The following is a 230686-nucleotide window of genomic DNA, read 5'->3' on the forward strand; positions in this document are numbered from 1 at the left end:
CTGCTGCTTCCATCATCCCATTTGGGGCGGGTTTGAAGGTTATGAAAAATGCCGCTCAGGCTTCGCGCCTGGGATCTTACGCGAAAGTGGCCAAAGAAGGTGCCAAGGTCGAAACGGACGCGGTGAAGTCCATGGCGACGTCTTTAAAAGAAATCTCTTCCGACAAAGATGTTTTAAAGGTTCTGGAAACCAGCCAGAAGCAGGTGAATTCCGAAGAGATGGGGATGTTCCTGGGGTATTTGTCTGATTTGCCTAAAGATCAGCGCAAGGAAGTTCTGGCGCTATTAAAGAAGAAACCGGAAAAAGCTGCGGATGCCATTCGCGAATCTTCCAAATCTGGGGTGTGCAAATGAAGAATCTGATTCTGTTGGTATTGCTGCCCTTGGTTTTGCCAATTGTAACCTTCGCCCAAACAGCGGATGAAGTCCGTCGCATCATGAATTCGCAAAGCAGCCATTACGATATTCTGAATGTCAGTAAAAACGCTTCTGTGGACGAGATCCGCACGGCCTATCGTCGCTTGATGAAAACCTACCACCCGGATCGCTATCAAAACGACCCGCAAAAGCTGCGAGCCGCCACTGAAGTGATGAAAAAGCTGAACGTGTCCCGCGACACCCTGATGGACCCGATGGCCCGTCAAAGATACGACGCCACGGTGAAGTCAGCACCCAAAACGACTGCCAAGCCGGCATCGGCGGCGCAGCCTTCAGCAAAACCAGAATCAGTGAATCCAAAACCGGAACCAAAAAAGTGGTCAGGGCCGGATTTCGAAGCTGAAGCCAAAGCCAAGGCCGAAGCCACAGCAAAAGCCGAAGCTGCCGCCAAGGCAGAGGCGGCTGCGAAAGCGAAAGCCGACGCTGCGGCGAAAGCCAGTGCCAAAACTGCCGAGCCACCAAAGCAAGAAACTAGGTTCTCAGCCAAGGAGGCTCCAAAGGCAGCTACCGAATCAAAGGTTTCCAGTAGCAGGACAGAATCTTCGAAGCCTGCGACAGTCGATACAGCGAAAGACGCCGCCGTGCGATCCGAACAGCCGATGAACCACCGAACCAAGCAGGCGGTGAAGTTCTATGAAGACACCGCCAAGTGTGGTGCGGGTTTCTATAAGTCCTTCGTGGATATGATGCTGTAGAAACTGATTCCCATTCTGAGTCATTCGCGACCTGGCTAATGGTCCAGCTGGTTTCGCCGATAAGTCCGTCATGAGATCTCGAAGACGACGCCTTAGCCTCATTCGATTTATCTGGTTTGTCGCAAGCCTTCCGGTCAAATTGATCTTTCTGCCGTTATCGTGGCTTCTGTCTTCAAAAAACCGAGATGGTTATGTTCTTAGAAAATCAACCTATGGAAGACCTCGGTACGAGCATCGCGTGGTCGCTGAAAGAATCCTAGGGCGACGATTGAAGCCGTGGGAAGTCGTCCATCACATCAACGGCCGTCGCAGTGACAACAGGCCTTCAAACTTGTGTGTTATGTCGCGAAACGATCACGATCGATATCATCGGTGGTACGACCGAATCCGCGCAAACTATGGCCGATATCCGAAAAAGGAAACTCAGCTGGTCAAACTCAAAGACCGATTCAACGGAATACTGCTGGGTGAGTCTGTAAATAGAAAAGCAGGATAAGAAAAAGGCACTGATTTTTAAGTCAGGGCCTTTTTGATCTTGAATAAGTCAGACTTTATTCGTGATTGTACAAAAGATCACAGGTCGCGAAATATTTAGCGCCGTTACTAAACACTGCAACTGCACGACCAACTCTTGAAACTTCATTTTCGTGACGGCTATCCATCGCAACACTTTTTGGCACGGCAATTTTCAATCTGACCGGACCATAAGCCAAAGAGTAAACTCCGGAATTCAAGTTGTAATACCCAAATGTCATCTCATTGTTAGAATCCAAATGCATATTACCATGGGTGTACTTTTTCAGGTTCGGATCGTTCAATGGAAAACTTGGTAAAGCCTTAGGGCCGGTGTTCGCGACGCTGATGTGATTTTCACCATTGAAAGGAAGGTTCTTGTCAAACAAGTCGACTTTATATTCAGACAACTTATCTTTATCCAGATATGCAATATCTCCTTCCAGAGGAATATTCATCGACAGGAAAACTCCATTTCCATTGTCCCAGCTGCAGATCAGATCCACCGGTGAACTGGCAAATAAGGGCAAAGAAACTAAATTCACAAGACCCATTAGTATTAGTTTACGCATGCTATTTTCCTTTCTTCCGGATTACTGGCAAGTGGCGATGTTTTCTACTTTGTAGCCAACAACCACGTCGTTGGAAATGACATAGGTCAGGCCCACGATTGTCTGGCAGCTGCCGGAAGTGATTTGAACATCAAGATTGTCATCACCGCCAATTTCCACTTTTTGAACGGCTTCGCCTTTCAGGGCAGAGGCAACACTCGCATCAGTCAGTGCAGCACTAATTTTTTGCAAAGAATCATTGTAGTTAGAAAATGCAGAAGAGGTGGTCATTACTGTGAATAGAGATACCAAGATCATGTTTTTCATAAAAACTCCTTTAATTTTTTTTAACGTTTATTTTTGTTTTTAAATTTCAATTATTTGCAGGTGTATCTAGCCCAGATGCCGCCGATTCTGACATCAGCAAGGTCGACGGTTGCATTCGGACTGATGGAGGCATAGCCTTCACTGGTAGAGAGCCACTGGATATTGTTGTAGGTGGTGCAGTTCGTGTTGGTTCTGCCATCGTGTTCGAAATAGGCGGCATAGTGACCTTCGCTGCCCATGAACTTTACGTCACCAAAACATGTGCCGGTTGTGCCAGTGCCCTTGACTGCCACTTTGCCGTTTTTGAATTGAATTAGAACTTCAGAATCCGCTTGTACTGAGTTACCTGCGTAATTCAGGCTGCAGGTATAGTATGGCTTAGCGGCGAAGGATGTAGAAGCCAGACCCAGGATCATAAGTGCACAGAATGCTTGTTTCACTGAAAACTCCTTTAAGGTTTGTTTTTCGTTATTCGTAAACTCAAATGCAAGATACCCGAGGCCTTGTCTCAAAAAAATATAGATGTTATTAATTAGTAAACGTTATGTTCAGTAATAGTGTACAATTGTCTAAACTTTAGCGGGTGGGTATTGGCTGATGAATATATTTGATTTCAAGTCTTATAAGACGTTCTTAAGAGCCTATTGCGACTCTGAAAGGGGTGCTCTGACCCGGTTGTCAGAGGCCGCCAATACCCAAAAGTCTTATTTGTCTGCCTGCCTGAATGGAAAGGGTCAGCTGAGCCTGGATCAGGCCTTCGGAGTTGCTGAGTATCTGAATATGTCTGACTATGAGCAAGACTATTTCTATTTGCTGATTGATAAAGAAAAGGCAGTCACTCCGGCGCTTCGTCGCCGCCTTGAATCCAAGGCCAAGGACATGAGCCGCGAGGCTTTCAGGCTTAAGAATCAGCAGAAGGACTCTGTGATCGTTACGGAGCAGGATTCAAACATCGGCTTCTATTATGCCACCTGGCTTGCGACGGCCATCCATACCCTGACGTCGGTGCCGCAGTTTCAAAGTATAGCGAGCCTTGAAAAGCGGCTGAATCTAAATCAAGCCAGTGTTGCCACGATTATCGGCTATCTTGAGAAAATGGAACTTATCAAAAAAAGTGGTGATAAATATCGTTGGAACTCATCGAACATTCATCTGGAAGACAGCAGTGTCTGGATCAGCAGTCATCATACGAACTGGCGTGCGCGTGCCATGGACAATGTTCAGAAGAATGACCGGGAAGCGACTCACTATAGTTCTATTCAGTCCTTCTCTGAAGAGGACTTTGAAAAGTTGAAGAAAAAGATCGCCTACTTTATCAGTGATTTTAACAAAGTCGCTGATCCGTCAGAGCCCGAAGACGCTTATTGCTTTAATATCGATCTTTTCCGGGTTTAAGCGGCTGTCTCATTTTGAGACATGGCCGTGGTATGTCCTTTGCTTTCTTAAAAACTAAAGAATGCAAAGGACACTTCAATGATCTGCACGAAATTTTGCGAAAAAATTTTGATCACCTGTGTGACGCTTTTTGCGTTGAATGCCTTTGCATTGGATGCTGGTGCCGAAAAGTTAAAGCTGCCTCAGCTGCCGCAGATCAAGGCGCCTGAAGCCGTTCGTATTGAAGTTAAGCCCGTGGCTCGACCGGAAGGATCTTTGATCCTGGACAATGCCCTGGGTAAAAATCTTAAGGACTTTCAGACTTTTTTGAAAACTCAGGGGCCTCGTACTGGAGGCGGTGGAAATTCCTGTGCTCTTTCCATTCACCAGAACACAGAGAAGCTTGTCAGTTTGCTTTCTGAGATGCCCACGCTGTTGAGCGAGGGGCAAAGAGCTTTCTTGCTGCACAAGATATCCGTGGCTAAGTTTTACCTAAGTGAAGATCTGACTCTGGATGGGCAGACAAAGGACGCCATTAACTATCCGAACACCAATGAGATTTATTTATCCAATAAGCTATGCGGGCTGGACCTGCTGGATGTGCAGAGCCGTGCGATGGCTATCCTTCTGCATGAATATCTGGGGCTTGCTAACATTGATGATCGTCGGTACCAGATATCCGGTGCCTTCCTGCAAAACTATTCAACCTTCAATGCCCGTGGATATACCTTCACCGCTGATAATTCATATAAAGCACATACCGGACAATGTGTTCAGTCTGTTCTTCAGATGCAGCAAATCGGAAACAATTTAATTATTTCAACTTCGTCGAAACCTGGCGCGAGGATCATCCCATTAACGCGCCAACATGTTGAAGAGTTCCAGGCCTTGGGTGAACGAATTTGGGGAGCTGAAAAGACGGTCACCGTAGCCGACAGGGAAATGGGTGTGGACTATGTGTTTTCCAGCGAAAGTTGCGGCACCGTAAGTTGTGAATACTTAAGAATTAAAAAGGGCGATGTAACCATAAAGACTATTAAGAATGCCACCAATGGGCTGTCGACTATTGATTGCAAACGCTAGTGGGCCCAGATTTTGGACATAAAAAAAGCCGACTTATTCAGTCAGCTTTCTTTGCGGATCTTTCCAGAGGAAAGATTTGGTGCCCCGCGAGGGACTTGAACCCCCACGCTTGCGCACTAGATCCTAAGTCTAGCGTGTCTGCCAATTTCACCAGCGGGGCACACCTTAAATTCGAAGAACATTGATAGCCTAGTTGCCTAGGCTAATGCAAGAAAATTACTTCTCGCTGATCAATTTTTTGTAATCTGGAGCTCTCATCAGGTTTGCGAGCTCTTTTTCAGTATCCATTTCGATACGAACCAACCAGCCTTCATTTACTGGATCGTCGTTCAAAACAGAAGGATCGTCGCCCAGGGACGCGTTTACTTCGATTACAGTGCCGGAAACAGGAGCGTAAAGGTCGCTCACGGCTTTAACGGACTCAATAACACCGAAAGTTTGGCCTTGAGTGATTTTTTGACCTTCTTCTGGAAGTTCCACGTAAACCACTTCACCCAATTGGTCTTGAGCGAACTCAGTGATGCCTACGGTTACGATGTTCTCGTCAACTTGAGCCCATTCGTGTTCTTTTGTGTAGTAGTAATCTTCAGGAATATGAAATCCCATGTCTGGCTCCTTATTTCGTTACAAACGGTGTTTTGCAAACCACGGCTTTCACTTTACGGCCGCGGATATCCAGAAGGAATTCAGTTCCTTCTTTCGCGTAAGCCACATCGATAAAAGCAATACCGATAGGCTCGTCCAGGGTCGGTGAGTGTGTACCACTAGTTACCTTGCCGATTTCTTTGTTGTCAAAAGAAAACAGGCTGTATCCCTGACGGGGGATGCCCTTCTCAAGCATCTTAAATCCCACAAGATTTCTGGTTAGGCCGGCTTCTTTTTTGCCCACGATTTGGGCTTTGTTCATGAAGTCCTTTTTAGCCGGTTTAATAACCCAGCCAAGGCCCGCTTCGTATGGATTCGTCGTGTCATCGATTTCGTGGCCATACAGGGAGTACTTCATTTCGGTTCTTAGGGTGTCACGAGCGCCCAAACCGATGCCCATGCAGCCCAGGTCCTTGCCTTTTTCCAGCAAAGTCATCCACAGGTCCGCCGTGCCCGCCGCCTCGACAAAGACTTCACAGCCTTTTTCGCCGGTGTAGCCGGTGGTGGCGATCATGATCTTGTGGCCCTTGAACGTGCCGGATTTGACCGTGAAGGACTTCATTTCGCTGACTTTGATGTCAAAGACGCGGTCACACAGTTCCAGGGCTTTCGGGCCTTGGATGGCGATCTGACCCCAAAGGTCGGATTCGTCGGTGATGTCGGCACCCTTGTTGTGTTTGGTCATCCAGGCAAAGTCTTTGTCTTTGTTAGAGGCGTTCACACACACCAGATAGTCGGAATCTTTAGACAGGCAGTAAACGATGATATCGTCAACCAGACCGCCCTGATCATTCGGCAGCAGAGAATACTGAGCTTCGCCGTCGTTCAGCTTGGAAACGTCGTTGGTGGTCAGCCACTCCAGAGTCTCCAGGGCTTTAGGTCCCTTGACGCGAACTTCGCCCATGTGGGAGACGTCGAATAGGCCCACGTTCGTGCGCACGTTGTTGTGCTCTTCACGAAGACCGATGTATTGAACGGGCATATACCAACCGGCAAAGTCGACCATGCGGGCGCCCAGCTTTTCATGTGTGTCTGCTAAAGGTGTCTTTTTCATGCGGTTGCATAATCCTTTCCCCGTGACATTCAGTCAATGAGGATTCTATCTTGCGGCTCCATGTTCAAACTCTCGCGCCGCATGCAGCTTATTTACGATCATCTTCTGCCCGGAAAGCCCGTCTGGGACTTCTGTTGCGACCACGGCTATATGGGTTTAAACGCCTATGAAAGCGGTTTGTTCACCGAGGTTCACTTTGTCGACCAGGTCCCGCACATCATCGAGCGCCTGGAGCAGCGCTTTCAGAATGAGTACTTCCGCGAAGATTCAGCCTGTCAGGCGTTTTTCCACCCGCAGCCGGGAGGAGCTCTTGAGCTGTCCATCCAAGGCAGCGTGGTGATCGCCGGAGTGGGGGCTCACTCTATTCTGGAAATTATCAGATCTTTGACGGAAAAAGGTGTTCTGAGTGCGGACCGATTGATATTGGGTCCACAGCGTGACGAAGAAAAACTGTTTGTGTGGCTGCAAAATCTGCCGCATTTTTCGTACAAAAGTGATTCCGAAATCCTTGCGATCGACGAAAGAGGTCGAAACCGTAAGTTGTTGATATTCGATAAAATTCTGTAATGTTCGGCGAGTTTTTGACGCGCTCCGAATAGCTATATTAAATGTCTGTAAGACTGTGAACAAAATATTGATTATCAGAGGACCTGCACATAATTGTGTCCTCATGCAGGATGTAAATAAAAACTCAGATTTTAGACAATTTCTTGAAGATGAATTGGCTCGTCGTAGCCAAAACTATCCCCGTTACTCTTTGCGTGCGTTCGCCCGTCACCTGGAAGTGGACTCGTCTTTCTTGTCCAAAATCCTCAACGGCAAACGTACCGTGACGATGAGAACGATTCGTATGTTCGGGGAGCGTTTGAACCTGAATTCGGAAGAGCTTCAGCGTTTTGGTGAAATCAGCCGAGAGAAAAAAATGAAGCGCAAACTGGAGCGTCTATTGGAAAAGATGCCTAGTGAAGAGCGCGAGCATTCCACAATCACTATCAATGTGGATGAGGCCCGTTTGGACGAGGCGAAAGAGAAAATCAAAGGTTTCCGTCGTGAACTGGCTCAGTTCCTTGATAATGGCGTGGTTCAGGGCAAGACTTACCAGATTTCTGTCTCTTTGATTCCTGTAGCCAGCTACGCAGCTGAATAAGCGGCGTCTAAAAAATCAACTCGACACCAAAACCGAGGGAAGCCCCCTCGGTTTTTTTATTGCTCCAGCTCTGCCCCTGGCGGGCTATTGCACATCGAAGATGGGGTTCGGCACCATCAGGCGTGGATAAGGCACGACATTGTTTAATCGCGTGTCGTATTTGAACACCAGATTGCCGACGGCGAACAGGGCCCAGGGTGAAATCACCGAGCCGCGGAATTCTCCATAATAGCGACTGTGAACATTTTGCGCGTTGATGCGCACGTGATCGAAGATTGTGGAATGGCGGGTGGCATTGACCGAAGCTGCACCCACACGTTCAGGTTGTTCACCCCAGTAACCTGACCAAGCCCAGCTGTGACCGGCATAATTAGACATCTGATAGGCGCCATTCCAGCGGCACATTGTTTCGTAGGCCACCACCGGATTTACCAGGGTGCCGCTGCGGTTGATGACTCTTTCATCCAGGACGTGATCATAGTTGGAAACGACCCCCACCCAGTTGTTGAAAAGCTCTTTGGCAAAAGCACACTTCCAAGGATCCACGGAAGCGTCACAAGCCCCGTAATTTCCGTTTGAGATGTATTTGCCTTCCAAATACAACGCATGTTCAGGGCGCAGCGGACAGCGCATCCATTCCCAGGCGCCGGCATCATTGTTGGACTTGATCGTCAGGGCACCCTCGGCGGCGTCGCGAAGGCCGGCGGGATTGGCGGGGTTCACGATTTTCTGAGCATCTTCATAGTTATTCAAAGAGCGGCGAACAAAACGGATGTCATACAAACCAACACCCATATGCAGGTTGCGAGAGCTGGTGATCTGCAAAGTCGGCGAGGCGGCTCCGCCGACATACTGGATGGCGGTGCCGCGGTTGGTTTCAATGAACACGTTACCAGCGACATAGATGGAGCAGCCCACATCGTCTGTCTGGATGTCTGGATTATTCAGGTAAAGTGTCCCACTGATGATAATACTTCCGTGGCAAACAATGGTTCCGTTGTTACGCACGAACTGGCCATAGCCGAAATCATGAATCTGCAGACCGCTGAAGGCGGGTTTGGAATTAGGTCCCTTGTACACAAAAGCTGTGGTGCCGGCAGAAAGCGAGCTGTCCAAGGCCAGAACTTCAGCATCGGAAGGCGCGCGGATCTTGATGGCGGTTCGTAACTGCAATCCCCCTTGAACATTCGGAGCCACCAGTTGCGGGGCTTTGGCAATGGGAGTTGGATCCACCTGCATGAATCCATCACCATCCATCAGGATCGTGCCCTGGCTGTCGGTGATCGGAGAATACTGGTTCCAGCTATTTTGCAGGAAGGATCTTAAATTCACCGGGGCCGAGTTCGGATTTCCGGTGGTCTGTTTGATAAAGTTTTTATCCGTCACAGTGATGTCGGGCATATAGATAGAGCCGGTCACTGAAAAAGCAATCGCCGAGTTGTCGTTGTGATACATGTGGGATCCGGCCAGATTGGCGACGCCCAGAATGTTGTTCGCGTTGCTGTAGTTGGCTTGTGCGATTCCAAAGTCTGTCACGATATCGGCCTGAATATTCGCATGGCACAAAATACAGGACAACTGACGACTGACCGCCAGGGCGGGGTACATGCTCATCACATAGTTATCCACATGCAGACTGAACGTGTCTGAGTCACTGCCGACGCCATCATTCACCGTCAGGCTGATTGCGGTGCCATCAGTGGACGAGCCGTGCGCACTTCCCATCTGCACAGACAGGGTGCCGGTGTTTCCTGAAAGTGAACAACTGGCGATGTCCACATAGTAGGCGTCCGCCGTGATTGCCGAGCAGGTCACCGTTTGTGGGTCTGGATAGGTGGCGTTTCCTCCCGGAGACACCGTGAAGTTTAAATCAAAGATCGAATTGGCAAAACACTTGTTACCGCATTTTTCCAGAGCTGTCCCGCTGGTTCCGGGCCACACTGTCAGTTGCACCGGCTCATTCACAAAGTGGACCGTCACTGCCACATCAGAAGTCACTGCGTGGGCCGCGGGCTGAACCCGGTCGGCGAACTGCACTTTGATATTGCAAGGTCCCCCATGGTGATCTGCACCGCTATAGCGGTTGAAATAGTGGGCTGCCGGAGCAAAAGTGACAGCCCCGTTGCTGGCGTTGATGGAAACACTGCCGTGATCAGAACAAGCGGGCGCATCGGCCGCCAGCAAAGAGTAAGTGCCCAGGCCTTCTTCGTCAGAGTCCACCAGGGCGTCAGACAAAATCACTGTGCTGCCACTGTTGCGATTCAAGCTGGCGGTGGCCGGAATTGAAAGGCTGGGTGTTGTTGAGTCCAGTGTGACAGTGATCTGATTGCTGGAAGAAATATTTCCGGCTTCATCACGGGCCCACATCACAAGGGTGTGGTCGCCGTCAGCCCCAGTCAGGGGTACACTGTTGGTGCCAGCGGCACAGCTGATCCAGTCCGGGTTGTCCAGTGTTGGGGGCGCCGAGCTGTCCTGCACGAAAATCACCTGATAAAAAGAATCCGGTGTCTGGTTGTCATCGTCACAGGACGTGACATCAACTCCGACGGGATTGTCCTGAACGGCACCGTGAGCCGTCGCAATGGATGGCAGGGAGGGTTGGGTCTGATCCAGAGTGTAAGCCAGCGGGAACGGATAGCAGTGAATGTTGCCAGCGGCGTCGCGGGCTTGCACGCTCCAGGCATAAGCGCCTTCTGCGGTCAGGGCGTTTCCAAGAGGGAATTCGAAGCTTCCAGTCACGGCGTCGGCAGTGGCATCAGCCAGTTTATCTCCGGTGCACGCCAGGGAATTAAACAAGGTCACGATGGCTTTGGGTTCAGTCGTTCCCCCCACTGACGGTAGAGGGTTGGGACTGACGGCGGCAGGCAGGATAGTTGCGGCGCCGATGGTCGGAAGAATGCTGTCATAGTGGACCTTGAAGACATCAGACTCTGTGTTTTCTTCTCCCCGGTTGCCAATGGCCGTGCCCTTCGGAAGATTCATTTGAACCGCGCCTTGGGATGAGGGGATCAACTGCACCCGGTAGGTGGTTTTATCAACCTGCTCGATGGCTCCCATTGTCGCATTTTGCAGCGCAAATTGTTCGGGATAGAATTTATCGGGAGGTCGGTTGAAAGTGATCAGGACTTCGATCGGGTTCTTGTTCGTGTAATAGGATGAGCCACTTTCAGAGGCCAGCTCGGCCTTTAACTCTCCATTGTGAACGCTTGCTTTAATACAACCGGTCAGTCCCAAATAAGACATAGCCAGCAATACAATGAATGTTTCAGTAACGTACCGTGTATTCAATTGTGTGTTCCTCGTGCTCTCTATATCGGAATGTTTATGCCGGAATTAAAGTGTTTTTTGCTGAATGGCAGTCGGGTAATGGGCTTGTCTCAACTTTGCCCACTCGCGGAACATGCGATGTGGTAGAATGACAGTACAGACCAAGGGGAATACTATGCGTCTGCTCTGGATCGTATTGGCACTGCTTTGCTATTCCATCGTCACTTCCGCGGCGCAAGTGATTGAGATGATTTCGCCTTATGACAATCCTCCATTTGTGGTTGATCAAAAAAAAGAGCAGGGTCTTGTCTATGATCTGGCATCGTTGCTGTCGGTGCGTTCCCAAGGGAAGTATCAATTCAAAGTTGTTGTCGTACCGCGGGCTCGGTTGCAGAAAATGCTTCTGCGCAGTGGGGTCTATGTGGTGCCTTTGGTTTCTCCGAAGTGGTTTGGGGATGAAAATGAGAAAAAATATCTGTGGACCTCCGCTTTGATGGAGGATGAAAATCTGGTGCTGTCACCGCGCAAGAGGGCTTTGGAGTACGAGAACTCGGCGTCGCTCCAGGGAAAACGGACCTCCATTGTGCTGGGACATGCCATTGAGCCTCTTGACCAGCTGGAAAAGGGAGGCACGGTCAAAACTGAATCCACTCAATCACTGAACAATGGTCTGCGTATGCTGGCGCGAGGTCGCATTGACTTTATGGTGATGGGCCGGATGGTGGCCATTTATCTGATCCGGGATCTGAGGCTGGAGGACGAGATTCATATCTCTGATAAATCGCTGGAGCGATTTGACCGGAAGATCATGGTGTCACCGCAGTCCCAAAAAGAACTGCACAAGTGGCTGGAAGGTGAAATCCAGCGCCTGCGCAGGTCTGGTCAGTGGAAGAAGTATTTGCGTGTGGAAGTGTCTTTACAGAACCACGATGTCGCGACCGACCCGCAATTCATTTGAAACTTTTTGAATGTCATCAGGAATATCGACCAGAACTCCACGCGGGATGTCCTGTTCGATTTTTGTTTTATGTAGCCACGCCAAAAACTCACGCTCAGGACCCCGGCAGATCATCTGACGGTCCTTGCCTTTTTCTTTCAGGCGATCGCCCACCACACGCGCCGCCTTAATGGCTTCGGGTTTGGTTTTTCTCATCAGCACATAGCTCATGGTCAACGTGCGGTTTTTCATTGGCAGTTCGGCTTCCAGGGCCGTGAACCAGGACGGTGCTTTGAAATGTACCCGGTCATGGCACCAGTCGGTTTTAGACTGGGTTAATAGAGGACAAGTCTGTTCGTGCGTGCACGGGGCCCACACGTGATAGCCTTTTTCCAGAAGCTTCTGGCGCAGCTGTAAAAGCTTTCGACCATCCTGCTGGGTGGAGGGTTCGACCAGCATCAGGGCTTCGCATTGATAGGCCCAGTCTGGAAGGTCTGTCAGTTCCGTCAAAGAATAAGAAAACAGCGCCAGGGTTTTTGCGCCGTCTTTCAGGCGGGCCCCGCTGAAGGTGCGCAGCCATTCCTGAGGCGGGAACTGCGGGAAATGTTTTTCAATCAGGTTCTGTGGTTCGGCCGCGCGTTCGATCAGCTGATAGCTGAACTTGTGTTTTTCATTCAAGGTCATTGAAGCCGTCGCCAAGCCCGCACCGAAATCAATTACATGTGAAAGGCCGTTGAAGAATCCACGCTTGTCGGCCTCTTCAATCAGTCCGGTCAGGCGGGTGGAATTCAGCGGCAGGTAATAACAAAGATACGCCACCTGCGCCCAAGATTCGTTCCATGGGGTGGGGCTATCCGGTTTCGCAATAAAGAAGTCCGACAAAGCCAGCACACATTTGGCCAGGGCTTTGGAATCCTTCAACGACAACTTGTAAGTCGCCAGGGCACGGTTGATGGATTCTTCAAAAGAAGCGGGACAGGTGAATTCTCTTTGCATGGGGATATTCTAAAGGGAGGACAGGGTCTGAAGCAAATCTTCGACCTTAATTTTTGCCATACAGTGAAATTCTTCACAGTGGGTGCCGTCGCAGACACTGCCGTCGGCATTTTGGGGCGGGGCTTCGAAAATATGCACCTGAGGTCCACGGGCCGCCCAGCGCAGGGGTTTTTGCACGCGCACGTGCGGGTAAATACCCAGAACCGGAGTGCTCAGCGACGCCGCCATGTGAGCGACTCCTGTGCTTGGCACCACAACCGCTTTGGCGTTCTTAAGCACGGTGAAAAGCTCGGTGGCTGAAAGCAGGCTTTGCAGGCTTAAGACGTTCTTGTGGTCTTTGAAAGTGGCTTTGATCTCCGTCAGCCATTTTTCATCAGCCGGGGTGCCGGTCAGAACCACTTGCGTGGTTTCAGACACCTTTCGGATCAGTTCGATGTAATTGCCAATCGGCCAGTTCAGGGCGGACCCTGCCATACCGGGGTGAACCACGACATAGTTTTGGGCGGTCAGGTGGTATTTGGAAAGAAGCGCCGGGTTTTCCGGGGCCGTCAGTTTCAAAACCGGGGTTTTTACATTTTCGCTGATATTCAGGGCGTGCTTCAGGACATCCAGATTGTAATCAGCCTCGTGTTGAACCGCGAGACTGCGGCGCTGGCGCAGGCCTTTATTCAAAAACAAAAAGCTGTGCCACTGCGAACGCACACCCGCGCGAACGGGCACGCCTTCTGCCCACAGTGCATAGCTGACCCACCACGGGGCCTGCAGACTGACGGCGACATCAGGGCGGTATTCACGCAAGAAGGCTCTGAGTTTTGGCAGAGATTCCTTGGCGTCGTCTTTTTTCAGTTCCAGAAATTTTCTTTGAGGGTCGGCGTTTTCAGGGACGAATCCCAATCCTTTGGCGATCACCCAGTGCTTATCCCAGCCCTCTAAAAAAGAAACCTGATCTACAGGCATGCTGCAGATCAGGTCACCGATTTTATCTAAGCGGATAAGAAGGATGCGCTTCATTACGCCTGATAGTCTTCGATCGAAGGGCAGGAGCAAATCAGGTTTCTGTCACCGTAAGCGTTGTCGACACGGCCAACAACCGGCCAGAACTTGTTACCACGCAACCATTCCACCGGGTACACGGCCTCTTCACGGCTGTACGGATGATTCCATTCAGGTTTCATCAGCATCTGCGCTGTGTGAGGAGCGTTTTTAAGCGCATTGTTTTCTTTGTCCATCTTGCCGGTTTCAACCGCAGCGATTTCTTTGCGGATGGTCACCATGGATTCAATGAAACGATCCAGTTCTTTTTTGGATTCAGATTCAGTTGGCTCGATCATCAAAGTGCCCGCTACCGGGAAGCTCATGGTCGGAGCATGGAAACCAAAGTCCATCAGACGTTTTGCAACGTCAGTCACGTCAATGCCAGAGGTCTTTTTGATCTCGCGAACATCCACGATACACTCGTGCGCCACCAGACCGTTTTTACCTTTGTAAAGAACAGGGTAATGAGCTTCCAGTTTCTTTGCGATGTAGTTCGCACTCAGGATGCTGACCAAAGTGGCTTTGCGCAGACCTTGAGCGCCCATCATGGTGATGTAAGCCCAAGAGATTGGCAGGATGCTGGCGCTGCCCCAAGGAGCCGAAGTCGTTGCAGAGATCCCGTTGGCAGGACCCGCTTCAGGCACCAAAGAGTGTTTCGGCAGGAATTCTGCCAAGTGTGCGCCCACACCGATAGGACCGACACCCGGACCGCCACCACCGTGAGGGATCGAGAAGGTCTTGTGCAGATTCATGTGGGAAACGTCCGGACCGAACACGCCTGGGCGGCACATGCCAACCAAAGCATTCATGTTCGCGCCGTCCATGTAAACCTGACCGCCGTTGTCGTGGATGATCTTGCAGATTTCCACGATACCTTCCTCGAACACGCCGTGTGTGGAAGGGTAAGTGATCATCAATGCTGCCAGATTGTCTTTGTGCTGTTCGGCTTTGGCTTTCAGATCCGCCACATCGACGTTACCCTGATCGTCACACGCCACTACCACAACCTGCATGTTCACCAGTGCTGCTGACGCCGGATTGGTTCCGTGCGCAGAAGACGGGATCAAGCAGATGTTACGATGACCCTGACCGCGGGATTGGTGGTACTTGCGGATCACCAAAAGGCCCGCGTATTCACCTTGAGAACCCGCGTTCGGCTGCAGGCTGACTGCTGCAAAACCAGTGATGTCGCAAAGTTTTTTCTCAAGATCATGGATCATTTCAATCAGGCCCACGGCTTGCGCAGTTGGCGCAAACGGGTGCAGCTTGCTGATTTCAGGCCATGAAACCGGCACAAGCTCTGTTGTCGCATTCAGTTTCATCGTACAAGAACCCAGCGGAATCATGGAATGAGTCAGCGTCAGATCCTTGTTTTGCAGATGGTGAATGTAGCGAAGCATTTCTGTTTCGCTGTGGTGAGAGTTAAACACCTGATGAGTCATGTAAGCTGTAGAGCGAGTCAAATTCGCTGGCAAAGTGACATCGGCCAAAGACTCATCCACAGACAAGGCTGTGAAGCCTGCGGCTTTGCCAAGGTTGAAGGCAGCCCAGATTTGTTCAACGTCTTCCAAAGTCGTTGCTTCGTTCAGGGAAACACCCAGCTTGCCACCACCGTAGTTGCGGAAGTTCATTTGCATCTTTTCAGCCTGAGCGATGATCTCTGCCGCTTTGTCAGTTTTCACTGTCACGGTGTCAAACACGTGACCCGCACCAACTTCAAGATTCAATTTTTTAAGACCCGCAGAAAGGATCGCCGTCAGACGCTGAACGCGCAGAGCGATTTTCTTCAAGCCTGCAGGGCCGTGGTAAACCGCGTACATGGAAGCCATGTTCGCCAGAAGCACCTGAGCCGTACAGATATTGGAAGTCGCTTTTTCACGACGGATGTGTTGTTCGCGAGTTTGCAAAGCCAGACGCAAAGCGGACTTGCCTTGAGAATCCACGCTGACACCCACCAGACGGCCCGGCATCAAACGCTTGAAAGCGTCTTTCGTTGCCAGGAAACCGGCGTGAGGACCACCGAAGCCCAGTGGCACACCAAAGCGCTGGGAATTACCCACCACCATGTCTGCACCCCATTCACCCGGAGGAGTCAGCAATGTCATCGCCAGAAGATCCGTGGAAGCCGTCACCAGCGCGCCATGGTCTTTGTATTTTTTTGCGATGGCAGCATAGTCTTCAACCGTGCCGTTGGTGTTTGGATACTGGAAGAACACACCGAACACAGGTTTTGCGAAATCATATTTCGCCGGATCCATCACGATCATCTCAAAGCCCAGCGGCTCTGCACGAGTGCCGATAACCTCGATCACATGCGGGTGCATGTCCGGGGATACGACAAAGGCGTTTGCTTTGTTTTTGCAAAGAGAGTGCGCCATGAACATCGCTTCAGCCGCGGCCGTGCCTTCATCAAGCAAAGAGGCGTTGGCGATTTCCATGCCGTTCAGATCAGCGATCATCGTTTGGAAGTTCAACAGAGCTTCCAGACGGCCTTGAGAGATCTCTGGCTGATAAGGAGTGTAGGCTGTGTACCACACTGGATTTTCAAAGATGTTTCTTTGAATCACCGTCGGAGTGATGGTGTCGTGGTAACCCATGCCGATATAGTTTTTGTAAACTTTGTTTTTGGAAACCATCTGTTTCAGATGATTCAAAAGACCGTGCTCAGAAATGCCGTTGCCCACATCTGCGTAAGCGTGGGTTGTGCGGATTTGTGCCGGGATCACTTTGTCAGCCATTTGATCCAGGGAATTAAAACCCAGAGTTTTCAGCATCTCGTGGATGTCTGAATCTGTGGGACCAATGTGACGGGGGATAAACTCATTCGTAGGAGAAAGATCAGCGATTTTCATTCACACCTCTATAAACGCCCCGAGACTAACATAACCACCCTCATGGATGAAAGTTCTGCAACGAGAGCGCTTGAGCTAATGCGAGGCGAAATGGGTATAGATTAGGCTATTTTGGCGGCAGCCGCTCGGTTTTTCTGCCCCCGGCGGAAAATGAGGGTCGCGATAAGGCAAAAGCCGAGCCCACCCAGGCTGACGGCAGGCCATTGGCCCCAACTCCAAAGAGTCGAACCCACGTAAGACCCGAGACTTCCTCCGGTAAAGTAGGCAAAGATGTATATCGTGTTCAGGCGGGAGTGGTACTCGGGTGGATGGCTAAACACGCGGGACTGATTGGAGATATGGGCCACCTGAATGCCCAGATCCAGCACCAAAACACCCAGGATGATTCCTGCTACGAAGGTGGAGGAAAGCGCCAGCAGGGCAAAGGCCCCCATGGAGCAGTAAAGACCCATACGGATGGTCGCCGCAGCGCCTTTTTTGTCGGCATAACGCCCGGCCAAAGGAGCCGCCAAAGCACCAATCATTCCCAAGGCCCCAAACAGACCGATGGTTTTCGGATCATAGTTGAACGGAGCGGCCTCCAGCAGGAAGGTCAGCGTCGTCCAGAAGGCCGAGAACGTTCCAAACAAGATTGCGCCCATCAAAGCCGCTTCACGCATGGTGGGAAGTTCGCGGAAAAGCTTGGCCGTGGAAAGCAGCAACGCTTTGTAGGTCCCTTTGAAGTTTGGCTCGGACATCGGCAGCACGAACTGCGACACGATGGAAAGAATCAGGCTGACCGCGCCGGCAAAAATGAACACCGTCTTCCAGCCGAAGTACTGCGCGATAAAGCCAGCCAGGGTTCGTGCCATCAATGAACCAATCAGAATTCCCGACAGGACAATGCCCACGACTTTACCGCGCTCTTCAGGTTTGGCCAGGTTGGCGGCAAAAGGGATCAGCACGGACTGGGAGATGTTGAAGAAACCCATCACGCAGCTGATCGCACAGAACACGCCCAGTGTAGGACTGAACGGAAGTGCGATGGCCAAAAGCCCCGCCATGGTCATGGAACCTTGAATCAGCTTGCGGCGTTCGATCATGTCACCCAGTGGAACCAGGAACAGAATCCCCAACGCATAGCCGATCAATGTGAAGGCAGGGACCAAAGACACCTTGCTTTCCGTCACACCAAATTCACGCGCCAGAATCCCTAGCAGCGGTTGGTTGTAGTACATATTGCCCACAACCAGAATGCAGGTCAGGGTCATGAAGAAAACTTGAGTGCGAGAGAGGCCTTTTCCCATAGGATCCTATAGGTAGTTCATTTGAATGTGATATTCAATCAATAGATGCGAATGTGAACTATTGCTGCGACACTACTGAGTCGCACTCTGAAATAATCTGTTTTACGGGTTTGCCTTTGTGGCAGGATTTACGCAGATCACGAATCAACTTCATTTTCTTGTCTTCGGATTTCAATGCTTCTACGTCGTGAACAAATCCATAGAAGTCACTCAGTACGGCGCCTTGAATTTCAGCGGTGATGACTAGTTTGTCGGTGGTGCTGACGCCGTCCGGATTCTGCTGCCGTTCTTTCAGGCGATCAATCTTGCTCATGATCTTATGCGCTGGAACCATCAGACGGTGAATGCGGCTGATGTCATCGGTGATCAGGCGGAACTCGGGATCTTGCAGCGCACGGGTGCCTTGTTGCTGATAATATTTTTCCAGATAAGCGACTTTATTTTCTTTCAATTGTTCGCGGTCCATGTGGCTGGCATCACACAAAGACGGGCACAGGGGTGGCATATTGGCTTTTTCAAGCTTGCGTACCAGATCACCGATTTCAGCACTCATCATCACAAAGGACCGGGAAGTGTCGAAGGCTTTGCGGAAATTTTCTTTGGAGGATGCCGGAATCAGCTCTTGCGCCGGAGCCTGATCAGCGGTTTTCAAATCCGGAGTCAAAGTGGCTTTGGCCACGGGGTAAGGTTTCTTCTGAACAGAGGTGGTGGTCGCAGGATTTTGAATCAGATAGTCGACCGTGTAGTAAGTGATGACAGCCAATCCGACGAAAGCGCAGGTCACGATCCCCAACGTGAAAAACATCAGATACTTCAATGTGCTGCGCAGAAACTTCATGAACAGAAAGCTAGCAGAAGCGGTGGAATCTGTCAGCCTTATTGATCTCTTTCCAGGGATTCATCGCCCACAGTCTCGTCCGGGGAAGGCAGTGCCTTCAAATTGCGTTTATTTGCTTCCTGGGTCACGGACCGGGCTGACTGTTGGTACAGATATCCGAACAGACCTCGGGCTTGTTCCACAATCGCGGCATCTTTCACGATCACGATCTGTTCGTTGTTGTTTTCGGCGTTTTCACTCGGATTAAAGGATGTTCCCAAAACAGCCGTCGAATCCTCTGGGAAGATAAACACCTTGTGGTGAATTTTGGACGTGGTCTTCACCGCCGTGCCATCTTCCAGGCGGAAGTGGCGTTCTCCGTAAATCGCAGGCGCTGTACGGATCTTGTTCTGAAGGTCCGTCACACCCGCAGCACCCAGGGCCTGCAGAATCGGAGCTTCTCCATCGGTCAGATATTTGCCGGAAGGCAGATCTTTCTTCAAACCTGACAACAACAGGAACGCACTCCATTCACGCATGGCAAACGGGGTGTCACCGACAGAGCGGAAATCAAACTGACCTTTTTCACTCATGTCACGGGCCGCACGTTCAATCAGCGCGCTTTGAATTTGCTTGGAAGAAAACGCAAAATGCACCGCCTCGATCGGGCCTTTGGAGTTTTGAATCAAAGGCACGAAGATGCTTTTGTTCACATCACCTTCCCCGCCGTTGGGCGAGAATGACAGGACGATGTAAGAGGCTTCCTCATTCGGGCCTTTCTTTTCACCCATGATTTTGTAACTGCCACTGATCGGGTACTGGCTTTGGCCACGGATTTTGTATTCCAGGGTTTTCTTAAGCTCGGCCTTGGTGGCTTGCGCTGGCAAAGTGCCCAGAATCATCAAAGCATGATTGGCGTTGGGGATGGAAAATTCATTGCGTTTTTCCGGTGGCAGATTCACCAGATCCCCTTCAGGACCGATGCAGCTTTGCGTGAAGTTGCCGGACAGAAACAGCACCGCCGCCTTTGGGCCAAACGGGTCCCGCAGAATGATCTTCTGATGATTCAGGCCCACGGATTTTACTGCGACCGTTTTAAAACTTTCACCTTCCAAAGTGGCAAGATCATCAAAGATGGCTTTCACTTCAGGACGGGTGTTGATCGTGCCGGCATCAATGCCTCCTGTGACCTTCACACCTTTTTTCGTGTGCTGGTTTTTCAAAGCATCGGCGATCACTTTCAGATCGAAATCAAAAACATTGTACCAGATTTCCTGCTCGGCCCCAGTGATGAAGTCCACGACGACTTTGCGCAGGTCATCGCCCGGTAAGGTGCGGGTTTTGCCGTTGATGGTTTTTAGATGCGGGTGATTGATGAATAAACGCATGCCACGGAATCCCGGAGACCCACCCGGCAGATCCATTGTCAGGGGCTGGGACGGGCTTTCGTATTTAGCCAGTTGTTCGGCAAAGCGCGGGGTTTGCACCACGGTCTTCAGTTGGGTTTTAACTTCTTTTAAATAGGCGGCGTAGGCCTCGGGTGATTCACTTTGGGTTTTGGCCAACTTTGCCGTCGTGTCTTCAAGGATCGCGATGTATTCAGGATTTTTCTTCAGCAAGAACACCAACTGACTTTGAGTCAGGGGATTTTTCTGCTGAACGATGGATTCGTTCAGGGCCTTATAGAGGTCCTTTTGGGTCATGGTTTTGAAAGCCACATCAAAGATCCGGGCATAGTCATAGCTGTCGGCCAGGGCCGGGGCGACCAGGATCTGAAGAACGAATAAGCTAAAGAATAATAACTTCTTAACCATTCCCTGAAATACAGCAATTCCCCCGCCATTCGGAGGAAAGCTTATATTTGATATGGAACCCATAGGCCGGGGTCTGAGGGCCCAAAACCGTCACCGGGGGGCCTTTTAGGGAATAAAAAAACGGACCGAAGGTGGTTCGGTCCGTTTTAGGTTTTGGGTTTAGCGGATGAAAACTAGATCGCCAGACGGCAGGAAGCTTCCATCAGAATTTCACGACTCCACAGGGTCCATTTCATTTCGTCCTCTTCCGTGCGCAAAACGCCGTCAGCGTATGAACGGGACACGTTGGTTTCGTAAACTTCAATATAGAATTTGCCAGCGCTCTGGTTGCGCACGCTGATCTGATAGTTGTCATAAGTGCCGATGGCAGCATTTTTACCGACAACAGTGGACACTTTCGTGTCGACCATCACTTCATTGTTCACAGAAATTTTGCAGAAAAGATCCTGTGCCTGAGCCGCAGCGCCAGACAACAAAACTGTGAGTGAAAGAAGCAGGTGTTTCATAGTAGTCCCTCCATGGATGTCTATTCATGCTGTCAGCGGCAAACACAAAGTGTCCACAGTTTATCGCGGAACAAGACAAAAGGTCCCCAAGCCACAAGATCAAGGACCGGGAAAAAAAAGGTACCTGCTTACTTTTGCATAAACATCGCGTTGGGAGCGCCGCTTCTGCAAAAGTAAGCAGGTACCTTTTGGGGGTTGGGAATAAAAAAAGGAAGGCTTGGGGCCTTCCTTTTTTGTGACTTAAGTTTTTTCGAGAGGAATTACTTCTTCTTGGAAACTTTTTTGGTCGTTTTTTTAACGGCAGCTTTTTTTACTGTCGCTTTTTTCTTTGTTGTTGCAGCTGGTTTAGCAGCGGCTTTTTTGGAAGAAGCTTTTTTAGTCGTTTGTTTTTTGAACAAGGACTTTTCTAGCTTGGTCTTTTGAACGATGGCTTTCTTTTTGTAAGCCTGGATGTTTTTTTCCAGATCGTCCGCAGACTTTTTGATTTTGGAAATAGTGCTGTTCACTTCTTTTTCCAATTTAGCTTCGGAAGTGGACAGAACTTTTACGATCTCCTGATATTTCTTCCAAGCCAGTTCGATCTTGTCTTCTTTTTCCTGATCAAAACGGCCTTTAAGCTCAGACTCTTTCTTTTTGATCTCGTCGCTCAGCTTCTGAAAGCTTTCAAGAAGGTTTTGGACGTTTTTGTTGCCAGAAAGATTTTCTAGAATTTTTTGGAAAGCTGCAGTTGCCACAAGGTCTCCTTTGTTTACATTCCCAACATACACCCGCAAGAGGGGAATTCATAGCCCCTTAGGGCTATTTTGACGTAAAATTAATAGTTTCAAGCCATACTTCGCGTTGGGCAGAAAACTGACCAGAGAACTTCTCCAGCCCCTTTTCGCGCATTTGCATCGCGTACTCAGACATATAGGTCTTGATCGCGTCTTCATCCTTGAGGGTGTAAATGATCTTCACATCTTTACTGGAAGCCTCCATGGCGCCGCCTTTACGCAAGCAAAGCTCCGCTTTGATAAAGCCGGGTAGAGCAAGTACTTCAGCGATGTGTTCGTTTTTAAGCCATTCGACGTACTCAGGGTATGTTTCCCAACGAACTGCCAGTTGAACGATATAGGTAACCATGACGCTCCTTAAAGAGTGAATTTAAAGTCCTTGATTAGCATGCCCGGCACTTTTTTGCCACCTAAAGCGCGGCTTTCATAAGTGGAAACCATCGGGTCCACCTCTTGGAAGTCCGTCACGGCCAGCAGGTTTTCACCCAGGCAGTCAAACAGGCTTTCGTCAAAACGCAGATCCGCGATCGGCGCCACGATTTCACCGTTTTCAACCCAGAAACAAGCATAGCGGGTCATCCCGGTGATACGCGCATTCAGACGGTCCGACCAGTTCAGGTAATGCAAGTTCGACAAATAGAGTCCGGTGCCTAGTTCTTTCAAAATGTCGTCTTTTTTCAAGGACCCAGGCAGGATCTCCATCGCACGAGGACCTTCGTGGGAATCCCCGGCGTTGCCTTCCACACCGTATTCCTTGGCTGAACGGCTGCTGATCACATAGCTGTCCAACTGGCCGTTGGAGATCAGCTTCAGCGTTTCCGGAGCCAGTTCCCCCAACGAGTTATAACGATGGGTCAGACCCATGGCATAGTTTTCACGCACACTGAAAAGCGGAGACAGGGACTTTTCCTTGTCCGCCAGTTTCATCAAAGCGCTGCCCCCTTGTTTGTAGGCGTTAAAACTCAACGCCCCCCAAGAGAACATCGAAGCCAACTCCGCCACGGCGCCCGGAGCCAGATAAGTGCGGTAAGCACCTGGCTGCAGGACTTTCTTCGGGCGGTCCATCAGACTCAGCTGATTTTTACTTTGGGCAATATTCGCCTCAAACTCTTTTTGGTCCCAGTGAGTCCCGGCATAGATCGACTTCACGGCTTTTTCACCCATGTACAGGGAATAGTCCACGAAGAAGTTTTCCGTCGCAAACCAGTGGCTTTGACCGGCCGAGTTTTTGTTCGCAGAAATGATCGGACCCGCACAGTAAAGACCGGCGAAGTCAGCACCCGTTGCCGGAGTGGTGATGGCCTTGATCACCTCTTCGTCTTTCAACAAAGAGCCTTTAAACGTGCTGTCGCTGGTGCCGTTGTTGACGATGGCCACCTGGTACGGATCTTCCGGCAGCAGGGCGCATTCCTGGCGGGCTTGATCCAGCCAGAACTCGACACGCTGTTTGTCTTCATCGATTTCGCCCGTGATCGAGAAGTTGATATTCGCGGTCTTGCCGTCTTTTTGCAGGGTCAAAGTCAGAGAGCGCTGTTCAACGTGCGTGTTCTGACGGACTTTGTTGGCGTTGAAACGCACGAACAGGGATTCTTCTGCGTGCAGATTCACGTTGGCAGCCTCATCTTTTTTCAGAAGTGCCAAGAGGTGATCGGCAACGATGTTGAAGGACTGTTTTGTTTTCTCTGTAAAATTAAGCACCGAACACCTCGACATCAGCAAATAGACAGTACGGTGTGGTGTGGCCCACACGGATCACCTGATTTGGTTCACCTTTACCGCAGTAAGGGGAGCCAAAGGTCTCGCGATTTTCGCTGACGGCCTTCAGGTTGTTCCAGAACTTCACGGTGGTGCCGCGATAGTTTGGATTTTTCACAGTCTTGGTCAGTTTGCCGTTTTCAATCAGCTTCCCGTATTCGCAGCCGAACTGGAATTTGTTGCGATAGTCATCAATCGACCAGGACTTGTTCGCCAGCATGAACACGCCACGCTCGACAGAGGCGATCATGTCTTCCAGTTTGGAAGTGCCCGGCTCCAGGTTGATGTTCGCCATGCGATCAATCGGCGCACGATTCCAGGATGAGGATCTGGAATTCGCCACACCCGGCAGGTTCAGACGGCTTTGTGATTCGAGTCCGCCCAGACCGCGCACCAACAACCCGTTGTGAATCAGGAATTCTTTGGTCGCGGGATGACCGGAATCATCAAACGCGTAAGACGCCAAGGCATCTTCGATGGTCGGATCGAAAGTCACGTTCATCAGTTTGGAGCCGTATTGCAGGTGTCCGAAGTCTTCAGGTTTTACGAAGCTCCAGCCGGCATAGTTTCTTTCATCACCTAAAATTCTGTCATATTCCAGCGGGTGACCGATGGATTCATGCACTTGCAAAGTCATCTGGTCCGGGGCCAGCAACAAATCCATGGAAGTGTCCGGGCAGTTGTCGGCAGAAAGCAGCTCAACCGCTTCTTCCGCCAGTTTTTTGGAACGCTCCAGGATGGAAGCGCGGTCAAAGACCTCGGCACCCACCTGAAGACAGCGGGCCAAGCCGCCGCTGTCAGAACGGGTCTGGGTTTCACCGCCGGCAGCAGCTGTTGCCGAGAAGTCCGTGTTCACGATCGAGAAGCTTTGTTCGAAATCGGAACCAGAAGATGTCACCGTATGGAAGTGAGTTTCCACGATCATCGCTGTGGCTGAACGGCTGACGATTTTATCGGAAACTTTCATGGCGCGAGTTGCGTCCACGAAAATGTCCGAGATCTCTTTGGCTGAGAAAGAATCCAGAGGTTTTACCACCGGGGATTTGTAAGTTCCTTTTGCAATCGGGCGCTGGTCCACAGAGAAGTTGTGAACTTTGTGCGAGCTGGCCGCCTTGGCCATCAGAATGGCTTTGTCCAAAGCGCGTTTGATCCCCGCACTGCTCAGGTCACTGGTGCCGGAAAAGCCAAAATGGCCCTCGACCAAAACCTCGACCATGACCCCTTGATCGAAACTGATCACGTTACGGTCCGGCTTTTCATCGCGAACCATGCGGTAGGTGGTTTTTTCAGTCACGTGACGCAAACTGACCCAGTCAGCGGATCCTTTGAGTGTGTGGAGGGTTCTTTGCAAATCCATTAAAGACCTCTTTTCCGAGTAGAATTAAGCACTTCCAATAACCAATCATGCCCCAAAAGACAACCTCGAAGGGCCGTTTGTGAAAAGTCTTATCGACCGATACCCGACGGGGCGAGGGTGGGGAGGGAGTGCCAGAATGGGTTGGCAAGGGCTTTGCTTTATACATTCTCAGGGAGGTTGCTGGTGTCATAAGGAACCAGCACATAAAGGGGATGGATATGAGAGTTCTTCTGGCACTTCTAGCAACAGGTTTCATGGTGATGGTGACTTACTTGGGTCCGGCGAATGCTTCGACTCTGGCGACTCCAAGCTGCAAGATGACTTCCGAAGGTATCTTCGAGGGCTCTTGGGTGAAGCACCGTATCGTGGTGAACGAAGATGTTGTTTACGGTGCGAATGACATGGATTCCATCCTGTCCCAGCTTGATTCCTTGCGTGATCAGGGCCTTTGCCATTAAAGTGGCAGGGCTTTGAGCCGAAATGACTTTTTAACCCAGATTTGGAAGCCCTATCCCGCAATGCCTGAAAATGCTCAGGCGGCCGGGCGTATTTATCAGATCGAACGCGAAGGCGACGCTTTAAAGCTGGTCCTGCACCGCGATTCCGAAACTCACAAAATCCATTTTGAAAAAGCCCCGAAGCACTCTGAATTTTTGATTGAGGGTGACATCGTTGCCGTTGTCTCGGCCTCTGAAGTGGTGCTGCTGGCGCCGCAAAAGCAATCCCTGCCGAATCGTTCCTATAACAAGGAATTGACTCAAAATTGGGGCACCTATCTGCAATCTTTACGTGAATTCTTTGTTTCTAAAGGCTTTGTGGAATTGAAGACGCCGTCGCTGGTGGTCTGTCCGGGGACGGAGCCCAGTCTGGATGTTTTTTCCACGAACTTGAAGATCGGTTCGCGCCAGCAGAAATTGTTTTTACCCACAAGCCCTGAACTGCATTTGAAAAAGGCTTTGGCATTGGGGGCAGAAAAAATCTTTGAGCTGGCTCCGTGTTTCCGTAACGGCGAAGTTACTGAAAGACATCAGCCTGAATTTTTGATGCTGGAGTGGTATCGTGCGTATGCCTCTTTAAAGTTGATTAAAGAAGACACCGTCAAACTGGTCAGCCATCTGGCGCAAGCGATGAAAGTCGCAGGCCCAGTGAAGGTGACTTCATATTCCGTGGCCGAGCTTTTCAAAATTCACTGTGGTTTTGAATTGAAGCCGGACACGTCCAAAGAGGAGCTGAAAACGCTGGCGGAAAAAATCGGTGTCGATGTTCGCAGCGCTGAAAGCATTGATGACTATTTCTTTCTGATCTTCATGGATAAAATTGAAAGCCAACTGCCTGCCGATGAGCTGGTGTTTGTCGAAAAGTACCCTCCGTATCAAGCCGCTCTGGCGCGTTTGACATCGGATGGCTGGGGCGACCGCTTTGAGGCTTATTGGAAAGGCATGGAGCTTTGCAATGCCTTCCATGAGCTGAACGACCCCACGGTGCAGCGTCTGCGTTCCCAGGAAGACCTGCAGAAGAAATCTGAAATGCACAAGGAGCCCGTCAGTCTGGATGATGAGTTCTTCCAGTGCCTGGAGGCTGGACTTCCACCTAGTGGTGGCATCGCCTTGGGCGTCGAACGTTTGTTTATGGCCTTGCTGGGGCTGCAAAATATCTCGGACCTTCGTTTGTTTCCTCAACAGAATTAAGTTCAGTTTTATTATTTCTAATTAAGCTCAGTCTAGTTCGGACCCCAAAGGACTGCCCATCTTTACTGTTCTTTGTCAGTCTTTCAGAGCGATTAATGTGGATTAACTTCCAACAGAAAACTCAATACGAAGGAAAGGACAGAGAATGTTTTCCAAAAATTCTCGAGTGAAAATGGTCGCCGGAATGGTGACGGCAGTGACAGGGACAGCACTTTTAATTTCAGCTTGCAGTGGCGGGGGATCTAGCAGTCCTTCGGAAGACTCTGCATTGGTGATCAGCGGTGGTTTTTCAGGCGTCAGCTTGCAGTCTATGCAAAAGCCGATGGCAAAAGCCGGTGATCTGACGACCTTTGCGGCTTCGGATTACACCGTGATCTGCGCGATGATGGTGGAACCTTTTACTGCGGGGCACAGTGCTCTTTCTGATGATGGAACTTTCTCTTTGTCCATCACGGGCGGTGCGGGTCAGCCGATTGGCTGTATGATTGTTAAATCAGGCAAGCGTGTTGCTGACTTCGAGTTCACTGCGGAAGAAGCCGGGATGACGGGTGCGACCGGTGGTTCCGGCCTTGCCGTCAATCAAGGTGCGACGACCATTCAACTTCCGACGGATTTGTCCATCTCAGATGCCAAGGTGTCTGTGCCGGTGGCAAATATCACGCAGAACTCTTCAGTGGCTCCGTCCGTTGTTTGGGCCGATCCTACGGGGACCTGGAGCATCACCGGTGCTTGTGAAACATCTTTGAATCAAAACGGTATTCCAGTGACAAGCTGTAACGGGGCCCAGAGCGCCGAAGACATTCCAACATCGGTTTATCTGAAGCAGTTGCAGGCGACCAAAGCAGGTGCCACTAAAACGGGTCTTTCTGTTTGGAAAGATGCCGCGGCTCGCACGGCGTGCGGTGATAAAGAGGGCATCACTCTTGATGGCGGCTGGACAGCGACAGGCGGCTGGGCTGGTGCAATGACCGGCGGTGTGTCCATGGATATCAGTGACACCACGAAACTTGGCACACTGACGACAAAGGCCAAGGCCCGAATGCATCCTGATCATACCAACACCATGACTGCAGTTTGCGGTAAAACCACAAAAACGGGCGGCGGTGCGATCGTTTCCGGTACCACACTTTGCAGCGAAGTTGACTTCTCTGGCGGTGGCTGGGGCATGAGCGAAGACGCCTGCAAACTTTATTGTGTGATGGGCGCATTGAGCAACGGCGGCGACAATCCAGACTTCGACTGGGGTGCTGCAACTTGCAAAAAACGCTACAGAGTCTTCTGGGAAAACAACAACGAACTGTCTTCGGATAAAGACTACAACAATGGCAACGGCAATCAGGCCGGTGTTTTCGCTACAGGCACTTGTTCTGACACGTCCTTCGACGGATGCCGTGACACGGGTTCCGGCAAGGTTTTGTTCCAGATGGAAAAAGCCCAGGACCAGTTCATGCTGGGTGAATTGTTCATCATCGGCAACGTGGGCACTGTGATGGAAAATCATCACTTCAATTCCACTTTCCCGAATGCAGACCGCACCGGCACGATCACTTGCGGTGGTACTTACATCGACAAGATGACCATGACCCAAATCAGTGCGACAACAGCGTCTGTGACAGTTGAGAATAACTTTGTAGCTGATCTTTCAAATCCGGCAGAGTGTGCGACTAACGAACACTTCTCCAAAAACTCGGATGAAGAGCGCAGCATGACTTTGAAGCTGGTAAAACAGTAATCTGCACAATAGAAGGAAACTTCCTAAAAGCCCCCGCAGAAATGTCGGGGGCTTTTTTTATTCCATACATAAGTCTTGAAGTGCTTCACTTTGAAGCACTGGTGGGCAGTTTAAGTGAGTTGGTGGAACACCTGTTGGAAAACTTGAATTACCGTCACGTAACTCGGTTAAGGCCTTGCGAAGATAATGCCGAAAAGTACCCTATGAAAATACGCAAGATGGTACGTAACGGAATGTTTCTGTGGTTGTTCTTATTTGGGCTGAAGGCCGTGGCTTCGCCAACGACATTGAACTATCAGGGACGTATTCTTAAAACTGACGGAACGGCGCTGGAATACAACAATGTCAGTTTCGCTTTTGAACTTACCAACGTCAGTGGTTCTTGCATTTTCTATCGTGAACAGCGAAATGCCGTCAATATGCAGGGATCCAAAGGGGTCTTCGACATTCCGATCGGCGAAGGCACCAAGCTGTACCCAAGCACTCCCGGTTACAGTCTGCGCGATGTTTTTAATAACTCCATTGAACATGATTGTGATGGCGGAGCCAAGTACACTCCATCCCTGGATGAGGTGCGTATCTTGCGCGTGCAATTCCATGATGGTGTTGGCTGGAAGGCCATCACACCGAATAACACCATTCGCTCAGTTCCTTTTGCGAACTATGCATATTCAGCCGCCAAACTGGGCGATAAAAGTGATATTGATTTTGTCCTGAAGTCCGCTGTCAGTACCTGTGCCGCCGGTCAGTATCTGACCTTTAACGGAACAGCTTTTGTCTGTCAGAACGATGCGGGTGGGGCCGGGATGGTTTCTGATGTGAACGTCAGTGCGCCACTGGTCAAGGGCGGGACCGCCAGCATCCCTGTGATTTCCCTGAACGTGGGCACAGCTGCAGGCACTGTGGCGGCTGGTAATGATGTACGTTTTTTAAATGCAGAAAAAATCCGCGGGCTGGATGTCAGTGCGACAGCGCCGACGATGGGTCAGGTTTTGAAGCTGGATGGCGCCAACACCTGGGTGCCTTCGACTTTGGGGACAGGCGATGTTTCCGGCTTGAGCGCGGCTTTGAGCAATAAAGTTGATGCGACAATGTTCCCTGCGTCCTGTACGGCGGGGCAGTCGTTGGTGTTTGTAACACCGGCAAATAAGTTTGATTGCTATAACATTTCCATCACCGAGGCCCAGATCACAGGCACGATTGCCGGGGCAAAAATTTCCGGCGACATAAGTGGCAAAGCCAGCGGTCTGACCGCGACCCTGCCTGTGGCCCAAGGGGGCACGAACAGCAGCACGGCTTTGAACGACAACCGCATCATGATTTCCAGTGCGGGTAAAATTGTGGAAGCTCCGGTGATGACTGACGGTCAGCTTTTGATCGGTAAAACCGGAGACGCTCCGCAGGTGGCGAATTTGGTGGCGGGTTCGGGTGTGACGATTGCCAATAGTCCTGGCGGCATCACAATCAGTGCCACGGGCGCGGGTGGCACTATCACTAGTGTCACCGCGGGCACCGGGCTTTCTGGTGGTGGCAGCTCCGGGGGAGTGACTTTGAATCTGGCCAACACTGGTGTGGGCGCCGGGACCTATGGAACGGCGACGAAAGTTCCGCAGTTGGCGGTGGATGCTCAAGGGCGCCTGACCTCGGTGTCTGAAGTGACTATTTCCGGAGTGGCTCCGGCGGGTACTGCGGGGGGCGATCTGGGGGGAACTTATCCCAATCCGGATGTCGTAAAGTTACGTGGCAAAACTATTTCTGCGACGGCGCCGACTGCCGCAGGCCAAGTCCTGCGCTATGATGGCACCGGGTATGTTCCCAATTTCCTAAGTCTGGCGGACATTCGTTCGACGGTGACTCCGGCCAATACCATCTTTCCTTCCACCGCTTGTACGGCCGCGCAAACTTTGACTTGGTCTTCGCTGACGGATTCTTTCACCTGTCAGTCGATTTCGATCACGGAATCAAATATCACCGGAACGATTGCGGCAGCAAAAGTGGACTTTGGTTCCCAGTCGGCCGGTACTTTCTTTGCGGCACCAGCAGGGGGGGGCGGGGCTCCTGCGTTCAGAGCTTTGGCTTCCACGGATCTTCCGGCGGGGGCATACGACAGTTCTTATTTCAAACAAGGTGGCAACAGCTTTGGAACAACGGCTGTTTTGGGTACCAACGACGCCAACAGCCTTGGATTTGAAACCAATGGTACAACTCGCATGACGGTGAGCTCAGCCGGAAACGTGGGGATCGGCATGACTCCTGTCCATGTTTTGGATGTGAGCGGTTCCACCATCAACATGGGGCGCTTCACCTCCAGTGATACCGGCGGTTCGCGTCTGGCATTGGCATCGTCAAGTGCTGGAGGCAAGACCTGGAATTTGGTTTCGACGGGGTCTGGCAGTGCTGGGGGCGCTGGTTCTTTGGTCTTTGCAGACTTTTCCACGAGTGGTACGGGTCAGTTTATTTTCAAGTCCGACTCCTCGGTGGGGATAGGGACTGTCAGTCCTGCAAGCACGGTGCATGTTCTGAAAGCTCAGAACGCCACGACCGAATTGCGTGTGGAAAACAACATGGCTGCCGGGAACACCTCGGCGCAGGCAACCGTGCAATTGGTCGGAACGGGGGTTAGCGGGCAGCTGTCCGTATATCCGAATGATCACACTTCGGCGCAATATCAGGACCGTTTGGTTTTAGCTTCAAACAGTTCCGCTACAAATGGTTTGCTTTTGACTACCAACACCGTGGCACCTATTGACTTTGCTGCCAACGGCAGCACGACTCCGCATATGCGTGTAAATTCCGACGGGAATGTGGGAATTGGTGTCACGACCCCAACAAAAATATTGCACCTGCAAAAGGATCAAGGCGCTGACACGGCCTTGTTAATTAAAAATACAAGCACCGCGGATCTGGCCATGGCCGCTGTGGATCTGGAGTCTGACGGCAACGGAGCGCAGCTGATCAGTTATGGTACGGGAGTGACTGGGAACTGGGGGGGCGGCACTATTCCCAAAGCGGATTCTGTGATGCTTCGTACTTACACGACCAATCCCGCGGCAAACTTCGGTGTCGGGACGGGCAGTGCGCATCCATTGCATTTGGTAACCAGTGATATTCCCCGCGTGACGGTCACGGCGACAGGAAGTGTCGGGGTTGGATCAGTCTCGCCGATCACCAGACTCTCGGTGGCGGATGCTTATCTGGGGGGGACGGACAACTCCGGAATGGGGATTTCAGTTCTCGGTGCGGCAAATGACTTTGCCGGGATCACGGTGTGGGACCGCGACGAGGACAGCGGCACCATCAACGACGGCGACGCCACAATATATTTTGGTGACGATATACAGGACAGCCTGCGTTTTGCTTACAAAGGTTCAGGTTTGGCGATGTCAGAGAAAATGCGAATTACCAGCTCGGGCTATGTCGGGATTGGAACGACATCACCGTCTTATCCCTTGGATGTCACAGGCTCCCTGCGTGGAACCACGGTGATCAACGGGGGATTTGATTTTGTATTGGGAACAAATAACCAAGTGGATCGCGGCAATACCGGCAGCTCCCGTGCACTGGTGAAAGACACCGGGGCGACTTTGCATTTGAATTATCAGGGAGATTTCACGGGAGGTGTTCAGGTGGGTAGTCTGCTGCGACCTCGCACGGACAACGCCTTTGATTTGGGTACCACCACTTATCGCTGGAAAGCCGTCTATGCCGTGAACGGAACCATTCAGACTTCAGATCAGCGTTTGAAGGCCGAAGTTCAGGATCTTTCGCAAGGGCTGGATTTTGTGATGGCCCTTCAGCCAAAGTCCTATAAGTGGAAGTCTGATCAAAACGATCCCGCAGCCAAAACCCATTGGGGTTTTATGGCCCAGGAGCTGGAAGCACAAGTCAAACGCAGCACTGCCAGCGCTGCGCCGGTGGGACTGATTCATCACGAAACCAATTCAGACTATTATGGTGTGAACTATTCAGAACTGATTGCGCCGGTTGTGAAGGCTTTGCAGGAACTTTATCTGAAAGTCCTTGGCGTCAGCGACCGTATGGATCAGCTTGAAAAGGAAAACCAGAACCTGAAGAACGAAAATCAGGAAATCAAAGCCTACCTGTGTGAGAAGGATCCTCAGGCCCGGATCTGTAAATAGAGCTGAGGGTCTCATTTAGAGACTTACATTTGAGAAAGTAAATGCGAAATGACTTGGAATGCGAGTAATTACCAAGCGTTGGACCTTTCGTTCCGAGACAGAACTGCCGATAAGACAGTATGGAAAAAACGGCACGTCTTGGAATATTTCTTGGGATCCTATTGTTGGCTCAAAGTCTTTTTGCGTCGCCCAAAACCCTGAACTATCAAGGTCGCATCCTGCGCAGTGATGGAACTGCATTAGAGTACAACAACGTCAGCTTTGCTTTTGAGTTCACCAACGAAACGGGCACGTGTGTACTTTACCGAGAACAAAGAAACACCATCAATATGCAGGGATCCAAAGGGGTGTTCGATATTCCTATTGGAGAAGGCACAAAACTTTATCCTTCCACCATCGGCTATTCCCTGCAGGATGTCTTTAATAATTCCATCACTCATACCTGTGATGGTGGTGCCACTTACACTCCCGCTGTGGATGCGCTCAGAGTCTTAAGAGTGCAGTTTCATGACGGCAGCGGTTGGAAGGCGATCACTCCCAACAATATCATTCGCTCTGTTCCCTTTTCCAACTATGCTCACTCGGCGACTCTTTTGGGTGACAAACTGCCGACGGATTTCGTTCTTAAGAATTCCATTTCAACTTGTGCAAGCGGCCAGTATCTGACCTATGATGGCGCTGATTTCGTCTGTCAAAACGATGCCGGTGGAGCTGGCATGGTGTCGGATGTAAATGTCACCGCGCCGTATTTGGCGAAGTCCGGAACCGCCAGCATCCCGGTGATTTCTGTCAACGTGGGTACAGGTGCAGGCACTTTGGCTGCCGGGAACGATGCGCGCTTTCTGAACGCAGAAAAAATCCGGGGACAGGATGTCAGTGCGACTCTTGCAACATCCGGCCAGGTTTTGAAGATGAATGGTTCCAGCACCTGGGTGCCGGCGACCTTGACCTCTGCTGATATTTCCGGATTGACGACATCTTTGAATAACAAAATTGATGCGACAATGTTCCCGGCGTCCTGTACGGCGGGGCAGTCCCTGGTTTTTGTGACTCCGGCGAACAAGTTTGACTGTTATAGTATTTCTATCACCGAAGCCCAGATCACCGGATCCATTTCCGGGGCCAAGATTTCTGGGAATATTTCCGGAAAAGCTTCTGGGATCAACGGCATTTTGCCGGTCAGCGAAGGCGGTACCGGAAGTGGTGTGACCCTGAACAACAACCGCCTGATGGTTTCATCAGCGGGTAAAATTGTTGAAGCCACAGCTTTGACTGATGGACAGATTCTGATTGGAAAAACCGGCGATGCCCCACAAGCTGCCAACATTCAGGCGGGTTCCGGGGTCAGCATCACCAATGGGGCTGGCGGGATCACCATCAGCGCCACAGGCACCGGAGGCACCATCACAGGAGTCACGGCCGGAACCGGTTTAAGCGGTGGTGGCGGCTCGGGCAATGTGACCTTGAATCTGGCCAACACGACTGTCACGGCAGGCACCTATGGAACGGCCACGAAAGTGCCGCAAGTGGTGGTGGATGCGCAAGGGCGTCTGACTGCCGTGACCGAAGTCACGGTTTCCGGTGTGGCCCCGGCGGGAACAGCCGGGGGCGACCTGGGTGGAGCTTATCCGAATCCGGATGTGGTCAAACTTCGTGGCAAAGCCATTTCAGCAACGGCGCCGACAACGGCCGGTCAGTTGCTTCGCTATGATGGAACGAACTATGTTCCCAACTTCCTAAGTCTTGCAGATATCCGTTCGACGGTGACTCCGGCCAACACTATTTTCCCGGCAGCGGGTTGTGGTGCGGATAAAACTTTGAACTGGTCCGTATTGACTGACACCTTCACCTGTCAAAACATTTCGATCACAGAAAGCGGGATCTCAGGCACGATTGCTTCAGGGAAACTGAACTTCGGAACTCCGGCAGCTAAGACCTTCTGGGCGGCTCCGACGGGGGCGGCGGGAGCTCCGACGTTTAGAACTCTGGCGGCAGCGGATCTGCCGACCAGCGGAGTTTCAGCGGGTACTTATTCTTCCGTGACGGTGGATATCTATGGGCGTGTGACCGCGGCGACAAATCCAACCACGGCTGCGGGCTATGGAATCACCGATGCGTTTATTCAGAATGGAAATTCGTTTGGGGCCACTGCGGTGTTGGGAACGAATGATGCGCAAAGCCTGCAGTTTGAAACAAACGGAGCGGCTCGCATGACTTTGCTATCGACCGGTGCTGTGGGCATTGGTACGACGGCACCGACTTCCAAATTGCACGTCGTAGAGCAGGGAAATACAACTGTCCAGGCTGATGCTTACGGGGCCGCTTCGCCTTATTTCTTCGGAAGGCAGGCCGGTGGTACCGTCGGAGCACCTACAAACAGCACCATCAATCGCTGGTTGGTCGGGATGGCTGGGGCAGGATATGGAGCCAGTCAATTTGCGAGTTCTTCCACGGGTGTCGTGGCGGTGTTTGCGGAAGAGGACTTTACAAACACTTCGATGAAAACAGGAATTCAATTCTGGACAACGCCAAGTGGAAGTGTCAACAAAGCGGAACGCGTGCGTATTACTGGTGATGGAAATGTGGGGATTGGAACCACCAATCCGACGGCGGACCTGGTGGTGACCGACGGAGGAACCGCGGCACCGTATGTCTCTGTCGACAAGCTGGCCGTGATCGGTAACTCCAATACTGTGCTGCAGGTGACGGCGCCCAACACGGCAGCTTCAGCGCTTTACTTCTCGGATCCTGACAGCCGCGATCCAGGCGGGATTTCTTATTCACACACCAATGATCAGATGTCATTCAGAGCAGGTAACGCCTTCCATATGTTCCTGGGAAACACGGGGTATTTGGGAATTGGAACGTCCAGTCCCGAAACCGACCTGCATGTTTATAGCTCTGGTAACAGCGGGGCTTTGCATCCTCAGCGTGCGGGTGTCATAGCGGAGGCCGAAGGTGCCGATGTGGGCGCTCGATTCGCGGCCCGTCACTATGGACCGACTGAAGTTCCGATGTTTATCGCATACAAAGCAAAAGGTACAAAGGCCGCACCGACTGCTGTGACGACAGGAATGGGGCTGATGGCGCTGGTGCCAGCGGCTTATGATGGTACAAACTGGGTGAACAGCAGTGGCTCGACGGATTCAATGACAGTTCTTTCCACTGAAGACTGGTCCGCGACCGCACGTGGAAATAAGATTAATTTTGCCACCGTGGCCAATGGGACCACTCAAGGCTTGGTTCGCATGACAGTGGATAACAACGGTCGAGTGGGTGTCGGAACCTCGGCTCCGGCGACCCACCTGCATGTGAATTCCGGTGATGCCTACACGACGATTACCAATCAGAGCACAGCCGCCGGGGGCCAGGCTTGGAGATGGTACTCATCTTCGACGGGAGCTCCGCTGGGTGCCAATGCCATGTGCTTCGGTGTGGGCACATGCTTGTTTACTTTGAAAACGGATGGGACAGCGGTTCTGGCCGGGACTTTGACTCAAGGATCAGACCGTCGTTTGAAGCGTGATATTGCGACGATCAACAGCGCGTTGGATTCTATTCTGCAAATCAACGGGGTGACTTATAACTGGATCGATCCGTCCAAGGGTGACCAGCGTGAAGTGGGTTTGATTGCCCAGGAAGTTGAAAAGGTCTTCCCTGAAGTGGTCAAGACGGATGCGAAGGGCCTGAAGTCCGTGGCCTATCAGAATCTGGTGTCGCCCATTATCCAGGCGATCAAAGAGTTTTATTCTGAATGGCAAAGCGATTCGCAGACTTTGCACGCAAAAGTGAATCAGCAGGAAAAAGAGATCAGCGCGTTGAAGGAAGAAAACAAAGCCCTGAAATCGCGCGTGGATCAAATCGATGTGATGAAAAAAGCACTTTGTGACAAGGACGCTTCGTTGGAATTCTGCTCGAAATAGGTTTTGCTATTTGCTGCCGCTCAGGATCTTTTGAATCCACGGAAGGGCGTGGGATACGGCAGCATATCCACCGACCGAGGATCCCTTGGCGCGGAATCCAGAACAAGCCGAACCCCAACTGACCACACCAACTTGTATTGCATGACCATTTTGCTGAAGGACTACAGGTCCTCCGCTGTCACCTGGGCACGAGGACTGTTGATGCTTGAAAGTGTCAATGCAGAGTGTTTCCGGCCCCAGCTCGTAGTCTCTCTTTTTCGGGAAGTCATCCAAAGCACACTGGCTGCGGGGAAGCAAAGGTGCTTCCAGTTTTTTCAGCCGGGGGCTTTCTTTAAGTCCTTCGTTGTCCGTAAGACCCCATCCGGCGATCAAAACCCTTTGGGTTGAAGTGCCTAAATCAACAGCGTTCAATTCAATGGGCTTGATGTTGGTGACCGCTTCGGAAAGTTCGATCAGAGCAATATCAGATTTTGGCCAGCTAAAATCAGGATGAACTTGGATAGAGCGAATTTTTAAGGAACGACCATCCTGCCCCGACTGGGCAATGCCACCAATAAACAGCATCAATTTGCCGGGGGCCACGATGCGCTGGCGAGTTTCGGATTCATCCTCAAGCACGCAGTGAGCCGCCGTCAGCACCCAGCGGGAAGCGATCAGGCTGCCTCCGCAGTGGTGAGAGATGTAATTTTCCTTGGGGTCATTAAACCAGATATTGACCATAAATGGGAATTCACCCGCAGAAGCGATTTCCCCGCCAATAATGGCCGGGGAGTCGGTCCCCGTTTGTGTCAAAGGTTGTTGCACGGGCTGGCAAGACACCAGCATCAGGACTGAAAGAATCATAAAGGGAAGCTCAAGACGGAACATGGATTTGTCATATTCGAGTCTTGCTTGGACTTCACATGAAATAGTTGGGACGGCGTAGGACTTGTATATTTTTCCCAATTCAATTCAGCGTGCCACGCACCTAAGTCTTAAATTGAGAGTCTGGCATTCCACAATCTCCCATCAGTCGTTCCTTATCCTTAGGGTGTTGACTCGCTTGTGAGTGAACGCTGCAATAAAGCTGATGAGATTTAGAATGATAAAACAACATGCCTTAATTTTACTTATGACTCTGTCATCCGCTCCTGTGCTGGCGGCGAATGTCTATACATTTGCCGACTGTCTGGATCTGGTGAAGAAAAACAATGCCGAACTTGTCGCTGCCGAGCAGAGCCTGGATTCGGCCCGCTACAACCTGAACGCTGCTTACAGCAACTATCTGCCGCAGATTTCCGCGAACCTGGGATATCAAAAAGGCGAGACCGATCAGGTGGAAAGCGAAGGCTATACGGCGACTTTGAATGCCACTCAGAATGTCTTTAATGGATTTTCCGATATGGCCAAGGTGTCAGAAAATGAGGGCAAGCTGAAGGTGGCCGAAGCCAGCCTGCGCACGGTAAAGGCAAAAATCAGCTATGATCTGAAATCCGCTTTCGCCAATGTCATTTATGCCCAGGAATCCCTGAAGCTGACCAAAAGTATTCAGAAACGCCGGGCAGACAATTTGAACATGGTTGAACTGCGTTTTCAAAGCGGGCGCGAGAACAAAGGTTCGGTGCTTCTGTCCAAAGCCTACCTGAAACAAGCCCAGTTGGATGTGCTGAAAGCCGAAAACTTCTTTAACACCTCTCGCAGCTCCCTGATTCGTGTGACGGGTTTAAGTCCCGATGCAGAATTTGAAGTTCAAGGCAGAGCCCCGGAAAGCAATCCTCCCTCTGTGACTCCATCCTTTGCAAAGCTTGCAGAGCAAACCCCGGAACGCCAACAGGCCCAAGGGCAGATTCAAAGTGCCGAAGCGGGTTTAAGCAGTTCCCGATCTGAATTTTTACCGTCTTTGGATTTAAGTGGCTCTGTGGGTAACACGGGGGAAAGCTGGTATCCGGACCGTGATCGCTGGAGTGTTGGAGCCACCTTGTCCTGGTCTCTCTTTTCAGGCGGTAAAGACTATTTCACCAACAAGAGCGCCTTCGCTCAAAAGCTGGTCGCCGAAAACACCTGGAAGAATTCAGAACTTGAAATCATCGTGAAGCTTCGCCAGGCTTTCGCGGAATTCACTGAAGCGGTAGAACAGGTCAAAGTCAGCGATGCCTTTGTCGAAGCGGGCAGCGTGCGTGCCGAAATCGGGCGCAGCAAATACAACAATGGTCTGACGACCTTTGACGACTGGGACAAGATTGAAAATGATCTGATTTCCTATCAAAAGGATCAGACCTTAAAACGCCGTGATCGGGTGGTGGCGGAAGCCAACTGGGAAAAAACACAAGGTGTAGGAGTGCTGCCATGAAATCATCAACCAAGAAACTAAGCTGGATCCTGGGGGGCCTTGTCGTCGTTGTCGCTGCGGGCTTTTACCTTTGGAAAAAGGAAGATGGCAATGCGCCGGCCTTTCGTGAAATCCCGGTCACCGCAGGTGATTTGGACGTGACGATTCTTTCCACGGGCACGGTGCAACCGAAAAACCGCCTTGAAATCAAAGCTCCGGTTGCGGGCCGCATTGAACAGATTCTGGCCAAAGAGGGCCAGCAGATCCGCAAGGGTCAGATCCTGGCCTGGATGAGTTCCACCGAACGAGCCGCCATGTTGGACGCCGCCCGCGCACAAGGGGCGGCAGAGTACAAAAAATGGTCGGAACTTTATCTGGCAACGCCGGTGATTGCGCCGATTGCAGGAACTTTGATTCTGAAAAACGTCGAACCCGGCCAGACCTTCACCAACACCGATGCCATTTTTGTGATGTCCGACCGTTTGACGGTGAAAGCACAGGTGGATGAAACGGATATCGCACAAATCAAGCTGAAGGAAAAGGCGACCATCGTTCTGGATGCGTATCCGCAAAGCCCATTGCCCGCGACCGTGGATCAGATCGCCTTTGATGCGACCACGGTTAATAACGTCACCACTTATCTGGTGGATGTGATCCCGGACAAAACCCCGGACTTCATGCGAAGCGGGATGACGGCGAATGTGACTTTTACGATCGCTTCAAAGAAGGGTATTTTGCTGGTGCCAAGTGAAGCCTTGCGTGTCAGTCAGGGGCGCACCGAAGTTCTGGTGAAAGTACCAGGCTCCAAGCCTGCTCTGCGTGAAGTTCGCACGGGCATCACCGATGGTCGCAATACCGAAGTGGTGGAAGGCTTGGATGAAGGTGATGTGGTTTTGGTGACTCAGTTCAAGCTGGGCGAAAAATCTGCCGGTGGTTCCAATCCATTTGGTCCGCCGTCAACTCCACGCCGGGGCCGCCAATGATCGATATCAAAGGCATACGTAAATCCTATCAGATGGGCGACACGAAAGTGGACGTTCTGAAGGGCATCAGTCTGAAGATTGAGCGGGGGGATTTCGTGGCCATCATGGGCCCCTCAGGTTCCGGCAAATCCACGCTGATGCACATTCTGGGGCTGTTGGATGTTCCCAGTGAAGGCAGTTACAACCTCAATGGCCGTGAAGTGGCGGATCTCAGTGAAGACGAGCTGGCCATTGTTCGCCGGGAAGAAATCGGTTTTATTTTTCAGCAGTTCAATCTGCTTCCGCGCATGGAAGCCTGGCAAAACGTGTCCCTGCCGCTGATTTACAGCGAGGATGGGTTTAGCTATGACAAGGCTCAAGCGCTTTTGGATAAGGTCGGCCTGGCGGAAAGAATCCATCATAAGTCCAACGAACTTTCCGGGGGCCAGCAACAGCGTATCGCCATTGCCAGATCGCTGATCAACAATCCCCGTATTATTTTCGCCGATGAACCCACGGGAAATCTGGATTCAAAGAGCGAAAAAGAAATCATTCAGATCCTGCACAAGCTGAACGATCAGGGGATCACCGTCATCGTCGTCACCCACGAAGAAGAAATCGGCCAGCAGGCCAAGCGTTTGATCCGTCTGCGTGACGGTGTGATTCAATCCGACGAGCGCCTTCAGGCATTGCCCGCGGCGCCCACAACCGCGCAGGAAAAACGACAGGAAAAGACGGCAAAATGGCCGGTGCGCGAGATGATTGAGCATCTTCATCAGGGATTCCAAACCCTGGCGGCAAACAAAGTCCGCTCTGGACTTTCCATGCTGGGGATCTTAATCGGAGTCGCCGCCGTTGTGGGAATGCTGGCGCTGGGGACGGGTGCTCGTCAAAGCATTGAAAAACAATTGTCCTCTTTGGGTTCGAATCTTCTGGTCCTGCGCGCAGGCAATGTGCGTGTGGGCGGGGTGATGCAGGAATCCGGTGTGCGCATTCGGATTTCTTTGGATGATGTCAGCACGATTAAAAATCAAATCAGCGGAATCAAGGATGTGTCGCCATCGTCTTCAGGACGCGGGCAGATCACTTACCTGAATAAAAACTGGAATACACAGGTCATGGGTGTGGCGCCAGCCTATGAACAAATGCGCGCAAGCACGCCGATTTTTGGCCGCTTCTTTTCCGAGGAAGAAAATCAGCGCCGCACTCTTGTGGCGGTGATAGGAACCACAGTGGCCCGCGAGCTTTTCGGAGAAAAGTCCCCGATTGGCGAGATGATTAAAATCAACAAAGTGAATTTTCGAGTGATCGGGGTTCTGCCGGAAAAAGGAGCCGCAGGTCCGCAGGATCAGGATGACCGGATTCTGGTTCCCGTAGTGACGGCGATGTACCGCCTGTTTGGAAGAAACTATGTGGACTCGGTGGATATCGAAGTTCGCGATGCCGCTGACATTCCGGAGGTGCAGGATTCACTGCAGGAGCTGATGAACAAACGCCATCGGGTGCCAGTGTCATCGCAAGGCGATGCGTTTAATGTTTTCAATATGGCCGATATTCAACAGGCGCTGAATTCCACCAGTCAGACCTTGTCGATGCTGCTGGCGTCGATTGCGGCAATTTCTTTGGTGGTGGGTGGTATCGGGATCATGAACATCATGCTGGTGTCCGTGACGGAACGAACCAAAGAAATCGGCCTGCGCAAAGCCATCGGTGCCCGCCGCCGGGATATTCTTTTGCAGTTCCTGGCAGAATCCATTGTGGTCAGTGTGTGTGGGGGGCTTTTGGGCATAGCTCTGGGGGTTGGATTCTCGCTGTTGATTTCCAAGGTTCTGGGGTGGTCGACGGTGGTTTCTGCGGGCTCCGTGATACTTTCTTTTGGATTTTCTGCCCTGATTGGGATCGTTTTCGGCAGTTATCCAGCCAGCAAGGCGTCAAAACTGCACCCAATTGAAGCGCTTCGATATGAATAACCGGAAAAAATGACAGAAAAGGCAATCTTGACTGTCTTTAGGGGCCTTCATCCGTTAGAACTTCCGCATTAAATAAACCACCGGAGGTTCCTATGAAGGCTTTATTGATCGCCGCTTTGATGTTTGTTTCCGCACCTGCATTTGCTGGAAAAATGAAAGAAATCTATATCATGACGACGGATAGCATTCTTGAAAACTTCGGTTTCGATGATTCTCAAGTTCAGATTGATGACTACAAATTCGTGACTGTTGAAGGTGAAGATCTGGCAGTTCAAACGACTGTTCGTGTTTACTACACTCGTGCAGTTTACACTTGCGTGACCACTTTCAAAAAAACTGAACACTTCTACGACGTAAAAAATCTGCGTTGCAAATAGTAGTTCCGCAGCACATTTAGAAAATAAAAAAGGGGCTGAGAAGCCCCTTTTTTCATTCTTAAAGACCCCGAAAGGTCTTTTGAATTTAGCCCTTTTCTTCCGGGCCGCCGTTGATGTCTTCTTTCAGTTCTTTACCAACTTTGAAGAACGGAAGTTTCTTTTCATCGACGTTGATGATTTCGCCAGTGCGTGGATTACGACCCTTGTAGGCACCGTACTGACGGTTCACAAATGAACCGAAGCCACGGATTTCAATACGGTCATCGCGCATCAAAGCTTCCACCATAGAATCGAAAATAGTGTTTACTACAGTTTCTGCTTTTACACGGGTGATACCCGCTTTTTCAGAAATCAAATTTATCAAATCTGCTTTTGTCATTCTGACCTACTTAAAGTATTGATAACACTCTCGATTATACAGAAGAGAAGGGGGCTGACTACCACTTTTCAATGATTTAACTCAATGCTTCTTATACAGACCCGTGTTGAGCAGGATTTTACGGTAAGCATCAAGCACGGACTGGACCATTTTGGCCGTATCAAACAGGTCAACGACCTTCTGGCGGGCCCGATCGCCGATCTCATCCGCCGGCATGGTCCCTGAGAAGATCTCGACCAATAGGTTCGACATAGAGTCCACATCCGCCGGGCGAAGCAGGAATCCATCCCGTCCGTCCTCGATAATATTGGCGATTGGGGACACTTCCGAGCCCAAAACGACCTTCTTTTGGGCCATTGCTTCCAGGGTGGAGGGCTCAAAACCCGTGGTTCGGGAGCCCATATTCACAAAGGCATCGCCCAAAACGATATAATCTTCCAGCTCTCCGGCCGGAATCGCTCCGGTCAGAATCACGCGGTTCCCCAGGGCCAGGTTCAAAACCTGGAATTCAATGTCTTTGAATTTCGGGCCGTTGCCGACCAACAACAGGTAACTGCCTGGTTTTTTGATGGCGACTTTTTCAAAGGCCCGCAGCAAAGGGATCACTTCCTGCACATCGGTCATGTCGGTGATTGAAACGGCGACGTGGGCATTTTCAGGAATTCCCAGTTTCTTACGCAATTCCAGGGACTTTTCTTTCGGCGTCAGGTCTCCAAGTTCAATCCCATAAGGCACCGTGTAGGTGTGGAAATCCGGATAAAGATAATATCTTTCCAGAATAATGCGCTGCTGGGGATTGGTGACAAAGATGCCGTCGGCGGTGGAAAGCAACTGACGGTCCCCACCATAGTAAGTGGTCAGAAATTTATACGCCGTTGCGACCGCCGTGGTCAGCATGCTTCCCAGTGTGTCTTGCTTCATCGCCAAAATGGCAAAAAGCTGGGACATCTGAGTCGCTTCAACGTCATAGGCCACCGCCACTTTGAAATCATCTTTGCGGGTGGCGATGCGATAGCCGGACTTATCAATGCTGTGGACGATGTGAAACGGGTCTTCCTTGTGCAGTTGTGCAAACTTCTGACGAACAGCCATTTGGAAGTTCAGATGCGAAAGATTTTTCGCACCTTCGTGAAGATAAAACACCTTCACGCCATCACGGGTGACTTCCGGTTTTTTCAGTGCAGAACTGGCGGCAAGAACTGTGACTTTGTGGCCTTCGCGGGCCAAACCACGGGCGATCGGCCACAAGAAACCATGATCGGTGGCACGACTGAGAATCGGAAAACGTTGGGACGTCAGACAGATATTGAGTGTTTCCGGCAGTCGGGACTTTTTGGCCATGAAACTATCTTAGATGATTCAAGGCCTTGTTGTACAGACGATTGAGTTCATTCATCGAGGAGTCGATCAGATGGCGGTCTTCGGCCAGTTTTTCAGACAGGGACTCCGGCAGACGCAGATGGCTTTTGGCCAGCAGTTTGATCAGATCTTTTTGCAGTTGAGAATGATTCAGCACCCAGCAGTTGACGGTGTTTTTCCAAAGATCGGAATGAACGCTGGTCTGGCGCGTGTCCAGGATCAGCACGGCGTGGGATTGAATCGCACGCAGATAATATTCCGTCATTTCAACGGGTGTAAAATTCTGTCCCGCCAGCATCAAAGCGGTACTGCCACTTAGAAGTTGCTGAGTCACCGGGGCAGACAGAGGTCCAGTCAGAACCCAGCGGTCGGCACACTGGAATTCCGCCATCCACGCCGCAAATCTTTTACGATCACGCAGGGTCCAGTGGGCGTAAGTTCCCCACAAAGCCACTTTGTATTTTTGCGCAACCGCCCGCAGGCGCAGGAAATAATCCGAGTCCGGATTGAAGCGTGTTTCGTTGAAGGGCATCACCACGTAGGGGGATTTTTTCAAGTTCACGATCAGTGGCAGTTCGCTGCTGTCGATGGCCTCGTCGTTTTGCTCTGTTTTTAAATCCAGCACCGGCGGCAAAATTCCGCGGCCCTGACGGTTGGATCGGACATCCAAACCACGCAGCTGTCCCAGTGTTTCCACAGTCGGGCAGGTGATGATGTCACTTTCTTCAACCAGATAACGAACCGGGTTTCGGCGCGACAGACCGTTTTTGATATTCAGCAAAGAGGTCGTCAGAACACAGGTGGGGTGGGATTTTGCAAAGGTGGAAAGCACCATTTGCGCGGCATTCATTTTATCATCGTCCAAAAGCACATGCAGAATCTGGGGTTGCAGGCCGAATAAACCTGGGATGATACGAACGCCTTCCAGGAAGCTCCATTTTTTGAAATAGCCCATGAACTCGATGCCGCTGGTGTCGCGGGGAGTTTCGCCATAACTGGTCAGCAGAACCACCTCGTGCTGCTGGGCTTTTAAAGCTTGCGCCAGCTGCCACGAAGTCGCGTTCACATGTTTGCTAACCAGGATTATTTTCGCCATTCCAGTCCCAACGCTTTATAGATCTTGTGAAGGATTTTGCGGTTGGCTTCGGGGATATTGCGGTGTTTGAGTTCTTCCGGATGGATCCATTCCAGCATCATGTGATGCTTGGCCCGAGGCTCGCCCTTCCAATACAGGATTTCATAGAACAATATGAGAATCCCTACATCTCCGTAGGAATGCGTGCAGGCCAGCTTCAATTCACCGACCTCGGCCTCAATACCGAGCTCTTCATTCAGTTCGCGGGCCAAAGCTTCTTCAGGGGTTTCGCCGTTTTCAATCTTGCCGCCCGGGAATTCCCATTGGCCGGCCAAAGAGTTGTTTTCAGGACGCTGGCCCACCAGGATCTTGCCGTCTTTACGCAGAAATCCAGCCACCACCGGGATCCAATGACCCTTGCGGATTTTAGATTTTTTTTGCTTTGATTCAACTGCGCTATCGTCCGTCATTATACCTTCTAGCAACGTCATGGAAGAAACCGGGTCCATGAAACACAAGTGCAGAATAAATTTGAACAAGATCGGCGCCCATTTGCAATCTTTCAAAGACATCTTCTGGGCTCATAATGCCCCCAACACTGACTAAAAGCAGGCCTTCGCGTTTTTTGCCCAAAGTTTGAACAGCAATCTGAAGGGCGCGCTGCGAAAGTTGCTTTAAAGGAGCGCCAGAAAGGCCTCCTTCAGCTGGGAAATGGCATCCTGCGGGACGGGACAATGTGGTGTTCGTCAAAACAAAACCATCCACACCCAGTTCCTGGCAGTTGGACACGGCTTCGGCCAGTCCTTCTTCACCCATGTCGGGGGAAAGCTTTACCAGCACCGGCGTGGGCTCGAAGTGAGAAACACGGTCCACGATAGGGCCAATCAAGGCGCGCAGATTCTCTTTTTTCTGAAGATCTCGAAGGCCCGCTGTGTTGGGGCTTGAGATATTCACAACAAAGGCATCTGCAAACGGGCGGAACTGGTCCACCAAAGTCAAATAGTCCGCCACGGCATCATTGTTCGGAGTGTGACGGTTCTTTCCGATGTTTACAAAAATCGGGGTGCGGTAGTTCGGCGCATAGGACGCCAGATTGTGAAAAACTTCATCGCCACCGTCAGAAGGAAAACCCATCTTGTTCCACATGGCCTGAAGTTCCAGGTCGCGGTCCATGATTTTTCCAGGATTCGGAGTTTGCGCGCGGGGAGTGATGGTGCCGACTTCAACAAAGCCGCAACCCAACGCCCACCATTCTTTCAGATGTTCCGCATTTTTATCAACACCGCCGGCAATACCCATGGGATTGGCGAATTCAAGACCTCGCCAGGTAAAGCTCTTCCAGTGCGGAGTTTTTCGTCCGTGAATCAGAGAGTAGAGAGGAAGACCCAGTGAGCTCAGATCGTGAGCCCACTGGGGTGGTAAAAGCAACCAAGGGCGCATTAGCGAGGGTACAAGCCTCTGAGCAGCATCGCGCGCTCAAGACGTTGAACAGAAACCGCCATTGCAGCAGATCTCATATCAATGTTCTTTTCTTTGGCCAAAGAATAACCCTTGTCGAAGGCTTTGGTGATGATGCCTTTCAGGCGGCCATTCACTTCGTCTTCGTCCCAGAAGTAAGACATGGTGTCTTGAACCCACTCGAAGTAGGAAACGATCACACCACCGCCGTTGGCGATAACGTCCGGAGCAATAAAGACACCGCGTTTATGAAGGATTTTTGTCGCCGCATTGGTGATAGGACCGTTGGCGCCTTCCACGATGATCTTTGCCTGGATTTTTTCTGCATTGTGCGTGTCGATCTGATTTTCCAGAGCGCACGGGAACAAAGCATCACACTTCACTTCAAGCAGCTCTTCATTGCTGATCGGCTGAGCTTTTGGATAACCCTTCAGGAACTTGTGAGCCTTGATGTATTCGTTCACTTCGTTGATGTCCAGACCGTCGCCGTTGAAGATACCACCGGAAACGTCACTGACAGCCACGATGCGGGCACCGCGCTCATGCGCAAATTTCGCCGCGAAAGAACCCACGTTACCGAAGCCCTGGATCGCGATGGAAGCGCCCTTCATGCTCATGTTGCAAACTTCGAAAGCTTTTTCTGCAACATAAACAACACCCAAACCGGTCGCATGGTTACGACCCAAAGAACCACCGATTTCCACCGGCTTGCCAGTCACCACGCCCGGTTGAGCGAAGCCACCTTGTTCTTGAGAATAAGTGTCCATGAACCAAGCCATCGTCTGTGGATCAGTGCCCACGTCCGGAGCTGGAATATCTTTTGTCGGGCCCACGAAAGGACCGATTTCAGAAGCATAACGACGAGTCAGATTTTGTTTTTCAGTGCGGGAAAGTTTGGTCGGATCAACAGTGATACCGCCTTTTGCGCCGCCCAAAGGAAGACCCAAAACAGAGTTCTTGAAGGTCATCAAAGCCGCAAGGCCGACAACTTCGGAAAGGTCCACGTTCTGGTGATAACGGATGCCACCTTTGTAGGGGCCCAACGTTGGAGAGTATTGAACACGGTAGCCCGTGAATACTTTCACACTGTGGTCGTCCATACGAACAGGGACAGAAACTGTGATGCAACGACGAGGTCTTTTTAGACGCTCAAGGATGTTGGGATCGCAGTTGATAATTTTAGCAGCTTCATCGAGAGTTTGAATGGCGTTTCTGAAAAGAGGCCCGTCATAGAGAGGCTCTATCTTGTGTTCCATGGTATGTGTCTCCTTAAGTACACGGTGAAATTTTAGTGAAGTAAATACTCAAAGTCACTCCGGAAAAAGGTGATGACTCAGTGGTTCTTTTTGACCACAATGGGCCTATGCTTCAGTCGTGGTTTAGCCTATTTAGCGTCCTATTATTCAGTCCCCAACTTTATGCCGAAAGCCCGCAAAGAGCTTTTATGGAGCAGTTCCAAAGCTCCCGAATCAGCTTCCCGGCGGAGGACTCTCCGTTACTGGGTGACAGCCCGGGGCGTTATCCAGAGCCTTTGAATTTTATCATGACCAATCTCATCAGCTGGATTCCCACCGGTGAACCCAAGCTGATGTCCTCAGGCTGTGCCCCGGAAGTTTGGGCGGCACGCATGCAAGACACGCGGGTTCAGAAGTCCGCCCAGTTGCAGGGGGCCTTGGTGCAGAAATACTTCCAGGACTGCCGGTCCGAACTTGAAACCGGAGACAACGGTTCGTTAGTCAATCTGCGCCGGATGATGACAATGAAGTACGACCCACAGGGGCATCCGTTCCTGCGCCGGGTGGTGGTCAATCTGCCAGGCAACGTAAAACTGAAAGGTCTGCTGGGCTTGAAGGGCGACATGAAACGCCGTCCGCTGGTGATTGTGCGTCTGGGGATTTTTTCCAACGTTGAGGACTTCAAACCAGAGCGTGCGTGGCTGATGATGTTATTTGAACAGTCGCCGTTTAATGTTTTGATGCTTGAAAACATGTCCAGCCCGGACTTTGTTGCCAATAACAGCCGCTTCTCTTTCGGGGGGTATGACGAAGGCATTCAGAATATTCTGGTGGCGCGACTGCTGCAGGACCCGATTGAACCTCTGTCGCAGATGGTGGACAGTGTACACGTGTTTGGCATCAGTCTGGGGGGGCATGGGGTGCTCTATTCCTCCCTTCTGAACAAATACAATTCACCGAAGCGCGGCCCGTTGATCAACAGTTTCACGGCACTGTGTCCGGTGGTGAACCTGCGCTCGACGATGCAGTCCCTGACCCACAGTGGGGTGAAGTCCGCGTTTGTGGATCTGTGGAGCCGCCAGCGCCTGAAAGGCCTTGAGCAGAAAATCCCTTCGCTGGTCACGTATGACAACTTTGCTTTCCTGAGCAAGGCCATCTCTGAAATCGCCCGCACCTATCATGGCGGTCTTTCGTACGTGAAAGCCGTGAATCTGCCACCGGGGCAGGAGGACAGCATTCATTTTTGGGATCTGAATGATTTCTGGCGCCACTACAAGCAGGTCGAAGAGCCGGTGATGATCTATGCAACCGAGCAGGATCCGGCGGTGCCTTATGATCTGAATGCCCAGATGCTTTTGAATAAAGACCTGAAGGTGGACAGCAAAAATATCCGCGTGGTGGAGTTGCCTCAGGGGATGCACTGCACTTTGCCGATTCCTTACGACTGGAGTGCTTTGACCTCGTTGTTCCAGTCTTATATTTTGTCTCATTCCCCGAACTTTAAAATGACCGAACAAAAACTGGAGATGGATCTTTCCGACGAGGAGTGGACCGGGTTCTTTGACTCCGGCTCTCGCGTGAAGTTTGAAGTCGAAGAGCCAGGCAAAAAACAGGGCTTCGTGACGGTCGGTTTGGAAGTGGAAAATGCCAAGGGCAAAACCAAGTCCATGAGTCTGAGTCTGCCGCTGTCGCAGTTTGATTTCCGTTTCTTCAACAAAGACATGACCGGATCTGAGCAGGAAATGATCGTGCGCTGGCTGAATCAAAATTTGAAAGTGCGCATTGACCAAAGCAAAGGCAAAGCATTGCTCGTGGCCTCATGGCCGGTGGCCCTTTGATTATTTCGACAGTTCTTCTTTGAAGAAGTCGGAATGCTCCGCCAGCTTTTCCATATAGCCCTGCACATCCTCTTTTGCCTCTGCGGACAGGCGGTGGAAGGGAGTGATGTGCTCATCCGGGACATAGCGGAAGGTGAAGTTGATCCGCCGGGTTTCAAAGTTTGAAATCTCGTTCAGCGGGAAAGAATCCCCGGACTTGCGATCCACGCGCTGAACGCGGTGGAACAGATGTTTCTTGAATTTATCCCCGCCAAAAATCTGCAGCGAACTGTCTTCCAGCCATTGTTGGAAGACGGCATTGGATTTGGATTCCGTACCCTGGCTTGAAACGAACTGGAAGAACGCACGTTCCCCGAAAGAAATCGACGCCACCGGGCCTGGTTCAAAATCCTTGTGCTCGCCCACGCGGGCGCAGTCATTCTTTTTGCCGTCTTCACCAATCTGATCGCCGTAATAGTTGATCAGGCAGGTGTTCAAATGCCAGCCGCGGGGGATATCCCGGGGCGCATAGGTGTCATGCACCAGGGCTTCGATCTTTTGGATCAGATACTCCAAAATCGGCGGATATCCTTCAGCAGTGACACAGCGGTTGTAGATGCCTTTGGGCGGATGATAATAGTTCAGACAGGCAAACTGCCAGTTCCCCAGCCAGTACACCGGGCGCAGCAGCGGACGCTGTTTCTGGTTTTCCGGTGGTGGGTTGTTTTTGGAATAACGCATTTCCCAGATCGGATAGAGCGTTTTCAGATAGGCCATAATCTCGGCCTTTTCGCGGGCAGAGATGTAGTTCTGCTTGTAAATCAAACCATAGGGCAGGGACTTTTCGCCGCCGTCATTGCCGCCTTTTTTCGGGCCAGTGCTCGCGGAACGCGGGGCCGGTTTGGATGGGAATCTGCCTTTGGGTTTGAACATAGGCCAAGGGTTCTATCATGAGGCCCCCGGGGCCGCCAAGTGCGGGGTTTTGGGGGTGACAGGCCGGGCCTTTTTGGGCTACAAGGGAAGCTCAATTGCTCCGGGAGAATGAAAAAATGACAACACCCGTAAAGGCCTCCGTGGGTCCTCAGGAAAAAGAACTTCTTCTAAATCAGATTCCTTTCCTAAAAGGCAAAAAAATCCTGATTATCGGCGATGTGGGCCTGGATGAGTATGTCATGGGCCAGGTTCGCCGCATCAGCCCCGAAGCACCAGTCCCGGTTCTGGAAGTGGAAGAAGAAGACATGCGCCTGGGGCTTGCTGCCAACGTGGCTCAAAACGTGGCCAGCCTTGGTGGGGAAGCCATGCTGGTTTCTGTTGTGGGCGATGACACCGGTGCCAACCTGCTGCGTGAACTGTTCGCCAAAAGTGGTGTCAGCTGGGATTACATGATCGTCGACAAGGCTCGTCCCACCACACGCAAAACCCGCGTGATGGCCAAACACCATCACCTGGTGCGTGTGGACTATGAATTGCGCAAGTATCTTTCTGCCGAAGCCGAAGCCCGCCTGATTGAGACTGTTGAAAAGAATGTGGCTAAAGCCGATTGCGTGGTGATCGAGGATTACGCCAAGGGTGTGATTTCCCGCAACGTCGTGGAAAAGGTTGCTGCTATTTGCAAAAAGCACGGAAAAAAACTGATGGTTGATCCCCATCGCAACAACCACGGTTCATTCTATCAGGGCGTGGACTTGATCAAGCCAAACTATGATGAAGCGGTTGTATTGACGGGCATGGATTTCGATGATCTGCGTGACAACCCGAACAAGGTTGTGGATGTGGCGCGTGCTCTGCAAAAACTGACAGGTGCCAAAGATGTCGTTCTGACTCGTGGTAAAGACGGCATGACCATCGTTTCTGGTGATGAGATCACCGAAGTTCCAACCTATGCCCGTAAGGTCTTTGACGTGACGGGTGCGGGGGACACGGTCATTGCTGCTCTTTCCTTGGGGCTGGTTTCGGGCTTGTCTTTGGTTCATTCCTGCATGCTGGCGAACTATGCCGCCGGTGTGGTGGTGGGTAAAGTGGGCTGCGTGCCTTGCGAAATCCCGGAACTGAAGGAATACATCCAAACTGCGCACTAACGGAGCCTGCCATGCAAAAGACTTATACTGTGAACAGCAAGCTTTTGCCGGCGGGTTTTCCTCGCGAGTTTGATGCCCATATTTACTTTGAAAGTGCCAGCCTCACCAAAGCGGAGCATCTTCGCGACGAGGCCATTCGCATGTTTGAAGGCAAAAAAGTCTTCGTCGGCGAAATGATTCCGGAAGCCATCGGGCCGCATCCGGTCCCTATGTTTGAAATCAATTTTCCCAAAGAGCATTTTACGGAAGTGGTCCTGTGGCTTATGCATGAGCGCGGGGATCTTTCGGTCCTGGTCCATGAATTGACCGGGGATGACTTGTATGACCATACCCAGGCTGCCATGTGGCTGGGTCCGGCTGTTGAGCTCAAATACGACAGATTTAAGTGATCTTCTGTTTTTTTTTTGATTTTCGGACTGGTACTGGGGCCTCATGATGTTATACTGGGGTTCAGGCAGCACGGAAGTCTTTGGCTGCTCGTCTTAAAATGATACTCGATTCTGTACGCTGATACTCGATATTCGTTTCCCGGTAACTACCGATACTGAACCACAGGTGATTGCGTCCCAACAATGTTTCGCCAACAAAGGACATGCTATGAACGTTCAGATTGTATCGTTTCACTGTGTTCTTAAAAACAAGCTGGGTAAGGTCATCAGTTCGACCTACAATCGTGATGTGCTGACTTCTTTGAATGGAGCCGAAGATCAGCTTCAGGCTCTTTCCAAGGGTTTGACGAACATCCGCAAGGGTGAAAAACGACAGATCGCTGTCAGGGCCGAAGAGGCCTACGGTTACTATGACACTTCCAAGGTTTTAGAGATCTCCCGTGATTCCCTGGTGGGCGGCCGCAAGCTGCGTCTTGGGGAAAGTGTGATCTTCGCCAGAGAAGGTCATAAGGCTGAAAAATTCCGAGTCACAAAGCTGTCGCCGGATCAAATCACCCTGGATGGCAATCATCCCTTGGCCGGGCAGGATCTGATTTTCGAAATTGAAGCTTTGGAAGTTCGGGAAGCGACACCGGAGGAAATCCGTGAATCGCTGCCGGACGTGGAAGATGGCATGACTCTTCACTGATAAGAAAGGGCGCTGTGCGCCCTTTCTTTATTCGCAGCCCATGGCTGGGCCCAATTCGGTCTGGTAGGGAGGGCCCATTTTCCTGACCTGCTCGCAGCTGTTGTTGACCTTGTGAGCGCAGACTTTGAAGGTGGGCACACCTTGAGAACGCAGCGTTTTCAGGATTTCAACAGCGGCAGGGACACTTCGAATGTGACTTCTTAAGAACCAGTTGGTCAGACTGAGCGAACCAATGCACAGATCCATGCTGATCTTCCAGTCGTTCATCTTTTCAATGAAGGCCGGACACTCATGATCCAAAGACTTTAGGATCAGGGCGTCGATTTCAGGTCTGGCGATCATTCTTTTGAAGCGTGATTCTGAAACTGACCCGATCATCTCGCGATCACAGCGGACAATAGCTGTCTCCATGGCTGAAACCGTAATGGGATTTTCTGGTTGAAGCAGCTGCCAAAGGGCGGTGGAGTTTCTATAGTCTTCGTCAAAGATTCCCACGATTGGCAGCAGTTCGTGCAGGACCAGCAAAGTCCTTTGTTTTTCGTTCAACTTTTTCCAGGCCGTTCGCGACATGACGATCTTTGGAGGAATGGCCAGAGGCTGGTTGACGGCGGCGACTTCGCGCCCATCCAGTGTCAGGGACTCGACGGAAGAAAACACCACTGACAGTCTTGCCTGATCCAGAACTTCACGTTTGATCGCAGCACCGTTTTCCAACGGCAGATTCAAAGGCAGCCGTTCCAGAGCCGAATCCAGGGCAATCAAAAACTCTGCAACAAAAGGGTCACCGCCGTTGGTTTCCTGACCGTCGTTCAGCGGCGAGGCCCACACCGGGGAAAGCATTCCGATCAGCAGGAAAGACAAAATCAGTTTCATAGAATCTCCTCTTTAACAGGATACAGGGCGCTGCTGAAGTTATAGACGGCATTCAGTTGATGTCTTCTTTTTTCAGCCAGGCGGTGAATGCGGTGGCGGGCTTCGCGGATGATGTCTTTAATGGCGGGAATATCGTCGGTATGAATGGCGACGGTCAGAGTGCTGTTGTCGCGTTTTTCCATGGGCACTTCTTCCAGGGCTTTTTGTGCCATCTCCAGATATTTTTTCTGCAGGCCCCGGCGCAGTTCGGTGGTGTAGGGAATGGTGACAGTGGTCAGATTTGAAGGCAGGTAGTTTCCGTTATCAGTGCTTCTGTGCAGAATTTTATGACTTTCCAGATACTCGATGGTCTTTTGGATCTGTTCTTCTGTCATGCCGAAAAGATCCGCCAGCGCCGACATGTTGCGGGTGGCATTCGGCAACTTCAGCGTTTCCAGCAGAATCGGGTGAACCCAGCTGTAAGTGGATTCAAAGAACTCTGAATTCAGCGGGTTGAACGAATTGGCGCCATTCACGACGCCCTTAAGCTGTTCAGTTTCTTCCGGCGTGAGCTTCATGCAGTCCACCCACTTTTCGACGGTTTCATCTGAAGGGATGCGCAGACCGTTTAACACTTTGGATAAAGAGCTGGGGTCCGTCTTTAGCAAGCGGGCAAAGGATCTCAGAGAGAATTTGGGATTCTTCTCCTGACGTTTTTTTAACTGTAACTGCATAAACTGTTGGACTGTCATGGAGCAATTAATTCATGACTATGATTCGCTTTAAAACAAAAAAGTGAAATGAAGCGTGTAATTGTGGCTTTAACGCGAGCCACATTGCGCGTTGCGATGCGCTTGGGGAGCGGATTTGAGGGCTGGACGAAAGGCTTCTCAGTTCGTTCTCAGCTCCGTTTTAAATGCATTTCTACAACATAATGTGGCGACGAAATAGAGCAACACTGAGAAAAACCCGAACCTTTCTATAGATTTGAATGCAGTACGTTTTACGACGGAGTCAGGGATGTTTTGGGTTGTGACTTTAACAATGTCAGTTCTGATGTTTTCTGCCAGTGGATGTTCGCTGGAGGCCAACATCAGTGACTTGAACCAGCAGGTGCTGCCGGCGCCCGCAGCTGTCCGTCACGACAAAGATTATCAAAATACAGAATTGGCCGTATCAGGCCATTATCAAGTTCAAGGTCAAATTGCAGAAACAACGGAAAGACGGAATAGCGGGAACTACGTTGTAGAAGGAGTTATCGCTTATGAATAGATCCAAAATTCTGATTTTGAATCTGTTGTTGTTTTCGTCCGTGGCTTTGGCACAAACCAATGGCAACAAAGGGATCACCTTTCAGGGGGTGATCAAGGACAACTCCAATCCCTCCAGTCCCGCGTTTCCCACTGTGACCTCCAATGTGGTGGTGCAGATCCTGGGTGTTCGCAGCGATGGCAATTCCTGCATTCTGTGGGAAGAAATGCACTCGGGTGTGCAAATTGAAAAGGGTTATCTTTATCTTGTCGTCGGGCGCGGGAGTAAAACCGCTCAGCCGACTTTAAGCTTTAAAGACGTCTTTAACGACAAGCCTAAAACCAGTCTGACGTGTTCAAATGGATTTACCGATTACACGCCGCTGGCGACTGACAGTCGCAAACTGCGCGTCGTGGTCAGCAGCCTGGGTATCACTGCTGACTTTAATATGCGGTCGGCTCCGTTGGCTGTGCATTCTGAAACTGCAGGAAGTGCGGAAGCTCTGAATGGCAAAGCCAGTGCCGACTTTATTAACGTGAATACGCCAGGCGGGTTGACTCAAGCAGCGGCAGAGTCCTGGTTTGGCAGCACCATGATGGCCGATATTCTGGCGGGGACTTACGTGGCCCCCACGGCAACCACCGCCGGCAATGTGACCGGAGTTGTGGCTGTGGCTAACGGCGGAACCGGAGCCAGCACCGCCGCGGGTGCTCGGACAAACCTGGGACTGGGACCTTTGGCAGTGATGAATCCCACAGGGACTGCGGATGCCACGACTTATCTGCGTGGTGATGGGACGTGGGCGGGATTGCCGTCAGCACCCACATTGGCGGGTGACGTCAGTGGGTCCGTGGGCGCAAACACCGTTGATAAGATCAAAGGCACGGCGGTGAATACCACGGCTTTGGCTGACGGCCACTTCCTGCGCTTTGAGAGCGGGGCATGGATCAACGGCGCCCTGGTGGCGGCGGATGTCCCGGCTTTGGATTGGGCCAAGATCACCACGGGGAAACCTACGAACTTGGCAGGGTACGGGATCACTGATGCCGTCAGTAAAAACGGCGACACCATGGCCGGCGCCTTGAACATGGGTTCTAACGACGTGACTGCAACAGGCTATGTTTTGATGAGCCCGCAGCGCGCGTTGGGTTTGGGAACATACACGAATGCGCAAGAAGCCACTTTGACAGGCGGACTTTCAGCCGCTCACAAAGGTTACACCTGGTACAACAGTGAAGCTCATCAGGTGAAATTCTGGAATGGAACGACTGTGCAGGCTTTGGGTGTTGCAGGTTCCGGGATCACCAGCATTGGTGGTCAGACGGGTGGTGCGCAAGCGTTTGCGACCGGCACCGTGGGCACGGCTCCTGCCTGGTCTTCGGGTTCTGACACTCACACTTTGAATATTCCAATGGCCGCGACGGGTTCGGTGACGGCGGGTTTACTGAGCAACGCCGACTATGCGGCTTTCGCGGCGAAGCTGGGAACAGCGACCAACTTTGGCGGCGATGTCACCGGGACTTATAACGCCATCACTCTGAATACGGTGCCGATTGCAAAAGGTGGTACGGGACAAACCACAGCGACAGCGGCCTTCGGTGCGTTGTCTCCGTTAACCACCAAAGGGGATGTGCTTGTGCATGATGGAACGGCCAACCTGCGTATGGCGGTGGGTTCCGACGGCAAGGCGTTGATCGCCGACAGCGCCGAAGCTGCCGGAGTTAAATGGGGCGACATTTTCTCCACCGATTTGCTTTCTATGGTGACCACGGGAATTGTTCAGCGCAATGGGGCGGGATCTTATTCTGCGGTGACGGTGAATGGGCCGTTGACTTATTCCTCCGGAGCTTTGGGTGTGAACGTCGGCACGGGCGCTGGCAGCGTGGCTGCGGGGGATGATGCCCGCATCACAGGTGCTTTGCAGCGCAGTGGTGGCACCATGACTGGCGTCCTGGGTTTGGGAACTTACTCCAATGCGCAGGAAGCCACTTTGGTGGGGACCTTGAATGCGACCCACAAAGGTTATGCCTGGTTTAACAGTGACGCCAATCAAGTGAAAATCTGGAATGGGTCAGCGGCCCAAGCGCTGGGCATTGCCGGTTCCGGTATCTCTTCCTTTGGTGGCCAGTCGGGGAATTCCCAGTCTTTGGCTATCGGCACGTCTGGAAATTCACCCGCGTGGAGTTCGGCTTCAGACACGCACACCTTGAATATCCCGATGGCTTCTGCCGCGAGTGTGACCGCGGGTCTTTTAAGCAAAACAGACTACGATGCCTTTGCATCAAAGCAGGCCGCAGGAAATTACGTGACCGCGTTGACCGGGGATGTGACGGCGGCGGGACCTGGTTCTGCGGCGGCAACAATCGCCGCAGACGCGGTGACTTCGGCGAAGATCGCCAATGGCACTATAGTTGGTGCGGATATGGACTTTACCGGAGTCAACACGGCGACGACTTCGTTTGCAATGAAAGACGGCACCGGCAAGTTCTTTAATTTCGCGTGCGCGACGACTGGCCACGTTCCAACGTGGACCGTGGCGGGCTTTGTCTGTCAGGCGGCGGCTTCGGGGGACTTTAAAGCAGACGGCACGGTGAACATGACGGGGCCGTTAAAGGCCGTGGTCGGCTCGGCGGCAGCTCCAGGCTACACTTTTGTTGGAGACACCAACACGGGCATGTTCGGTGCGGCGGCGGATGCTCTAGGATTTTCCACTGCCGGTGTTGAGAGGATGAGGCTTGATGGCTCCGGGATGACGGTGCAGGGGCCCAGTTCGTTTCTTGTTGTTAAAGATACAGTTTCGGGTGGGGACACTGAAAGCGGTCTTTTCATTGAGGGTGATGGGGCCACAGGAGGACTGACAGCTTTGTCTGATGGGTATAGCAATCATCCGGCGTGGGCCGATTCATTGATGCTGTATTCTGATACAGTCAATTCTGGTGGTTTAAGACTTCATGCTAACGCCGGAAATATCACCCTAAGTAATGGCTGGTCGCCCAACGTAGACCGGATGGTGCTTTTGCCTTCTGGAAATGTCGGTATCGGCACCTTAACTCCGGGTTCTGCCTTGGAAGTGAAAGGTGAGATCAGAACATCAGGAACAACTTCCGGCTATACGGGCTTTAGAGCTCCCGCATCCGGAAATAATATCACTTATACTCTTCCCGGCGCTGACGGCACCAATAACCAGGTTTTGACCACCAATGGTTCCGGCACGCTGTCGTGGACCAGCCCCGCAGCTGGCGGAATCACGTCCCTGGGCGGATTGACAGCAGGGACACAGACTTTTGCGATCGGCACCAGTGGAAATGCGCCGGCATTTAGTTCAGCGACCAGCACACACACATTGAATATTCCAATGGCGGCAACGGCGTCAGTGACGGCGGGTTTGATATCCAAAGCAGAATACGATTCCTTCGCCGCCAAACAGGCTGCAGGAAATTATGTGACAGCCCTGACCGGTGACGTCACGGCCACAGGTCCCGGGTCAGTAGCAGCGACAATTGCGGCAAATGCGGTGACGTCGGCCAAGATTGCCAATGGCACGATTGTCGGCGCGGATCTGGATTTCACGGGAGTGAACACCGCAACGACTTCGTTTGCCATGAAAGACAGCACTGGCAAGTTCTACAACTTCGCCTGTGCGACCACGAGCCATGTTCCGACTTGGACAGCAACTGGCTTTGCCTGCCAGGCGCCTGGGGCGAATATCACTTCAGGAAATGTGACGACGGCCTTGGGGTACACTCCGGTGAATGACGCTGGAGACACTATGACCGGGGATTTGACCTTTGATGCGACCAAAGGGATTTACTTCAAAGACTCATCGGGGCCAGAGAAAGTATATTTAAAAGCACCGACGGCTTTGGCCGCCAGTTACAATCTGACCTGGCCAGCGGCGGTGCCGACAGCGGGGCAGTCCCTGCAGTCCGATGCTTCGGGGAATTTAAGCTGGTACACGCCCAGTGCTGGTGCGGGCGATTTCAAAGCTGACGGTACAGTGAATATGACCGGCACCTTGAAAGCGGTTGCGGGAACCGCCGCGGCTCCGGGTTACGCTCTGGTTGGTGACACCAACACCGGTATGTTCGGTGCGGCGGCCGACACGCTTGGTTTAGCTACGGCGGGTGTTGAAAGAATGAGGCTCGGTGCTACTGGGATGACCGTTTCGGGGACTTCCGATGACAACGTAAGCCTGAGTGTTGAAAGCCCGGATAACTTTTCCGGATATTCCACCAAGATGCAGATCACAGACTATGGTGGCGCGGGGGCCGTGGGGCTGTGGATTCAAAATGCGGGTGGCACCAAAGCTTCCCCGACAGCAACAACGGCAGGAACGATCATCGGAAGACTTTGGTATTCGGGCTATGCTACTGGCTTCCGACCGGCGGCGGGTATCAACGTCACGGCTCATCAAAACTTCACCGCCACCAACACGCCAACAAATATGATTTTCTACACCGGCCCCGTGGGAAGCTCCACGGCCTTGGAACGTATGAGAATTGATTACGCCGGGAACGTCGGTATTGGCACGGTGGCTCCGGGCTCGGCTCTGGATGTGAAAGGCGAAATCAGAACCTCCGGAACAACATCAGGCTATTCGGGTTTCAGAGCGCCAGCTTCCGGGAATAATATCACTTACACGCTTCCAGGAGCTGATGGCACAAACAACCAAGTCCTGACGACGAATGGCTCAGGGACACTGTCTTGGACAACGCCGGCGGCTGGCGGTATCACCTCCTTGGGTGGATTGACAGCGGCGACGCAGACCTTTGCGATTGGCACCAGCGGCAATTCTCCGGCATTCAGTTCAGCGACCAGCACGCATACTTTGAATATTCCGATGGCGTCGGCAGCTTCAGTGACCGCCGGTCTGATCAGCAAGTCTGAGTATGACACCTTCAACGGCAAGTTGTCGGCCACGATCACGTCCCCGTTGGCGGGGCAACATATTCGGCACAATGGTTCAGCCTGGGTGAACGCACTGGTGGCTTTGTCGTCAGATGTGACGGGGACTTTGTCCATTGCCAACGGCGGTACCGGCGCCACCAGTGCGGGATCGGCCCGGACAAGTTTGGGCATCGGATCTGCCGGTACAAGAGACACGGGGGCAGTCTCTGGAAATGTGCCGCTGATTGGTGTCTCGGGGATCACGGCGAACAAGATGTGTACTTCGGATGGGACCAGTTCGATCATTTGTAACACGAACATTCCCACCAGCCAGTGGGGAGTCTCGGGTTCCGACATCTACTATAACGCGGGCAAGGTGGCCATCGGCACCACAGTTGCGGATCGCAATTTGACCGTAACGAACAACTCTTCGGGGCAGGGGTCGATCAGTGTTCAGAACAATAGCGGCAGCGGAGTAAGCTCAGTCGAATTCTTTAATAGCAGTGGTGGGCCGGAAGGTTTCGTGGGCTGGGGGAACAGCAGTGCCAGCGGTGTTTCCAATACTGTTGTTCTTGGTTCTAATGGAGTAAGGCAAGTGGCTTTGTTTACCAATAACACCAAAGTTCTTACGGCTTATTCATCGGGGAATGTCGGAATTGGCGTGGCTGGTGATCCGGACGTCAAACTGAAGGTCAATGGAACGATCGCTTCGGCTCAGGTGAATGACTTAAGCCCGACGAGCTTCGATCTTTCACTCGGAAATTTCCAGCACACTTCGACGGGCTGTTCTGGAACTTCGTGGGATCTGGTGAACATGGCGGAAGGTGCGACGTACACCATCGCCGTACAAAATAACACACACACGGGTGCCTGCAGTTTCACGAATTCAGGTTCGACGTTCCGTTACCAGCCCGCCAATGCCACACCGGGTGTGGGGCATGTGATCTATTCCTTTATGAAGGTGGGAACAGTTGTCTATGTTTCGTGGGTTGAAGGCTTTAACTAAGTGGCAGGATCCGGGGGGGAGAATGCTAAAAAAAGTTACGACATTCGCAGCTCTTGTTTCTTCGTTGCTGCTGTCAATGAACGCTCTCGGATTCGGTGGTGGTTTCTGGCAGAAAAGACATGTGGGGTTGCAGCTCCTGGCTGGTCAGTTCGATGCCTCGGCGATGATCAATGGACCGCTGAGCATCGCTCGATTCAGGGAACCTCGTGATGCGGTTGTCAATGCGGCTGGAGATATCTTTATCGTGGACAGCAACGCCTCTGTCATTCGCAAGATTTCCAATGGCGTTGTTTCAACCTTTGCCGGGAAATTTGGTGTTTTCGACCATGCGGATGGAACGGGTGACAGTGCCCGGTTTGACTACCCGACAGGGATCACCATCGATGGCAGTGGAAATCTTTTTGTTACGGAAGGAAACAACCACACCATTCGCAAAATCACTCCGGCAGCTGTCGTGACGACGGTGGCGGGGTCACCCGGGAACGCCGGCACGGCTGATGGAACCGGATCTGCGGCAAGATTCAACAATCCCGAAGACATCACCTTGGCTGCAGATGGCAACTTTTATATCACTGATAAAAATAACAACATGATCCGCAAAATGACGCCAGCCGGGGTTGTGACGACTTTTGCCGGTGACGGCACCTATGGTTGTACTGACGGAACGGGTGCTGCCGCACATTTTAATTACCCCACCGGTATTGTGGGAGACTCGGCGGGGAATCTTTTTGTAGTGTGTTCAAGCTGCAGTACGATTCGTAAAATCACACCGGCCGGGGTTGTGACGACCTTTGCGGGACAGGCCTATACCACGGGTGCAGTGGACGGAACCGGCACCGCAGCCCGGTTTAGTTGGCCCGTCGGAATCACCATCGACAGTTCTGACAACCTGTATGTGGCGGACTACAGTAATTCAGCAATTAGAAAAGTGACATCCTCGGCCGTGGTCAGTAACTTTGCAGGATCCTATGGTGATTATGGTGCGGTGGATGGCACAGGGACCGCGGCGCGATTTGCCGGGCCGGCGGGTGTAGGTATTGATGCGTCCGGGAATTTGTTTGTCACCGATTCTGACAATGCGTCGATTCGCAAGGTCACACCTGCGCGAGTTGTTACCCTGGTGGCAGGATCATTGGCTGGGGACAGTGATGGGTCGGCGGATGGGACGGGGACTGCGGCTTCCTTCCATAGCCCCGAAGGAGTTGCGGCCGATCCAGCCGGCAATCTCTATGTTGCTGATACAATGAATAGAACGATTCGAAAAATCACACCCTCTGGGAATGTAACTACGATAGCCGGAAGTCCTGGTCAGATTGGGTCTGCGGATGGAACCGGGGCGGCGGCCCGCTTCTCGTACCCCACGAAGCTGACGGTGGCGGAGGACGGCAATATCTACGTAGCCGATGAGTATCGAATCAGAAAGCTCACCCCGGGTGGCGTGGTGACATCGTTGGCGGGGGACTACGACAACTCCGGTTCCGCCGATGGGACGGGGACATCGGCTCGTTTTGGCGGAGTCGCCGGCATCGCCAGCGATGGGGCTGGAAGTCTTTATGTTTCTGATTCCGGAAATTACACAGTCAGAAAAGTGACCTTGGCTGGTGTCGTGACAACTTTGGCAGGGCAAGTGGGCATTCAGGGAAGTGATGATGGAACCGGAACTGGCGCGACCTTTTCCCGCGTGGCGGGCATCACCGTCACTCCGTCGGGGAATATTTTTGTGGCGGACACTGACAATAACGTCATTCGTAAAATCACCGTCGCCGGAGTCGTGACCACTTTCGCCGGGGCTGCCGGTCAGGGCGGAAATGATGACGGCATGGGAAGCAATGCCCGCTTTTCTCAACCGCATTTTGTCGCGACGGATTCTTCAGGGAATCTCTATGTTGCCGAGTGGGGAGAAGCCACAATTCGCAAGATCACCTCAGGTGCGGTCGTCACCACGATTGCCGGGGTGCTTAGTACAAGTCCCGGTTATACGGGGTCCCTTTCAAATGGAGTTAAGCAGTCTGAGATTGGCAGCGCTTTCAGTATTTGTGTGTCAGGGCGAAGAATTATTTTTGTTGGCGAGAATATCGTGAAATGGGTCCCGCGTCCTTAGTGGACTATCTGTATTTTTTAAAAATCTTCTCCATCGTGCCGTTGGTCTTCATCTGGGCAATCGCACGATTCAGTTCAGAAATCTTCAGAGGAGAGTCGCGGCGCAGCCAGCAGCGCACAGGGATTTCCTCGATGACAAGTCCACGTCTTTGGATCTTTGAACTTTTGTGGCGCTTAAGATAATAAGCCAAATGTATCTCTTCAACCACCGCATAGTTAAAGCGCGAAGCATCCAGCTTTTGCAGATTGGCATCTTCATTAGGGGAATCATCCCGTAGGAATGTCCCTGCACTGAAACTGTCTTGCAGGGCTGGGTATCGGTATTTCAAGACCGTGCCGATCCGCTGTTTTTTCAGTTGATCCAGCGATTTTACGGCAGCGGTGTTAGAAACAATCAAATTCTTTGAAGTGAAAAGAGGCTCCGACCAAAAAACGTCAGCCTCGCGGACCTGGGCCCATTCGCGGGATGTATAGCAGTTCAGATCAATTTTGTTTTTTTGCGAATACTCGCGAATGCGGAATTTGGGCAGAACAAGAATGTCAATTTTGCGGCCCAGTTCGTTCGCGAGGGCGCGCACATAGTCAGCGGTGATCCCCTTTGGAGACGTCCCGGAATCCGCAAAGTACCAGGGGGCCGACATATTTTCGCCTATCACAGTTGTTAAAGGCGACGAGGCCAGTGTCGGCAGACAAAAGAGAGAGACTGAAATAAGAAGAAGTGTTTCCCGGAATTGCACTCCCTATCTTAGTCACTAAAATAAGGAACTTCAACTATTGCGCGGAATCCTTTCCGAGCTGAAATGGAAGAAATAAGGGTTCGGATGGCGCCGATATTCCTTCCTTTGGATCCCAAAATTTGTCCAATGCATTCTTTTTTGCAGCCGACGTGATAAACTGTGGTGCGTTCACCGACCTCGACATTGATGGACAGGCTTGAACTGTCACTGACCAGCTCCGTCAGTAACCCCAAAATCAGTTTGCGCCCGTTTTCCCGCTCTTCATTCAACTTCATTGGGCAGAGGGGCGTGTCTACGCTGGATTCAGACGACGAGGCAGATCTTGTAATTACCTTAGGCAAACTCATAGGACTCCCGCAATAACAGTTGCTTCACTCAGATTATGCGGGTTTGCGGAAGCAGTGATAATTGAAACTGCCAAAACGGGACCATTGCAGGCCACAAACTGAGGCTTTTGGATTAGCCCCGACGTGGCTGTTAAGGGTTTTTCTCAATCGCTGAAAGCGCCGTCCAGATCAGCATCCCACCGCCAGAGAAGCTGACCAGATCCTTCGCTGAGTGCGGCAGCAAACGCACTTCCGGTTTCTGATTGCGGGGATTGTTGCGAATTTCTAGACGGGCGCGGGAATAACGTCCTGGATTTTCGGGATCGATGAATAGTATTTCTTGAGACGCCGAGTCTGCGGCGACCTTCAGGACAAAGTGGAATCCGCGGATTTCGTTTTCATCCAAGATAGGAATTCCCATATCACGACCGCCATCTCGATCACCGCCAATGCGCGGGCTGCGGCCGCGTCCTATCGGTGGTTGCGCCGGGCGTGGACGGGAATCATAGCGCAGCAGCAGAATCTGTGGTTCGGAAGACAGCAGATCAGAAACTGTCAGTTCAGTTCCGCCAAAGTGACGGCCTTTTCCACCGTAGTGGTTGTTTCGTCCGGTCAGTTGATCCAGATTCTTCAAGTACTGCACCAGCTGTGGTTCGATCAGCCCCTGATTCACATCGGTGCCCTGGGCAAGACTCACACTTGCGGCCTGGGCCAGCAGGTCAACCTGCTGGGATTTGGACAGGGACTTGTTTTCAAGCTGCAACCAGTTGATCGCACTTGCGGGACCGCACAAGGAGCTGGAACGCGAATGGGGAATCACCCCGCGCAAGTAAAGTTCATCGTCGTTTTGATTCAGCATCAAAGAGGCCAGCTGGCTTTCATGCGGAAGCTCAAGCCCTGCAAAGGCCGGATTGAAGCTGAGAAGTAAAACGAAAAGAATACTTATACGCATTTGGACCTCTTAAACAGCCACGCATAACTGTTTACCATCATAAAGGAACCCACCAGGAACAACGAGCCCGCCAGAATCGCATTTTGAATCCCGATCAAGTCTGTCAGTTTGCCAATCGCAACGTGCATTACAATCAGCATCAGAGAGTCTGTCGTCATCATATAAGTGACGGCCGTATCCAGGTCTTCGGGGAACTCAGAGGAAATCCATGAAATAGCCAAAGGGTAAAACGGGGCTATAGCCAAACCGGTACCCGCCAGGAACAGAGGGTGCACGTAAATGCCTGCCAGCAAGACAATCAAACTTGCCACCAAAGAAGCCGACAGAAGAAACTTTGCACTTTGTTTGAAATGAATGACAGCAAACGCCAATCGACCCAGCATCATGCAAACAAAGAAGTAGGTCACATAAATGCTGGAGGACTCCATTGAAAAGTTCCAGGTTCTTTGCATGTAAAGCGCCAGGCGGGAAGACACCATGATTTCGGCGGCGACAGCAAAGCTCAGCATGATTGCCAGGAACAACTGTGGCTTCAGGTTCTTCTTTTTATTGGCGCGGTGTTGATCATCCGTAACGGTCGAACGGGTGTGCAGCGACTTGTGGCTGGGATGAAGAGTGTAAATGAAAAGACTCAACGGCCCTGCGGTGGCAATGGCGAACGTCCAGCGCCAGCTGCCAGTCAGATACTCGACGGAGGCGGCAAGAAGTGGCGCCAGCAAACTGGCCAGGCCATACATGGTGTGCAGTCCGGCCAGCATTTGTTGTTTGCGCTCGGGGCTTGAGCCCATGGGGACCAGCACATTGGGTACCAAGCCCAGAATTCCCATGCTGAAGCCAAAGCCAAAACTGAAGATCAAAAACATCGGGAAGACCGGGGACACCGCCAGCCCCAGCAAAGAGACAATCAGTCCCACCGTCCCGGCCTGCAAAACAGTCAGGCGGTCATAGCGGCGCAAAAGATAGCGGCAGGCATAACTGGAAATCAGACCTGAGATATTGGAAAAGGCAAACATCAGCGAGCCCGTGCCATCGCTGACTCCAAATTGGCGCAGAATTTCGGGAAAGAGCGGCCCACGAATGTTGTCGGTCAGGCCGAAAACAAACAAACTTGCATAAGACAGGAAAATAAAGGGCCAAATCATGCGCCCACTATAAGGGCGCCGTAGGAAAAAAAGAAGGAGGGACTGGGGAGGCTGGATTCTTTCCAAGGCCCTGTGTCTGGAAAACCCGGTTTAAACACAGACGAGGGTGGTCACTGACTGGGCAGAGAGTGTAAGAATTCCTGAAAAAGACTCTGAAGACCCCCGAATGGGCCCCCAATTATATGAAATCCCTAGGAAAAGGGGGGTGCTTGTGCTACAAACCCCGCACACATAATCCTTTAACCAACGGGATCAGCCTTAGTGAAGGTAAGGTCCCAGCTGTAACAAGCACGGCTGTAAAAAGCCAAGGAGCCCGAAGATGGAAGCAAACGCCGGCAGCACTCTTGCGCCCGTTAATTATTCTGACGACAACGTCGCCAAACCCCTTGAAAATCAACCTGTCAATTTCTACTCCCTGACACTGGAAGATCTGAAAGCCTATATCAAAAGCAAAGGCAAAGAGCAGTTCCGTGCCCAGCAGATTTTCAAATGGGTTTATGAGCAGCGTGTGACGGATCCGGAACAGATGACCAATCTGTCCAAGGAATTCCGTCAGGATCTTCCCTCCATGCTTTCTTTCGATCTGCCGCCGGTTCTTCAGCATTTGAAGTCTGTCGATGGCACCCAGAAGTTCCTGTTCGACATGAAAGACGGTATGTCCGTTGAAGCGGTGGTGATTCCTTCCGAAGACCGCCTGACTTTGTGTATTTCCTCTGAAGTGGGCTGTAACATGGCCTGCAAATTCTGCTTCACTGGCAAACAAAAACTGAAACGCCGTTTGCGCACAGAAGACATCGTGGGTCAGTTCATGCAGGTTCATGATCGTCTGGCTGAAGGTCAGCGCATCACCAATATCGTATTCATGGGTATGGGCGAGCCGCTGGACAATCCGGAAGCAGTCTTCAAAACCATCGACGTGATTCATTCTCCGTGGGGTATCAACCTGTCCCGCAAGAAGATCACGGTCTCCACTTCCGGTATCGTGCCGGAAATGTGGCGTGTGGCTGATGCGAAAGTGCGTCTGGCAGTCAGCCTGAACGGTCCTAACGATGAAATCCGTTCTCAGGTGATGCCGATCAATAAACGCTGGGATACCAAGGCGTTGCTGGAAGCTTGTAAAGAGCACTACCGTGTTTCCAAAGACAAGATCACTTTCGAGTACGTGTTGCTGAAAGGGATCACCGATCAGTTGGAGCACGCCCGTCAGCTGGTGAAACTGGTAAAAGACGTTCCATGCAAAATCAATATCATCCCGTTCAACGAACACCCGGGTTCTGGTTACGAGCGTCCTGATGACGACACAATCCAGGCATTCCATACGGAATTGATGAACCTGGGCGCACACGTTCTTCTTCGTCGTTCCATGGGTCGTGACATCTTCGCGGCTTGCGGTCAGTTGACCACGGTGAAAGAGCGTCCTCAGACGATGGATATTTCCAACTCTCGTCTGGCGGGTCTTCCTAAATACAAACGTGAACTTTTGGCTGCGCAAGAAGCAGAACAAAACAATCAACACTAGAGGTAACATTATGTCTGAAATTCTTGTTGTCGGCAGTCTGGCTTACGATTCCATTGAAACTCCATCCGGTAAAGTGGACCGCGCTTTGGGTGGTTCCGCGAACTACTTCTCTTTGGCAGCGTCTTTGTTCTCCAAAGTGCGTGTTGTCGGTGTTGTTGGTGAGGACTATGACCAGAAGGACTATGATCTTCTGAACAATCGGGGTGTGGATCTGGCGGGTCTTTCCAAAGTTCCGGGTAAGACATTCCACTGGGCGGGTTCCTATGAAGGTGACCTGAATGAAGCTAAAACTTTAAAAACCGATCTGAACGTGTTTGCGGACTTCAATCCGCAGTTGCCAGAGCATTTCAAAGATTCCTCTTTCGTGTTCCTGGCAAATATCGCCCCTGAACTGCAATTGCAGGTACTGGAGCAGGTGAAATCCCCTAAGTTTGTTGGCATGGACACCATGAACTTCTGGATCTCCATCAAAAAGGACAAGCTGATTGATGTCCTGAAAAAGGTGGATCTGGTTCTGATCAATGAAGGGGAAGCGAAGATGCTGACGGGCGCAGCCAATGCGATCTCGGCGGCGCCTTTGATCACGGCCATGGGCCCTAAGGCCGTTGTGATCAAACGCGGTGAGTACGGCTTTGCAATGTACACCAAGGACGAAGGTTACTTCATCCTGCCAGCCATGCCGATTCCGACTGTTGTCGATCCAACCGGTGCGGGTGACACGTTTGCTGGCGGTTTCTTCGGTTACCTGGCTGCGCAGAAGGAAGTTCCGACGATTGCGAACCTGAAGCAAGCCTGCATCATGGGATCCATGATGGCCTCCCACACAATCCAGGATTTCTCTGTGAAAGCTCTGGCGAAAGTGACTTTGGGCGATCTTGAAAAACGCCTGACTGAGTACAAGAAAGTCATCACTGTTTAAATTCCTGTCAAAGGCCTCCACTCTGGAGGCTTTTTTCTTTGTTAAGATGTCTTGTGATTTGAAGATAAATTGAAAAATGTTTGTTATTGAAAGTCCGGTTTTTAGACAAGAAGCAAACAATTGTTGTTTAGTCCTCTTTTGGGAAGATCTGCGATTCCGATGCGTAGAGTATGAAAACAGCTATATATTTACTTTTAGCGTTCTTGTTTTTGGCGGCTTCGGTCATTTCCTGCTCGGAAGAGCCCAAAGCATTGATCCCGACGGATTTGCCCAGCACTGAAGAGCCGGAAACTCCAACTAACCCGGTGAACTCAGATCCAACAGTTGCGGCGGATACGGCGCTGTATTTCCGTCTTGGTTTGCAATGGGAGTCTGCTGTGGATGGAACTTTCGTGGATTGGCCGACTTCCACTAGTTTGGGAGGTGATAGGTGCAATATTTCAGTGGCATCACCTTTGGCGCAAAGAAATATCACTTGTGCATTTTCAATTCCGGAAGCGCGACTTTTCTACAGTCACGTCAATTTCAAAATGGGTACTTCCGTGGCTTCGGCGTGCCCCATTCTGAAATTCCGACCTTATTACTATGTTCGATCGAATTTGGATGTCGTGGCGCCGGATCCGGCGGCGATGCCTCCAATTTTAGGTTCACCGGGTTACACCCCTCCTGGCAGTGATACTGCAATTTCGTGCGGTGATGGGAAAGATAAGTCCTGCTATGGTGGCGCTGCCCCCACTTTGGTTCCTGAATTTCCAAAGAACGGTGGCCTCTATTTCTTAACGCATATCAATTCTGAAAGTGCTTATAAGCTCGGTTCAGAAAACAGCTTACGATACTACGGGAATGGTGGTGTATTGGTAAACTATTTGGTAACCAATAACCTGGATCCGGTAGGGCGTGGGATCACCGTTGCGACGAATTCCAACAAAAATGAACGCGTTGAGGATACCTTTTTTGACTATCATATTTCTTGCGTGAACTACTGGGGTGAAACATTGTATGAAATTAACCTGTTTATCTCCGATGAAAACTTTGATGATAGTGGCGGTGTCGACAACTACATCGACTGGAACTAGTCTGCTGTTGTTAGAAAATTGAAAACGAAAGAAGAGACCTAGGCTTCCTGGGTCTCTTTGCTTTTGTGGGTGATCTTTGCCGGGATTTGCTCCGCGATGTATTCGGCGACGGCGGCAATGGTCAGGGACGGGTTCGGGCCGGTCGAAGTGGGCAGGATGCTACCATCCACCACGTACAAACCTTTGTATCCATACACTTCCCCCAGCGGGTTCACGAAGCCGGTGTCCGGGGTTTCGCCCATCGGGCAGCCGCCCAGGGGATGAACGGCCACGACCTTGTTCAAGTGAGTCAGCGGATTGTCGACAAAAACACCGCCAATACGCTCGGCGATTTTCTTCATTTGTGTGCGCAGACGATCAAAGTGCAGTTTACTGCCGTCCATCTTCCATTTGATGATGGCCTGGTTGTCGGAACGCAGGCGGATTTCCCCGTCGGGTTTATCTCTTCCCATGCCCAAAAGCACAAAGCAGCGTTTGGTGAAATCCGCGCGATCAATGGCCTGCGCGAACTCATCTCCGACGTTGATCTGATCACGGCTTTCGATATTCAGAATTTTGAAGATGTACTTCTTGATACTGTGAGCGAACAAGGTCCCCAGTCCACGAATGCCAGGCAGTTGAGGGATTTTTCCGGAAAGATACCAGGCAAAGCCTACAGGGAATCCGGCCTCCTGCAGATACATTCCATGGTGATAGCCATCCTCATAGTCCTTGAAATTGTATTCGATGGCACCCGTTATGACCGGGCCGTTGGTGGCATCAATATTTTCGCGGGATCCAAAAATCAAACCCAGCAGATCGCCGTTGCCACTCCACTTTTTTCCCAGCCAGATATTCAAATTCGGCAGGTGCCCCTGCTTCTTCATTTTCAACAGCAGGGATGTTGAGCCAATGGAACCGGCAGACAGAACCACATTTTTCGCTGTGAAGGTGGTTTCCTGCTGTGGAAATTCCGGAATGACATACGTCACTTTATAGTAGTCACCACAGTGCTCGATACGCACGACATCCGCGTGGGTGCGAATATCAGCGGGATGCTCGGCCGTTTTCAGATGCCGGGCCCGGAAGATATAGTTCAGATCCAAAGAGTTCTTGGCATTGATATTACAGCCGATGTCGCAGTCGCCACACTTATTGCACTTGGACTGCAAAGCCCCATGCATGTTGTGGGTTTGATGTCCGGGGAAGCTTCCCTCAAACCGCACAGCCAGGGGCGGCAAATTGAAGCTGGGCTTTCCGACTGAATCTGGCGGAGGTGGCATTTCTTCTGCCAGTCTTTTCAAAAGTGCGGTCTTGGGTGTCGCCTTGTAATAATTCTGCGTTTCATAAGGGTAGGGCTTCGCTTCCATCATGTGCAGAACGCGGTCGTAAAATGGATCAAGACTTTTGCGATTGTAAATCTGAGGCCACCCTTGAAAGAATCTTTCAGGCATCCGGTAAAGGACGTTGGCATAAATCAGGCTGCCGCCGCCAAGTCCGCTGGCTGTCAGTGACAGCACGTCACTTTCCGGGGTGTCCCGCAACTCCATCAGACCGTATTTTTGGTCTTCTGGGTCCCAGAACATGCGTTGTTGAACATCATGAGGGCGCCGCGGGAACTGGCCTATTTTCCACTGACGGCCTCGTTCCATTAAACAGACCTTGTAGCCCTTTTCAACCAGACGGCAGGTCATGACCGAGCCGCCAAAACCGGAACCGATCACGATGTAATCATAATCCAAATTCATAAGACCTCAGGCGACGCGCAGTTTTGGCTTTTGTGCCACCGGCATCTGCTGTAAAGAGTGCTGATTCAAAAAATCGACCAGTTGAGGGAAGACCTCGGTGTGACAGTACTGCCCCATGAACACATCCTGATGCCCGTACTGGGCAAACTCTTTGTACTGAATGCGGTCGGCATTTTTCGTGGATCGCAATTCCTCATAGGTTTTTTTGTTCGAGCCTGGGAAGATGTGATTGTCGCTTCCGGAAATCAGCAGGGTGGGCGGCATTTCCTGCATCTTCATTTTCTCCAGATAGTTGATCTGTCCATCAAACGACAGCAAATGTCGAGCCAGCAGCATTTTGCGGATGTGTTTGTGATAGTGGAAGCTCGTTCCACCAAACAAATCCATCAGGCGACGATGTGTTACCGGATGAATATTGCGGTGGTTGTAGACCGCCGGGAACCCCCAGCCCCACATAAAGCTGACCATATGGCAGGCCGGTTCGCGGCATTCACTGCGCAGGGATCTTTCCATCCAGTACAGCCATTTGCCAAAAGCCCTTCCAGGCATGTATGGGATGCGCGGGCTGACATACGCATAACCAAAGACGGTTTCAAAGATTTCCGGTCCCACCATCATCTTCAGCATCGACTGCCAGCGCACCTGCGGAGTCAGCGACACACTGTTGGCAATAATGCTGGCGATATTGGTCACATATCCGGCGGCGTAAGAGGCCATAAAGGCCAGGGAACCCACACAGTGAGCGATCACGTGGATGCGCACGTCACTCCCACACTGTTCGCGGATGAACTCCACCGCTCTGGGAATGTCGTATTTGGCGATGTCATCAATGGTGTATCCGTGCGGGGACAGGTTGTAGTTGAAACGCCCGCTTCCACGCCAGTCCAGCGACCAGACATCGGTGTAACCGGCCCCGTGCAGGTGATTCACCAGATTTTCATGTTCCGGCATGATGAACATGTCTGTCGAAGTCGTCAGTCCGTGCAGAAGCAGCACCACATCTTTTTGCGGCCCACAGTTAAATCGTTGAATCGAGATACTTAAACCATCGCGGGTGTCCAGGGGATGCAGAGTCTTTTCACCCGCAGCGACGCCTTGAGTGGTGTGTGGCGGGTAAATATGCTCATTCCACCGCGCAGAGGTGGTGGTAAATACAAAGGGTGCATAGACCTCCCACAGATTTCCCAGAAATGATTTGAAGTACTTTAAGATGGCTTCTTTATCTTCCAAAGAAGTGCCAGCATTGGTTTTAAAACTTCCCATCTGTTTGATAAAGTCCTTCAGGGAAATGCGCAGAACCCCCACACCCTGAACCTTTTTTTCTCCAAAGTTTTCATAGGTGGAATGACCTTCCCACAAATAGAAATACAAAGTCGTGGTCTGCTCCCAGATCTCTGTGGCGTTTTCCTTGATCACGTCCTTAAAACCAAACAGGGTCCATTTTTTCTCTTCACGGTCCTCGAAGAAAAGTGTGTAGTGCATTTCTTTGGCCGTATCCATATTGGGACTGGCGGCGGGGCGGGTGAACAGATGAAAATGACCTTTCAGTATGGGCAATTCATCCCCAAACCGAATGTCAGTCACCGTGCCTGAAACTTTAGAGGGCGTGCTGTTGTCGGCATGAAACTTGGCCAGATCCGGCACATGAATCTGCAGATTGAATTCGAAGGGCAGTTTGTCAAAACGTGCGGATTCCTGTTGAAAATCAGATTGAGCCAGGGGGGTCGAGGGAAGCAGGGTGAATTTTTTGGCGACAAAAAAACCGGCCATTCGTTCGCTGAACTCAAGAGAGGTTGCTTGCGCACTCATGTAAATATCCTTTGTTTATATGAATGTTACGGAGTTTTCGCAAAAACATGAATATGTCTCAAGCCTAGGATTCTTGGACGCAACGATAAATTGTCGGACGCAGGGCTGTTTTTTGAGATGTCGTAAAAGCCTGGTCAAATATCGGAGCACATAGGAACGGCTTTGATGGACAAGGTTTCAAGGAGTCATTAATATGAATCCAACTGAATAGTTTCGGTGGGTTCCGCGCTTTAGCGGAAGTTTATGGATGGTAGGGTCGCCATCAAAAGGAGACCCTATGGAACTTCCTCAGAAGTTTATGAATCTTTTGGTGATCATCATTCCCCTTGGCTTGTTTATTCTTGCCTTCCTGGTTCTGGACTACCGGCAAAAGCGTCGCCTGTCAGAGAAGAATGATCTCAAAATGAAACACCCCGGACCTAGATCCTGATATTGATCCGGCTTTGTTTTATATTTAAAGGGAAGTCCGGAAAATTCCGATATTTCCCTTAGACATGAGCAAAAAGAAAAAGAAATCTTCAGCCGCAGAGAATCTGATTGAGTCATTGATGGATGATCTCAAGGAGATTCAATCCGAGTCCTCGTATCGTGCGAACGATACGGGCGAGGAATATAATGGGCTGCCTGCTCTTGCCACAGACGAAAATCGCCTGGATGCGACGGCCGTGGGCGGGAACATCTGGGACAGTCTGGAACAGGGACTTGGGAAAGATGCTGCCAAAGACATCGACTCTTCAGAGTTTGTCGGTGGTGCTGACTATTCCGCCGAGTCCAATGAAAGCTCTTACGACGGTTCTTACAACACACCGGAGATTCCTGAAGTGGAGTCATCCGATTCCGACGATTTTGAAATGCCCGAGGGCTTCGGCGACCTGCCACCTTCCGAGCGTTTCATGATGGGCCCTTCCGTGGGTGAAGAGCAGCGTTACGACGGTCCTTCCGCGGATGCTGGCTATCAATCAGCGGATGACCTGGATGCGATGCCAGTGTCGGCGATGGATGATGATTCCACTCGTCCGGTGTTCAGCTCGCAACCTGCCGGTGAAGACAAAACTGTTTCCATTCAACAGGACTTCAACGCCACCAGCTCTGCTGTGGGTGGCACTGATGCGGATAAAACCGTTGCAGTCGAAGGTTTTGCCAATGCCCGTGTGGGTTCGCGCAAAGCCCAGCCCGAAGTGGATGTTAAAGTCAGTGTCGGAAACTTCCGTGGCAGCCGTGGGGCCGCCAATGTGATGACGTCCGTGGATGCCAGCCTGGCTCAGGCCGAAAACCTGAAGCTGGCGCAACAGCGCATCCTGGAACTTGAGCGCGAAGTGGAACATCTGCGTGGTGAAAATGAAGAGCTGGCTTCTGCCGGTGAAATCATCCGTTCCCGCACTGATGACCTGACCGTCCGTATTTCTGAAATTGAAAAAGAGAAAACCGAAATGCAGGAATCCGCGCAAAGCGAGATCCTGATCCTGAAAGGGAACCTTCAGTACAAAGAGAACGAGGTTGCCAAGGCGCGCATCAAGGTTGAAGAACTTGAAACTAGACTTAAATCGGACTTCAAAAAGATTCGCGTCCGCGAACGGGAATTGGAAAACCGCCTGGAATTGCTCCGTGCGGAAAAGTCCGCCCTTGTTCGGTCCAAAGATGAGTATATTTTAGAACAAAAAAGAAAGATTGATCAGCTCTCTCAGGAACTCGATAATTACCGTAAGAAATGTCTTGAGCTTAACAAGACGATCGAGGCCAATCAGGATCAAGTCAAACGAACCGAGCGCGCACTGCGTTTGGCTTTGACGAACCTGGAGGCGAAAGAAGAGAATCTCGTTCCGTTGAAGAAAGCTGAGTAGTATGGAGTCCGCTTCCCAGGTAGAAAGTAGCGAGGGCACCGCCGTCGCGAAACCTGCTCCCGTAAAAAAGATCAAGATCATCGTCAGTGATCTCCATTTGGGGAAGGGCCGCCTGTTGGAAAAAGGCGGAATCAATTCGCTTGAAGAATTCTATTACGGGGAAAAGCTTGTGGAGTTCATCCACTTCTATTCCACCGGTGTCTATCGCGACTATGAAGTCGAACTGATCATCAACGGGGACTTCCTGAACTTCCTGCAGTGTGATTACAAAGGCCACTTCCTGTCCGTGATCACTGAATCCGTGACTTTGGAGATTTTGAAAGACTGCGTGAACGGGCACAAGGCCGTCTTCACAGCTTTGGCTGAATTCGCCGCAAAACCCGGCAACACCATCACCTACATCGTCGGTAACCATGATCAGGGGATGCTGTGGCCCGCCTGTCGCGCCTACCTGAATCAGGTCATCGGCACGCCGATTCGTTTTAAAAACATCGTTTACTTCTTTGATGGAGTTCACATCGAACACGGCCATATGCATGAGGCCGCCAATCGTATGGACCCCAAAAAGTTCTTCCTAAAAAAGGATCTGGTGGAGCCGATCCTGAATCTGCCGTTTGGATCCCATTTCTTCCTGGAAGTCGTGTTGAAAATCAAACAACACTACCCCCATGTCGACAAGATCCGTCCTTTCGGCAAAATGGTCCGCTGGGCTTTCCTGAACGAAACCGGAACAATGGTTCGCGCCTTCTTTATGGCCATGGGGTATTTCCTGAAAAGCATCCTGGTCAAGGATCCGCGCCGTCATTGGCCTTTGAAACGAATTATCCAGGTGATTGCCGAAAGCGCGATCTTCCCGGATTTGAGTGAATCAGCGCGTAAAATCCTGGGGGATGACCGCGTGCACACGGTGATCTTTGGCCACACCCATGTTTATCAGTATCGCCAGTGGTCCGAGAATAAAGAATATTTCAATACGGGAACATGGACTGAGATCACTTCTTTGGATATTGTGTCCTTGGGAAAGATCACGAAACTAACCTATGTTCTTATCGAATACCCTGAAGACGGAGGCCGGCCGCGAGGTAGGTTGAAGGAGTGGAAGGGTTACCACAAAATCGAAGAAGACGTAGCTATTTCCTAGGCGGGCGATGAAAACGGCCCATCCGACTGCGTTGTCGGACAGCCTTCTCGCTTCGACGTGCTTGGAGCACGCCTGCGCTGCGAGGGCTGTCCTCCGCCTTGCGGCTGGACCGTTTTGATCACCCTTTAAATCCCGGTAGTTTTCTGGCTGGCCCTTCGGGCGCCGCGGGGATGGGGAGTGCTGGCTCCCTTTGGGAGCGTCGCTGGGTTGGGACTAACTTTTTAGAAAGAGATGCACGTTATGTTGGAGATTTCGCATTCGTTTCATAAAATTGATGAATCTGTTTTGGTGAAGTGTCAGGAGTCTTTGAAGTTGTTTTTGCAACGTAAAGAGATTGGCTTTCCGCAGGTGATGGAGCGTGTTTCTTTGTGGCAGCAGTCTTATAAAGTTGGGACTGAACTGGCGGAGAAATTTAAGAAGATTGTTATTGTTGGTTTGGGTGGAAGTTCGCTGGGGACTCGTGTCATTGCGGAAGTTTTCTGTGCTCGCAATATGTTCTTTGTCGACAATGTGGATGCTCTGGAATTTGAGACTTTGATTGAAGAGCTGGGGGACCTTAAAGAGGTTGCTTGGGTCTTTATTTCCAAGAGTGGAACTACGATTGAATCTTTGTGTGCTTTGGAGCTTGTGGATCAGATTTACACGGAAGAAAAACTGAATCTTCCCAAGCACAGTGTGGTTATTTCTGAAACCAAAGACAGCAGTTTGATGGCTTGGGCTCGCAAGCATTCTATTCCTACTTGTGAAATTCCTTTGGATGTTGGGGGGCGCTTCTCGGTGCTTTCTCCGGTGGGGATGATGCCGGCGGCGTTCCTGGGGTTGGATCTTGAAAAGTTCCGTGTCGGGGCGATGCGTGCCTTGAATGACACGGCGGTTGTGACTCAGACGATGGCGCAAGTGGCGCAAAGTTATCAGCGGGAAGAATGGATCACTCTGCTTTGGATTTACAATTCTCGTATGAAGTCTTTCGGGGCTTGGTATCAGCAGCTGTGGGCGGAGTCTTTGGGGAAACCTGAAACTCGTGCGGGGAAACCGGCTCCGCGTGTGAGCACGCCGATGTCTGCTGTTGGGGCTTCGGATCAACATTCGATTTTGCAGCAGGTGATGGAAGGAACCAAAGACAAGTTCGTTGTGTTCCAGCGTGTGGAAGAATCCGAGGCGGGTTCTTTGCGCATCAAGAAGGCTCAGTTCAAAGAAACTCAGGACCTTGAAGGTCGCACGATGGGTGAACTGCTGCGGGCAGAAGGTTTGGCCACGCAGGAGGCTTTGAATCAGAGTGGTGTTTCCACGATGACTCTTAAGACTAAAGTCCTAGATGAGCACTCTTTGGGTTACATGTTCATGTTCTGGCAACTTGTGGTTGCGGGGCTTGGAGATTACCTGGAAATCGACGCCTTCAATCAGCCGGGTGTCGAGCTGGGCAAGAGACTAGCGAAAGAGAAATTGAAGAAAGCTTGATTGTCAGGTGACGGGGGGAAGTTTTATACTTTTCCCTATGGCTCACAACGATGACAACTCAGACAACTTAGAAAAAACCAGTATTGTTGCCAGCGACACTTTCAAGGGTCGTCTTAAAGAGGCGGATGATGTTCCGCCGGCAATTGTTGTTTTGATCGGCCCTCCGGGCTACGTCGGTAAACAATATCCTATCACGGCCAGTGATATCGTCATCGGCCGCTCTGTGGAAAGCCAAGTCTACATTGATGATAAAAGTTTGAGCCGCTCTCACGCAAAGTTCGCTGTCAATGGCAGTGAAGTGTCCGTGATCGATTTGGGTTCCACCAATAAAACCATCGTGAATGGTCAGGTGATCCCACCCCTGGCATCGTGCCTTTTGAAAAACAATGACCAGATCAAAACCGGCAACGTGATCTTCAAGTTCCTTGAAAAAGGCAGCATTGAAGCCATGACCAATGCGGCGATGTACGATCGTGCGCAGAAGGATGCGTTGACGGGTGCTCATTCTAAGGGTGCGCTTTTGGACAAGGGACCTGAGGCGATGAAACGCGCTGAAGTTCTGAACGAGCCCTTCAGTCTTGTGACTTTCGATATCGATCACTTTAAAAAGATCAATGACAGCTACGGGCATCCGGGCGGTGACTATGTTCTGAAAGAACTGTGCCGTATCGTGATCACCAAGCTGATCCGCTCCAACGACTTCTTTGCCCGTTACGGTGGTGAAGAGTTTGTGCTGCTGCTTTCCGGTTCACCAAGCAAAACAGCTGGCGAAGTGGGCGAGCGTATTCGTCAGACGATTGAAGCCCATGACTTTACATTTGAAGGCAAGAAGATCCCGGTGACCATCTCCGTGGGTGTTGCCACCAAGCTTCCAAATGAAACCGAATGGACTCAAGTGTACGACCGTGCCGACAAGGCGCTGTACCAGTCCAAACAAGGTGGCCGTAACCGTACGACCATCGTCGCTTAATTTTAGTTTTTATCCCGGGGTTGGCTTCTTACAAGACTTTACTGAAGACACTCCAAACCTGGGATTCTTAAAGCCGCAGCCTAAAAAGTTGCGGCTTTTTTTCATATTACCTTGGTCTAGGGCCGCTTTGGCCAACTTTACAGTCCCTCTATATATAGACATAAAACTGCTGCCTTCCGTCAGCTCTGCTTAAAACTTAGTACAGGTTTTGATCCATAAGAAATGATTATGTGTGTCATAACAGAATGCGTAATTCCTAAGTTGTTTCATATATTTAGGGCCACTTTGACTCTTCAAAATCAGGCATCATCGTTGCATTAGTGAAAGAGTGTAGGCATCGCGGGTTTGGGGGCGAATTTACCGGGTGCTGGGGGGAGCAGAATGGCTCTTTCGGGAAAAAAATTCAGAACGTTAACCGAATTTAGACAGAAACGAGTCAAAGTATGGAGAGAGATCTAAACGTAACGGATCTTGAACTGGTAGAAAAAGTGAAGTCTGGCGACAGACGCTCTTTTTCCGAACTCGTGAAACGACATCAGAGAAGTGTGCTGCGTATGAGTTTGCGGTTCGTAAAGGACATGGACACAGCTGAGGACGTGACGCAAGAAGCGTTCATCAAGGCTTACGAAAAGCTGAACACCTTCGAAGGTCGTTCTTCTTTCAAAAGCTGGCTGTTCCAGATCGCCGTGAACACGGCACGCAACAAACTGCGTGAGTGGAAACGCGACACCGTGGATATCGACGATGTGCAATTGGCTGTAGATGCGGAGGCCGAAACTACACTCGTCCATACGGCGGTTTCTGACATACTTAAAAATGAAGTAGAGAAGCTGCCGTTCAAGCAGAAAACAGCCCTGGTTCTTCGTGTGTACGAGGACCTGAGCTTTAACGAAATCGCTGATATTATGGAGTGCCCATACGATACAGCGAAGGCGAACTACAGACATGCTCTGATGAAACTTCGTCAGACATTCGAACAGCAGGCTGAATTGAAGAACTGGACGGAAGAAGTAGGTGGCTTCTTCCTCGAGGTTAACCAAAGATTTGCGGAAGCAGAAGGATAAGAATCGATGGACAACGTGGACCGTATGGATCGCATGGATAAAGTGCGCAAAGGCCTTAAAGCCGCCGACGATATGGAACTGCCCATGAACGATGATTTCTTCGATCGTTTGCATGATAAAATCATGGCCGAGGTGGAAACCGTGGAAATCAAACCGGCTCCGGTATTGATGACGCCGCGAAATCTGCTTCGCTCTCACTGGCGAGGATGGCTTTATCCCGTCAGCGGCGTAGCTTCGTTGATGGCCTTCGCTGTTCTTTTGATGCCGCAGGTGTCAAAAGTAAACCAGTCGATGACCAGAGCCGGGCTTCTGAGCGACGGGCATGAGCGCATTGTCTCTGAGGCCCTTTTGTCCCCAGAGGAGATTTCCCAGACCTTGATCAGCACGCAGAGCGAATCTGACTTTTTTATGGACGTAGCTCGCGAATCATTCGAAAATTTATCTGTAGATAAATTCAATAAAATCATGGGTGAAAGCGGACGCTAATCACCCTGACTCGGGTGAGACAACGTGCTGCTGAAGACTCTGTTCCCAATATTCCTAATATGTCTAAATTCGGCTTTCTCCGTGGCTGTAGCTGCGGAGAAACGCAATCAGCTGGAAGAGCTTCTGATCTGGAAGATGAGTGATGAGCTGAAGCTGAACACTTCTGACGAAAAGAAATTCACTGAAATTGTCCGTGACATCAATAAACGCAAAGCCCAGTTCAGCCAGGAGCTGCAGGCCTCCGTCGACAAAATGAACAAGGCGACCACGGCAAAATCCAAAGATGAAGAGCTGACCCGCTATCGCAAGTCTTTGCAAAGTTATGGTCGAATGAATGAAGAGGAGTTCGACAAGCTCAAGCCCCTGTTGGGACCTGAGCGTATGGTGCAGTATCTGCAAATTAAGCAGGATCTGACCAACCGGATTAAAACGATGCTGGCGAATCCAGAGGCCACTCCCGGGAAAGCCGCCAAGCCTTTACCTTCTCCAAAGCTGATCGAAGAAAAATAACCAGCGAAATAACAAAAAAGCCGTCATTAAGACGGCTTTTTCGTTTAGAAGATTTCCCAACCGGAAATGACATCAATCCCAGAATCACAGGGTTGAAACTGGTAAGGGCAATGAATCAGCGCCTTGAAGCGCTCGTCATTGCCATCGTCAAAGACAAACACCCCTTGAGAGGTGCCGTCGTTGGCGCGGTACATTCCCTTAACGGCAGCATAGCGGCCCTTGGAATCCCGGGCGATGATGGAGTTCGGGCACTGATCCAGATTGTATTGTTCAATTTTGAAATCATAACTTTCAAACTGAGAAACCTGGTTGCGGGCTAGAGTGGTGATACGGCCATCCTGGATCTGCAGCGGTTGCAGGATCTTAAAGTTGTTCACGTTGTCGCGGGATTGTGCTGGTCCATAAACCACACAAGCCATAACCAAAGCACTTGTCACTAGCGACATTGCTGACCTCCATAGCGGGATGTTTCACCCCAACGCACCGCCGGGCTCCAGCGGGCATCGGCGACCAGATGGCCGTCGATCATTTTTAAAAACAATTCCCAGGCGTTGTTGGCGGCAAAGCCCGTCATCACATGACAAGCCATCAGAACCTCTTTGGCGTCCTTGATGTCGCCAATCGCACTAGGCACGTCATAGTTGTTCTTGCGCCAGTGCATCAGATCGTTCAATTGCCCATAGGCTTCGCGCAGGCGGGCATCGCGACGGTTGGTGGAGTGTTCATCCAAAAGGCCTGCAGACGGGCAACGGCCTCCGGCATCACGCACGGCCTTCCACGCGGCATTCACAGCGTCCACGCGGCCTTGCCACAGATTGCAGATGCTTTCCACGACCACATCAATACGCTCGTCGATTGTCGGCGGGCGCAGGCGCAGTTCTTTTCTGATACCTTCATGCCATTGATATATTTGCTTGCGGGTGGGACGGCCATAAGAAGTCCATCCAGCCATTTCAAACTGCTGATTGTTCGGCGCAGGTGAAGCTGCTGTTTTCCAGATGCGGAATCCCCCCAGACGGCTGATTGGCCAAGTGTAGGGATTGCGAGTAGTGATCAATTCACGCACCTTAGAGGGTGTTGTGGAATACAGTGAGCGGATGAAACCGTTTTCATTCACATCGATGATCATTTCGGCATGTCCACCTCGGGTGCCGACGATGTTTTCTTCTTCCGGTGTCAGGGTCGGATTCAGGAAGATCGCACCAGGGCGCACGAATTCACGTTGGATTGCCACTGGAACCGTGTCATGGCCCAGCGTCTGGGTGCTGGTCAGATCTGAAACCAACTGGATGAATTTACGAACGCGGTCTATTTCAGGCAGGCGATCCCAGTTGGTCATGGAGTTGGTCAGGCTGCGCTTCATGTTTTCAATATTTGTAAAGGCCACCGGCAAAGAGTTTGCATAGGCAAAGATAATACGGGCCGCATAGACTGCATCGGCGCAGTCTGTGGAAATTCCATACCAAGGGTTCTTAGGGTTTGAGAATATGTCGGCCTTGAAGTTTTCAACCACCCATAGGGAATAGCGGTCTTCCTGAGCCTGAGACCACACGTTCTGGGAACTCCAGACCGCAGCTTGGGCCATCAGTCCGGTTGACATTATCAGAGCAATCAACAGCGCTTTCACGTTCACACCTAGAAGATATCGACGGCGAGTTCGATCTCGTTATCAGTCAGCACATTTGAGCGAGGTGCGGCAGAGGCTTCTTTGAATTCGAAAACCACTTCGCAGAACTTCGGAACACGCTGTGGCCAGTTGGCGTTTAGTACCATCACATTGTCACGGAAGGTGCCGTCAAAAGCCGCCCAGTTCGTGGTGTAAGAATAATCAACTTGCATGCTGTCGCCGGGGCTGACTTGATTTTCCTGCCGAGCATCCAGACGGCTGGATCTTAAATCGCAGGAAGTTGTCACGCGGTAGTAAAGATTTGCTGCCGCCGTGTAGGCATTGGCAGAATTTCGGACGTTGGCCGCCAATGAATAGATTCTCTCGCTGAGATCGTCCTCATTGCTGTTGCCGTTGCCATTTCCATTTCCGTTGTTGCCATTGTTTTTGCAGTTCCCGTAGCCATGACCGCCGCCATTGCCATTGTTGCCTTTGCATTGATACAAGGGCCCCAGGTAACAGACGTGAACTTTGTATCCCACACCCATGGTTTCATAGGAAAAAGACATGTTCAGCCGGGTGATACGAGACAGCCACTGATTACCGAAAGAAAACAGCTGGTTTGTGCTGTCGTCGAAGGCCAGACCCACACTGCGGTTGCGCCACGGAGAAGTCGCCGGAGAGTTCAGATCCACGTAATCCACGCTGCCAGAGAATGAGCCTGGCGTCGGGCTTTGAGGCCACGCTGTGCGAGTCACGTTGCAGACGAAGATGTCGTCAGAACTGGATGAAACAGAGACGTCCACGGCAGCAACAGCCGGGATGGAAAATGCGGCAAGCAGGATCGTCAAAAGTGCTTTCATGGTTACGGCTCACATCTGTAGCGAGGCAGGGTTTGAACTTGTTTGTTCATCACCACGCCAGCAGGGGATTCTTTAATGACACGGATATCGCTCAGGTCGAAGTTGCCGCCCTGACCCACTTCACCCACTGTGAATTCAGCAGAAAAGCGGTTCCAGAACTTTTGTTTTCCGGAAAGATAGCACTGACCGTGGCTTGGGTCGCACAGGCGTTCATAGTAAGTCGGCCACAGGCGTGTGGCACCCAGCTTTTTGAAATACCCCAGGGACATGTCCAAATCGGAGTTCAGATCCCCGGAAGAGATGTGCGGAAGCCCCGTCAAGCGCGGCAAACCAAGCAGGTCTGCCAGCGGCTGAATAGATTGAATCTGATCCAGACCGGCAACGCCGTTGGCGGCCTTCAGGTCAATCAGGAACTGTTCAGCGCGATTCAGATAGATATAGAAATCCTCGAACGGATCAATCATGGTGACGACGACTTTGTAACGTTCGCCTTTCACGAAATTAAAACCATCAATGCTCTGTTGCGGGAAGCGCATCAGGCCCTGCCAGTTGCCCTGGATCGTGCCACCGCTGTTCCAGCCGTCAATGTAGGTGGTTTTCTGTGATCCTATTTTATAGACTTCAACTTCAGCAGCCACCGGAATGTTGTAAGCCGAAGGCGCTGTGCAAAGGCCGGCTTGATTGCAGAACAACGGCTGTTTGTTATCCACAGATAGATACATGTTCAGGTCCACGCGTTCTTCGCCCGCCTGGCGGAACTGAAGATCGCCGATATTAAATTCTGCATTATAGGTGGTTGGGAAGCGGGGAGCTTCCAGTCCCACATCCTCACTCAGTTCCATCATGTTGGCAGGGGCCTGCAAGGTGAAGCGGTAACGTGAAGAGCCGATGGCCGTCACGTCCGGGCTCAAACCCGAATCATCGCCTGCAACATAAGAATTCAAGGCGGCTTCGATGTCGCCGAACTCAAGTCCCAGTTCCTTCATTTTTTCCGGATTTGCGCATTCGGGTTTTAAACCCATGGTGAGGGAAAGATTATAGCTCGGGTTGATGGTCAGGAAGCAGTATTCGCCTTCCATCTGCACCATGCTTGGTCCCTGAGCCGTGGTTTTGCAATAGTCCTGGTTGGCTTTGTAGCGCAGAGGACGGCCGTTGACTTCGGCCACAGTCACGAAGGCACATTGTTGCAGGAACTTGTGCTGTCTTTTGACCAGAGATTTCTTTTGATTGTGATCCATCGGCTTGCTGAAAATAGGATTTTCAATTTTGCAGATGTTTTCGTCCGGTAGATCACCATCAAGGGAAATATCCGCCACGTCAGAAACATCACTCGGCATATAGACGCCCTTGGAAAGCATCAGGAAGCTGCCGGCACTTTCAGTGCACTTGTCGATCATTTGCGGAAGAATTGTGGATCCGTCACCATCGCCATACACACGGATCGGTGGAGCGGACTCAAAGTTCACCGCGAAATTGTGTTTCATATCGCGAGAAGCGCGGCAGGCGAAAACTTCGCCTGCCAGCATAAATACAACCCCTGAAAGGACCAGTACCGTGAGATTTTTGAATTTCATTATCCGATCCTTTCAGAGACCAAAGAGGGTGATTAGTTCACGCTTTCTTCGATTTTAGTGTAAGTACACATTTCAGCGCCGTGACGCTGCCATTTTCTCAGGTTCTTCAAAGCAGCTGCATGGTTCGTCTCTTTGAAAACATAACGTACGCGGCAGAAGCGTGGAGTTTTTGTGTTTTGGTTGATCCATGTGTTGTAAAGGTCTTTAGCCGCGCCAACAGAAGTTGGTTGGTTAGTACCAGTGAAGAAGTCACCACCACCGTTTTGTGGAGCATTCCAGTTGGAGAATTTCGCTTCGTTATCCAGTGTGTTGTACTGGTTGGCGTTGTTGCGGGCGAATTTGAAAGTGTTCAAACCTTGCAGGTCGCACACAGTGTAGGACTCAACAGTCAAGCCGGACAAAGTCGTGTACTTGATGTTTGGAGTCATGTTCAAACCATCACGACCGTGCTCATAGCCTGGGCCGTCTGGATTGTTGTCGCCTGGATTTACGCCAGTAGCAACGAAGTCAGTGGCAGAAACCTGAGCCAACAAGCTGAAGTTAGCTACAACGTTGTCTTCGAAGTACTCAATTTGAGGGCCACGGTAGCAGATGTCCACGAAGTACTCAGCACCGTAAAGCTCGGAACCAAGGTTGAAGCTCAGTTCTTTGATACGGTTTGCGAAAGCGTCATCATGGCTTACCAATGTAGCATAAGTGCCCTGACCCGCTTGGCGAGTAGCTGCAGTCCAAGTTGTGTTCCATTTAGCATCGCCTTGGTTCCAAGTGCTGTAAGAACCTTTCATGTAGTCCATCAGGTACTCACCACCGTTGTCGTTAGTACAAACGCAACGAGTGTGGCAGGTAGCATCAGTACAAGTGCCAGCAGTACAAGCGATCTGAGTGTCTTCGAAGTAGCACGCCTTGTGAGCGGATGCGTTGTGCTTCAAACCAGCGTTACATGCATAGATGTCCGGACCGGAGCTGAAGGTTTTGAATTTGAAACGCAAAGAGATTGCGTTCGCGCTTTGTGCAGAGATCAATAGCATAGCTACTGCTGCAAATTTCATCAAGTTAGTCATTGTTTTCTCCTTTTGATCTAACGTTCATTATTAAGGCTTACTGTTTACTTTAATTTCACTGCTGTTTCCGGTTTCAACTTGAGGGTTGTACTCCATGACATACATTCCCTGGTCGTATTGGCCGGCCCCGTCACAAACGATGAATTTGATTCGGGAGGGTTCCTGAAACTTGTTTTTTTCCAGGACAATCAGCGGCTGGCCGGAGCCCGTCGGGCAAAGCCCCTGGAATCTGGCCAGTACTTCCTGATTGTCGATGGCTGAATAGAAGTTGTAGATGCTTTTGGCGGCCACAAAGACATGATCCTTAGTGAACACTTTGGCCACTTCAGTCTGTGGCAACACGCGCTGAGTGGTGCGATAAAGGCGGTCGATTTCAGTGAACACCGTGCGCAGGATCGGATTGGTCGTGCCCAGGCAGTTGAAGCAAAGCTCCTGCTCTTTCCAGCAGGAGTTCTGATTCTTGCACACTTCCTGGCACAGAGTTTCGTCCGGACGGCAGTAAAGGGTGACAGTGTCCTGGAACTCACCGCGAGGACCTGTGCCGACAGCGGATTCAACCGACCAGGCAAAGGCCGCTTGGACATTCAGCAAAAGTGTCAGGGACAACAAAATGGATTTCATTATTTCCCCATCGCTCTTCTGCAGGATTTGTGGAATCCGTACATGGAATGTGTTCTGAAGTTTTCAACTTTGCGCTCGTTGCAGGTGAAGCGAATGACCGCTTCGCCTTTGCACAGGTCTGACTTGATCCAGGCTTCTTTGGTGTCAGAGGGTGGCCATTGGCTGTCATCATCTTCGCGGATGTAAACTTCGTTGACCTTGGTGTTGTAGGCTTTTTCAAAGACATCGGCGGCTTTTGCGGCACAGCTGTCTCGGAAGCATTTCAGGCCTTTGCTCAGCTGATCCACACAGTGTGACGGGATCTGGCCGTATTTTTTGTAAACTTCGGCGGCGTAAGCGGCATTCACTTCCCAGGACTTCGGGATGTTCACCTTGTCTTTTTTTGCAGAGAAGTACTTCTGGAATGTTCTGAACAGATAAACCACGAACTTCGCAGGATTCACGACGCCGAAAGTGGAGCTGGAAGCCGCGGCCACTGCCGTGAAGTTCAAGGTACAGCCGCCGCAGAATGAACGTGCCGTTTTGGTGCCTGTCGCGAAGTCACTTGGATTGTTGGAAACCACTTCGTTGGACTGCTTGGAATCACAATAGTTCACAGTCAGACCCGAGAAGGAATAGAAATTGTAGTTCTTGATGCCATTGTTGTTCAGGGAAACCGCGCAAGGAGCACCCAGCAAAGGCCCGAAGTCCGCAACCAAAGAGGTTTGCATTTTGGATTTTTCGACACGCGGATCAAATTTGATTTTGCCGTCTTTCACCAGTTGGTTGAAAGAAGCCACTTTGGGTGCTGTGAAGTTCACATCCACGTAAATTGGCAGGATATTCCAGCCAAACAGCGCCGTGTTCGCCAGATCGACCATCAGCACTTTGTTCATGCGCTGGGTCTGGAACCAAGGATCGTACATTTTGCAGGTTTTAAGCTCAGAATAAGGATTGAACAGATTCGGATCCGAGGTTTTGCCTGCCAGTGGCACCAAGGCGTCGGCATAAGTGGAAACCGCATACAGGTCCACCATGCTTTTCACCATCAGGCGAGTGCAGTCCACAGAACTGTAGCAGATTGCCTGGGCGCCTGCCACAGACTGGTTGTTCCAGGACAGCAAAGGCTGACTGTTGAACGCTGTCGGGATGAATTTGGCTTCTTCCGGATTGGCCTGAAGCTGCATCATCTCTTTGGCCCAAGGGGCGAAGCCGGATTTGTTCACGGTGTAGCCGGACTTGTTCCAGTAGTTTTGTTTTTCAAGCTCGTTACAGAATGGCAGAACCTGAGATGAAACCGCGTTGAAGAAATTCACGTGCTCCTGCAAAGAGCGGCGGTCCGAGTACTGCATCTGAGTCATGTTTTTAAGTTGAGCGATACGGTCGATGTCAGACTTCAGGAAGTCCAGCGTCTCGTCACCAGCCAAGCGGATCTCGGTACACATGTAGTACAGTTCATTCATCATGGCTTCGTTGCCACGATGAGTGCTGATGTCTTTGGAAACCACGGTGCTTAGCACCGCCGCCCCCAGCTGATCCTGCAGCAGATTCAGATTTGTGATGGCAGCCTGATACTTGGTTTTCATCAGGGCGCGGGACTGGATCACATTTTTGCGGAAGTTCGCCAGCCACTCTTGGGCGCTGTCGAAGGACTGGGTACCCAGGAAGTCATTGTTCACGCCGCGAACGCCTTTTTCCAGCATTTCAGCTTCGGTGCCCACAGGGACAGTGTCGAAGTGTTCAGGTGTCGGGCCGCTGATTTTAGCCAGTTCACGGATGCTGTTGGAGGAAAGATATTCGCTGTCACAGGAAGGTTTGGTCATGCTCTTGCAACCGTTTGGTGTGAACATGATGGACTCTTCAAGAGCTATGGAGCGGAAGATGCGACCGAAAGACGGGCTGAGTTGCTCGACTTCGTTGGTGTGTCTCCAGGCCCAGGAAAGATAGATTTTCAAACTGTTCCAGAAATCGAAACCTTGTTGCGCCAACGAGTTCGGGTTGGTTTCCCAGTCGATCTGCAAAGTCACGAAGCGGTTGTTCAGTTTGTCGTCGGCATTAAAGCAGCCGGTGATGTAGTCAGCTTCGTTCAGATATGCCAGAGCGATATCCTGAAGATTGGCCTGATTGACCTCCGGATTTTGCAGGTGTCCCTGCAGCGCCGAGAATTTTTTGATGTAATAGCAGCCCAGACGGTCCTTGGAGGCATGCAATGGGAAGTTTGCCTGAGTGAAGCTGTCGAAGGCCAGCAGATCGGCGCGTTTTCCAGCGCGGGCCCAGATTTGAGAAAGGTAATCGTTCAGCTCAGAGCAGTTTCCGCCGCTGGCTTCGCAGCTGCGGTTGACCTGCAAATACTTCGGAAGATTTGCAGTTTTCAGATTCATAGGCAGCACCGGAAGCTGCCCACGGATCATTTTGTTCATAATGTTCAGGGTCATGTAAGCGACAGAAAGACGGAATTCTTTCATCGCCTTGTTGCTGTATTCCTCTGTGTTCAGGCCGCGCAGTTTGGCAACCGAGTTCGCAGTTTTTCCGGCGTTGTATCCGTCAATCATGATCATGATGGAAGACGTCGGTTTTTCAGAATCCAGCGCGCACTGAGCGCGGTTGGTGAATTTCAGAGGACTCAGGAGGCTTGTCTGATGGGCTGGCACTTCCGCGCGGCTTAGAACCGGCAGGGTGAAGGCCATCAGTAAAGTTCCTAGAATGAGTTTGTTCATGAGTCCTCTGTGTTTCGTTGACCGGGTTTAGTTCAGGGCTTTGCAGTTATCGACTTTGTTCAACATGGTTGTGTAGAACAGAATCACAGTTTGGTCTGCCGGGGAGAAGTTGCGCTTTGTAGAGCCGTCAGCGTTCACCATGTTGTACATGTAAGTGTTCACGAAACGATAAACAGAAGGAGTCACGCGCAGAGTGGAGTTACAAGAGTAGTTTTTGTAAGTCACAGTGATACCTGCGTAGTAATCACCACCGTTGTTGGTGGAGTTCTTGCTGTCGCCGATGTAGAAGTTGTTGCCGCCGCTGTTTGGGTTGTCGCCGTAGCCAACCTGGAAGCTCACTGTCCAGCCTTCGCCGTGACCATCAGTTCCTACGATAGAGCAAAGGTTTCCTCTGCAAGCCACTGCCATTTCGTTTTCGATTTTTCTTTGGATCTCTGCTTCTGTGTAATGTGGGTTTGGACGTGGATCGTAGTCGGGGCTGCCACCGTCAAATTCATCAGCGTGGACAGTAAGGGACATTGCCAGTGCTACAAGGGCAGCACCAAGGAACTTCAATTTCATGTTGTCTCCGGTTTCTTTGTGACTTGTCAGGGTCCTGTTACGTTCTGTTGCTTCCTGACAGCGTTTTTTTAAAGTGAGCGAGTTTTAGTCGGTTTCCTCGGGTTCCGCTAGGGGAGACACACTGCGTGTGTAAAGAATTCGTCAATAGATCTAAAGCAACACATAGCCCGAATGGGCTATAAGAGATTTGGGTGATTTTCAATTGTTGATTTCTTAACTTCGCCTTGCGGGCCTTAGACAGAAATTTAACCGTAGTTTTACGCCGTTAGCGCAGCACCAGATGGAAAAAATCAATCTTGAGTGATTTTTGCCTAAACAGGGAGCTATCTAAAACCCCTGTTTTTGAAGGGTTAACCCTTACGGGTGAGACAGCATTTTTTTGAGTTCTGCGGACGGATCTTTGGCTTTTTCAAGCCCTCGGCAGGCTTCAATGAAGGAAAAATAGTTGCGATCCCTTATTTCGTACAGCTTTTCGAAGTCACTGAGATCTTGCATGTAGGTGCGATACACCAGCAACCGTGCATTGTTCAGTTTCGCATCGGCGAATTTTTTGTAGCTGTCGGTTTTCAGGTGAGGCACGATTTCAGAGGAGAATTTGTTTTGGATCTGTTGAATCCGCTGCGCCCGTTTTTCTTCGGATCTTTCGCTGGCGGGAAGTTCCTTGTACCATTTTTCCAGCGCATCCAGCTCTGCGGAAATGAATTTCGAAAACACTTTGCTGTCGTCATTTTCTGACTGAATCAGCTTTAGCGTCGGAGAGTCCGCACCTTCTTTTTTCAAATAGAAAAGCTCAGCACCTTTGTTACCCAGAAAGGTGGCCAGACGCTCATTGAAGTCGGCAGAGTTTTTAATATACAAAGTCGCGTGCACAGTTTCATGAATGATCGTGTTCACCAGATCGTAGTCATCATAGCGAAGCATGGAGCTTAAAATCGGATCATTGAACCAGCCCAGAGTGCTATAGGCGGAAACGCCGCGCATGTAGGTGTCGAGGTTGTCCTGTTGCAGGGACTTTTCCTCTTCTTTGGCATCGTCTTCGTTGAAGTAGCCCCTGTAGGGCATTTTGCCCATAAAAGGATAGGACCACTGGTGGTGTTTCAGTTCCCATTTCGGAGCCGCGCTGACCACATAGGTGACATAGGGGCGGCCCAATTCCGCGTAAGAAGTGTAGTTCTTGGTGGTCTTCAGATGCAGTTCAGTTTCGGCAAAAATGCGGGCTTCCTGTGCCAGCAGCAGCTTTTTCTTTTTGTCTTCAGCCAGTTTGGGATCTTTCAGCGCTTCCTCGACGGGGACGCGGCTGTTCATAAGTTTCATCTGGCCATAGCCGGACTTCATCAGATAGCCCATCTGGCATCCGCTGTTCAGCGTCGCTACGGCAAGAAGCACCAGGGCAAGTTTCAGCCTCATAGCGCCCAGGTGACGCCGGCACGGATAGAGCTGTCGTCGGTTTGCAGGCCATCACCGATCGGTGTTTTCCAGACGTCATAGCTCAGTTTGATACCAAGTGCTTCCGTGACCTTGATTTTCAAGCCCACGCCATAGCTGGGAACGGTGACGGATTCAGGTTCGATGGTGTAGGTGTCCTGTCCTTCGATTTTGATTTGCTGATAACGGCTGATTTGAGCGCCGCCGCCTTTGATGTACGGCTGGAACAGGGCGGTTTTGTCGGCGAATACCAGAATCAAATCCGCGCCCAGGATCTGGGATTTTTGTGTCGTCGTACGTCGGGCGTCCGACGGACTGGCTTTTTCTTCGCGCAAGCCTGTGGCGTCGGTGTAGCTCAGCTCCAAAGCCAGGCGCTCCAGGAAATAAAGAGAAAGAGAGCCGGTGATGGATTCAGAGTCGAAAGAGTTGTCTTTGTCGAAGGTGGTGGTTTTTCTTCCGTAGGACAGACCCAGTTCAGTGAACAGTGCATAAGCGGGCAGAGAGGTCGAAATCAAAACGGCCAGTAGGGTCAAAGATAAAAACTTCTTCATTCCCCCATACTAGCAAGGTTGAGTGGCGAACGACATGAATTCGGCCACACTCTGGACTAAAGCTCCTGGACCGGGTACAACCAAGGTATGGCTGACAAGGTTTTAAAATGCGGGCTGCCCTCGGATGAAGGGGAGCTTAAAAAGATTCTGACCCCTGAACAATATCGCATCATGGTTGAAAACGGCACTGAGCGTCCGTTCCAGAATGCCTATTGGAATCATCATGAACAGGGCATCTATGTGGATGCTATTTCCGGTGTGCCGCTTTTTTCCAGCGATGACAAATTTGATTCCGGCTCCGGCTGGCCCAGCTTCACCCGCCCCATCTCTGCGGATGCGGTGAAAGAGATTGCGGATTATTCCCACGGGATGACGCGGATTGAAGTGCGGGCCTCTTCGTCGAATTCTCACTTGGGGCATGTGTTTGATGACGGGCCGGCGCCCACGGGTCTTCGTTATTGCATCAATTCGGCCTCGTTGAAATTCATTCCGCGCAAAGGTTGAGTCCTGAGCAGACCTCAGCATTTAATCCCGCAAAAACACAGAAAATAGTCCATACTGGTGGAATGAAACTCATCGGTTCTGTTATTGCTTTCATGTTGTTGGGTGTTCAATCGCAAGCGCAAGACTGGCGCACCGCCACTCGCGACAGTGCGCATCTGGCGCCGACTCCTCAGGAGGAAAAAGGTGCTGTGGTGCAGGTGTATGCCGCCCGCACAGTCAGCTGGCGTGGTTACTTCGCGGTTCACTCCTGGATTGCGACCAAAGCCAAAGGTGCTGATCACTACAGGACTTATCATGTGATCGGCTGGCGTGTGAAAAGAGGCCTTGAAGCCGTGCGAATTGAAACCGACATTCCAGATCGTCACTGGTTTGGAGCCAAGCCCGATTTGATTGAAGACCTGCGCGGAGCCGAGGCCGAAGCGGCCATTCCGCAGATCGACAAGCTGGCCAGGGACTATGCTTACAAGAACACCTATCGCGCTTATCCCGGGCCCAACAGCAACACCTTCATTTCCCATATCATCCGCAATGTCCCTGAGCTGAAGGTGGAACTGCCTCCGCATGCCATTGGCAAGGACTGGATCAATCAGGCGGACCTGGTTGGTTGGAGTGAATCCAAAACCGGAGTGCAGTTTTCCTTGTTTGGAATGCTGGGTCTGACCGTGGGATTGGGTGAAGGTGTAGAGTTGAATCTGCTGGGACTTAATTTCGGTGTTGATTTCATGCGGCCGGCGCTGAAGCTGCCGATGGTGGGTCGGGTCGGAATGACCGACAAACCCTAATTGCGGTTGACCAGCGCAGGGGGGCTGTAGCGCACGGTGAATGAGAACACCAGATGAATGTAGCCATCCTCTTTCACCATCTCTTGTGGTGGATTCGGGAAGATGCGAGCTTCCTTGAAAGCGTTCACCGCCGCCATATCAAAGTTTTTGATCCCGGAACTTTTCATAATCAAAGCCGAGCGCAGATTGCCATTGCGATCCAGAATGAATTCGGCCTGAGTCACCCAATTGCGGTTTCCGGCGTTGATGCGGTCAATGCGATCGAACTGATCAATCGCCTGCTGCACGCGGGTTTCCCAGCGGTAGCGGATCAATTCTTCCACGCGGGCATAGAAAGTATAAAACAAATAGCGGTCGGTGTTCAGAGCTGTGAAAGAGCCGACTTTCACATCGGTGGGCAGGGATTCGCCAACAGAGGAAAAACCGTCGTTGTACCGTTTCATCTCGGCCAGTTCTTTTGAAATATCCACATTGCGATAGCCGTCTTTGTCGACATCTTCGGTGTTGTGCTGCTGTTTCTTCTGTTCAGCCACCTTGGGTGGAGCCGGCTCGGGTTTGTTCACTGTGCTTTCGCGATTGCTGCGGTTTTGGGTCATGCCGGATTTCGCCGCCTGAGTTTCTTCTTTCACGCGCTGTTTTTGCTCGGATAGGAAGCGGGCCAGGGTTTCATCTTCTGGCAGCTTCATTTTTTCCGGCACCACGGCCTGGCGCACGACCGAGCGGTCTTTGGGTTTTAAGGCGTTGAAGATCTTTTGTTCGTCGGACAGTGTGACTTCAATCACTTCCGGCTCGGGCAGCTGCAGTTTGGGCGCAAGCCAGATCAGGCCCACGATGACCAGAAAATGGAACATAAAACTGCAGAGAATCGCCCTGAGGACTGCCATTGTCTCATTTTAAGCCGAAACTGGACCTTTGGGCAAGACGGCTAAAGTTGAAACACATTCTGCCGATAAGAATTGAGTCAACAGGGGGAAAAATGGGGAAAGTTCTCGATATTACGCCACGTCTAAGATCTCAGAATTCTTTGGAAAACAAGAAAATTGAGGTCCGCGCGGATGTTCTCGACATTACAGAGGCCCGCCAGGAAATTTTGAGCCGGGACCGTCGTGACGTAAAAAGAACAATTTTAACTGAGTTTGTGGGAGCTTTTGTCGTACTTCCTGAGAAGGGTCTTTTGAAGGCCGCACTTTACGACATTTCTGAAAACGGTTTGGCTTTCGATCTGGAGCTGGCTGAAGGCGGTTTTGCGGCCGGGGACGAAGTGGCGATGCGAGTGTATTTGAATCACTCCACGTATTTCCCGTTCACGATCACCGTGTCCAACAGTCGTGCTATCGAAGACGAGGGCGTGGTTCGTCACGGTGCTGGTTTTGTCAAAGGCACGATGAATGATGTAGCGCTTCATCACTTTGTGAAGTTCATTGAAAACGTCAGTGCCAGTCTGAAAACAGATTCCGGCGACGTTCTTGTTTCTCACATCTCCTGATAAATTGAATCCAACAAAGGCCCGGTGATTTTTTCACCGGGCCTTTTTATTTTTTGGGACGCCGTTTTGCGTGGACTTTGGTCCTGCGATTTGTTGCAATTTAGCTGTGGAGTATCTGCAGCTTTCGAGCCGGCAGATCGCATGGACTATAACTACGGAGGGTGTCCATTGAGCAAAGCTAAACGCAGAAAAATTGTTGTCGATACGAACGTGATCCTTTTCGATTCCCAGGCGATCCTGCGATTTGGTGAGGCCGACGTTCATATTCCTATTTCTGTCATCGAGGAAGTCGACAAGTTCAAGCGTGATCAGGGTGAAAACGGCCGAAATGCGCGTCAGTTCAGCCGCTTTATCGACGTTCTGCGCTCCAAGGGCTCTTTGGCCAGTGGTGTCCAGATCGACAACTCCGAAACCATGGTTTACATCAACACCGATCTGATGCTGGCCGGTATGCCGTCAGAGCTGGATCATCAGAAGGCGGACAACCGCATCCTGAACACCGCTTTGGCTTTGCAAAAGCAGCACCCGCGCTACAAAGTTGAGCTGATCACCAAAGACATCAATCTGCGCATCAAGGCCGACGTTTACGGTGTTGTTGCCAATGACTATGATGCCAACGACATCAACCGTGATGATCTTTACGAAGGTTATCAGGAGATCATGGTGTCTCCGGAACAGATCGACGCTTTCTATCGCGAAAAACGTTTCATCACGGACGTTAAACTTTACGGCAATCAGTATGTGATCATGAAAGATGCGGGGAACCCGAATCATTCGGCGATCGGCCGCTACAGTTTGGCGGATAAAGCCATTGTTCCTTTGATGCAGGCCGCTGATTCCATCTGGGGTATTCATGCACGAAATGTCGAGCAAGCCTTCGCATTGGACTGTTTGCTGAATGATGAAATCATGTTTGTTTCCCTGGTGGGTAAAGCCGGTACGGGTAAAACATTGATGGCGATTGCTGCGGGTCTTCATAAAACTTTGGATCAGGGGCAGTTCCAGCGTTTGCTGGTGTCTCGTCCGATTTTCCCAATGGGGCGCGATATCGGTTATCTTCCTGGTGACATCGAGCAGAAATTGAATCCTTGGATGCAGCCTATCTTCGATAACGTCGAGTTTTTGATGGGTGCGGACAAAAAGGCTGCAGGACGTGCGCAAGAGTTGATCAATCAGGGGATGCTGAACATTGAGCCGCTGACTTACATTCGCGGTCGCAGCATTCCGAAGCAATACCTGATCGTCGATGAAGCACAAAACTTGACTCCGCACGAGATCAAGACAATTGTTACGCGTGCCGGTCGTGGGACGAAGGTTGTCCTCACGGGCGACGTCTATCAGATCGATAATCCTTATGTGGATTCCGCGAACAGTGGTTTAACTTATGCGGTAGAGAGATTCAAAGGCCATCCAATTGCGGCCCATGTGACTCTGACAAAAGGTGAAAGATCTGAGCTGGCCGAGCTGGCAGCAAATATCTTGTAGGTTTTTAGGAGTTTTTTCATGGCTGAAGTGATTGATGTAGGATTTGAAGCAAAGGTAACTGTGCAAGTGACGGATAAAATGATCCAGCAATTTGCGGAGCTTTCCGGAGACCACAATCCAATTCATTTGAATGATGAATACGCATCAAAAACCCGTTTTGGTCGCCGTATTGCCCACGGTATGATCGTTGGCGCTCTGATCTCCAGAGCGCTTGTTGATGGTATCGGGCAGGGTGGTATCTATCTGGCTCAAAACATGAAATTCGTAAATCCGGTGTTCGTGGATGATACGATCGTTATCACCATCAAAATCACCGGTTTGAGAAAAGAAAAAGGCATCGCCACAGTTGAAACCAACGTGGCGAAAGTAAACGGCGATGTGGTGGTTAAGGGTGACGCTGTCATCATGATGTCCTCCACTGGTCCCACCGGTATATGAGCGAAATTTTCCACCTGGTCTACTTCAGCAAGGCGGCCGAGGATCTGAGCTATACGGACATCCGTGAGATCCTTGAAGTCTCGCGCCGGAACAATGCCCGCCTGGGTATCACCGGTTTATTGATTTTCCGGGATGGTTTTTTTCTGCAGCTTCTTGAAGGTGAGCAGGCGTCAGTGCACAAAATACTGGGTGCCATTCGTGAAGACGATCGCAATTATTCCGTCAAAGTATTGATTGAAGCCAGCGGGCAGGAACGCCTTTTCGCGGAATGGTCCATGGCTTTTCATGATGGCGATATCACCACCGCGTCCAGTGGGCATCTGGTGGAGCTGTTTGAATCCGTGGCCACCAGTGACCTGAGCAAACGGGCGCTGATTATGCCAATCCTGAAAAAGTTCCGCGCTTCTGCCCCCGAACTAAAGTAAAAAAAGGTTCTTGGTTCTTTTTTAGGCCCACAGTGCATTATGAACGAACATCATAGAAAGGATTCCCTGATGAAAACACTGCTGAATAAACTGATTGCTCCCAGAAACTTCAATACCAAGATGGATGATTTTGCGCTGACTGTTCTGCGCGTATTCATTGGTCTGACGATGGCGTTTTCTCACGGATTGGGGAAAATTCCTCCTCCAGAAATGCTGGTGGAAGGTGTGCGTTCTATGGGCTTCCCGGCACCAGAACTCTTTGCGTGGTGTGCGGGCTTGGCTGAATTTGCCGGCGGTATCTTGCTGGCATTGGGGTTGTTGACCCGTCCCGCAGCGGCTTTCATGGTTATCACCATGATCGTGGCGGTCTTTGGTGTTCATGCGGCTGATCCGTTTGGCCAAAAGGAAATGGGTCTGTTGTATCTGTTCACAGGTTTGTTCTTTGTGTTGCACGGGGCAGGACGCTGGTCTGTTGACCATCTGATCACGAAAAAGAAGTAATTCCTGATTCAAGGGAAACAAAAAAGGAGCCGCAAGGCTCCTTTTTTTTGCTATCCAGTGCCGCAAAGTTTTGTCTGCGGCTTTGAGAGCATCGTTTTATAGAACTTCCAATAGACGACGCTTCAATTTTTCTTTGAATTCACCAACATCCACTTTTGCACCAGTCAGCTGCTCAAGGCTTACCATCACCTCGGACGGGAAGCCGCAGGGGCGAAGTCCCAGAAAGGCTTTTTCATCAAAGGTCAGATTGATGGCCGCTCCATGGAAGGCCACCCATTTGCGCACACCCACGCCGACAGAAGCGATCTTGAGATCATTCACCCACACTCCGGTGTCGTCGGCATCGGCACGGTTGAAGCTGCTTTTTGCAGACGAGCGACCTTCGATCCCCGTCAAGCCATAAGTTTTCAGGACATCGACGATGGCGTCTTCAAAAACCTTCAGGTAAGGATTGATTTCGCGATCTTTACGACCCTTGCGAACATGGGCGAGGTTTAGAATCGGATACACCACAAGCTGGCTGGGGCCGTGATAAGTCGCGCGACCGCCACGGGTGACTTCCACCACGGGGCCATTCCAGGAAAACACATCACCGGCCTGAGTGGCGCGTCCCACAGTCACCACCGGCGGATGTGTGCAGAACACCAGAAAGCCAGGAAGGTCTTCGGTGTGCACCTTTTCCACCAGGTCATTTTGTTTTTTCAGGGCTTCATCATAGTTGATAAGTCCCCAATCCTGAAAAATCAGATCAGCCATATTTTGTTTGTGCCACCGATTTAAGTCCAAGTCATTCTTTCTCTTCAAAGGTCCAATTCAGAAAGCAGTGTGCAACCTTTGGACAGCAATTTCATTCGGGGTGTAAACGCACTAGTCACAAAAATTTCAAAATGAGATTCGTTTGAAAAGCCACAGAACATGCCCCCAAAATGGTTTCAGGAACACAAAGAAGCAGGGAGAAGGTATGAAGAATCTAGGACTGATGGGCGCATTGATCGCAGCGATCGCTCTGACAGGATGTCTGGACAACGGCGGTGGCACCGAGGTGAAGCAAGACCTCAACAATGGTGACTTCAGCGTTATCACCGAGCCGGAAACGGGCTCAGGTGGCGGATCAAACGGTGGCAGCTCAGAAGAAGGCAGCACCGGTGGCGACAATGGCAGCGGTGGTGGCACAACCACTCCTTCAGAACCGGATGGTTTTGACATCAACAAAGGTGCAACTCTGACGGCGTCCACCAGCTTGAACCTTGATTTCTATCCTCCTTTCCACACGGCCTACACCAAGGTTTCTGAAAATGAATCCTGCGGTGGCGGTGCTTGGGTGGACTATGCGGACTCTGGCACTTTGTTAAGTTCCAAGACCAATCAGAATGTTCCTGTCAGTGTGCAGTTCCGCGATCATGATGGTCGCACCAGTTCCTGCTATGTTCGTCGTATCTATATTGACCAGATCGGTCCTGACATCGTGTTTGCAAAATACCCTTCCGCTCCGGTTGAAGAAGGCCTGGATGTGGAGCTGATCTTCACTGTGACTGACGCGGGCGCGGGTGTGGCTTCTGTGACTTGTTCCATGGGTTCTTCCACCAAAGCCTGCGCGGCCGGCCAGAACAAAATCCTTTTGCCGAAACTTGCCGGTGGCGATTACACCCTGAAAGTTTCTGCAACCGACAAACTGGGTCATGCTTCTGAAAAATCCATCTCTTTCAAAGTTTCCTCCATGTACAAACAGATGGTGAACAACGTGAAAGTGAACGAATACCAGAAAGTGGATATTCTGTTCGTGATCGACAACTCGGGCTCTATGGAATACGAAAAAAAAAGCATGGCGTCCCGTGTTCGTAACTTCCTGGATGTGGTGAAAGGTCTGGACTGGCAGATTGCCGTGACCACCACCGATCCAGTACACAAAACCCTGGGTGATGGCCGCTTGGTTCAGCTTTATAACAAACCCGGCCAGTATATTCTGACTTCTTCCATGAACGACACCGACGCCCGCAATACTCTGAGCAGCACCCTGCAAAGAAGTGAAACCGGCTCCGGCAGTGAGCAGGGTATCTTCGCCGCTTACCGCGCGATCGAACGCTCTTTGAGCGCTTCCGGCGGCAACGCGAACTTCATCCGTAACGATTCCCAACTGGCTGTTGTGGTGATCTCGGACGAAGATGAATCTGCCAACGGTGCGAAGAACGATCCTGCGAACTTTGTGAAGTTCGTGGCTGACAGCTTCGGTTCCCAGAAGGCCATGAGCTTCCATTCCATCATCGCTCGTCCTGACGATCAGGCGTGCTTGAAGGGTGAAGGTTATTCTGCCGGCTTCCGCTATGAACAGATTTCCAAACTGACCGGTGGTGTGATCGGGGACGTGTGTGCATCTGACTACGCAGCCCAAGTTCAGGGTATCGCTGAAGGTGTGCGCAAGACTTTGAAATCCATCACGCTGACATGTGCGCCGGTAGTGGATGCCATGAGATCGATCCTGGTTTTGAAAGATGGGCAGGTTTATGATGGCACTCGCAAGATGGAAGGACTGAACCTGGTATTCGACCAAATGCTGCCACAGGGGAATTACGAAGTTTACTACTCATGCATTAAGTAAGCTACGGTTGGTGAAAAGGGCCCAATCGACTGCGTTGTCGGGCCCTGTCCTCGCTCCGACGTGCTTGGAGCACGCCTCCGCTGCGGTAGGACCCTCCGCCTTGCGCTTGAACCCTTTTGACCAACCGACTTTCTAGCGGTTGGTTTTTTGCGTTTTCGGGGTGCGGGGAGGCTGGCGCTGCGCGCGCCGCGGGGTTTTGGCTGGCCCGCTGGGCGCCGCCTTTTTGGAGAGCGCTGGCGCTATCGCGCGCCGCTTTTGGGAGGCTTGCGTTCGCGCAGAGCTATTTTAGGATTTGGTTGAGGGTTGTGGCTACTTCGGCGGATTCGTTGATGACTCGTTGGCTGATGGCTGGGTTTTCCAGGAAATAGCCGAAGGCTCGGATGATTTGGGTGTTTTTTTGGTCGGGGCTTACGTTTGTTAAGTCATAAGCTGGGTTTTTGTAGGCGTGGGTATTCCACAGACTTTCCAGGTTTAGATCTGTGCGGTTTCTTTCCAGCCATACTCTTGCGGGTTGGGCTACGTGGCAACTGGCGCAGTCCATGTTTTCTGGGTTGAAGCTGTGCGGGTCTTCGGCGCGGTGGATGGCGCGCAGTTCTTTTCTGAGCAGGTCTTCGTTTCCTACTTTCATGCGGGCTGAATTGCCGATGACTTTATTGAATGAATCTTCGCCGGTGGCTTCGGGGGAAATCAGGCCGCGTTCGAAGTGGTCTGATGGGACTGCGAAGTTGACGAAGGCTTGGGCTGATCTGTCTACGCGTGGGATCTTCATCAATTTTAACTGACCATTGCGCACTTCAAAGCCCTGGAAGGACCACATGTCGCCGGCGCCTCGGACCACCATCGCAGTGATGCGGGTTAGATTTGCAGGGCCTGCGTATTTGCGCACGATTTGGTTGAACTCTAACAACGCTGGGGATTTGTCGGCTTGTACGGCCCATGCGGGGTGAACCTGCAATGGCAGACCTTTGGTTTCTACTTTGTTGCGGGTTTTCCACGCCATCAGATCTTTTGTCAGGGAATCAAAGTCGGCGTCGGTCAGCACATAAAAACTGTGAAGGGCCGCATCGACCGTCTGTACGCGGTTGCGGAAGCCTGGTTCCAGCGGTTGCCACACCAAGCGGATTTGTTTTTGGCAGGACTGTGGGGTTGGCAGGGGGAAGCACGGGTCGATGCGCACGGCGATCACGCGCAGGGATGTGGCCACGTCGTTTTCACTCATCACCGGAGTCAGTGGGGGAATCGTGCCCATGAAGGCCGGGTTCAGCAGCGGGCCGCCGCGGCCGGGAGTGGTGATACCCATCAGATTGTCGTCGCCAAAACGGGCTGGCAACGGCATCAGATAAGAGACGTCATTCAGATCCCAGGCAGCGTTGGCCTGAAGACCCAGGAACAGGGCAAAAACGAATGCGAATTTGGCTTTCATGCGACGCAAATTTCCATTTTTGATGCGCCAATTCAACAAGATTCCCAAAAAGCGCCGGGCCAAGGACCTAATTGAAAATGAAATAAACGCGCTTCGTGTTATCATGGGTTCTTACGGAAAGGTGTGGAATGAAACTTCAGGGCGGAATTAATTTCAGAGACATGGGTGGGTATCTGACGACGGATGGCAGACGGGTTAAAAAAAACCGTCTTTATCGTTCCGGCTCCCTGTCTCGTTTGACGACTGAAGACTGTGCTCAGCTCGAGGCCCTGGGGGTGACTGATATTTTGGATTATCGCGATCTGAAAGAGTCCGCCGCCGACAAAGATGTGGTTTGGAACGGAGCTCGGTATGAATGCCATCCAGCCAATCCGGAATCTCATTCCGTCAAAAACGACAATCACGATTTTTGGGCCGATGAAAACCTGCGATTGATTCCCCATGACTTTATGGAAAGCCTGTATAAGCAGCTGCCTTTTTCCAATCGCGCTTATCACAGATTGTTCGAACGTGTGCAGCCTCTTGAAACGGGCGCGTTGGTTCAGCATTGTGCTGTCGGCAAAGACCGCACGGGTGTTGGTTCCGCTTTGATGTTGTTGTCTTTGGGAGTGTCCCGTGACGCTGTTTTGGAAGATTACCTGCGCACCGAGCAGACCCTGCAGCCGTTCCGCGAACAAGTCTTAAGCAAAGTTGAATCCAAGCTGTCCACCAAGGGGCTTGAGAACCTGCATTACCTGATGTCAGTAAAAGAGAACTTCCTGGGTTCGGCCTTGGATGCCATCCACCAGCGTTACGGCAGTATGGATCGCTATTTTGCCGTCGAATATTCCCTGACCCCTGAAAAGCTCGCCGCTTTGAAAACGAACTATCTGGAATAGTCCTCTTCAGGTGGTGATCCTATTTCAGGATCACCACAATGTTGGGTTCGCTGACCACGATGAGCTTTCCGTCTTTGGTGAACGTCATTCCTTCGTATTGATCTGGAAGCAGTGGCAGATCCGTGGTGCTGACCACCTGCCCTTGGCGAGTTAGGCGCATCACGCGGGAAGATTCGTGGCTTAGCAGCAGCAACTGGTTATTTTTATCGTCATAAATGCATGCCGACAGATCGCTCATCACATGTTTTAGAATTTTTTCGGTATCGAACGGTTCTTTCACACCCAAAGCCGCAGCGTCGGCGATGTCATTGCCATGAGAAGGGCGGGCCCATTCAAAGATGCGCTTGGGCTTTTTCTCCTGAACGGCATAGAAGGTGTTGTGCTTCTTTGAAAAACAAACTCCTTCCAGTCCCTTGTTGTGTTTCGCTGGCGCCGGAAGCTGCATCATTTGCACATCGTCGCGGGAGTCGCGAACGTCCACCGTCGTTTGAACCTCATCAATTTTCAAAATCAGCACCTGGTTTGATTCCGTGCTGATCGCATACTGATTGTTGCCCAGATATACGATGTCTTCGGTGTCTGCGTCAGTCAGATTGGTCATGCGAATCGTGCGCACGGGTTTGGTGAAGTCGACTTTGTACTCAAAAATGTTTCCCGAATTGTTCTGAATCAGGAAGTAAGAATCACTGTCATAATTGTATGTGATCCCGGAAAGATTGCTGCCCACCTCGGGCAGGGCTTTTTGGACCGAAACTGCTTCGGCTGCGAAGGCAGATGTGGATAAGGACAGCAAAGTGGTCAGAACGATTTGAGTTTTCATGAATATCTCCCGCGCGGAATTCTTAACCTGAGACAGTAGGGCCTGAAAGAATATTCTGATTGAGTTTCGACTTTGTAAAGATTTAAACAGCCCCCCTTTAGTCCAGTTGGCTTTTTCCGAAACTGGAGGGGCAAGTTTGTTCGTTCAACCAAGGAGTGCGTTTCAATGATCTCATCCATGATTCAAAAGTCAGTGCTGTTGGCTGCCACGGTGTTGACCCTGGCCGCTTGTTCGCAGGAAGGCCTTATTAAAGGGGCGGCCCTTTCCACCAAAATCACCCAAGGCGACGTGTATGTGTCGCTAAAAACCCAGGTGGACTCCAACAACCTGCAGATCATGAGTGTTCAGCTGCCGATTTATAATCCGGAAAACCCAGTGGAGATGCTGGGAATGCTCAATGTCTCGTCCTTGGTGCCGGGGATTACCGATATCGATCTGGTATTGAACTTTTCCCGGGTGACCAAGATTCCCGCTTTGCAGGCCGAAAAAGGACTGCCCAACGGAACCCTGTTCCCGGTCATGGGAGTTAAGGCGGACGAGTGGTATTCCATCCCCCTCAGCGACAGCCGTGTCTCGAAGCTGTATTTGAATCTGGATTTGCAGGCTCCCAAGGTGGTCCTGGGATATGCACTGGGTACAGATTCGCTCAGTGCCGGGATCGTCGCGAATCTGTTCACCGGGTTTAGTGCTCAAGGGGTGACGGGTTACGGAGGAGTTTACAGCGGACTGTTGCCTGGCCAAAGCGGGGTGGCGGTGTTTGCCGACGTGAGTTCGATCTTAAAATCGTCCGCGCCGGGTGTGGCCTTTGTCGATCGCACATCGAAAAGCCGACAGAATAAAGTGGCTGAAAAACTGATGCAGTTGAATCAGCGCAAGTCCTTGTTGCGCGTTCGCTAGAAAATCACTGGCGTTAAAGATAAAAAAAGCCGACCCTGCAAGGTCGGCTTTTTTGTTTGAATGTGTCTGAAAACTAGTAGCGGATCACTTCAAAGATCGCGCGGCAACCGCGGTTCACCCACACGCGATCCCCATAGATACCGTACGTGTTGTTGTACAGGCACGCATCGTAAGAGATCACATTGTAAAGTCTTACAGAGTGAATTCTGTACGGGTTGAAGTAGCACTCTTGATAATAGTAGTTCCAGGATTCGCAAGTGATGTATTCAACGCCTGGGCCCGGGCCTGGATAGGGATTCGGGTACGGAGCTGGTGGGTTTGGGCGTGGATTTGGATGTGGGTATGGATCCGGGCGCGGATTGCCTGGATAAGGCGCTGGGCGCGGTCCTGGGCGGATGTAGCTTGTTTCCGCGTCTTGATATTGGCTTTCCAAAACATCAGCTTGTGCCCATGGTGCCAAACCAAAGACAATTAGCACTGCAAAGAATAGGTTTTTCATCGTTTCCCCCAAAAAAGGTGTCATTGTGACTACAAAAATCTTGTACCCCGCAATTATGCAGGAATGGTGCCGCCGTTTTTCGGTGTCAGAATGACTAAAATTTCCAGTCTTCGATCAAAAGGGCCGCCTGCAGCTTACCCTGGCGGGTCAAGGCGCTCAGGGATTTGATGCGATAGTCAAATGAGAATTCATGGGCCGAATTGATCTCGGTCACGCGGTGATAGGGGAAGTTCAGGCGTAGCTTTGTGAACTTCACGATCTTCAAAGCCGTGGCCGCGAGTCCAAAGCAAGCATAGTAAAACAGGCTGTCGCGTTCCCACAAATCAAACCAAGTGTGGGTCGTCAGTTGTTCCAGAGTGAAAGAGCAGCGGTCGTAGCAGCTTAAAGAGCGGAAGATCTGGATTTGATCGGCATTGTAGATCTGGATGTACTTTTCCTTGTCCAGAGTGTCGTGCAGATCCGACGGAGGCACGATTCCCATGCGAAAAAGAAACTGCAGAACAAAGCGTTCATTCGAGAAGCTTTCGTCCAGATACTCCGAGCGCAGGGCGCCGACATAGGCTTCCAGTGCTTGATTCACAGCGATCTGCTGGCTCGGGGACAGCTTGGCGAAATAGAGCATCTGAGGGTTGTCATAGGCGCGCACCTCGATGCCCAGACATTTAAGCAGGGAGGCCAGCTCGATAAGATTTGAACGGTAAGTGGACGTCTGTGCGTTTAATGCTAATTCCATAATCTAATCCGTATTTAGGTATATTTCATACCGGATATGGACTGAAAGTGGATGGGTTTTTGAACATGCTTACATAATTGTAAGACAAGAACGGGGCGGGTGGGCAAAAAGCTCACGATTTTCCAGGGACGTATCGATCATTTGTACTGTGCAAAAATCCGGTCAAGCTCATCCGAGCTTTTGATTTCTTCGATGGCTTTATTAAAAGAGTCTGTGGTCTGAGCATCTTTCGCGGCAATCAGGCAGTGAATCGGATACTCCTGCATCACTAGCTTGTGAACGGGGTTTTTGCTTTTATCATTTTTCTTCAGAAAATAGTCCAAATGAGTGTCATCGGCGACCACGTTGTTAATGCGCTTATTGACGAACTTTTGCAGGTTTTGTTCTTCCGTCGGAACATCCTCGCGAATCAGGCGGCCGCTTTTGAAGAGCGGATCGATGTGCGGGTAAATATAGCGTAACACTGTCCCGACGCGCTCCCCTTTGATTTCTGAATAAGAGCTGACTGCCTTGCGGGATGCCAGCACCTCTCTTTTCATGAAAAGCACCTTGGACCAGGTGTACTTTTCGGGATTTGGCACCCACGTGGGACTGGTGTAGCAGTTTATTTCAGCCATCCCCTTGTTGATCATTTCGTGAATGCGAAATTTGGGGATCACGACGAGCTCAAATTTTCGACCAATGCGTTTTTCGATGGCGTTGATATAGTCCCGTACGATGCCCTGGGCTTGGCCCTTATCATCAGTGATCAGCAGAGGGGGCGCCAGGCTGTAGGGGATGGCCACTCGGAGGGGTTCATTGCTTTTACCGGCCCATGCCGGCCAGGCCAGCATGAATGTGGAAACGATCACAAGAAAATGTCGCATGAAACAAATGATAGCAGCTTCAAGGGCGAGTGCAGCTAAAAAAAAGGCCGGCTTGGAAAGCCGGCCTTTTGGGAAAGCGCTTATGCTTTCAAAGGTTTTTGAATGATATGGATCGCGTGACCCAAAGTCGCCTCAGCGGCTTCCATCATGGTTTCACCCAAAGTTGGGTGAGGGTGGATGGAAAGAGCCAGGTCTTCAATACGTGCGCCCATTTCGATCGCCAAAACAGCTTCAGAGATCAAGTTGGAAGCTTCCGGACCGACGATGTGAACACCCAACAAAACGTGGGTTTTCTTATCAGCGATCATTTTCACGAAACCGTCTGTTTCCATCATGCTCACCGCGCGGCCGTTGGCTGCGAACGGGAACTTGCTGATCAGAAGGTCGGTGTGACCTTTGGCTTTCGCTTCAGCTTCAGTCATGCCGGCTGCCGCGATTTCAGGATCGGTGAAGACAACTGCCGGAACTGTTTTCGCATCGTAAACACGGTTATGGCCCGCGATCACTTCAGCAACCAGAACACCCTCGTGGGATGCTTTGTGCGCCAGCATCGGCTGACCGGCGATATCACCGATAGCAAAGATGTTGGAAACATTCGTGCGGCGTTGAGCATCGACTTTTACGAAGCCACGCTCGTCCACTTGAATGCCAGCAGCTTTCAGGTTTGCCTGATCGCCATTTGGACGACGACCCACAGTCACAAGGATCTTGTCGCATTTTACAACTTCGTCTTTGCCGTTGATCTCAACAGTCACTTCGTAACCGTCTTTGACTTTTTTCTGACCTTTGGCTTTTGCTCCGTAAAGAACATTCACGCCCGCTTTTGTCAGTTTGCGAGTCACGATCTGAGCGCAGTCTGGATCAACCACACCCGCCAACAATGCGGATTGTGCTTCGATCACAGTCACTTCCGTGCCCAGCTTGCGCAGGTAAGAAGAGATCTCAAGACCGATGTAACCACCACCGATAACCGCCACGCGCTTAGGGATGGTATCAAACGCCAAAGCGCCTGTGGAAGAGCAGATGTCTTTTTCGTCGAACTTGAAGCCAGGGATTTCAATCGGACGGGAACCTGTTGCCACAACAAAGTATTTCGCCTGAACTGACTCAGTCCCTGCAGAAGACTTCACAGAGATTTCTTTGGAAGACTTGAATTCAGCATCACCTTTGATGATGGTAACGCCATAGCCTTTAAGAAGCTGATTCACACCGCCGGACATCTTGTCAGAAACGGATTGTTTCCATTTCACAAGTTGTTTCATGTCCACGTCGATGCCACCTTTGATGTTCAAGCCCATTTCTTTGAAATTGTGCTGGGCTTTGTGCAAAAGGTGAGTCGCAGTGATCATGGCTTTGGACGGGATACAACCCACGTTCAAGCACACGCCACCCAGGAATTCACGTTCGATAACTGCTGTTTTAAAACCAAGTTGTGCAGAACGGATCGCAGCCACATAACCGCCAGGACCCGCACCAATAACTACTACGTCAAAATTTTGCATAATAAATCTCCAATTAAGTCCAGCTGAAACACCTGCCGGTGCTTCAGCCTCCTCCGGGCGAGCCGGCTAGATCAACTCCACCAATAGTTTGCCTGGGTTTTCGATGCGGCCGATGAAGGCAGCAAGGAATCTTGCAGCGACAGCGCCGTCGATCAAACGGTGATCGGCAGTCATCGTGTAGTTCATAACTTTAATCGCGGAAACCTGGCCGTTTTTCAGAACCACTTTTTCGTCGATTTTGTACATGCCCAGGATCGCCACTTCAGGGTGGTTGATCACCGGAGTCGCGTATGTGCCACCGATAGAACCGATGTTCGTTACAGTGATAGTTGCACCCTTCATTTCATCCGGTTTCAACTTGCCGTCACGAGCACGCTTGGAAAGATCCAGGATCTCTTTGGAGATTTCCAGGATGGATTTCTGGTCTGCGTTTTTGATCACTGGAACGACAAGGCCGTTTGGAGTGTCTGCTGCGAAGCCCAGGTTGAAGTACTTTTTGTAAACGATTTCGCCCGCTGCATCGTCGATGGAGGCATTGAACATCGGGAATTCACGGATTGTTGCGATCAAAGCCTTCATGATGATTGGAAGGTAAGTGATCTTCGTGCCGTTTTTCTCTGCGTGTTCTTTCAGGCTTTCGCGAAGAGCAACCATCGCATCCACTTTCGCTTCATCCATGATGGTGAAGTGCGGGATCACGTGTTTAGAACGCTGCATGTTTTCAGCGATCTTCTTGCGGATGCCGATCATAGGAACGCGCTCTTCCGCTGCGCCTGCCGGGCCTTGGTAAGCTGGTTTAGGAATAGTCATGGAAGCTGCTGCTGGAGCCGCTTTCGCTGCTGCCGGAGCTGCGCCACCACCGGAAGACATAACGTCTTCACGAGTCACGCGACCTGCAAGGCCAGTTCCGGTAAGAGAGTTGATATCAACTCCCATTTCACGAGCCAGACGACGAGTCGCCGGAGTCGCCAGAACTTTGGAGTCTGCCACAGGTGGGAAGATGTCGCTGGAAGCAGTTGCCACTGGAGCTGCTGCCTTCGTAGCAGGTGCTGCTGCCGGAGCCGGAGCTGCCGCTGCTGCAGGAGCCGCTTTCGGAGCCGCTGCGCCACCTGCACCCTCAAGGATGATCATGGTGGAACCGACTTTTACAACGTCGCCGGATTTGAATTTCAATTCTTTTACAACACCAGCTACTGGAGTCGGAACTTCCACAGTCGCTTTGTCCGTCAGAACTTCAGCAATCGCCTGGTCTGCTTTTACAGAGTCACCTGGTTTAACCAACCATTTAACCAGTTCGCCTTCAGTCACGCCCTCGCCCAGTTCAGGAAGTTTAACATCCTGAGCTTTACCGCCACCTGCAGCCGGAGCTGGAGTGGAAGCTGCTGGAGCCGGAGCTGCCGCTGCCGGTTGAGCGGCTGCAGGTTTTGCAGCGCCTGCACCATCAAGAGTGATCATCGTCGCTCCGACTTTAACAACGTCGCCGGATTTGAATTTAAGATCTTTTACGACACCCGCAACCGGTGACGGAACCTCTACCGTTGCTTTGTCAGTCAATACTTCTGCGATAGCCTGGTCCGCTTTGACCGCATCGCCTGGTTTTACCAACCATTTTACCAATTCACCTTCAGTAACGCCTTCTCCAAGCTCGGGCAGTTTCACATCAGTTGCCATGTTGCGAGAGTTCCTTTCGTTGTTCATATCTAAATCTAAAACACCTCGTTCTAGACGCACCCTAGAGCATTTGCACGGGATAACACGCAGCATAAACGGTATTGAAAATCAGCTGTCACAGGTTGCCACGTAACAGTGTGATTTTTCCACGGTTTCCAATAGGTTGCGGGCGGGGCAGGGGGCTTTGAAAGGGGTCGACAAAAGGCCCTTTCAGGGACTAATTTCAGGGTGTTGATTTTGACTTGAAGATTGGGGTTCCTATGAAGTTTCACAGCAAGCTGCAAGAGGGTATTTTTTTAAAGCGCTATAAGCGCTTCTTTGCGGATATTGAATTTCAGGGGCAGCAGGTGACGGCCCATGTTCCCAACACCGGCAGTCTAAAAAGTGTGAACAATCCGGGACAGCACTGTCTGTTTTCTGAAAGCACCAATCCGGAGCGTAAGCTGAAGTACACTCTGGAAATGATCAAGTCCCCGACGGGATCCTGGGTTGGGGTTAATACGGCGACTCCAAACACAGTGGTGCGTGAAACCCTTCATCATGTGGTCGGTCACAAAAAAGAGGTGATTGGCGGCTTTGCCCACTGGGCGGCCTTTGATGAAGTGAAGCCGGAATACAAAATCAGCGCGGAAACCCGCCTGGATTTTGCCCTGAAGAAAAACAACAGCGATAAAATGCATTTTATCGAAGTGAAAAACGTGACCCTGGCTGAAGAAGGGACCGCCAAGTTCCCGGACGCTGTGACCGAGCGCGGGCAAAAGCATCTGCGTGAGCTTATGGCATTGATGGAGCAGGGGCACACGGCGGAAATCGTCTTCACAATCCAGCGTCACGACTGCGGTTCGTTCTCTCCGGCGGATGACATTGATCCGGAATATGGCCGTCTGCTGCGTGAGGCCTATCAAAAAGGGCTGCGTGTTTCGCCTTTTGTGCTGGATCTGACTCCGGAGTCCGTCGAGTTGTCTGAGACAGTTCTGCCGCTAAAAATGTAGAGCGCCACGGCACGACCGCCAGGTGTTCGACGATTTTTCTGGACCTGTTTTTTGGTCGGGAAAGTGTCAAGAAAGATGACACTTTCCCTCTGAAAGGCTGATAAATATTCAGCCAATTCCACAGTCTTTAAAGTTTTAAATACGAGTGACCGATTTTCTCTGTGAACAACCAACGGAGGATCGGCATGATGTCTTTCTTGCGCATCAAAACACTCGCAGTACTTTCCACAACACTTCTGCTGGCAGCCTGCGGACCTGGAATTCCGGTTCTGCCAGATGACCCTAACAATGAACCCGCAGCGCAACAGCCCAGTGATGGAAACTCCGCTCAGGGTGGCACTGAGCTGCCAAGCACAGAAACACCAGGACTTGTCGAGCCGGAAACCCCGCCACCCGTGGCGACCAACCCCAACGATGATGTTCTAAGTCAATACCAGCATCTGGATCCAAATCACATCGTTCCGACCAAAGCGCTGGAAACAGCCGTATTGTATTTCCACGAAAACAAGGCGAAGTTCAAAAATCAGGCGGTGATGTCGATTTTGGATTTCAGCCAAAAGTCCACACAGAAACGCTGGTACTTCATCGACATGAAAACGGGTGCAGTGTGGAATGTTCACGTGTCCCACGGAAAAGGCTCTGACAGCAATCACGACGGCTTCGCAGAAAAATTCAGCAACGTGGAAGGTTCCAACGCCTCTTCTTTGGGTTTCTATAAAACGGCAGAGACTTATCAGGGCAGCAACGGTTATTCCCTGCGCCTGGATGGTCTGTCCACGACGAACTCCAATGCCCGCTCGCGCGCCATTGTCGTGCATGGAGCAAACTATGTTCAGGATTCCAACGTGATCCAGGGGCGCAGCTGGGGCTGTCCGGCGGTTTCCCAGGCCAATCGCGACAAGGTTATCAACCTGATCAAGGGTGGCAGCCTTCTTTACGCCTTTAAATAAACGCTCAGGGGTGTTTCGGCGCTTATTGAGAACAGGGAAAAATTATAAATACTCCCAGTTCCCATTGATAGGTCCGACTGTATCAAAACTGTTGTGGTAAGCATACGGTCCTCTCAGAAAGGATGTTTATGCTTACCACTTTTCGTTTATTTGCAGTCACTATCGGGCTTTCTCTGCTCTCAAGTGTTTCCCTGGCTCAGACACAGATGCAACTGGTTCTAAAAAAAGACATTGTTTTTGATGCTCAGAACAGCCGGTCCAGTCAGTCTTTCTATACACAATACAAGAATGACCACTGTTACATCAGTCTGGTGGGAAACAACCTGCGTAACAGCCAGTATGTAAATGCTCAGGGTTTGATTGTTTTACCAGTGGGTTTGAAGTTTACAGTGGTGAGTGTTGTTGATAATGACAAGGGCCTGGATCTGGAGACTCAAAAAATCTTTACCAAATCGTTCATCTATTCCGTGAACAGAGATATTGATACGTCCCTGACCCTTAATTGCTCTCGCAAGTACAGTCTGTTTAAACGCCTTGAAAAACCCAAAGAAGTTCTGGGTCTGTTCACAGAACTCGTAAGTTTGCAGCAATAGGCGGGGGGCGAGGCCAGTTTTGCGCCTTCCAATATAAGTCTGATTCGTTTTTTTCTTTTCGCTCATAGGAGTTTATCGTTCCTCCGATAAGAATTCCTATGAGCATCCTGTTTTCTTTCCTGCTGACATTCCTGTTAATGACCGTGTGCCTGCCTGTGCAGGCCAAAGAAACGGACAATTTGACCGGCAGGACCAAAAATCTTCCCGACAGCACTGAAATCTTTGATCGCGAGATGAACAAGCGTCTGCAGGAACTGCAGGCAGAAGCAAGCTCTGAAGGCATTTCCTGTAATGACCCACGCAAATTGCGTATTTTGTTTCATGACCTGAACGACGCGAGATTTTTTATTGGATCCTTGGAGTCCTGGGCGGAAGACAATTCGCAGATTGCCAAGCGTGAGCTGACAGCACAGCAGTCGGTCTATGACGGGGTTCTGGACAATGGCTGGATTTTCAACCGTCTGAAGCTGGCTTCGACTGTCAAAGTGAACGGCCAGTTGGTGGGCACCGATAAGTTCGGTCACTTCATCGATCAGGGTTTTGAGTTCTACACACCTTATCGTCAAAGTGGCTATCGCATGTCCACAGCCCTGCATTCCAGTTTGGGGTCTGAAAAAGGCTATTCGGGCGGGGCGTCCACCGGGACGATTTCTTATGCTGATGCCATGGCGAATTATCAGGGAATTTTGTTTTATCATGCTTTGGCCGAGGGCCCGAATCCTTACTTCCGCTGTTCTCAAGGCAAGTGGACCCAAATTCGCGAATTCCGCTGGGCTGATTACGTGGATGCGGGTTGGGACGAAGGCATCAACTGCAGTGTCATGGCATCCCCTGAAGCTCAGGCCAAGTTCAACGCCAATCTGGCGAAGCAGGGGCAGACCTGTCCCGCCGACACCAGTGCTTGTGCCCAGCTGAACACGCGGTACGCGGTCTTTGATGAATATATCCTTTCACCAGAGTGTCGAAAGGTGGCTAAGGCCCCTGTGGGATCTTATGGCTCGGGTAAATCCCCAGCGGTAAAATCCTCGACGGGTAAAAGCGGGAAGGGGACACGCTAATGGATTTGTTATCTTTGGTGGAAGCCCAGAAGTCTTTGGATGCGTTGCTGAAGTGTCCGGGTTTGCGTTGTGTGCTGGATGCCTTCGCCGTGGATCTGTCTAAAAATACCAGGGAAGACATTTACGTGTATCTGAAGGACGGCGGCAGCCCACAGGTGCAGCGACTTTGTCTGCCAATGGAACGCCCGCGCAGAGCGGAAGCCAATGAAGTTTGTTATATGGTGAAACTAAAGCGCGCCGGAGAAACGCAGGTGCTTTGGCGCAACGAACGGGGTCAGTGGAAGCTCAGCAACGCCTCTAAAAGGCCTCTCACGGCGGGTGAAAAGGCCCCTTCCGGTAAATAACGACTACAGAAGGCGAAGTTGTTCGCCGACCAGTTTTTTCAGATTTTCGACGTAACCCATGTACTCTTCCATGTCCAGGCGCTCGTCTTTGCGGATGTGGGCGCTAGGGGAGTTGTAAGGGGTCAGTTCAATGATGTCAGCGTGGGAGGAGATGGCGGAAAAATTGCCTTCTTCCAGAACCTGCATCAAGGCATCCAGATCGTGACCTTCGTCATCGTGAGGGTATTCAAGGCCACGCATTTCACACAAAGCTTTCAGAAATTTTTCGCAGGCCTGAGCCAGATTGTAACCCACCAAATCGTGTTGGGTATTGTCGGACAAGTGCTTTTTGGCGGTGTCGAGATCGTCCTGAGCTTTAAGAATCATGGATTTTGCGTGTGCGCTCATGGGAACTCCTTGGTGTATTTACGATTACTTTAGTGGCTGGACCTGTACCGCGCAAATAAAAAACCCACAGTTTTTTCAAACTGTGGGTTTTTGAAGTTCAATCTTCAGGAAAGATTACTTCGCTTCAGCCAAGTGACGGTCGATGATTTCTTTGAAATCAGCGAATGGATAAGCGCCACGCAGGGAAACACCGTTGATCAGGAAGCCTGGAGTACCGGAGAAGTTGAATTTACGAGCTTCTTCCATGTCCGCTTCGATACGTTTCTTAACCACTTCAGAGTTAAGATCTTTTTCAAGCTTCTTCATGTCCGCGCCAGCTTTTTTAGCGGCTTCTTTCAATGCGCCTTCTTTTTTAGTTCTCAGGTCACCTTGGTTTTCAAATACCAGGTTGTAGAACTTTTCAGCTTTGGCAGCGTCTTGCAAAGCGATCGCTTCGAAGTACTGTGCTGCAGGCATTGCCATTGGGTGGAAATCCAAAGGAAGGTGCTTGTAAACAACGCGAACGTCCTTAGGGTAAGCTTTCATCACTTCATCAACAGTCGCATGACCTTTAGCGCAGTATGGGCACTCGAAGTCAGAGTATTCAATGATAGTCACTTTTGCGTCTTTAGGGCCAAAGATAACGCGGCCTTCTTCGATAGCCGGTTTCAATGGGTTCTTGAATTCGTCGTCACGCTTTTTGCCTTCTTCAGCAACAGCTTTTTCTTGAGCTTTACGTTGAGCGTTTTGAGCAGCTTTGTTCACCACTTCAATGAATTGCTCTGGATCTTTTTCGATCGCAGCGAACACGATGCTCGGATCTTTTTCTACAGCTTCCTTGAGTTGTTTAGCTGAAGGGGCACAGTTTACCAATGTAAGTGCCAGTGCTGAAATTCCAAATAACTTAAGTGCTTTCAATGTCTTCCTCCAAGATGGATGATTGTAATTTTTTGAGCCCCTTTATATTGACATCATTTTCAGTTTAGAGGGAAGGAAAAAATCCCGGTCCAAGGTCCTGCTAATCAGGACTTGTCTCACTCTAAGACCCCTTTAAACTGACTTCTATGAATAAATCAAATTTCCTTTTAACAATGTTCGCGGTTATGTTTCTTGGCGGGACGGCGCATGCCGGTTTGCTGTTTAACTATTCTCAATTGGCCTTGAAGGACCTGGATCAGATGAATCAACTGGTCAGTGACAAGGTCAAAGAGTCGAAAAAGTCATCCAGCGGCAAAGCGGTGCCACTGAAAGAGGCACTACAGGCAGTGTATGCACGCCCCAATGATGACGAGATGATCGAGAAAGTAGTGTCTCCTTTGCGTTCAAATCTGGATGAATTGGAGTCCTGGGAAAAAACGATCAGTCAACTTACTGACGAAGCGATCAATGCCCTGAAGAATCCTCGTGCTTTTAAACCTGTCGTGCAAGTGACCTACGTCATTTTCCTCGAGAATTTGCTGGCGGAAATCAAGCCCCATGCGAAAAATGACGGTTTTGAAAGAAAGATTGCCGAACGTATTCGTGACGCAAAAATTGAAGTCACGAAGGACGCCATCAGCGAAAGAAAGCTGCGCATGATGAAGGACACGACATCTCCTTCCGAGATCGCCGGCAGTATCCTGGCCCATAAAAACGAAACTCCGTCTGAAAAACCGGCAGAATCTGCCGCCTCTGAACAGTAATTTCCCTCGACCGGACCGGGCCCAAGTCTGTTTCGACTCTGGGCCAGCGTCAAACGATAGATCTCCTCAAGTCTTCAAAAATCGCCTCAAATTGACTCAAGTTCTAATGAACTCCTACCGATAGAAACACCATGTGGGCTGGATGCCCTTGAGCAATTAGGAGGATTCGATGTTTCTGCAAGGCGATTTGCAATTAGTGTTCGATGCGCTCTACACAGTAGGGGCGATCGATCCTGTATTGAAACTTGATTGGTCCGAAGTCACACGTGAGATGATGGCAAACCCACAGATCCTGAGTGACGCTTTCCAGACAATCAACGGCTGCCGTGGCGACAAAGATCTTCTGGTTCAGAAGCTCCACATGATGGATCCAAGATCCGTGAATTATATCGCTATGGAGGTGGCCCGTGAGTTTTGTGAGTTCCAGGATCGCACAGAGTTGCACTAAGGTTCTTTGCCTGTTGTTGCTGTCTTCTGTCGCGAATGCGTGGGAAGTGGACTTCTCCCGTCGTCAGGTAGAATTCAACAAGGTTAAAAATGAAGACCGCCTGCCGGCCAGCGTGCAGGAGGATCAGTCCGTCAACATTCTTAGCAAGGTGTTTGATTCGGTTGAGCCGACTCAGGACATCGTGATCATGAATACGGAAAAAGGCTTCGTTCCTGCGCAGGTGCGCCTGAAAAAGGGCGGCAACTATCGCATTCACGTGGTGAACGTGAACAACAAGGAAAAAAACGTCAGCTTCGTGCTGGATGCTTTCTCTGAGCATCACAACACGGTGTTTGGCGAACAGAAGACTTTCCATGTGACACCAAAAACGGACGGAATATTCTCTTACCAGTGTCCGGAAACGGCCGTGCAGGGGAAGTTCATTATTTATTCCGATGCGGCAGCGCCTGATCGCATGCCGGCGTCCAAGTAATTTTTTATCCGAGGAAAGGCACCCATGTCTGACCAGTCGAACGTTTTCAAACAGACCATTCAGCAGAATCTCGGTCCTGTTGCGAAATACCTGGACGACAAGGGTGTGTCCGAAATTCTTATCAATGGCCATAAGGAAATCTTCGTGGAAAGAAAGGGTAAGCTCGAAAGAGTTTCCGAGTCTTTCCCGTCCGAAGATGATCTGCGTGCCGCGGTGAACAGCATCGCGCAAAGTGTGGGTCGACGTATCGATGATGAATCGCCTCGTCTGGATGCGCGTCTTCCGGATGGTTCCCGTATTGCGGCGGTGATCCCGCCGATGTCCCGCAAGGGCACGACTCTTTCCATTCGTAAATTCACGAACAACAAAATCACTTTTGCCGACTATATCAAATTTGGTGCGATCACCGAGGATGGAGCACGTTTCCTGGACATCTGCATGTTCCTGGGAAAAAACATCATCGTCAGCGGTGGTACGGGTTCCGGTAAAACGACATTGCTTTCACTTTTATGCACGCGCATTCCGAAAGGTCAGCGAGTGATGGTGATTGAAGACTCCTCCGAGCTGCAGGTTGATTACGAGCACGTGGTGATGTTTGAAACCCGCCAGGCCGATGCCATGGGTAAGGGTGAAGTCACGATCAAGGATCTTTTAAAGTCCGCCCTGCGTTTGCGTCCCGACCGAATCATCGTGGGGGAGGTTCGTTCCAGTGAAGCGATGGAACTGCTGAACGCCATGAATACCGGTCACAAAGGATGTATGGGAACGGTCCACGCCAACACGCCAGAAGATGCGATTGTGCGGTTGGAAGCCCTGGCTCAAGGTGGTGATGCGAAGATCAGTGAGAAGGCTTTGCGCTCTCAGGTGTCTTCGGCGATTGAAATTATTATCCAGGTCTCACGTTTTTCGGACGGATCTCGCCGTATCGCAGCAATCAGCGAAGTGCGCGGATTCAGTGCGGATGGTTCATACAACGTGATCCCGATCTTTGAAATGTCCCGCCTAACACGCCGTCCCGACGGAACCCTGGAAGGAAAACTCCAGCCCACAGGCAACGTGCCGTCGTTCATGGAAGAAATCATCGACAACAACCTGCCCTTCCCAAAATCCAAGTTCGCAAAAGTCGCCTAAAAGGTGCCTGGTGACTTTTTACACCTACGCCGCGTTAATCCCATAACGCAGTTGCTCTGCACAGAGTGAAATATCGTTCGTTTTTTTGTGTTTAAAGAGTGGAAAAACTAGGCTAAGACCTTCTTCGTGCACTTTAGTTGTAAGATTTCAAACGCAGTTTTAACCGTTCTGGAGCAGCAAGGCGAAGACCTCAGCCCGCTGTATGAGCAGATCCATCTTCCGATGGAATTGCTCAAAGACTCGTCTTATTGGATGACTGCGCCTGAAATGGAAAACTTCCTGGAAACCGTACTGCGCCTTCCGCTGAAGCGAGAAGAAAACATTCTGCAGCGTGCGGGACATGAAGGGCCGGAGTTGCGTGCGTGGGGAGTGCTGGACAGCGTTCTGCGCATGATGCCGCACCCTCAGGAAATCTTCAACCAACCAGAGCAGTTCCTTTCTTACTTTATCTCTCCAAAACCACCGATTGAAAATCTTCGCCGTGATGAAGCCAGCATCTCGTTTGATCTGCCTTTGCCGGCAGAGCAATACCCGCTGGTGACGACTTACCTGAAGGCGGCGTTCGAGTCCCTGCCGGTTTACGTTGGTCAGCCGGCGGCGGTCTGTAACTGGGAAGGCATCACCATTCAGCTGAACTGGTCGACTCAGCAAAGTTCGATCTTCAGCGAATCGGTCGGCCATCAGGTCAGCCCGGCTTTGTTCCAAAGTCTGATCGATGATCTTCAGCGCACCCAGCGTGAACGTGAAGATCTGCAAAAATATGTCGGTGACCTTGAAGAAAGAATCCGTACAATTGAAAAACAGAATCTGAAGTCCGCCACCGGCGTTCAGGCGGAAGTGCCAGAGAATGCAGCGTCTTCGCTGCTGCCTCATGAAGGCTCTTTGTCCCACCTGAATTTCGACAGCGAAACTCCGGGCTATGTTTTGAGTCAGAATCTGGCGCGCCTGCACGACTACATGGTGCGCGCCCAGCAGCTGATCACCATGCTTGCAGCCCAGGGGAAAATGACCCCGGCGGTGAAAGAAGCCATGAGACGCGTTGACTGGGAGTTCGTAAAAACCCAGTACCCGCGCACGGTCTTTGAAAGCATGGATCTGGTTAAGAAAACGATGAATAAAAACGCCGACAAAGAAGGAAATCAACATGTCTGAAATCATCAGTGTCATCTCTCGTGAAATCCTGGACAGCCGTGGAAACCCGACTGTAGAGGTTGAAGTTACAACAGCTGACGGCAATATGGGCCGCGCAGCAGTTCCATCTGGTGCCTCCACAGGTGCTCACGAAGCTTGCGAGCTTCGCGATGGCGACAAAAACCGTTTCCTGGGTAAAGGCGTTTACAAAGCTGTCGACAATGTTCGTGAAAAAATCGCTCCGGAAATCGTGGGCCTTCAGGCAACTGAACAGGTTTACATCGATAAAATCCTGCGCGACATCGACGGCACTGAAAATAAATCCAACTTGGGCGCAAATGCGATCCTGGGTGTTTCTTTGGCAGTTGCCAAAGCGGCAGCTAAAGACTGCCGTTTGCCGCTTTACCGTTACGTTGGTGGCTCTCAGGCTTCTCGCTTGCCGGTTCCATTGATGAACGTTCTGAACGGTGGCGCGCACGCGAACAACGGTTTGGATATTCAGGAATTCATGATCGTTCCAACTGTGAACAACTCATACGCTGAGTCCCTGCGTGCAGGTACTGAGATCTTCCACACTCTGAAAAAGATCCTGGCGAAAAAAGGTCTTTCCACAGCAGTAGGTGACGAAGGTGGCTTCGCGCCGAAATTGGGTTCCAATCAGGAAGCTCTTGATTTGCTGATGAATGCGATTGTGGATGCTGGTTATGATCCAGGTCAGAACGTGTTCCTGGCGTTGGACGTGGCTGCAACTGAAATGTTCAAAGAAGGCAAATACGAATGGCAGGGTGGTCACATCAGCCCGACCGAACTTCTTGGCATCTACAAATCCTGGGCAGAGAAATATCCTCTTGTTTCCATTGAAGACGGCTTCGCGGAAGACGACTGGGATTCCTGGGTTCAGTCCACAGCTCAAATGGGCTCCACTATGCAGTTGATTGGTGATGATTTGTTTGTGACCAATCCAAAACGTCTGCGCATGGGTCTTGAGAAAAAAGCGGGTAACGCTTTGTTGGTGAAAGTAAACCAAATCGGTACTTTGACTGAAACTTACGAAGCCGTGAACCTGGCTCAACGTAACAAATTCCGCACAATCATGTCCCACCGCTCTGGTGAGACGGAAGATGTGACGATTGCAGATCTGGCTGTAGGCCTGAACTGCCATCAGATCAAAACAGGCAGCTTGTGCCGTGGTGAAAGAACCGCGAAGTACAACCAGCTTCTGAGAATCGAAGAAGACTTGGGCGGTATGGGCCTATACTGGGACAAAGCCGCCTTCCGATAGGCGGCCGCTGAAAAGGGTCCGACTGACTTCGTTGTGCTGCGGGCATCCTGCCCTTGCCCTTCGGGCTGACGCGCAAGAATAGCTTCCTGCTATTCTTGTCGGGCTCTCTCCTTCTCTCCGACGTGCTTGGAGCACGCCTCCGTTTCGGAGAGAACCCTCCGCCTTGCATTCGAGCCCTTTTGAGCGACCTTGGTTTTGGGGTGGCTTTGGGGGACTGGCTCAAAAGCTCGCCTTTGGCGGGCTTTTTTGCGTTTTGGGAGAGAGTGTTCGTAAGTTTTTTATTGAGGATACTTAGATGGAAATAAATAGATTAGCCGATCGAAGTTTTCGTCAGTTGACGTCGTCGAAGACGGGTGAGGAGTTTTCCTTGTCGGCGGTGATCTCAGGTGCTTTGGGGGCTCAGGGGCTTTTTATTTCTCATGAGATATTGGAGCCTGGGAAGTCTTCATCGGCGCCTCACTTTCATAACGGCACGGATGAAGTGGTTTTCGTTACCAAAGGCAGTGTCGTTGCCAAGGAAGGTTCCGAAGAGCTGATCTTGCTGGTCGGTGACAGTGCTTGCTTTAAGGCTCAAAGTGGGTTGCCACATTTTATTTCTAATCAATCCAGTGAGGTGGCCGAGTTTGTTCTGATTCGTTCTCGTCTTGACCAATCCGATGTCGTTTATGGCTAAAAGGCCCGTTGCGCAAGTTGTGCAACGAGCCCTTTCGTTAGTCTAATCCCAATTTGGCGGCGATGCGGCCGCCATAATCCGGATCGCATCTCTTGAAGTGTTCTATGTTTTTGGTTTGCAGGTCCTCTGAAATGGTTTTCATCGTGCCTGCGATGTTGGATGTTAAACGGTCTTTTTCTTCTTCGCTGAGCATTCGATACAAATTTCCGGCCTGCGTGAAGTCGTCATTGTCTTTGTGGGAGTCATGACGATCCAGAGTGCCTGACAAATTCAAGGCAGGGTCTTTGAAGCTTTCGTTCTGTACCGGACCGCCAAAACCATTGGGTTCATAGTTGTCCTGTCTTCCTCCGTTGCCGTCGAATCTCATGCTGCCATCGCGGTGATAACTGTTTACTTCCGAGTGCGGGCGATTCACTGGCAGGTACTGATAGTTTACCCCCAGGCGATAGCGTTGGGCATCCGGATAGGCGAACAGTCGTCCTTGCAGCATCTTATCCGGTGAAAAACCCACGCCCGGTGGGACGTTGCTTGGTGAAAAGGCGGCTTGTTCGACTTCAGCAAAATAGTTTTCCGGATTTCTGTTCAGCTCAAGAATCCCGACATCCAACAGTGGGAATTCGCTGTGTGGCCACACCTTGGTAAGATCAAACGGATCAAACCGGAATTGTTCGGCCTGACGTTCAGTCATAATTTGAACCTTCAAAGCCCAGCGTGGGAATTCCTTTCTTTCAATCGCCTCGAATAGATCGCGACCGGCATAATCCGGATCAGTTCCCGCCAGTTCGACGGCTTTGGCGACAGGAAGATTTTTGATCCCTTGCATGGATTTGAAGTGGAACTTCACCCACACGCGTTCGTTTTTATCATTGATAAAGCTGAACGTGTGGCTACCGTAGCCATTCATAAAGCGATAGCCATCTGGGATTCCGCGATCACTGAATAAGATCGTGATCTGGTGCAAAGCTTCAGGAGCTTTGGACCAGTAATCCCACATACGCACCGGGTTTTTATATCCTGTTTGCGGATCGCGTTTCTGCGAGTGGATGAAGTCCGGGAACTTCAAGGGATCTCGTTCAAAGAAGACCGGCGTGTTGTTGCCCACGATGTCCCAGTTGCCTTCTTCGGTATAGAACTTTAAGGCAAAGCCGCGCGGGTCGCGCTCGGTATCTGCGGAACCTTTTTCTCCTGCGACAGTTGAAAAGCGCAGGAAGGCTTCGGTCTTTTTGCCGATCTTTGAAAAGATCGCCGCTTTGGTGAAGCGCGTGATGTCATGAGTGACGGTGAAGGTGCCATAGGCGCCAGAGCCCTTGGCATGAACCACGCGCTCTGGAATGCGCTCGCGGTTGAAGTGCGCGAGCTTTTCAATCAGGTGATAGTCCTGCAAAGCCACCGGGCCGCGCGGGCCGGAAGTAAGGCTGTGCTGGTTTTCAGAAATGGGAATGCCTGCGGATGTTGTGAGTGTCTTTTTCATAAATTAACCTCGTGCGGGGATGAAGAAATGGGATAAAGCCTGCAGACGGCGCCAGAGGCGTGATCCTGGGGCGGGTGGTTCAGATTGAAGCTCATTGAACAGTCGCACCAGATCGTCGCGGCCAAAGGCTTCGGCAAAGCTCAAAGCAGTCTGCCCCTTGGGGTTGCGGGCATTCAGGTCGGCGCCGGCTCGGAGCAGCTGGCGGGCGATTTTGTCATGGCCCTTAAAAGCCACGCCCATAAGGATGGTATTGCCACTGTTGTCGCGCGAATTGACGTCGGCGCGACAGGAGATCAGCAGACTTACCAGGGAAAGGTGGCCATTATAGGCGGCCAGCATCAGCAGGGAGTGGCCCTTGTGGTTTTTCAAGTCGGGATTTCCCAGATTCTTCAGATAAGTCATTACCTGGCTGTAGTCATTTTGGCGAACGGCCTCAAAAACCGGGTCTTCGGTTTGTGCCGTCTTAAGATAGTCTGCCCACGTTCTCATAACACCTCTCTTGCTTTCACTAAGATCGGCGAAATGAAGGTATAAATCGAATCGATAATAAATATGAGAACTATCGATATTAACTATAAAGGCAAGGCTGGACCTAGGCTTCGGTCCTGTAGCCTTCGTCTGGGTATATAGCTAGAATGGATTCATGTCTTACACTCAGTTTGCGGTAGGTTTACGTCGATTTCTGAACAGTCCCACAAAAGTGGCGCTGGTTTGTTTGCTGATCTTTTCAGTTTCCATCGTTGTGAATGGAAATGCCTTCCGCCTGTGGGGTCTGCACCGTGATTTTGATAGAATCACATTTGAAATCCAGCAGACGCGTCAGAACATTGCGGCTCTGACCGGCCAACTTAAGCAGGCTAAGGACCCTTCCTTTATTGAGCGCCAGGCTCGCGATAAATTGGATCTGGCGGGCGAGCACGACCTGGTTTTTGTATTCCCTGAGCAATAGCCAATAACCCATCGCATTATCTAGTGTCTTCCGGGTATAATACAAATAGTATTCCTGCTCTATTCGGGGATACTTTTTGAAGTGATCCCAGGGGTTTATATGCTAGATAATAATATTCAGCAGCTTGATTGGAATAAAGAATCTCTCCGTGACCTCCGCCTGCGTTTGGGCTGGAGCCGATCCGATCTTGCCCGTCGTTTGCATTGTTCAATTGGTGACATCGAAGCTTGGGAAGAAGGACGCCGCTCTGTCGAGTCCTCCATCCGTGGCGATCTGGAGATCATTCTTCGTCAGGCGGAAGCTTGCAGCGATGAGGTCAAATACACTCCGGCTGCGGAAAACGAGCTGGATAAAAATGCCCTGGAACAAATCGATTTCACTCGCGTGAAAGCCGAATTGAAATAGGCATCAATCATCGACAATCAGGCCTGTGCGGTGTAGACCTTTGGTTTACATCCGGAGGCCTTCATGAAGAAAATCTACCTTATTGACGTCAGTGCCATGTTCTTTCGCGCCTTCTACGCGATTCGTGCCCTTTCGTCTCCAAGCGGAGTTCCGGTTAACGCCGTTTACGGCTTCCTTTCCATGATGATCAAACTTCTGAAAGAGGAAAAACCCGAGTATCTGGTTTTCTGCTATGACCGCAAAGAACCCTCTTTCCGAAAAACCATGTACGATGGCTACAAAGCTCACCGTACCGAGATGCCGGACGAACTGGCCCAACAAATCCCTTATATCAAAAGACTGGCAGACCTGCTGGGAGTTCCCGCATTTGAAGTCGAATCCTTCGAGGCCGATGACATCATCGGGACATTGACTAAATGGAGCCGTCGCAATGGCATGGAAGTGTTCATTGTCAGCGGCGATAAAGACTTCGGCCAGCTGATCGAAGACGGCGTCACGCTGTACGACACGATGAAGGGTGTTCGCTACAACGCTGAAGGTGTCTTTGAAAAGTGGGGTGTGCGCCCGGATCAGTTTATCGACTATCTGGCGATTGTGGGGGATGCTTCGGACAACGTTCCGGGCGTAAAGGGTGTCGGGGAAAAAGGCGCCATCAAGCTTTTGGAGCAGTTCAAACACGTCGAAGACATCTATGAAAATATCGACAAAGTTGAAAGCAAAAGCGTTCGTGAAAAGCTGATTGCCTCCAAAGACAATGCACTACTGTCCAAAAAGCTGGTGACTATTTCCTGCGACGTACCGATGCCGGATGACCTTGAGGCCTACAAACTCAAGCCGTTCAAGGCGGACGAACTGCGTGCCTTCCTGCATGAGCTGAATTTTAAATCCTTCGAAAAAAGTCTGTTTGGAACAGTGGACACGACTCCGGCAGCGGCGGCACCAGCGGCTCCGGCCGGTCCGTTGATCAAGACGGCAGCCCCCTCCGCGCCATTGAGTATTGCCGATGATGTCGCGCCGACCATCGTGATTGCCAAAGAAGAGCGTCAGTTCACTGAAAAAAGCATGACAACCCGCGAGCTGGCCGACTTCCTGGCGGAACACCAAAGCCTTTGGGGCTTTAGCGACATGCGTGGAGTCTTCATCGGAACTGAGTCCCAGATCATCCAGGTCCCTGATCATGAATATCTGGGGAAGTTGACCGACACTTTCCAAGTTCAATGGCATGGCTATGACCTGAAGTCCTTCTGGCACAAGATCGGAGCGAAAACTCCGGTGGCGGCCTGGGATTCCCAGTTGGCGGCTTATGTGTTGAAGGCCGGTGACACCTCCGATTTTGCCAAGATCTACACTCGCTTTATGGCCGATGTGTTGCCGGATTTGGCATCACCATCGCAGCTGTACAATGCTCAATTGAATTTTGCCACAACCCTGAAATCCCAGTTGCAGACCGTGCAGGGTGAAAAGGTTTATCAGGAACTGGATCTTCCATTGGCCCGTGTGCTTTTGTCCATGGAGCGTCTGGGGGTTCGCATCGACAAGGATCTTTTGGCCAAACAAAGTGAAGAGCTGGCGAAAGACATCGCAGAAATCGAAAAACAAATCCACGAAGCGGCAGGGGAGTCCTTTAACGTCGGAAGCCCGAAGCAGCTGGGCGTGATCCTGTTTGAAAAACTGGGCCTGCCTGCCGGGAAAAAAACAAAAACCGGCTATTCCACAGACGAAGAAGTGTTGTTGGGTCTGGAGCATCCGATTGCAAAACTGGTTTTGCAATGGCGTGAGATGTCCAAGCTGAAGTCCACTTACGTCGATGCCTTGCCAACCATGATTGATCCTAAAGACGAGCGCGTGCACACGAGCTTTAATCAGGCCCTGACCACCACGGGCCGTCTTTCCAGCACGCAGCCGAATTTGCAGAATATTCCAATTCGTACCGCGCGCGGCCAGCAGGTGCGCAAGGCGTTCATCGCGGCTCCGCGCATGAAGCTTCTGTCGGTGGATTATTCCCAGATTGAACTGCGCATCCTGGCGCATATTTCCGAAGACCCGAACTTGTGCAAAGCCTTTGCTGAAGACCTCGACATTCACGCGGCCACCGCAGCGGAAGTGTTTGGGGTGCCTTTGAAAGATGTGACTGCTGAACACCGTCGTTCTGCGAAGGCCGTGAACTTTGGAATTGCTTACGGTCAGGGGGCCTTCGGTCTGGCGGAAAACCTGGGTATTTCACGCACCGAAGCCAAGGATATTATCGAGCGCTATTTCAACCGCTTTAAAAACGTCCGCGAGTATATCGATGGCACCATCAAGATGGCTCACGAAAAAGGCTATGTTGAAACGCTGTTTGGACGCCGCCGTTATATCGACGAGCTTCAGTCCAAGAACATGGCTTTAAAAAAGTTCGGCGAGCGCGCCGCGATCAACGCCCCGATTCAGGGGACTGCCAGTGATCTGGTGAAAAAGGCGATGATCGAAGTGTTTGAAAAAGTGCCGGTGCGCATGCTGTTGCAGGTGCACGATGAATTGATCTTCGAGGATTTCGAGGAGAATCTGCAGAAACATTCCCCTCAGTTGGTTTCAATCATGGAAAACGTGATGAAGCTGAAAGTGCCGTTGAAGGTCAATTATGCGATCGGGAACAACTGGGACGAAGCTCACTAGGGCTTCGTCTTATTCAGTTTCCCAGCCAACCACGCGTCCGCCTTCAAAATACACATAACGTGTTTCTTTGCGGTAGCCTTCCGGGGCGGACACAAACTTCTGATATTTCCAGCGTTCATTTTTGTACAGAGGATTGCCCGAGACTTCGACACTCATCGGGTCCCCCCAGGATCTTTTGACATAATCCTGTGGCATTCCCACGGCGATATCCTGGGATTCGATCAAACCCTTCATTTCCTCCTGCGGAGCTTGAGATCGGTTCCACACGCTGTTGCGGTTCACCCAGGCCTGACGGCCTTCGATGGATGGGATGGACAGAACTTCGATTTTTTCTGCATCATTTTTAAGCCAAGGCAGGATCTTGGAGTACTGTTCGCGCTCTTTGCGCGAGGACAGGCTGCGTTCCAACTGGCGCAGTTGCTGACGGTCGCGAACGGCCTGCAGGTCACGACCACTCAAGGAAGCTGGGTCCAAACCCAACTCATACGCTGTCTGGCGAGTTTGGCGGTCATAGACAGCACGGTTGGAGTTGTCGCTATAGCGGACATCTTCCGGTGCCGGGGCATAGCCGCTGTCCGCGGAACGGTGAAGATGGGAACAACCACTCAAGGCCCCCAGGGCCACAATGACGGATACAAGGACTTTCATCAAAGATCTCTCCTGCAGTCTTAATGCTAGCCGATGGACTTCTGTTTATAAATTGTTCTTGCGACGTATTTGATTCCTTCCTTACAATCGTCTTGGGGGAATCGCATTGGCTGAACAGGAAAACACGACCAAGGTAGAGGAAGAGATCAAGGACGGCGCTCCGGAAGGGGAAGCTGAGGATTTGATGTCCCTTGAGTCCTTGGACTCTGCACTGGCGGAAGCAGACCCCGAGTTTGCTCAGTCGCTGAATGAAATCGGCCCCGATATGGCCGGTGATGCCTTGATTTACGAAGAAGGCATCGAGCTTGAATACACCCTCGCAGAAGAAGAAAAGCTGTGGCAGTCCGCGACCGGATTCCGGAAGAAGCTTTTGAAGATTCTGCCCTTCCTTCCGCGCATTTCCTATAAAGTAAAAATGAAGCGCACCGTGATGCGCTTAAGTTGGAGAAAGTTCAAAGAGCAGCTTCGTCATCGCATTGTGAATGGCGGACCGCTTCTGCTGGCGTGGGCGAAAAGAACTGCCCAGGGCTTTAGATCCGGCCTTGGCGAATTCATGGCGACCTTTAAGTCGTTTTCGCTGGTTAAAAAACTTGCATTGGTGGGCTTGCTGGTGGTGACGGCGGGGGCTGGTGTGGTGCTTTATCGTCTGGCCACGAAAGGTCTGATTCCTCAGCACGAGGATCTGTTCATTCATTCGATGGCGGACTGGTCCTCGCAGAAATATCAATACGATCCCAAAACCGAAGTGGAATCCTTCTATGACTCCACCCGTGCCGCGCAAAACGTGTTTCTGATGCAAAGAATGGTGGTGAATTTGCGCCGTTCCGCAGAGTCCGGCACCAATCCCATGGGGGCTTTTGAGTTCTATGTGGAAGGCGCGGCCTCTGATGTCGTTGTCGAAATCAAAGACCGCGAAGCGGAAGTGGAAGACCTGTTCCTGAGAACGATCGAGGAGATGACTTTCGATCAGGCCGCCTCAGGGGAGGGCAAACAAGAGCTTTGCGAACGTCTGCGCAAAGAAGTGAACAAGATCCTGACCAAGGGTTACGTGCGCCGGATCTTTATCAAAACCGCGATCGTTAAACCTTAAAGCTCGTGATATCGATGTCATAGTATTTCAAACGGTCATGCAGCGTGCTTTTGGGCATGCCCAGATCCTGAGCCGTTCTTCGCTGGTTTCCTTTATTCGCCTGCAGGCGTTTGATGATCATCTGTTTTTCAATCTCTTTAATCACCGGCATGTCGTTGCTGACGCGTTCTTCGGATTTTTCCAGAAGAGTTTTGTCCAGTAGCTTTTCAACGTGGTTTTCGGTGATGTGAATGCGCGGGTAAAGAGCCGCTGCGCGACTGACCAGATTTTTCAATTCACGAATATTCCCCGGCCATGGATGCTTTTTCAGTCGGGCAATGGCGCCGAATGAGAAGCGCACACGCATTTTGCGGGCAAAGGTGTAAAGCAGCTCTTCAAAGTCCTCCATGCGCAAAGCCAAAGCCGGTGGCGCCACCGACACCACATTCAGGCGGAAATAAAGATCCGACCGGAACAGACCTTCGCGGATTTTTTCAGACAGATTCTGGTGGGTGGCGGCGATGATGCGAACATCGGTGCGGACATTGCGATCCGCACCCACTGGGCGGATTTCGTTGTTTTCCAGGGCGCGCAGCAGTTTGGCCTGCAGGCTGTAGGAAAGATCCCCGATTTCATCCAGAAACAATGTGCCGCCGCGGGCGGCTTCAAAAGCCCCTTTGCGGTCGTTGATAGCGCCGGTGAAGCTGCCTTTCACGTGACCGAAAAGCTCACTTTCAATCAGGGTTTCGCTCAAGGCACTGCAGTTCACGCTGACGAACGGGCCCTTGTCGCGAAGGCTGTTTTCATGCAGAGCCTGGGCAATGACATCCTTGCCTGTTCCGGAAGGGCCCAGAATCAGGACCGGGAACTCGGTTTTGGCGACGTTGGAAAGAGCCTGCAGTTCTTCATTCCAGACATCGTTGCGACTTTTGATTGGGAAGGGGGTGGTGGTCTCTTCCTGGGTTAAGAACAGGAATTCCTGTTCCCCCAACCTGATGATGTCGCCTTCTTGCAGGAACGCTTCCATCACGCGGGCATCATTCACATAGGTGCCTTGCGGGGTGCGCAGATCGCGGATCAAATATGATTGATCTTTCTTTTCGATGCGAGCGTGGCGTTCCGCCACTTGTTCACCTTGGACCTGAATCTGGCACTGAGAGTCTTTGCCCAGGGTGACGAACTCCTGCAAAGACATGGTTTTGGGGTTTTCGTCCATTGTTTTCAAAAATGCTTGTGACATGGGGTCTCCTGCTTAAAAAGTGCCCACCTTTGTGGTGGGGAATGCGATGACCCACCACTTCAAGACTTTGACCGGGCTGGATTCGAATATAAGTGGGGCTCGGGCTTTTCGACTCGCCAAATTATCCTGCGACGGACTAGGTTCTCGGAATTGAGAAATGGGGGGAGCTCTGATAGTCTTGGCTATGCCAAAGACGATTCAGTTCATTAAAAGCGCCGTTCTGGAAAAAGACTTCCCTGTACACAAGAAAGCTGAAGTAGCCATCGCTGGCCGCTCCAATGCCGGAAAGTCGTCTTTCATCAATGCCCTGACCAAAAACAAGATTGCGAAAGTCAGCTCCACGCCGGGTAAAACCCGTCTGCTCAATTTCTTTGAGCTGGATCAGTCCTATGTGATGGTGGATATGCCGGGTTACGGCTTTGCGGCACGTTCCGGTGATGAAATGCGTGAATGGCACCGCATGATTGAAACTTATCTGATGAACCGTGAACAACTTCGTGGACTGCTTCTGGTGATGGACATCCGTCGCTCGTGGACTGAAGACGAAGAGCTTTTGAAAGAGTTCTCTGAACGTCGTGGTTTCCCGCTGGCTGTGGTGCTGACCAAAGCCGACAAAATGTCACGCAGTCAGATGCTGCAGGCGGTGGCGAAAGTGAAGAAGGCCTCGGGCCTGAGTGCCGTGTTTGGTGTGTCTGCCCTGAAAAAAGAGGGCCAGGACGCGGTTGAAGACTACATCTATGAAAATTGGATAAAAGAATGAAAATTGTCGGTGTGATCCCCGCTCGTTTTGGCTCTACACGCTTCCCCGGAAAACCCCTGGTGAACTTGAAAGGCCGCCCCCTGATTCAGTGGACGGTTGAAGGAGCCAAGAAGTCGAAACTTCTGAGCGAGGTGATTGTCGCCACCGATCACGAAGGCATCAAAGCCGCCGCCGAAGCTGTCGGTGTTAAAGTCGTCATGACGGACAGCGATCTTCCCACCGGAAGCGACCGAATCAATGCTGCCATTAAAGATGTTGCCTGTGATGTCGTTGTCAATATCCAGGGGGATGAACCGCTGGTGACCGGCGAGTTGATTGACCGCCTGGCGCAGGTGTTTGTCGATGATCCGAAAATGGACATGGCCACGCTGGCTCATCCGATCAGTGCTGAAGAGCTGCAATCCATGAACTCGGTGAAAGTTGTTGTGAACTGCCGTGACGAGGCTCTTTATTTCAGCCGCTATCCAATGCCTTATTCCCGTATGTCGGCACAAGAGGCCGGCAGCATGGATGGTTGTCTGAAACACATCGGCATGTATGCCTATTCCAGAAATTTTTTAAAACAGTTCTGCGAAGCTCCTCCGGCCCTCATTGAAAAAGCCGAGAGTCTGGAGCAGCTGCGCGCTCTGTATTTAGGTGCAAAAATCAAAGTAATCAGAGTCAAGGAAGCCAGTGTCGGGGTGGATACTCCCGAAGATCTGGCGCGACTCGAAAAACTCTTAAGCTCACAGGGGATGTAATGGCAAAGAGAAAGACCACCACAAAGAAGGTGTCGACAGCGAAGTCGACCAAGAAAACGTTGAAGCAAAAATTTATTTTTGTCACCGGGGGCGTTGTTTCCTCGATTGGCAAAGGACTGACAGCAGCCAGCCTTGGTGCTTTGCTGGAAGGCCGCGGTCACAAAGTGACCATCATGAAATTTGATCCTTATTTGAACGTGGATCCTGGCACAATGTCGCCATTGCAGCACGGTGAAGTTTATGTGACTGAAGATGGGGCGGAAACCGATCTGGATCTGGGGCACTATGAGCGTTTCACATCCGCTTTGATGAACCGCTCAAACTCTGTTTCCACCGGTCAGATCTATGACACGGTTTTGAACCGCGAGCGTCGCGGGGACTACCTGGGTGGCACTGTGCAGGTCATTCCGCACATCACGGAAGAAATCAAAGCTCGTATCTATGAAGCCGCTCAGGGCAGTGAAATCATTCTGGTTGAAATCGGCGGGACAGTCGGGGATATCGAAAGTCAGCCGTTCCTGGAAGCCATTCGTCAGATGCGTATCGATGTGGGTCAGGAAAACTCTGTGCTGGTGCATGTGACTTATGTGCCGTACATCGCGGCGGCGGGTGAATTGAAATCCAAGCCGACTCAGCACTCAGTGAAAGAGCTGCGTGAAATCGGTTTGCAACCCGACTTCCTGGTCTGCCGCAGTGAAAAAGTCATTGATGACAATCTGAAGGCCAAAATCGGTCTGTTCTGTTCCGTGAAACCGGAAAATGTTATCGCCGCTCAGGACAGTCGTTTTATCTATGAAGTCCCTCTGGCTTTGCACAGAGAAAAGCTGGATGAACTGATCGTGGCACGTCTGGGCCTTTCTGCTGGCAAGTTGAACATGAAAGGCTGGCAGAATCTGGTGAAGATTCTGGGGAACCCAAGTCATACTGTGAAAATCGGCGTGGTTGGCAAGTATGTCGATTTGAAGGAATCCTACAAATCCCTGCATGAAGCCTTGGTTCACGGTGGCGTTGCCAACAATGCCCGCGTGGAAATCATTTACGTGGATTCCGAAAAGGTCACCGACAAGACTGTGCACTCTTTATTGGGCAAGGTCGACGGCATTCTGGTGCCGGGGGGCTTCGGCACCCGTGGTGTGGAAGGCAAGATCACTGCCATCAAGTATGCCCGTGAAAAGCGGGTTCCATTCTTCGGTATCTGTTTTGGTATGCAATTGTCGGCGATTGAGTTTGCGCGCAACGTGTGTGGTATCAAAGATGCCACCAGCCGTGAATTCCATGCTGAAAACAAACGCACTGGCAACTTCGTGATTGATTCCATGGCCGAGCAGCGCGGAGTGATCAACAAGGGTGGCACCATGCGCCTGGGCGCTTTCCCATGCGCTATTGCCTCCGGCTCGCGCGCCTATCAGGTGTACAAGGCGTCGTCCATTATGGAACGTCACCGTCACCGTTTTGAGTTCAACAACAAGTATAAAGACTTGTTTGAAAAGAACGGCATGATGGCTTCCGGTATCTGCAAAGAACGTGACCTGGTCGAGATTGTGGAACTTCCTGATCACCCATGGTTTGTCGGCGTGCAGTTCCATCCGGAATTCAAATCAAAGCCCTTGGCTCCGCACCCTCTCTTCGTGCATTTTGTTAAAGCAAGCCTGAAGAAGAAGTAAGAAAGGTTCGTTAGAATATGTCCAAAGTTATTCAACAGGGTCTGAAAGTTCTAGAGGTTGAGGCCCAGGCCATTCTGGCATTGAAAGAGCGCCTTGGGGACTCTTTTGAACAAGTGGTGAAGATGATCACAGCCTGTGACGGCAAAATCGTTCTGACGGGCATGGGTAAATCCGGCCAGATCGCCAGAAAGCTTGCCAGCACTTTTTCTTCCACCGGAACTCCGGCGGTGTTTCTGCATCCGGCAGAAAGCTCGCACGGGGATTTGGGCCTTGTTGAAAACAACGATGTGGTGATTGCGCTGTCTTATGGCGGTGAGTCCCCTGAGTTCGCAGGCATCTTAAGATTTGTTTCCCGCAAAGGCATTCCTTTGATCGCGATCACCGGCAAACCGGAATCGTCATTGGCGAAAGCCGCTCAAGTCACTTTGAATGTTCATGTGTCAGAAGAAGCTTGTCCATTGGGTCTTGCACCCACGGCCAGCAGTACAGCGACCCTGGCAATGGGCGACGCTGTGGCAATGGCGGTGATGGCGGAAAAAGGCTTCAGCTCTGAAGACTTTGCTGAATTTCATCCCGGCGGCAGTCTGGGGTATCGCCTGTTGACCCGCGTGCGCGATGTTATGCACGGTGGGGATGCCTTGCCGACAGTGACCCTGGATACACCGATTCGTCAGGTGTTCTCGATCATGACCCACAAGGATGTTCGCGGCGCTGCCGGTATCGTCGATGAAAAAGGCGATTTGGTCGGGGTGATCACGGATGGTGATATCCGTCGTCGCCTGGAAAAATCCAATGACCCGCTGACCGGTCTTGCGAAGGATCTGATGACCACCAATCCCAGAACCATTGATGCCAACGAATTGGCTGAAAAAGCCTTGTTCGTCATGGAGCAGTTCCAAATTCAAATGGTCTTTGTGCTGGATAAAGAGTCCTCAAATCCGCGCAAACCCGTGGGAATCCTGCACATCCAGGATCTATTGCGCGCCAAAGTTCGTTAATTTGTGAGGCCGCCTTTGGTTGTCACAAAAGGCGGCTTTGATTCCTAATACCTGAAAACAGGCAAAACGCAGGAGTCTGATATGTCCCTAAAGAAGTCATTGTTAGTTTTTGTAATGGGTGTGTTTGTTGTTTTGGCGGGTATGATCAGTCCAGCCAAGGCTGCTGAAGCATTGGAGATCGTGCCGAATCAAAAAGTCTGCATGGTGACCAATATGGTTTTTCCACGCGATCAGATTCCGGTAAAGCAGGGTGGTAAAACTTATTATGGCTGCTGCGAAAACTGCAAAAAGACCCTGGCTGAAGACGCGAACGCCCGTACAGCGATCGACCCGGTATCAGGTAAGTCCGTCGACAAAGCGACAGCGGTGATTGCCGCTCGTGCCGATGGTTCCGTGGTTTATTTCCAGAATAAAAAGAACTTCGAAAAATTCCGCGCGCGTAAATAATTTCCAGGAGATCCCGTGACCCATTCCTTTACACAAAAGGCAGATATCAAGATTGTCGGCATTTCAGTTCGCACCAGCAACGGCGCTGAAATGAAGGGAAGTGGCAAGATCGGGGCCCACTGGCAGAAGTTCTTCAGCGATGGGGTGATGCAAAAGATCCCGAATCAAATCGCTGAGGGACCGATTTATGCCATTTACACTGACTATGAAAGCGATGTGAACGGCGAGTATTCATTCGTTCTGGGTAAAGAGGTTTCTTCCTTTGATAATTTGCCGGACGGCCTGATTTCCAAAGTATTGCCGGCATCCAGATATGCCGCGTTCACTTCCAAACAGGGACAGATGCCCAATGTCGTGATCGAGCTTTGGCAGCACATCTGGGGCTTGAGTCCGGCGGATCTGGGCGCTGAGCGTGCCTACGAGGCAGACTTTGAGGTTTATGATCAGCGCAGTGCGGATCCTCAAAACTGCCAGGTGGATGTGTTTTTGTCGGTTCGTTAAATCTTGTCGCTGCGGTCCTGAACTTTGTCGATCAGGCCTTCGATGGCGTCTTCCAGAATATCCAACACGTGATCAAAACCGTCGACGCCTCCATAGTAAGGGTCTGGCACGCCTTTGACTTTAAATTCGGAGCAGTAATCGGTGACCAATGAAATCTTGTCCAACAGGGTTTTATCCGGGCAGCGTTGGCGCAGATGTTCAAGGTTGCTGGCGTCCATCGCCAGGATCCAGTCAAAATCATAGTAGTCTGATTCGCGAATCGCACGGGAGATACTTGTCAGGTCATACCCCCGGCGTTCGCCATGCAGGATGCTGCGTGGGTCGGCCATTTCCCCGTCATGGGCTCCGGACGTTCCGGCGGAATCAACCACCCACGGCAAGTCCCGTTGTTTGATGAGATGCGCTGCCACGGCTTCGGCAGTGGGGGAGCGACAAATATTTCCTAGGCAGACAAAGAGTAATTTTTGGCTTTTCATTTGAATTATTTTAGGGCTATTATTTTGTCTTGTCATTATAAGTGGGGCCGTAGCTCAGCTGGGAGAGCGCAACGCTGGCAGTGTTGAGGTCGTCGGTTCGATCCCGATCGGCTCCACCAAATTCTCTTTATTTCCGTTTAATATGTTTGTTAGCAGGCTTCGTGTTGGTTTTTCCTGCCGATCGGGAAGCGATAAAAAGCGCCACTGGCGCTTTTTATCGCGGGCATAAGGTTCGCTCCCTTGGTTGATGTTTAGGGGGAGGTGGCGATTGAGAATGCTATCAGTAGCATGATTGATACTGAATAGATCAGGTTCAGTTTCATGGAGGCCTCCTGATGGGTATTGGGCCACCGTTTTTGTTCTTATTTTATCTTTCTGAGGTCTGGGGAGTTGAAAGACATTGGGTTTTTAAATGGAAAAAGCCCGCTTTTGAGGCGGGCTTTTTTTTACATCCACTTGTCTTGTGGCAGTACTATTTGGTTACTACAGAAGCGCTGCGGACTTGCTGGATGTACGTGATGATCTGCCCTTCAGCAGCAGCGCGAACGTCAGCTTGTTTTTTGGCTTTTGCGATTTGACCGTTCATCAGCACTTTCTGAATTGTATCGTCCACTTCGATGGCATGGCCGGCGTCTTTCAGGATTTTACGTGTATCCAGCACGGCCTTCAGATAACGGGTCATTTCGTTGACCTCAACGTCATTGTACTTGCTCAAATCCAAAGTCCACTTCATGCCTAGCAGACCCAACTTCACTTTGTTCTTCAGGCCCTTGTCGATGTTGCTCGCTTTAGCCACCAGCATGGTCAGGATGAAGTTCTGGCGGGCTTGCAGGATCTGAATAAGTTTGCTTTCAAATGCCAGCAGGTCATAAGAAGACGCCTTCAGGTCGTTCAGGGAAATACGACCTGCATCCAGATCGGACTTTTGTTTCAAAGCACGCTCGATCAAAGACAGCATCGACATGTGTTCGATCCCTTTCGGGTCGACACGGTTTTTTTGTTTGTCATTCACTTCGTGCAGGATTGTGACCAACGCCAGGAAGTTCATGTCGCGGTTGTCGTCAGAAGTCGGAGAGATAAAGTCCTCTGTCGGGGCATATTCATGAATTTCACGAATGAATTCACGAGCGGCCGAAGACGCCAGTTCTTCACGGCGGTGATCGTTGTCCAGACCCTGCATGGACCACAATTGGAATTCATAAGCCCAGAAATACTTCACACCCAGGCTTAACTTTTTCGCCATTTCCTTGGATTCATTCAGCTGTTGTAGGAATTCTTTGCGCAGAAGAGCGGCGTTACCCTGTCTTAGGGCATCGTAAAGCTCGGCGGTTTTGTTATCCAAAGACTCGGATTTTTTATCCAGCTCGCCGGTTTTCTCTTCCATACGTTTGGTGGTTTCATTCATTTCCACCGTGGATTTGTGCATATCATCCAGATTCTTTTTCATCTCGCAAGCAGAAGTCAGGCCGCCCACACAGGCCAGCAACAGCAGGGTTTTCAAATGTGAATCGCGAAGCATAGTTCCTCCAGAACGGTCGGTGTCCAGAGGGGAAGAGCATAAAGGATGCCATCAGAACTAGAGCTTGAAATCTAATACCGAGATTTACACGGGTTTGTCTGAAGGCACTGTAATGAAAGAACTGTCTTCCTTTTTGACAGGAAGGCAGTTCTTACAAAACCGATTTAGCGAGAGATATAGTACACACCGTCTTCCGGTGCCGGGCAGGCTTGTTTGTACAGACGGCTGTGGGAAGGCACCATATAGATGCGGCTCCATTTATAGCCGTCAGCAGATATCACCGTGGCCGGGCGAGGGTCCAAATACACGATGTCACCTTGAGCAACCTGCCCACAGACAGTAGCGCTGGTGGACGGCTTGGCGCGGATGTTTCGTTTGTCCGCCATTTTGAACTGGCTGTAGCGGTTGTCGATATCTGTCGGCAAAGAATTCACCCAAGACGAGATGATCTTATTCACTCGTTCGCCTTCAGCAGTGCCAAAGATCTGCTCTTTGTCGGCCGGAGGCATCGGCGTGTAACCTTCCACGCGGGCAACGCTGCCATACAGTTTGCTGCGCTCAAGGTTCCCCGGCAGGATCCATTCATTTTTCACCAGGAAATCCAGATTGCTGAAGCGGTCCTTGCCGAAGTCCTGCGCCTGCATGTTGCCGTGACAACCCAGACAGTGTTTTTGAATCAGCTCGGTTTGAACTTTGCGATAGCCTTCTTCCAGAACAGGACTTTCTTTGATCGCGGATCTCCACGCCAGAAGCTGCACTTGCGGGTCGTTGGCGGCCGCGGCGCTCTTATCACAGGGCTCCTGGTGATTGGCGCTTGCGGATCTAGCCAGGCGCACGATGCTGCGAGTTTCACGGTCTTCGACAATCCACAGGGATCCATCCGAAGCTTCGGTGAATGCCACCGGAGCCCCCTTAGGGCGAATGCCTTTGACTTCGTCCCACTTGGAAATGATCTCGGTATAGGAACCGTGACGGGCCATTCCGCCATGAGGAGTAAAGGCCTTGCGCGTGCTGCAGGCACCTTTTTGATTGAATCCAAAAGTGGAGCTGGATTCTTTCGCCAGTGGCAGACCATTGCTGTCCACATTGTAGGCGACCAGACGATGTCCAGTGGGTTGATAGCCGTGCCACGTAACCAGCAACTTATCGCCGAAAAGATCACCGAACATCTCGCCCTTATAGTAAGCCATGTGCAAAGGGGCCACGTGAGGCGGCATCAACAACCACGGCGCTTGATAGTCACCGATACCGGAAGGATTGGTTTGGGAGCAGTCCACTGGTTTTTTGAACTGTTTGTGCAAAGGAAGGCTTTTATTTTCCGGGAATAGCCACTCGGGTGAAGTCGCGTGGAAGTTATAGCAATAGGGCCAGCCATAGTGGCGACCGACGCCGTTATCCAGATCCACGACGTTGATTTCTTCGTAAGGTTCTTCCAGTTCGGCAAAGTCCCGGCTGTTTTCACCCTGAATCAGATATCCTCTGTCTGAAATCGCCATGGCCATCGAGTTGCGCAAACCCAGGGCGGTTATTTCATAGTTTTTGACTCCACCCGCAGGAAGGTTTTTCAGAAGTTGGGCTGGGATGCGATAGATGGCGCCATTGCCTTGAGCTTGATCTTCAGGGCAGGATTTGTAGACGCCAGTTCCCTGAACCACGCAGTGATCGCTGGGTGAGCCGGAGTTGATGTAAAGGTCCCCGTTGCGCGGATCAAACACGAACTGCGAAAGCGGGTGCATATAGCCCTCTTTGCGCGCCAGATTTCCGACGACCATCGTCCAATCAGTGACCTGATTGTTTTTCAAATGAAATTTCGAAATGCGCGTGCGTTCACCGATATAGTAAAAACCATCCGGGCCCAGTGCCAGTCCATGCGGAGTTTCCAGATTCAATTTCAAAGTTTTGATTTCATAAGGGGCCGAGCCCGAACGAGTCAGCAGGAACAAGCGACCGTTTTGCGGGCTCCATCCGCCCATGTCGACGACCAGAAAATCCTGGGTCCCGGCGATCTGCAAAATGGTGCGTGGTTTGATAAAGCTTTTGTCGTTGCTGCGATCCACGGCGCGATCCCGTGGCATCACCATCCCCAGGCAAGTACCAGGCATGGTTTCCACCTGCAGGCGCGGGAAACCGTCGCAAGAGGTGTCTAATGGGTCGTAAAGATAGCCGCTTTTATCCAGCACCATGCGCGCAGCCGCTGTTTTGCGGTCCGCAGTTTTTTGCAGAGACGTACACTGAACCAAGGAAAAAGCCAGAACCAGCCAGAATAAAACGCGCATGATATCCCCATGAAGAAGTCCTTATTCAATTATGGGGGCTTTTATGCCCTTATCAAATGCAAATTTTCCATAATCATTCCTTTGTTGGGGTTGGTTTTCCCGATATGCCGGGGTCCGGTGTCATCATCATAGGGAGGCCTCATGGTTGGAGCCAAACTTCTTGTCAGTCTTGTTACCTTGTTGATTGTGAACCCGACCCTGGCCAGCACGGATCGCATGGATTGGGGAACTGGCAGTTCCAGTTTTAAAATGCCCAGGGTGAAGGACCGTGAAAAACTCAGCTTGCTGCTGCCATCATTCGTGGTTCACGGAATCAAACCGACGATGACCGCGTCCGTGGAAATGCCCCGTAAACTGGACGGCAATGGAGCGGCCGTGATCACGCCGGGGGTTGGGTTGGAATATCAAACAGCCAGCGGCGTCACCTTTCTGGCGGCTATGGTGAAGGACTGTTACGACAATTTGGCTGGAACTTTTCAGATTGGTCGCAACTATGAGCTGAGCGACAGGGTCAGTGCGGGATGGTCCATGGGAGTATACGCCCGTCAGACGCCGATGGCCTGTGAAGAGACGAGTTTCGGTCCGTATTCCTACCGGGAGTGCTATGAGCTGGACAGCTATAAATGGAAGTTCATGGGCAGTGTGAACGGGCATTCGGTGGATGTGATCCCGATGCCATTTGCCCACCTGACGGCGGCCCTTTATAAAAGCCGCGACATGCAGGTGGATTTGAAAATCATGAGCAATGTGTTTTTGAACGAAGTGGGGATTGGCATCCCCTTCTAAAGACTACTTCTTGGAAAGATTCACAACTGGGGCGTTGGCTTCGGTCAGGTAAGAGTTTTGATCAAACGGCAGCGCCAGAATTTCAGTGTACTGAATTTCTTTGGGGCCGGAGCGTTTGTTGATCAACTGACTTATTTTATTTTTGATCATCTGAGAAGCCACACCACGGTCGGAGCTGCTCTGATCCATATCGGTGTGCAAAAGAATCGCAAAATAGAATTCACCCTCTTTGGTGGAAATGGAACCTGCCAGGGTCTTGGCTTTATTCACGGTTCCGGTCTTGGCGATCATTGATCCTGCAGCATTGCCGCCGAAGTTGTCTATCGTGGAATCGCTGTCTTTGTTGGCCACGGAAAGTACATCACTCAGTTTGTAACCCTTGGCTTCCAGGGATTTGTTCAGCGTGTACAAAGTTTTAATCATCGTCTCACATGTGGCTTCGTTGTAGATCGGCTTGGCCGTGGTGCCTTCGTTGTTGCCAGATCCGTTATGGAATACGATCTGGTTTTGGTCGGCTTTCAGTGTGGCTGCTGCAAAGGCGTTAAATGCTGCTGTGCCACCCAGGTTCCAGTACAGATTGTCAGCGATGTAGTTGTTGGACTGATTGTTCATGCGCTTTAGGATTGTGCGCAGTGGTGCCGACTGCAGAACCACGCTGCCTGTGTATTTGTCCTTCTTGTAATTGTTCTTTGGCAGGAATGAAATATTACGCACTTCAATGGTGGGCTTTTCCAGCATAAAGACTTTGGCTTTGGTGGCTCTTTCACGCAGCTTGCTGTACATGGCGCGGTTGATAGCGGTTGAAAAAGACTCTTTCAGATTCTTGATCACGGCCTCGGCCTGCTGTTCGATGGTTTCATAACGGGGAGTCACACCACCAATGCGCGGGGACTCTTCCGCCAGCCAGTCCAGCAGGAAGTTTTCATCAAAGGTCAGGTTTTCAATTTTGGTGACCTTCATGCGGTTCAGTTCAGATATCAGGAAATAGCTTAGGTTGCGACCGAAGATCGGATCACGGCTGCCTTCCACGTGCAGATCCATAGAGCCATTGGCTGTTGGAGTCAGGTGCAGAACTGTTTTGTGGCGATAGTCGACGCCCAGCTTTTCAATCGCCCACAACGTCGTGATGACCTTGGAAATAGAGGCCAGAGGAAACTTCTTTTGCATGTCTCCTTCGCCTTCCACCTTGCCGGCGGTGGCGGCAGCTTTCATATGGCAGACGGAATTGACATAAACCTTGGCAGAGGCCGTGGAGGCCATCAAAACGGGGGCAGCCAGGGCCGCCAGGATACCAAGTTTGAATGTCGAAGCCATACGTCCTCCTATGCCGCGTTTTCGGCGACCGACTGGCAGAGTTCATATTCCGTGCCGGGGCCATTTTCAATGAGTCAGAGCCAAGGGGCCTTTATAGGTCTTTTTCCGTCCAAAGTGACGGAAATTGGCAGTCAATTTGTCAATTGCCATGCTCAGGGATTGCGGCCCTGAAAGGGCAATTAAGTCTTCGTCATTCTGTTTTATTTTGGTTGTGATCAAGGGGTAAAGGCTGACAATGATCGTCTTTTAGCCAGCTTCCGGGGGAAGAGTATGTTGGATTTTTCTGTTCTTAACTCATCATTTGCCAACCCGACGTGGATTTCTATCATCTATGCTTTTTTGCTTAGTTTTATTCTGGGGACGGCCTTGGCCGTGGCCTATGTGAGGACCTTCCGCGGTCTTTCTTATTCATTGAACTTCCTGCATGGCCTGGTGCTGTTGCCGATTGTAATTGCTATTGCGATGCAGGCCATTGGAGACAATGTCGCTCGTGGTATCGGCATGATTGGAGCGTTGTCTTTGCTGCGGTTTCGCACGAACGTCAAAGATCCGAGGGACATGTTCTTTATTTTTGCCTCGCTGGCGGTGGGCCTGGCTTCCGGGGTTCATGCCTATGGTATCGCCATTTTAGGAACCGTCTGCTTTATTCTGGCTTTGACTGTTCTGCAGAAGTCTCCCTTCGCTGCAGGTCCGCAGTTTGACGGTCTTTTGCGCCTGAATCTGTCCAGATCCGGTCAGGATCAGCGTGAAGTGGAAGGGGTGCTGGAAAAATCCTGCCGGCATTTCGCACTGGCCACCATCCGGGAAATGGGCCAGGGGGAGCGGTTGGATTTTTCCTATCAGGTGCGCTTAAAGCCTCGTCAAACCTCGGCGGAACTTGTGGAAGAGCTGGGTCGTATTTCTTCTGTGCGTGGCCTGAACTTTATGAATCAAGAATCTGTGATCGAGGTGTAAAGTGAAACTAGGTGACGTCGTCGGGACCGAGAACCGTTTTCTGTTGGGCTGCTGGAGTGTGGCCGTGGTTCTGGTATTGATGCTGGGACTGGTGCTGGGGTCTGATCCCGTCAGCATTCTGGGGGTCGCAGAATCCCGCGAATTTCAGGTGAACTTCGACAGTCCGGTTGAAATCAAACATATCTATGTGCTTCCCAGTCAGATAGTGCGCAAAGGGGATCTGCTGGCAGAACTGGGGCAGTCGGAATGGGAATCCCAGCTGCGTGTTCTGAAAAGCCGTTACGACAAGCTTAATGCTGAGATGCACTTGCGCCAGCAACTGGCCGGAGTCGTCAAAGACCTGGGTCATCTGGCTCCTTCAGCCGATCCATTGCTGGTGGAGCTTGAGGATGCAAGAAGGGAAATGGCCTTGATCGAAGGCCGCATGAAGAACCTTTTTGTCTTTGCCGAGGTTGACGGCGCCGTGGGTGCGGTGAACTTCAAAAATGGAGAAAAGGCGCCGGCGTTTGCTCCCTTGATTACGTTAGTTCCGCTCAATCCCACTTATGTGAACGGTTACATCAACGAAAACCTGTCATCAACTTTGTCTGTGGGGCAGGTGGTGGAAGTCAGCTCTGCCGGAGGCAAGGTGGTGCGGGGTTCGGTGGTCAGTATCGGATCCCGTATTGTGCAGATTCCTGATCGTCTGTTGCGAATTCAAACTTTGCCGGCCTGGGGACGTGAAGTCGTGATCAAGATCCCCCGCACCAATGAGTTTTTGCTGGGAGAAAAGGTCTTTGTTCAGAAGAAATGGAACTTGTCATTGTTAAGTCTGGCCAATGCCGACGAAGCGACGCAGGCTCTCGAATCTCAGCAGCAAGATCCCCGGGAAATGGACATTCCGCTGAATATTGTTGAGACCTTCAAGCCCGAGATGTCAGGCGTGGTCTTCGTTCCGGAGCTCAAGCAGTTTGTTTTGGTTTCAGATGACTATCCTGACAACCGTCCGGTGCTGTTCCTGATGAATGAACAAGGCCAGATTCAACCCCACCAGATCCAGGTTTCAGGACTGCCGGCGATGGCGGACATTGAATCGGTTTCGGTCCAGGGCCAGCACCTGTACTTGCTAAGCTCTCTGTCAGCGACCAAAAAAGGCAAGCTTAAAGAGGAGCGTCAGATCTTCGCGCAGATCAAACGCAGTGGTCTGCGCTACAGCGTTGAAAACCATGTGGATCTGCGCAAGACGCTGTTGAGGGCCCTGAAAGACTCACAAGATCCGGTTTTGAAATCAGTCTATGAAGCTGATTTGAAGGTGGCTAAAGAGGGATTTGAAGTCGAAGGTCACGCCATTGACGACAAGGATTTGTATCTGTCGCTGAAAGGCCCCGTACTTCGTCGCAACGAAGGGCTTATCTTGAAAGTTTCGGACTTTGCCTCGGTCTTTGACGGGGGCCTGAAGCCGGCACAAGTAACACTGGCCGCGCGGTTCGATCTGAAGTTGCCCCATCAGGATGTCGAGATGGTGCTGACGGATCTGATCAAGCAGGGGGATGCTTTCTATCTTGCTTCATCCTGTCGAGGAGCCTCGTGCAGTGCGATCTGGAAGGTGACTGCAGGCCAAACGGCCCCGGAGCTGCTGCATGAATTCCGTATGCGACATCTGGAAGGTTTGGCCCTTCATCCCCACACCCGTCAAATGTTTGCTGTCTTTGACAGCAAAAGCTCCAGTCAGTATGCCGTCGTCAGTCTTGTGGATAAAAGGACGCCCTGATGTTTTGGTCTTGGATCCTTTTGGGGGGACTTTCTTCTTTTGCGGTGACGCCCGAGCAGGTATTAAAAACAGCCTGGTCCGACACGGCTTATACTTCGCAGGAAGAAATGCGAACGACCGACTCTCGTAATCCTCTGCGCAATGTTGAGGGCTTTGTCAGTGCTGAAAAAGAAGATGATAAAAATGAATATGAAGTCGGGTTGAAGTTTCAGTTTCGCTCCTGGCCGGAATGGAAGCTGGGGCCTGATTCCGAGCCGCGCAAGAAAGTTTTGAAAGAGGCTTCATTGGCGTGGGCTCTGCATGAACGGTATTTGAATCTGATTTCTTATGAAATCAGCCAGAAGAAACTGGCCGTTTTGAACAGTTCTATGAAACTGTCAGAAGGTTATTTGAAGGCACAAAGCCTTTCACTGCGGGCTGGGCGCACTTCGACCAAGTCCTTTTTGGGGGCCCAAGGGGACATCTATAAGCTGAAGCGCCTTGAAAGTGTGATTGCCCAGGAAAATAAACTGGCGGCAAGAAAAATAAAATCCTGGGTTCCACAGTGGGGCGAAAGCCCGCTGGAGGGCTTTGACCTGCTCAGCGTCCAGGAGGTGGTCGACGCTCTCGGCAGTCAGCCAACGCCCGATGTTTCTTTAACCGCACGAATTTCCGAAACTGAGTTTAAAGACATTTCCCGGGAGCTTGAGATTCTACGGGGCCGCGAAGATCAGTGGGTGAAAGGACTGGATGTATCCCAAACCCATAAAGATGACGGAATCGGTTACAAAGTTGAACTGACTCTGCAGCTACCGCATCTGGGATCTGATGATCTGTCCCGGCAAAAGCAGAATGAATTGATTCTTAAAAAAGCGCTGAAACAAAAAGAGGCCGAAGACAGCAAGGACCACTTGTTAAGTCTGAAGAATCAAATTCAGAATCTGGTGGGCCTCTATAAAATGACCAGCCAGGGCTTGAAAGAAAGCCAAAAGATGAAAAACCAGGACACTTTGTCCGTGCTGGAAGGGCGCCTGTTGCAGGAGCAGACCGAGCTGGATTTGCTCAGTCAGCAACAAGAGATTCTGACTTTGTATGTGGAATATCTGCTGGAAAGTGAAAGGCTGGCGGCTGAGCCTGCAAAAAACCATCTGAGCAAAACCCTGAAGGTGGTGTCCTTGTGAGCGGCCCGGTTTCCCCTCTGGCTCTGGAGCGATATGAATTAAAGTACCTGATTCCGGCAAGTCTGGTCGAGCCGATCTCGCGGTTCGTGGAAACGTATTGTGAAATGGATTACTACTCGACGGTTTCGCCAGACAAACACTACACCATCAACAGCCTTTATCTGGACACACCCAGCTTGTACCTGCTGCGGTTCAAGGAATCGGCCAATGCCTATAGCTTTAATATGCGGATCCGTTCCTATGGAGACAACCCCAAGCCGCCCTATTTCTTCGAGATTAAATACAAACTGCGTGAGTTCGTGCGCAAGAAGCGCGCACTGGTGCATGATGAAAACTGGGCGGATATTCTGGAGTGGGGAGCTATCCCGGCGCACATCCAGGGGAGTTCTCGCGGCAATCTCGAAGAGTTCCTACGTGTGAAAATGACTTATAATGTGGGCCCGGTGATTTTGACCCAGTACCGGCGCAAGGCCTATCTTTCTGTTGTGGATGATTATGCCCGAGTGACCTTCGATCGGGACTTGCGCTATCAAGAGATGAATGAGTGGTGTGTGCGGCCGAACGCTCATCTGTTAAGCCACTATGACCATCCTGATTCCTTTGAAGAGCCCGGATGCAATGTGGTCCTGGAGCTGAAGTGTGAAAAAAAGATTCCTTACTGGATGGTGGATCTGATTAGGCGCTTTGAACTGGAAAGTGGCTCGTTCTCGAAGTTTGGCAACTCGATGTTAACTCTTTTTGGGGTGCCTGAGGTCTTATCCCCAGGCCCGTTGTATCTTTAGATATTGCACGGTGTGACCGGAGGACGCGCTCCCGGCAGGTATGTCTCCAGATCCAGATCAAACTTCAACTGACCGGTGCGGCAGGTGCCCGTCAGGATCTCTTTGGCTTTTCTGGCGTTGTCCTGCAAAGATCTGTAGTCCTTGTCAGTAAAGAGCATTTCCGTTTTGAAGTAGTCCTTGGTGGCAGGATGTGCCAGCGATTTTTCAAATGCCATAAAGTAGCGATAGGTCAGATAGCTCATGTGACGAACTTTTTCCAGAACACTGAAAGCTCTCATCATATTGTCTTTGATAAACCCACAATCGTTGTCCTTCAGGACCATTTCTTTTAAGACCACGGCTGGCCGGCCCGCCATTTGGCGCTTTTCTTCCGCCGGCACGACAATCTGGCCTTCCACCAGCTCGGCGTCGGATTTGGAGCGCTCAATGCGATGGGTGGAAGGGTTGATAGAATACCAATAGAATTTGTAGTGAATGTTCCCGATGCGATCCTGCTGGTTCATCAGGGTGTCGATCAGAACCATGTCGGCGACGTCTTTCATTTGAATCACATCCTGAGCCACGCGGGTGAACTCAGTGGAACCGACAAGCTGGGCCACGGTTTTGGAGCTGGCCACCTTCAGGAAGGGCTTTTGTTTTAGGAAACGCTGATAGCGGCTGTTGTAGCTGCCACGCCCACTGACATCATAGTAGATCTCTTCATTTTTTACGTTGTCAGAAAGTCCGCCATAAAGCTGAGTCAACGTGCTGTCCACCAGTTGGGGAAAGGCGCCGGGGTTCAAATGCATTTGTCCCAGTTTGCGCCAACCCTCAGCGATAGTGTCTGTTGAATCACGAAGGGCATGCACTGCTTTGGTGGTCAGCTGATTGTGAACGTTCAAGTCCATAGTGCGGATCACGGCTACAGGAACCCGGCCAACCCCGCCCAGAATGCGGGACATATGATAATAGGCAAGGATCGACGGGGTGTAAGAACAAGTGATGGTCTGTTTGAACTTGGCTTCGGTTTTCACACCCATTTTTTTGACATTGCAGTCAGAAGCATCAATGGCCTCTTTGTCGTATTTGGCATTCGGAGCAAGCAGCAGAACGCCGGGATTTGTGGAGTTGTATTTTGGACAAATACCCACGAAGCGATAGAAGTCATAACCACACAGAGTGCTCTCTTTACCAGTGTCCTCGCTGCGATAGGCAGCCCCCGGCCACTTTTTAGGAACAACACAAAGTTCACGCACTCCGTAAGGGGAAAGATGTTCTGTGCGCGTTTCTCCTTTGAGATTTGCAAGATCGATCGCGAGAGCACTTGAGAAGGAAACCAGGACGGATATAACAGCAGAAGAACAGACTGCGACGAGCCTCATCAGACCCCCTTTTTTTTAAGTGAGCATTTAGATCCTTCTTCGTTTATATCGAGGAATGGAATGTATAAATACTTACAAGTTCAGAAGGTCAGACTGGGATAGCTGTGTTCTCTAACAGAAGGCTTAGGAAGGAGTTTCGTGGAACCGCAAGACCTTCCCCAGGAAGGTCCGGGTTCTTTCGCTCTCAGCGCGGCTGAAGATCTTCTCGGGTGGTCCTTGCTCGACGACCTGGCCTTCATCCATGAATAAGATGCGATCACTGACTTGTCGGGCGAAACCCATCTCGTGGGTGACAATGACCATGGTCTTTCCGCTGTGAGCCAGCGATTTGATCACATCCAAAACTTCTCCAACCATTTCCGGATCCAGAGCTGAAGTGGGCTCGTCAAACAACATCACTTGCGGTTCCATGGCCAGTGCTCGTGCAATGGCGACACGCTGTTGCTGTCCTCCGGAAAGTTCGTGTGGATAGCTGTCGGCTTTTTCAGCCAAGCCCACACGGGCCAGCAGTTCCCGGGCCTTGGCTTCCGCGGCCTCCTTGGAAAGGTGTTTCACCTTCCTGGGGGCCAGCATAATATTCTGCAACGCCGTTTTGTGCGGGAACAGATTGAAGCGCTGAAATACCATGCCCACGTGAGCCCGCAGTTTGTTCAGATCCGTCTGCGGGTTGGTGACCTCAAAGCCGTCGACCTTGATGGTGCCCGCTTGGGCGATTTCCAGGGCGTTGATGCATCTTAAAAAGGTGCTTTTGCCAGAGCCGGACGGTCCAATCACACACACCACTTCGTTGTCCTTGATTTCACAGGACACGTTTTTAAGAACCTGGCGGCTGCCAAAGAATTTGTCCAAGGCTTGAATCTGAATCATGCGGATTGGTACCTTTTCTCAAGACGGTGAACCACAAAGGACATGCCCAGGGTGATGATCAGATAAATCAACGAAATAAACAGATATGGTTCCCAATAGCGGGCATAGGCTCCCGCAGCGGTGCGGGCGGCGTAAGCCAGTTCTGCCAAACCGATGGCCGACACCAAAGAAGAATCCTTCAGCAGGGTGATGGCTTCATTTCCCAACGGAGGCAGCATGCGACGAAACGCCTGCGGAATGATGATGGACTTCATCGTGTGGAAGTAACTCAGGCCCAGAGATCTTGCCGCTTCAAATTGGCCGCGATCAATGGACTGGATCCCGGCACGGAATATTTCGGCGATATAAGCCGCTGAATTAAGACTTAATGCCAACGCACCGGAAATAAGCGCGCCGTATTCCCGTTTCAGGTAAAGAGCCATGTCACCCGAGATCAGCAGCCCGTCTTCGGGATGAATCAGCAAAGGGACCAGGGCAAAATGAATCAGCAGGATTTGCACAAACAGGGGAGTGCCACGGAAAAAGCCAATATAGATTTGCGATGGCAGACGGACGAACAAGTGAGTCGGCCAGCGCCAGGGGCCACGTTCTATGCGGGCGATTTTCCCCAGTCCCAAAAACAGGCCCAGGATGGTGCCAAAAAAGATTCCGATCAAAGTCAGTTGCAGGGTGGTGGCCAGCCCCTGCATGAAGAGAGGCCAGTATTCGATGATGATGTCAGTGCGAAACCACGAAAACATCAGTTCTTCTTTTCTCCGAAGTATTTTTTGAAGATGCTGTCATAGGTGCCGTCGGCTTTGATGGCCGCCAGCCCGTCATTGATCTTCTTCAGCAGGTCTGTGTTGCCCTTTTTAACCGCGATGCCATATTGCTCTTTCGAGAATGTGGTGTCTGACAGGACCTTGAAGTCTTTCGGGTTGTTGGCAAAGAAGTTGTTGATGACGCCGTTGTCGGCAACAACAGCATCCACTCCGCCGTTGATCAGTTCTTGCAAAGCCAAAGGGGTGCCTTCAAAGCGTTTGATGTTCGAGCTGGCTCGGCCCAGCAGGCGGGTGACGACTTCGTCTCCGGTGGTGCCGATCTGAACACCGACCTTCAGTTTTTTCAAGTCATCGAACTTGCTGACCTTGGAGCTGTTGGGAACCGCAATGAGCTGAACGGCATCAAAATAGGGCTCTGAAAAGTCCATTGTTTTTTTGCGTTCGTCATTGATGGTGATGGCGGAAATCAGGATGTCGCGATCACCGGACTCCAGTTGGCTGAACAGGCCTTCCCAGGGGGTGTTCACTATATTCAGAGTCAGGCCTTGTTTGGCCGCGATGGCTTGAATGATCTCGATGTCGAAGCCACTGATGCTTTTGTCGGCGTTTTCGATTTCAAATGGGGCGTAGGCGGCATCCGTTCCAACGGTGAGTTCTTTTTTTGCTGATGTTTTTGCCGCAGTGTCAGCGGTCCCGGACTCTTTTTTGGTGCAACCCAAAGTCATTAGCAGAAGGCAACTGGTGATAAGAAGCGAAAGTCGTTTCATTCAAAATCCCCCGAAAGTGTCTACTGGACCCGTTCACTTGACCACCGCTTCTGTTTTGAGTCAAATGTCATTTCGGGAGTAATTCATGAAATCCGTTCTGGTCAAGGTTGTTGGCTCCATTCTGCGCAGCCTGTTTGTTTCCATCGTGATGTTTGTCATTGTTTTTTCTGTGATCACCCGCGAATTCCCGCCCAACTTCGGAAAGCTTCAGGGAAGCTGGCAGAATCTGCAGCAGATGGCGCAGCTCAGCCGGCAGATTCATGATCAGAACAAGGTTTTGAAATCGCAGCAGGCCCAGGACGGTTTTGTCGAGGACGCGGATCTGGAAAAACTGCAGGAGCTGAACTTGAAACGGGCCGAACTCGGAGCGGGTCTATTAAGTGGAGAAGCGGTGGGTGTTGCCGCCTCTGCGGACACCGAGGCGCTTAAAGTCCGGGTCCAGGAACTTGAAAAGCAACTATTCCGTTTGCAGCAAAGAGTGAACGAACTCGAGTCAGCCCGACCTTAGTCGGTGTGTCCACACAACCCTAAGTCCTGTATCAGAGTGGGGCACTTGCTCCATTGTCTTTTATTTTTCACAATGATTCAGTGGCATTAGAAATTTCAAAACTTAAAAATATCAAGATGTTGGTTCTCGACGTTGATGGCGTATTAACTGACACACGCGTGTGGTTTGATGGCACTGAATGGCGCCGCTTTTATTCCATCCGGGATGGCGTGGGCATCAAACGTCTGATGGAATCCGGTTACAAAATAGCAGTGATTACAGGCAGTAAGGCAGAGGATATTCGCGCTCGCGTGAAGGCTCTTGGTATTCAGTATTTCTATGAGGGTGCTCTCGACAAAGAGCCCTCTTTCTTGCAGCTGCAGCAGGAATCCGGCCTGAAGCCTGAAGAGATGGCGTATGTCGGTGATGATATTTTTGATATTCCCATGATCGAGGCGGTGGCATTTGGAGCAACGGTTCCAGAGGCGGTCGATGAAGTTATGGAAGTGGCTGATTATGTGACCCGCAGACCTGGTGGTTTGGGGGCTGTTCGTGAAGTTTGTGATTACATCTATAAATACGGTGCATTTGCATCGGGTAGGTAAGAAATGCTAAAAAATGGTTTCAAGGCCGCTCTCATCATAGTTCTTGCGCTGATGCTGCATAAGGCGGCTTTTGCGGAAGTGGTGAATCTTCCTACAGAGGAACTGGCACAAGAGTCCGTGCTTCCGGTTTTCGATAAACCCGTCAGCGTGAAAAACCGCAACGTGGTGACAGCCGGTCGTTTTGAAGTCGATGGTTTTTACGGCTATGCGATGACAGAACCTATCGCCAACGTTTCCAAACTGGGCCTGGGTATCTATTATAACACCAGCGAAGCCCATGCCTGGGGTCTATTGATTGCCAAAAACTTTGCGGGCCTTTCCAGCTATGCCGATCAGCTGGATCAGCAGTTCAGTCTGGATTTCAGCCGCGCCCCGGCTCCAGAGATGACGATCATGGGTGATTACAATCTGAAAGCTTTCTACGGAAAAATGAGTCTGACCAAATCCCTGGTGTTCAACACGCTTCTTTACGGATCCGCTTCCGTGGGGGCGGTGAAGTTTGTGCACAAAACTTACCCGGCGGTGGCTGTGGGTATCGGTCAGAAATTCTATTTCACCAAACAATGGGCCTTGCGCTTTGATTTGCGTCTTTATGCCAATCAGGCTCCGATTCCATTCCTGAACGGAGCGCTGAAACCCGGCGATCCAAAGCCTGACTACAGTGATTTCCAAGAGCGTCTAACCTACACTACAAACCTGGATGTGGGTTTGTCCTATCTGTTCTAAGAGGAGCTGACAGATGTTAAGCAGAAAACTCACTTCTCTGGTAATTGTGTCCCTGGCGCTGATGGCGCCGGGCCTGGGTTATGCCCAGTCTGAAGGTGACGAACTGGATGTGATCGAACTGGAGCTTGAAAAAGAGGCGCCTAGACAGCAGCCGTCCATTTCTGATTCCACGCCGTCCTATCAGGAGACCGCTCCCAAGGACAACACTCTGACGGACTTCTCGGGACTGGGCACCTTGGCTCCATTCCAGGAAATTTCCATCATTCAAAAACGCTTCCTGCCCAAAACCGGCCGCTTCCAGTTGTTCGGTGGTTTGACGACAGTGACGAATGATCCGTTCTTCCTGACATTCGGGGGGGTGGCGAAAGCCAGCTACTTTATGTCTGAAAGCTGGGGTCTGGAGCTGAACTATTTCGGTCTGACCACCTCCAGTCGCCAGGCAACGGATGAACTGAAGGAAATTCAGGGTGTCAGCACCGAGAACCTGGTTTATCCAAAGTCCTTTATCGGTGTGGATCTGATGTACATCCCGGTTTACGGTAAAATGACCTGGTTCAATGAAACGATCGTTCCATTTGACCTGTATCTGTCTGCTGGTTACGGCAACACCGAAACCCAGTCCGGTGAAAGCGCAGGAACTGTGCACTTGGCAGCAGGGCAGATCTTCGCCCTGAGCAAAGCCTATGCGGTTCGCTGGGATTTCAGCTGGAACTTCTTCAATGCCAAAGGCATCGACGGCTCGACAAATTCTTTCAACAACCTCTTCCTTACCGTGGGTATGAGTTGGTTCTTCCCGGAGGCTAGTTACCGATGAAGAAATTATTACCTCTCCTGATTGCCGCAAGTATTGCAGTTCCGGTGGTGGGCGATGCCCAACAGCGAAAAACGCTGAAAAAGCAGCCAGCTCCGGCACGTCGTGCAGCTCCGCTTGTATCGGGGAACACACGTGAAGCGACCCTCAGAAACCAACTCAGCAACGCCCTTCGTATGGCCCAAAGCGGGCAGTATGAATCCGCTGCCAATGCGCTGTTCTCGCTCAGCCGCCGTTCCGAACTGGCTTCGGAGCGTCCGCAGATCAAGTACATCCTGGGCACCATGCTGGTTGAGCTGAAACTTTATCAGACGGCCGCATTCCAGTTCGTGGATGTGATCCGCATGAAACATCCCAAGTATTCCAAAATGGCGATCGAAAAGCTTTCGATCGTGGCGGACTCCCTGGGTGATGACACGATTCTGAACTACGCGATTTCCCGTGTGGACCTGAATGACTTCCCGGCGAATCTGCGTGACATGATCAACTTCCGTTTGGGTGAAATCCGCCTGCGCAACCGCGAATTTGCCAAAGCCGCGGACCTGTTCAGCCGTGTTTCTCCGACCAGCAGCTATTATTTCCAGGCTTTGTACGCCAAGGGTCTGGCAGAACTTGAAGCCAACCAGCCGTCTTTGGCTGTGGGCACCTTCAACAAAATGCTCGATGCCCGCCGTCGCGCTCCGGTGACGGACACGAACAAAGTGGCCGCTCAAATGGGTCTTGCCCGTGCCCTTTATCAAAAGCAGGATTGGGATGCTTCCGTGGAAGCCTATTCCCAGGTCCCTCGCGATACTTTGATGTGGCATGACGCGGTCTTTGAGCAGAGCTGGGCGATGCTGCGTGCGGCGCGCTTCCGTTCTTCTTTGAGTAACTTCCAAACTCTCCACTCGGCATATTACGAAGACTTCTATATGCCGGAGAGCTTGCTTTTGCGCTCGATCGTCTACCTGTACATCTGTAAGTACGACGAGATGGAAAAGGTCCTAAGCCTGTTTGAAAAAACCTATGGCCCGGTCCGCTCCAAAATCGGTGACTTCCTGAAGTCCTCCAACGAAGCCGGAACCTTCTATGCAGAGGTTGAAAAAGCCCACCTGATGAAGACCACGGACAAGTCGGCGAACCTGCGCCTGCCATACATCGTTCTAAGAAACGTGCTGGATCAGGGGGATGTGAAGCGTTCCATGCATTATCTGGAAAAGCTGAACCAGGAAAAAGCGCGTGTGGAATCCAACTCCGCGTTCCGTGCTTCTCCGCTGGGTCAGTATTCCCTGAAGATCCTTGCAAACCGCAGCAAGAACACCAAGTTCGCTATCGGCGACATGGTCAAGGCGCACTTGCTGAACATGCGTGTGGAACTGCGTGACCTTTACGAACAGGCCGGATTCATCCGTTACGAGATGATCACGGGCCGCAAGGAAAGTATCAAAAAGAAAATCGCGGGTAAAGACATCAGCGGTGACCAGATCGATGAAAACGTGAACCGCAAGTTCTACATCGAAAACGGTTATGAGTACTATCCATTCCAGGGTGAGTACTGGCTGGATGAAGTTGGAAACTACCACTACCTTGGAAAACAGAGCTGCGAGTAAAGTATGAAAATCAACAGGCATCAACTTCTTGTTTCCGGATTTATGAGTCTTGTTCTGGCGTCCACTGCGGGCGCCCAGACCAAAACTGTTAAGACCACCAAAACCGTCAAGAAAAAGACTGTCGGTGAACTGTTGTCCCAGGCCAACGAAGGCAGTCGCGGCGGCAGAGTGCAGATGTCCAAAACGGACACCTCACTGCCTTCAGCGAACATGGGTTTCAAACAGGATGTCCAGAATTACAATCTGGAATCCGTCAAACCTCCGCGCTCTTCTGAAATCATGCAAAGAGACAGCGGCAACGGTCAGGCCGAGTACGAAAGAGTTCTGGATCAGCAGATCCGTGAACTGTACAAACTGACACAGAAATTCAAAACCAGCCCGAACCGCGGGGAGTTGTGGTTGCGTCTGGCCGAGCTGTATGTCGAAAAAGCCAGTCTGATTGATTCGCGCAAGCAGGATGAATACGACGCGAAACTGCGTGCGTTCCAGGCCGGCAAAACCAAATCCAAACCTCGTCTGGATACGGCGGAAGCCCGCGAATACAACAAAAAGGCCGTTCAGCTTTATGAATGGTTCCAGCGTGACTTCCCACGCGACGAAAAGATGAGCCAGGCGCTCTTCTTCCTGGGGTACAACTATTTCGAACTGGGTGAAGTAAAAAAAGGTGCGGATTACTATGAAAAGCTAACCCGCGGCTATCCGAACTCCCAGTTTGTCGGCGAGGCGCACTTCGCCCTGGCTGAATATTATTTTGAAAATGAAAGATGGGCGAATGCCTATAAAGAGTATTCTTTCCTGATCAAGGAAAAGAAGCACCGTCTTCACACCTTTGCCCTGTACAAGGGTTCATGGTGCTTGTTCCGTCTGGGTAAGGTTCAGCAGGCGATGACGTATCTGGAATACATCATCAAAGCCGGCAAGAATGAAACCGGCGATCAACTGGCAAGCCGCATGAAAGTGAACCGCACGCGTCTTGAGGGCGAAGCCCTGCGTGACATCGTGGTGTTCTATGCGGAAGGCGGCGATCCAAACAAAGCGGCGGATTACTTCAAGAACCTAGTGGGCAACAACTACAGCCCTTACTTGGAAAGACTGGCGTATCAGTATTCGGACCGCGGTAACAAAGATGCGTCCCGTGATGTGTTCAAACTTCTGATTTCTCAGAACCCGACGGCACCCAAAGCCTTCGAGTACCAGTATCAGATTGTGCAAAACTACTTCTACGCAAAGAACACTCAGCGCTTTAAAACCGAGCTTTACGGTTGGGTGAAAGACTATGACTCTTCCGGGGCGTGGTATGCCGCGAACAAAGGCAATAAAGAGCTGATTGAGAACTCGTACAAGCTGCGCGAAACCACGCTGCGCAACTATGTTTTGCAGCAGCACCAAACAGCGCAAAACTCCCGCGCCCAGTATTCACAGTCCCAGGCTTACGAAGGGTACCAATTGTACCTGCGTGAGTTCCCGGATTCAGCGACCGCAGCCGACATGCACTTCTACTTCGGTGAATTGCTGTACGATATGGGTAAATACGATGAAGCATCCATGCAGTACAAGTGGGTGGTGGATAACGCGCCTCAAAGCAAGTTCTATGGCAAATCAGCCCAGAACTTGATCTTGTCTGTCGAGCGCAGCATCCCGTCTGATCAGGAAATGCAAAAACGCGTCGGAAATTCCACCGACCCGGTTCCGTTGGAGCCGAAAGTGGACCGCTTTATCAAAGCCGGTCAGTGGTATGTGGAAAAGTTCCCATCGTCTGAAAAAGCCGTGGAAATCAAATTCCGTATGGGTCGCCTGTACTATCAAAGCAATCACTTTGATCAGGCAACGGCTCACTTCCGTGACATCGTAAAACAGCATCCGAACACCAAGTACGCCGAATACTCGGCCAACTTGCTGCTGGATATTTACAATCTCAGAAAAGACTATGCGGGTCTGGAGAAAACCGGGGCCGAACTTCTGGCTGTTCCGGGCATTGCCTCCTCCAAAGCGGGGGCGGACATCCGTGGCGTGATGGAAAAAGCGTCCTTCAAGCGCGGTCAGGATCTGGAGCTTGAAAAGAAATACGCGGACAGTGCACAGGTGTTTGAATCCTTTGCAAAACAGAATCCGAAGTCCAATCTGGCAGTCAATGCGAACTTCAATGCGGCTGTAAACTATGAAAGAGCAGGGATGAATGCTCCGGCGATCGCGGCTTACCAGGGGGTTCTGGCCTCCAAGGATCCGGCAGCGGACAAATTGAAGCCCAAAGCCCGCCGTTTGCTGGCGAAGCTTTACCAGGATTCTGCCCAGTTCGAGGAAGCAGCGAAACTTTACCGTCAGGCAGCTCAGGAAAATCCAACCGATTCCCTGGCTCCGAACCTGATGTTCAATGCGGCTGTATTGTATGAAGCCCTGGGTAAATCGGATGAAGCCATCCGTTCTTACACGGACTTCACTAAAATGAACAAAAAACACAGCGACAACGTTGAAGCGGTGTTCAGCATGGCCCAGATCCATCGCAAAGCCGGTCAGACTGGTGCTGCGATTGCCCGCTACATGGAATACGTGGAAGCCGGCGGTCGTGATCAAGAGCGTGTGGTTGAAAGTGCTTACTGGGTCAGCGAACTGTCAACTCGTCAGAAAGCGACAACAAGAGCTCAGGAATGGCGCCAGAAAACTTTGGCGATCCAGAAGCGCTTTGCGCCGAATAAGAAGGGTGTGGGTGCGACTTACGCCGCCCGTATCAAGCTGGCTGAAGCAGAAGATACTTTCAAAGAGATGAAATCCGTGACCTTCCCTAAAGATCCGGCCAAACAGAAGGCCGCGGCTGACAAGAAAGTCGCGTTGCTGACCAAGTTGACCGGCGAACTGGCGGAAGTGATCAAGTATGACAGTGCAGAAGAAATCGTAAGCTCGCTTTCGATTCTGGGCGATGCCAACTTGAATATGGCTCAGGCGATCATCAATGCGCCACTGCCTCCGGGGCTGAACGCAGAAGAAACGAAGCAGTACAAGGCGGGTGTGGAAAAGTTCGCAGAACCGTTCAACTCCAAGGCTCGTGAAAGTTACAAGGCCACGGTGGATCGCGGTCTGGAACTGGAAGTGTACAACGACGGCTTCAAGTCTGCTTATGAGTACATGAACAGCAAGGATCCAAAGGGTTATTATAACGGTGGCGAAGTGGGCTCTGACATTCGTCTGGTGAATTGGATAGGTCAATAATGAAAAGAATAATCACTTGTTTCAGTTTGCTGGCACTGGCGGCTTGTTCTTCCAGTCCAACCAAAGAAACCGCAGAAGAAACCAAAACAGCAGTGGCGGAAGCCCCGAAAGTGGAGGTTGATGAGTTCAAGGATCTGGAAAAGGTCGAGCCGGTTCGTCCGGTGACTCCACCCGCGCCCTCTCAATATGCGGCGTTGAATGAGGCGATCAAGTCCCAGTCTGATGAAAGAATCTATCAGGCTTCGACGCAGATTCTGACCCAGTCCCCGAATGATGCCCGCGCCCTGAATGCCCTGGCGATGTATCACTATAAACGTGGACGTTTTGATCTGTGCCGTTACCTGTTGGGGAAAGCCATCAGCTCCAGTCCCAAAACAGCAGAGCTTTACTCCAATCTGGGCATCGTCCAGCTGGCGCAAAACGAACGCCGTGATGCTGTGAAGTCCTTCCGCAAAGCTTTGGATATCAACAATGACGAAGCGGTGGCAGCCGCAAATCTGGGCGCGATCTATGTTCAGGAACGTGACTTCGCGAAAGCCGGAGTTGTGCTGGAAACGGCCTATCGCAAGGGTGTGCGTGATCCTCGCGTTTTGAACAACTATGGTATTGCACTGACGGCTCAGGGAAAACTGGACCGTGCTGAAGATATGTACAAGGCGGCTTTGAAAGACAGCGGTAACAACAAAGAGGTGCTGTTCAACTACGCCATTCTGCTGGTCGATCACATGCAGAAGTATCAGGACGGTTTGGAAGTCATTAACAGACTAAAGTTTGTAGGTGGACCTGCAGATAGCCGTAATCGCATTATTGCTTTGGAAAATAAGGCGAAAGCTGGGATAAAATAGAGTGAAGGATCGGGTGAGGACTATGTTGCGATACGTAAGACACATGACAATTATGCTGGCCGCACTTTTCATTTTCGAAGTGAGCCATGCGCAGTCATCCTCTCGGTCCTCGACGACCACGACCACAACAACGACAACGACCACGAAGAAGAAAGCGACGCTGAACTTCGAGGACGAGTTGGTTGAGGGGTCGACGCAAAAGCCGGAACTGTTTTATCTCTTTCAGAAGAAAAACTTCAACTATAAGAGATTGATCAAGTTGAGAGAAAACTTTTTACCCGAGATGAGACGAACAACAGAGGATATCCAGCGGGTCCGGGGTGCTAATTGAGATCGCCGTTAATATTTAGAATTTTCAAAAACAATCAGCTCGTTGGTGTTAAACAGTTCGATCAGGATCAAATCGTGGTCGGACACAATGCTGAAGTGCATCTGGATCTGGATGCCGACGGCGTTTCACCCATTCACTGTCTGATCGAACTTCGTGACAACGGATGGTATGTCTGTGATTTGGGTTCCTCTCAGGGGACTTTCAAAAACGGGCAGGCTGTTCTGGATGAAGCCATCGCTTCTGGCGATGAAATCGAAGTGGGTCCTTTCCGTATTGCCTTCTTTGTGGGTGTGCCGAAGCCTAAAGTGGTTCCGGGCGCGCCAGCTTCTGAAGCTGTGGCTCCAGTGGCTGAAGTGCCAGCGCCACCTCCGCCAAAGCCGGAGCCCTCCATGCCGCCTGCGGCCGTGGTGAAGACGGAAGAAATCAAAGTCACTCCGGTGATCCCGGCGGTGACTCCGAGCATTCCAGTGGAAGCTCCGAAGGCCGAGGAAAAGCCTGTTCTGACTACGGCTCCGGTAAAACCTGAGATCCGCAAAGAACGCTCTTCTTACAAAAAGGCCAAGAAAAGCAAAACATTCGCTCCTCCAAGCGAGATTCAGAATCTGAAATCGCACCTGAAGCCTGGTAAAGGCACGACGGTCGAAGTTCTGGTCACCTGGAAAGAGCGCATTCTGACGACTTATCATTTCAAGGGCAACAAAACCATCCGCGTGAATGCGGGCGGGGACTTGTCTGTGGCTCTTCCTGACGGACTGGTGCCGCGCGGTTATCCGCTGCTGGACATGTCTGCAGGTCTGCGTGTGAACACCACCAACGAGATGGACACCGAAATGGTGATCTCTGGCGGCGTGACCCAGCACGTGGAAGACCTTGCCAAATCCGGCAAGGCACAAAAGGGCGGCAACGGTTACAGTGTGCGCGTGGATCAGAACGAAATGCTGTGTGTGAATCTGCCGGGTGGAAACCTGTGCCTTTACATCCGCTTCGTTCCGCAGGCGCCAACGGTGCCGATGCTTCCAATGATGCTTTCCGGTTCTGAAATGACGGGTTTGGCAATGTCCCTGATTATCGTGGGACTGCTGGCTTTGTATATTTCCGCAACCATTCCGAAAGACTGGCAGGAAAACAAGCAGGAAGAGGTTCAGCGTATTGCCCAGGTGGTGTTCACTAATCCACCGCCGGCGCCAACGCCGACCCCGACGCCTCCTCCACCAGTGCCTCCGACTCCGCCGCCGCAACCGGTGGCGACGCCGACTCCGCCTCCACCTAAGAAAGTGGTTGTGGCTGATGCGAACAAGGAAGCACAGAAAAAAGGAACGACCGGACAGCAGGCTCAGCGTGCCCAAGTGGCGGCAAGAGCCAGCGAAGTGGCTCCGAAGCCCAACGCGAAAGACCGCACCAAGAAGTTCACGTCCACTCGTCAGGGGGGCGCGATCAAAACGGGTAACACGGCCGGTGCGAATGCTCAGTCTTCCAACAAAGATCTTTCCAAAGTGGGTCTGTTCAGCGCCTTCGGTGGCGGTGGCAGCCGCGCCAACATCGACAAAGCCTACTCTGGAGCCGGTGAGGTTCTGGGTATGGCCGACAAGGCGACCGGAACGGCGGGCTTCAATGAAGACCGTGCTGGTGATGATCTGGGATCCAAATTCAAGGATGCCGGAGCTGGTGGAAAAGGGACCGCAACTCAAGGTATCGCCGGAATCGGCACCAAGGGTCGTGGGTCAGGTCAGGCTGCTTACGGTGCGTCTGAGGGCTTCGGTTCGAAGACCACAGTGGCTATCGAAGGCGGTGGTGCTGAAGAATCCTTCGACGCTACCATTGACAAAGAAGCTATCCGTCGTGTGATCCGCTCTAAACTTAACGAGGTGAAAAGCTGCTACGAGCGGGCTTTGAACACTCTTGAGAAGGGTAAGAAGATGGAAGGTAAAGTGATTCTTGCTTGGGAGATCATCGAGCGAGGTCAGGCACGCAACGTGAAAGTTGTCGATTCCACACTGGGCAACCCTGGAGTGGAAGAATGTATCCGCCGTCGTCTGGCAAGCTGGGTGTTCCCAGAGCCACCGACCGGAATGACAGCTGAAGTACAGGCGTACCCGTTTGTTTTGAATCAGGCTAATTAATTAAAGTTTTTAAGAAGGAGAACTTCCCGTGAACCCAACAGTTACAGTAGACAACATGAATTTCATCCAGCGTGCTTTCGCCGAGGGTGGTTTCGTCATGTACGTGATCGCAGTTATCGCCATTCTGGCGCTTTTTGTGATCATCGAAAGAATGATGAAGCTTAAAAATCTTGCCGTGGACAAAAAAGAGTTCACTGACCAGATCTTCAGAATGGTTGTAGCTGGCGATCTGCGCCAGGCCATCAGCTATTGTGATGCTCGCCCGGCTCCTTTGACTAATACAGTAAAAGCGGGTCTTGTTCAGGCGATGAACAAGCGTCCTGATGAAGAAGTGCAAGTGGCAATGGATGCAGCAGTGATGCGCGAAATGCCAAAAGTGGAAGGTTGGACTTCCTTCCTGGCGGTCTTCGGTAACGTGGCCGTACTTGCGGGTCTTCTTGGAACGATTATCGGTATGATCGGTTCCTTCCGTGCGGTGGCGGCAGCCGATCCTGCAACCAAAGCTCTGGAACTTTCCAAAGGTATTTCCCACGCCCTGAACTGTACGGCGTTTGGTCTTTTGGTGGCGATCATCTCTATCGTGGCTTACGGTCTGTTCCAGCACCGCATCCAGAAAACAGAAAATGAAGTGGTTGAGACCAGCATGAGTCTGTTGAACCTGGTTGTTGCAAACAGAGAAAAAATCAAAGACTAACAGAGGTTTTCAATGGCTCACATAGATAGCGGCGATTCCAGCGGCAGAAAAAAGAATATCGAGCTGAACCTCGTGCCTTTCATCGACTTGATGAGCGTTCTTATCACGTTCCTGCTTATCACGGCCGTTTGGACTCAAGTGTCTATGATTCAAATTGGTAGTTCCCTCTATGGGAAGAAATCGGACACGCAACCCAATCCGACACCTCCACCGAACGCCGATGTGGTGCTGAAAGTGGATGTGAAGGAAATGGGTTATGTTTTAACTGTTGGGAAACAAGTGATCAGCCTTCCCATGGTGAACGAACAATTTGATGAAGCGGGTCTTGTGGCGCAACTGCAGCGTGTGAAACAGCTGTATCCTGAAAAAGTGGATGCGATTGTTTCCGTTGCAGACGTCATCCCCTATGAACAACTCATCAAGGCAATGGATAACTGTCTGACCGCAGGGTTCTCGGCAATATCCGTTGCGACGGGAGGGCCGCAGTAATGGCCATCTTCAGACCTGGTGAACGTCATCGTTATCACAATATTTTAAGCAAGAAAAAAGGGAAGCGTGACGTGACGGCGTTGCTGTCACTGACAGCGATGGTCGACATGTTCACGGTTTTGGTTATTTTCCTGCTGCAGAACTACAATGCCACGGGTGAAATTCTTTACATCCCGAAGGATGTGGTTTTGCCAAAGGCCACCAGCGTGCGTGAGCTGAAGCCTGCTCACGTCATCACGATTTCCAGCAACGAGATTCTGCTGGACAGGGACGTGGTGGCGACCTTTGACGAAGTCAAGGGCACGGAAGAATGGCTGATTCCCAAGCTGAAGGACACTTTGGCTGAGGCTCTGGTGAAATCCCGTACCGAACAGGAAGGCAAGCTTCAAAACAAGATTCGCGACGTGGTCGAAACCACACGTGGAGAGGCGGAGGAAGACCCCAACGCCTGGAGCAAAGTCACAATTCAGGCCGACAAAGGCGTGGATTTCCTGACGGTCAAAAAGGTTCTGTTCACTGTGACAGAGGCCGGGGCTGGCGAAATCAACTTTGCGGTGACCAAGCTTCCTCAGGAAACGAATTCGAATTAAGAATAAAAATACATGAAAGCCCGGTGAAAACCGGGCTTTTTGTTTTTCATCCCGGTACAGCATCCGACGCGGAAGTTTTGACCGCGGGTCTGTGATGGTTTAAGATTCTTGTCATCTATGGGTAAATATAAGAATTATATTTTTCTGGCTCTTCTCGTCGCTTTGTTCGTCGAGATTCTTATTATTTTCCCATCGCATCTGGAGCATGAGGACGAGGTCGCCCTGCGCCAGCGGGTTGAAAAACGCGACAAAGAAGCCAAAGAACGCAAGAAAAAGGGCATCAAGGAAGATCCGGGTCCTTCCAGTCTGGCCGATCAAAAAATGGGCGGCGTGCACTTGGTGGAAAGCCAGTCCGGCAATCGGGACTGGGAGTTGTTTGCGGTCTCTGCTGAGGGCAGTCAGGCCGGCGGCAAGTGGAGTCTGCAGCAAGTGCGGGTGCTTTTTTATAACCAGGAAAAGCTCGAGTTCACCGTCACCGGGGATGAGGGTACCATCGACGATAAATCCAAAGATCTGAGTGTTATCGGAAATGTCGTGACCAAGTCCGAGAACGGCTATGTTTTTAAGACGCCATCAATTTTTTATTCGTCAAAGACCCGTCAAATAGTCAGCCCCGAGCAGGTGCTGATGGAGGGGCCTAGGGATTCTTCCGGCGGCGGTCTGTTTTTAAAGGGCGCCAGCATGAAGGTTCTGGTTGAGCAGTCCAAGATGCTGATTCAGAACAAGGTGACGGCGCAAAAGCCGATGAAGGACGGAAAAACTTTTGATATTTCCGCGGACGGCGCCGAATTCAGCGGTAAAAGCCGCGAGGCCCGCTTCCTCGGGGCTGTTCGCATGAACTATGACAACATGAAACTGGAAGGGCCCGAGGCTTCATTCCTTTATGGAAAGGGCGCGGATATTCTCAGTTCCGTGGCGGTGAAAGGCGGGGTGCGCGTCAGTGACGTGGACAAATTCGCCACCTCCGAGAGTGTGAATCTGGACCTGCTGGCAAATCAGTACACGTTCAAGGGTCGCCCCAAGGTGATCCAGAATAATGATGAGCTGACCGGAGAGGAAATCGTCTTCCTTGAAGGCGGAAAAAAGGTTAAAGTGGAACGAGTACGAGCGAAGGTGGAGAATAAAGATCAATGAGCATGCTCACCATCAAAGACATTTCTAAGTCCTTTAAAAAGCGCAAGGTCGTTGATGGCGCCTCTTTTTCTGTGGAGTCCGGTCAGGTTGTAGGCCTGCTGGGCCCGAACGGTGCCGGCAAGACCACTTCGTTCTATATGGTCGTGGGTCTGGTTCAGCCGGATTCCGGCACGATCAACCTGGATGAAACCAATATCACTCAGGAGCCGATGTACAAACGCGCCCGCGTGGGTCTGAGCTATCTGGCTCAAGAGCCCAGCATTTTCCGCAAACTGACCGTGGCAGAAAATATCATCGTGGCCCTGGAGGCTCATGGTTATTCTGGGGCGTCCCGTTCTGAAAAGCTGGAACAGTTGATTGGGGACTTCCACGTCGGTCACATCCGCGACAGTTATGGCTATGCCCTGTCCGGGGGGGAGCGCCGCCGTGTGGAGATCGCCCGCGCCCTGGCCGGGTCGCCGAAGTTCATTCTTCTGGATGAGCCCTTTGCGGGGATCGATCCCATTGCGGTCGCTGACATCCAGAATATCATCCGCGAACTTAAGGCCAAAGGTATAGGAGTTCTGATCACAGATCATAACGTGCGTGAGACTTTGGGCATTTGCGACTATGCTTATATATTGAAGGACGGGAAGATTCAGGTCAGCGGAAGTTCTGATGAAATCGCAAATTCCGAATTGGCACGTAAGTTCTATCTCGGCGAAAACTTTAAGCTGTAAAGCCATCCCGGCTGTTACGGTTCTTGGGAAAGGGAAATTTTAATGGCTCTTCGACAGACGATGAACCTGAGCCAGTCTCTGGTAATCACTCCACAGCTGCAACAGGCGATCAAGCTTTTGCAGATGTCGCGTATGGAGTTGGAGTCGGCTGTGCGCTCCGAGCTGGAAGAAAATCCTATTCTGGAAGAAGCCGAATCCGCGCTGAAAGAAGAAGACCTTCAAAGAACCAAAGAGGCTGCCAACGAAGTTGAGCATTCCGAAACTCCGGACCAGCAGAACATTCAGGATCCGCAAAAGCAGGATGAATTCGAGTGGGAATCCTACATCGAAGCCAACCAAAAGCCTCCACAGTCCGGCATGGCGGGTTCTGAAGAGATCATGAACTATGAGAACGTCATCACGGCGTCTCAAACCCTGCACGATCACCTTTACTGGCAAGTTAAAATGAACGGCTTCTCTGAAGAAGAGGAAAGAGCCGCAGACGCCCTGATCGGCGCCATTGATGATGACGGGTATATCAAAGTTCCTCTGGAGCAGATCGCTGAAGAGGAAAAAGTGGATCTGGCCCTGCTGGAAGACACTCTGACCCTGATTCACGAATTTGATCCCCCGGGTGTGGGTGCCCGCGATCTGCAGGAATGTCTGCTGATCCAGGCCAAACACATGGAAGAGGACACCCACGATCTGGTCACGCTGATCAAAAATCATGTGAAGGATCTGGAAAAGAAAAACTACGAGGCCATCGCCAAAGCCCTGAACCGCGACGTTGAAGACATCGTGGAAATCTGCAAAATCATCTATGCGATGGATCCAAAGCCGGGTCGTGCGTTTGTCAGCAGTGACACGCACTATGTGACTCCGGATGTTTACGTTTACAAAGTGGGTGATGATTACGTGGTGTCTTTGAATGAAGACGGTTTGCCGCGTTTGAAAATCTCCAACTTCTATAAAAACATGCTTAAAGGTGGCAAAACCACCGGCGACAAGACCCAGGATTATATCCAGGAAAAACTTCGTTCTGCCGTTTGGTTGATCAAGTCCATTCACCAAAGACAGCGCACGATCTACAAGGTGACTGAGTCGATCGTAAAACACCAGCGCGAGTTCTTTGAAAAAGGCTCTGAGCACTTAAAACCGATGGTTCTGCGTGATATCGCCAATGATATCGGCATGCACGAATCCACGGTCAGCCGTGTGACCACGGCGAAATACGTGCACACACCACAGGGTATCTACGAACTGAAATACTTCTTCAATTCCGGTATCAGCTCTTCGGATGGTGATTCACTGGCTTCCGAGTCAGTTAAAATCAAAATCAAGGATCTGGTGGCCAAGGAAGATCCGAAAAATCCATTGTCCGATCAAAAGATCGTGGATTTGCTGAAGGTCGAAGGTATTCAGATCGCACGTCGTACGGTGGCCAAATACCGCGACGTTCTTAAGATTCTTCCTTCTTCTCAACGTAAGAAGTACTTCTAGTCTTTTGCGAAGAACGGCTTGGGATGAGCTATCCCGGGCCGTCTGCTTCGGACAGTCCTCGCTCGTTTTTCCCCTTCTTGTTTCTCGTCGTTTTATTCCTCGCTGCGGAACTCGCAGTCGACCCGGGATAGCTCATCCCAAGCCCTCATGCTGATGTTCGAAGTGTTTCTTTTTTTTTGAGGAAGGAAGCTCTTTGCGTATGGTGTTGCTTTCGCGTTGGGAGGGGAATGGGGAGCTTTTTGGGGTTTGTTCCGAAAGTGTCGGTGAGATTGTTTAGTGATTACTTAAGTGTAAGGTGTATTGAGGGTTCTTGGTTTGTTAAGTAGCAGGGATGGGTCGATTTGGTTTCTTGCTGGTAATTCTTGTTTGTTTTGACGCTTGGTGTGCTCCTGTGAAGTTGATGGTGGAGGATTCTTGGCCGCCGTTTGCTTTTCGCGAGAAGGGGCGGGCTGTGGGCATGTCCGTGGATATTGTGCGGGCCGCTTTTAAGAATGTCGGTGAGGATGTGGAGCTTTTTCAAGTGCCTTATCCGCGCTGTCTGGCGCAGACCCAAAGTGGTAAGTTTGTGGCCTGCTTTAATTCTGCGCGCAGCAAAGAGATGGATGCGGATTTTCTTTTTCCCAAAGAGCCACTTTTCAAAAGCAAGGGTTTGATCGTTGCTTTGCGCACGGGGACCTCAACAAAGGTGCAAAAGGTGAAAGATCTTGAGGGGCGCACTGTGGCGCTGCCGAATGGATTTCCCTTCGGGGTGGAGTTTGATGAAAACTCCAAAATCAACAAAGTCTTTACGGCCAATGATCTGACCAGTCTGATGATGCTGAATTCCCGGCGCGTTGGATATGTCGCTATCGATGAATATGTTTTCTATTATTATCTGAAAAACAAACCGGAATTCCGGGACCGGTTCAAAGTCATCATCGAGATGAGTGAAGAGCCCATCTATGTGCACTTTTCAAAAAAGCATTCGGACGCCAAAGGTCTGATAAAGAAATTTGAAGTGGGCCTGGCCTTGCTCAAGGCGTCTTCCGGCTATAAAAACATTCTGGAAAACTGGGTTGGGCCCGAAGGTCAGCGCAGTGTGAATGTGGCTGCGCTGGTATATCAACCAGCGCAGTTCCGCGCGCCTCTTTATTTTCCGGGCTTGATGGTGGAATAGATTTCCTTTACTCACAGCAGGGTTTCCCTTAAGAATAAGGGTGCAACTGCCAAGGAGTGGCCCGTGGATTTAAAGAGCCTGATTCGTGATGTTCCTGATTTCCCCAAGCCAGGGATTATTTTCCGTGATATGTCCCCGCTGCTGCAAAACGCTGAAGCCCTCAGTTTTGTTTCCCACAATCTTTTAAAGCACGTCGATCTGACTCATGTGGATTATTTCGCCGGCATTGAATCCCGTGGATTTATCCTGGCAGCCCACATGGCGGCGACTCACAAAAAAGGCTTCCTGCCAATTCGTAAAGCGGGGAAGCTGCCGCCTCCGACGCGCAAGGTTTCCTATGCTCTGGAGTACGGTACAGCTGAAATTGAGCTTCCTCCGGGCCGCGGGAATGTGGTGATCGTGGATGATGTTCTGGCGACCGGTGGCACGCTGCAGGCGGCGATTGACCTCTGTCTGCTGGCCGGGTACTCCGTGGAGTCAGTGGCAGTTCTGGTCAATCTGACGTTCCTTAACAAGATGACCTACAACGATCAAAAGGTGGCTTCGCTTGTTCAATATTAATGACGTGGCTTTGGTGATGGCGCTTCCGGGCGAGTCTCAGGGCTTCTTTGAAAAAGAAAATATCCCTGTGGTCTATACCGGCATTGGCAAAGTGAATGCCGCGCTGGTGGCTATGGATGTGATTCATAAAACCAAGTGCAAAGTCATGATCAACCTGGGAACCGCGGGCAGTTCCCGTTTTAAAACCCATGACCTTGTCGAGGTTTCAAGCTTCGTGCAAAGAGACATGGACATTTCCCCTTTGGGATTCAAGGTCGGTGAAACACCGTTTGATCCGCTTCCAGGAGCGATTGACCTGATTCCTTACTTCCCGGAGCTGTCTCATGGGGTGTGTGGCACAGGGGACAGCTTTGAAACCGGCACTCCAAAAGTGCCTTGCGAGCTGGTGGACATGGAAGGTTATGCCCTGGCCAAGGTTTGTCGCAAAATGAACGTGCAGCTGATCTCACTGAAGTACATCACCGACGGGGCGGATCACAATGCCCACAATGATTGGGAGGCCAATCTGGTTCATGGGGCTAAAAAGCTTCTGGAATTTTATAAAAAAATGGTGACCATCCCAAGTTAGAATTGAGCGGGCTCCGACAGGGGCCCGTCTCTTTTTGGAACATGGAAAAACCTCATCTTTGGTCCGGGATTGCCGATAAGTTTTCCATGATCAAGCCAGCTAACATCGCCATGTATGCCGTGGCCCTGACGGGACTGACCCTGGGGCTGATTGCCAACCCCTTTGGCTCCAAAAAACACAAAATGGATCCTGCTGAAATCGAAGCCCTGCACGAAAAGGCGCAGGTGTATTTCGAAGCCGGCAACTATGAGGGGGCTTTGGACACGTCCCGCAAGATCCCGTCCCATGTGCCGAAGTATTCTGACATCCGGGAACTGCGCCGCAAGTCAGAAAATGCGCTCCGTGAATATAAACGAAAAATAGAAAGCGGCGAAGCTGAGCCCAGAACGGTGGATCGACTGCCCGCGGCCCTTCGTGATTCTTATTTCGACGCAAAGCTCGAATTCAGCCGTGGTCAGTGCAAAGAGGCCTTTGCCGCCATGAGCCCGGTTGCCAAATATCTCAACAATAAGCAGGACGATGAAATTTTTAAGGCCTGTTTATTAACCCAAAGAAAAACCAAATGAGTCTCAAAATAGGGCTCATCTTTAGTCCGGCTGGACCGATAAGAAGTCCAGCAAGCAATCAAAGGCCTTGAAAGGGGCTGAGAAGGAGAAAACATGAAACTCAACTACACCTTTAAGCATCTGGACCACTCTGAATCCCTTGAGACCTACACAGAAGAAAGAATGGCCGAGGTGGGGCGCTTCCTGCTTAGAGAAGGTTACGGCAACGTGTATTTCAGTAAGGTAAAAAATGAATTCTGCGTTGAGATCTCCGTGAACACCCGCGAAAAATATTTCAAGGCGACTGCATACGGTCCTGATGTCTATGGTGCTGTGGACGCATGTGCCGAAAAAATGGAGAAACAGTTTTTGAAGACCAACAAGCAATACAAGGATCACAAAAAGCCAGAACTCACCAAGGGAGCACGTCAGGAGACGTTCTCACGCTGGAAAAAGGCGGCGTGATTTTCGTGCAAATTTTCTGATCCGCGATTATACTAAGGAGGTGGAATTATCCACCTCTTGTATTTTGGAACGTTGCTTGGAACAGGAAGAACAGATTCATTGGGGAACCTCCCTTTTTTCCCTGGATGTGAAGGAAGACCTGCACGTCCGTCACTATAAATGGCGCCTGCTGCTTCTGATCACGCTTCTTACCGGTCTGCTGATGTGGACCTACAGCTTCATCTCTTTATTTTTCGTTGAAGATCCGACCCTGGCTCAGATCGGCTTTACCTGCTCGATTTTGCACGCCCTGTCTCCTTTGGTTTACCGTTGGACCCGCTCCATGCCGGTGGCCGCCTACAACATGGTGATCTCGGGGATGGTCTTTCAGTTTTCCTTCTCGTTCTTTACAGGGGGATTTTTCTCTCCGACACTGATCTGGTTTGCGGTGCTGCCGTTGATCGTGGGGCTGCTGACCAAACGCTTTCATGCGGTGGTGTGGACCTTTCTTTCTGTCGGGGCCTATATGCTGATGTTCCTGTTTCAGAACAAGGGCTTGGTGCCGGAATCCTCGATCAGCGAACTGGGGCGCACCCTGGCTCAGTTTATGATTGGCCTGGGGCTGATCGGCCTGGTTGGAGGCTTTACAGTGTTTTTCCTAGAACTGGCTTATTTTTATCACCACAAACCCAAGGATCCTTGACCCCTCCGGGTGCTTTTGATAGTTTGGCCGCTCGCTAAATTCCAGCTCAATTTGACTGTATTTTAGGATGGTCCCAGAGGGGGCCGAGCTCATTAACACCATTCCCTAATGAGGAACGAACGCAGTGAAAAACTATCTCTTTACGAGTGAATCTGTATCCGAAGGTCACCCCGACAAAATGGCCGATCAAATCTCTGACGGTATTCTGGATGCCATCCTGGCTCAGGATCCGAAGGGCCGTGTTGCCTGTGAAACCCTGCTGACAACCGGTTTGGTGGTTGTTGCCGGTGAGATCACAACTTCGGCAAAAGTGAACTTCTCTGAAGTGGCTCGTGATGTTGTAAAACGCATTGGCTACGACCACTCTGACAAGGGCTTTGACTACAAAACATGCGGCGTGATGATTGCCGTGGGTCAGCAGTCCCCGGATATCGCGGTGGGCGTTAAAGAAACTCTTTCTGACAATCAAGGCGCTGGTGATCAGGGTCTGATGTTCGGTTACGCTGTGAACGAAACTCCAGAGCTGATGCCTTTGAGCATCGCGATGTCTCACAAACTGGTGAAAGACCTGGCGGCTCTTCGCAAAGCCAACAAAGTGGACTGGTTGCGCCCGGATGCAAAATCCCAAGTGACTGTTCAGTACGAAAACGGCATTGCAAAACGCATCGATGCAGTGGTTATCTCCACTCAGCACGCCGACAGTGTTTCCAACTCCACAATCCAGGAGTTCATCACTGAAGAGCTGATCAAAAAATCCATCCCAGGCAACTGGATCGACTCCAAAACCAAATTCTTCATCAACCCAACAGGCCGTTTCGTAACGGGTGGTCCAATGGGTGATGCGGGTTTGACCGGTCGTAAAATCATCGTGGACACTTATGGTGGTCACGGTGCTCACGGTGGTGGCGCGTTCTCTGGTAAAGATCCTTCCAAAGTGGACCGCTCTGCCGCTTACGCATCACGTCATATCGCGAAGAACATCGTGGGAGCGGGTCTTGCGGAACGCTGCCTGGTTCAGGTGGCTTACGCGATCGGTGTGGCTGAGCCTGTCAGCATCACTGTGAATGACTACGGAACAAGCAAAGTTGGCCCGGAAGTGCTTGAAAAAGCGGTCCGCCAGGTCTTCGATTTGCGCCCAGCTCGCATTACAAAGGATCTGGACCTGCTAAGACCGATTTACAGCCCGACAGCGGCTTACGGCCACTTTGGTCGTAACGAAGAGTCCTTCACTTGGGAGCGCCTGAACAAGGTCGACCAGCTGAAAGACGCTGTAAAGACTTTGGCTTAAATTTTTATAAAACCTTAATCATTGCGCCGAGTTGTCACTAGCAACTCGGCGCTTCTTATTTATACTACCGCCCATGGATCCTAAATACATACGCAATTTCTCTATTATCGCTCACATCGACCACGGCAAATCTACTTTGGCTGACGGTCTTCTTTCCGCCACCGGCTCATTGTCGGATCGTGAGAAAAAGGATCAGTTCCTCGACAACATGGAACTTGAGCGCGAACGCGGCATCACCATCAAAGCTCAAACAGTCTGTCTGGATTTCAAATCCAAAGACGGCAACATGTATCAGATCAACTTGATCGATACACCGGGGCACGTGGACTTCTCTTACGAAGTGTCCCGTTCTTTGGCCGCTTGTGAAGGCGCGATTCTTGTCGTTGACGCCGCTCAAGGGGTGGAAGCACAAACCCTGGCGAACGTTTATCTGGCCATGGAAAATAATCTTGAGATCATTCCTGTTCTGAACAAGATTGATCTTCCGTCCGCAGATCCAGAAGGTGTTGCGAAGCAGATCGAAGACACTGTCGGCTTGGATTGCACAGGGATCATTCACGCGTCGGCGAAAGAAAAGATCGGTATCACCGATATTCTGGAAGCGATCGTTGAAAAAGTTCCGCCACCAAAAGCGGACCGCAGCCTGACACCAAGAGCTCTTATTTTCGACTCTTGGTTTGATGCTTATCAGGGCGTTGTTGTCCTGGTTCGTATGGTCGACGGCGTGATCAAAAAAGGTGACAAGATCAAGTTCATGGCCACCGATCGTGACTATGAAGTTCTGCGCATGGGTAAGTACAAACCATTCCCGTTAATGCAGGATGTTCTTGAGGCGGGTGAAGTGGGCTTCATCGTCTGTGGTATTAAAGATATCCGTGACGTTCAGGTGGGTGACACCGTCACTTCCGCAAAACACCCGGCGACCCAGCCTTTGGCAGGTTTCCAGCGTATCAAGCCGATGGTTTTTGCCGGTATCTTCCCGGTCGTGGCTTCTGAATACGAAAACCTGAAGGACGCTTTGGACAAACTTTGTCTGAATGACTCGTCTTTGACGTTCGAGGTTGAAAAATCCGCGGCACTTGGTTTCGGATACCGTTGCGGTTTCCTGGGGCTGTTGCACATGGAAATCGTTCAAGAGCGTCTTGAGCGAGAATTCAATCTGGATCTGATCACCACGGCGCCGACGGTTGTTTACCGTATCACAAAAACAGACGGCACCGAGATGATGCTGGAAAATCCGTCCGGTATGCCGGTGGAAACCCAGATTGCCAAGTTTGAAGAGCCGTATGTAAAAGTGACCCTGCACACGCCGACTGATTATATCGGCGGCATTCTGAAGCTGTGCGAGGACAAGCGTGGTATCCAGCAGAAGATGGAATACGTCACCGACAAAAAAGTCATCATTGAGTACAAGTTGCCGATGAATGAAATGGTGATGGACTTCTACGATCGTTTGAAATCCATCTCCAAAGGTTATGCTTCTTTGGAGTATGAATTCGTCGGTTTTGAGGAATCAGACCTGGTGAAGCTGGATATTCTGATTAACGGTGAGGCTATCGATGCCCTGTCTTTGATCGTTCACCGATCCAAGGCGCAAAACCGTGGCCGCTTGCTGGCTGAAAAAATGAAAGAACTGATTCCTCGTCAGATGTATCAGGTGGCGATCCAGGCAGCTATCGGTGCCAAGATCATCGCGCGTGAGACTCTGGGGGCAATCAGAAAAGACGTGACCGCCAAGTGTTATGGTGGTGATATTTCCCGTAAGCGTAAGCTTCTGGAAAAGCAAAAAGAGGGTAAGAAGCGCATGAAGGCCATCGGCCATGTCGAAGTCCCTCAAGAAGCCTTCCTCGCGATCCTGAAAGTCGAAGACTAGGAGAATCAACATGAGCGACAAACAACCAAAAAGCTGGGACTTTAGAACGAAACACTTCTGGACAGAGGGTTGGGGCTCTTTGTTCCTGGCGGTGTTCATCGCTTTGTTCATTCGCTGGGGCTTCATCGAAGCTTACGTGATTCCATCGGGCTCGATGCTGCCGTCGCTTTTGATTCATGACCATATCTTCGTGAACAAGCTGACTTACGGTCTGCGTGTTCCTTTCAGCGAAAAATGGCTGGTGAAATTCAACGAACCTGAGCGTGGGGAAGTGATTGTCTTTAAATATCCTAAAGACATGAGCACTTTCTTCATCAAACGCATCGTGGGCGAGTCGGGCGACAAGGTTTACTACGAAAACGGGACTCTTTATATCAACGACAAACCGGTTGAAAAAAAGGTTCCAGCCAACATGGATGACTTTGCATGGCTTCGCGATGCGGACTTCCAGCGTGATGGCAATATCAATGATAGCAAAGAAAACTACGTCGAGTTCACTGAAGTCCTGCCGGCGGGCAAAGCTGCCAAAGAAGGTAAAGAGCATGCCATCCTTCTTCGCAAGGGTGATATCTATGAAACCTTTGGCCCGGTGACCATTCCGGATGACCATCTGTTTGTCATGGGCGACAACCGCATGAATTCTTCAGACAGCCGTGTGTGGGGTTTCCTGCCAAAACAAAACATCCTGGGTCGTGCGATGTTCGTATGGCTAAGTTGCGAAGAAACGGTGCCGATGCTTCCGTTCCTGTGCAACCCGCTGACCATCCGCTGGGGACGTTTCTTCCACTCTGTGAACTAGATGTCTGAACCCAAGGCCACTCCCAATCTGAAAGGAACATGGAATCAGGCGATCCTGACTTTCTTGTTTCCGATTCTGCTGGTGATGGGAGTGCGCTGGGCCTTGTTTGAGCCCTTCGTGATCCCGTCCGGGAGCATGATTCCGAATCTTCTGATCCATGACCACATTCTGGTAAAAAAATTCGCTTACGGTCTGCACATCCCTTTCAGTGACAAGTGGCTGGTGCAATGGTCAACGCCTGAGCGCGGGGATATCGTGGTTTTCAAGTACCCTGAAAATCCGGATGTCTATTATATCAAGCGTTTGATTGGCCTGCCCGGGGATCAGATTGAAGTCCGCGCCGGTCGCATTACAGTCAATGGCAAGGCTTTTGAGATGGCTCCTTACGAGGGCCCCCTGGTGAACAATAAAGAGTTTTATTATTTCACTGAAAACAACACTCAGAAGTCCTACGTGGTGCGCTTCCTCAGTGAAGAAAACTCGGCCGATGTGCAGGTCTATCAAGTTCCGCCGGATCAGTTCTTCTTTATGGGTGACAACCGGGACCAATCCAGTGACTCACGTTTCTGGGGTTTTGTGAAAAACGACTATCTGGTCGGAAAAGCGTCGGTTATCTGGCTATCTTGTAACAGCACTTTGCCGACAATGACGTTTGTGTGTGACCCCTCACAAATCCGCTTCAACCGTTTATTTAAGACCTTGGATTAATAGGTCGTCTAAGAAATAATTGAAAGCCCTCAGAATTGCTTTGAAGGTCTCGCCCAAGTCCGTTTAGGATTTAGGGATGAATCGTTGGCGGGAATATCTAACAACTTTGGTTTTGGCAGTGGTGTGTGCACTTTTTGTGCGTCACTTTCTGGTCACCGCTTATAAAGTCCCGACAGGTTCCATGCAACCGGCTCTAAAGCCCGGTGATTTCATCTTTGCCTCACGTGTGTCTTACGGTGTGCAGATTCCGTTTGCTTCCAAGCGCTGGAATCTGACTTTGCCAGCTCGCGGGGATATCGTGGTGTTCAGTTATCCCAATCAGCCGTCAGTCACTTACGTCAAACGCGTGGTGGGTTTACCTGGGGATCGGGTGCAGATCGTAAAAGGCCGTCTCGTTCTGAATGACGAACCGGTGTCTTATGAAAAATTGGATGCGGCTTCCGATAATCCCAATGCGGAACTCTTTGATATCTTCAAAGAGACTTCCGGTGCCGACTCCTGGCGTGTGATCTTCCAGAAAACTCCAGACGACAAAGATTTCGGCCCGCTGGTTGTGCCTCCAGGAGAGGTTTTCCTGTTGGGGGATAATCGTGATGCCAGTGACGACTCGCGCTATTGGGGCACGGTTCCTATGACCCAGGTGGTGGGCCGCGTGGCTTTAATTTGGCTTTCGCTGGATTGGCAGCAGAAATGGGGTGGCGATCGCTATCCTTCAGTGCGTTGGGACCGAGTTTTTTCTACGGTTCATTGACAAGGTCTGCCCAAGTACCTAGTCTTGGGTTCTAGATGTCGTCTAGGAAAAATTTCTCCATTCTTGATCTTCGTTCGCTTGAAAAAACAAAAATCGATTTCCTATTCTCTATTGCCGACTCTGTTGCGGCATCAAAATCGGCTCCTATTCAGGGCTTCGGAAAAACCGGAGCCCTTTTGTTTTTTGAAGCCAGCACTCGCACCCGCATGAGCTTTGAAACGGCCTGTGCTCGTTTGGGAATCCATCCGTTGCGCCTGGATGGCAGCGCGGGCAGCAGTCTTGAAAAAGGCGAAACCCTGGAAGACACCGTTTTGAATGTCGAGGCCATGAAGCCAGCATTTTTGGTGATCCGCTGTGGGGATGATCTGGATCTGAAAGATCTTTCCGAAAAAATCAGCACCCCGATTCTGAATGCCGGCTGGGGAAAGAAGGGGCATCCGACGCAGGCGTTGCTGGATGCTTACACACTTCGCAAGCATCTGGGCACGTGTTCAGGCCAAAAGCTTTTGATCGTGGGCGATGTTCGCCACAGCCGGGTTGCGGCCTCTCACTTTGAGCTGGCAGAAAAGCTGGGTTACGAAGTGGCTCTGTGTGGTCCAAAAGAATTTCTTCCGGCCCAGCCACCATGTCGTGTGTTTGCCACTTTGAAGGAAGGCCTTCAGTGGTCCACAGCGACGATGGCGTTGCGAGTGCAGTTGGAGCGTCACGAGAATAAATATTCTTTGGCGGACTATCGTGACCAGTATGGTTTCACTGCCAAAAATCTGCAGTCCCTTTCGGACCAGGCCTTGATCATGCATCCGGGTCCGATCAATCAAGGGATTGAGCTTGATTCCGACGTTCTGAAGGATCCGCGCTGCAAGGTGCTGGATCAGGTTTCCAATGGTGTTTTGATTCGTCAAAGTCTGATTCAAATGACGTTGAAAGAGGGGGAGTGATGCGCGGCTATCTGGTGCTTGAAGGTGGGGAAGTCTACACCGGTCAATGGCAGGGTGGTGAAGATCGCGCCGGCGAGGTTGTGTTCAACACCTCCCACTCCGGTTACGAAGAAATTGCCACCGATCCGTCTTATTTTTCTCAAATTGTGGTGATGACCGCCCCCATGCAGGGGAATTATGGGGTTGAAGACGCTGTCTGGGAATCGCGGAAGCTCTGGATCGAGGGCTTCATCTGTCTGGAAGTTCAGGACAGCGAACGCGACCATGCCTGGAAAAAACGACTGACTGACAATAAAATTCCGATGCTCACCGAACTGGACACGCGGGCTTTGGCTTTGCGATTGCGTCAGGGCGGAACTCCCTGGGGGGCACTGGTTCAGGCCGGCTCCGAGGCTGAAGCTTTGAAAAAGGCAGACAGCCTGATAGCCGCAAAAAAGACTGTTGATAAAGACTGGGTGTACATCGTTTCCCGCAAAGAAGCAGAAACCCGCCGCGGTGAAAACATGGTGGGCCCGAAGGTGGCGGTTCTGGATTTTGGCAGCAAAGAAAACATCCTGCGTGAACTGCAAAACCGCTGTTCTGAAATCAAGATTTTCAACAGCCGCTCCTCGGTTCAGGAGATTCTGGCTTACAATCCGGACGGGATCATGCTGACCAACGGCCCGGGCGATCCGGCGGACGTAAAAGTGGCCATCGGCACAGTTCGCGAACTTTTGGGTGTAAAACCGATCTTTGGTATCTGCATGGGACACCAGATTCTGGGGCTGGCCCTGGGGGCAAAGACCTACAAGTTAAAATTCGGCCATCGTGGGTCCAATCATCCGATTCGCGACACCCTGCTTAATCAGATTTATATGACCAGCCAGAACCACGGATACGCCGTGGAAGAGGCTTCTTTGCCTTCTGACGTGAAGGTCACCCATGTGAACCTCAATGACGGCACTGTGGCAGGTTTTTATAGTGAAAAACGCAAGTGTTTAGGAATACAATATCACCCGGAAAGTTGTCCTGGGCCGCATGAGGCTTCAGGGCTGTTTAGCTACTTTGTAGAGCGGATGATATGAACGAATACGAAAAACTGATCGAAAAAATTCTTAACCACTTTGTCAGCGACGCATTCAAGGACGAATTGGCCATGGCCAAAAAAGAGTTCTTTGAAAACGCCGGTACTCTGGATGAAAACTCCGAGCACTATGAGTCTCGCATGGCGCAGTTCTACGACTGGTATTTTTTCACCCGTGAACTGAAGGGTTTCGGTCAGACGCCGCTGGAGGCCTGCCTTCTGGTGCGTGAACTTCGTTTCTCTGAGGAAGAGCTGAAAACTCTGGAAGTGCTGAAGCAGCACCGCCATTCCATTTTCGAGTTTGTGAAAATCAAGGACGGCGACGTCTATATCAAGGATATTCTGCAGAACAAAAAAGGCTTCTTCTCTTCCAACGTGATGGTGGTGAAGGCGTCTCCGTTTGTTTTCGGCTTTGACCAGGATGAGTTGTTTGAAGTGCGTTTGATCCCTCAGGGTGATTCCTATGTCTTCACCCGCGGCTTCTGCTTCCATCCTGAAAGTGCGAAGAAGTTCATTCTGAGCGAGGCCAAGCGTCATCGCAAAGATCCGGATCTGGATCCGGATCTGCTGATGCTTCGCCTGATTAAAATGCGTTATAAATTTGAACAGTATAAACATGTGAAGCCTGAGCTCATTTACTCCAATGAGGGGAAGCTCGGGATCTAGTTCGAGGAGGAAAGAGTGCCGCGCAAGTCCAGTATTAAGAGAGTTCTTATTATCGGATCTGGACCCATCGTTATTGGACAAGCCTGTGAGTTTGATTACTCCGGCACTCAAGCCTGTAAGGCCCTGATGAAAGAGGGCCTCGAAGTCATCCTGGTGAATTCAAATCCCGCCACGATCATGACTGATCCAGAGATCGCCACCCGCGTTTATGTTGAGCCTTTGAAGGTCGACTATCTGGAAAAAATCATCGCCAAAGAAATGCCCGATGCGGTGATTCCCACTCTGGGCGGCCAGACGGCTCTGAACCTGGCTTTGGATCTGCATGCCAAGGGCATCCTGCAAAAATATAAAGTTCAGCTGCTGGGCGCGACACCTCAGGTGATCAAAGCCGGTGAAGACCGCGAAATCTTCCGCGGTTTGCTGGACAAGATCGGCGCGAAATACCCAAAAAGCCACCTCATCCGCACCTACGAACACGGTCTGCAAATCGCCGATGAACTGGGTTATCCGATGATCCTGCGCCCGAACTACACTCTGGGCGGGGGCGGCGGTGGTATCGCTTACTCTCCGGAAGAATACAAAAAAATGCTGGTGACAGCTCTGCATGAAAGTCCGACGTCCGAAGTTCTGGTGGAAGAAAGCATCCTGGGCTGGAAAGAATATGAACTTGAGGTCATGCGTGATCACAAGGGCACGTTCGTGGTCGTATGCAGTATCGAAAACCTGGATCCTTGCGGCGTGCACACCGGCGACAGCATCACGGTGGCGCCTCAGCAGACTTTAAGTGATCGTGAATATCAGTCCATGCGTGATGAGGCCTGCAAGATCATCAATGAAGTGGGTATTGAAACAGGCGGGGCCAACATTCAGTTTGCCGTTCACCCAACGACAAAAGAACGTGTGGTGATTGAGATGAATCCACGGGTCAGCCGCTCTTCGGCGCTGGCAAGTAAGGCGACGGGGTTCCCGATTGCCAAGATCGCGGCTTTGCTGGCGATTGGTTATTCTCTGGATGAACTTCAAAATGACATCACCAAAGTAACACCTTCTTGTTACGAACCGGCTTTGGACTACATCGTTACCAAGATCCCGCGTTTCGCCTTTGAAAAGTTCGCGGGCTCAAAGGACTCCCTGACCACCCAGATGAAAAGCGTCGGCGAAGTCATGGGAATCGGGCGCACGCTGCAGGAATCTTTGATGAAGGCTTTGGCCAGTCTTGAAAAAGACCCTCAGGCCATTCCAGAGGTGGAACTAGAGACCGGCAAGATCTCTTATCCGAACAGCCGTCGCATCTATCATCTGTTCCAGGCCTTCCGTGATGGCAAAACCGTGGCGGAAATCGAGGAACTGACGCGCATCAATCCTTATTTCCTGGAGCACATTGAGGCCCTGATCAAATTCGAAAGAATGTTCAGGGCGGATTTCACTGAAAACAATGTCGATCTTCTTTTGAAGGCCAAACGCAAGGGTTTCACGGATGCCCGTTTGGCAGCTTTGATTGGCAAAAAGGAAGCTGACATCCGCGCTTTGCGCGAAAAGCATCAGATGTTCCCGCGCTATCAGCAGGTGGACACTTGTGCCGGTGAATTTGAATCCTCCACGCCGTATTTCTATTCGTCTTACTGGCCAATGGCTTCGGCCAAAGTTGACGCGCCGGATGCTGTCGTGGTGATCGGCAGCGGTCCGAATCGCATCGGGCAGGGGATCGAATTTGATTACAGCTGTGTGCGCGGGGTGAAGGGTTTCCAGAAAAACGGTCGCAAGGTGATTATGGTGAATTCCAATCCCGAAACCGTTTCCACTGACTATGACACTTCAGACGTGTTGTTCTTTGAACCTTTGACGGTGGAAAGTCTCTCGGAAATCATGCGCTTTATGAAGCCCTATGGTTTTGTGGCTCAGCTGGGTGGGCAGACTCCGATTGGGGTGGCTCCGGATCTGGTGAAAGCCGGTTACCGTCTGCTGGGCTCTTCACTTGAAACCATCGATCTGGCGGAAGACCGCGGATTGTTCTCTAAAATTTGTCGTGAACTGAATTTTGAAATTCCAAACTCCGGCATGGCCGGTTCTTTGGAAGAAGCCCTTCGCATTGAAAAAAATGTCGGTTACCCGATGATCTGCCGTCCAAGTTATGTTCTGGGCGGCCGCCGCATGGAAGTGATCGAAAACACTGAGGAGCTTCTGTCTTACTTCCAGCGCCACAAAGACTACATCTCTCCTGAAAAGCCGTGCCTGATGGATCAGTTCCTTGCCGGTGCTTTGGAAGTCGACGTCGATCTGGTGCGCGGGGAGGACTGGGTTGTGGTCGGCGGAATTGTCGAGCATATCGAGGCCGCCGGGGTTCACTCGGGGGATTCCATGGGGGTGTTGCCTCCGCACCGTTTGAAACCGGAAACTTGCGAGCGCATCGAAGACCTCAGTAAACAACTGGCCAACCGTATCGGTGTGATCGGCCACTTGAATCTGCAATTGGCCGTGAAGAACGATGTGGTGTACATGCTTGAAGCCAATCCGCGCAGTTCCCGCTCGGTGCCGTTCGTTGCCAAGGCTACGGGCATTCCGCTGATTGATCTGGGTGTGGCGGCGATGCTGGGTAAAAAGAAGAAAGACCTGAAGCTTGAAAACCTCAACTGGAGAAAAACCGAATCCGTGTCCGTAAAGGGTGTGGTATTCCCATTCAAGAAATTCCCGGAATCTGACTCCATTCTGGGGCCGGAAATGAAATCCACCGGTGAAAGCATGGGCCGCGGAAAGAACTATTCCGAAGCTCTGGCGAAGGCCTTCCTTTCAAGTAACATAAGACTTCCAAAAATCGGTCAGGTGTTCTTCTCTTTGCGTGATAAAGACAAAGAAGTCATGCTTCCTTTGGCGCGTGAACTTCAGCGCATGGGTTACGGGGTGTCGGCGACAACCGGAACAGCGAATTTCTTCAACGAAAAAGGTGTGAACTGCCTTTCGCTTAGAAAAGTCGATGAAGGCCGCCCTCACTGTGTGGACAAGATCCGGTCGGGCGATGTGGCCTTTGTGATCAACACCACCTCGGGCCGCCGTGCGATCGAGGCCAGCTTCGACATTCGTCGAGCTTGTACTGACTATAATATTCCATGCCTCACCGAAAGTGACGCTGCTGAAGCCTTCATTCTTGCTTTGAAAAACGAAAGAAATGAGTCATCATCAGTCGAGGCCCTGGGGGCCATGGAGGAATTTTGAAACGACTTATTCTCGGACTGCTGACACTTCTTTCGATCTCCACAGCTTTTGCGGCGGAGGGCACCTCTGAAGCAGTCCCTCCCAGTATCACGATTGGCGTGATCCCTGGAGGCAATCCCGAGAATCTGCGTGAACAGGGCCTGGCTCTGGCAAAAGAGCTTCAGGCCAAACTCAACATTCCGGTCAATATCTACGTTTCCAAGAACTATGTCGGCTTGATCGAGGCCATGAAGACCAAGAAGGTGGATTTCGCCTTCTTCAGTTCTTCAACATATGTTTTTGCTGAACAGCAGGCTCAAGCCAAGGTCCTTCTAAAGAAGGTATGGCACGAGCCGTACTACTATTCCATGATCATCACGCCGCAAAGATCCGGGATCAAAAGTCTGAAAGCTTTGAAAGGCAAAAAAGTGGCCTTCGTTGATGACAAGTCCTCTTCCGGATATTTGTATCCTCAGGTGGCCCTGCGCAAAGAGGGTTTGAGTGATACGGACTTCAAAGAAGTTGTATTCACCGGCAATCACCAGGCATCCATTCAGTTCCTGGAAGCCAAGAAAGTCGATGCTGCCGCCGTCTTCAGTGACGATGAAAAAGGCACGCAAGGGGCTTGGGAAAAGTTCGGCACCGATAAAAAAGCGAAATACCGTATTTTGTGGAAAAGCGCTCCGATCCCGAATGATCCATTCTGCGTTCGTCAGGATTTCTATGATGCTTATCCCAAGACAACCCACACTTTGATGTTCGCGTTGATTGATGCTCTGGAACAGAACCGCAATAAAGACACATACTCTGAAATTTTGGGTTCTCGCGACTTGATGCCAGCCACCTCCAAACAGTATGATCCTGTCAGGGAGATGGTGAAAGCTTTGAATATCGAGCTGAAGCCATAGTTTTTCATGGCTGTATTATCAATTGAAAAGCTGAATAAGACATTTAAAGGCGGTCTTTTTGAAAAGGACCGTCATGTGTTGCGTGACGTGACCTTCTCTTTGCCCGAAGGCCAAACTTCCGGCTTTGTCGGCAGCAATGGGGCGGGTAAAACCACCACCATCAAATGTCTTTTTGATTTCATTCGCCCGGACAGTGGTCAGATCAACTTTTTTGGAGCCCCTCTGACCAGTGAAAGCAAAACCCGCATTGGGTACCTTCCAGAGCGCCCTTATCTCTATGAATTCCTGACGGGCATGGAATTCCTGCGTCTGCACTGGAATCTTTGCTATGGTTCCGCGATGAAGGACTTCCATGAAAGAGCTCACGAAGCGCTGAAAAAAGTCGACCTTTTCGAAGCCCGTGATCGCCGTCTTAGAACTTACTCCAAAGGTATGTTGCAAAGAATCGGGATTGCTCAGGCGATTTTGACCCGCCCGGATTTGTTGATTTTGGATGAACCGATGTCAGGACTTGATCCTGATGGGCGGGCCATGGTGAAAGACATCCTGCGCGAAGAACAAAAGCGCGGTGTCAGTCTGTTCTTCAGCAGCCATCTTTTGCAGGATATGGAAGAGCTTTGCACGCATCTGGTGGTGATCAATCGCGGTCAGATTCTGTACGACGGGGTATTAAGCTCCTTCATGGCTGAATTCCAAAGCCTGGAAAAAGCCTTCTCTGTTCTGAAAGGAAAGGAGGAGGGCCGTGTATAAGGTTTTGACTTTGGCACGCACCACTTTGCGCGAAATGTTGCGTGAACGTGTTTTTATGGTGGCCGTGTTGATTGCCATCGCTTTGTTGGGTCTGAGCTTCTTGTTGGGGGCATTGTCCTTTGCTGAGCAACGCAAAATTCTGACGGACTTCGGTTTCCTGGCGATTCAGATTTCGGGTTTGGGAATTTCTCTGTTTTCCGGGGCGTACCTGTTGGCCAAGGAAATTGAAAAACAAACCTGTTTGTTGATTCTGTCCCGTCCGGTGTCCCGTGCTCAGTTTATCGTCGGAAAACTTTTGGGGGTTCTGGCGTTGAACAGTCTTTTGATGGGATCTTTGACCATTTTGCTGTGGATTCTGCTGGGTCTGTGGAAAGAACCTCAATTCCTGCTGTCGTTCCTGGAGATCGCTCTCAGTCTGTGGTGTGAAAGCGCCGTGATTCTGTGTCTGGTGATTTTCTTCAGTCTGGTGGTGCGCCCGGTGCTGGCTTTGGGCGCGGGCTTTATGGTGTTCCTGCTGGGGCATTGGTTGGGGGATCTGGCTTTCTTCGCGGAAAAAAGTCGGGAAGACCTGTTTGTGCAGGCAGTGAAAGTGCTGCACTGGTTGACCCCGAATTTCTATCGTATGAACTGGAAATCAGCGTACTTCCTTGAAAAGGGGATTCCGGCTGAAAATATTCTGTGGATGCTGGCGCACATGACGGGCTGGGCTTTGTTGGCGGTGCTGGCGACGAACTTCTTCTTCAGGAGAAAAGACATTGTTTGATCTGGATACGGGCTTTTACGTCCTTTTCTTTGTTTTGGGTGCGATTTTTGGAAGTTTCGGCAATGTCGTGATCTATCGCCTGCCGCGCGAGGAAAGTGTCGTCAAGCCTCGCAGCTACTGTTACGGCTGCAAAACCCAGATCAAATGGTATGACAATATCCCTATCCTGAGCTGGTTCATTCTTCGTGGCAAATGCCGCAAGTGTCAGGCCAAGTTCTCTTTCCGCTACCCTCTGGTGGAAATCATCATGGCGGTGCTGTTTGCGCTTTCTTACCACTATGCGGGTCTGACTTGGACGCTGCTTGAATACTTGATCTTTATTTTTGGACTTGTTGTCTGCACGTTCATCGATCTGGATCACATGATCCTGCCGGACGAATTTACCCTGTCAGGGATTGTCATTGGACTTGTCGGTGCAGCCTTGAATCCCCAGCGTGAGTTCCTGGATGCGCTGTTTGGCGTGTTGATGGGCGGGGGCTTCCTTTGGGGGATGGCTTACGTCTATTATATGTTCACCAAAAATGAAGGCATGGGTGGGGGCGATATCAAGCTTCTGGCCTGGATCGGTGCCATCGTCGGCTGGAAAGCCATTCCGTTTGTGATCATGACCTCGGCGATTGTGGGCAGTGTGATCGGTTTGATCGCTGCCAGAAAGCAGAAAGCTGGACTAAAGACGGTGATTCCGTTCGGTCCGTACCTGGCTTTGGGAGCTGTGGTTTATCTTTTTGGCGGTGAAGCCATCGCCCTTTGGTACCTCGGTTTGTTCCTTCCCGCTGTCTAATCTGAAGGCAAGACCTTCGCCCCGGGGCTGGACCTTTTGGTTTCAGCCTCGACCCTTGTTTGACATTCCCCACCCAAGCAGAAATAATTTTAGTATATCAGACTTGGGTCCTAAAGACGTAAGTCTTTGAAAAGACATCTGAGTGGTACAACTGGGGAAGCAACGTAAGCATGTTTTTTAAATCGAAAAAGGTCATAGGACTCGACATTGGATCGAGCTCCATCAAGCTTGCTGAAATGGACGTCAGTGGCAAGGGCGCCCAGCTTCTCTCTTTTGGTTTTGCACCAACGCCTCCCAATGCCGTGTCCGGTGGGGAGATCGTGGATATCGCCTCTGTCGGTATCGCCATTCAACAGCTGATCAACGAAGTTAAGACCAAACGAAAAATAATAGCCACCGCCATGTGGGGAACCGCCGTGATCGTGAAAAAGATCACCATTCCCAAAATGGATCGCAAACTTATCAAGGATCAGATCCGCTTCGAGGCCGAGCAGTACATCCCGTTTGATATCAACAATATCAGCCTGGCCCACCATATTCTGAACTCCAGTGCATCTCCTGATGCCATGGACATTCTTCTGATTGCTGCGCAGAACGAGCTTGTGACCCAGTACACTCAAGTGATTGAGGTCAGTGGCCTGACTTGCGGCGTATTGGATGTTTCTGGCTTTGCATTGGCCAATGCGTTTGAGCTCAATTACGGAAAAATCCCGGGCGAAGTGATCGGTATCCTGAATTTTGGTGCCTCGATCACCAACTTCGTGGTTCTGCAAAATGGCGAAGTGATCTTCTGCCGTGACATCCCGGTGGGCGGAGCCAACTACACCAATGAAATCCACAAAGCGATGGGTGTGACCGTGGCGGAAGCTGAAGCCTTGAAGCTCAGCGCGATTTCCCGCCGTGAGGTTCCCGACGAAGTTCACAGCATCATCAGTGCCACCAACGAGGCGGTGACGGAAGAAATTCGCAGCAGTCTGGACTTCCTAAGCGCGACGACCAACGGTCTGGTGCTAAGCCGTTGTTTCTACACGGGTGGAAGTTCAGCGACTTCGGGGCTGGTTGAAACAGTTTCCCGTGTGACGGGTATCATGATGGAACCGTTTAATCCGTTCCTGCGTGTGAAGGCCAATCCGAAAAAGTTTTCTCCTGAATATCTTGATCAGATCAGCTCCTTTGCCGGGGTCGTGACGGGTCTTGCCCTGCGTGAACAGGGGGATGCGACATGATCAAGATCAATCTGGCATCACAAGCTTCTACCTCTGGCGGAGGCTCCATCGGGGCGTCACTGGGGATTTCATCAGACTCCTTTATGGGGGCCGATGAGATCCGCAAAGAGGCGTTGAAGCGTCTGGTGCTTTTGTTGATCGGACCTCTGGCATTGTACATTTATGAAAACCAGAACGTTCCGGGCAAAGTGGCCGAGCTGAACTCCAAAAACCAGATTCTGGTGGAGCTGCAGACTTACAATGCCAAAGCCGCGGATTCCGTGGCCGAGATCAAAAAGTTTAAAGAGGACGAGGCCCTGATGGAGGCTCGTATCTCGGCTTTGGAGAAAATTTCCAAAGACCGTCAGCGTGAGATCCGCGTATTGGATCTGCTGCAGACAGTGATTCCGGAAAAGGCCTGGTTGACTCGCGTGCAGGTGAATCCGACACGTGTGAACATCCAGGGGCTGGCTTTGAGTGACTTTGAGGTCTCTCAGTTCCTGGAAGCTCTGACCAAGAGTGTGTTCCTGATGGACGTAAACCTTGTCAGTTCCAGCGAAACGGTGACCGACGGGGTCAGTTTGAAAAAGTTTGAAATCAGTTGTTTGTTGGAGAGAGCAAATGAATAAGCTATTTGATCTGCTCGCAGTCCAGACAATTGGAAAAATTCTGGTGATCGGCCTGGGCCTGACCGCCATGTATTGGAACTTCATGTACGATGACGGTTCCGCCGTTGACGCGCAAATCGTCACGGTGAACCAGCAGCTGCAGGAAGAAGAAAACAAAAAGAAAGACACCGATGCAACTCTGAAACAGGTTCAGGAGATGCAGGAAAAAGTCGGTCAGCTCAGCCAGAAGTATCAGGAGATTTCCCGTCGTTTGCCGGCGGTGCTGTTCTCTATTGATATCAATAAGGCGATCGATGATTTCGCCCGTAATGCCGGCGTCAGCGTGAAGTCGAAAAAACCGGGTGAAAACATCAAAAAAGAGGTCGTGGAAGAGGTTCCTGTCGAGGTGTCCCTAGAGGGCACTTACGCGGAGCTGGCTCAGTTCACTTTCCTGGTGTCCACGGCCGAGCGTATGGCGCGCGTTCAGAATGTTGTGATTTCTGAAAGCGAACCGGGCTCCCGTAAATTGAAGTTTGAAGGTCAGGTGGTTGGTTACAAGCTGGCCCCTGAAGAGAAGAAGCCTGCTACAACGGAGAATCCGCAGTGAAGTCTGTAAGATGGATTGTATCTTACATTTTAGTGGCCTCTCTGGGACTTTGGCTGGCCTTTGCGGTCAGTATGAAGTTCATGGCGCCGGCACATTCTCAGGATGCTCCGGCCAACGGCGATCTTCCCGCAGAATTTTTGAAAGAGGTTGAAAACACCCAGGTTCCACCTGCGGGCAGTCCACCTCCAGCCGGAACTCCGGCAGGAACGCCTCCAGCGGCACAAACTCCGCCGCCAGCAGATGTGCCTGCACAGATTCCCCCGCCTCCGGCCAATGAAATGCCGGTCGGGGACCAGGTGACGGCACCGGCTCCGCAGCAGATTTTGTCCAGTGATGGGTATATTTATGATCCGACCGGTAAAAGAGACCCGTTTAAGGTCTTTAAAACGATCCGCCCGAACACACCAGAATCCGCTCGTCCGAACGAGATTCTGGAGCCTCTGCAGCGTTGGGAAGTTGATCGTCTACAGGTTGTGGGTATTTTGTGGGATGTTAGAACACCTCGTGCGATGATCAAAGATCCGGACGGGGCTGTATTTGTAGTGACTAAGAACTCCAAGATCGGCCGAAGCGAAGGATTCGTGGCGGCCATCCGTGAAGGGGAGGTTGTTGTCGTGGAAACGAAATACGACGACGGCAAAGCCTTCAAAGAGTCACGCATTATGGAGTTGAAAAAATAGTTATCTTTTAAGAGGAGGAACTAATGAACGGATTCATTAGATTAGTAATCCTGAGCGCAATGATTGCCTCTCTGACTTCCTGTGCAAGCCGTCCGGTTGAAGACGATCTGTCTTTGGATGGCATGGATTCCTCTGCGGATGTGACATCTGCAGACGAAAGCGCTCCAGCGGCTGACTCAGCCTCTGATGATTTCGCAGAATTCGATGAAATCGACAATCAACAACCCGCGCAAGCTGAATCTCAAGCAGCTCCTGCCGATGACCAGGACCTGGCCATCGAAGAGGAAGTGAACGAGGCCGGCGGACAGGAACAAGTGGCCGATGCGCCGGCTCCTGCTCCGGAAGAAACCAGCCCGACGGAAGATCCGTTTGCAGACAGTTCTGTAGCGGATGTTCCTGCTCAAACTCCAGAGCCGACGGTGACCGAAACCACGCCAGATCCATTTGCGGATCAGCCGCCGGTTTCCGAGCCGGCACCGGCTCCGGTGACTGAAACGATTGCCGCTGTTCCATCCGGAGCTCCGGCAAATATTACGGACCTTAAATTCCGCGCCAATGAAACGGGTGGGACTGTGATCGTGCAGGGGGATCGTCCTTTGACGTACACCACCCGCACAAATCCTGATCTGCGCCAGTTCATCATTGAAGTGGACAACGCCAACTTGCCAGACCGTTTGAAACGCTCTTTGAACACCAAAGACATCAAAGGCAGCGTGGGTGCTATTGATGCTTATCAAAATCCGGGTTCTGCAACAGCGCGCTTTGTGATCCAGATGCGCGAAGGTTTGGGCGAGCCGATGGTTCAGCAAGAAGGCAACAGCCTTCTGATCGTGGCCAGCGGATCTGCTCCGGCAGAGGCGATGGAAGTGACAGATGTCAGCACGGCGATGGAAGACAACAACATCCTGCCAAGCCAGAATCTGACAGAGTTCCTTGCCGGCAACACCAAATTCTACGGTAAAAAGATCTCTATCGAGACCAGCAACATGGACATCCGTGACGCTTTGAACTTCATCACGGAAGAGTCCGGCGTGAACATGGTGATCTCTGAAGACGTTAAAGGTGCAGTCAGTCTGAAGCTGCGTCAGGTTCCTTGGGACCAGGCGCTGGTTGTGATCATGAAAGCGAAAAAGCTGGGCTACACCCGTCAGGGCAACGTATTGCGTATCGCTCCACTTCAGGATCTGAAAGCGGAAGAAGATGATGCAACGAAACTGGCACAGGCCAGAAAGAATCTGGAACCTTTGAAGGTTCGCATGTTCCCAGTCAGCTACGCGAAAGTCGACGAGCTTGAAAAGAAGATCAAAGACTTCCTGGGCGACCGTGGCCGTGTGGTCGGTGACGTTCGTACAAATGCTTTGGTGGTGACTGATATCGAAGAAAACCTGGAAAGAGCAGCTCGTCTGATCGCCAGCCTAGATACACAGCCTGCGCAAGTGTCCATCGAGGGTAAAATCGTCGAGGCGAAAGAAAGCTTCACCCGCAATATCGGTGTAAACTGGAGTGCGACGGGTGCGCCAATCAAGCTGGGTTCCACGGCTCGTGGTCCGGTGAACATGAATCCGTCCTTCAACGTGAATCAGAGCGCGGCGGGTTCTTCCGGTGCTTTGAACTTCAACCTGAATGTGGGGACTTTGGATATCTTTGGTACTTTGTCAGCGGCCCTAGCCCTGAACGAAAGCGAAGAGCAGGTTAAGATCATCTCCGCTCCGCGTATCATGACTCTGTCCAATGAAAAAGCTGACATCAATCAGACGACGGAAGTTCCGGTTCGTCAGGTGACTCAGAACGGGACAGCCACTCAGGAAACGTTCCAGTTCAAGCCATTGACACTGAAACTTGAGGTGACTCCGCAGGTAACGGCGGATGGATCTGTTATCATGAAAGTACTGGTTAACAGACAATTCCGTGGTGCTGACGTGTCCAGTGCCGGTCAGGGCGCCTTTGCGGTGAACAGCCGTGAAGCCAACACCCGTGTTCTGGTGAAAAACGGTCAGACTGCGGTTATTGGTGGTATCTATCAAAGTGATGCCACAGACGGTGAAGTGGGTGTTCCTTGGTTCCGCGAATTGCCATTCGTAAGTTATCTGTTTAAGACCAAGAACATCTCCAAGGAAAAGTCTGAGTTGTTGATCTTCCTGACCCCAAGAATTATGGGTCAGATCGACAACAACGCAGGCAATCCGACAACCACTGACTTCTAACGAGGAGGACCCATGCGACACTGGAAAGTTTTAATGTTGGCATTGGTGGCAGTGGCCCTGCCCAATTGTGCGCAGGAGGCCGGTCAGCTTTCAACATCAGGGTCGCCTTCTCGGACGTATGTGATTAATGCTTCAGCAAAGAGCTGCATTACCAAACGCACAGAAGACTCCAGTAATCCATCGCCGAACGACGTCGGGGCTGCTTTCTTCCAAGTTCAGTATCTGAATGTCTCCTGGCCGAACACTCAAAAAACCCTGATTGTGGCTTCCATACGGTTGAAGTTCCAGGGCGGGCAGTTTTCCGGGGGCAATTACGTCTGCGAGTTTGCAGGGGATAATTTACTGGCTTTGAATGATACCTGGTGGTCTAAAGGTGAAGCCGCAGTCGGTGGCCCAGAGATAGCAAGTTATAAGGCCCCAACCGACGCTGCCCAAAGATACACCCCAGCCCAAACTGTTCCTATAACTTGTCCTATTGTTTGCGGAGGTTTGAGTGCTTCCACTGCATTCCAGGCTTCTGGGGTCATTGATATTATCGGATTCTCCCGTGACACCAATGGCGAGCTGACTCCGGAAAGAACGACCGGCTTCATCTCCATCGAAAGTCTTGGCGACTAAGTCATCTGACAAAATGGAATATGTAAAAAGGGCGGTCAAACCGCCCTTTTTTATTAAGGTTTGACCCATCTTCACAGTCCTCGCTTAACTTAAAGTGAGGTGAATATGAAAACCACTTTGCTTGTCGTATTGTCATTGGCGATAGGGATTGGAATTTCTTGGGCAGGTATGAAGCCCTTTGCCGTCAATCAATTCACCGATGGAACTACGGTGGAAACAATCCTGGTAAGGCCAGAAGCCACTGAAACAGCGATCTATCAGATCAAACAATCCGACGGGGTTGTCTGCTACGCTATTAGTGGTGCTCGTAACACAAATACACCCACGATCAGTTGCATTAAATAGTGGATTCTAGGGTTGGGATGGTTTATGACCCTCCTATGGATCTTTTCTCTGCCTCTCAAGCCTCCCATGGAACTTCACCGCTGTCAGAAATCCTGCGTCCCAAGACGCTGGATGATATCTTTGGACAGCAAAAGACCCTGGGGCCTCAGTCCAAACTAGGGCAGATGCTTCGCAAGGGTTATTTGCCCAGTCTGATTATTTGGGGTCCTCCGGGCACCGGGAAGACGACCTTCGCTCTGGCCTTGTCCCAGCATTTCAATGCGCACTATGTGCATCTGAACGCCGTGGACTCTGGCGCCAAGGCACTTCGAGAAGTGGGTGAAGCGGGCAAAGACCGTCGCCTTCAGTACCAGCAAAAGACCATTCTCTTCGTGGATGAAATTCATCGCTTTAATAAAGCCCAGCAGGACGTACTTTTGCCTTTCGTGGAAAAAGGCGATCTGGTGCTGGTGGGTGCGACCACGGAAAATCCCAGCTATGAACTGAACCGCGCCCTGCTCAGCCGCTGTCGTGTGGTGATTTTTGAGCGTCTGTCTGAAGACGATCTGAACAAGATCGTAAAACGTGCCGAAACCCACTACGCAAAACCCTTGGATAAAATCCTGACCGAGGATGCACACAAGAATCTGCTGGAATACTCCGACGGCGATGCCCGTCGTCTGATCAACAGTCTTGAGATTCTGTACACCTTCACCAAAGACGAAGTGGAAGGCCCGCTGCTGGATGTGAACGACATGCGCGAACTGCTGCAGCAGAATCCTTTGGGTTATGACAAGAACTCAGAAATGCACTATGACACCATTTCGGCGTTTATTAAGAGCATTCGTGGCAGTGATCCGGATGCAGCGATGTACTATCTGGCAAGAATGCTCGATGGCGGGGAAGACCCGGTCTTTATCGCGCGCCGTTTGATTATTCTGGCGTCTGAAGATATCGGAAACGCCGATCCACGGGCTATTTCCGTGGCTATTGCCGGCCTGCAGGCGGTGGAGGCCATTGGCCTTCCCGAAGGAGCCATCACTCTTTCTCAAGTAACAACGTATCTGGCGTCTTGCCCAAAATCCAATGCCTCTTACATGGCTTTGCATAAAGCCCGTGAATTGGTGGAAAAAACCCGCACGCTGCCGGTGCCTCTGCATTTGCGATCCGCAAAGACAGCGCTGGCGAAGGATCTGGGGTACGGCCGCGACTATAAATATCCGCATAACTATCCCACGGGCTGGGTGGAGCAATCCTATCTGCCGGAAGAAGTTGAAAAGACCGCGATCTATGAACCAACCACCAGAGGCTTTGAAAAGAACATCCGCGATTACCTCAGTTGGATGAAGCTGAAAAAGGACAAGGAATAGTTCTATATATAGAATGCGGCTTCCGTCTGGAGCTTCAGGCAAGCTTGATATGAAGACTGACAGTTAGAAATAAAAAAGCCCCCGTCTGAGAAGAAGGGGGCTTTTTAGTTTTTAATCTCGGTGAAAACTTAGATCGCTCTTTGTGCGCAAACAGTCACACAAGGCTCTCCGCCTTGAGCCACGTAAGAAAAGCGGGTGTTTCCTGGAATCTCAACGCGGTCTCCAGGGCGCAGGACAAATTGATTTCCGGATACGTTGAAAATCATTTCGCCACTGATGATAACTCGCACCTCAGCAAAGGGTTTGCGGTGATCGCCGACTTTCTTTGCGGGTTCCAGAATTTGTTCATAGGGCTCCATGCCCTCTGATTCCAGAATCATAAGAACTTGCTGTTTGCTTGGGATGATCGGAGCTTGCCAACGTGTGATGATCATAGTGTGTGCCTCTTTCAGGCCAGTTTATCTCAAATCGGAACGCCCGGTACAAGGCGCGCCGCCGACGAATCCCGGCTTGAAACAGTATCACGAAATTTTATTCAAATTGCGACAGGATAAGAGGCCGGATTCTCATCTTTTTTTGTTTTCTTGTTAAGTCCTTCAAGGGATTGTCGATATCTCTAATGTAAGTTAGAGACGCCCTATAATATTAGGGGAGGGTAATTTGAGCAGTTCTAAAACGAAATCGACGCACGCTGAGCTAGATCACATCTTGAATTTTGTCGATGCCTCCAAGGGTCTTCGTGCGAAGATCAATGAGTCAGGTCGAGTGCAAATTCGTCAGGATCTAGACGGGAAATTATTCTCCTTCAACACTCAGGAAGTGAATGAAGTCCTTCACCGCGCAGACTCTGAAGGCAAACCCTTCATTCAGGTGAACTTCAAGAATGGCACAAAGGTGCTGTTGACTGAGACGCTGGTAGGATTCAAACCGCTGGAAACCCTGGGTTTGGATATGTCCCGCATCCCTAAAGTGGTGACGACACCAGATCTATTGAGTGTGTATGAGGCCATCGAAGAGTCCATGGGAGCCGACAACGGCCTGGATCACGAGGTTGAAATCCTCAAAAAGGTCTATACAGCCATCGTATCCGGAGGCGAAAAGGTCGGGTTCGACCTTAGTTTTGAAAGAAAGTGGCTCAACAGACTGCTTGCGTCAAAATTCAAGGCTAGCGCCTAATCAATTGTATTTTCAAATACTTATCTAAGTTTTTTATTATAACCGAGGCCCCTGCCTCGGTTATTTATTGAGCAACTTCGGGTGAGTTATTAAATTTTCGAAAAAAAGCTATTGACCTTTTTCGGCCCTTACGAGAAAACAGCTCCACTTCGTTCGGGGGCATAGCTCAGCTGGGAGAGCATCTGATTTGCATTCAGAAGGTCGCAGGTTCGATCCCTGTTGCCTCCACCAACTTTTCTTCTTCAATAACTAAGACTTAGGTCGAAAGTTAAGAAAAAGAAAAAAGATAGTTGACGGGGACAAAATCTTTGATAAGATTGGTTCCTCGCGATTCGGAATAAAACGAAGTCACGATAAAATGTTCGCTCTTTGAAAACTGAATAGCTAGATAAAATAGATTTTTGGGCTCTTTGAATACCGAGTAATTGGTATTCACAATTTCAAAAAATATTCGAACAAACAATAGCGTAAAAGCTAGCTGTTTGCTTCTAAACAGAATTTAAACTGGAGAGTTTGATTCTGGCTCAGAACAAACGCTGGCGGCGTGCCTAATACATGCAAGTCGAACGGGGAAAGCTTTCGGGTGAGTACTAGTGGCGCACGGGTGAGGAACGCGTGGATAATCTGCCTTAGAGTGGGGGATAACTAGTCGAAAGATTAGCTAATACCGCATAAGACCACAGGAGCTGCGGCTCTAGGGGTCAAAGGTTTTTCGCTCTAAGATGAGTCCGCGTAAGATTAGCTAGTTGGTGAGGTAACGGCTCACCAAGGCGACGATCTTTAACTGGTCTGAGAGGATGATCAGTCACACTGGAACTGAGACACGGTCCAGACTCCTACGGGAGGCAGCAGTAGGGAATATTGCACAATGGAGGAAACTCTGATGCAGCGACGCCGCGTGAGTGATGAAGGCCTTCGGGTCGTAAAGCTCTGTCGCAGGGGAATAACACAATGAATGTACCCTGTAAGAAAGGATCGGCTAACTTCGTGCCAGCAGCCGCGGTAAGACGAGGGATCCTAGCGTTGTTCGGAATTATTGGGCGTAAAGCGGATGTAGGTGGCTTTGTAAGTCAGATGTGAAAGCCCAGGGCTCAACCCTGGAAGTGCATTTGATACTGCGAAGCTTGAGTGTCGGAGAGGTTACTAGAATTGTTGGTGTAGTGGTGAAATACGTAGATATCAACAGGAATACCGGAGGCGAAGGCGGGTAACTGGCCGAACACTGACACTGAGATCCGAAAGCGTGGGGATCAAACAGGATTAGATACCCTGGTAGTCCACGCCGTAAACGATGGATACTTGTTGTTGGAGGTATTGACCCCTTCAGTGACGAAGCTAACGCGTTAAGTATCCCGCCTGGGGAGTACGGTCGCAAGATTAAAACTCAAAGAAATTGACGGGGGCCCGCACAAGCGGTGGAGCATGTGGTTTAATTCGATGCAACGCGAAGAACCTTACCTAGGCTTGACATGTACTGGAAGACTGGCAGAAATGTCGTCGCCCGCAAGGGTCGGTACACAGGTGCTGCATGGCTGTCGTCAGCTCGTGTCGTGAGATGTTGGGTTAAGTCCCGCAACGAGCGCAACCCCTGCATTTAGTTGCCAGCATTCAGTTGGGCACTCTAGATGGACTGCCGGTGTTAAACCGGAGGAAGGTGGGGATGACGTCAAGTCCTCATGGCCCTTATGCCTAGGGCTACACACGTGCTACAATGGTAGTCACAGAGCGAAGCTAAGCCGCGAGGTAGAGCAAATCGCTTAAAAGCTATCTAAGTTCAGATTGATCTCTGCAACTCGAGATCATGAAGTTGGAATCGCTAGTAATCGCGGATCAGAATGCCGCGGTGAATACGTTCCCGGGCCTTGTACACACCGCCCGTCACACCATGAAAGTTGGCTGTACCAGAAGTCGCTGCGCTAACCGCAAGGAGGCAGGCGCCCAAGGTATGGTCGATGATTGGGGTGAAGTCGTAACAAGGTAGCCGTAGGGGAACCTGCGGCTGGATCACCTCCTTTCTAAGGATTATCCGGTCAATCTTCATCAAGACTTGTTCTTGATAAGTTAAAATGACCCAATCTTAGGTCAACTTACTCTTCCCGAGTAAGTGAGTCCCAAAAATCTATCTAGCTGTTTAGTTTTGAGAGAGTGAAGCCTAATGGGCCTGTAGCTCAGTTGGTTAGAGCACACGCTTGATAAGCGTGGGGTCGGAAGTTCGAGTCTTCCCAGGCCCACCAAGTTCTACTGTACTGGAATGCGGTGTAAGTTAGCGTTTTACTTTGAACGATTTTCGTTCTTTGACAATTGAATAGATTGATTTAGTTGATTTTTAGCGAGGTTAGTTCCATTTTTTTAAGCTACAAAGGGCTTACGGTGGATGCCTTTGGCACTAAGAAGCGATGAAGGACGTGGTAAGCTGCGATAAGCTTCGGGGAGTGGCACACACACTTTGATCCGGAGATTTCCGAATGGGGAAACCCACCATTTATGGTATCACTCAATGAATACATAGTTGTTTGAAGCGAACGAGGGGAAGTGAAACATCTCAGTACCCTCAGGAAGAGAAATCAATTCCGAGATTCCCCCAGTAGTGGCGAGCGAACGGGGAACAGCCTAAACCTTATTCATTAATTTGAATGAGGGGTCGTGGGACCGCAATGTGGGACCGGAGAAGTTAGAGTAACAGTCTGGAAAGTCTGGCAAGATAGGGTGATAGCCCCGTACTCGAAAACTTCGAAGGCCCTAGCGGCATCCCGAGTACCACGAAACACGTGAAATTTCGTGGGAATCTGTGAGGACCACCTCATAAGGCTAAATATTCCTTAGTGACCGATAGTGAACAAGTACCGTGAGGGAAAGGTGAAAAGAACCCCGAGAGGGGAGTGAAATAGAACCTGAAACCGTAAGTCTACAAGCAGTTAGAGACCCTTAAGTGGTCGATAGCGTACCTTTTGCATAATGAGTCAGCGAGTTATGTTTGCATGCGAGGTTAAGCCGTTGCAGGTGGAGCCGTAGCGAAAGCGAGTCTGAATAGGGCGATTTAGTATGCAGGCATAGACCCGAAACCCGGTGATCTAATCATGGACAGGTTGAAGCGAGGGTAACACCTCGTGGAGGACCGAACAAGTTGAGGTTGAAAACTCTTTTGATGATCTGTGATTAGGGGTGAAAGGCCAATCAAACTGGGTGATAGCTGGTTCTCCCCGAAATATATTTAGGTATAGCGTCAGGTAAAAAATATCATGGAGGTAGAGCACTGAATGGGCTAGGGGTCTTTACCGGATTACCAAACCCAAATAAACTCCGAATGCCATTGATATGTTCCCTGGCAGGCAGACTCAGGGTGATAAGGTCATGAGTCGAGAGGGAAAGAGCCCAGACCAACAGCTAAGGTCCCTAAATGCACGCTCAGTGGAGAACGTTGTGGAGTTACTTTGACAACTAGGAGGTTGGCTTAGAAGCAGCAATCCTTTAAAGAAAGCGTAATAGCTCACTAGTCTAGTGACTCTGCGCGGAAGATACAACGGGGCTAAGCGTGTTACCGAAGCTTTGGATTAAGATATTTTATATTTTAGTGGTAGGGGAGCGTTCTAGTGTAGGATGAAGGTTGACCGGTAGGACAGCTGGACGAACTAGAAGTGATCATGCTGACATAAGTAGCGTTGAACTCGGGTGAAAAACCCGGGCGCCGAAAACTCAAGGATTCCTGGGTAAAGATAATCTTCCCAGGGTTAGTCGAGCCCTAAGACGAGGCCAAGTGGCGTAGTCGATGGCAAAACGGTTAATATTCCGTTACCTAGCAAAATGTGTTTAAGGAATGACGGTGTAGGATATCACAGCCTCTTATTGGATTGAGGTGTAAGCATGTAGGAGGATCAGTAGGCAAATCCGCTGGTCGTAACTCTGAGGTGTGAATGCGAGGGACTTGTCCCGGAAGTGTGAAAAGCCATGCATCCAAGAAAAGTTTCGTAAATTTAGTTTTGTTAGCTCGTACCGTAAACCGACTCAGGTGAGTGGGGTGAATATCCTAAGGCGATGGGGTGAATTTTGGTCAAGGAACTCGGCAACTTAACACCGTAACTTCGGGAAAAGGTGTGCCCGCGAGAGTGTAAGGATTTACTCCCCAAGCTTTTTCGGGTCGCAGAGAAATGGGAGTAGCGACTGTTTATCAAAAACACAGGTATGTGCAAAGTCTCAAGACGAAGTATACATACTGACGCCTGCCCGGTGCTGGAAGGTTAAGAGGATTAGTTAGCGTAAGCGAAGCTGAGAATCGAAGCCCCAGTAAACGGCGGCCGTAACTATAACGGTCCTAAGGTAGCGAAATTCCTTGTCGGGTAAGTTCCGACCTGCACGAATGGCGTAACGACTTCTCCGGTGTCTCGACCAAATGCCTCGCGAAATTGAATTCTCGGTGAAAATGCCGAGTACCCGCAGAAAGACGGAAAGACCCCGTGAACCTTTACTGTAGCTTGGCAGTGATTTTAGAGTTGGCATGTGTAGGATAGGTGGGAGACTTTGAAGCAGTGGCGCTAGCCATTGTGGAGTCAACCTTGAAATACCACCCTTGGCACCTTTGAAATCTAACCTGCTGCTCTTTACGAGCAGAGGGACACTGTCTGGTGGGCAGTTTGACTGGGGCGGTCGCCTCCCAAAAAGTAACGGAGGCGCGCGATGGTCCCCTCAGCCTGATTGGAAACCAGGCGTCGAGTGCATTGGCATAAGGGGGCTTGACTGCGAGACCTACAAGTCGAGCAGGTGCGAAAGCAGGCCAAAGTGATCCGGTGGTCCCGCGTGGAAGGGCCATCGCTCAACGGATAAAAGGTACTCCGGGGATAACAGGCTTATTCCATCCAAGAGTCCATATCGACGATGGAGTTTGGCACCTCGATGTCGGCTCATCACATCCTGGGGCTGGAGCAGGTCCCAAGGGTTTAGCTGTTCGCTAATTAAAGTGGTACGCGAGCTGGGTTCAGAACGTCGTGAGACAGTTTGGTCCTTATCTTCTGTGGGCGTATGAGATTTGAGTAGACCTGTCCTTAGTACGAGAGGACCGGGATGGACGAACCTCTGGTGTTCCTGTTGTTCTGCCAAGAGCAATGCAGGGTAGCTATGTTCGGAATTGATAACCGCTGAAAGCATCTAAGCGGGAAGCAAACTACAAGATTAGATCTCACTGGGGCTTCGGCCCCCTAAAGACCCCTTGGAGACTACGAGGTTGATAGGCTGAAGGTGTAAGTACAGCAATGTATTGAGCTGATCAGTACTAATAGGTCGTGAGGCTTTTTTAAAAAACATTCTTCTTAGATTTATCTAACGAAGATTTCGTCTCAGAGACTTCCTTAATTGGAACGAGAGACTAGCTCTCTGAATAAGTAAGAGAGTGAAATGTGGAACTAACAGCGACTCGCTAAAAATCAATTAAATCAATCATTCAGTTGTAATGATAAAAAAAGAAAGTAACTTCTCCATTTGTATTGGAAGTAAGTTGCAAAGAACGAAAAGGTTAGTGTAAGAAGCTAACCACTTTGATTAATAAACGCTTTGCTGGTGTTTATAGCAGAGGGGCCACACCTGATCCCATTCCGAACTCAGAAGTTAAGTCCTCTTGCGGCGATGGTATTGCATTGGTGACAATGTGGGAGAGTAGCACGACGCCAGCTCTATTTTACTTGAACCCGGGTTACGAAAGTAATCCGGGTTTTTTTGTATCCAAAATCTGGTAGTAGATAAAAGAAAAGCCCGGCAAGAACCGGGCTTTTTTCGTTTGTGGAGATGTCTTTTTAAAGTTTCTTAAAGCTATTAAAGGTGCTTTTTCATCGCGGACCAGAATGCATTGTAGTCTTCGATGAAAGGCATATGTCCCAGGCCTTTAAGCTCTTCCAATTTTGATTTTGGAATCAGGCGGGCGGCTTGTCTTCCTAGCACTGGATAGTTGCCCATCTTCTTTTTGTTCTCTTCCGGGGCCCAGGCTTTACCGATGGCTGTTCGGTCTCTTTGTCCGATGATCAGGACAGTCGGTGCTTTGATGTTTTTGAATTCATATATCACAGGCTGAGTGAACACCATATCGGATGTCAGAGCGGCATTCCAGGCAATCACTGGATAGTCAGGGCCCAGGATCCAGCCGGTTGGAATCTCCAGCCACTTGTCGTATTCCGGTTTCCATTTGCCATCATAGTAACTGTCCAATTGGTACTGTTTGATCTTTTCTGCAGAGCTTGCCAGTTCTCCGCGGAAACCATCTTCGACCGGACGGTAGGAAGTCATGGTTTTCCAGTCTTCAAGACCGATCGGATTCACCAGGAAAAGTTGAGTGATTGAATCCGGGAACATCAGACTCATGCGGCTGGCGACCATCCCGCCCATTGAATGCCCCAACAGCTTGTATTTTTCTACATTCAAAGACTTCAAAAGATTCTGGGTGTTTTGCCCTAAGGCGTGGAAGCTATATTGGTAGTAGGCGGGCTTCGTCGATTTGCCGAAACCAATCTGATCCGGAACAATCACTCGGAAGCCTTCGGCCGTCAGGGAATTAATCAGGGTTTCGAAGTAAGCGCCGGGAAAGTTCTTTCCGTGCAGCAGAACGATGGTGCCCTTGTTACTTTCCTTGGTGGGCGCGACATCCATGTACGCCATCTTTAGGTCCTGGCCTTGGGATTTAAAATTATAGTAGTGCACAGGGAATGGATATTGATAGGTCGACAATACTGAATCGAAGCCTTTGGCTGAATTGATTTCGCTTGCTGGCTTTGTGCTGGTGCTTGCACAGGCGGTGGTCATTAGCAGGGTCGAGAGGATCAGGGCGTTTTTCATGGTGATCTCCTTTGCTGTGGGTCTCGAAGTTGCGACGACAAGCTGGGAGTTGCTTTTTTATTCGAGGCCGAAGTTAAAAAAATTAGATCAGTGGTTCTAATACTGCCTGAGTTCTTTAGACGGTCAGGCAGTAATTCGGTTCATTTGTCGGAAAACTATTTTGATACTTATTTTGTGCCTTCAGCTGGGGCATTTGGCGCTGGTGGAGCAGTCGGTTTTGCGGAAGCATCCGCTTTCGCGGGCTCTTCAGTTTGCGGTGGTGTCACACGATTCAGATCATTCATCGTGTAGGTACGGCCGATTTCGAAGATTTTGTTTTTGGATTTAATATCGAACAAACTTGCTTGAATGATGATGCCTGGGTTTTCGTCGTCGGGCAGATCCACGATCTCCAGCTCCAGATAGTTGGCGCCTTCTTTGACTCTTTGGATGTTCGGGCGTTCTTTACCCAGGATTGTTTTTGCCAATACCGAGTTCATGCGCAGCTCAACTGTTGCGATGTTGGACCATTCTTCAGGCAGTTCGCCGTTCGCCGCCAGGTTCTGGAAATCATCATTGATCATTTTGGACAGCTGTTGAGCCGGAGTTAGCTGAACACAGGTGTCGGCTTGTTTGTCGTTGGGCTTCTTTGTGGTGCTTAGTCCCAGGTCGTCCTTCAGGACAATGTAACCAATCGTAAAAGCGGCCAGGATGATGAAGGTGCCCAGTAGTTTTGTGATCATGCAGATGCTCCCAATGATGTGCAGCTTTGGCCCGGCAAGAGCCAGCCCCTTTATTATTGGAAAGAATGACCCTAGCCTCAAAGGCTTTCGCCCCCGGGACCAAAATCGCTCCTTCGGCCTAGGTGACCGGAAGTTTATAAACCTCTGAAATTGCAGACAAAAAAGTGTCTTTCGGGGGCTCCTGTCCAAGAGATCGACAGGGGCGAGGGTGCCAGAGGGGCAGAATGAAACAGTGAAAGCTCTGTAAAATCATATATTTGTAAAAAACACCCGGCATTGGCACTGACCTTGGATGTATGGAGGTTGAGAGAGGTGTGTCTATGAAAACACTTACCAGAATGGCTGCCATTTCCTTCTTTGTAGGGCTTTACGTGGGATGTTCCCCGGTGAAGTTCTCTTTGGACGACAGCAAATGTAAAGACTCAGGCTGTGTGGTCGAGAATGGCAAATACGCATTCAATTATTCCCAGACTGCGGGCCGCGGTAAGGTCGACATCCTTATAGTAAATGACAACTCTGCATCCATGTCATTTGAACAGGCAAGGCTGGCACCTCGATTCCAAAACTTTATTGCGGATCTGGACAATCAGAAAATCGACTATCGTATCGCAATGACCACGACCGATGTGGCAAGATCCGATGCCGGCAGTTTGGTTTCTTTCGGTGGCAATCCTTATATTACCCCGAGCCACAGCAACCGCATGAGTTTGTTCAACAGCACCATTCAAAGACCTGAAACCCTGGCTTGTGAGAAGTTTATTGCCAACTGGATCCGCAACAACGGCGGCAACCTGGCTTCTATCGAGTCCTCAGCTTACTCCCAGGCTTATGCTCAGAACTGTCCATCAGGCGATGAGCGTGGTGTTTACGCCGCAAATCTGGTTGTTAAGAACAATCCTTCCAGCTTTATCCGTAGTGATGCTCACCTGGCGGTGATCTTCCTGGCGGACGAAGATGAAAGATCTGGTCTTTATGGCAACGGTGGTTATGTTCTGGATCAGATGGATCAGCCAAATTACCTGATCAATAACGTAAAAAGCAGCTTGGGTGCCGACAAGTTCAACTCCTTAAGTGTGCACGCGATCGTGGTGAAGGATAACAACTGTCTTGCTCAGCAAAACAGCCAGACTCTGGATAACTATTCTCCAACCAACGGTCTGGTGACGGGCAGTATCGGGAATGTGTATCTGTCCTTCACAAACAACGGTTGGGGTATGGCTGCAGACATCTGTTCCAACGACTATACCTCCCAGTTGGGTCAGATCCGCTCCAAGATCACAGATCGTATCAAAGACATCATGTTGAACTGTTCCAATCCTCAGGATCTGATTGTGACTGTGTCCGGTTCGCCGGTGGGTTACAATCTGGTGGGTAAAACTTTGAAGTTCAATCAGTACTTGTCCCCAGGCACAAGCGTAAGCCTTTCGTACAAGTGTGAATCTTTAGACTAACAATTTATTTTAGAGCGTTCTGGTAAAGGCAAAGCTTTAAGGCTTTGCCTTTTTTATTTTGGGCAGGTGCCGTGACGAGCTTGGCGGCAGGAACCCTCTCAATTACAAAGGATTCCTTCTCAAAGCGGGACGGGAAGTTTCATTTTTTGACTAACTTTTTGTCACTACGAATGGGTGATGTTCCATCGTGGAATAAAACTTTTTTGATATTAAAAATAGCCTCCAGATGTCCTTTAGTCCTGCATTACACATCCGATAATTTACCCATGGGCATGTTAGACAGATACAAAAAAAAGGGCGGCTTCTTTCAACTTCTACAGCTGTTGGAGACATCACCAGCAGCAAAGCGTGAACAGTTCCTGGGCCTGATCGGCGGTGAAAGCCCGGCTTGGGAAGAGGCACTTCGTAAACGCATTCTGACCATCACACGGGTGTACAGCTGGGACGGGCAGTATCTGGTGGAGATCTTCTCTCGCGTGCAGCCGTTGACGCTGGCCAATGCCCTGCATGGCAATCCGCAAGAACAGGTGGATCAGCTGCTGGCTTGCTTGCCGCCGATTTCAAAACGTAAAATCACAGACATGATGGCTGAGTCCGCGCCGACAGCGGCAGAGAAATCAACCTGTATTTCAAAAATGCTTTCGGAGGTTCGGGGGTTTGTTTCCCAGGGTATCATCCGTCTGGAAAAAGTGGATCCTGAGCTGCACATCCCAGAGAACATCGAAGAGATGCTCAGCGTGAATGCCTTTGCAACACCGACGTTCGACGCTGAGCCCGCGGCTAAAAAAGACTCCAAGCCCAATATCGTGGGTGATTCTGATCCGGCGTCTCAGCAGGAAAATGAGTTCTTGAAGCGCAAGGTGAATCAGCTGGCTTCCGAAGTGAATGCACTGAAGCATGAGAACTCGGTTCTTAAGGACAAGTTGTCGCAGATTAAAAAGATCGCTTAGCCGAAATCAGAAGATCAAATTCTGACTTCTAAAACAAAGAGCTTTTTGGAACCCCATCATTTTAGGTGGGGTTTTTCTTTTTTGGATTAGACAAAGAGGTTCTATCTCTTTCAAACTTCGTTCGTTCGTTCGTTCGTTCGTTCTATCTATCTATCTATCTATCTATCTATCTATCTATCCCGGTCCATCCGATGCATTTCAAATTGAAACAGTCATCGGGTGCTTTCTGATTTTCAAGGGGGATGTTTTGTGGAAACACGTGGTCGTCTTTGGTCGGGACTTTCCGTTATTTTGTCTAGGGTTTAGACAATCTGAGTTTTCTCTAAACCCTCTAAAAACCGCCCCCGATAAGCCTTTCGAAGTACGTGAGGTAGTAAAATGTCGCTGCAGATTTTCAGCATGTTTGTTGGGATTGGTATTGCATCATCTTTGACTTTTTCAGCTCAGGCCCAGTCTTTGGCCGATGCGCCGAAAGTCGATCTGGAAACACAGTTCTATCAGGAACTGGCGAAAGAAGCTGGTCAGGATGTTCCGACAGCAAAAGGAATTTTTGAGGAAGTTCCGGATGGATTGAGTACCAAAGAAATCACTCCTTCCTGTGATCCGCGCCGCTTCGAAGACAGCATTATTGGCAAGAAGTTGAGCACGGCCCAGTACTATAATGTGGCGCGCGCTTACTTTGCTAAATGTTCAGGCGAGCTGACGCAGAAATCATGGACAGGCCTGCTGGGTCTTTTGAAATTCTCCAAATTCCAGTATCCATTCTTCTCGCACCCTCAGGTGAAAGAGTTCATGGTTAAACTTCCTGATGGCACCCGTGTCCCAGGGGTTTTGGCCTTGAAGCAGGATGCGCGTCCGCGTCCGTTGGTCATTGTGAAGTGCGGGGTGTTCTGCTCGGCTTCCCAGTCGGCTTCGATGAAAAGCTATCTGATGCACTTGTTTGACCAGTCTCCGTTCAACGTTTTGCTTTTGGCGAATCAGACGGGCATGGATTACATCTATTACAATAAGCGCGTGACTCTGGGCGGTTGGTCGGAAGGTTATGAAGCCATTGAAGTTGGCAAATGGATGATGGAAAAGTGGGAGCACAAAGACCGCATTTCCAGTCTGCACCTGATGGGTATCAGTCTTGGAGGTAATGCCGCCGTTATGGGGGCCGCATTCAATGACAAGTATCTTTTGCCGAATGGTCGTAAGGTTTATAACTCTGTAACAGCAATTTGCCCGGTGATCAGTCTTCGCCCGACGCTGGATCATTTGTATGGCACGCAAGTGGTGGGCCGTGCGTTTGCGAAAATGACGAAAGAGCACTTCAAAGAGGCTCGTAACTATGTCACCGATGTGCCGGATCTGATCACGGACAATCACATTCCTTCAAGTCGCAAGGACATGGCGGACTATATTGGTTCATTGGCCTCCACATCCCTGCAGCGTCGTGGGATTGCCAGCACCACGCCAGCCTTCTTTAAAAGTAACAACTTCTGGAACTGGAAAGAGGAAGTCAAAACACCTTTGATGGTATGGGCTTCAAAGGACGACTCGGTGGTGAACAACCGTGTCAATGCGGAAGTGATGGAGCATGATGATCTGTATGAAAAGTCAGCGAACGTGGGTGTGTTGAATCTGAAATACGGCAACCATTGTGGATTCTCTTCATCCTATGGGGCCCAGGCCTCGGCAGCAGTTTTGCGCACGTTTGTTCTGACTCACAGTCCGGAGTTTGTGGACACTTACAACACCAAGCAAGAGATGCCTTGGACCTTTGGATTCAAAAAATTGGGCTCGCAGTATGAGCACATTGGCCAGAGCTGGCACTTTTACTCCAATTCCAATCAGGCGAAGGTTGTCTTCCGTCTTTTCAACTGGAATGGGGGACGTGATTGTGCAGATAAGGGCCCTTGGTCCGGCAGTGGCCTATGCACCAGCACGCGTGAGTACTGGGTGCCAATTTCATCTTTGAGTAAGATGGGCGCACGTGTACCTCGTACCGATGCTGAAGCGCAGGCCTTGACCCGTGAATTCAACACGAAAGTGGAATTCCGTATCAAAGGCCATCCGCTGAATGGTACATATAGCAGTGACTTCTATATGACATGGCGAAGCCACTTCGAATAGGGGTAGCCACTTCGAATAATGAACAATAAAAAGATTCTTCTTACGGGGTTTGAACCATTTCTGGGCGAACCCATCAATCCCAGCCAAATCCTTCTTGAAAACATCAAGAGGGATTTGACGTTTAATGATCAGGTGCACACGCTGCTGCTGCCAGTGTCTTTTGCAAAAGCCCCAAGGCTTGTGGCAGCGGCAATGGCGATGCAAACTTACGATGTGGTTTTGATGTTGGGACAAGCCGGTGGTCGCAAGAATATCTGCCTTGAGCGTGTGGGTTTGAACTGGAATGAAACGGAAAGACCCGACGAAGATGGCAGCACCCCGGTGCGGGGGAGTATTTCCCCGGAAGCACCCGCCGCGCTTTTCACTGCGGCCCCCGTTGAACAGTGGATGCAGCTTCTGAAAGAGCATCAGATCCCGGTGGAAATTTCTCTGAGCGCGGGCGGCTATGTCTGCAACAATGTTTACTTTAGAACTTTGCAGGTGCTGGGCTCTTCACCCGGGACTGTGGCCTGCTTTATACATGTCCCTTACCTTCCGGAGCAAGCTGAGGGTAAAGCGGAACGTCCAGCTTCAATGGAGCTGGAGACCATGCTAAAGGCCGTTAAAACGATTCTCAGATCGATTTTAGAGGGACCCTGATCATTAGGGTCCTAGACAATAATTTTTGAACCTGGTGGCAGATGCTGTCGTCTAAATATTCAAAACAGGAGGAAACCATGAAGTTTAATCTGGTTTTGGCAGGAGCCCTCGTCGCGACAATGATGTCTACAAATGCCTGGGCTCGATCGGGGGGGCGTGATCATCACAAGAATGATGAGATTGCTTTGGAAAATCATTTCAGCCCTAAAAAGATGAAAGAGCTGAATCTGACCGAGGAGCAAAAAGAAAAGCTCAAAGCCATCCGTGAAGCGGCGAAGGCGGAGAAACAAAAATGTCGCGAGGATATGAGGACGGCCCGCAAGGCCTTCAAGGAAGCTTTGCGCAGCAATGCCTCCAAAGAAGCGGTGACTGCCGCTTATCAAAGCATGCTGGAAAAAAAGCAGCAGTTGTCTAAGGCTCGCCTGGACACGTTGCTGTCGGCCCGCGATGTTTTGACGGAGGAGCAGAGAGCCAAGTTATTCAGCCATGGGTCCCAAGGATCTGAGGAGTAGGCGCTTTTGTGAGTTTTTCTGATGCCGCTGACTTTGCGAAGTTCTATGAGGCCCATGCACCCAAAGTGCGGGGCCTGTTGTTTCGTTTGGTTGGTGAGTCCGCCTTGAGTGACCTGACTCAGGAGGCATTTATGAAAGCCTGGGAACATCGAAACAAGTTCCGTGCGGAAAGTGAGGCCTCAACCTGGCTTTATCGTATTGCCTATAACTGCGCTGTGGATCATCTGCGCAAGGCGGGGCGCAAGGAAGAAGTCAGTCCCGAGCAAGTGGAAGAAAGTCTGGAAAAGAATCTTTCCAACCGAGAACTGGTTGATCTGGCCTTGGGCACATTGGAGATGGATATGCGTGCGGTGGTGGTTCTTTTTTATCTGGAGGATCAATCCTTGAAGGATATTGCGCTGGCACTGGAGATCCCCGAGGGAACAGTGAAATCCCGTTTAAGCCTGGCTCGTCAGAAGATGAGCGATTTACTGGGTAAGAAAGGAGTGAGTCTATGAGTGATGATTCATTCAAAAATTTTCTTAAAGAAAATGCGGCCCCGGTGCCGGACGCCCCTTTGGGAGAGTCCTCGCGGATCTGGCGCCACATCGAAGATCGCAAGCACCGTCGTCAGCGGGCGTGGTGGGTGCTGGTGCCTGCGATGGCGGCGACTCTGGCCCTGGTGATTGCGGTGAAAACCCAGAAGCCTGCGGTGGTGGCAGGGGCGGAAGAGGATTATCTGTATCAGGAATGGAGTGAGTTTTCCAAGGAAGTCGATTCCGACTTTGATCAGGACATGGCTATCATGTTCAACGGCGAATAAAAAAACGCGAACCCCGTGAGGGCTCGCGTTTTTGGATACTATTGTTTCTGGTAGTTTCTAGCGGATGGTAGAAAGAGCGCGTTTCAAAGCCTCTTCATCCTTCACACCGACAAAGACCAGTTCTGCACGGCGGTCTTGGGATCGGATGCCTGTAGAGTCAGTTGCTCCTTTACCCACAGCTTCAACATTCGTGAAGCCATTTCTTTCCAGGATATTTTTCACGGAGTCCGCGCGGGCTTGAGAGATTCGTTGATTGATCTCATCAGTTCCTGTGGCGTCGGCATAGCCGTGAATTTCGACTCTTTCAACCAGGTCTGGATTTTCATTCAGAACCTTGGCCACCTGCTGCAGTTTGCGATTGTCAGCTCCGGAGATTGCATATTGAGATGATCGGAACTGAATCGCGCTGCCGGCTCCGGCAATCATATTCATGTTCACATCTTTCAATGCGGATCCGGCCTCAACAGCAGCCACTGGACGAGCTGGTTCCACACGTTCCTGATAGGTGATGTCCTCTTGGACCTCTTCCATCACAGTCGGTTCAGCTGCGGCTGTGGATCTGACGGATGGTTTATAAGCGCTTGGGTTCCATCCGATCTGCAGATCGATCATGTACATGCCGACTTGCTGTTCGGTATTGTTCGTCAGGGCTTGGGCGCGAACACCCAGGCGGGCCAACCAGCTTGGAGTCATGTTAAACTCTTTCAACAGTTGCAAACCTACAAAGTGGGCATCAGCCTGATCTGCGGTGTAGTTTTCACCTTGGTTGTACAATTGATTGCCCACGACACCGAACTGCCAGCGATTTTCAGAGATATAGCGGGCCGCAAATTCCAATGCACCATCGGTGATCGCGGTGTCATTGGTCGTGCCGGTGGACTGACTGAATTGCTGGTTGCTTACACCGTAACCGAGGTCCATGACCCAAGGGCTTTCCATATACAGGGAACCCAGCAGTTTGATTGTGGAAGGTGTCCCTTCAGTTGCGCCATTGGTTTCATAGCCAGTGTAACCACCACCCAATCCCAGGAAGGGAAGAACTCCTCGGGGAGTCGTTTGCGCCTCCTCTTTGGAAAATTCCAATGCACTCGTCGTCGCTGAGTCTTGGTTGGCCTGTGCCGTCAGACCGACACTAAGCAAAGCTGTTAGAATGATTGTTTTCATAGTCTTCTCCTTTTTTGTAGAACGTCTTCAGTATTCTCCTTGTGGGGAAGGGGTCAATTTTTAGGAGGTCTGAGTGGGGGGTCTTTGTTGAGATAAATAGAAGTCACTCTACTAAAAGTCCTGAGCTGCCTTACGAACGTGTCATGTTCTGTCATCTACGCAGGTATGAGCGGTAATTGGACAGAGGTGAGGAGTATTTCTTTTATTCAGTTAAATATCGACTAAAAGGGCGCCGATAAGTATTTCATGAAGAACCACGGAACGTACTTTTTCTTCGCTTTCTTCTTTCTGTCTCAATTTGTGACAGCGGCCCCTAATTCTCTGACTTACCAGGGGCGGATTCTGAAAGTGGATGGAACTCCACTGGAATACAATAACGTCAGCTTCAGTTTTGAAATCACCAGTCCTGACGGTTTGTGTGTGATTTATCGTGAACAGGTTAACGGGATCAATCTTGCCAACTCTGGGGGCGTATTTGACGTGCCTATTGGCAACGGAACCAAAGGGTATCCGGCGGCACCGACATTTAAACTTTTGGATGCCTTTCAGAACTCCGGAACCAGCTTCACCTGTGATGGCGGAGCCATATACACTCCGGCCTTTGATGAGATTCGTCGTCTGCGTGTGCAGTTTCATGATGGCTCTGGTTGGAAGCTGATCTCTCCTGATTCTGAAGTCCGTTCTGTGCCCTATGCGGGCTTTGCTTACTCGGCAGCGAAGCTGGGCGGCAACACCGCCGCAGACTTTGTGTTGCGGTCGGTGATTCCGACGTGCGGGGCAGGGACATTCCTTAGCTATAACGGAACTAATTTTTCCTGTGCGGCAGTGGCGGGTGCCAGCGGGGGGACTGTTACAGATGTGACTTCCTCCAATGCCTATCTGACTGTTGTGAATGGAACTTCAACTCCCACGCTGACATTGAATGTGGGGACGGCGGCGAATACGGTGGCGGCGGGGAATGATGCCCGTCTTTCCGATGCCCGTGTTCCAACGGGCAGTGCGACCGGTGACTTGAGTGGAAATTATCCCAACCCGACGGTCGCAAAGATCCAGGGTGTGGATGTGTCGTCAGCGGCTCCGACCAGCGGGAACTTCCTGAAGTACAATGGGGCTCAGTGGGTTTCATCGGCCATCGCCACCGGGGATGTTACTGGCTTGGCCGCCACACTCAGTGGCTACGTCACGCAAAGTTCTTTTAATACTGCGGTGGGTGATGCAGGTTGTTCGACGGGACAGACTATGTACTGGTCTGCGGGCCTGGGTAAATTCCTCTGTCAGAACGTGGACGTCGGGGTAGGCTCCCTGACGGTCAACGCGCCACTGACTCAAGGGGGGACGGCAAGTGCTCCGCTGCTGGGGATTCAGACGGCAAGTGGGTCACAGGCAGGGGCTTTGAGTGCTGCCGACTGGACAACCTTTAATGGCAAGCTGGGCACAACATTAAACTCTGCCAACATCTTTGTGGGGAATGGCTCTAATGTTGCCACAGGTGTGGCAATGAGCGGAGACGCTAGTTTAAGCAATACAGGAGCTGCAACGGTGGTCGGGCTTCGTGGAAAGACCATCAGTGCCACGGCACCAACTTCCGCTGGGCAGATTCTAAGGTATGATGGCGTCTCGTCCTATGTTCCGGCCTTCCTGTCTCTCGCAGATATTCGTTCAGCGGTGACGGCCACCAACACCATGTTCCCGACAACCAGTTGTACGTCTTCGCAGACACTGACCTGGTCCTCTTTGACGGATACGATGGTGTGTTCCAATATTGTGGTTTCAGCCTCGAACTTTGGATCACAGACAGCAAAAACATTCCTGGCGGCACCCAGCGGAGGGAACGGGACCCCGTCTTTCCGAACCATCGCCGCCGCGGATCTGCCGGATGTGTTTTTAAAGAATGGCAACACCTTTGCTTCGGACGTCAGCCTTGGAACCGATGACTGGTATGGATTGAATATTGAAACCAACAATCAAACCCGCATTGCAGTTCATCGTGACGGGAATGTGGGGATCGGCGCGACAAGTCCTTCTGCCAAACTGCAGGTGCACGGAACTGCCGGAGTGAACGGTGACTACGGTGTGGCAGCCTTTCAGGATGCATCCGCCAACGGACTGAGTCTGGGCTATGACAGCGGTAACAGTTGGTCGTGGTTGTATTCCCGTACAGTCGGGACAGCTCCGCGCGGAATGGCTTTTTTCACCCATAACAGCAATCAAACGCCGGACATGCTGATCACAAGTGGCGGTCTTGTCGGGATTGGCACGGCCACTCCGGCAGCACCGTTGCATGTGACGGGGAATGTGAACGGTACCATTCTTGCCGGGCGGGCGGTGGATTCAAACATCGGGGCCGAGATCGCGTTTTACAAATCGCGTGGTACGGATGCGGCCCGCACAGCGGTGCAGGCCGGAGACCGCTTGATGGGCCTTTATGGTTTGGGGGCGTATAATGCAACCAACTTCTCGTCAAATTCCGGTGCGGTTCAGATTCTGGCGGCCGAGAATTTCACAGCAACCGCCCACGGGACCAGTATTGATTTTGGCACGACGGCTTTGGGGACGACGGCTCGTCAAACGCGCATGACGATTTCTTCTGAAGGCGCGGTGGGTATTGGAACCACCAACCCGTCAGGCATTCTGCACGTGACGGGTTCTTCCACGGCGGATGTCATACAGTATCTTTTGAATACGGATGACACAGGAGCCGCGTCGCGAGCACTCTTCCTGTTTGGAACAGCTCCGTCGGGGGCTCGTTATGGTTATCTGTCCCATCAAGGGGCGGGGTACACGGGGCCGGGCTCCTTGACAGCGCAAAAACCACGGGCAACTGTGGTGGCGGGTACGGACACGGGTGGATTGAATCTCTATTCGACCTCGCAAATTGGAATGTGGATCGGTTCCACTGAAGCGCTGCGGGCCAGTACCAACGGCTACATCGGTATTCAGGCCGACACCCCAAGACAGCCGTTGGAAATCAAAAAAGGCCATTTCTTCCATACGGGCGGTGACTTGGTTCACTTCTTCAACAGCTATCACAATGGCACTCTCAGATATGGGGGATATTCTGGAGCTTCGGGTTACGCTGGTGGAGTGGGCTTTTCGCCGGTGAATGGGTCTTTGTACTTTACGACTTCCGCAGATGCGGGGGCGGCCGATGCCGCGGTCACAAACTCGGTGACTCATATGTTGATTGATAAGAACGGAAATGTCGGGATCGGAGCCACGATCCCATCTTATAAGCTTCATGTCGTGGGAACCGCGGGATTGAGCACGGGAACGGCTTGGACCAACGCTTCGGACCGTCGTCTGAAAGACATCCATGGCAACTATGAATACGGACTGAATGAGATTCTGAAGCTGCGCACGATTCGTTATAACTATAAAGAGGGCAATCCCCTGAAGCTGCCATCGGATGTTCCAATGACGGGATTTGTCGCCCAGGAAGTCCAAGCGGTGATTCCTGATGCAGTAAAAAAACGGGAAGACGGCTATCTTGAATTGAATGTGGATCCGATTCATTGGGCGACGGTGAATGCTGTCCAGGATCTGCATGGTATCTGCCAAGACCATGATCGTCGCATTGCTTCCGTTGAAGAGGATAATAAGATTCTGCGTCGGGAAAATGCCGAACTTAAAAAACAGTTGCAGCAGCAGGCTGCGGATTTGGAACTGATCAAAACCCGTTTGGGTATCAAATAGTCCTGTGGTATGCTTCCCCACATGCCACACATCAGAATGCGCGCCGTAAAAAAAGAACATGTTCAGCTGCTCAGTGACAGCCTTGCCAAAGAACTGGCTCCGGCGATGAAAACTCCGGTCGATAACTTCACTTTTGAACTGGTCCAGACACAGTTTTTCTCTGGCGGGCAGCAAACCGATTCTTATCCCTTCATTGAAGTCCTTTGGTTTGCCCGTTCTCAGGAAGTTCAGGATGAATGTGCGTCGATTATCACCCGGCAGATCAAGTCCATCGCCGATTATGAGGATGTGGTGATTGTCTTCCAGGTTCTTGCAAAAGAAGCCTATTATGAAAATGGGATCCATTTTTAAACTCTTCCTGTCAAAGTTTTAGACACCTTTTGGGCCTGCATTGCAGGGCCCTCATTGAGCTTCGCAGGGTATTTCTTTCATAGCACCATTTCTCAAACCCGGTTCTATTTGAATAGAGGGTGCCAGCGTCCATTCACGCTTCTTGCTTTATGGCTGGTTGCAATGAATGGAGATTATATGAAAGCTTCTTTAGTCGGAGTCGCAGCAGCGGTTCTTATGAGTGTTTTGGCTGGTTCCCCTGTCTCTGCCCAGGTCGCGGATGCTTCCGCCCAGGTTGTGAGTAAGAGCCAGTTGATCGTAGGTAAGCGTTACTATATTTCAGTCGATACGCTGAACGTTCGCTCCAGCAACTCCACCACCGCTAACAATGTGATTGGCAAGCTGTCCAAGAATGATGTGGTGGAAGTGTACGACGTGTTGAACGAGGCGACGCCGCTGGTTCAGGTGAAGATCATCAAGTCCACCACTGTCTCTCCATATATATCTTCTGATTTCTTTGTGTCCAAAGATTATCTGAGTGAGCGTGAGCTGACCTTGCCAACGTCCCGTTATTTTGTGGTTCAGAATATTGCCACAGAAAAAACCCGTATTTATGAGCGTTGCACGGCGACTCCGGGATGTGCTCATAAAATGGTGATGGAAACCGACATGGTTGTGGGCCGCCCTGAAGAGGGTGATGGTCAGGATGACAACGCCTATAAAACATGGGTGGGTCATTCCCGTATTTCTGAATGGGTGAAGTTCTATCAGGACGGCAAGGCCTTCTATCCTCGCTGGTACACTCCAGGTCAGAACATCAAAGACATTCCAGATCCAGTGACAGACAGCATGAGCCTCTACATGGGTGCAAGAAAATGGCTTCGTAAAAATGAACAGGGTAAGACTTCCAACTATGGCGCCTTTGGTTGGTATGCAGCCAAGTTGACTCCAGCCGGTGAAAACGGCGGTGTGAACTATCAATGGATCCACGGCACGATGGGCTGGGGCAAAGATGGTTCCAAACCAATTGAAATCACACGCATGAAGATGATCAACTTCTTCAGCAACCCGGGTTCTCATGGCTGCACGCGCTTGGAAAATCAGGCGGTGGCCTACATGAGACACCTCTTGGGTCCGGGCACTGACATCTATCGCGTGTATGCTCGAGAGGCTTCTCGTGAGGCAGCTCCGTTCTCCAGATACCGTGATTCCCAGCGCCCTCTTCCTTGGGAATGGATGTTGTTGACCAACGGCGCGGCGCAGTCCAACGGTTTGACGGCGGATGCAGCGACGATCCGTGCTCAGGGCATCAGTGCTGTTCCTGGGGTGAATCTGATTGAACGTGGTGTTTATCAGGTGGACCGCTATCCGACGGTGATGCCTTTGAACTACAGTAAATCTGCGGCTTCCGGCTTGTCCGGGGATCGTTATGAGATCGACAAGAATCTGAAAAAGGGCCAAGGCTCAAACTTCCGTGGCTATTTCCTGGTTGATGAAGGTCGCTTCGTAAGTTACTCCCACCCGAACTACAATGCAACGGGCGGTGCGATTCGTGTAGGTGGTATGGCTGACTTCATGGACTCTGTTCCTGCGCTCCTGCAGGCGGGTGCTGGTAACTACTATCCACCAGCTATTATCAAATAATTTTCACCAAACGTGGAAGATGGAAAGGCCGAAGGAAACTTCGGCCTTTTTTTATCTGGCCCAACGCGCCTTTAAAATAATCTGTCTTGAAAATTGCGAGGCCTCAGTAAGAATAATGGGATGCTACGAAAAACATCTCTTTCAATTGTGTGTCTTTCCGCAGTTCTTTCTTCAGGTGCTTATTCTGCGACTTTGCAGGAGGCCTATCAGTCCGCTTTGCAGAAAAATGAGACTGTCGGAATCCAGAACGAACAAGTTCAACAAATTCGTGAGCGAGTAAAGCAGGTCCGGGGAGGAATGTTCCCGCAGATTAATGCCAACGCCACTTATTTCATGCAGCCGGCGCCCTCTGATCCGGTGGCAAAGCAGTTCTTCCCAGAGCGGCAGACCACAGTCGCCTTGACGGCGAATCAGGTTTTGTTCCGGGGATTGCGTGAATTCGCAGCCGTCCGTCAGCAAAAAGATCTGGTGCAGTCCCAGGCAGAGATCCGCAATCAGGCGCTGATTCAGCTTTATCAGGATGTCACCAGTTCGTATTTGAACATCCTGACGCTGGAGCAGGATTTGGACAACATCTCTGTTCAGCTGAAAATCTATGATGAACGGGTGAAAGAGCTGTCTTCGCGAGTGCGCCGGGGGGAATCCAGTTCATCTGATGCGCTGACCGCACAAAGCAGCCAGGCTGCTTTAAACGCTGAATTTGAAATCATCACCGGAAATCTGAAAATGGCGCGTGAAGCTTTTGCCTTCCTGACGGGCCTTCCCACAACAGAGCCTCTGACTGATCCGGAGCTGGCAAAATCAGTGAAAGTCGCGCCCTTGCAGTCCTATCTGGACAGGATTGAAAGCCGGCATGATGTGAAGGCGGCCCGCAGCCAGCATCAGGCTATGGAAGAGGAAGTCAGTATTGCCAAAGGGGCGCACTGGCCTTCGTTGGATCTGACCGGCAACTATTATTTCAAAAGACCGGATGGTTTCAGCGAGGATCTGAACTGGGACGTGCAGTTGAAGCTGACGGTGCCACTGTTTGAGGGCGGCACGACTCAGTCCCGCGTGCGAGAGGCCGCGTCCAAGCGCATTGAAGCGGACTTGCTGCTGTCCCGCTTGCGTCGGCAGGCTGATCAGGAAATCCGTGCGTATTATGAAAACTTTAAAACACGCTTGAAGCAGGTCGAGGCTTTGGAAAAAGCCGGGGAGCTGTCCGAGCGCAACTACAAGGTTTTACAGAAAGACTATCGCCGTGGACTGGCTCGCAATATCGATGTGCAGATGGCTTTGACTGATTTCAGGATCGCGGCCCGCGCCCTGGATCAGGCCCGTTTTGCGGCCCAGATGGAACTGGTGAAGCTGAAAGTGGCTTCGGCAGAAATTGAAGTTCCGAAAGTGAAGGAAGACTAAGATGACATTGTCTGATTTATCTATTCGCAGACCCGTCTTTGCCTGGATGTTGATGTTCGGTCTGATCGTCTTTGGGGCGATCAGCTTTATGCGCATGGGCGTCAGTGAACTTCCGGATGTGGACTTCCCGGTGATTTCCATCTCCGTGCGCTACGAGGGCGCGGCTCCGGAAGTGATGGAAGCCGATGTTATTGACCCGATCGAAGATGCCCTGATCAGTATCCAGGGTGTGAAGAATATTTCTTCGGTGGCCCGTAACAGCACCTCGGACATCACAGTGGAGTTCGATCTGGAGCGCGATATTGATGTCGCCTTCCAGGATGTGCAGGCCAAGATGTCCCAGATTCAGGATGCTTTGCCGCAAAACATGGATTCACCGACGGTGATGAAAATTAATCCTGAGGACTTCCCGATCATGTGGCTGTCTCTTTCCAGTAACAAGATGCCACTGGAAGAAATGATGGTCTTTGTAAAGGACTATGTCCGGGACCGTTTGACGACAGTCCCAGGGGTGGGGAACCTGTGGATGCCGGGTTATCTGGAGCCGAACATGCGGGTCTGGGTCCGCAATGAAGACCTGAATCGTTATGCTCTGTCAGTGATTGATGTGACCAACACTCTGCGCACGGAGCATGCGGAACCTCCCGCCGGACGTGCGGAGTACAACAAAACCGAATACAGCCTGCGCACGTTGGGTGAAGCCAAAACCATCGAACAGTTCAACAAGATCCTGGTGAACTCCCGTGGCGGTGGACCGAACTATATGCCGATTCCTCTGGAAAAAGTGGTGGAGTTTAAAGAGGGCATGGTCGATGTCGTGCAGTTTGCGCGTGCCAACGGCAAAGCAGCCGTGGGCCTGGGCGTGGTCAAACAACGCGGCTCGAATGCGGTGACAGTGGCTCACGCAGTGAAGGGCCGCATTGCCGAGATTCAAAAGACCCTGCCGGAAGGAATGCAGATCGTTGTGAATTATGACGGCACCAAGTTCGTGGAAGAGTCCGTGCACGAGCTGGTGTTGACCCTGATTCTGGCGGCCATTCTGACTTCTTTGGTGTGCTGGCTTTTCCTGGGATCCTGGTCATCAACCTTCAACGTTTTGCTGGCGATCCCGACATCCGTGCTGGGAAGTTTCATCATTCTTTACTTTGCCGGCTTCACCCTGAATATCTTTACATTGATGGGTTTAAGTTTGGCGATTGGTATCGTCGTCGATGATGCCATCATGGTTCTGGAAAATATCATCAGGCACCTGGAAATGGGGAAAACCAAACGCGAAGCCGCTCTGGTTGGAGCCAGAGAAATCACCTTCGCCGCCATGGCGGCTTCTGTGTCTCTGGTGGCCATCTTCTTGCCGATCGCGTTTATGGAAGGTCTGATCGGTCGGTTCCTGTTCCAGTTCGGTGTGACCATGAGTGCTGCGGTCATGATTTCCCTTCTGGAAGCCCTGACGCTGACACCGATGCGTGCTTCTCAGTTTGTGGATACCGGAGAGCGCACCACCCGTATCGGCCGCGGATTTGAGCATCTGTTCGACCGTCTTAAGAATGCCTACACACGCAGTCTGGAGATCTCGTTGAACCATCGCTGGAAGGTGATTCTCGCCTCATTGTTTTTCTTTGTCTTGAGCTTTGGATCAGTGGTCTTCCTGAAAGGGGAGTTCCAGCCGGCGCAGGATCAAAGTTCCCTGATGATTCAAATCAGCAATCCACCCAAATCAGCTATTTCATTCACCGACGAAAAGGTGAAGATCATTGAAGACTTCCTGCTTAAACGTTCCGAAGTCAGTTCGACCTTCGTGGCGGCCGGCGGCTTCACCGGTGGTGAAGCCAACAATGCCATCATCTTTGTCGACATGAAGCCCAAAGGCCAGCGTGGCAAGTCTGCGGAAAAGAACAAAGAACTGAGCCAGCAGGAATTCATCGAAGTTGTGCGTGAGTACCTGAATAAAACCATCCCGGATTCGAAACCCCAGGTGCAGGATCCGTCAACCCAGGGCTTCGGGGGCGGCGGAGGCAAGGGCTTCCCGGTGGAGTTCAGTATTCAGGGGCCGGATTGGAATGAGCTGGGTAAATTCTCAGAACAGATTGTGGAGGAGCTTAAAACCAGCAAGATCATGACGGACGTCAGTTCGGACTATCAGGCCGGGGCTCCGGAAGTACAGATCATCCCGAATCGTCAAAAGGCGGCGGATCGCGGTGTCAGTGTGATTGCCATCGGCGAAGTTCTTAATGCGATGATGGGTGGCGTGGTGGTTGGAAGCTATGAAAAGGGCGGGCATCGTTATGATATTCGCGTGAAGATGCTTGAAAACGGCCGCAATCCGCAGGAGCGCATCAAAGATCTGAAAGTGCGCAACAACCGCGGGGAGCTTGTTCCAATTGCTTCGGTGGTTGATATCAAAGAGGCATCCGTTGCTTCCAGCATTTCGCGCAAGAACCGTCAGCGGTCGATTATCATTTATGGAAATATCGGCCCCGGTCTGAGTCAGCAGCAGTCCGTGGACAAGGCCCAGGAAGTTGCTCGCAAGGTTCTGCCGGCGGAATACAAAGTTTTACTGAGTGGATCTGCTGAAGAATTCCAGCAAAGCTTCATGAGTCTGATCTTTGCCCTCGTGCTTGGATTTATCGTGGCTTACATGATTCTGGCTTCCCAGTTTAACAGCTTTATCGATCCGGTGACGGTCTTCATGGCCTTGCCATTCAGCTTCTCAGGGGCTTTCCTGGCGCTGTTGATTGGGGGTCAGTCTTTGAATATCTTCAGCATGATCGGTTTGATCTTGTTGATGGGTATCGTGAAAAAGAACTCCATCCTGCTGGTGGATTTCACCAATCAAAGAAGGGATGCTGAAAAGATTCACGTGCATCAGGCACTGATCGAAGCGTGTCCGACACGTCTTCGTCCGATCCTGATGACATCCTTTGCGACCATTGCCGGGGCTGTGCCGGCGGCCATGAGTCTGGGCCCGGGAGCAGAGGCCCGGCAGCCGATGGCTATCGCGGTCATCGGCGGGGTGTTTGTTTCCACCTTCCTGACTCTTTACGTGGTTCCTTGTGTCTATAGTCTGTTTGCTCGATTCGACAGACGGGAAACTTCTATGTAAACTGTCAGATTGAGGCCTTCGTGAGCTTAAGCGACAATGGAGTTTAAGCAAACGGAGGCCCTATGATGAGTCAGACGGAACTCTTAAGAAAGAAAAGTCACCCGGTCGATCAGGCGCTCACCCCGGAAGAAATCCAACAATATCTCACCGTCCTGGATGGCTGGAGCCTGCAGGGCCTTCATATCGCCAAGTCATTTGAATTTAAGAACTACTATCAGACCATCGCCTTTGTGAATGCTATTGCCTTTATCGTTCACACGGAAGATCACCATCCGGAGCTGGAGGTAGGCTACAATCGCTGTGTGGTCAAGTTTTACACCCATTCTGTGAATGAGGGGCTGGGTGGTATTTCTGAAAATGACTTTATTTGTGCGGCGAAGATCGACGCCTTGGCAGGCAACCAGTTTGCTCCGATGTCCCACTGATTTTCAGCTTTTGTTCAGAAGCAACATCAGCCCTTCAGCATCCTGAGGGGCTTTGATTTTTAAGTCATTGTCAAAGAAGACAAAAATGTCACGGGTGCTGCTGTTCGCCGGAGGCAGCAAAGTCAGACTGTCTTTGGGGCTTTTCCCTTGAGCCCATATCTTGAGTCGCTGAGCCCACCAGCGAAGCTGTTCCGGCTGGTAGCCTTTCTTATAGAAACTGTCGTCGCCATGCAGACGCAGGTACAGAAAGTCACTGGTGACATCTTCCATATAGGGCCACTTGCCAGCGGTCTCAGCAAAGACCAGCGCTACATTATTGCGACGAAGAAGTTTTATAAATTCAGGGTTTTCAAAACTGTGATGGCGAACCTCGATGGCATGGCGGATCTGCTTTTTTATTCCGGCCAAATCGGGAGGATAACCATCGTGAAAGCGTTCTGATTTTTCAGCAAATTTTATGGCTTCGGCAAAGGTGCGGGGAAGCAGGCGAAAGAAAGTTTCAAGGCGATCTTCTTTCTCTGGATTGAACACAAAGTTTGGAGGCAGTTGCCACAGAAAGACCCCCAGCTTTTCGCGCAGATGCAAAACTCCAGATGCAAAAAAGTTCGCCAGGGGCATTTCAACGTCTTTCAGCCGGCGGATGTGAGTGATGTACTGCGGTCCTTTTACGGAGAAAACAAAATCTTCCGGGGTTTCCGAATACCAATGAAGATAAGTGGAGGGCTTTTGATATGAATAGAATGATCCATTGATTTCAATCGATGACAGATGTCGGCTGGCAAAGAAAAGCTCTTTCTTCTGGGGAAGATCCTGGGGATAAAAGGTGTTTCGCCAGGGTGGATAGACCCAACCTGACGTGCCGACTCTGTATTCCATGCTTCTATTTTAGTTTGTACGAAATTGTTTTTCATTCGGAAGTCCGTCGGTTCTTTAAGATACAAAAATACCTAACCAGATTTCTTTGGATATTTTGATGGACGCTTCTTAATTGTATCGTCGTTGACGGTTGCCACTGGACTTTATCAGACTGACTTCACAAAAAAAGGAGTTCTGCATGAAAACGATTTTGATGTTTTTGATCACGGCATCCTCTTTGACTGCGGGTGCGAAGTTTTTGGAAAGCCACTATGGGAAATTGAGAACCAGTGGACATGTGCACAGCTGTTCATTCCACAACAGTACTGGAGGCACACTGGACATGAAGTATGTTGTCTTTACGTTTGCACCTCCATCGGGTGACAGCGCTGATTATGATGTCCAGGAGCGCATTGATCAGGTTGTTGAGGCGGGGGACACCGCCAGCGCTTCGGTTCGTGAAGTGCGTGGGCGTCCGTTGTGGTGTCGATTCCTTGCTAGGTAATGTCCAGGGCGGATCCGGTATCAAGGTCCGCCCTTTATGTTAAAGTTTTGTGTTGCTTGTGGATCTCCACCGGTTTCTATGGCTTCTTGGCATATTTTGGATGCAATGGTTCCCAAGGTTCGGGATCCATAGTTACATGTGGCGGGATTAACCAATGGAGGTCCATCATGAACTTCAGACATCTGTTTGTCGGTTTACTTATCAGTGCAGTAGCCTGCACGTCGCTTGCAAAAGGCGATGACTCCTATTCCACCACGAAAAAAGACACCACCACGACAGCCACTGACCAGGGGATGAAAGAAACGGATACGATTCTGACCCGCGCTATTCGCGAAAAGATCAACAGCGATGGTTCGGTGTCGATGATGGGAAAAAACATCACCATCGTCAGTCAGAACGGCATGGTGACATTGAAAGGGGCTGTGGCCTCGCAGAATGAAAAGAACAAGATCAGCAAGATTGCCAATGAAATTTCCGGTAACAAAGTCACAGACCAGATGACGGTCAAAAAATAGGAGTTCCAAGATGGAAAAAGGTCACAAGTCGGTTTTTGGTATTTTTAGAAATCGGGGTCAGCTAGAAAACTGTGTGGACCGCCTTAAGGCGGAAAGCTTTCGTAACAGCGACATTTCAGTCTTGATGCCGCAAAAATCCGAAACACGGGATTTCGCGCATGAAAAAGGAACCAAGGCGCCCGAGGGGGCCACAGTCGGAGCTGGTGCCGGAGCGATTATCGGCGGAAGCCTGGGCTGGCTGGTGGGGGCTGGTGTGATCGCCACGATTCCTGCGTTGGGCCCGTTGGTTGCTGCAGGTCCGATCATGAGCGCCTTGGCAGGGCTTGGAGTCGGTGGCGCGATCGGCGGACTTGGGGGAGCACTGGTGGGTATCGGTATCCCAGAGTACGAAGCCAAACGCTATGAAGGTTATGTGAAAGACGGGGGTATTCTTATCTCTGTTCACGTTGATGATGGTGAATGGGCGGACAAGGCCGAGCGCATCCTCAAGGAATCCGGTGGGGAGGACATCTCCAAAGCAGGAGAAGTTCGCGGGGATAAATCTTCCCAGCGCGATCTGCGCTCTCATCCTTAAGGTTCTTTAGCTGCGGGCCCCGTTTCACGCGGGGCTTGTGAAACCTAAGCAAAGTCTAGTAGTGGTAAAGCAGGCGGGCCTCAGCGCGCTGTACGGAGTTTGTATCTTCACCGGACAAACGTAGACTTAGGGATTTATTCAGACTGAAGTTCGCACCCAGTGTGTTCTGACGATATTCATGCTCCATCCCTTTGTAGTCATAGCGATAGTAGCTTTCAGCGAATAACGCAAACCAGTCACGATTCCAGCGCGCACTTACGGCAGGTCCGGCACCGATTTTCCAGGTGTCACCGTTAAAGTCCGGGCTGGTTTGGCCAGTGGCTCGCAACCACAGACTGAGATCAAGATCATTCCAATAAGACTTCGTGATGCCGGAGCCTCCGCTCAACTCCGTCCAACGGCACAAAGAAGAGCAACCGTTTTCGTAGCCCCGTTCGACCGAAACTTTCAAGCGCCAGGAGAAGCCCTTGTTGAAAGCATCAACTGGTGACAGCGAAATGACTTCGTAAAGGGTGGCCTTATCCAGCGCCACTTCCTCGGAGTCCGGATTGAAGCTGAAGCTGAAAGACCCCATGGTGATTTCAGCGGTGGGTGGATAGCCTTTTTTAGGGTCCAGCAGGTCATGCAGAGACAGCTTGGCGTCGAGCAGATAGAAACGCTCAGAATTCCACTCGCGGTATCCCGCGCCCCAACGACGGGACCCTTGGGCATCGTGTGGGGCTTCGTTCCAGGGCGCAGGGACAGTCAAAGGTTCCGAGGCGCCACCCAGTTCAGCGCGGGCCAGCAGGATGTCTTTTTTAAACAGGTAAGCACCTTGTTTGCGCAGAATCTCTTTTGGATACCTGAAATCCAGATAGTCCATGGCGGCATCCAGTGTGTCGCGCTTTTGCTGGGTTTGCAGGCCCTCGACAAGCTGAGGCAAAGACTCGTTCCTGGCGAACTGGCGGATGCGTTCTTGTTCGACAGACCCCAGCTTTTTATAACGGGTGTCGAATGTGGCGCGGATGGAAGGACGATAGTGGATGTTCTTTACCAGACCGTTTTGTTCATACAAGGTTCCTACGGTGTCAGCAGGCATCACCTGGGATTTTAAATCCTTGGTGAGGTTCAATGAGGGCCGGGCGGCTTCCAGCAGAGCCAGAATGCGGTAAGAGCAGTTTTCTTTAAAGTAGTGATAGTTGAATTCAGCACTGATCAATTCCCAGATGTTGGCGACGATCAGTTGTACTTCGTCAGGGGTGAAGTTCAGGTCATATTCCCACAAGTCCCGGGATTCAAAGTCGTTGTATTCGCGAACCTTGTAGTAATACGGATTGATGTCAAAGGTTCCGGGCATCAGGCCGGACACGCCGAGGAATGAATAGATAAACGGATTGTCAGAAACTTTCACCGCAGCATAACCGACGCCATAATCAGAAAGCTCGTAGCGTTCGCCGTCACGGGATGAGGCGCTTTTATTGATGCGCAAGAAGGTGTGCCCAAACGCCGAAGCGGGATTGTTGAGATAGTAGGATGAAAACACATAGGTCAAAGACTGCGGCTGCAGGATTTCCAGGAATCTTTCATAGCGTTCACAGGAAGGTGAAGGCAGTTTTTGGCCGCTGATTTTTTCCAGCCACAGTTTGCGTGCGGGAAAAACGCAGGCCGCGGATTCATTGAACTGTCCATCTTTGGATTTGATTTTCTTTTCCGGGTCCAGAAGAGCCGAGATGGTGGCTTGCAATTCCAGAGCGGGATTTTCTTTTCCATCGGGGTGCAGGAAGAAAGCGGGATTTTCGGCTGGGCTGGTATAGCCGCCAAAGAGGTTCTTATCATATTGCAGAAGTCGCAACCACTGGATGTTGTCGGCCCAGTTTTCCGTGGAGGCACGGGAGGGCAGATCGTTGGTTGCCAGAGCCATCGAGGACACAGTCAGAAAAAAAAGCAAAAGCCCCATTTTCATGAGGCTTTTGTTGCAGAAACTCAAAGTCATTAGCCTTGGCAAGATTGAGCCAAAGTAACGATTTTTTCAGAAGAGTTTACACCTGGAGCGTAGATCTCTTTGTAGTTCTGTTGAAGAGTGCTGTTGAATTTGGAATCACAGCCCAGCATGTTGTTCAAAGTGGACAGAGTCTCACCTTGGCCACGAGCGATGTCGTTTTCCAAAGCCACAGAGTTGGATTCGATGAAGGAGTTTACTTCAGCTTTGGCAAAAAGACCTTTACCGCAGTTGGAAGTACCGGAAGTGATACCGAAAGTTTGAACACCAGTACCGTTCAAAGTTGCAGCGATAACTTGCATCGCGCCTTCTTCGTTACCGAAAACCAAGGAACCCAAACCGCAACCTGCTACGCCATAAACGCCAGTGCCTTTAAGGCCGGAAGCAGCTTGCACAGATACAGCAGAACCCAAAACAGCCAATGCTACGATGAATGATTTCACGTAATCCCCTTTTTAAACGCTCGACTTAATTGTCGAAGACCTAAAAATTATGAAAAACGAAGTGGAACTTGGCAAGGACTCATCGGGTGCAGCCAGATAAACTTGCCTTTATTGACACGGAAGTCTGGATTTGCTCAAAAAACAGGCTAAAAGAGGACGTCCGCATAGTCATCTGACAGGTGCTTTTTAACTTCTTGAATAAAGATCTTCACATTGATGTTTTGTTTGTGACGAATCGGGGTGACGGCCCAGATGTCTTTGCGGCCTTCGCTGAAATTTTCAAGCAGAGAAATCAGGCGGCCCTTTTTTATGTCTTCAAAGGCATACGAGCCGGGAAGTCTTGCGATACCCAGACCGGTCAGCGCCGCTTTTTGTAATACTCGTGGGTTGTTGCATTTGAAATTGCCCTTCACTGGTATGTGGAAAGATTTTCCCCGTTTACGGAAGCTCCAGGAGGATCTTTCCCCGATGCAGTTGTGGTTCGCCAAGTCTTCGGGCTCTTTGAGGCTTGGCGCTGCACTCAGATAAGCTTTGGAGGCCACAACGTATTCGACCCGCGAGGCAATTTTAGTGGCCAGCAATGAAGAGTTCTCCAAGTGTCCTATGCGAATGGCCACGTCGAATTTTTCCTCGATCAAATCCACAACCCGGCTGGAAAAATCCAGTTCGATCTTCAGATCGGGATAGCGCTTGGCCATGTCAATCACCACGGGGGCGATGTACTCTTCCCCAAAGATTCCCGCCAGCGTAACACGCAGAACTCCGCGGGGTGTGTTCGACAGATCCAGGATTTCTTTTTTTGCGGAATCCAGGTTTTGCAATGACTGACGGCAGGTTTCCAGAAAGCGTTCGCCGACGCTGGTCAGTTGCACCTTGCGGGTGGAGCGGACAAACAGGGCCACTCCCAGGTCGGACTCCAGCAGACTGATGGTTTTACTGATATGGGACTTGGAAACACCCAGGGCTTGAGCGGCTGCCGAAAAGCTTCCGGAGTCGGCAATTTTGACGAAAGCGATGATTCCCTGCAAAGATCTTATTGTTTCCATATAGAAACAGTATTGTTCCGTTCGTTGCCTAGTCAAGCGGGGGTTCGGAAATTATAATTCCTTCTTATTAACTAAGGAGAATCACATGAAAATCAAAGCCGCAGTCGCCTGGAAAGCCGGAGCCCCCTTGTCTATCGAAGAAGTGGATCTGGAAGGACCCAAAAAAGGCGAAGTCCTGATCAGGGTTGTTGCCACGGGCGTATGCCATACGGACGCCTTCACATTGTCCGGGGCGGATCCTGAAGGTTTGTTTCCGGTGATTCTGGGCCACGAAGGTGGTGGTATCGTTGAGGAGGTCGGAGAAGGTGTGACCACTTTGAAAAAAGGCGATCACGTGATTCCGCTTTATACTCCTGAATGCAAAGAGTGCAAATTCTGTCTGTCTGGTAAGACCAATCTGTGCGTGCGCATCCGTGCGACTCAAGGCAAAGGGCTGATGCCGGATGGGACGTCCCGCTTTTCTAAAGACGGAAAAATGATTCATCACTATATGGGCTGCTCCACTTTCGCGGAATACACCGTCGTTCCGGAAATCGCTTTGGCGAAAGTCAATCCGGCCGCACCGCTGGACAAAGTATGTTTGCTGGGGTGCGGAGTCACCACCGGGATCGGTGCTGTTTTGAACACGGCGAAGGTTGAAAAGGGTGCGACTGTGGCGGTCTTTGGTTTGGGCGGCATCGGTCTGTCTGTCATTCAGGGCGCAAAAATGGCGGGGGCTTCCCGTATCATCGCGATCGACATCAACGACGCGAAATGGGAAATGGCGCAAAAATTCGGCGCCACGGACTTTGTAAATCCCAAGAAGCACGACAAACCCATTCAGCAGGTGATTGTGGAAATGACCGAATGGGGCGTGGACTATTCCTTCGAGTGTGTGGGGAATACTCAGTTGATGCGTGCGGCATTGGAATGTGCGCACCGTGGCTGGGGGCAGTCCATCGTGATTGGTGTGGCTGGCGCCGGGCAGGAGATTTCAACCCGTCCATTCCAACTGGTCACGGGCCGCGTGTGGAAGGGCTCTGCATTCGGTGGCGTAAAAGGACGTACCGAACTTCCAGGTTATGTGGAGCAATACATGTCTGGCGAAATCAACATTGATGACATGGTGACCTTCACAATGCCACTTGAAGATATCAACAAAGCCTTTGATTATATGCATGAAGGAAAAAGCATCCGTTCTGTCATCAAGATGTAGAGCGGGCGGGGGATCCATGAATCTGACACCTTTAAAAACGCATAAAACATTCCAGGGACTGACGCAGTTCTGGGAGCACGATTCTGCTGTGACTAAAACCAAGATGAAGTTTTCAACCTTCATCCCCGAGGGCAAAGCCAAAGGCTGTGTGATCTGGCTTTCAGGTCTGACCTGCACCGATGAAAACTTCATCACCAAAGCAGGAGCACAAAAATATCTGGCAGAGCATCAGCTGATGGTGATCTGTCCGGACACTTCGCCGCGGGGCTTACAGCTTCCCGGGGAACATGACACCTATGACTTCGGCTCTGGCGCGGGCTTTTACGTGGATGCGACAGTGGATGGTTATAAAGACCACTACAGGATGTACAGCTATGTGAATGATGAGCTTTATTCTCTGATACAGAAACAGTTTGAAGTGTCTGCTGAGCACATCTCCATCATGGGGCATTCGATGGGGGGGCATGGTGCTTTGGTTCTGGGGTTGCGCAATCCCGGGAAGTATCGTTCAGTTTCGGCGTTTTCACCGATTGTGAATCCGGCGCAGTGTCCTTGGGGGCAAAAAGCCTTCACTGGATATCTGGGGAGTGATGCCAGTGTGTGGTCCCAGTACGACGCCACAGAATTGGTAAGTAGTGGTGCCCGCCATCCGGCCAAAATCCTGATTGATCAGGGAACGCAGGATGAATTCCTGCAAAAAGGCCAACTGCTGACTCAGAACTTTGAAGGTGCCTGCAAAACGGCGGGGCAACCTTACGAAGTCAACTACCGAGAACAGTACGATCACAGCTATTACTTCATTGCGACTTTCATCGAAAGTCACATCAAGTTTCACGCAAGTGTGTAAAGCAAAGAGGCCGGTTTCCCGGCCTCTTTTTTAACTGTTTTTAGATTTTCCCCATGTCCAGAACGAATCGATAGCGCACGTCGCTTTTTAGAACGCGTTCGTAAGCCACGTTCACCTGATCAGGTGTGATCAGTTCGATTTCCGGAGTGATATTGTGTTTCGCGCAGAAGTCGAGCATCTCCTGGGTTTCTTTCAAGCCGCCGATCGCAGATCCTGCAAAATTTCGACGCATCAAAATCAGCGGGAAGACGTTTACAGACAGAGGCTTGTCGGGAGCTCCCACAGACACCAGCGTCCCATCCAGTTTCAGTAAACTGAAATAGCGCGCCATTTCAAGATCCGCCGATGAAACCGTGTTGATGATCAGATCAAAGTACATTGCATTGTCCTTGAACGCGTCGGCGTTTTTGGTCAGCACAAAGCGATCCGCACCCAGCTTTAAAGCGTCATCACGTTTGCTTTCGGAGTGGCTCAGCACGGTGACTTCGGCACCCATGGCCTTGGCCAGTTTCACACCCATGTGTCCCAGGCCACCCAGTCCCATGATAGCCACTTTTTTGCCGGGACCGGCTTTCCAGTGCGCCAGTGGGGAATACAGCGTGATTCCTGCGCACAGAAGGGGAGCCGCCTTATCCAAAGGCAAAGAGTCTGGAATGCGCACGACGAAGCTTTCTTTGACAACAATCACGTTCGAATAGCCACCTTGAGTGATGCCGGAACCATCACGCTCCATAGATCCGTAAGTCAGGGTCTGACCTTCCATGCAGTACTGTTCCAGATCCTGTTTGCAGTGCGCGCATTCGGCACAGGAATCCACCAGGCAACCGACGCCGACATGGTCGCCGACCTTGTATTTGGTGACCTTCGGGCCTACCGCGCGGACAACGCCGGCAATTTCGTGACCTGGCACCATCGGGAAATGGCCCGGTCCCCATTCATCACGCACCATGTGAATGTCCGAGTGGCAGATGCCGCAGTATTTGATGTCGATAACAACGTCATGATCTTTCGGGTCGCGACGCTCAAAAGTGTAGGGTTTAAGAGGTGCTTTGGAGGTAGGGGCCGCCATGCCTTTAGCCTGGATCATAGGAGTTCCTTTGTTGAATGTTTCATGATCAGAACCAATAGTACGGCACCGGCCGTCATTGAAAAACCATCTTCGTCTTTATGTGCTTTTAAGAATTACTTAACAATTTCTGGCATTTGTATTGTTAAGCAATGCTTAATAACGCATGAAGAAAGGGTTCATTCTCCTTTATAGTTAAATAGGGCTATGATTTAGTAGATTCAAGACAAGCTGGAGATTTATGCGTCTTTTAAAAACGGTCCTGATTGTACTGCTGGTTGGTTGTCTGTTGGGTGTGGGAGGAGTTGCGATGGTGGGTTGTTCTTCATTTGGTTCTTTGCCTTCCGACGAGCAAGTGGCGGCTTACCAAAACTCTCTGAACTATGACAAAGAAAGAAAGGTGTTTGTTAATCGTCGTCCACGTCTGGTGGAAGAAATGCGCAAGCGCACAATGAATTTTGCCACCACCAAAGAATTCCTGTTCGGTGGGGATGCGGAAAGAATTCCGAGTGAGGCTTTGCCAGAGGTCAGAACTGATTTTGCCAGATTCAGTCAGGCCGGTGATGACCTGAAGGTCGTCTGGTTTGGTCATTCCAGCGTGCTGATGAAGCTTGATGGCAAGAATGTTTTGATCGATCCGGTGCTTTCAACATCCACGGGACCCTTCGGTTTTATGATGAAGAGATTCCAAAAGCCGGTGATTGAGCTTTCTGAATTGCCTGAAATTGATGTGATCATCGTTTCCCATGACCATTGGGATCACTTGGATATGGATTCGATCAAATTCTTTAAGAACAAGTCCACTCGGTTTGTGGTGCCCCTGGGGGTGGCGGCGCATTTGACCGGATGGGGTATTGAAGCCAGTCGCATTCAGGAATTGGACTGGTGGCAGGGGGTGGAAATTGCCGGCATTAAGTTCACGGCAACTCCTGCCCAGCATTTCTCCGGGCGGGGCTTTACGAATCAGAACAAATCCCTGTGGGCTTCGTGGGTGATCAAAAGTTCCAAGCACAATGTCTATTTCTGTGCGGACTCTGGCTATGACACGCACTTTAAGGACATAGGTGAAAAGATGGGGCCCTTTGATTTGGCCTTTATTGAAAACGGCCAGTACAACGAAAAATGGCGTGAGGTGCACCTGTTGCCGGATGAATCCATCCAGGCCTTTAAGGATCTGAATGCGAAAAGGTATTTTCCGATTCATTGGGGCATGTTCTCGCTGGCGCTGCATTCCTGGTCTGAACCGATTGAGAAGATTTCTGCAGCCACGGCCCGTGAGGGAATTTCGTTGGTAGCGCCGCAGATCGGTGAGGTGGTGACCATCAATGATCAATATGTGACTCAGACCTGGTGGAAGAAGAACAACAGCGCCAAGGCGGATTAACCAAAGGAGTCTTCTGTGCAAAGTGATCAGCTGGATGGTTTGATAGCGCTTAAACTCGTGGCCGAAAGAAGAAACTTCACTGCGGCGGCAACAGAGCTGGGTGTTTCCGCTTCGGCGGTCAGTCAGGCAATAAAGCAGCTTGAAGGCCGTTTGGGGGTGGCGTTGCTCAGTCGCACCACCCGCAGCACCAGTCTGACCGAAGCTGGCGAGCAGTTTTTGGCGCAGGCAGGACCGGCGCTGGATCAGATTCTTTCTGCTCTGGCCAATGTGGGAACTTATGCGCAAAAGCCTTCGGGGCTTTTGCGCTTGAATATGCCTCGGATGATATATCCTTGGTTCTTGGCGCCCATCATTGCCAGCTTTCGTAAAAAGTTTCCCGAAGTGGCTGTGGAGTTGTTCTTTGAAGACGCCACTTCAGATGTAATCGGGCAGGGGTTTGATGCGGGTATCAGATTGTCCGATGTTTTGGCCAAAGACATGGTGGCGATGAAGTTGGTCGGACCCGTTCGTTTTGTGCCGGTGGCCTCACCGAAGTACTTGAACAAGGCTGGGCGTCCCAAGCATCCCAAGGACTTGTTGGGTCATGAGTGCATTGTCAGTCGAATTACGCCTGAACGAATTTATGATCGTTGGGAGTTTGAAAACAAAGGAACCGAATTTCAGGTTCAGGTGAAGCCTGCACTGATATTCAATGACTCAGTTCTGGCTTTGCGTGCCGCCCTTGATGGTTTGGGAATTATGTATGCGGCAGAAGAAGCGGTCAGTGACCAGCTGTCGTCTGGAAAGCTGGAGCTGGTGTTGAATCAGTACTCAACCACCAGCGCCGGGTTCTATCTTTATTATTCCAAGCGCTCTCAAGTTCTGCCAAAACTAAGAGCTTTCATCGATCACCTGAAGGCCGAAGGCGTGGTATAGCTGCTTACCAGCATCGGTGGTGGCAAGTGGACGGAGCGCCTCCTGCGCTAACACATTCTTCAATGCACTCTTTGATGAAGTCTCTGACCTTGAGGCTTCGCGGAATGTATTTTAAGCTGACATCCTCTGGAGAACAGAAAATGTAGTCTCCGGCCCATCCGTCACCGGTAGAGCAGATATAGTGATTGCCGTGTTCGTCGCACGCGCCTTCTGTGTAACTACATACATATTTTGCGGCCTGGGCTGGCAGGGCTGACATTAATAACAGTCCAAATACTAAGACATATTTCATCGTTATTTCCTTTCCTGGCGGGTTCTGCCGCTAAAGTAGTCATATTTATTATTGAATAAAAGTTCATTAAAGTTATATATAGTTAACCTATGGATATAGGACGAGTTCGATACTTTCAGGTGTTTGCAGAAACGGGGTCGTTAGTCAGGGCGTCGGAGGTGTTGCACGTGTCGCAGCCGGCCTTGTCCAAGGCGTTGCGCTTGCTGGAGCAAGAGGTGGGCACAAAGCTGCTGGAGCCCGAAGGGCGGGGATTGCGCCTGACCCCGGCGGGCCAGCGTTTCAAAGATGAAACAGCGGGCTTATTGGACCAGTGGTTGAAAGTGCCCGAAAATCTGCTTCGTTCCGATTCGGAGAAAGTTCCCTATCGCCTGGGTTCTTTTGAGGTGTTCACCACTTATTTTCTGAGTCACTTGCTGAAATCGGTCGATCTTGGTCCGCTGGAGCTGCATGAGTACCGTCCTGGTCGTCTGGAGCAGGCCATCGCAGAGGGAGTCGTGGATATCGGTATCACCTATGCGCCCATCCCGAAATCCGGGGTGGACTTTACTGAAGTCACAAAAATTAAAATGGGAATCTTTGGTCTGAAGAAGTTCAAAGGCCTGAATTGGAGTGAGCTTCCGTTTGTTGTGCCGCTGCTTCCGACACAAGGCACGCCATCCAAAGTACAGGGCTTGGATGGCTGGCCGGATCATGAATTCAATCGCCAGATCCTTTACCGCGTCACCATGATGGAGTCGGCCATGGAGCTATGCCGGCAGGGGCTGTGTGTGGCCTATCTGCCGGAGTTCGTGGTCAGCTTGCACAACAAAGCACTGCTGCCGGATTACCGTTTGATCGAGCTGGAATCACCGCTTTCCCAAAAAGAGCGAAAGCAGAGTGTGTTTTTAATTCAGCGAAAAAACAATCCTGAAAGCACACTGTACCGACAGATTGCCAAGAGCCTGCGTAACTTGGGTTAAGGGATCACAGTGGCTCTGGTCCTGCGTAGGGCTGTGGCGAAAGCGTCGGAGCAATCCGGAAATCTTTTGGAAGTTCTCCGGTCAGACTCTGCAGGAAGGCTTTGATCAGGCTGACCTGATCGTCAGTCAGATCCTTATTGAGCTGAAGTTTGCCCATCCAACGAATTGCCGTTTCCAGATCCTTAGCCGAAGCATCGTGGAAGTAAGGTGCTGTCTCATTGATATTGCGAAGTGAGGGCACTTTGAAGACATAGAGATCTTCATCCTTCTTGCTGATCTCCTGGCGTCCCTTGTCCGGAGTTTTGGATTTGGTCACATTCCAGTAGTTCTGAAAGACTCCGAACTTTTGCATGGTTCGGCCACCTATGGCTGTGCCATTGTGGCAGGAGGCGCACCCTACAGTTATAAACTCCCTTAGGCCTTTTTTGGCCTGAGCGGAGATGGCCTTGATGTCGCCCTCCAGAAACTGATCAAAAGGCGCCCGGGTGGTCAGTGACCGCTGATAGATTCCCAGCGCCGCGGCGGCATTCTCAAGCGTCAACGGGGACTTGGAATCCGGGAAGGCCTCTTTAAACAGAGGTTGGTAGCCGGCCAGCTCGAATCTTTTTAAAGCCTCCTCGACAGAGGAGTTTCCATAGCTTAAGTGGGTGGTGAAAGAACGCAGGGCCTGATCCTCGATGCTTGTTCTGTCATTGCGCCAATGAACTATCTCCTGGTACTTAAGGTTCAGGATGGATTGAGCGTTGCGTGCGCCTTTGTTGTTATTGAAACCCGCAGACTGCGGCAGTCGGTCCGTGCTGTAGTACTG

212 protein-coding genes, 4 tRNA genes and 3 rRNA genes (2 of these 219 running past the window's edge) are annotated in these 230686 nt (G+C 50.9%); 142 read left to right on the forward strand and 77 right to left on the reverse strand.

Features of this window, described 5'->3' with window-relative positions:
• The 3 genes from BD_RS03085 to BD_RS18480 all read left to right on the forward strand — a co-directional run.
• Nucleotides 1–353 carry the 3' portion of a tolA protein gene (locus tag BD_RS03085; RefSeq protein WP_231839267.1) on the forward strand. It extends 1180 nt beyond the left edge of the window, so only the last 353 of its 1533 coding nucleotides appear in the window; its start codon lies off the left edge, out of view; its stop codon occupies nucleotides 351–353.
• Nucleotides 350–1132 carry a J domain-containing protein gene (locus BD_RS03090; RefSeq protein ID WP_011163239.1) on the forward strand — a complete coding sequence of 261 codons (783 nt, stop codon included), beginning with the start codon at nucleotides 350–352 and terminating at the stop codon, nucleotides 1130–1132. Before BD_RS03085 ends, BD_RS03090 begins: the two co-directional genes overlap by 4 nt.
• 70 nt (nucleotides 1133–1202) lie before the next feature.
• A complete protein-coding gene (locus BD_RS18480; protein ID WP_080558976.1) occupies nucleotides 1203–1628 on the forward strand; it encodes an HNH endonuclease signature motif containing protein in 426 nt (141 codons plus the stop codon).
• 55 nt (nucleotides 1629–1683) lie between these two features.
• Here BD_RS18480 and BD_RS03095 read toward each other — a convergent pair whose 3' ends face one another.
• The 3 genes from BD_RS03095 to BD_RS03105 are packed head-to-tail and all read right to left on the reverse strand — an operon-like array spanning nucleotide 1684 to nucleotide 2963.
• Nucleotides 1684–2217, reverse strand: a complete 534-nt coding sequence (locus tag BD_RS03095; protein WP_011163240.1) for a hypothetical protein — start codon at nucleotides 2215–2217, stop codon at nucleotides 1684–1686.
• A 21-nt stretch (nucleotides 2218–2238) separates the two neighbouring features.
• Complete coding sequence (locus BD_RS03100; RefSeq protein WP_011163241.1) at nucleotides 2239–2523, reverse strand: hypothetical protein; 285 nt, start codon at nucleotides 2521–2523, stop codon at nucleotides 2239–2241.
• 50 nt (nucleotides 2524–2573) lie between these two features.
• Nucleotides 2574–2963 carry a hypothetical protein gene (locus BD_RS03105; protein ID WP_011163242.1) on the reverse strand — a complete coding sequence of 130 codons (390 nt, stop codon included), beginning with the start codon at nucleotides 2961–2963 and terminating at the stop codon, nucleotides 2574–2576.
• A gap of 157 nt (nucleotides 2964–3120) precedes the next feature.
• Between BD_RS03105 and BD_RS03110 the strand changes: the two genes are divergently transcribed.
• Together BD_RS03110 and BD_RS03115 are read left to right on the forward strand one after the other, a co-directional pair.
• Nucleotides 3121–3918: a DUF4423 domain-containing protein gene (locus BD_RS03110; RefSeq protein ID WP_011163243.1), complete on the forward strand. Its 798-nt coding sequence runs from the start codon at nucleotides 3121–3123 to the stop codon at nucleotides 3916–3918.
• A 135-nt stretch (nucleotides 3919–4053) separates the two neighbouring features.
• Nucleotides 4054–4980 (forward strand): hypothetical protein, encoded by a 927-nt coding sequence (locus BD_RS03115; protein ID WP_231839268.1) that lies wholly within the window; start codon nucleotides 4054–4056, stop codon nucleotides 4978–4980.
• Nucleotides 4981–5057: 77 nt separating this feature from the next.
• Here the strand turns inward: BD_RS03115 and BD_RS03120 are convergent.
• The 3 genes from BD_RS03120 to gcvT all read right to left on the reverse strand — a co-directional run bounded on the left by BD_RS03120 (nucleotide 5058) and on the right by gcvT (nucleotide 6679).
• A tRNA-Leu gene (locus BD_RS03120) sits at nucleotides 5058–5140 on the reverse strand.
• A 56-nt stretch (nucleotides 5141–5196) separates the two neighbouring features.
• Entirely contained in the window at nucleotides 5197–5586 is a 390-nt protein-coding gene (gcvH, locus tag BD_RS03125; protein ID WP_011163245.1) for a glycine cleavage system protein GcvH, read from the reverse strand.
• 10 nt (nucleotides 5587–5596) lie between these two features.
• Entirely contained in the window at nucleotides 5597–6679 is a 1083-nt protein-coding gene (gene gcvT, locus BD_RS03130; RefSeq protein ID WP_011163246.1) for a glycine cleavage system aminomethyltransferase GcvT, read from the reverse strand.
• Between the two features lie 60 nt (nucleotides 6680–6739).
• On the opposite strand from gcvT, the gene BD_RS03135 reads away from it, so the two are divergent.
• Together BD_RS03135 and BD_RS03140 are read left to right on the forward strand one after the other, a co-directional pair.
• Nucleotides 6740–7246 (forward strand): SAM-dependent methyltransferase, encoded by a 507-nt coding sequence (locus BD_RS03135; RefSeq protein WP_226987988.1) that lies wholly within the window; start codon nucleotides 6740–6742, stop codon nucleotides 7244–7246.
• A gap of 154 nt (nucleotides 7247–7400) precedes the next feature.
• Entirely contained in the window at nucleotides 7401–7826 is a 426-nt protein-coding gene (locus BD_RS03140) for a DUF4423 domain-containing protein (protein ID WP_226987989.1), read from the forward strand.
• 84 nt (nucleotides 7827–7910) lie between these two features.
• Here BD_RS03140 and BD_RS03145 read toward each other — a convergent pair whose 3' ends face one another.
• Complete coding sequence (locus tag BD_RS03145) at nucleotides 7911–11114, reverse strand: Ig-like domain-containing protein (RefSeq protein ID WP_011163249.1); 3204 nt, start codon at nucleotides 11112–11114, stop codon at nucleotides 7911–7913.
• A 154-nt stretch (nucleotides 11115–11268) separates the two neighbouring features.
• Here BD_RS03145 and BD_RS03150 point away from each other — a divergent pair, with 154 nt between their 5' ends.
• Nucleotides 11269–12051: a substrate-binding periplasmic protein gene (locus tag BD_RS03150; RefSeq protein WP_041583454.1), complete on the forward strand. Its 783-nt coding sequence runs from the start codon at nucleotides 11269–11271 to the stop codon at nucleotides 12049–12051.
• Here BD_RS03150 and BD_RS03155 read toward each other — a convergent pair.
• The 11 genes from BD_RS03155 to BD_RS03210 all read right to left on the reverse strand — a co-directional run bounded on the left by BD_RS03155 (nucleotide 12010) and on the right by BD_RS03210 (nucleotide 25221).
• The gene (locus BD_RS03155; RefSeq protein ID WP_011163251.1) at nucleotides 12010–13026 is read right to left on the reverse strand and encodes a small ribosomal subunit Rsm22 family protein; all 1017 of its coding nucleotides are present in this window, start codon (nucleotides 13024–13026) and stop codon (nucleotides 12010–12012) included. The genes BD_RS03150 and BD_RS03155 overlap by 42 nt on opposite strands.
• A gap of 9 nt (nucleotides 13027–13035) precedes the next feature.
• On the reverse strand, nucleotides 13036–14037 hold the full coding sequence (locus BD_RS03160; protein ID WP_038451469.1) for a glycosyltransferase family 9 protein: 1002 nt from the start codon (nucleotides 14035–14037) through the stop codon (nucleotides 13036–13038).
• Nucleotides 14037–16913, reverse strand: a complete 2877-nt coding sequence (gene gcvP, locus BD_RS03165) for an aminomethyl-transferring glycine dehydrogenase (RefSeq protein WP_011163253.1) — start codon at nucleotides 16911–16913, stop codon at nucleotides 14037–14039. The genes BD_RS03160 and gcvP overlap by 1 nt, the downstream gene beginning before the upstream one ends.
• 101 nt (nucleotides 16914–17014) lie before the next feature.
• Nucleotides 17015–18199 (reverse strand): MFS transporter, encoded by a 1185-nt coding sequence (locus BD_RS03170; protein ID WP_011163254.1) that lies wholly within the window; start codon nucleotides 18197–18199, stop codon nucleotides 17015–17017.
• A 58-nt stretch (nucleotides 18200–18257) separates the two neighbouring features.
• Nucleotides 18258–19037 carry a hypothetical protein gene (locus BD_RS03175; protein ID WP_011163255.1) on the reverse strand — a complete coding sequence of 260 codons (780 nt, stop codon included), beginning with the start codon at nucleotides 19035–19037 and terminating at the stop codon, nucleotides 18258–18260.
• 38 nt (nucleotides 19038–19075) lie between these two features.
• Nucleotides 19076–20830, reverse strand: a complete 1755-nt coding sequence (locus BD_RS03180; RefSeq protein WP_157865641.1) for a hypothetical protein — start codon at nucleotides 20828–20830, stop codon at nucleotides 19076–19078.
• Nucleotides 20831–21003: 173 nt separating this feature from the next.
• Nucleotides 21004–21336: a hypothetical protein gene (locus BD_RS03185; RefSeq protein ID WP_011163257.1), complete on the reverse strand. Its 333-nt coding sequence runs from the start codon at nucleotides 21334–21336 to the stop codon at nucleotides 21004–21006.
• 260 nt (nucleotides 21337–21596) lie between these two features.
• Nucleotides 21597–22070: an actin-binding protein gene (locus BD_RS03195; protein ID WP_226987992.1), complete on the reverse strand. Its 474-nt coding sequence runs from the start codon at nucleotides 22068–22070 to the stop codon at nucleotides 21597–21599.
• A gap of 64 nt (nucleotides 22071–22134) precedes the next feature.
• Entirely contained in the window at nucleotides 22135–22458 is a 324-nt protein-coding gene (locus tag BD_RS03200) for a DUF4286 family protein (protein WP_011163259.1), read from the reverse strand.
• Nucleotides 22459–22466: 8 nt separating this feature from the next.
• A complete protein-coding gene (locus BD_RS03205; RefSeq protein ID WP_173362278.1) occupies nucleotides 22467–23807 on the reverse strand; it encodes a TldD/PmbA family protein in 1341 nt (446 codons plus the stop codon).
• Nucleotides 23800–25221: a TldD/PmbA family protein gene (locus BD_RS03210; RefSeq protein ID WP_011163261.1), complete on the reverse strand. Its 1422-nt coding sequence runs from the start codon at nucleotides 25219–25221 to the stop codon at nucleotides 23800–23802. Before BD_RS03210 ends, BD_RS03205 begins: the two co-directional genes overlap by 8 nt.
• A gap of 218 nt (nucleotides 25222–25439) precedes the next feature.
• Here BD_RS03210 and BD_RS03215 point away from each other — a divergent pair, with 218 nt between their 5' ends.
• From BD_RS03215 to BD_RS03235, 5 genes are all read left to right on the forward strand, one after another.
• Nucleotides 25440–25679 carry a hypothetical protein gene (locus BD_RS03215; protein WP_041583456.1) on the forward strand — a complete coding sequence of 80 codons (240 nt, stop codon included), beginning with the start codon at nucleotides 25440–25442 and terminating at the stop codon, nucleotides 25677–25679.
• A 60-nt stretch (nucleotides 25680–25739) separates the two neighbouring features.
• Nucleotides 25740–26909, forward strand: coding sequence for an EF-P lysine aminoacylase EpmA (gene epmA / locus BD_RS03220; protein ID WP_050792894.1), 1170 nt, complete (start codon nucleotides 25740–25742; stop codon nucleotides 26907–26909).
• 166 nt (nucleotides 26910–27075) lie between these two features.
• On the forward strand, nucleotides 27076–28641 hold the full coding sequence (locus BD_RS03225; protein ID WP_231839269.1) for a hypothetical protein: 1566 nt from the start codon (nucleotides 27076–27078) through the stop codon (nucleotides 28639–28641).
• A gap of 203 nt (nucleotides 28642–28844) precedes the next feature.
• A complete protein-coding gene (locus tag BD_RS03230) occupies nucleotides 28845–32780 on the forward strand; it encodes a tail fiber domain-containing protein (protein ID WP_157865642.1) in 3936 nt (1311 codons plus the stop codon).
• Nucleotides 32781–32899: 119 nt separating this feature from the next.
• Nucleotides 32900–36703 carry a tail fiber domain-containing protein gene (locus BD_RS03235; protein ID WP_011163266.1) on the forward strand — a complete coding sequence of 1268 codons (3804 nt, stop codon included), beginning with the start codon at nucleotides 32900–32902 and terminating at the stop codon, nucleotides 36701–36703.
• A gap of 6 nt (nucleotides 36704–36709) precedes the next feature.
• Here BD_RS03235 and BD_RS03240 read toward each other — a convergent pair whose 3' ends face one another.
• Nucleotides 36710–37546, reverse strand: coding sequence for a S1 family peptidase (locus BD_RS03240; RefSeq protein ID WP_231839270.1), 837 nt, complete (start codon nucleotides 37544–37546; stop codon nucleotides 36710–36712).
• Between the two features lie 268 nt (nucleotides 37547–37814).
• On the opposite strand from BD_RS03240, the gene BD_RS03245 reads away from it, so the two are divergent.
• From BD_RS03245 to BD_RS03260, 4 genes are all read left to right on the forward strand, one after another.
• The gene (locus BD_RS03245; RefSeq protein WP_231839271.1) at nucleotides 37815–39032 is read left to right on the forward strand and encodes a TolC family protein; all 1218 of its coding nucleotides are present in this window, start codon (nucleotides 37815–37817) and stop codon (nucleotides 39030–39032) included.
• The gene (locus BD_RS03250; RefSeq protein WP_011163269.1) at nucleotides 39029–39994 is read left to right on the forward strand and encodes an efflux RND transporter periplasmic adaptor subunit; all 966 of its coding nucleotides are present in this window, start codon (nucleotides 39029–39031) and stop codon (nucleotides 39992–39994) included. The genes BD_RS03245 and BD_RS03250 overlap by 4 nt, the downstream gene beginning before the upstream one ends.
• Entirely contained in the window at nucleotides 39991–41943 is a 1953-nt protein-coding gene (locus BD_RS03255; protein WP_011163270.1) for an ABC transporter permease, read from the forward strand. Before BD_RS03250 ends, BD_RS03255 begins: the two co-directional genes overlap by 4 nt.
• Before the next feature lie 92 nt (nucleotides 41944–42035).
• On the forward strand, nucleotides 42036–42320 hold the full coding sequence (locus BD_RS03260; protein WP_011163271.1) for a hypothetical protein: 285 nt from the start codon (nucleotides 42036–42038) through the stop codon (nucleotides 42318–42320).
• A gap of 85 nt (nucleotides 42321–42405) precedes the next feature.
• Here the strand turns inward: BD_RS03260 and BD_RS03265 are convergent, their stop codons facing one another.
• The 6 genes from BD_RS03265 to BD_RS03290 form a co-directional block, all read right to left on the reverse strand.
• Nucleotides 42406–42699 carry an HU family DNA-binding protein gene (locus BD_RS03265; RefSeq protein WP_011163272.1) on the reverse strand — a complete coding sequence of 98 codons (294 nt, stop codon included), beginning with the start codon at nucleotides 42697–42699 and terminating at the stop codon, nucleotides 42406–42408.
• Nucleotides 42700–42780: 81 nt separating this feature from the next.
• The gene (locus tag BD_RS03270; RefSeq protein WP_011163273.1) at nucleotides 42781–44040 is read right to left on the reverse strand and encodes a glycosyltransferase family 4 protein; all 1260 of its coding nucleotides are present in this window, start codon (nucleotides 44038–44040) and stop codon (nucleotides 42781–42783) included.
• Between the two features lie 4 nt (nucleotides 44041–44044).
• Entirely contained in the window at nucleotides 44045–45154 is a 1110-nt protein-coding gene (locus tag BD_RS03275) for a hypothetical protein (protein WP_011163274.1), read from the reverse strand.
• Nucleotides 45142–45603, reverse strand: a complete 462-nt coding sequence (gene mutT / locus BD_RS03280) for an 8-oxo-dGTP diphosphatase MutT (protein ID WP_011163275.1) — start codon at nucleotides 45601–45603, stop codon at nucleotides 45142–45144. Before mutT ends, BD_RS03275 begins: the two co-directional genes overlap by 13 nt.
• Nucleotides 45590–46573 carry a quinone-dependent dihydroorotate dehydrogenase gene (locus BD_RS03285; protein ID WP_011163276.1) on the reverse strand — a complete coding sequence of 328 codons (984 nt, stop codon included), beginning with the start codon at nucleotides 46571–46573 and terminating at the stop codon, nucleotides 45590–45592. The genes mutT and BD_RS03285 overlap by 14 nt, the downstream gene beginning before the upstream one ends.
• The gene (locus tag BD_RS03290; RefSeq protein ID WP_011163277.1) at nucleotides 46573–47847 is read right to left on the reverse strand and encodes a Glu/Leu/Phe/Val family dehydrogenase; all 1275 of its coding nucleotides are present in this window, start codon (nucleotides 47845–47847) and stop codon (nucleotides 46573–46575) included. The genes BD_RS03285 and BD_RS03290 overlap by 1 nt, the downstream gene beginning before the upstream one ends.
• Before the next feature lie 188 nt (nucleotides 47848–48035).
• Here BD_RS03290 and BD_RS03295 point away from each other — a divergent pair, with 188 nt between their 5' ends.
• The gene (locus BD_RS03295) at nucleotides 48036–49664 is read left to right on the forward strand and encodes a hypothetical protein (RefSeq protein ID WP_157865643.1); all 1629 of its coding nucleotides are present in this window, start codon (nucleotides 48036–48038) and stop codon (nucleotides 49662–49664) included.
• Here BD_RS03295 and BD_RS03300 read toward each other — a convergent pair whose 3' ends face one another.
• The gene (locus BD_RS03300) at nucleotides 49665–50576 is read right to left on the reverse strand and encodes an alpha-ketoglutarate-dependent dioxygenase AlkB (RefSeq protein ID WP_011163279.1); all 912 of its coding nucleotides are present in this window, start codon (nucleotides 50574–50576) and stop codon (nucleotides 49665–49667) included.
• A 116-nt stretch (nucleotides 50577–50692) separates the two neighbouring features.
• Between BD_RS03300 and rfaE1 the strand changes: the two genes are divergently transcribed.
• The 3 genes from rfaE1 (at nucleotide 50693) to BD_RS03315 (ending at nucleotide 52798) form a co-directional block, all read left to right on the forward strand.
• Nucleotides 50693–51721: a D-glycero-beta-D-manno-heptose-7-phosphate kinase gene (gene rfaE1, locus BD_RS03305; RefSeq protein ID WP_011163280.1), complete on the forward strand. Its 1029-nt coding sequence runs from the start codon at nucleotides 50693–50695 to the stop codon at nucleotides 51719–51721.
• An 11-nt stretch (nucleotides 51722–51732) separates the two neighbouring features.
• Nucleotides 51733–52110: a DOPA 4,5-dioxygenase family protein gene (locus tag BD_RS03310; protein WP_011163281.1), complete on the forward strand. Its 378-nt coding sequence runs from the start codon at nucleotides 51733–51735 to the stop codon at nucleotides 52108–52110.
• Between the two features lie 208 nt (nucleotides 52111–52318).
• Nucleotides 52319–52798, forward strand: coding sequence for an FKBP-type peptidyl-prolyl cis-trans isomerase (locus BD_RS03315; protein WP_011163282.1), 480 nt, complete (start codon nucleotides 52319–52321; stop codon nucleotides 52796–52798).
• Between the two features lie 27 nt (nucleotides 52799–52825).
• Here BD_RS03315 and BD_RS03320 read toward each other — a convergent pair whose 3' ends face one another.
• Both BD_RS03320 and BD_RS03325 read right to left on the reverse strand, forming a co-directional pair.
• On the reverse strand, nucleotides 52826–53671 hold the full coding sequence (locus tag BD_RS03320; RefSeq protein WP_011163283.1) for a hypothetical protein: 846 nt from the start codon (nucleotides 53669–53671) through the stop codon (nucleotides 52826–52828).
• The gene (locus BD_RS03325; protein ID WP_015089873.1) at nucleotides 53668–54384 is read right to left on the reverse strand and encodes a TIGR02147 family protein; all 717 of its coding nucleotides are present in this window, start codon (nucleotides 54382–54384) and stop codon (nucleotides 53668–53670) included. The genes BD_RS03320 and BD_RS03325 overlap by 4 nt, the downstream gene beginning before the upstream one ends.
• Before the next feature lie 286 nt (nucleotides 54385–54670).
• Between BD_RS03325 and BD_RS03330 the strand changes: the two genes are divergently transcribed.
• From BD_RS03330 to BD_RS03340, 3 genes are read left to right on the forward strand one after another with little or no spacing between them, the layout of a single operon-like run.
• Nucleotides 54671–54922, forward strand: a complete 252-nt coding sequence (locus BD_RS03330) for a hypothetical protein (RefSeq protein ID WP_011163285.1) — start codon at nucleotides 54671–54673, stop codon at nucleotides 54920–54922.
• On the forward strand, nucleotides 54915–60794 hold the full coding sequence (locus BD_RS03335; protein ID WP_011163286.1) for a beta strand repeat-containing protein: 5880 nt from the start codon (nucleotides 54915–54917) through the stop codon (nucleotides 60792–60794). Before BD_RS03330 ends, BD_RS03335 begins: the two co-directional genes overlap by 8 nt.
• Nucleotides 60795–60816: 22 nt before the next feature.
• On the forward strand, nucleotides 60817–62895 hold the full coding sequence (locus BD_RS03340; RefSeq protein ID WP_041583458.1) for an NHL repeat-containing protein: 2079 nt from the start codon (nucleotides 60817–60819) through the stop codon (nucleotides 62893–62895).
• 4 nt (nucleotides 62896–62899) lie between these two features.
• Here BD_RS03340 and BD_RS03345 read toward each other — a convergent pair whose 3' ends face one another.
• The 4 genes from BD_RS03345 to BD_RS03360 all read right to left on the reverse strand — a co-directional run bounded on the left by BD_RS03345 (nucleotide 62900) and on the right by BD_RS03360 (nucleotide 66051).
• Nucleotides 62900–63631, reverse strand: a complete 732-nt coding sequence (locus BD_RS03345) for a substrate-binding periplasmic protein (protein ID WP_011163288.1) — start codon at nucleotides 63629–63631, stop codon at nucleotides 62900–62902.
• 8 nt (nucleotides 63632–63639) lie between these two features.
• A complete protein-coding gene (locus BD_RS03350) occupies nucleotides 63640–63978 on the reverse strand; it encodes a KH domain-containing protein (RefSeq protein WP_011163289.1) in 339 nt (112 codons plus the stop codon).
• 130 nt (nucleotides 63979–64108) lie between these two features.
• The gene (locus tag BD_RS03355) at nucleotides 64109–64909 is read right to left on the reverse strand and encodes a hypothetical protein (RefSeq protein WP_011163290.1); all 801 of its coding nucleotides are present in this window, start codon (nucleotides 64907–64909) and stop codon (nucleotides 64109–64111) included.
• Nucleotides 64900–66051, reverse strand: coding sequence for an MFS transporter (locus BD_RS03360; RefSeq protein WP_144313922.1), 1152 nt, complete (start codon nucleotides 66049–66051; stop codon nucleotides 64900–64902). The genes BD_RS03355 and BD_RS03360 overlap by 10 nt, the downstream gene beginning before the upstream one ends.
• Before the next feature lie 319 nt (nucleotides 66052–66370).
• On the opposite strand from BD_RS03360, the gene rlmN reads away from it, so the two are divergent.
• The 3 genes from rlmN to BD_RS03375 all read left to right on the forward strand — a co-directional run bounded on the left by rlmN (nucleotide 66371) and on the right by BD_RS03375 (nucleotide 69565).
• The gene (gene rlmN / locus BD_RS03365) at nucleotides 66371–67570 is read left to right on the forward strand and encodes a 23S rRNA (adenine(2503)-C(2))-methyltransferase RlmN (RefSeq protein WP_011163292.1); all 1200 of its coding nucleotides are present in this window, start codon (nucleotides 66371–66373) and stop codon (nucleotides 67568–67570) included.
• Nucleotides 67571–67580: 10 nt separating this feature from the next.
• Nucleotides 67581–68489, forward strand: a complete 909-nt coding sequence (locus BD_RS03370; protein WP_011163293.1) for a PfkB family carbohydrate kinase — start codon at nucleotides 67581–67583, stop codon at nucleotides 68487–68489.
• A gap of 170 nt (nucleotides 68490–68659) precedes the next feature.
• Entirely contained in the window at nucleotides 68660–69565 is a 906-nt protein-coding gene (locus tag BD_RS03375; protein WP_011163294.1) for a hypothetical protein, read from the forward strand.
• Between the two features lie 38 nt (nucleotides 69566–69603).
• On the opposite strand, the gene BD_RS03380 is transcribed toward BD_RS03375, so the two are convergent.
• The gene (locus tag BD_RS03380) at nucleotides 69604–71292 is read right to left on the reverse strand and encodes a GMC oxidoreductase (RefSeq protein WP_011163295.1); all 1689 of its coding nucleotides are present in this window, start codon (nucleotides 71290–71292) and stop codon (nucleotides 69604–69606) included.
• Nucleotides 71293–71298: 6 nt separating this feature from the next.
• Nucleotides 71299–73101, reverse strand: a complete 1803-nt coding sequence (locus tag BD_RS03385; protein WP_011163296.1) for an alpha/beta hydrolase — start codon at nucleotides 73099–73101, stop codon at nucleotides 71299–71301.
• 277 nt (nucleotides 73102–73378) lie between these two features.
• Between BD_RS03385 and BD_RS18145 the strand changes: the two genes are divergently transcribed.
• The 8 genes from BD_RS18145 to BD_RS03420 all read left to right on the forward strand — a co-directional run bounded on the left by BD_RS18145 (nucleotide 73379) and on the right by BD_RS03420 (nucleotide 80571).
• On the forward strand, nucleotides 73379–73531 hold the full coding sequence (locus BD_RS18145; RefSeq protein ID WP_011163297.1) for a hypothetical protein: 153 nt from the start codon (nucleotides 73379–73381) through the stop codon (nucleotides 73529–73531).
• 64 nt (nucleotides 73532–73595) lie between these two features.
• Entirely contained in the window at nucleotides 73596–74942 is a 1347-nt protein-coding gene (locus BD_RS03390; protein WP_011163298.1) for a hypothetical protein, read from the forward strand.
• 1 nt (nucleotide 74943) lies between these two features.
• Nucleotides 74944–76083, forward strand: a complete 1140-nt coding sequence (locus tag BD_RS03395; RefSeq protein ID WP_011163299.1) for a metallophosphoesterase family protein — start codon at nucleotides 74944–74946, stop codon at nucleotides 76081–76083.
• 240 nt (nucleotides 76084–76323) lie between these two features.
• Complete coding sequence (locus BD_RS03400) at nucleotides 76324–77541, forward strand: glucose-6-phosphate isomerase (protein ID WP_144313924.1); 1218 nt, start codon at nucleotides 76324–76326, stop codon at nucleotides 77539–77541.
• A 37-nt stretch (nucleotides 77542–77578) separates the two neighbouring features.
• The gene (locus BD_RS03405; protein ID WP_041583460.1) at nucleotides 77579–78511 is read left to right on the forward strand and encodes a diguanylate cyclase; all 933 of its coding nucleotides are present in this window, start codon (nucleotides 77579–77581) and stop codon (nucleotides 78509–78511) included.
• A 443-nt stretch (nucleotides 78512–78954) separates the two neighbouring features.
• Nucleotides 78955–79575: an RNA polymerase sigma factor gene (locus tag BD_RS03410; protein ID WP_011163302.1), complete on the forward strand. Its 621-nt coding sequence runs from the start codon at nucleotides 78955–78957 to the stop codon at nucleotides 79573–79575.
• Between the two features lie 6 nt (nucleotides 79576–79581).
• Nucleotides 79582–80061, forward strand: a complete 480-nt coding sequence (locus tag BD_RS03415) for a hypothetical protein (protein WP_011163303.1) — start codon at nucleotides 79582–79584, stop codon at nucleotides 80059–80061.
• 81 nt (nucleotides 80062–80142) lie between these two features.
• A complete protein-coding gene (locus tag BD_RS03420) occupies nucleotides 80143–80571 on the forward strand; it encodes a hypothetical protein (RefSeq protein WP_048349700.1) in 429 nt (142 codons plus the stop codon).
• A 44-nt stretch (nucleotides 80572–80615) separates the two neighbouring features.
• Here the strand turns inward: BD_RS03420 and BD_RS03425 are convergent, their stop codons facing one another.
• The 10 genes from BD_RS03425 to BD_RS03470 form a co-directional block, all read right to left on the reverse strand.
• Nucleotides 80616–81017 carry a hypothetical protein gene (locus tag BD_RS03425; protein ID WP_231839272.1) on the reverse strand — a complete coding sequence of 134 codons (402 nt, stop codon included), beginning with the start codon at nucleotides 81015–81017 and terminating at the stop codon, nucleotides 80616–80618.
• Nucleotides 81008–82171 carry a hypothetical protein gene (locus BD_RS03430; RefSeq protein ID WP_231839273.1) on the reverse strand — a complete coding sequence of 388 codons (1164 nt, stop codon included), beginning with the start codon at nucleotides 82169–82171 and terminating at the stop codon, nucleotides 81008–81010. Before BD_RS03430 ends, BD_RS03425 begins: the two co-directional genes overlap by 10 nt.
• A gap of 35 nt (nucleotides 82172–82206) precedes the next feature.
• The gene (locus tag BD_RS03435) at nucleotides 82207–83040 is read right to left on the reverse strand and encodes a hypothetical protein (protein ID WP_011163307.1); all 834 of its coding nucleotides are present in this window, start codon (nucleotides 83038–83040) and stop codon (nucleotides 82207–82209) included.
• Between the two features lie 2 nt (nucleotides 83041–83042).
• Complete coding sequence (locus tag BD_RS03440; RefSeq protein WP_011163308.1) at nucleotides 83043–84614, reverse strand: hypothetical protein; 1572 nt, start codon at nucleotides 84612–84614, stop codon at nucleotides 83043–83045.
• 32 nt (nucleotides 84615–84646) lie between these two features.
• A complete protein-coding gene (locus tag BD_RS03445) occupies nucleotides 84647–85675 on the reverse strand; it encodes a hypothetical protein (RefSeq protein ID WP_011163309.1) in 1029 nt (342 codons plus the stop codon).
• Between the two features lie 30 nt (nucleotides 85676–85705).
• The gene (locus BD_RS03450) at nucleotides 85706–86296 is read right to left on the reverse strand and encodes a hypothetical protein (RefSeq protein ID WP_011163310.1); all 591 of its coding nucleotides are present in this window, start codon (nucleotides 86294–86296) and stop codon (nucleotides 85706–85708) included.
• Complete coding sequence (locus BD_RS03455; protein ID WP_011163311.1) at nucleotides 86296–88992, reverse strand: hypothetical protein; 2697 nt, start codon at nucleotides 88990–88992, stop codon at nucleotides 86296–86298. Before BD_RS03455 ends, BD_RS03450 begins: the two co-directional genes overlap by 1 nt.
• Before the next feature lie 27 nt (nucleotides 88993–89019).
• On the reverse strand, nucleotides 89020–89553 hold the full coding sequence (locus BD_RS03460) for a hypothetical protein (protein WP_011163312.1): 534 nt from the start codon (nucleotides 89551–89553) through the stop codon (nucleotides 89020–89022).
• Nucleotides 89554–89910: 357 nt separating this feature from the next.
• On the reverse strand, nucleotides 89911–90960 hold the full coding sequence (locus BD_RS03465; protein ID WP_011163313.1) for an aminopeptidase: 1050 nt from the start codon (nucleotides 90958–90960) through the stop codon (nucleotides 89911–89913).
• On the reverse strand, nucleotides 90957–91529 hold the full coding sequence (locus BD_RS03470; protein ID WP_011163314.1) for an outer membrane beta-barrel protein: 573 nt from the start codon (nucleotides 91527–91529) through the stop codon (nucleotides 90957–90959). The genes BD_RS03465 and BD_RS03470 overlap by 4 nt, the downstream gene beginning before the upstream one ends.
• A gap of 87 nt (nucleotides 91530–91616) precedes the next feature.
• Here BD_RS03470 and msrB point away from each other — a divergent pair, with 87 nt between their 5' ends.
• Both msrB and BD_RS03480 read left to right on the forward strand, forming a co-directional pair.
• Entirely contained in the window at nucleotides 91617–92033 is a 417-nt protein-coding gene (msrB, locus tag BD_RS03475) for a peptide-methionine (R)-S-oxide reductase MsrB (RefSeq protein WP_011163315.1), read from the forward strand.
• A 62-nt stretch (nucleotides 92034–92095) separates the two neighbouring features.
• Nucleotides 92096–92815, forward strand: coding sequence for a DUF3750 domain-containing protein (locus BD_RS03480; RefSeq protein WP_041583461.1), 720 nt, complete (start codon nucleotides 92096–92098; stop codon nucleotides 92813–92815).
• Here BD_RS03480 and BD_RS03485 read toward each other — a convergent pair.
• Nucleotides 92812–93699, reverse strand: a complete 888-nt coding sequence (locus BD_RS03485; RefSeq protein ID WP_011163317.1) for an energy transducer TonB family protein — start codon at nucleotides 93697–93699, stop codon at nucleotides 92812–92814. The two genes, BD_RS03480 and BD_RS03485, sit on opposite strands and share 4 nt — an antisense overlap.
• 92 nt (nucleotides 93700–93791) lie before the next feature.
• Here BD_RS03485 and BD_RS03490 point away from each other — a divergent pair, with 92 nt between their 5' ends.
• The 5 genes from BD_RS03490 (at nucleotide 93792) to BD_RS03510 (ending at nucleotide 97150) form a co-directional block, all read left to right on the forward strand.
• Nucleotides 93792–94301 (forward strand): PilZ domain-containing protein, encoded by a 510-nt coding sequence (locus BD_RS03490; RefSeq protein ID WP_011163318.1) that lies wholly within the window; start codon nucleotides 93792–93794, stop codon nucleotides 94299–94301.
• A gap of 141 nt (nucleotides 94302–94442) precedes the next feature.
• Nucleotides 94443–95786, forward strand: a complete 1344-nt coding sequence (locus BD_RS03495; protein ID WP_011163319.1) for a PhoH family protein — start codon at nucleotides 94443–94445, stop codon at nucleotides 95784–95786.
• 18 nt (nucleotides 95787–95804) lie between these two features.
• Nucleotides 95805–96224 carry a MaoC family dehydratase gene (locus tag BD_RS03500; RefSeq protein ID WP_011163320.1) on the forward strand — a complete coding sequence of 140 codons (420 nt, stop codon included), beginning with the start codon at nucleotides 95805–95807 and terminating at the stop codon, nucleotides 96222–96224.
• Nucleotides 96221–96649 carry a BLUF domain-containing protein gene (locus tag BD_RS03505; protein WP_011163321.1) on the forward strand — a complete coding sequence of 143 codons (429 nt, stop codon included), beginning with the start codon at nucleotides 96221–96223 and terminating at the stop codon, nucleotides 96647–96649. Before BD_RS03500 ends, BD_RS03505 begins: the two co-directional genes overlap by 4 nt.
• A 69-nt stretch (nucleotides 96650–96718) precedes the next feature.
• Nucleotides 96719–97150, forward strand: a complete 432-nt coding sequence (locus BD_RS03510) for a DoxX family protein (protein ID WP_226988002.1) — start codon at nucleotides 96719–96721, stop codon at nucleotides 97148–97150.
• 96 nt (nucleotides 97151–97246) lie between these two features.
• Here the strand turns inward: BD_RS03510 and lipB are convergent, their stop codons facing one another.
• Nucleotides 97247–97906, reverse strand: coding sequence for a lipoyl(octanoyl) transferase LipB (gene lipB, locus BD_RS03515; protein ID WP_038451513.1), 660 nt, complete (start codon nucleotides 97904–97906; stop codon nucleotides 97247–97249).
• Nucleotides 97907–98111: 205 nt separating this feature from the next.
• Here lipB and BD_RS03520 point away from each other — a divergent pair, with 205 nt between their 5' ends.
• Nucleotides 98112–99746, forward strand: a complete 1635-nt coding sequence (locus BD_RS03520) for a hypothetical protein (protein ID WP_011163324.1) — start codon at nucleotides 98112–98114, stop codon at nucleotides 99744–99746.
• A 280-nt stretch (nucleotides 99747–100026) separates the two neighbouring features.
• On the opposite strand, the gene BD_RS03525 is transcribed toward BD_RS03520, so the two are convergent.
• A complete protein-coding gene (locus tag BD_RS03525) occupies nucleotides 100027–101169 on the reverse strand; it encodes a hypothetical protein (protein ID WP_231839274.1) in 1143 nt (380 codons plus the stop codon).
• A gap of 128 nt (nucleotides 101170–101297) precedes the next feature.
• Between BD_RS03525 and BD_RS03530 the strand changes: the two genes are divergently transcribed.
• Nucleotides 101298–102047: a tyrosine-protein phosphatase gene (locus tag BD_RS03530; RefSeq protein WP_011163326.1), complete on the forward strand. Its 750-nt coding sequence runs from the start codon at nucleotides 101298–101300 to the stop codon at nucleotides 102045–102047.
• A 19-nt stretch (nucleotides 102048–102066) separates the two neighbouring features.
• Here the strand turns inward: BD_RS03530 and BD_RS03535 are convergent, their stop codons facing one another.
• Entirely contained in the window at nucleotides 102067–102867 is an 801-nt protein-coding gene (locus BD_RS03535; protein ID WP_011163327.1) for an SdiA-regulated domain-containing protein, read from the reverse strand.
• Nucleotides 102868–103032: 165 nt separating this feature from the next.
• On the opposite strand from BD_RS03535, the gene BD_RS03540 reads away from it, so the two are divergent.
• Nucleotides 103033–103764 (forward strand): hypothetical protein, encoded by a 732-nt coding sequence (locus tag BD_RS03540; protein ID WP_011163328.1) that lies wholly within the window; start codon nucleotides 103033–103035, stop codon nucleotides 103762–103764.
• A 73-nt stretch (nucleotides 103765–103837) separates the two neighbouring features.
• On the opposite strand, the gene BD_RS03545 is transcribed toward BD_RS03540, so the two are convergent.
• The 5 genes from BD_RS03545 to BD_RS03565 all read right to left on the reverse strand — a co-directional run bounded on the left by BD_RS03545 (nucleotide 103838) and on the right by BD_RS03565 (nucleotide 109062).
• Nucleotides 103838–104263, reverse strand: a complete 426-nt coding sequence (locus tag BD_RS03545) for a DUF3011 domain-containing protein (protein ID WP_231839275.1) — start codon at nucleotides 104261–104263, stop codon at nucleotides 103838–103840.
• 94 nt (nucleotides 104264–104357) lie between these two features.
• Nucleotides 104358–104996, reverse strand: a complete 639-nt coding sequence (locus BD_RS03550; RefSeq protein ID WP_011163330.1) for a hypothetical protein — start codon at nucleotides 104994–104996, stop codon at nucleotides 104358–104360.
• 137 nt (nucleotides 104997–105133) lie between these two features.
• Nucleotides 105134–105862 carry a substrate-binding periplasmic protein gene (locus BD_RS03555; protein WP_011163331.1) on the reverse strand — a complete coding sequence of 243 codons (729 nt, stop codon included), beginning with the start codon at nucleotides 105860–105862 and terminating at the stop codon, nucleotides 105134–105136.
• A gap of 80 nt (nucleotides 105863–105942) precedes the next feature.
• Nucleotides 105943–107364 (reverse strand): dihydrolipoyl dehydrogenase, encoded by a 1422-nt coding sequence (gene lpdA / locus BD_RS03560; protein WP_011163332.1) that lies wholly within the window; start codon nucleotides 107362–107364, stop codon nucleotides 105943–105945.
• A 66-nt stretch (nucleotides 107365–107430) separates the two neighbouring features.
• On the reverse strand, nucleotides 107431–109062 hold the full coding sequence (locus BD_RS03565; protein ID WP_011163333.1) for a 2-oxo acid dehydrogenase subunit E2: 1632 nt from the start codon (nucleotides 109060–109062) through the stop codon (nucleotides 107431–107433).
• Nucleotides 109063–109295: 233 nt separating this feature from the next.
• Between BD_RS03565 and sfsA the strand changes: the two genes are divergently transcribed.
• The 5 genes from sfsA (at nucleotide 109296) to BD_RS03590 (ending at nucleotide 112972) form a co-directional block, all read left to right on the forward strand.
• A complete protein-coding gene (gene sfsA, locus BD_RS03570; RefSeq protein ID WP_011163335.1) occupies nucleotides 109296–110027 on the forward strand; it encodes a DNA/RNA nuclease SfsA in 732 nt (243 codons plus the stop codon).
• A 185-nt stretch (nucleotides 110028–110212) separates the two neighbouring features.
• A complete protein-coding gene (locus tag BD_RS03575; RefSeq protein ID WP_011163336.1) occupies nucleotides 110213–110977 on the forward strand; it encodes a murein L,D-transpeptidase catalytic domain family protein in 765 nt (254 codons plus the stop codon).
• A gap of 128 nt (nucleotides 110978–111105) precedes the next feature.
• Entirely contained in the window at nucleotides 111106–111570 is a 465-nt protein-coding gene (locus tag BD_RS03580; RefSeq protein WP_011163337.1) for a hypothetical protein, read from the forward strand.
• A 98-nt stretch (nucleotides 111571–111668) separates the two neighbouring features.
• Nucleotides 111669–112628, forward strand: coding sequence for a hypothetical protein (locus tag BD_RS03585; protein WP_011163338.1), 960 nt, complete (start codon nucleotides 111669–111671; stop codon nucleotides 112626–112628).
• On the forward strand, nucleotides 112628–112972 hold the full coding sequence (locus tag BD_RS03590; RefSeq protein WP_011163339.1) for a hypothetical protein: 345 nt from the start codon (nucleotides 112628–112630) through the stop codon (nucleotides 112970–112972). Before BD_RS03585 ends, BD_RS03590 begins: the two co-directional genes overlap by 1 nt.
• Before the next feature lie 3 nt (nucleotides 112973–112975).
• Here BD_RS03590 and BD_RS03595 read toward each other — a convergent pair whose 3' ends face one another.
• Together BD_RS03595 and BD_RS03600 are read right to left on the reverse strand one after the other, a co-directional pair.
• The gene (locus BD_RS03595) at nucleotides 112976–113359 is read right to left on the reverse strand and encodes a HEPN domain-containing protein (protein ID WP_011163340.1); all 384 of its coding nucleotides are present in this window, start codon (nucleotides 113357–113359) and stop codon (nucleotides 112976–112978) included.
• 114 nt (nucleotides 113360–113473) lie between these two features.
• Nucleotides 113474–114256 (reverse strand): DsbA family protein, encoded by a 783-nt coding sequence (locus tag BD_RS03600; RefSeq protein WP_011163341.1) that lies wholly within the window; start codon nucleotides 114254–114256, stop codon nucleotides 113474–113476.
• A gap of 146 nt (nucleotides 114257–114402) precedes the next feature.
• On the opposite strand from BD_RS03600, the gene BD_RS03605 reads away from it, so the two are divergent.
• The 7 genes from BD_RS03605 to BD_RS03635 all read left to right on the forward strand — a co-directional run bounded on the left by BD_RS03605 (nucleotide 114403) and on the right by BD_RS03635 (nucleotide 120157).
• On the forward strand, nucleotides 114403–115020 hold the full coding sequence (locus tag BD_RS03605; RefSeq protein ID WP_011163342.1) for a hypothetical protein: 618 nt from the start codon (nucleotides 114403–114405) through the stop codon (nucleotides 115018–115020).
• Nucleotides 115021–115189: 169 nt separating this feature from the next.
• Nucleotides 115190–115468, forward strand: a complete 279-nt coding sequence (locus tag BD_RS03610; RefSeq protein WP_011163343.1) for a cytochrome P450 — start codon at nucleotides 115190–115192, stop codon at nucleotides 115466–115468.
• The gene (locus BD_RS03615; RefSeq protein WP_226988005.1) at nucleotides 115428–115940 is read left to right on the forward strand and encodes a cupredoxin domain-containing protein; all 513 of its coding nucleotides are present in this window, start codon (nucleotides 115428–115430) and stop codon (nucleotides 115938–115940) included. Before BD_RS03610 ends, BD_RS03615 begins: the two co-directional genes overlap by 41 nt.
• Before the next feature lie 24 nt (nucleotides 115941–115964).
• Complete coding sequence (locus BD_RS03620) at nucleotides 115965–117071, forward strand: CpaF family protein (protein WP_011163345.1); 1107 nt, start codon at nucleotides 115965–115967, stop codon at nucleotides 117069–117071.
• A gap of 126 nt (nucleotides 117072–117197) precedes the next feature.
• Nucleotides 117198–118223, forward strand: a complete 1026-nt coding sequence (locus BD_RS03625; protein ID WP_011163346.1) for a hypothetical protein — start codon at nucleotides 117198–117200, stop codon at nucleotides 118221–118223.
• Nucleotides 118216–119484, forward strand: a complete 1269-nt coding sequence (gene eno, locus BD_RS03630; RefSeq protein ID WP_011163347.1) for a phosphopyruvate hydratase — start codon at nucleotides 118216–118218, stop codon at nucleotides 119482–119484. Before BD_RS03625 ends, eno begins: the two co-directional genes overlap by 8 nt.
• Nucleotides 119485–119860: 376 nt before the next feature.
• Entirely contained in the window at nucleotides 119861–120157 is a 297-nt protein-coding gene (locus BD_RS03635; protein ID WP_231839338.1) for a cupin domain-containing protein, read from the forward strand.
• 37 nt (nucleotides 120158–120194) lie between these two features.
• Here BD_RS03635 and BD_RS03640 read toward each other — a convergent pair whose 3' ends face one another.
• Both BD_RS03640 and BD_RS03645 read right to left on the reverse strand, forming a co-directional pair.
• The gene (locus BD_RS03640; protein WP_011163349.1) at nucleotides 120195–121628 is read right to left on the reverse strand and encodes a catalase; all 1434 of its coding nucleotides are present in this window, start codon (nucleotides 121626–121628) and stop codon (nucleotides 120195–120197) included.
• Between the two features lie 3 nt (nucleotides 121629–121631).
• Entirely contained in the window at nucleotides 121632–122117 is a 486-nt protein-coding gene (locus BD_RS03645) for an ankyrin repeat domain-containing protein (RefSeq protein WP_011163350.1), read from the reverse strand.
• 154 nt (nucleotides 122118–122271) lie between these two features.
• Here BD_RS03645 and BD_RS03650 point away from each other — a divergent pair, with 154 nt between their 5' ends.
• The 3 genes from BD_RS03650 (at nucleotide 122272) to polA (ending at nucleotide 125637) form a co-directional block, all read left to right on the forward strand.
• Nucleotides 122272–122577 carry a septum formation initiator family protein gene (locus tag BD_RS03650; protein WP_011163351.1) on the forward strand — a complete coding sequence of 102 codons (306 nt, stop codon included), beginning with the start codon at nucleotides 122272–122274 and terminating at the stop codon, nucleotides 122575–122577.
• 99 nt (nucleotides 122578–122676) lie between these two features.
• On the forward strand, nucleotides 122677–122982 hold the full coding sequence (locus tag BD_RS03655; RefSeq protein WP_011163352.1) for a helix-turn-helix domain-containing protein: 306 nt from the start codon (nucleotides 122677–122679) through the stop codon (nucleotides 122980–122982).
• A 63-nt stretch (nucleotides 122983–123045) separates the two neighbouring features.
• Complete coding sequence (gene polA / locus BD_RS03660; RefSeq protein ID WP_011163353.1) at nucleotides 123046–125637, forward strand: DNA polymerase I; 2592 nt, start codon at nucleotides 123046–123048, stop codon at nucleotides 125635–125637.
• A gap of 9 nt (nucleotides 125638–125646) precedes the next feature.
• Here polA and BD_RS03665 read toward each other — a convergent pair whose 3' ends face one another.
• On the reverse strand, nucleotides 125647–126285 hold the full coding sequence (locus BD_RS03665) for a hypothetical protein (protein ID WP_038451535.1): 639 nt from the start codon (nucleotides 126283–126285) through the stop codon (nucleotides 125647–125649).
• A gap of 106 nt (nucleotides 126286–126391) precedes the next feature.
• Between BD_RS03665 and BD_RS03670 the strand changes: the two genes are divergently transcribed.
• Entirely contained in the window at nucleotides 126392–127375 is a 984-nt protein-coding gene (locus BD_RS03670) for a flagellar basal body-associated FliL family protein (protein WP_041583462.1), read from the forward strand.
• On the opposite strand, the gene BD_RS03675 is transcribed toward BD_RS03670, so the two are convergent.
• Nucleotides 127365–128594: a sigma 54-interacting transcriptional regulator gene (locus BD_RS03675; RefSeq protein WP_011163356.1), complete on the reverse strand. Its 1230-nt coding sequence runs from the start codon at nucleotides 128592–128594 to the stop codon at nucleotides 127365–127367. The genes BD_RS03670 and BD_RS03675 overlap by 11 nt on opposite strands.
• Nucleotides 128595–128778: 184 nt before the next feature.
• On the opposite strand from BD_RS03675, the gene yihA reads away from it, so the two are divergent.
• The 6 genes from yihA (at nucleotide 128779) to BD_RS03705 (ending at nucleotide 133704) form a co-directional block, all read left to right on the forward strand.
• A complete protein-coding gene (gene yihA / locus BD_RS03680) occupies nucleotides 128779–129354 on the forward strand; it encodes a ribosome biogenesis GTP-binding protein YihA/YsxC (RefSeq protein WP_038451540.1) in 576 nt (191 codons plus the stop codon).
• Complete coding sequence (gene kdsB / locus BD_RS03685; RefSeq protein WP_011163358.1) at nucleotides 129351–130094, forward strand: 3-deoxy-manno-octulosonate cytidylyltransferase; 744 nt, start codon at nucleotides 129351–129353, stop codon at nucleotides 130092–130094. Before yihA ends, kdsB begins: the two co-directional genes overlap by 4 nt.
• Nucleotides 130094–131758, forward strand: coding sequence for a CTP synthase (locus tag BD_RS03690; RefSeq protein WP_264358378.1), 1665 nt, complete (start codon nucleotides 130094–130096; stop codon nucleotides 131756–131758). The genes kdsB and BD_RS03690 overlap by 1 nt, the downstream gene beginning before the upstream one ends.
• Before the next feature lie 17 nt (nucleotides 131759–131775).
• Nucleotides 131776–132756, forward strand: a complete 981-nt coding sequence (locus BD_RS03695) for a KpsF/GutQ family sugar-phosphate isomerase (protein ID WP_011163360.1) — start codon at nucleotides 131776–131778, stop codon at nucleotides 132754–132756.
• 81 nt (nucleotides 132757–132837) lie between these two features.
• Nucleotides 132838–133203, forward strand: a complete 366-nt coding sequence (locus tag BD_RS03700; protein WP_011163361.1) for a TRASH domain-containing protein — start codon at nucleotides 132838–132840, stop codon at nucleotides 133201–133203.
• 15 nt (nucleotides 133204–133218) lie between these two features.
• A complete protein-coding gene (locus tag BD_RS03705; RefSeq protein ID WP_011163362.1) occupies nucleotides 133219–133704 on the forward strand; it encodes a GyrI-like domain-containing protein in 486 nt (161 codons plus the stop codon).
• Here BD_RS03705 and BD_RS03710 read toward each other — a convergent pair.
• A complete protein-coding gene (locus BD_RS03710; protein WP_011163363.1) occupies nucleotides 133701–134216 on the reverse strand; it encodes a low molecular weight protein-tyrosine-phosphatase in 516 nt (171 codons plus the stop codon). The genes BD_RS03705 and BD_RS03710 overlap by 4 nt on opposite strands.
• Before the next feature lie 7 nt (nucleotides 134217–134223).
• Here BD_RS03710 and BD_RS03715 point away from each other — a divergent pair.
• Nucleotides 134224–134299 (forward strand) — tRNA-Ala (locus BD_RS03715).
• Between the two features lie 353 nt (nucleotides 134300–134652).
• On the opposite strand, the gene BD_RS03720 is transcribed toward BD_RS03715, so the two are convergent.
• Nucleotides 134653–135699 (reverse strand): hypothetical protein, encoded by a 1047-nt coding sequence (locus BD_RS03720; protein ID WP_011163364.1) that lies wholly within the window; start codon nucleotides 135697–135699, stop codon nucleotides 134653–134655.
• Between the two features lie 164 nt (nucleotides 135700–135863).
• On the reverse strand, nucleotides 135864–137975 hold the full coding sequence (locus BD_RS03725; protein ID WP_011163365.1) for a PQQ-dependent sugar dehydrogenase: 2112 nt from the start codon (nucleotides 137973–137975) through the stop codon (nucleotides 135864–135866).
• A 141-nt stretch (nucleotides 137976–138116) separates the two neighbouring features.
• Here BD_RS03725 and BD_RS03730 point away from each other — a divergent pair, with 141 nt between their 5' ends.
• Nucleotides 138117–138761 (forward strand): hypothetical protein, encoded by a 645-nt coding sequence (locus BD_RS03730; RefSeq protein WP_011163366.1) that lies wholly within the window; start codon nucleotides 138117–138119, stop codon nucleotides 138759–138761.
• 3 nt (nucleotides 138762–138764) lie between these two features.
• Here BD_RS03730 and BD_RS03735 read toward each other — a convergent pair whose 3' ends face one another.
• On the reverse strand, nucleotides 138765–140075 hold the full coding sequence (locus BD_RS03735; protein WP_011163367.1) for a D-alanyl-D-alanine carboxypeptidase: 1311 nt from the start codon (nucleotides 140073–140075) through the stop codon (nucleotides 138765–138767).
• Between the two features lie 270 nt (nucleotides 140076–140345).
• Here BD_RS03735 and BD_RS03740 point away from each other — a divergent pair, with 270 nt between their 5' ends.
• From BD_RS03740 to BD_RS03755, 4 genes are read left to right on the forward strand one after another with little or no spacing between them, the layout of a single operon-like run.
• The gene (locus BD_RS03740) at nucleotides 140346–141029 is read left to right on the forward strand and encodes a DUF4956 domain-containing protein (protein WP_011163369.1); all 684 of its coding nucleotides are present in this window, start codon (nucleotides 140346–140348) and stop codon (nucleotides 141027–141029) included.
• A 1-nt stretch (nucleotide 141030) separates the two neighbouring features.
• The gene (locus tag BD_RS03745; RefSeq protein ID WP_011163370.1) at nucleotides 141031–142779 is read left to right on the forward strand and encodes a DUF3616 domain-containing protein; all 1749 of its coding nucleotides are present in this window, start codon (nucleotides 141031–141033) and stop codon (nucleotides 142777–142779) included.
• Complete coding sequence (locus tag BD_RS03750; protein WP_011163371.1) at nucleotides 142779–143939, forward strand: hypothetical protein; 1161 nt, start codon at nucleotides 142779–142781, stop codon at nucleotides 143937–143939. Before BD_RS03745 ends, BD_RS03750 begins: the two co-directional genes overlap by 1 nt.
• Complete coding sequence (locus BD_RS03755; protein ID WP_011163372.1) at nucleotides 143936–144721, forward strand: polyphosphate polymerase domain-containing protein; 786 nt, start codon at nucleotides 143936–143938, stop codon at nucleotides 144719–144721. Before BD_RS03750 ends, BD_RS03755 begins: the two co-directional genes overlap by 4 nt.
• Here the strand turns inward: BD_RS03755 and BD_RS03760 are convergent.
• The 4 genes from BD_RS03760 to BD_RS03775 all read right to left on the reverse strand — a co-directional run bounded on the left by BD_RS03760 (nucleotide 144718) and on the right by BD_RS03775 (nucleotide 148477).
• On the reverse strand, nucleotides 144718–146082 hold the full coding sequence (locus BD_RS03760; RefSeq protein WP_011163373.1) for a hypothetical protein: 1365 nt from the start codon (nucleotides 146080–146082) through the stop codon (nucleotides 144718–144720). The two genes, BD_RS03755 and BD_RS03760, sit on opposite strands and share 4 nt — an antisense overlap.
• A gap of 123 nt (nucleotides 146083–146205) precedes the next feature.
• Nucleotides 146206–146949, reverse strand: a complete 744-nt coding sequence (locus tag BD_RS03765) for an amino acid ABC transporter ATP-binding protein (RefSeq protein WP_011163374.1) — start codon at nucleotides 146947–146949, stop codon at nucleotides 146206–146208.
• The gene (locus tag BD_RS03770) at nucleotides 146946–147689 is read right to left on the reverse strand and encodes an amino acid ABC transporter permease (RefSeq protein WP_011163375.1); all 744 of its coding nucleotides are present in this window, start codon (nucleotides 147687–147689) and stop codon (nucleotides 146946–146948) included. Before BD_RS03770 ends, BD_RS03765 begins: the two co-directional genes overlap by 4 nt.
• Complete coding sequence (locus BD_RS03775; RefSeq protein ID WP_011163376.1) at nucleotides 147689–148477, reverse strand: basic amino acid ABC transporter substrate-binding protein; 789 nt, start codon at nucleotides 148475–148477, stop codon at nucleotides 147689–147691. The genes BD_RS03770 and BD_RS03775 overlap by 1 nt, the downstream gene beginning before the upstream one ends.
• A gap of 85 nt (nucleotides 148478–148562) precedes the next feature.
• Between BD_RS03775 and BD_RS03780 the strand changes: the two genes are divergently transcribed.
• From BD_RS03780 to BD_RS03985, 42 genes are all read left to right on the forward strand, one after another.
• Complete coding sequence (locus BD_RS03780) at nucleotides 148563–148985, forward strand: hypothetical protein (RefSeq protein ID WP_011163377.1); 423 nt, start codon at nucleotides 148563–148565, stop codon at nucleotides 148983–148985.
• 116 nt (nucleotides 148986–149101) lie between these two features.
• Nucleotides 149102–149569 (forward strand): KdsC family phosphatase, encoded by a 468-nt coding sequence (locus tag BD_RS03785; RefSeq protein WP_038452239.1) that lies wholly within the window; start codon nucleotides 149102–149104, stop codon nucleotides 149567–149569.
• A gap of 3 nt (nucleotides 149570–149572) precedes the next feature.
• Nucleotides 149573–150295: an outer membrane beta-barrel domain-containing protein gene (locus BD_RS03790; protein ID WP_011163379.1), complete on the forward strand. Its 723-nt coding sequence runs from the start codon at nucleotides 149573–149575 to the stop codon at nucleotides 150293–150295.
• A gap of 13 nt (nucleotides 150296–150308) precedes the next feature.
• Nucleotides 150309–151109: an outer membrane beta-barrel domain-containing protein gene (locus BD_RS03795; RefSeq protein WP_011163380.1), complete on the forward strand. Its 801-nt coding sequence runs from the start codon at nucleotides 150309–150311 to the stop codon at nucleotides 151107–151109.
• Nucleotides 151106–152695 carry a tetratricopeptide repeat protein gene (locus BD_RS03800; RefSeq protein ID WP_011163381.1) on the forward strand — a complete coding sequence of 530 codons (1590 nt, stop codon included), beginning with the start codon at nucleotides 151106–151108 and terminating at the stop codon, nucleotides 152693–152695. The genes BD_RS03795 and BD_RS03800 overlap by 4 nt, the downstream gene beginning before the upstream one ends.
• A 3-nt stretch (nucleotides 152696–152698) precedes the next feature.
• Nucleotides 152699–155899 (forward strand): tetratricopeptide repeat protein, encoded by a 3201-nt coding sequence (locus BD_RS03805; RefSeq protein ID WP_011163382.1) that lies wholly within the window; start codon nucleotides 152699–152701, stop codon nucleotides 155897–155899.
• Nucleotides 155899–156744, forward strand: a complete 846-nt coding sequence (locus BD_RS03810; protein ID WP_011163383.1) for a tetratricopeptide repeat protein — start codon at nucleotides 155899–155901, stop codon at nucleotides 156742–156744. Before BD_RS03805 ends, BD_RS03810 begins: the two co-directional genes overlap by 1 nt.
• 43 nt (nucleotides 156745–156787) lie before the next feature.
• On the forward strand, nucleotides 156788–157075 hold the full coding sequence (locus tag BD_RS18240) for a hypothetical protein (protein ID WP_050792897.1): 288 nt from the start codon (nucleotides 156788–156790) through the stop codon (nucleotides 157073–157075).
• The gene (locus BD_RS03820; RefSeq protein ID WP_011163384.1) at nucleotides 157072–159195 is read left to right on the forward strand and encodes an AgmX/PglI C-terminal domain-containing protein; all 2124 of its coding nucleotides are present in this window, start codon (nucleotides 157072–157074) and stop codon (nucleotides 159193–159195) included. The genes BD_RS18240 and BD_RS03820 overlap by 4 nt, the downstream gene beginning before the upstream one ends.
• Nucleotides 159196–159223: 28 nt before the next feature.
• Nucleotides 159224–159889, forward strand: coding sequence for a MotA/TolQ/ExbB proton channel family protein (locus BD_RS03825; RefSeq protein ID WP_011163385.1), 666 nt, complete (start codon nucleotides 159224–159226; stop codon nucleotides 159887–159889).
• A 12-nt stretch (nucleotides 159890–159901) separates the two neighbouring features.
• Nucleotides 159902–160378: an ExbD/TolR family protein gene (locus BD_RS03830; protein ID WP_011163386.1), complete on the forward strand. Its 477-nt coding sequence runs from the start codon at nucleotides 159902–159904 to the stop codon at nucleotides 160376–160378.
• Entirely contained in the window at nucleotides 160378–160968 is a 591-nt protein-coding gene (locus tag BD_RS03835; protein ID WP_011163387.1) for an ExbD/TolR family protein, read from the forward strand. Before BD_RS03830 ends, BD_RS03835 begins: the two co-directional genes overlap by 1 nt.
• 117 nt (nucleotides 160969–161085) lie before the next feature.
• On the forward strand, nucleotides 161086–162102 hold the full coding sequence (lptC, locus tag BD_RS03840; protein ID WP_038451572.1) for an LPS export ABC transporter periplasmic protein LptC: 1017 nt from the start codon (nucleotides 161086–161088) through the stop codon (nucleotides 162100–162102).
• Nucleotides 162099–162821, forward strand: coding sequence for an LPS export ABC transporter ATP-binding protein (lptB, locus tag BD_RS03845; RefSeq protein ID WP_011163389.1), 723 nt, complete (start codon nucleotides 162099–162101; stop codon nucleotides 162819–162821). Before lptC ends, lptB begins: the two co-directional genes overlap by 4 nt.
• Nucleotides 162822–162863: 42 nt before the next feature.
• A complete protein-coding gene (gene rpoN / locus BD_RS03850) occupies nucleotides 162864–164300 on the forward strand; it encodes an RNA polymerase factor sigma-54 (protein ID WP_011163390.1) in 1437 nt (478 codons plus the stop codon).
• 400 nt (nucleotides 164301–164700) lie between these two features.
• The gene (locus tag BD_RS03855; protein WP_157865780.1) at nucleotides 164701–165456 is read left to right on the forward strand and encodes a substrate-binding periplasmic protein; all 756 of its coding nucleotides are present in this window, start codon (nucleotides 164701–164703) and stop codon (nucleotides 165454–165456) included.
• Between the two features lie 63 nt (nucleotides 165457–165519).
• Nucleotides 165520–166017 carry an adenine phosphoribosyltransferase gene (locus tag BD_RS03860; RefSeq protein ID WP_011163392.1) on the forward strand — a complete coding sequence of 166 codons (498 nt, stop codon included), beginning with the start codon at nucleotides 165520–165522 and terminating at the stop codon, nucleotides 166015–166017.
• 16 nt (nucleotides 166018–166033) lie between these two features.
• Entirely contained in the window at nucleotides 166034–166585 is a 552-nt protein-coding gene (locus BD_RS03865; RefSeq protein ID WP_048349825.1) for a 5'-methylthioadenosine/S-adenosylhomocysteine nucleosidase family protein, read from the forward strand.
• Between the two features lie 86 nt (nucleotides 166586–166671).
• Nucleotides 166672–167151 carry a hypothetical protein gene (locus tag BD_RS03870; protein WP_157865645.1) on the forward strand — a complete coding sequence of 160 codons (480 nt, stop codon included), beginning with the start codon at nucleotides 166672–166674 and terminating at the stop codon, nucleotides 167149–167151.
• Between the two features lie 93 nt (nucleotides 167152–167244).
• Nucleotides 167245–167595: a ribosome hibernation-promoting factor, HPF/YfiA family gene (gene hpf / locus BD_RS03875; RefSeq protein ID WP_011163395.1), complete on the forward strand. Its 351-nt coding sequence runs from the start codon at nucleotides 167245–167247 to the stop codon at nucleotides 167593–167595.
• Nucleotides 167596–167659: 64 nt separating this feature from the next.
• Nucleotides 167660–168277, forward strand: coding sequence for a hypothetical protein (locus BD_RS03880; protein ID WP_231839277.1), 618 nt, complete (start codon nucleotides 167660–167662; stop codon nucleotides 168275–168277).
• 124 nt (nucleotides 168278–168401) lie between these two features.
• The gene (metK, locus tag BD_RS03885; RefSeq protein WP_011163397.1) at nucleotides 168402–169565 is read left to right on the forward strand and encodes a methionine adenosyltransferase; all 1164 of its coding nucleotides are present in this window, start codon (nucleotides 168402–168404) and stop codon (nucleotides 169563–169565) included.
• A gap of 73 nt (nucleotides 169566–169638) precedes the next feature.
• Nucleotides 169639–171438 (forward strand): translation elongation factor 4, encoded by a 1800-nt coding sequence (lepA, locus tag BD_RS03890; RefSeq protein WP_038451587.1) that lies wholly within the window; start codon nucleotides 169639–169641, stop codon nucleotides 171436–171438.
• A gap of 10 nt (nucleotides 171439–171448) precedes the next feature.
• The gene (gene lepB, locus BD_RS03895; protein WP_011163399.1) at nucleotides 171449–172237 is read left to right on the forward strand and encodes a signal peptidase I; all 789 of its coding nucleotides are present in this window, start codon (nucleotides 171449–171451) and stop codon (nucleotides 172235–172237) included.
• A complete protein-coding gene (lepB, locus tag BD_RS03900; protein ID WP_011163400.1) occupies nucleotides 172238–172945 on the forward strand; it encodes a signal peptidase I in 708 nt (235 codons plus the stop codon).
• Between the two features lie 76 nt (nucleotides 172946–173021).
• Nucleotides 173022–173696 (forward strand): signal peptidase I, encoded by a 675-nt coding sequence (lepB, locus tag BD_RS03905; RefSeq protein WP_011163401.1) that lies wholly within the window; start codon nucleotides 173022–173024, stop codon nucleotides 173694–173696.
• Between the two features lie 35 nt (nucleotides 173697–173731).
• A complete protein-coding gene (locus BD_RS03910; protein ID WP_011163402.1) occupies nucleotides 173732–174634 on the forward strand; it encodes an aspartate carbamoyltransferase catalytic subunit in 903 nt (300 codons plus the stop codon).
• Nucleotides 174634–175698: a glutamine-hydrolyzing carbamoyl-phosphate synthase small subunit gene (gene carA / locus BD_RS03915; protein ID WP_011163403.1), complete on the forward strand. Its 1065-nt coding sequence runs from the start codon at nucleotides 174634–174636 to the stop codon at nucleotides 175696–175698. The genes BD_RS03910 and carA overlap by 1 nt, the downstream gene beginning before the upstream one ends.
• On the forward strand, nucleotides 175695–176363 hold the full coding sequence (locus BD_RS03920; RefSeq protein ID WP_011163404.1) for a hypothetical protein: 669 nt from the start codon (nucleotides 175695–175697) through the stop codon (nucleotides 176361–176363). The genes carA and BD_RS03920 overlap by 4 nt, the downstream gene beginning before the upstream one ends.
• A 15-nt stretch (nucleotides 176364–176378) precedes the next feature.
• Entirely contained in the window at nucleotides 176379–179573 is a 3195-nt protein-coding gene (gene carB, locus BD_RS03925) for a carbamoyl-phosphate synthase large subunit (RefSeq protein ID WP_011163405.1), read from the forward strand.
• Nucleotides 179570–180460 carry a substrate-binding domain-containing protein gene (locus BD_RS03930; RefSeq protein ID WP_011163406.1) on the forward strand — a complete coding sequence of 297 codons (891 nt, stop codon included), beginning with the start codon at nucleotides 179570–179572 and terminating at the stop codon, nucleotides 180458–180460. The genes carB and BD_RS03930 overlap by 4 nt, the downstream gene beginning before the upstream one ends.
• 6 nt (nucleotides 180461–180466) lie before the next feature.
• Nucleotides 180467–181210 (forward strand): ABC transporter ATP-binding protein, encoded by a 744-nt coding sequence (locus tag BD_RS03935; RefSeq protein WP_011163407.1) that lies wholly within the window; start codon nucleotides 180467–180469, stop codon nucleotides 181208–181210.
• Nucleotides 181203–181973, forward strand: coding sequence for an ABC transporter permease (locus tag BD_RS03940; protein WP_226988010.1), 771 nt, complete (start codon nucleotides 181203–181205; stop codon nucleotides 181971–181973). The genes BD_RS03935 and BD_RS03940 overlap by 8 nt, the downstream gene beginning before the upstream one ends.
• Nucleotides 181966–182754 (forward strand): prepilin peptidase, encoded by a 789-nt coding sequence (locus BD_RS03945; RefSeq protein WP_080558977.1) that lies wholly within the window; start codon nucleotides 181966–181968, stop codon nucleotides 182752–182754. Before BD_RS03940 ends, BD_RS03945 begins: the two co-directional genes overlap by 8 nt.
• 170 nt (nucleotides 182755–182924) lie before the next feature.
• Nucleotides 182925–183980, forward strand: a complete 1056-nt coding sequence (pilM, locus tag BD_RS03950; protein ID WP_011163410.1) for a type IV pilus assembly protein PilM — start codon at nucleotides 182925–182927, stop codon at nucleotides 183978–183980.
• Complete coding sequence (locus tag BD_RS03955; protein ID WP_011163411.1) at nucleotides 183977–184588, forward strand: PilN domain-containing protein; 612 nt, start codon at nucleotides 183977–183979, stop codon at nucleotides 184586–184588. The genes pilM and BD_RS03955 overlap by 4 nt, the downstream gene beginning before the upstream one ends.
• Entirely contained in the window at nucleotides 184581–185174 is a 594-nt protein-coding gene (locus tag BD_RS03960) for a type IV pilus inner membrane component PilO (RefSeq protein WP_011163412.1), read from the forward strand. Before BD_RS03955 ends, BD_RS03960 begins: the two co-directional genes overlap by 8 nt.
• Nucleotides 185171–185854 (forward strand): pilus assembly protein PilP, encoded by a 684-nt coding sequence (locus BD_RS03965; protein WP_011163413.1) that lies wholly within the window; start codon nucleotides 185171–185173, stop codon nucleotides 185852–185854. Before BD_RS03960 ends, BD_RS03965 begins: the two co-directional genes overlap by 4 nt.
• A gap of 23 nt (nucleotides 185855–185877) precedes the next feature.
• Nucleotides 185878–188058, forward strand: a complete 2181-nt coding sequence (pilQ, locus tag BD_RS03970) for a type IV pilus secretin PilQ (protein WP_011163414.1) — start codon at nucleotides 185878–185880, stop codon at nucleotides 188056–188058.
• A 12-nt stretch (nucleotides 188059–188070) separates the two neighbouring features.
• On the forward strand, nucleotides 188071–188676 hold the full coding sequence (locus tag BD_RS03975; RefSeq protein ID WP_011163415.1) for a hypothetical protein: 606 nt from the start codon (nucleotides 188071–188073) through the stop codon (nucleotides 188674–188676).
• Between the two features lie 105 nt (nucleotides 188677–188781).
• A complete protein-coding gene (locus BD_RS03980; RefSeq protein WP_041583463.1) occupies nucleotides 188782–189021 on the forward strand; it encodes a hypothetical protein in 240 nt (79 codons plus the stop codon).
• Between the two features lie 35 nt (nucleotides 189022–189056).
• The gene (locus tag BD_RS03985; protein ID WP_041583693.1) at nucleotides 189057–190370 is read left to right on the forward strand and encodes a replication-associated recombination protein A; all 1314 of its coding nucleotides are present in this window, start codon (nucleotides 189057–189059) and stop codon (nucleotides 190368–190370) included.
• 128 nt (nucleotides 190371–190498) lie between these two features.
• On the opposite strand, the gene BD_RS03990 is transcribed toward BD_RS03985, so the two are convergent.
• Nucleotides 190499–190804, reverse strand: a complete 306-nt coding sequence (locus BD_RS03990; RefSeq protein WP_011163417.1) for a cupin domain-containing protein — start codon at nucleotides 190802–190804, stop codon at nucleotides 190499–190501.
• Between the two features lie 226 nt (nucleotides 190805–191030).
• On the opposite strand from BD_RS03990, the gene BD_RS03995 reads away from it, so the two are divergent.
• The 6 genes from BD_RS03995 (at nucleotide 191031) to rrf (ending at nucleotide 197206) form a co-directional block, all read left to right on the forward strand.
• The gene (locus BD_RS03995; protein ID WP_011163418.1) at nucleotides 191031–191546 is read left to right on the forward strand and encodes a hypothetical protein; all 516 of its coding nucleotides are present in this window, start codon (nucleotides 191031–191033) and stop codon (nucleotides 191544–191546) included.
• A 155-nt stretch (nucleotides 191547–191701) separates the two neighbouring features.
• Nucleotides 191702–191777: transfer RNA gene (locus BD_RS04000), tRNA-Ala, on the forward strand.
• A gap of 270 nt (nucleotides 191778–192047) precedes the next feature.
• Nucleotides 192048–193561, forward strand: a 16S ribosomal RNA gene (locus BD_RS04005).
• 142 nt (nucleotides 193562–193703) lie between these two features.
• Nucleotides 193704–193780 (forward strand) — tRNA-Ile (locus BD_RS04010).
• 113 nt (nucleotides 193781–193893) lie between these two features.
• Nucleotides 193894–196834, forward strand: a 23S ribosomal RNA gene (locus tag BD_RS04015).
• Nucleotides 196835–197089: 255 nt separating this feature from the next.
• Nucleotides 197090–197206, forward strand: a 5S ribosomal RNA gene (rrf, locus tag BD_RS04020).
• Together the 16S, 23S and 5S rRNA genes with 2 tRNA genes alongside form the textbook arrangement of a ribosomal RNA operon.
• Nucleotides 197207–197345: 139 nt before the next feature.
• Here the strand turns inward: rrf and BD_RS04025 are convergent.
• Both BD_RS04025 and BD_RS04030 read right to left on the reverse strand, forming a co-directional pair.
• Nucleotides 197346–198359 carry an alpha/beta fold hydrolase gene (locus tag BD_RS04025; RefSeq protein WP_011163419.1) on the reverse strand — a complete coding sequence of 338 codons (1014 nt, stop codon included), beginning with the start codon at nucleotides 198357–198359 and terminating at the stop codon, nucleotides 197346–197348.
• A 167-nt stretch (nucleotides 198360–198526) separates the two neighbouring features.
• Nucleotides 198527–199081 carry a hypothetical protein gene (locus BD_RS04030; RefSeq protein ID WP_175575988.1) on the reverse strand — a complete coding sequence of 185 codons (555 nt, stop codon included), beginning with the start codon at nucleotides 199079–199081 and terminating at the stop codon, nucleotides 198527–198529.
• 320 nt (nucleotides 199082–199401) lie between these two features.
• Here BD_RS04030 and BD_RS04035 point away from each other — a divergent pair, with 320 nt between their 5' ends.
• From BD_RS04035 to BD_RS04065, 7 genes are all read left to right on the forward strand, one after another.
• The gene (locus BD_RS04035; RefSeq protein WP_226987917.1) at nucleotides 199402–200532 is read left to right on the forward strand and encodes an MIDAS family adhesin; all 1131 of its coding nucleotides are present in this window, start codon (nucleotides 199402–199404) and stop codon (nucleotides 200530–200532) included.
• A gap of 266 nt (nucleotides 200533–200798) precedes the next feature.
• Nucleotides 200799–201482 carry a FliG C-terminal domain-containing protein gene (locus BD_RS04040; RefSeq protein WP_157865647.1) on the forward strand — a complete coding sequence of 228 codons (684 nt, stop codon included), beginning with the start codon at nucleotides 200799–200801 and terminating at the stop codon, nucleotides 201480–201482.
• A gap of 378 nt (nucleotides 201483–201860) precedes the next feature.
• Complete coding sequence (locus tag BD_RS04045) at nucleotides 201861–203597, forward strand: alpha/beta hydrolase family protein (RefSeq protein WP_011163424.1); 1737 nt, start codon at nucleotides 201861–201863, stop codon at nucleotides 203595–203597.
• 18 nt (nucleotides 203598–203615) lie between these two features.
• On the forward strand, nucleotides 203616–204236 hold the full coding sequence (locus BD_RS04050; RefSeq protein ID WP_011163425.1) for a pyroglutamyl-peptidase I: 621 nt from the start codon (nucleotides 203616–203618) through the stop codon (nucleotides 204234–204236).
• Between the two features lie 77 nt (nucleotides 204237–204313).
• Nucleotides 204314–204748, forward strand: a complete 435-nt coding sequence (locus BD_RS04055; RefSeq protein WP_011163426.1) for a Spy/CpxP family protein refolding chaperone — start codon at nucleotides 204314–204316, stop codon at nucleotides 204746–204748.
• Between the two features lie 8 nt (nucleotides 204749–204756).
• Nucleotides 204757–205245 (forward strand): RNA polymerase sigma factor, encoded by a 489-nt coding sequence (locus BD_RS04060; protein WP_011163427.1) that lies wholly within the window; start codon nucleotides 204757–204759, stop codon nucleotides 205243–205245.
• A complete protein-coding gene (locus BD_RS04065) occupies nucleotides 205242–205550 on the forward strand; it encodes a hypothetical protein (protein WP_011163428.1) in 309 nt (102 codons plus the stop codon). The genes BD_RS04060 and BD_RS04065 overlap by 4 nt, the downstream gene beginning before the upstream one ends.
• A 57-nt stretch (nucleotides 205551–205607) precedes the next feature.
• On the opposite strand, the gene BD_RS04070 is transcribed toward BD_RS04065, so the two are convergent.
• Nucleotides 205608–206714 (reverse strand): OmpA family protein, encoded by a 1107-nt coding sequence (locus tag BD_RS04070; protein WP_011163429.1) that lies wholly within the window; start codon nucleotides 206712–206714, stop codon nucleotides 205608–205610.
• 246 nt (nucleotides 206715–206960) lie between these two features.
• Here BD_RS04070 and BD_RS04075 point away from each other — a divergent pair, with 246 nt between their 5' ends.
• From BD_RS04075 to BD_RS04100, 6 genes are all read left to right on the forward strand, one after another.
• Nucleotides 206961–210407, forward strand: coding sequence for a tail fiber domain-containing protein (locus tag BD_RS04075; protein ID WP_011163430.1), 3447 nt, complete (start codon nucleotides 206961–206963; stop codon nucleotides 210405–210407).
• 21 nt (nucleotides 210408–210428) lie between these two features.
• A complete protein-coding gene (locus BD_RS04080; RefSeq protein WP_038452108.1) occupies nucleotides 210429–210758 on the forward strand; it encodes a DUF1904 domain-containing protein in 330 nt (109 codons plus the stop codon).
• A gap of 177 nt (nucleotides 210759–210935) precedes the next feature.
• The gene (locus BD_RS04085) at nucleotides 210936–212381 is read left to right on the forward strand and encodes a L,D-transpeptidase family protein (protein ID WP_226987918.1); all 1446 of its coding nucleotides are present in this window, start codon (nucleotides 210936–210938) and stop codon (nucleotides 212379–212381) included.
• Between the two features lie 120 nt (nucleotides 212382–212501).
• Entirely contained in the window at nucleotides 212502–213779 is a 1278-nt protein-coding gene (locus BD_RS04090; RefSeq protein WP_041583464.1) for a TolC family protein, read from the forward strand.
• Between the two features lies 1 nt (nucleotide 213780).
• Nucleotides 213781–216879: an efflux RND transporter permease subunit gene (locus tag BD_RS04095; protein WP_011163434.1), complete on the forward strand. Its 3099-nt coding sequence runs from the start codon at nucleotides 213781–213783 to the stop codon at nucleotides 216877–216879.
• 62 nt (nucleotides 216880–216941) lie between these two features.
• Nucleotides 216942–217304, forward strand: a complete 363-nt coding sequence (locus BD_RS04100) for a 4a-hydroxytetrahydrobiopterin dehydratase (protein WP_011163435.1) — start codon at nucleotides 216942–216944, stop codon at nucleotides 217302–217304.
• 3 nt (nucleotides 217305–217307) lie between these two features.
• On the opposite strand, the gene BD_RS04105 is transcribed toward BD_RS04100, so the two are convergent.
• Complete coding sequence (locus BD_RS04105; protein ID WP_011163436.1) at nucleotides 217308–218180, reverse strand: DUF72 domain-containing protein; 873 nt, start codon at nucleotides 218178–218180, stop codon at nucleotides 217308–217310.
• A 178-nt stretch (nucleotides 218181–218358) separates the two neighbouring features.
• On the opposite strand from BD_RS04105, the gene BD_RS04110 reads away from it, so the two are divergent.
• From BD_RS04110 to BD_RS04120, 3 genes are all read left to right on the forward strand, one after another.
• Nucleotides 218359–218664 carry a hypothetical protein gene (locus BD_RS04110; RefSeq protein ID WP_011163437.1) on the forward strand — a complete coding sequence of 102 codons (306 nt, stop codon included), beginning with the start codon at nucleotides 218359–218361 and terminating at the stop codon, nucleotides 218662–218664.
• 167 nt (nucleotides 218665–218831) lie between these two features.
• Nucleotides 218832–219179 (forward strand): BON domain-containing protein, encoded by a 348-nt coding sequence (locus tag BD_RS04115; protein ID WP_050792898.1) that lies wholly within the window; start codon nucleotides 218832–218834, stop codon nucleotides 219177–219179.
• Nucleotides 219180–219189: 10 nt separating this feature from the next.
• Complete coding sequence (locus BD_RS04120; RefSeq protein ID WP_011163439.1) at nucleotides 219190–219753, forward strand: hypothetical protein; 564 nt, start codon at nucleotides 219190–219192, stop codon at nucleotides 219751–219753.
• 55 nt (nucleotides 219754–219808) lie between these two features.
• Here the strand turns inward: BD_RS04120 and BD_RS04125 are convergent, their stop codons facing one another.
• The 3 genes from BD_RS04125 to BD_RS04135 form a co-directional block, all read right to left on the reverse strand.
• On the reverse strand, nucleotides 219809–221689 hold the full coding sequence (locus BD_RS04125) for an Lnb N-terminal periplasmic domain-containing protein (protein ID WP_231839339.1): 1881 nt from the start codon (nucleotides 221687–221689) through the stop codon (nucleotides 219809–219811).
• A gap of 35 nt (nucleotides 221690–221724) precedes the next feature.
• Complete coding sequence (locus BD_RS04130) at nucleotides 221725–222174, reverse strand: DUF3015 family protein (protein ID WP_011163441.1); 450 nt, start codon at nucleotides 222172–222174, stop codon at nucleotides 221725–221727.
• 146 nt (nucleotides 222175–222320) lie between these two features.
• Nucleotides 222321–223220 (reverse strand): LysR family transcriptional regulator, encoded by a 900-nt coding sequence (locus tag BD_RS04135; RefSeq protein WP_041583465.1) that lies wholly within the window; start codon nucleotides 223218–223220, stop codon nucleotides 222321–222323.
• Between the two features lie 85 nt (nucleotides 223221–223305).
• Between BD_RS04135 and BD_RS04140 the strand changes: the two genes are divergently transcribed.
• Nucleotides 223306–224415: an S-(hydroxymethyl)glutathione dehydrogenase/class III alcohol dehydrogenase gene (locus tag BD_RS04140; RefSeq protein ID WP_011163443.1), complete on the forward strand. Its 1110-nt coding sequence runs from the start codon at nucleotides 223306–223308 to the stop codon at nucleotides 224413–224415.
• 16 nt (nucleotides 224416–224431) lie between these two features.
• Nucleotides 224432–225262, forward strand: coding sequence for an S-formylglutathione hydrolase (gene fghA, locus BD_RS04145; protein WP_011163444.1), 831 nt, complete (start codon nucleotides 224432–224434; stop codon nucleotides 225260–225262).
• A 40-nt stretch (nucleotides 225263–225302) separates the two neighbouring features.
• On the opposite strand, the gene BD_RS04150 is transcribed toward fghA, so the two are convergent.
• Entirely contained in the window at nucleotides 225303–226349 is a 1047-nt protein-coding gene (locus tag BD_RS04150) for an NAD(P)-dependent alcohol dehydrogenase (protein WP_011163445.1), read from the reverse strand.
• A gap of 220 nt (nucleotides 226350–226569) precedes the next feature.
• On the opposite strand from BD_RS04150, the gene BD_RS04155 reads away from it, so the two are divergent.
• From BD_RS04155 to BD_RS04165, 3 genes are all read left to right on the forward strand, one after another.
• Nucleotides 226570–227712 (forward strand): MBL fold metallo-hydrolase, encoded by a 1143-nt coding sequence (locus tag BD_RS04155; RefSeq protein WP_038450892.1) that lies wholly within the window; start codon nucleotides 226570–226572, stop codon nucleotides 227710–227712.
• Nucleotides 227713–227727: 15 nt separating this feature from the next.
• Nucleotides 227728–228627, forward strand: coding sequence for a LysR family transcriptional regulator (locus BD_RS04160; protein WP_011163447.1), 900 nt, complete (start codon nucleotides 227728–227730; stop codon nucleotides 228625–228627).
• Nucleotides 228628–229008: 381 nt separating this feature from the next.
• Nucleotides 229009–229878, forward strand: a complete 870-nt coding sequence (locus BD_RS04165) for a LysR family transcriptional regulator (RefSeq protein WP_080558978.1) — start codon at nucleotides 229009–229011, stop codon at nucleotides 229876–229878.
• 4 nt (nucleotides 229879–229882) lie between these two features.
• Here BD_RS04165 and BD_RS04170 read toward each other — a convergent pair whose 3' ends face one another.
• On the reverse strand, nucleotides 229883–230686 hold the 3' portion of the coding sequence (locus tag BD_RS04170; RefSeq protein WP_011163449.1) for a cytochrome-c peroxidase. 285 nt of this gene lie beyond the right edge of the window; 804 of the gene's 1089 nt are visible here — the last part of the coding sequence; its start codon lies off the right edge, out of view; it ends in the stop codon at nucleotides 229883–229885.

Origin of the sequence: Bdellovibrio bacteriovorus HD100 (assembly GCF_000196175.1) — a bacterium.
Classification (GTDB): domain Bacteria; phylum Bdellovibrionota; class Bdellovibrionia; order Bdellovibrionales; family Bdellovibrionaceae; genus Bdellovibrio; species Bdellovibrio bacteriovorus.

What these genes read in the sequence shown, in the direction of transcription:
- BD_RS03090 (WP_011163239.1), top strand. Translation starts at nt 350, where the DNA reads ATGAAGAATCTGATTCTGTTGGTATTGCTGCCCTTGGTTTTGCCAATT.
- BD_RS18480 (WP_080558976.1), top strand. Translation starts at nt 1,203, where the DNA reads ATGAGATCTCGAAGACGACGCCTTAGCCTCATTCGATTTATCTGGTTT.
- BD_RS03095 (WP_011163240.1), bottom strand. Translation starts at nt 2,217, where the DNA reads ATGCGTAAACTAATACTAATGGGTCTTGTGAATTTAGTTTCTTTGCCC.
- BD_RS03100 (WP_011163241.1), bottom strand. Translation starts at nt 2,523, where the DNA reads ATGAAAAACATGATCTTGGTATCTCTATTCACAGTAATGACCACCTCT.
- BD_RS03110 (WP_011163243.1), top strand. Translation starts at nt 3,121, where the DNA reads ATGAATATATTTGATTTCAAGTCTTATAAGACGTTCTTAAGAGCCTAT.
- gcvH (WP_011163245.1), bottom strand. Translation starts at nt 5,586, where the DNA reads ATGGGATTTCATATTCCTGAAGATTACTACTACACAAAAGAACACGAA.
- gcvT (WP_011163246.1), bottom strand. Translation starts at nt 6,679, where the DNA reads ATGAAAAAGACACCTTTAGCAGACACACATGAAAAGCTGGGCGCCCGC.
- BD_RS03135 (WP_226987988.1), top strand. Translation starts at nt 6,740, where the DNA reads ATGTTCAAACTCTCGCGCCGCATGCAGCTTATTTACGATCATCTTCTG.
- BD_RS03150 (WP_041583454.1), top strand. Translation starts at nt 11,269, where the DNA reads ATGCGTCTGCTCTGGATCGTATTGGCACTGCTTTGCTATTCCATCGTC.
- BD_RS03155 (WP_011163251.1), bottom strand. Translation starts at nt 13,026, where the DNA reads ATGCAAAGAGAATTCACCTGTCCCGCTTCTTTTGAAGAATCCATCAAC.
- BD_RS03160 (WP_038451469.1), bottom strand. Translation starts at nt 14,037, where the DNA reads ATGAAGCGCATCCTTCTTATCCGCTTAGATAAAATCGGTGACCTGATC.
- gcvP (WP_011163253.1), bottom strand. Translation starts at nt 16,913, where the DNA reads ATGAAAATCGCTGATCTTTCTCCTACGAATGAGTTTATCCCCCGTCAC.
- BD_RS03170 (WP_011163254.1), bottom strand. Translation starts at nt 18,199, where the DNA reads ATGGGAAAAGGCCTCTCTCGCACTCAAGTTTTCTTCATGACCCTGACC.
- BD_RS03175 (WP_011163255.1), bottom strand. Translation starts at nt 19,037, where the DNA reads ATGAAGTTTCTGCGCAGCACATTGAAGTATCTGATGTTTTTCACGTTG.
- BD_RS03180 (WP_157865641.1), bottom strand. Translation starts at nt 20,830, where the DNA reads ATGGTTAAGAAGTTATTATTCTTTAGCTTATTCGTTCTTCAGATCCTG.
- BD_RS03185 (WP_011163257.1), bottom strand. Translation starts at nt 21,336, where the DNA reads ATGAAACACCTGCTTCTTTCACTCACAGTTTTGTTGTCTGGCGCTGCG.
- BD_RS03200 (WP_011163259.1), bottom strand. Translation starts at nt 22,458, where the DNA reads ATGGTTACCTATATCGTTCAACTGGCAGTTCGTTGGGAAACATACCCT.
- BD_RS03210 (WP_011163261.1), bottom strand. Translation starts at nt 25,221, where the DNA reads ATGGATTTGCAAAGAACCCTCCACACACTCAAAGGATCCGCTGACTGG.
- BD_RS03215 (WP_041583456.1), top strand. Translation starts at nt 25,440, where the DNA reads ATGAGAGTTCTTCTGGCACTTCTAGCAACAGGTTTCATGGTGATGGTG.
- epmA (WP_050792894.1), top strand. Translation starts at nt 25,740, where the DNA reads ATGCCTGAAAATGCTCAGGCGGCCGGGCGTATTTATCAGATCGAACGC.
- BD_RS03230 (WP_157865642.1), top strand. Translation starts at nt 28,845, where the DNA reads ATGAAAATACGCAAGATGGTACGTAACGGAATGTTTCTGTGGTTGTTC.
- BD_RS03235 (WP_011163266.1), top strand. Translation starts at nt 32,900, where the DNA reads ATGGAAAAAACGGCACGTCTTGGAATATTTCTTGGGATCCTATTGTTG.
- BD_RS03240 (WP_231839270.1), bottom strand. Translation starts at nt 37,546, where the DNA reads ATGATTCTTTCAGTCCTGATGCTGGTGTCTTGCCAGCCCGTGCAACAA.
- BD_RS03245 (WP_231839271.1), top strand. Translation starts at nt 37,815, where the DNA reads ATGACTCTGTCATCCGCTCCTGTGCTGGCGGCGAATGTCTATACATTT.
- BD_RS03250 (WP_011163269.1), top strand. Translation starts at nt 39,029, where the DNA reads ATGAAATCATCAACCAAGAAACTAAGCTGGATCCTGGGGGGCCTTGTC.
- BD_RS03255 (WP_011163270.1), top strand. Translation starts at nt 39,991, where the DNA reads ATGATCGATATCAAAGGCATACGTAAATCCTATCAGATGGGCGACACG.
- BD_RS03260 (WP_011163271.1), top strand. Translation starts at nt 42,036, where the DNA reads ATGAAGGCTTTATTGATCGCCGCTTTGATGTTTGTTTCCGCACCTGCA.
- BD_RS03265 (WP_011163272.1), bottom strand. Translation starts at nt 42,699, where the DNA reads ATGACAAAAGCAGATTTGATAAATTTGATTTCTGAAAAAGCGGGTATC.
- BD_RS03270 (WP_011163273.1), bottom strand. Translation starts at nt 44,040, where the DNA reads ATGGCCAAAAAGTCCCGACTGCCGGAAACACTCAATATCTGTCTGACG.
- BD_RS03275 (WP_011163274.1), bottom strand. Translation starts at nt 45,154, where the DNA reads ATGGCGAAAATAATCCTGGTTAGCAAACATGTGAACGCGACTTCGTGG.
- mutT (WP_011163275.1), bottom strand. Translation starts at nt 45,603, where the DNA reads ATGACGGACGATAGCGCAGTTGAATCAAAGCAAAAAAAATCTAAAATC.
- BD_RS03285 (WP_011163276.1), bottom strand. Translation starts at nt 46,573, where the DNA reads ATGCGCCCTTGGTTGCTTTTACCACCCCAGTGGGCTCACGATCTGAGC.
- BD_RS03290 (WP_011163277.1), bottom strand. Translation starts at nt 47,847, where the DNA reads ATGGAACACAAGATAGAGCCTCTCTATGACGGGCCTCTTTTCAGAAAC.
- BD_RS03295 (WP_157865643.1), top strand. Translation starts at nt 48,036, where the DNA reads ATGGAGCAGTTCCAAAGCTCCCGAATCAGCTTCCCGGCGGAGGACTCT.
- BD_RS03300 (WP_011163279.1), bottom strand. Translation starts at nt 50,576, where the DNA reads ATGTTCAAACCCAAAGGCAGATTCCCATCCAAACCGGCCCCGCGTTCC.
- rfaE1 (WP_011163280.1), top strand. Translation starts at nt 50,693, where the DNA reads ATGACAACACCCGTAAAGGCCTCCGTGGGTCCTCAGGAAAAAGAACTT.
- BD_RS03310 (WP_011163281.1), top strand. Translation starts at nt 51,733, where the DNA reads ATGCAAAAGACTTATACTGTGAACAGCAAGCTTTTGCCGGCGGGTTTT.
- BD_RS03315 (WP_011163282.1), top strand. Translation starts at nt 52,319, where the DNA reads ATGAACGTTCAGATTGTATCGTTTCACTGTGTTCTTAAAAACAAGCTG.
- BD_RS03320 (WP_011163283.1), bottom strand. Translation starts at nt 53,671, where the DNA reads ATGAAACTGATTTTGTCTTTCCTGCTGATCGGAATGCTTTCCCCGGTG.
- BD_RS03325 (WP_015089873.1), bottom strand. Translation starts at nt 54,384, where the DNA reads ATGCAGTTACAGTTAAAAAAACGTCAGGAGAAGAATCCCAAATTCTCT.
- BD_RS03330 (WP_011163285.1), top strand. Translation starts at nt 54,671, where the DNA reads ATGTTTTGGGTTGTGACTTTAACAATGTCAGTTCTGATGTTTTCTGCC.
- BD_RS03335 (WP_011163286.1), top strand. Translation starts at nt 54,915, where the DNA reads ATGAATAGATCCAAAATTCTGATTTTGAATCTGTTGTTGTTTTCGTCC.
- BD_RS03340 (WP_041583458.1), top strand. Translation starts at nt 60,817, where the DNA reads ATGCTAAAAAAAGTTACGACATTCGCAGCTCTTGTTTCTTCGTTGCTG.
- BD_RS03350 (WP_011163289.1), bottom strand. Translation starts at nt 63,978, where the DNA reads ATGAGTTTGCCTAAGGTAATTACAAGATCTGCCTCGTCGTCTGAATCC.
- BD_RS03355 (WP_011163290.1), bottom strand. Translation starts at nt 64,909, where the DNA reads ATGCGTATAAGTATTCTTTTCGTTTTACTTCTCAGCTTCAATCCGGCC.
- BD_RS03360 (WP_144313922.1), bottom strand. Translation starts at nt 66,051, where the DNA reads ATGATTTGGCCCTTTATTTTCCTGTCTTATGCAAGTTTGTTTGTTTTC.
- rlmN (WP_011163292.1), top strand. Translation starts at nt 66,371, where the DNA reads ATGGAAGCAAACGCCGGCAGCACTCTTGCGCCCGTTAATTATTCTGAC.
- BD_RS03370 (WP_011163293.1), top strand. Translation starts at nt 67,581, where the DNA reads ATGTCTGAAATTCTTGTTGTCGGCAGTCTGGCTTACGATTCCATTGAA.
- BD_RS03375 (WP_011163294.1), top strand. Translation starts at nt 68,660, where the DNA reads ATGAAAACAGCTATATATTTACTTTTAGCGTTCTTGTTTTTGGCGGCT.
- BD_RS03380 (WP_011163295.1), bottom strand. Translation starts at nt 71,292, where the DNA reads ATGAATTTGGATTATGATTACATCGTGATCGGTTCCGGTTTTGGCGGC.
- BD_RS03385 (WP_011163296.1), bottom strand. Translation starts at nt 73,101, where the DNA reads ATGAGTGCGCAAGCAACCTCTCTTGAGTTCAGCGAACGAATGGCCGGT.
- BD_RS18145 (WP_011163297.1), top strand. Translation starts at nt 73,379, where the DNA reads ATGGAACTTCCTCAGAAGTTTATGAATCTTTTGGTGATCATCATTCCC.
- BD_RS03390 (WP_011163298.1), top strand. Translation starts at nt 73,596, where the DNA reads ATGAGCAAAAAGAAAAAGAAATCTTCAGCCGCAGAGAATCTGATTGAG.
- BD_RS03395 (WP_011163299.1), top strand. Translation starts at nt 74,944, where the DNA reads ATGGAGTCCGCTTCCCAGGTAGAAAGTAGCGAGGGCACCGCCGTCGCG.
- BD_RS03400 (WP_144313924.1), top strand. Translation starts at nt 76,324, where the DNA reads ATGTTGGAGATTTCGCATTCGTTTCATAAAATTGATGAATCTGTTTTG.
- BD_RS03405 (WP_041583460.1), top strand. Translation starts at nt 77,579, where the DNA reads ATGGCTCACAACGATGACAACTCAGACAACTTAGAAAAAACCAGTATT.
- BD_RS03410 (WP_011163302.1), top strand. Translation starts at nt 78,955, where the DNA reads ATGGAGAGAGATCTAAACGTAACGGATCTTGAACTGGTAGAAAAAGTG.
- BD_RS03415 (WP_011163303.1), top strand. Translation starts at nt 79,582, where the DNA reads ATGGACAACGTGGACCGTATGGATCGCATGGATAAAGTGCGCAAAGGC.
- BD_RS03425 (WP_231839272.1), bottom strand. Translation starts at nt 81,017, where the DNA reads ATGTCGCTAGTGACAAGTGCTTTGGTTATGGCTTGTGTGGTTTATGGA.
- BD_RS03430 (WP_231839273.1), bottom strand. Translation starts at nt 82,171, where the DNA reads ATGTCAACCGGACTGATGGCCCAAGCTGCGGTCTGGAGTTCCCAGAAC.
- BD_RS03435 (WP_011163307.1), bottom strand. Translation starts at nt 83,040, where the DNA reads ATGAAAGCACTTTTGACGATCCTGCTTGCCGCATTTTCCATCCCGGCT.
- BD_RS03440 (WP_011163308.1), bottom strand. Translation starts at nt 84,614, where the DNA reads ATGAAATTCAAAAATCTCACGGTACTGGTCCTTTCAGGGGTTGTATTT.
- BD_RS03445 (WP_011163309.1), bottom strand. Translation starts at nt 85,675, where the DNA reads ATGACTAACTTGATGAAATTTGCAGCAGTAGCTATGCTATTGATCTCT.
- BD_RS03450 (WP_011163310.1), bottom strand. Translation starts at nt 86,296, where the DNA reads ATGAAATCCATTTTGTTGTCCCTGACACTTTTGCTGAATGTCCAAGCG.
- BD_RS03455 (WP_011163311.1), bottom strand. Translation starts at nt 88,992, where the DNA reads ATGAACAAACTCATTCTAGGAACTTTACTGATGGCCTTCACCCTGCCG.
- BD_RS03460 (WP_011163312.1), bottom strand. Translation starts at nt 89,553, where the DNA reads ATGAAATTGAAGTTCCTTGGTGCTGCCCTTGTAGCACTGGCAATGTCC.
- BD_RS03465 (WP_011163313.1), bottom strand. Translation starts at nt 90,960, where the DNA reads ATGAGGCTGAAACTTGCCCTGGTGCTTCTTGCCGTAGCGACGCTGAAC.
- BD_RS03470 (WP_011163314.1), bottom strand. Translation starts at nt 91,529, where the DNA reads ATGAAGAAGTTTTTATCTTTGACCCTACTGGCCGTTTTGATTTCGACC.
- msrB (WP_011163315.1), top strand. Translation starts at nt 91,617, where the DNA reads ATGGCTGACAAGGTTTTAAAATGCGGGCTGCCCTCGGATGAAGGGGAG.
- BD_RS03480 (WP_041583461.1), top strand. Translation starts at nt 92,096, where the DNA reads ATGAAACTCATCGGTTCTGTTATTGCTTTCATGTTGTTGGGTGTTCAA.
- BD_RS03485 (WP_011163317.1), bottom strand. Translation starts at nt 93,699, where the DNA reads ATGGCAGTCCTCAGGGCGATTCTCTGCAGTTTTATGTTCCATTTTCTG.
- BD_RS03490 (WP_011163318.1), top strand. Translation starts at nt 93,792, where the DNA reads ATGGGGAAAGTTCTCGATATTACGCCACGTCTAAGATCTCAGAATTCT.
- BD_RS03495 (WP_011163319.1), top strand. Translation starts at nt 94,443, where the DNA reads ATGGACTATAACTACGGAGGGTGTCCATTGAGCAAAGCTAAACGCAGA.
- BD_RS03500 (WP_011163320.1), top strand. Translation starts at nt 95,805, where the DNA reads ATGGCTGAAGTGATTGATGTAGGATTTGAAGCAAAGGTAACTGTGCAA.
- BD_RS03505 (WP_011163321.1), top strand. Translation starts at nt 96,221, where the DNA reads ATGAGCGAAATTTTCCACCTGGTCTACTTCAGCAAGGCGGCCGAGGAT.
- BD_RS03510 (WP_226988002.1), top strand. Translation starts at nt 96,719, where the DNA reads ATGAAAACACTGCTGAATAAACTGATTGCTCCCAGAAACTTCAATACC.
- lipB (WP_038451513.1), bottom strand. Translation starts at nt 97,906, where the DNA reads ATGGCTGATCTGATTTTTCAGGATTGGGGACTTATCAACTATGATGAA.
- BD_RS03520 (WP_011163324.1), top strand. Translation starts at nt 98,112, where the DNA reads ATGAAGAATCTAGGACTGATGGGCGCATTGATCGCAGCGATCGCTCTG.
- BD_RS03525 (WP_231839274.1), bottom strand. Translation starts at nt 101,169, where the DNA reads ATGAAAGCCAAATTCGCATTCGTTTTTGCCCTGTTCCTGGGTCTTCAG.
- BD_RS03530 (WP_011163326.1), top strand. Translation starts at nt 101,298, where the DNA reads ATGAAACTTCAGGGCGGAATTAATTTCAGAGACATGGGTGGGTATCTG.
- BD_RS03535 (WP_011163327.1), bottom strand. Translation starts at nt 102,867, where the DNA reads ATGAAAACTCAAATCGTTCTGACCACTTTGCTGTCCTTATCCACATCT.
- BD_RS03540 (WP_011163328.1), top strand. Translation starts at nt 103,033, where the DNA reads ATGATCTCATCCATGATTCAAAAGTCAGTGCTGTTGGCTGCCACGGTG.
- BD_RS03545 (WP_231839275.1), bottom strand. Translation starts at nt 104,263, where the DNA reads ATGAAAAACCTATTCTTTGCAGTGCTAATTGTCTTTGGTTTGGCACCA.
- BD_RS03550 (WP_011163330.1), bottom strand. Translation starts at nt 104,996, where the DNA reads ATGGAATTAGCATTAAACGCACAGACGTCCACTTACCGTTCAAATCTT.
- BD_RS03555 (WP_011163331.1), bottom strand. Translation starts at nt 105,862, where the DNA reads ATGCGACATTTTCTTGTGATCGTTTCCACATTCATGCTGGCCTGGCCG.
- lpdA (WP_011163332.1), bottom strand. Translation starts at nt 107,364, where the DNA reads ATGCAAAATTTTGACGTAGTAGTTATTGGTGCGGGTCCTGGCGGTTAT.
- BD_RS03565 (WP_011163333.1), bottom strand. Translation starts at nt 109,062, where the DNA reads ATGAACAACGAAAGGAACTCTCGCAACATGGCAACTGATGTGAAACTG.
- sfsA (WP_011163335.1), top strand. Translation starts at nt 109,296, where the DNA reads ATGAAGTTTCACAGCAAGCTGCAAGAGGGTATTTTTTTAAAGCGCTAT.
- BD_RS03575 (WP_011163336.1), top strand. Translation starts at nt 110,213, where the DNA reads ATGATGTCTTTCTTGCGCATCAAAACACTCGCAGTACTTTCCACAACA.
- BD_RS03580 (WP_011163337.1), top strand. Translation starts at nt 111,106, where the DNA reads ATGCTTACCACTTTTCGTTTATTTGCAGTCACTATCGGGCTTTCTCTG.
- BD_RS03585 (WP_011163338.1), top strand. Translation starts at nt 111,669, where the DNA reads ATGAGCATCCTGTTTTCTTTCCTGCTGACATTCCTGTTAATGACCGTG.
- BD_RS03590 (WP_011163339.1), top strand. Translation starts at nt 112,628, where the DNA reads ATGGATTTGTTATCTTTGGTGGAAGCCCAGAAGTCTTTGGATGCGTTG.
- BD_RS03595 (WP_011163340.1), bottom strand. Translation starts at nt 113,359, where the DNA reads ATGAGCGCACACGCAAAATCCATGATTCTTAAAGCTCAGGACGATCTC.
- BD_RS03605 (WP_011163342.1), top strand. Translation starts at nt 114,403, where the DNA reads ATGAATAAATCAAATTTCCTTTTAACAATGTTCGCGGTTATGTTTCTT.
- BD_RS03610 (WP_011163343.1), top strand. Translation starts at nt 115,190, where the DNA reads ATGTTTCTGCAAGGCGATTTGCAATTAGTGTTCGATGCGCTCTACACA.
- BD_RS03620 (WP_011163345.1), top strand. Translation starts at nt 115,965, where the DNA reads ATGTCTGACCAGTCGAACGTTTTCAAACAGACCATTCAGCAGAATCTC.
- eno (WP_011163347.1), top strand. Translation starts at nt 118,216, where the DNA reads ATGTCTGAAATCATCAGTGTCATCTCTCGTGAAATCCTGGACAGCCGT.
- BD_RS03640 (WP_011163349.1), bottom strand. Translation starts at nt 121,628, where the DNA reads ATGAAAAAGACACTCACAACATCCGCAGGCATTCCCATTTCTGAAAAC.
- BD_RS03645 (WP_011163350.1), bottom strand. Translation starts at nt 122,117, where the DNA reads ATGAGAACGTGGGCAGACTATCTTAAGACGGCACAAACCGAAGACCCG.
- BD_RS03650 (WP_011163351.1), top strand. Translation starts at nt 122,272, where the DNA reads ATGTCTTACACTCAGTTTGCGGTAGGTTTACGTCGATTTCTGAACAGT.
- BD_RS03655 (WP_011163352.1), top strand. Translation starts at nt 122,677, where the DNA reads ATGCTAGATAATAATATTCAGCAGCTTGATTGGAATAAAGAATCTCTC.
- polA (WP_011163353.1), top strand. Translation starts at nt 123,046, where the DNA reads ATGAAGAAAATCTACCTTATTGACGTCAGTGCCATGTTCTTTCGCGCC.
- BD_RS03665 (WP_038451535.1), bottom strand. Translation starts at nt 126,285, where the DNA reads ATGAAAGTCCTTGTATCCGTCATTGTGGCCCTGGGGGCCTTGAGTGGT.
- BD_RS03675 (WP_011163356.1), bottom strand. Translation starts at nt 128,594, where the DNA reads ATGTCACAAGCATTTTTGAAAACAATGGACGAAAACCCCAAAACCATG.
- yihA (WP_038451540.1), top strand. Translation starts at nt 128,779, where the DNA reads ATGCCAAAGACGATTCAGTTCATTAAAAGCGCCGTTCTGGAAAAAGAC.
- kdsB (WP_011163358.1), top strand. Translation starts at nt 129,351, where the DNA reads ATGAAAATTGTCGGTGTGATCCCCGCTCGTTTTGGCTCTACACGCTTC.
- BD_RS03690 (WP_264358378.1), top strand. Translation starts at nt 130,094, where the DNA reads ATGGCAAAGAGAAAGACCACCACAAAGAAGGTGTCGACAGCGAAGTCG.
- BD_RS03695 (WP_011163360.1), top strand. Translation starts at nt 131,776, where the DNA reads ATGTCCAAAGTTATTCAACAGGGTCTGAAAGTTCTAGAGGTTGAGGCC.
- BD_RS03700 (WP_011163361.1), top strand. Translation starts at nt 132,838, where the DNA reads ATGTCCCTAAAGAAGTCATTGTTAGTTTTTGTAATGGGTGTGTTTGTT.
- BD_RS03710 (WP_011163363.1), bottom strand. Translation starts at nt 134,216, where the DNA reads ATGACAAGACAAAATAATAGCCCTAAAATAATTCAAATGAAAAGCCAA.
- BD_RS03720 (WP_011163364.1), bottom strand. Translation starts at nt 135,699, where the DNA reads ATGCTTCGCGATTCACATTTGAAAACCCTGCTGTTGCTGGCCTGTGTG.
- BD_RS03725 (WP_011163365.1), bottom strand. Translation starts at nt 137,975, where the DNA reads ATGCGCGTTTTATTCTGGCTGGTTCTGGCTTTTTCCTTGGTTCAGTGT.
- BD_RS03730 (WP_011163366.1), top strand. Translation starts at nt 138,117, where the DNA reads ATGGTTGGAGCCAAACTTCTTGTCAGTCTTGTTACCTTGTTGATTGTG.
- BD_RS03735 (WP_011163367.1), bottom strand. Translation starts at nt 140,075, where the DNA reads ATGGCTTCGACATTCAAACTTGGTATCCTGGCGGCCCTGGCTGCCCCC.
- BD_RS03740 (WP_011163369.1), top strand. Translation starts at nt 140,346, where the DNA reads ATGTTGGATTTTTCTGTTCTTAACTCATCATTTGCCAACCCGACGTGG.
- BD_RS03750 (WP_011163371.1), top strand. Translation starts at nt 142,779, where the DNA reads ATGTTTTGGTCTTGGATCCTTTTGGGGGGACTTTCTTCTTTTGCGGTG.
- BD_RS03760 (WP_011163373.1), bottom strand. Translation starts at nt 146,082, where the DNA reads ATGAGGCTCGTCGCAGTCTGTTCTTCTGCTGTTATATCCGTCCTGGTT.
- BD_RS03765 (WP_011163374.1), bottom strand. Translation starts at nt 146,949, where the DNA reads ATGATTCAGATTCAAGCCTTGGACAAATTCTTTGGCAGCCGCCAGGTT.
- BD_RS03770 (WP_011163375.1), bottom strand. Translation starts at nt 147,689, where the DNA reads ATGTTTTCGTGGTTTCGCACTGACATCATCATCGAATACTGGCCTCTC.
- BD_RS03775 (WP_011163376.1), bottom strand. Translation starts at nt 148,477, where the DNA reads ATGAAACGACTTTCGCTTCTTATCACCAGTTGCCTTCTGCTAATGACT.
- BD_RS03780 (WP_011163377.1), top strand. Translation starts at nt 148,563, where the DNA reads ATGAAATCCGTTCTGGTCAAGGTTGTTGGCTCCATTCTGCGCAGCCTG.
- BD_RS03785 (WP_038452239.1), top strand. Translation starts at nt 149,102, where the DNA reads ATGTTGGTTCTCGACGTTGATGGCGTATTAACTGACACACGCGTGTGG.
- BD_RS03790 (WP_011163379.1), top strand. Translation starts at nt 149,573, where the DNA reads ATGCTAAAAAATGGTTTCAAGGCCGCTCTCATCATAGTTCTTGCGCTG.
- BD_RS03795 (WP_011163380.1), top strand. Translation starts at nt 150,309, where the DNA reads ATGTTAAGCAGAAAACTCACTTCTCTGGTAATTGTGTCCCTGGCGCTG.
- BD_RS03800 (WP_011163381.1), top strand. Translation starts at nt 151,106, where the DNA reads ATGAAGAAATTATTACCTCTCCTGATTGCCGCAAGTATTGCAGTTCCG.
- BD_RS03805 (WP_011163382.1), top strand. Translation starts at nt 152,699, where the DNA reads ATGAAAATCAACAGGCATCAACTTCTTGTTTCCGGATTTATGAGTCTT.
- BD_RS03810 (WP_011163383.1), top strand. Translation starts at nt 155,899, where the DNA reads ATGAAAAGAATAATCACTTGTTTCAGTTTGCTGGCACTGGCGGCTTGT.
- BD_RS18240 (WP_050792897.1), top strand. Translation starts at nt 156,788, where the DNA reads ATGACAATTATGCTGGCCGCACTTTTCATTTTCGAAGTGAGCCATGCG.
- BD_RS03830 (WP_011163386.1), top strand. Translation starts at nt 159,902, where the DNA reads ATGGCTCACATAGATAGCGGCGATTCCAGCGGCAGAAAAAAGAATATC.
- BD_RS03835 (WP_011163387.1), top strand. Translation starts at nt 160,378, where the DNA reads ATGGCCATCTTCAGACCTGGTGAACGTCATCGTTATCACAATATTTTA.
- lptC (WP_038451572.1), top strand. Translation starts at nt 161,086, where the DNA reads ATGGGTAAATATAAGAATTATATTTTTCTGGCTCTTCTCGTCGCTTTG.
- lptB (WP_011163389.1), top strand. Translation starts at nt 162,099, where the DNA reads ATGAGCATGCTCACCATCAAAGACATTTCTAAGTCCTTTAAAAAGCGC.
- rpoN (WP_011163390.1), top strand. Translation starts at nt 162,864, where the DNA reads ATGGCTCTTCGACAGACGATGAACCTGAGCCAGTCTCTGGTAATCACT.
- BD_RS03855 (WP_157865780.1), top strand. Translation starts at nt 164,701, where the DNA reads ATGGTGGAGGATTCTTGGCCGCCGTTTGCTTTTCGCGAGAAGGGGCGG.
- BD_RS03865 (WP_048349825.1), top strand. Translation starts at nt 166,034, where the DNA reads ATGGCGCTTCCGGGCGAGTCTCAGGGCTTCTTTGAAAAAGAAAATATC.
- BD_RS03870 (WP_157865645.1), top strand. Translation starts at nt 166,672, where the DNA reads ATGATCAAGCCAGCTAACATCGCCATGTATGCCGTGGCCCTGACGGGA.
- hpf (WP_011163395.1), top strand. Translation starts at nt 167,245, where the DNA reads ATGAAACTCAACTACACCTTTAAGCATCTGGACCACTCTGAATCCCTT.
- lepA (WP_038451587.1), top strand. Translation starts at nt 169,639, where the DNA reads ATGGATCCTAAATACATACGCAATTTCTCTATTATCGCTCACATCGAC.
- lepB (WP_011163399.1), top strand. Translation starts at nt 171,449, where the DNA reads ATGAGCGACAAACAACCAAAAAGCTGGGACTTTAGAACGAAACACTTC.
- lepB (WP_011163400.1), top strand. Translation starts at nt 172,238, where the DNA reads ATGTCTGAACCCAAGGCCACTCCCAATCTGAAAGGAACATGGAATCAG.
- lepB (WP_011163401.1), top strand. Translation starts at nt 173,022, where the DNA reads ATGAATCGTTGGCGGGAATATCTAACAACTTTGGTTTTGGCAGTGGTG.
- BD_RS03910 (WP_011163402.1), top strand. Translation starts at nt 173,732, where the DNA reads ATGTCGTCTAGGAAAAATTTCTCCATTCTTGATCTTCGTTCGCTTGAA.
- carA (WP_011163403.1), top strand. Translation starts at nt 174,634, where the DNA reads ATGCGCGGCTATCTGGTGCTTGAAGGTGGGGAAGTCTACACCGGTCAA.
- BD_RS03920 (WP_011163404.1), top strand. Translation starts at nt 175,695, where the DNA reads ATGAACGAATACGAAAAACTGATCGAAAAAATTCTTAACCACTTTGTC.
- BD_RS03935 (WP_011163407.1), top strand. Translation starts at nt 180,467, where the DNA reads ATGGCTGTATTATCAATTGAAAAGCTGAATAAGACATTTAAAGGCGGT.
- pilM (WP_011163410.1), top strand. Translation starts at nt 182,925, where the DNA reads ATGTTTTTTAAATCGAAAAAGGTCATAGGACTCGACATTGGATCGAGC.
- BD_RS03955 (WP_011163411.1), top strand. Translation starts at nt 183,977, where the DNA reads ATGATCAAGATCAATCTGGCATCACAAGCTTCTACCTCTGGCGGAGGC.
- BD_RS03960 (WP_011163412.1), top strand. Translation starts at nt 184,581, where the DNA reads ATGAATAAGCTATTTGATCTGCTCGCAGTCCAGACAATTGGAAAAATT.
- pilQ (WP_011163414.1), top strand. Translation starts at nt 185,878, where the DNA reads ATGAACGGATTCATTAGATTAGTAATCCTGAGCGCAATGATTGCCTCT.
- BD_RS03975 (WP_011163415.1), top strand. Translation starts at nt 188,071, where the DNA reads ATGCGACACTGGAAAGTTTTAATGTTGGCATTGGTGGCAGTGGCCCTG.
- BD_RS03980 (WP_041583463.1), top strand. Translation starts at nt 188,782, where the DNA reads ATGAAAACCACTTTGCTTGTCGTATTGTCATTGGCGATAGGGATTGGA.
- BD_RS03985 (WP_041583693.1), top strand. Translation starts at nt 189,057, where the DNA reads ATGGATCTTTTCTCTGCCTCTCAAGCCTCCCATGGAACTTCACCGCTG.
- BD_RS03990 (WP_011163417.1), bottom strand. Translation starts at nt 190,804, where the DNA reads ATGATCATCACACGTTGGCAAGCTCCGATCATCCCAAGCAAACAGCAA.
- BD_RS04025 (WP_011163419.1), bottom strand. Translation starts at nt 198,359, where the DNA reads ATGAAAAACGCCCTGATCCTCTCGACCCTGCTAATGACCACCGCCTGT.
- BD_RS04030 (WP_175575988.1), bottom strand. Translation starts at nt 199,081, where the DNA reads ATGATCACAAAACTACTGGGCACCTTCATCATCCTGGCCGCTTTTACG.
- BD_RS04035 (WP_226987917.1), top strand. Translation starts at nt 199,402, where the DNA reads ATGAAAACACTTACCAGAATGGCTGCCATTTCCTTCTTTGTAGGGCTT.
- BD_RS04040 (WP_157865647.1), top strand. Translation starts at nt 200,799, where the DNA reads ATGGGCATGTTAGACAGATACAAAAAAAAGGGCGGCTTCTTTCAACTT.
- BD_RS04045 (WP_011163424.1), top strand. Translation starts at nt 201,861, where the DNA reads ATGTCGCTGCAGATTTTCAGCATGTTTGTTGGGATTGGTATTGCATCA.
- BD_RS04050 (WP_011163425.1), top strand. Translation starts at nt 203,616, where the DNA reads ATGAACAATAAAAAGATTCTTCTTACGGGGTTTGAACCATTTCTGGGC.
- BD_RS04055 (WP_011163426.1), top strand. Translation starts at nt 204,314, where the DNA reads ATGAAGTTTAATCTGGTTTTGGCAGGAGCCCTCGTCGCGACAATGATG.
- BD_RS04065 (WP_011163428.1), top strand. Translation starts at nt 205,242, where the DNA reads ATGAGTGATGATTCATTCAAAAATTTTCTTAAAGAAAATGCGGCCCCG.
- BD_RS04070 (WP_011163429.1), bottom strand. Translation starts at nt 206,714, where the DNA reads ATGAAAACAATCATTCTAACAGCTTTGCTTAGTGTCGGTCTGACGGCA.
- BD_RS04075 (WP_011163430.1), top strand. Translation starts at nt 206,961, where the DNA reads ATGAAGAACCACGGAACGTACTTTTTCTTCGCTTTCTTCTTTCTGTCT.
- BD_RS04080 (WP_038452108.1), top strand. Translation starts at nt 210,429, where the DNA reads ATGCCACACATCAGAATGCGCGCCGTAAAAAAAGAACATGTTCAGCTG.
- BD_RS04085 (WP_226987918.1), top strand. Translation starts at nt 210,936, where the DNA reads ATGAAAGCTTCTTTAGTCGGAGTCGCAGCAGCGGTTCTTATGAGTGTT.
- BD_RS04090 (WP_041583464.1), top strand. Translation starts at nt 212,502, where the DNA reads ATGCTACGAAAAACATCTCTTTCAATTGTGTGTCTTTCCGCAGTTCTT.
- BD_RS04095 (WP_011163434.1), top strand. Translation starts at nt 213,781, where the DNA reads ATGACATTGTCTGATTTATCTATTCGCAGACCCGTCTTTGCCTGGATG.
- BD_RS04100 (WP_011163435.1), top strand. Translation starts at nt 216,942, where the DNA reads ATGATGAGTCAGACGGAACTCTTAAGAAAGAAAAGTCACCCGGTCGAT.
- BD_RS04105 (WP_011163436.1), bottom strand. Translation starts at nt 218,180, where the DNA reads ATGGAATACAGAGTCGGCACGTCAGGTTGGGTCTATCCACCCTGGCGA.
- BD_RS04110 (WP_011163437.1), top strand. Translation starts at nt 218,359, where the DNA reads ATGAAAACGATTTTGATGTTTTTGATCACGGCATCCTCTTTGACTGCG.
- BD_RS04115 (WP_050792898.1), top strand. Translation starts at nt 218,832, where the DNA reads ATGAACTTCAGACATCTGTTTGTCGGTTTACTTATCAGTGCAGTAGCC.
- BD_RS04120 (WP_011163439.1), top strand. Translation starts at nt 219,190, where the DNA reads ATGGAAAAAGGTCACAAGTCGGTTTTTGGTATTTTTAGAAATCGGGGT.
- BD_RS04125 (WP_231839339.1), bottom strand. Translation starts at nt 221,689, where the DNA reads ATGGGGCTTTTGCTTTTTTTTCTGACTGTGTCCTCGATGGCTCTGGCA.
- BD_RS04135 (WP_041583465.1), bottom strand. Translation starts at nt 223,220, where the DNA reads ATGGAAACAATAAGATCTTTGCAGGGAATCATCGCTTTCGTCAAAATT.
- BD_RS04140 (WP_011163443.1), top strand. Translation starts at nt 223,306, where the DNA reads ATGAAAATCAAAGCCGCAGTCGCCTGGAAAGCCGGAGCCCCCTTGTCT.
- fghA (WP_011163444.1), top strand. Translation starts at nt 224,432, where the DNA reads ATGAATCTGACACCTTTAAAAACGCATAAAACATTCCAGGGACTGACG.
- BD_RS04150 (WP_011163445.1), bottom strand. Translation starts at nt 226,349, where the DNA reads ATGATCCAGGCTAAAGGCATGGCGGCCCCTACCTCCAAAGCACCTCTT.
- BD_RS04155 (WP_038450892.1), top strand. Translation starts at nt 226,570, where the DNA reads ATGCGTCTTTTAAAAACGGTCCTGATTGTACTGCTGGTTGGTTGTCTG.
- BD_RS04165 (WP_080558978.1), top strand. Translation starts at nt 229,009, where the DNA reads ATGGATATAGGACGAGTTCGATACTTTCAGGTGTTTGCAGAAACGGGG.